The organism is Corynebacterium sp. CCM 9204 (assembly GCF_041357695.1).
Classification (GTDB): Bacteria; Actinomycetota; Actinomycetes; order Mycobacteriales; family Mycobacteriaceae; genus Corynebacterium.
The window spans coordinates 57,206-262,800 of record NZ_JAUERX010000004.1; the positions used below are offsets into that span (position 1 = coordinate 57,206).

180 protein-coding genes, 3 tRNA genes and 2 pseudogenes (1 of these 185 cut by a window edge) are annotated in these 205,595 nt (G+C 61.7%); 79 read left to right on the top strand and 106 right to left on the bottom strand.

Features of this window, described 5'->3' with window-relative positions; genetic code table 11:
* From QWU43_RS09025 to QWU43_RS09035, 3 genes are all read left to right on the top strand, one after another.
* Positions 1 to 62, top strand: the end of a protein-coding gene (locus QWU43_RS09025) for a decaprenylphospho-beta-D-erythro-pentofuranosid-2-ulose 2-reductase (protein ID WP_370914748.1). Its footprint begins 700 nt before the window's first position; 62 of the gene's 762 nt are visible here — the last part of the coding sequence; its start codon lies beyond the left edge, outside the window; its stop codon occupies positions 60 to 62.
* 72 nt (positions 63 to 134) lie between these two features.
* A complete protein-coding gene (locus QWU43_RS09030; protein WP_370914749.1) occupies positions 135 to 2,291 on the top strand; it encodes a galactan 5-O-arabinofuranosyltransferase in 2,157 nt (718 codons plus the stop codon).
* On the top strand, positions 2,288 to 5,704 hold the full coding sequence (locus tag QWU43_RS09035) for an arabinosyltransferase domain-containing protein (protein ID WP_370914750.1): 3,417 nt from the start codon (positions 2,288 to 2,290) through the stop codon (positions 5,702 to 5,704). Before QWU43_RS09030 ends, QWU43_RS09035 begins: the two co-directional genes overlap by 4 nt.
* A 277-nt stretch (positions 5,705 to 5,981) precedes the next feature.
* On the opposite strand, the gene QWU43_RS09040 is transcribed toward QWU43_RS09035, so the two are convergent.
* The 3 genes from QWU43_RS09040 to QWU43_RS09050 all read right to left on the bottom strand — a co-directional run bounded on the left by QWU43_RS09040 (position 5,982) and on the right by QWU43_RS09050 (position 8,691).
* On the bottom strand, positions 5,982 to 7,097 hold the full coding sequence (locus QWU43_RS09040) for a glycoside hydrolase family 25 protein (RefSeq protein ID WP_370917661.1): 1,116 nt from the start codon (positions 7,095 to 7,097) through the stop codon (positions 5,982 to 5,984).
* Positions 7,098 to 7,177: 80 nt separating this feature from the next.
* Positions 7,178 to 8,125, bottom strand: coding sequence for a PrsW family intramembrane metalloprotease (locus tag QWU43_RS09045; RefSeq protein WP_370917662.1), 948 nt, complete (start codon positions 8,123 to 8,125; stop codon positions 7,178 to 7,180).
* The gene (locus tag QWU43_RS09050) at positions 8,122 to 8,691 is read right to left on the bottom strand and encodes a hypothetical protein (protein ID WP_370917663.1); all 570 of its coding nucleotides are present in this window, start codon (positions 8,689 to 8,691) and stop codon (positions 8,122 to 8,124) included. The genes QWU43_RS09045 and QWU43_RS09050 overlap by 4 nt, the downstream gene beginning before the upstream one ends.
* Positions 8,692 to 8,845: 154 nt before the next feature.
* Between QWU43_RS09050 and QWU43_RS09055 the strand changes: the two genes are divergently transcribed.
* From QWU43_RS09055 to QWU43_RS09075, 5 genes are all read left to right on the top strand, one after another.
* Positions 8,846 to 10,777, top strand: coding sequence for a M13 family metallopeptidase (locus QWU43_RS09055; RefSeq protein WP_370914754.1), 1,932 nt, complete (start codon positions 8,846 to 8,848; stop codon positions 10,775 to 10,777).
* Between the two features lie 270 nt (positions 10,778 to 11,047).
* Positions 11,048 to 11,305 carry a hypothetical protein gene (locus QWU43_RS09060; protein WP_370917664.1) on the top strand — a complete coding sequence of 86 codons (258 nt, stop codon included), beginning with the start codon at positions 11,048 to 11,050 and terminating at the stop codon, positions 11,303 to 11,305.
* A gap of 113 nt (positions 11,306 to 11,418) precedes the next feature.
* On the top strand, positions 11,419 to 11,949 hold the full coding sequence (locus QWU43_RS09065; RefSeq protein WP_370917665.1) for a PadR family transcriptional regulator: 531 nt from the start codon (positions 11,419 to 11,421) through the stop codon (positions 11,947 to 11,949).
* Positions 11,946 to 12,647 (top strand): ABC transporter ATP-binding protein, encoded by a 702-nt coding sequence (locus tag QWU43_RS09070; RefSeq protein WP_370914757.1) that lies wholly within the window; start codon positions 11,946 to 11,948, stop codon positions 12,645 to 12,647. The genes QWU43_RS09065 and QWU43_RS09070 overlap by 4 nt, the downstream gene beginning before the upstream one ends.
* Positions 12,644 to 15,337 (top strand): FtsX-like permease family protein, encoded by a 2,694-nt coding sequence (locus tag QWU43_RS09075; RefSeq protein WP_370917666.1) that lies wholly within the window; start codon positions 12,644 to 12,646, stop codon positions 15,335 to 15,337. Before QWU43_RS09070 ends, QWU43_RS09075 begins: the two co-directional genes overlap by 4 nt.
* A 118-nt stretch (positions 15,338 to 15,455) precedes the next feature.
* On the opposite strand, the gene QWU43_RS09080 is transcribed toward QWU43_RS09075, so the two are convergent.
* Together QWU43_RS09080 and QWU43_RS09085 are read right to left on the bottom strand one after the other, a co-directional pair.
* Positions 15,456 to 18,260, bottom strand: a complete 2,805-nt coding sequence (locus QWU43_RS09080; RefSeq protein ID WP_370917667.1) for an exo-alpha-sialidase — start codon at positions 18,258 to 18,260, stop codon at positions 15,456 to 15,458.
* A gap of 278 nt (positions 18,261 to 18,538) precedes the next feature.
* A complete protein-coding gene (locus QWU43_RS09085; protein ID WP_370917668.1) occupies positions 18,539 to 19,018 on the bottom strand; it encodes a methylated-DNA--[protein]-cysteine S-methyltransferase in 480 nt (159 codons plus the stop codon).
* A gap of 34 nt (positions 19,019 to 19,052) precedes the next feature.
* Here QWU43_RS09085 and QWU43_RS09090 point away from each other — a divergent pair, with 34 nt between their 5' ends.
* Positions 19,053 to 19,946, top strand: a complete 894-nt coding sequence (locus QWU43_RS09090; protein ID WP_370917669.1) for an alpha/beta hydrolase — start codon at positions 19,053 to 19,055, stop codon at positions 19,944 to 19,946.
* Positions 19,947 to 20,467: 521 nt separating this feature from the next.
* Here the strand turns inward: QWU43_RS09090 and QWU43_RS09095 are convergent.
* From QWU43_RS09095 to QWU43_RS09130, 8 genes are all read right to left on the bottom strand, one after another.
* A complete protein-coding gene (locus tag QWU43_RS09095; RefSeq protein WP_370917670.1) occupies positions 20,468 to 21,289 on the bottom strand; it encodes a VOC family protein in 822 nt (273 codons plus the stop codon).
* Complete coding sequence (locus tag QWU43_RS09100; protein WP_198735144.1) at positions 21,289 to 21,582, bottom strand: RNA-binding S4 domain-containing protein; 294 nt, start codon at positions 21,580 to 21,582, stop codon at positions 21,289 to 21,291. The genes QWU43_RS09095 and QWU43_RS09100 overlap by 1 nt, the downstream gene beginning before the upstream one ends.
* 58 nt (positions 21,583 to 21,640) lie before the next feature.
* Positions 21,641 to 21,958, bottom strand: a complete 318-nt coding sequence (locus QWU43_RS09105) for a YbjQ family protein (RefSeq protein ID WP_370914762.1) — start codon at positions 21,956 to 21,958, stop codon at positions 21,641 to 21,643.
* 72 nt (positions 21,959 to 22,030) lie between these two features.
* Positions 22,031 to 22,309: a heavy metal-binding domain-containing protein gene (locus QWU43_RS09110; protein ID WP_198735146.1), complete on the bottom strand. Its 279-nt coding sequence runs from the start codon at positions 22,307 to 22,309 to the stop codon at positions 22,031 to 22,033.
* Between the two features lie 41 nt (positions 22,310 to 22,350).
* Positions 22,351 to 23,013 carry a LysE family translocator gene (locus QWU43_RS09115; RefSeq protein ID WP_370917671.1) on the bottom strand — a complete coding sequence of 221 codons (663 nt, stop codon included), beginning with the start codon at positions 23,011 to 23,013 and terminating at the stop codon, positions 22,351 to 22,353.
* A 42-nt stretch (positions 23,014 to 23,055) separates the two neighbouring features.
* On the bottom strand, positions 23,056 to 23,775 hold the full coding sequence (locus QWU43_RS09120) for an SDR family oxidoreductase (RefSeq protein WP_198735148.1): 720 nt from the start codon (positions 23,773 to 23,775) through the stop codon (positions 23,056 to 23,058).
* 255 nt (positions 23,776 to 24,030) lie between these two features.
* Complete coding sequence (locus QWU43_RS09125) at positions 24,031 to 24,633, bottom strand: DNA-3-methyladenine glycosylase I (RefSeq protein WP_198735149.1); 603 nt, start codon at positions 24,631 to 24,633, stop codon at positions 24,031 to 24,033.
* A 95-nt stretch (positions 24,634 to 24,728) separates the two neighbouring features.
* The gene (locus QWU43_RS09130; protein ID WP_370917672.1) at positions 24,729 to 25,406 is read right to left on the bottom strand and encodes an alpha-ketoglutarate-dependent dioxygenase AlkB; all 678 of its coding nucleotides are present in this window, start codon (positions 25,404 to 25,406) and stop codon (positions 24,729 to 24,731) included.
* Between the two features lie 39 nt (positions 25,407 to 25,445).
* On the opposite strand from QWU43_RS09130, the gene hrpB reads away from it, so the two are divergent.
* Complete coding sequence (hrpB, locus tag QWU43_RS09135) at positions 25,446 to 27,872, top strand: ATP-dependent helicase HrpB (RefSeq protein ID WP_370917673.1); 2,427 nt, start codon at positions 25,446 to 25,448, stop codon at positions 27,870 to 27,872.
* A gap of 49 nt (positions 27,873 to 27,921) precedes the next feature.
* Here the strand turns inward: hrpB and QWU43_RS09140 are convergent, their stop codons facing one another.
* On the bottom strand, positions 27,922 to 28,470 hold the full coding sequence (locus QWU43_RS09140) for a phosphatase PAP2 family protein (protein ID WP_370917674.1): 549 nt from the start codon (positions 28,468 to 28,470) through the stop codon (positions 27,922 to 27,924).
* The gene (locus QWU43_RS09145) at positions 28,470 to 29,246 is read right to left on the bottom strand and encodes a TSUP family transporter (RefSeq protein WP_370917756.1); all 777 of its coding nucleotides are present in this window, start codon (positions 29,244 to 29,246) and stop codon (positions 28,470 to 28,472) included. The genes QWU43_RS09140 and QWU43_RS09145 overlap by 1 nt, the downstream gene beginning before the upstream one ends.
* A gap of 147 nt (positions 29,247 to 29,393) precedes the next feature.
* Between QWU43_RS09145 and QWU43_RS09150 the strand changes: the two genes are divergently transcribed.
* Positions 29,394 to 30,455 (top strand): AbrB family transcriptional regulator, encoded by a 1,062-nt coding sequence (locus QWU43_RS09150; RefSeq protein ID WP_370917675.1) that lies wholly within the window; start codon positions 29,394 to 29,396, stop codon positions 30,453 to 30,455.
* A 191-nt stretch (positions 30,456 to 30,646) separates the two neighbouring features.
* On the top strand, positions 30,647 to 32,224 hold the full coding sequence (locus QWU43_RS09155; protein ID WP_370917676.1) for an LGFP repeat-containing protein: 1,578 nt from the start codon (positions 30,647 to 30,649) through the stop codon (positions 32,222 to 32,224).
* Between the two features lie 206 nt (positions 32,225 to 32,430).
* On the opposite strand, the gene QWU43_RS09160 is transcribed toward QWU43_RS09155, so the two are convergent.
* Entirely contained in the window at positions 32,431 to 32,673 is a 243-nt protein-coding gene (locus tag QWU43_RS09160) for a hypothetical protein (protein ID WP_267173420.1), read from the bottom strand.
* A gap of 149 nt (positions 32,674 to 32,822) precedes the next feature.
* Entirely contained in the window at positions 32,823 to 33,416 is a 594-nt protein-coding gene (locus QWU43_RS09165) for a recombinase family protein (protein WP_370917677.1), read from the bottom strand.
* A 301-nt stretch (positions 33,417 to 33,717) separates the two neighbouring features.
* Here QWU43_RS09165 and QWU43_RS09170 point away from each other — a divergent pair, with 301 nt between their 5' ends.
* From QWU43_RS09170 to QWU43_RS09180, 3 genes are all read left to right on the top strand, one after another.
* Positions 33,718 to 33,891, top strand: a complete 174-nt coding sequence (locus QWU43_RS09170) for a Sec-independent protein translocase subunit TatA (protein ID WP_370917678.1) — start codon at positions 33,718 to 33,720, stop codon at positions 33,889 to 33,891.
* Between the two features lie 302 nt (positions 33,892 to 34,193).
* Complete coding sequence (tatC, locus tag QWU43_RS09175) at positions 34,194 to 35,003, top strand: twin-arginine translocase subunit TatC (protein WP_370917679.1); 810 nt, start codon at positions 34,194 to 34,196, stop codon at positions 35,001 to 35,003.
* A gap of 292 nt (positions 35,004 to 35,295) precedes the next feature.
* A complete protein-coding gene (locus tag QWU43_RS09180) occupies positions 35,296 to 35,529 on the top strand; it encodes a hypothetical protein (RefSeq protein ID WP_370917680.1) in 234 nt (77 codons plus the stop codon).
* A gap of 31 nt (positions 35,530 to 35,560) precedes the next feature.
* On the opposite strand, the gene mobF is transcribed toward QWU43_RS09180, so the two are convergent.
* The 7 genes from mobF to QWU43_RS09215 all read right to left on the bottom strand — a co-directional run bounded on the left by mobF (position 35,561) and on the right by QWU43_RS09215 (position 45,985).
* A complete protein-coding gene (mobF, locus tag QWU43_RS09185) occupies positions 35,561 to 39,607 on the bottom strand; it encodes a MobF family relaxase (RefSeq protein WP_370917757.1) in 4,047 nt (1,348 codons plus the stop codon).
* Positions 39,608 to 39,783: 176 nt separating this feature from the next.
* The gene (locus QWU43_RS09190) at positions 39,784 to 40,269 is read right to left on the bottom strand and encodes a hypothetical protein (protein ID WP_370917681.1); all 486 of its coding nucleotides are present in this window, start codon (positions 40,267 to 40,269) and stop codon (positions 39,784 to 39,786) included.
* Between the two features lie 126 nt (positions 40,270 to 40,395).
* The gene (locus QWU43_RS09195; RefSeq protein WP_370917682.1) at positions 40,396 to 41,424 is read right to left on the bottom strand and encodes a hypothetical protein; all 1,029 of its coding nucleotides are present in this window, start codon (positions 41,422 to 41,424) and stop codon (positions 40,396 to 40,398) included.
* Entirely contained in the window at positions 41,421 to 42,236 is an 816-nt protein-coding gene (locus QWU43_RS09200) for a hypothetical protein (protein ID WP_370917683.1), read from the bottom strand. Before QWU43_RS09200 ends, QWU43_RS09195 begins: the two co-directional genes overlap by 4 nt.
* 536 nt (positions 42,237 to 42,772) lie before the next feature.
* Positions 42,773 to 43,348 carry a ParA family protein gene (locus QWU43_RS09205; protein ID WP_267174095.1) on the bottom strand — a complete coding sequence of 192 codons (576 nt, stop codon included), beginning with the start codon at positions 43,346 to 43,348 and terminating at the stop codon, positions 42,773 to 42,775.
* Positions 43,349 to 43,767: 419 nt separating this feature from the next.
* Positions 43,768 to 45,267 carry a replication initiation protein gene (locus QWU43_RS09210; RefSeq protein ID WP_370917684.1) on the bottom strand — a complete coding sequence of 500 codons (1,500 nt, stop codon included), beginning with the start codon at positions 45,265 to 45,267 and terminating at the stop codon, positions 43,768 to 43,770.
* 130 nt (positions 45,268 to 45,397) lie between these two features.
* Positions 45,398 to 45,985 (bottom strand): recombinase family protein, encoded by a 588-nt coding sequence (locus QWU43_RS09215; RefSeq protein ID WP_370917685.1) that lies wholly within the window; start codon positions 45,983 to 45,985, stop codon positions 45,398 to 45,400.
* Between the two features lie 468 nt (positions 45,986 to 46,453).
* On the opposite strand from QWU43_RS09215, the gene QWU43_RS09220 reads away from it, so the two are divergent.
* Complete coding sequence (locus tag QWU43_RS09220) at positions 46,454 to 46,819, top strand: hypothetical protein (protein ID WP_370915823.1); 366 nt, start codon at positions 46,454 to 46,456, stop codon at positions 46,817 to 46,819.
* Between the two features lie 491 nt (positions 46,820 to 47,310).
* Here QWU43_RS09220 and QWU43_RS09225 read toward each other — a convergent pair whose 3' ends face one another.
* From QWU43_RS09225 to QWU43_RS09265, 9 genes are all read right to left on the bottom strand, one after another.
* Complete coding sequence (locus QWU43_RS09225) at positions 47,311 to 47,880, bottom strand: recombinase family protein (protein ID WP_198735170.1); 570 nt, start codon at positions 47,878 to 47,880, stop codon at positions 47,311 to 47,313.
* 731 nt (positions 47,881 to 48,611) lie between these two features.
* On the bottom strand, positions 48,612 to 49,157 hold the full coding sequence (locus QWU43_RS09230) for a hypothetical protein (RefSeq protein ID WP_370917686.1): 546 nt from the start codon (positions 49,155 to 49,157) through the stop codon (positions 48,612 to 48,614).
* Positions 49,158 to 49,355: 198 nt separating this feature from the next.
* A complete protein-coding gene (locus QWU43_RS09235; protein ID WP_370914774.1) occupies positions 49,356 to 49,532 on the bottom strand; it encodes a hypothetical protein in 177 nt (58 codons plus the stop codon).
* 23 nt (positions 49,533 to 49,555) lie between these two features.
* Positions 49,556 to 49,936 (bottom strand): hypothetical protein, encoded by a 381-nt coding sequence (locus tag QWU43_RS09240; RefSeq protein WP_370917687.1) that lies wholly within the window; start codon positions 49,934 to 49,936, stop codon positions 49,556 to 49,558.
* 674 nt (positions 49,937 to 50,610) lie between these two features.
* On the bottom strand, positions 50,611 to 51,018 hold the full coding sequence (locus tag QWU43_RS09245) for a hypothetical protein (protein WP_370917688.1): 408 nt from the start codon (positions 51,016 to 51,018) through the stop codon (positions 50,611 to 50,613).
* 237 nt (positions 51,019 to 51,255) lie between these two features.
* Positions 51,256 to 52,059, bottom strand: a complete 804-nt coding sequence (locus tag QWU43_RS09250; protein WP_370917689.1) for a GNAT family N-acetyltransferase — start codon at positions 52,057 to 52,059, stop codon at positions 51,256 to 51,258.
* Positions 52,060 to 52,379: 320 nt separating this feature from the next.
* Entirely contained in the window at positions 52,380 to 53,231 is an 852-nt protein-coding gene (locus QWU43_RS09255) for an SDR family NAD(P)-dependent oxidoreductase (protein ID WP_370914779.1), read from the bottom strand.
* Positions 53,228 to 54,904 (bottom strand): DUF885 domain-containing protein, encoded by a 1,677-nt coding sequence (locus QWU43_RS09260; RefSeq protein WP_370917690.1) that lies wholly within the window; start codon positions 54,902 to 54,904, stop codon positions 53,228 to 53,230. The genes QWU43_RS09255 and QWU43_RS09260 overlap by 4 nt, the downstream gene beginning before the upstream one ends.
* A gap of 29 nt (positions 54,905 to 54,933) precedes the next feature.
* Positions 54,934 to 56,007, bottom strand: a complete 1,074-nt coding sequence (locus QWU43_RS09265; protein WP_370917691.1) for a TIGR00730 family Rossman fold protein — start codon at positions 56,005 to 56,007, stop codon at positions 54,934 to 54,936.
* Positions 56,008 to 56,078: 71 nt separating this feature from the next.
* On the opposite strand from QWU43_RS09265, the gene QWU43_RS09270 reads away from it, so the two are divergent.
* From QWU43_RS09270 to QWU43_RS09280, 3 genes are all read left to right on the top strand, one after another.
* Complete coding sequence (locus QWU43_RS09270) at positions 56,079 to 56,840, top strand: NAD-dependent deacylase (RefSeq protein ID WP_370917692.1); 762 nt, start codon at positions 56,079 to 56,081, stop codon at positions 56,838 to 56,840.
* Positions 56,837 to 58,291 carry a phytoene desaturase family protein gene (locus QWU43_RS09275; protein WP_370917693.1) on the top strand — a complete coding sequence of 485 codons (1,455 nt, stop codon included), beginning with the start codon at positions 56,837 to 56,839 and terminating at the stop codon, positions 58,289 to 58,291. Before QWU43_RS09270 ends, QWU43_RS09275 begins: the two co-directional genes overlap by 4 nt.
* A 77-nt stretch (positions 58,292 to 58,368) precedes the next feature.
* Positions 58,369 to 59,448 carry a MarR family transcriptional regulator gene (locus tag QWU43_RS09280; RefSeq protein WP_370917694.1) on the top strand — a complete coding sequence of 360 codons (1,080 nt, stop codon included), beginning with the start codon at positions 58,369 to 58,371 and terminating at the stop codon, positions 59,446 to 59,448.
* Here QWU43_RS09280 and QWU43_RS09285 read toward each other — a convergent pair.
* The 4 genes from QWU43_RS09285 to QWU43_RS09300 form a co-directional block, all read right to left on the bottom strand.
* Entirely contained in the window at positions 59,439 to 59,984 is a 546-nt protein-coding gene (locus tag QWU43_RS09285; RefSeq protein ID WP_370917695.1) for a gamma carbonic anhydrase family protein, read from the bottom strand. The two genes, QWU43_RS09280 and QWU43_RS09285, sit on opposite strands and share 10 nt — an antisense overlap.
* The gene (locus tag QWU43_RS09290; protein ID WP_370914786.1) at positions 59,972 to 60,547 is read right to left on the bottom strand and encodes an HAD family hydrolase; all 576 of its coding nucleotides are present in this window, start codon (positions 60,545 to 60,547) and stop codon (positions 59,972 to 59,974) included. Before QWU43_RS09290 ends, QWU43_RS09285 begins: the two co-directional genes overlap by 13 nt.
* A 146-nt stretch (positions 60,548 to 60,693) precedes the next feature.
* Entirely contained in the window at positions 60,694 to 61,560 is an 867-nt protein-coding gene (locus QWU43_RS09295; protein ID WP_370914787.1) for an EamA family transporter, read from the bottom strand.
* Positions 61,561 to 61,573: 13 nt separating this feature from the next.
* The gene (locus tag QWU43_RS09300; protein ID WP_267174107.1) at positions 61,574 to 62,155 is read right to left on the bottom strand and encodes a nitroreductase family protein; all 582 of its coding nucleotides are present in this window, start codon (positions 62,153 to 62,155) and stop codon (positions 61,574 to 61,576) included.
* Positions 62,156 to 62,260: 105 nt separating this feature from the next.
* Here QWU43_RS09300 and QWU43_RS09305 point away from each other — a divergent pair, with 105 nt between their 5' ends.
* Genes QWU43_RS09305 through QWU43_RS09315 form a run of 3 tightly spaced genes read left to right on the top strand, consistent with a single transcriptional unit; the run spans position 62,261 to position 64,141 of the window.
* Complete coding sequence (locus tag QWU43_RS09305; RefSeq protein ID WP_370917696.1) at positions 62,261 to 62,743, top strand: MarR family winged helix-turn-helix transcriptional regulator; 483 nt, start codon at positions 62,261 to 62,263, stop codon at positions 62,741 to 62,743.
* Positions 62,740 to 63,315 (top strand): DNA-3-methyladenine glycosylase, encoded by a 576-nt coding sequence (locus tag QWU43_RS09310; RefSeq protein WP_370917697.1) that lies wholly within the window; start codon positions 62,740 to 62,742, stop codon positions 63,313 to 63,315. Before QWU43_RS09305 ends, QWU43_RS09310 begins: the two co-directional genes overlap by 4 nt.
* A gap of 40 nt (positions 63,316 to 63,355) precedes the next feature.
* A complete protein-coding gene (locus QWU43_RS09315; RefSeq protein ID WP_370917698.1) occupies positions 63,356 to 64,141 on the top strand; it encodes a glycosyltransferase in 786 nt (261 codons plus the stop codon).
* 371 nt (positions 64,142 to 64,512) lie between these two features.
* On the opposite strand, the gene QWU43_RS09320 is transcribed toward QWU43_RS09315, so the two are convergent.
* Complete coding sequence (locus QWU43_RS09320; RefSeq protein ID WP_370917699.1) at positions 64,513 to 66,264, bottom strand: gamma-glutamyltransferase family protein; 1,752 nt, start codon at positions 66,262 to 66,264, stop codon at positions 64,513 to 64,515.
* A 70-nt stretch (positions 66,265 to 66,334) separates the two neighbouring features.
* Here QWU43_RS09320 and QWU43_RS09325 point away from each other — a divergent pair, with 70 nt between their 5' ends.
* Both QWU43_RS09325 and QWU43_RS09330 read left to right on the top strand, forming a co-directional pair.
* Positions 66,335 to 66,571 (top strand): hypothetical protein, encoded by a 237-nt coding sequence (locus tag QWU43_RS09325; RefSeq protein ID WP_370914791.1) that lies wholly within the window; start codon positions 66,335 to 66,337, stop codon positions 66,569 to 66,571.
* 41 nt (positions 66,572 to 66,612) lie between these two features.
* Positions 66,613 to 66,945 carry a hypothetical protein gene (locus tag QWU43_RS09330; RefSeq protein ID WP_370914792.1) on the top strand — a complete coding sequence of 111 codons (333 nt, stop codon included), beginning with the start codon at positions 66,613 to 66,615 and terminating at the stop codon, positions 66,943 to 66,945.
* On the opposite strand, the gene amn is transcribed toward QWU43_RS09330, so the two are convergent.
* Positions 66,946 to 68,385 carry an AMP nucleosidase gene (gene amn / locus QWU43_RS09335; protein WP_370917700.1) on the bottom strand — a complete coding sequence of 480 codons (1,440 nt, stop codon included), beginning with the start codon at positions 68,383 to 68,385 and terminating at the stop codon, positions 66,946 to 66,948.
* Positions 68,386 to 68,635: 250 nt separating this feature from the next.
* Here amn and QWU43_RS09340 point away from each other — a divergent pair, with 250 nt between their 5' ends.
* Genes QWU43_RS09340 through QWU43_RS09355 form a run of 4 tightly spaced genes read left to right on the top strand, consistent with a single transcriptional unit; the run spans position 68,636 to position 72,704 of the window.
* On the top strand, positions 68,636 to 69,976 hold the full coding sequence (locus QWU43_RS09340; protein WP_370917701.1) for a sensor histidine kinase: 1,341 nt from the start codon (positions 68,636 to 68,638) through the stop codon (positions 69,974 to 69,976).
* Complete coding sequence (locus QWU43_RS09345; protein ID WP_370917702.1) at positions 69,973 to 70,605, top strand: response regulator; 633 nt, start codon at positions 69,973 to 69,975, stop codon at positions 70,603 to 70,605. Before QWU43_RS09340 ends, QWU43_RS09345 begins: the two co-directional genes overlap by 4 nt.
* A 51-nt stretch (positions 70,606 to 70,656) precedes the next feature.
* Positions 70,657 to 71,340 (top strand): ATP-binding cassette domain-containing protein, encoded by a 684-nt coding sequence (locus tag QWU43_RS09350; protein WP_370917703.1) that lies wholly within the window; start codon positions 70,657 to 70,659, stop codon positions 71,338 to 71,340.
* Entirely contained in the window at positions 71,337 to 72,704 is a 1,368-nt protein-coding gene (locus QWU43_RS09355) for a hypothetical protein (protein WP_370917704.1), read from the top strand. The genes QWU43_RS09350 and QWU43_RS09355 overlap by 4 nt, the downstream gene beginning before the upstream one ends.
* Here the strand turns inward: QWU43_RS09355 and QWU43_RS09360 are convergent.
* From QWU43_RS09360 to QWU43_RS09375, 4 genes are all read right to left on the bottom strand, one after another.
* Positions 72,649 to 73,803, bottom strand: coding sequence for a hypothetical protein (locus QWU43_RS09360; RefSeq protein WP_370917705.1), 1,155 nt, complete (start codon positions 73,801 to 73,803; stop codon positions 72,649 to 72,651). The two genes, QWU43_RS09355 and QWU43_RS09360, sit on opposite strands and share 56 nt — an antisense overlap.
* Positions 73,804 to 74,252: 449 nt before the next feature.
* On the bottom strand, positions 74,253 to 75,152 hold the full coding sequence (locus tag QWU43_RS09365) for an endonuclease/exonuclease/phosphatase family protein (protein WP_370917706.1): 900 nt from the start codon (positions 75,150 to 75,152) through the stop codon (positions 74,253 to 74,255).
* Positions 75,152 to 76,087 (bottom strand): Sir2 family NAD-dependent protein deacetylase, encoded by a 936-nt coding sequence (locus tag QWU43_RS09370; RefSeq protein WP_370917707.1) that lies wholly within the window; start codon positions 76,085 to 76,087, stop codon positions 75,152 to 75,154. Before QWU43_RS09370 ends, QWU43_RS09365 begins: the two co-directional genes overlap by 1 nt.
* Positions 76,084 to 76,851: an SDR family oxidoreductase gene (locus QWU43_RS09375; protein WP_370914801.1), complete on the bottom strand. Its 768-nt coding sequence runs from the start codon at positions 76,849 to 76,851 to the stop codon at positions 76,084 to 76,086. Before QWU43_RS09375 ends, QWU43_RS09370 begins: the two co-directional genes overlap by 4 nt.
* Before the next feature lie 12 nt (positions 76,852 to 76,863).
* Between QWU43_RS09375 and QWU43_RS09380 the strand changes: the two genes are divergently transcribed.
* Together QWU43_RS09380 and QWU43_RS09385 are read left to right on the top strand one after the other, a co-directional pair.
* On the top strand, positions 76,864 to 78,363 hold the full coding sequence (locus QWU43_RS09380) for a succinic semialdehyde dehydrogenase (protein WP_370917708.1): 1,500 nt from the start codon (positions 76,864 to 76,866) through the stop codon (positions 78,361 to 78,363).
* Positions 78,350 to 79,594 (top strand): deoxyribodipyrimidine photo-lyase, encoded by a 1,245-nt coding sequence (locus tag QWU43_RS09385; protein ID WP_370917709.1) that lies wholly within the window; start codon positions 78,350 to 78,352, stop codon positions 79,592 to 79,594. The genes QWU43_RS09380 and QWU43_RS09385 overlap by 14 nt, the downstream gene beginning before the upstream one ends.
* A gap of 538 nt (positions 79,595 to 80,132) precedes the next feature.
* Here QWU43_RS09385 and QWU43_RS09390 read toward each other — a convergent pair.
* The 5 genes from QWU43_RS09390 to QWU43_RS09410 all read right to left on the bottom strand — a co-directional run bounded on the left by QWU43_RS09390 (position 80,133) and on the right by QWU43_RS09410 (position 85,366).
* On the bottom strand, positions 80,133 to 80,573 hold the full coding sequence (locus QWU43_RS09390; protein WP_370917710.1) for a hypothetical protein: 441 nt from the start codon (positions 80,571 to 80,573) through the stop codon (positions 80,133 to 80,135).
* 65 nt (positions 80,574 to 80,638) lie between these two features.
* Positions 80,639 to 81,616, bottom strand: coding sequence for an SGNH/GDSL hydrolase family protein (locus tag QWU43_RS09395; protein ID WP_370917711.1), 978 nt, complete (start codon positions 81,614 to 81,616; stop codon positions 80,639 to 80,641).
* Positions 81,617 to 81,695: 79 nt separating this feature from the next.
* A complete protein-coding gene (locus tag QWU43_RS09400) occupies positions 81,696 to 83,069 on the bottom strand; it encodes an acyltransferase family protein (protein ID WP_370917712.1) in 1,374 nt (457 codons plus the stop codon).
* A gap of 7 nt (positions 83,070 to 83,076) precedes the next feature.
* Entirely contained in the window at positions 83,077 to 84,039 is a 963-nt protein-coding gene (locus tag QWU43_RS09405; RefSeq protein ID WP_370917713.1) for an SGNH/GDSL hydrolase family protein, read from the bottom strand.
* Positions 84,040 to 84,301: 262 nt separating this feature from the next.
* A complete protein-coding gene (locus tag QWU43_RS09410; RefSeq protein ID WP_370917714.1) occupies positions 84,302 to 85,366 on the bottom strand; it encodes an alpha/beta hydrolase in 1,065 nt (354 codons plus the stop codon).
* A 182-nt stretch (positions 85,367 to 85,548) separates the two neighbouring features.
* Between QWU43_RS09410 and QWU43_RS09415 the strand changes: the two genes are divergently transcribed.
* A complete protein-coding gene (locus QWU43_RS09415) occupies positions 85,549 to 86,382 on the top strand; it encodes a GyrI-like domain-containing protein (protein WP_370917715.1) in 834 nt (277 codons plus the stop codon).
* Between the two features lie 27 nt (positions 86,383 to 86,409).
* On the opposite strand, the gene QWU43_RS09420 is transcribed toward QWU43_RS09415, so the two are convergent.
* Positions 86,410 to 86,721: a hypothetical protein gene (locus QWU43_RS09420; protein ID WP_370917716.1), complete on the bottom strand. Its 312-nt coding sequence runs from the start codon at positions 86,719 to 86,721 to the stop codon at positions 86,410 to 86,412.
* A 39-nt stretch (positions 86,722 to 86,760) separates the two neighbouring features.
* Positions 86,761 to 86,843 (bottom strand) — tRNA-Leu (locus tag QWU43_RS09425).
* 341 nt (positions 86,844 to 87,184) lie between these two features.
* Between QWU43_RS09425 and QWU43_RS09430 the strand changes: the two genes are divergently transcribed.
* The 8 genes from QWU43_RS09430 to crgA all read left to right on the top strand — a co-directional run bounded on the left by QWU43_RS09430 (position 87,185) and on the right by crgA (position 97,135).
* Positions 87,185 to 88,138 carry a DUF3662 and FHA domain-containing protein gene (locus tag QWU43_RS09430; protein WP_370917717.1) on the top strand — a complete coding sequence of 318 codons (954 nt, stop codon included), beginning with the start codon at positions 87,185 to 87,187 and terminating at the stop codon, positions 88,136 to 88,138.
* Positions 88,139 to 88,208: 70 nt separating this feature from the next.
* The gene (locus tag QWU43_RS09435; protein ID WP_370917718.1) at positions 88,209 to 88,673 is read left to right on the top strand and encodes an FHA domain-containing protein; all 465 of its coding nucleotides are present in this window, start codon (positions 88,209 to 88,211) and stop codon (positions 88,671 to 88,673) included.
* Positions 88,670 to 90,220 carry a PP2C family serine/threonine-protein phosphatase gene (locus QWU43_RS09440; protein ID WP_370917719.1) on the top strand — a complete coding sequence of 517 codons (1,551 nt, stop codon included), beginning with the start codon at positions 88,670 to 88,672 and terminating at the stop codon, positions 90,218 to 90,220. The genes QWU43_RS09435 and QWU43_RS09440 overlap by 4 nt, the downstream gene beginning before the upstream one ends.
* Positions 90,221 to 91,606: an FtsW/RodA/SpoVE family cell cycle protein gene (locus tag QWU43_RS09445; protein WP_370914810.1), complete on the top strand. Its 1,386-nt coding sequence runs from the start codon at positions 90,221 to 90,223 to the stop codon at positions 91,604 to 91,606.
* 3 nt (positions 91,607 to 91,609) lie between these two features.
* Positions 91,610 to 93,061, top strand: coding sequence for a peptidoglycan D,D-transpeptidase FtsI family protein (locus QWU43_RS09450; RefSeq protein ID WP_370914921.1), 1,452 nt, complete (start codon positions 91,610 to 91,612; stop codon positions 93,059 to 93,061).
* Positions 93,062 to 93,081: 20 nt separating this feature from the next.
* Positions 93,082 to 94,644, top strand: coding sequence for a protein kinase (locus tag QWU43_RS09455; RefSeq protein ID WP_370914811.1), 1,563 nt, complete (start codon positions 93,082 to 93,084; stop codon positions 94,642 to 94,644).
* A gap of 2 nt (positions 94,645 to 94,646) precedes the next feature.
* Positions 94,647 to 96,680, top strand: coding sequence for a Stk1 family PASTA domain-containing Ser/Thr kinase (pknB, locus tag QWU43_RS09460; protein WP_370914922.1), 2,034 nt, complete (start codon positions 94,647 to 94,649; stop codon positions 96,678 to 96,680).
* A gap of 188 nt (positions 96,681 to 96,868) precedes the next feature.
* Positions 96,869 to 97,135 carry a cell division protein CrgA gene (gene crgA, locus QWU43_RS09465; protein ID WP_370914812.1) on the top strand — a complete coding sequence of 89 codons (267 nt, stop codon included), beginning with the start codon at positions 96,869 to 96,871 and terminating at the stop codon, positions 97,133 to 97,135.
* A 489-nt stretch (positions 97,136 to 97,624) separates the two neighbouring features.
* On the opposite strand, the gene QWU43_RS09470 is transcribed toward crgA, so the two are convergent.
* Both QWU43_RS09470 and QWU43_RS09475 read right to left on the bottom strand, forming a co-directional pair.
* The gene (locus tag QWU43_RS09470) at positions 97,625 to 98,326 is read right to left on the bottom strand and encodes a rhomboid family intramembrane serine protease (RefSeq protein WP_370914813.1); all 702 of its coding nucleotides are present in this window, start codon (positions 98,324 to 98,326) and stop codon (positions 97,625 to 97,627) included.
* A 203-nt stretch (positions 98,327 to 98,529) separates the two neighbouring features.
* Positions 98,530 to 99,054, bottom strand: coding sequence for a peptidylprolyl isomerase (locus QWU43_RS09475; RefSeq protein ID WP_370914814.1), 525 nt, complete (start codon positions 99,052 to 99,054; stop codon positions 98,530 to 98,532).
* Between the two features lie 207 nt (positions 99,055 to 99,261).
* Here QWU43_RS09475 and QWU43_RS09480 point away from each other — a divergent pair, with 207 nt between their 5' ends.
* A complete protein-coding gene (locus QWU43_RS09480; RefSeq protein ID WP_370917720.1) occupies positions 99,262 to 100,179 on the top strand; it encodes a hypothetical protein in 918 nt (305 codons plus the stop codon).
* Between the two features lie 95 nt (positions 100,180 to 100,274).
* Here the strand turns inward: QWU43_RS09480 and QWU43_RS09485 are convergent, their stop codons facing one another.
* Complete coding sequence (locus QWU43_RS09485; protein WP_370914816.1) at positions 100,275 to 100,559, bottom strand: TetR family transcriptional regulator; 285 nt, start codon at positions 100,557 to 100,559, stop codon at positions 100,275 to 100,277.
* Positions 100,556 to 100,765: a CopG family transcriptional regulator gene (locus QWU43_RS09490; protein ID WP_370914817.1), complete on the bottom strand. Its 210-nt coding sequence runs from the start codon at positions 100,763 to 100,765 to the stop codon at positions 100,556 to 100,558. Before QWU43_RS09490 ends, QWU43_RS09485 begins: the two co-directional genes overlap by 4 nt.
* Positions 100,766 to 100,918: 153 nt before the next feature.
* On the opposite strand from QWU43_RS09490, the gene gyrA reads away from it, so the two are divergent.
* From gyrA to QWU43_RS09525, 7 genes are all read left to right on the top strand, one after another.
* The gene (gyrA, locus tag QWU43_RS09495; RefSeq protein WP_370917721.1) at positions 100,919 to 103,570 is read left to right on the top strand and encodes a DNA gyrase subunit A; all 2,652 of its coding nucleotides are present in this window, start codon (positions 100,919 to 100,921) and stop codon (positions 103,568 to 103,570) included.
* Between the two features lie 2 nt (positions 103,571 to 103,572).
* Positions 103,573 to 103,917, top strand: a complete 345-nt coding sequence (locus QWU43_RS09500) for a DUF3566 domain-containing protein (protein ID WP_370914819.1) — start codon at positions 103,573 to 103,575, stop codon at positions 103,915 to 103,917.
* A gap of 129 nt (positions 103,918 to 104,046) precedes the next feature.
* Positions 104,047 to 104,123 (top strand) — tRNA-Ile (locus tag QWU43_RS09505).
* A gap of 9 nt (positions 104,124 to 104,132) precedes the next feature.
* Positions 104,133 to 104,205: transfer RNA gene (locus QWU43_RS09510), tRNA-Ala, on the top strand.
* Between the two features lie 327 nt (positions 104,206 to 104,532).
* Positions 104,533 to 104,976 (top strand): hypothetical protein, encoded by a 444-nt coding sequence (locus QWU43_RS09515; RefSeq protein ID WP_370914820.1) that lies wholly within the window; start codon positions 104,533 to 104,535, stop codon positions 104,974 to 104,976.
* Positions 104,977 to 105,207: 231 nt separating this feature from the next.
* A complete protein-coding gene (locus tag QWU43_RS09520; protein WP_370917722.1) occupies positions 105,208 to 106,644 on the top strand; it encodes an APC family permease in 1,437 nt (478 codons plus the stop codon).
* 50 nt (positions 106,645 to 106,694) lie between these two features.
* Positions 106,695 to 108,062 (top strand): NAD(P)/FAD-dependent oxidoreductase, encoded by a 1,368-nt coding sequence (locus QWU43_RS09525; protein WP_370917723.1) that lies wholly within the window; start codon positions 106,695 to 106,697, stop codon positions 108,060 to 108,062.
* 79 nt (positions 108,063 to 108,141) lie between these two features.
* Here the strand turns inward: QWU43_RS09525 and QWU43_RS09530 are convergent, their stop codons facing one another.
* Positions 108,142 to 109,137, bottom strand: a complete 996-nt coding sequence (locus tag QWU43_RS09530) for a helix-turn-helix domain-containing protein (protein ID WP_370917724.1) — start codon at positions 109,135 to 109,137, stop codon at positions 108,142 to 108,144.
* A 202-nt stretch (positions 109,138 to 109,339) separates the two neighbouring features.
* Between QWU43_RS09530 and QWU43_RS09535 the strand changes: the two genes are divergently transcribed.
* Positions 109,340 to 110,740 carry an aldehyde dehydrogenase family protein gene (locus tag QWU43_RS09535; protein ID WP_370914824.1) on the top strand — a complete coding sequence of 467 codons (1,401 nt, stop codon included), beginning with the start codon at positions 109,340 to 109,342 and terminating at the stop codon, positions 110,738 to 110,740.
* 72 nt (positions 110,741 to 110,812) lie between these two features.
* Here QWU43_RS09535 and gyrB read toward each other — a convergent pair whose 3' ends face one another.
* The 5 genes from gyrB to dnaA form a co-directional block, all read right to left on the bottom strand.
* Complete coding sequence (gene gyrB, locus QWU43_RS09540; protein ID WP_370914923.1) at positions 110,813 to 112,894, bottom strand: DNA topoisomerase (ATP-hydrolyzing) subunit B; 2,082 nt, start codon at positions 112,892 to 112,894, stop codon at positions 110,813 to 110,815.
* Between the two features lie 172 nt (positions 112,895 to 113,066).
* Positions 113,067 to 113,627: a DciA family protein gene (locus QWU43_RS09545; RefSeq protein ID WP_370917725.1), complete on the bottom strand. Its 561-nt coding sequence runs from the start codon at positions 113,625 to 113,627 to the stop codon at positions 113,067 to 113,069.
* Positions 113,624 to 114,850, bottom strand: a complete 1,227-nt coding sequence (recF, locus tag QWU43_RS09550; protein ID WP_370917726.1) for a DNA replication/repair protein RecF — start codon at positions 114,848 to 114,850, stop codon at positions 113,624 to 113,626. The genes QWU43_RS09545 and recF overlap by 4 nt, the downstream gene beginning before the upstream one ends.
* Positions 114,851 to 114,910: 60 nt before the next feature.
* Positions 114,911 to 116,092: a DNA polymerase III subunit beta gene (gene dnaN / locus QWU43_RS09555; RefSeq protein ID WP_370914827.1), complete on the bottom strand. Its 1,182-nt coding sequence runs from the start codon at positions 116,090 to 116,092 to the stop codon at positions 114,911 to 114,913.
* 684 nt (positions 116,093 to 116,776) lie between these two features.
* Positions 116,777 to 118,546: a chromosomal replication initiator protein DnaA gene (gene dnaA, locus QWU43_RS09560; protein WP_370914828.1), complete on the bottom strand. Its 1,770-nt coding sequence runs from the start codon at positions 118,544 to 118,546 to the stop codon at positions 116,777 to 116,779.
* Between the two features lie 992 nt (positions 118,547 to 119,538).
* Here dnaA and rpmH point away from each other — a divergent pair.
* The 8 genes from rpmH to QWU43_RS09600 all read left to right on the top strand — a co-directional run bounded on the left by rpmH (position 119,539) and on the right by QWU43_RS09600 (position 125,345).
* On the top strand, positions 119,539 to 119,682 hold the full coding sequence (gene rpmH, locus QWU43_RS09565; RefSeq protein ID WP_081761677.1) for a 50S ribosomal protein L34: 144 nt from the start codon (positions 119,539 to 119,541) through the stop codon (positions 119,680 to 119,682).
* 26 nt (positions 119,683 to 119,708) lie between these two features.
* The gene (gene rnpA / locus QWU43_RS09570; protein WP_370914829.1) at positions 119,709 to 120,074 is read left to right on the top strand and encodes a ribonuclease P protein component; all 366 of its coding nucleotides are present in this window, start codon (positions 119,709 to 119,711) and stop codon (positions 120,072 to 120,074) included.
* A gap of 67 nt (positions 120,075 to 120,141) precedes the next feature.
* Positions 120,142 to 120,423: a membrane protein insertion efficiency factor YidD gene (yidD, locus tag QWU43_RS09575; RefSeq protein ID WP_370914924.1), complete on the top strand. Its 282-nt coding sequence runs from the start codon at positions 120,142 to 120,144 to the stop codon at positions 120,421 to 120,423.
* 7 nt (positions 120,424 to 120,430) lie between these two features.
* The gene (yidC, locus tag QWU43_RS09580) at positions 120,431 to 121,573 is read left to right on the top strand and encodes a membrane protein insertase YidC (RefSeq protein ID WP_370914830.1); all 1,143 of its coding nucleotides are present in this window, start codon (positions 120,431 to 120,433) and stop codon (positions 121,571 to 121,573) included.
* A gap of 117 nt (positions 121,574 to 121,690) precedes the next feature.
* Complete coding sequence (rsmG, locus tag QWU43_RS09585; RefSeq protein ID WP_370914831.1) at positions 121,691 to 122,371, top strand: 16S rRNA (guanine(527)-N(7))-methyltransferase RsmG; 681 nt, start codon at positions 121,691 to 121,693, stop codon at positions 122,369 to 122,371.
* 191 nt (positions 122,372 to 122,562) lie between these two features.
* Positions 122,563 to 123,531 carry a ParA family protein gene (locus QWU43_RS09590; protein ID WP_370914832.1) on the top strand — a complete coding sequence of 323 codons (969 nt, stop codon included), beginning with the start codon at positions 122,563 to 122,565 and terminating at the stop codon, positions 123,529 to 123,531.
* A gap of 56 nt (positions 123,532 to 123,587) precedes the next feature.
* Positions 123,588 to 124,676, top strand: a complete 1,089-nt coding sequence (locus tag QWU43_RS09595; RefSeq protein ID WP_370917727.1) for a ParB/RepB/Spo0J family partition protein — start codon at positions 123,588 to 123,590, stop codon at positions 124,674 to 124,676.
* 24 nt (positions 124,677 to 124,700) lie between these two features.
* Positions 124,701 to 125,345, top strand: a complete 645-nt coding sequence (locus tag QWU43_RS09600; protein WP_370917728.1) for a hypothetical protein — start codon at positions 124,701 to 124,703, stop codon at positions 125,343 to 125,345.
* 81 nt (positions 125,346 to 125,426) lie between these two features.
* Here QWU43_RS09600 and QWU43_RS09605 read toward each other — a convergent pair whose 3' ends face one another.
* From QWU43_RS09605 to QWU43_RS09635, 7 genes are all read right to left on the bottom strand, one after another.
* Entirely contained in the window at positions 125,427 to 126,608 is a 1,182-nt protein-coding gene (locus tag QWU43_RS09605; protein WP_370914835.1) for an N-acetylmuramoyl-L-alanine amidase, read from the bottom strand.
* 114 nt (positions 126,609 to 126,722) lie between these two features.
* Entirely contained in the window at positions 126,723 to 127,067 is a 345-nt protein-coding gene (gene trxA, locus QWU43_RS09610) for a thioredoxin (RefSeq protein ID WP_370914925.1), read from the bottom strand.
* A 74-nt stretch (positions 127,068 to 127,141) separates the two neighbouring features.
* Complete coding sequence (gene trxB / locus QWU43_RS09615) at positions 127,142 to 128,098, bottom strand: thioredoxin-disulfide reductase (protein ID WP_370914836.1); 957 nt, start codon at positions 128,096 to 128,098, stop codon at positions 127,142 to 127,144.
* A gap of 93 nt (positions 128,099 to 128,191) precedes the next feature.
* Positions 128,192 to 128,896: an RNA polymerase sigma factor gene (locus QWU43_RS09620; protein ID WP_370917729.1), complete on the bottom strand. Its 705-nt coding sequence runs from the start codon at positions 128,894 to 128,896 to the stop codon at positions 128,192 to 128,194.
* Between the two features lie 230 nt (positions 128,897 to 129,126).
* Positions 129,127 to 132,543: a murein biosynthesis integral membrane protein MurJ gene (locus QWU43_RS09625; protein ID WP_370914926.1), complete on the bottom strand. Its 3,417-nt coding sequence runs from the start codon at positions 132,541 to 132,543 to the stop codon at positions 129,127 to 129,129.
* 189 nt (positions 132,544 to 132,732) lie between these two features.
* A complete protein-coding gene (locus tag QWU43_RS09630; RefSeq protein ID WP_370914838.1) occupies positions 132,733 to 135,504 on the bottom strand; it encodes a hypothetical protein in 2,772 nt (923 codons plus the stop codon).
* Positions 135,501 to 136,496 carry an NUDIX hydrolase gene (locus tag QWU43_RS09635; protein WP_370917730.1) on the bottom strand — a complete coding sequence of 332 codons (996 nt, stop codon included), beginning with the start codon at positions 136,494 to 136,496 and terminating at the stop codon, positions 135,501 to 135,503. The genes QWU43_RS09630 and QWU43_RS09635 overlap by 4 nt, the downstream gene beginning before the upstream one ends.
* Before the next feature lie 197 nt (positions 136,497 to 136,693).
* Here QWU43_RS09635 and QWU43_RS09640 point away from each other — a divergent pair, with 197 nt between their 5' ends.
* Positions 136,694 to 138,157 (top strand): CCA tRNA nucleotidyltransferase, encoded by a 1,464-nt coding sequence (locus QWU43_RS09640; RefSeq protein WP_370914927.1) that lies wholly within the window; start codon positions 136,694 to 136,696, stop codon positions 138,155 to 138,157.
* Positions 138,154 to 138,759 carry a YqgE/AlgH family protein gene (locus tag QWU43_RS09645; RefSeq protein WP_370917731.1) on the top strand — a complete coding sequence of 202 codons (606 nt, stop codon included), beginning with the start codon at positions 138,154 to 138,156 and terminating at the stop codon, positions 138,757 to 138,759. Before QWU43_RS09640 ends, QWU43_RS09645 begins: the two co-directional genes overlap by 4 nt.
* Before the next feature lie 85 nt (positions 138,760 to 138,844).
* Here QWU43_RS09645 and QWU43_RS09650 read toward each other — a convergent pair whose 3' ends face one another.
* Complete coding sequence (locus tag QWU43_RS09650; protein ID WP_370914841.1) at positions 138,845 to 139,825, bottom strand: bile acid:sodium symporter family protein; 981 nt, start codon at positions 139,823 to 139,825, stop codon at positions 138,845 to 138,847.
* Positions 139,826 to 139,926: 101 nt separating this feature from the next.
* Between QWU43_RS09650 and QWU43_RS09655 the strand changes: the two genes are divergently transcribed.
* Entirely contained in the window at positions 139,927 to 142,062 is a 2,136-nt protein-coding gene (locus tag QWU43_RS09655; RefSeq protein WP_370917732.1) for an MMPL family transporter, read from the top strand.
* A 121-nt stretch (positions 142,063 to 142,183) separates the two neighbouring features.
* Here QWU43_RS09655 and QWU43_RS09660 read toward each other — a convergent pair whose 3' ends face one another.
* The 10 genes from QWU43_RS09660 to QWU43_RS09705 all read right to left on the bottom strand — a co-directional run bounded on the left by QWU43_RS09660 (position 142,184) and on the right by QWU43_RS09705 (position 153,051).
* Entirely contained in the window at positions 142,184 to 142,531 is a 348-nt protein-coding gene (locus QWU43_RS09660) for a Rieske (2Fe-2S) protein (RefSeq protein WP_370914928.1), read from the bottom strand.
* Between the two features lie 182 nt (positions 142,532 to 142,713).
* Positions 142,714 to 144,324 carry a hypothetical protein gene (locus QWU43_RS09665; protein ID WP_370917733.1) on the bottom strand — a complete coding sequence of 537 codons (1,611 nt, stop codon included), beginning with the start codon at positions 144,322 to 144,324 and terminating at the stop codon, positions 142,714 to 142,716.
* Positions 144,321 to 145,199: an ABC transporter ATP-binding protein gene (locus QWU43_RS09670; RefSeq protein WP_370917734.1), complete on the bottom strand. Its 879-nt coding sequence runs from the start codon at positions 145,197 to 145,199 to the stop codon at positions 144,321 to 144,323. Before QWU43_RS09670 ends, QWU43_RS09665 begins: the two co-directional genes overlap by 4 nt.
* Positions 145,200 to 145,214: 15 nt before the next feature.
* Positions 145,215 to 146,069 (bottom strand): MerR family transcriptional regulator, encoded by an 855-nt coding sequence (locus tag QWU43_RS09675; protein WP_370917735.1) that lies wholly within the window; start codon positions 146,067 to 146,069, stop codon positions 145,215 to 145,217.
* Between the two features lie 149 nt (positions 146,070 to 146,218).
* Positions 146,219 to 147,058 (bottom strand): tryptophan synthase subunit alpha, encoded by an 840-nt coding sequence (gene trpA / locus QWU43_RS09680; protein WP_370917736.1) that lies wholly within the window; start codon positions 147,056 to 147,058, stop codon positions 146,219 to 146,221.
* A complete protein-coding gene (gene trpB / locus QWU43_RS09685; protein ID WP_370917737.1) occupies positions 147,055 to 148,329 on the bottom strand; it encodes a tryptophan synthase subunit beta in 1,275 nt (424 codons plus the stop codon). The genes trpA and trpB overlap by 4 nt, the downstream gene beginning before the upstream one ends.
* Positions 148,326 to 149,792 (bottom strand): bifunctional indole-3-glycerol-phosphate synthase TrpC/phosphoribosylanthranilate isomerase TrpF, encoded by a 1,467-nt coding sequence (gene trpCF, locus QWU43_RS09690; RefSeq protein ID WP_370917738.1) that lies wholly within the window; start codon positions 149,790 to 149,792, stop codon positions 148,326 to 148,328. The genes trpB and trpCF overlap by 4 nt, the downstream gene beginning before the upstream one ends.
* A complete protein-coding gene (trpD, locus tag QWU43_RS09695; protein WP_370917739.1) occupies positions 149,785 to 150,807 on the bottom strand; it encodes an anthranilate phosphoribosyltransferase in 1,023 nt (340 codons plus the stop codon). The genes trpCF and trpD overlap by 8 nt, the downstream gene beginning before the upstream one ends.
* The gene (locus QWU43_RS09700) at positions 150,794 to 151,462 is read right to left on the bottom strand and encodes an anthranilate synthase component II (protein WP_267174142.1); all 669 of its coding nucleotides are present in this window, start codon (positions 151,460 to 151,462) and stop codon (positions 150,794 to 150,796) included. The genes trpD and QWU43_RS09700 overlap by 14 nt, the downstream gene beginning before the upstream one ends.
* Positions 151,459 to 153,051, bottom strand: coding sequence for an anthranilate synthase component 1 (locus QWU43_RS09705; protein ID WP_370914929.1), 1,593 nt, complete (start codon positions 153,049 to 153,051; stop codon positions 151,459 to 151,461). Before QWU43_RS09705 ends, QWU43_RS09700 begins: the two co-directional genes overlap by 4 nt.
* A gap of 593 nt (positions 153,052 to 153,644) precedes the next feature.
* On the opposite strand from QWU43_RS09705, the gene QWU43_RS09710 reads away from it, so the two are divergent.
* Positions 153,645 to 155,519, top strand: a complete 1,875-nt coding sequence (locus QWU43_RS09710; protein ID WP_370914850.1) for a phosphoenolpyruvate carboxykinase (GTP) — start codon at positions 153,645 to 153,647, stop codon at positions 155,517 to 155,519.
* Between the two features lie 810 nt (positions 155,520 to 156,329).
* On the opposite strand, the gene QWU43_RS09715 is transcribed toward QWU43_RS09710, so the two are convergent.
* The 14 genes from QWU43_RS09715 to QWU43_RS09780 all read right to left on the bottom strand — a co-directional run bounded on the left by QWU43_RS09715 (position 156,330) and on the right by QWU43_RS09780 (position 171,578).
* Positions 156,330 to 156,587 (bottom strand): YncE family protein, encoded by a 258-nt coding sequence (locus QWU43_RS09715; protein WP_370917740.1) that lies wholly within the window; start codon positions 156,585 to 156,587, stop codon positions 156,330 to 156,332.
* Between the two features lie 312 nt (positions 156,588 to 156,899).
* Positions 156,900 to 157,082 (bottom strand): hypothetical protein, encoded by a 183-nt coding sequence (locus QWU43_RS09720; protein WP_370917741.1) that lies wholly within the window; start codon positions 157,080 to 157,082, stop codon positions 156,900 to 156,902.
* A 190-nt stretch (positions 157,083 to 157,272) separates the two neighbouring features.
* Entirely contained in the window at positions 157,273 to 157,707 is a 435-nt protein-coding gene (locus QWU43_RS09725; RefSeq protein WP_370917742.1) for a hypothetical protein, read from the bottom strand.
* Positions 157,708 to 158,006: 299 nt separating this feature from the next.
* Positions 158,007 to 158,843 (bottom strand): ABC transporter ATP-binding protein, encoded by an 837-nt coding sequence (locus QWU43_RS09730; RefSeq protein WP_370914853.1) that lies wholly within the window; start codon positions 158,841 to 158,843, stop codon positions 158,007 to 158,009.
* Positions 158,840 to 159,922, bottom strand: coding sequence for a FecCD family ABC transporter permease (locus QWU43_RS09735; protein WP_370914854.1), 1,083 nt, complete (start codon positions 159,920 to 159,922; stop codon positions 158,840 to 158,842). Before QWU43_RS09735 ends, QWU43_RS09730 begins: the two co-directional genes overlap by 4 nt.
* Entirely contained in the window at positions 159,919 to 160,917 is a 999-nt protein-coding gene (locus tag QWU43_RS09740; RefSeq protein WP_370914855.1) for a FecCD family ABC transporter permease, read from the bottom strand. Before QWU43_RS09740 ends, QWU43_RS09735 begins: the two co-directional genes overlap by 4 nt.
* A gap of 7 nt (positions 160,918 to 160,924) precedes the next feature.
* Entirely contained in the window at positions 160,925 to 161,899 is a 975-nt protein-coding gene (locus tag QWU43_RS09745; protein WP_370914856.1) for a hypothetical protein, read from the bottom strand.
* 63 nt (positions 161,900 to 161,962) lie between these two features.
* Entirely contained in the window at positions 161,963 to 164,227 is a 2,265-nt protein-coding gene (locus QWU43_RS09750; RefSeq protein WP_370917743.1) for a hypothetical protein, read from the bottom strand.
* A 36-nt stretch (positions 164,228 to 164,263) separates the two neighbouring features.
* Positions 164,264 to 165,259 carry an ABC transporter substrate-binding protein gene (locus QWU43_RS09755; protein WP_370914858.1) on the bottom strand — a complete coding sequence of 332 codons (996 nt, stop codon included), beginning with the start codon at positions 165,257 to 165,259 and terminating at the stop codon, positions 164,264 to 164,266.
* Between the two features lie 216 nt (positions 165,260 to 165,475).
* The gene (locus QWU43_RS09760) at positions 165,476 to 167,926 is read right to left on the bottom strand and encodes a hypothetical protein (protein ID WP_370917744.1); all 2,451 of its coding nucleotides are present in this window, start codon (positions 167,924 to 167,926) and stop codon (positions 165,476 to 165,478) included.
* Positions 167,927 to 168,296: 370 nt separating this feature from the next.
* Positions 168,297 to 170,219: a heavy metal translocating P-type ATPase gene (locus QWU43_RS09765; RefSeq protein WP_370917745.1), complete on the bottom strand. Its 1,923-nt coding sequence runs from the start codon at positions 170,217 to 170,219 to the stop codon at positions 168,297 to 168,299.
* On the bottom strand, positions 170,216 to 170,557 hold the full coding sequence (locus QWU43_RS09770) for an ArsR/SmtB family transcription factor (RefSeq protein ID WP_370914861.1): 342 nt from the start codon (positions 170,555 to 170,557) through the stop codon (positions 170,216 to 170,218). Before QWU43_RS09770 ends, QWU43_RS09765 begins: the two co-directional genes overlap by 4 nt.
* Positions 170,558 to 170,583: 26 nt before the next feature.
* Positions 170,584 to 171,090, bottom strand: a complete 507-nt coding sequence (locus tag QWU43_RS09775) for an NUDIX domain-containing protein (RefSeq protein WP_370914862.1) — start codon at positions 171,088 to 171,090, stop codon at positions 170,584 to 170,586.
* A gap of 8 nt (positions 171,091 to 171,098) precedes the next feature.
* On the bottom strand, positions 171,099 to 171,578 hold the full coding sequence (locus QWU43_RS09780) for an SdpI family protein (protein WP_370914863.1): 480 nt from the start codon (positions 171,576 to 171,578) through the stop codon (positions 171,099 to 171,101).
* Positions 171,579 to 171,902: 324 nt separating this feature from the next.
* On the opposite strand from QWU43_RS09780, the gene QWU43_RS09785 reads away from it, so the two are divergent.
* The 3 genes from QWU43_RS09785 to leuS all read left to right on the top strand — a co-directional run bounded on the left by QWU43_RS09785 (position 171,903) and on the right by leuS (position 177,125).
* Positions 171,903 to 173,153 (top strand): dicarboxylate/amino acid:cation symporter, encoded by a 1,251-nt coding sequence (locus QWU43_RS09785; protein ID WP_370914864.1) that lies wholly within the window; start codon positions 171,903 to 171,905, stop codon positions 173,151 to 173,153.
* A gap of 166 nt (positions 173,154 to 173,319) precedes the next feature.
* Complete coding sequence (locus QWU43_RS09790) at positions 173,320 to 174,159, top strand: hypothetical protein (RefSeq protein WP_370914865.1); 840 nt, start codon at positions 173,320 to 173,322, stop codon at positions 174,157 to 174,159.
* Between the two features lie 89 nt (positions 174,160 to 174,248).
* Entirely contained in the window at positions 174,249 to 177,125 is a 2,877-nt protein-coding gene (gene leuS / locus QWU43_RS09795) for a leucine--tRNA ligase (protein ID WP_370917746.1), read from the top strand.
* Positions 177,126 to 177,253: 128 nt separating this feature from the next.
* On the opposite strand, the gene QWU43_RS09800 is transcribed toward leuS, so the two are convergent.
* The 7 genes from QWU43_RS09800 to QWU43_RS09830 form a co-directional block, all read right to left on the bottom strand.
* Positions 177,254 to 178,180 carry a hypothetical protein gene (locus tag QWU43_RS09800; protein ID WP_370914867.1) on the bottom strand — a complete coding sequence of 309 codons (927 nt, stop codon included), beginning with the start codon at positions 178,178 to 178,180 and terminating at the stop codon, positions 177,254 to 177,256.
* A gap of 323 nt (positions 178,181 to 178,503) precedes the next feature.
* Positions 178,504 to 179,502, bottom strand: coding sequence for an ArsA family ATPase (locus QWU43_RS09805; protein WP_370914868.1), 999 nt, complete (start codon positions 179,500 to 179,502; stop codon positions 178,504 to 178,506).
* Entirely contained in the window at positions 179,493 to 179,768 is a 276-nt protein-coding gene (locus tag QWU43_RS09810; RefSeq protein WP_370914869.1) for a cory-CC-star protein, read from the bottom strand. Before QWU43_RS09810 ends, QWU43_RS09805 begins: the two co-directional genes overlap by 10 nt.
* A gap of 1 nt (position 179,769) precedes the next feature.
* Positions 179,770 to 181,494 (bottom strand): carbon starvation protein A, encoded by a 1,725-nt coding sequence (locus QWU43_RS09815; protein WP_370917758.1) that lies wholly within the window; start codon positions 181,492 to 181,494, stop codon positions 179,770 to 179,772.
* A 229-nt stretch (positions 181,495 to 181,723) separates the two neighbouring features.
* Positions 181,724 to 182,539 (bottom strand): Fpg/Nei family DNA glycosylase, encoded by an 816-nt coding sequence (locus tag QWU43_RS09820; RefSeq protein WP_370917747.1) that lies wholly within the window; start codon positions 182,537 to 182,539, stop codon positions 181,724 to 181,726.
* A 139-nt stretch (positions 182,540 to 182,678) separates the two neighbouring features.
* Positions 182,679 to 182,951 (bottom strand): hypothetical protein, encoded by a 273-nt coding sequence (locus QWU43_RS09825; protein ID WP_370914872.1) that lies wholly within the window; start codon positions 182,949 to 182,951, stop codon positions 182,679 to 182,681.
* Between the two features lie 17 nt (positions 182,952 to 182,968).
* Positions 182,969 to 183,844, bottom strand: coding sequence for a siderophore-interacting protein (locus QWU43_RS09830; RefSeq protein WP_370914930.1), 876 nt, complete (start codon positions 183,842 to 183,844; stop codon positions 182,969 to 182,971).
* 123 nt (positions 183,845 to 183,967) lie between these two features.
* Between QWU43_RS09830 and QWU43_RS09835 the strand changes: the two genes are divergently transcribed.
* Positions 183,968 to 184,882, top strand: coding sequence for a rhodanese-related sulfurtransferase (locus tag QWU43_RS09835; RefSeq protein ID WP_370914873.1), 915 nt, complete (start codon positions 183,968 to 183,970; stop codon positions 184,880 to 184,882).
* 86 nt (positions 184,883 to 184,968) lie between these two features.
* Positions 184,969 to 185,271 (top strand): antibiotic biosynthesis monooxygenase, encoded by a 303-nt coding sequence (locus QWU43_RS09840; RefSeq protein ID WP_370914874.1) that lies wholly within the window; start codon positions 184,969 to 184,971, stop codon positions 185,269 to 185,271.
* A gap of 17 nt (positions 185,272 to 185,288) precedes the next feature.
* Here the strand turns inward: QWU43_RS09840 and QWU43_RS09845 are convergent, their stop codons facing one another.
* From QWU43_RS09845 to QWU43_RS09855, 3 genes are all read right to left on the bottom strand, one after another.
* Entirely contained in the window at positions 185,289 to 185,771 is a 483-nt protein-coding gene (locus tag QWU43_RS09845; protein WP_370914875.1) for a hypothetical protein, read from the bottom strand.
* A gap of 91 nt (positions 185,772 to 185,862) precedes the next feature.
* Positions 185,863 to 186,813 carry a universal stress protein gene (locus QWU43_RS09850; protein ID WP_370917748.1) on the bottom strand — a complete coding sequence of 317 codons (951 nt, stop codon included), beginning with the start codon at positions 186,811 to 186,813 and terminating at the stop codon, positions 185,863 to 185,865.
* Positions 186,814 to 186,888: 75 nt separating this feature from the next.
* The gene (locus QWU43_RS09855) at positions 186,889 to 187,341 is read right to left on the bottom strand and encodes a MarR family winged helix-turn-helix transcriptional regulator (RefSeq protein WP_370914877.1); all 453 of its coding nucleotides are present in this window, start codon (positions 187,339 to 187,341) and stop codon (positions 186,889 to 186,891) included.
* Between the two features lie 255 nt (positions 187,342 to 187,596).
* On the opposite strand from QWU43_RS09855, the gene QWU43_RS09860 reads away from it, so the two are divergent.
* The 8 genes from QWU43_RS09860 to dnaB all read left to right on the top strand — a co-directional run bounded on the left by QWU43_RS09860 (position 187,597) and on the right by dnaB (position 196,061).
* A complete protein-coding gene (locus QWU43_RS09860) occupies positions 187,597 to 187,956 on the top strand; it encodes a DUF5318 family protein (protein WP_370914878.1) in 360 nt (119 codons plus the stop codon).
* A gap of 136 nt (positions 187,957 to 188,092) precedes the next feature.
* On the top strand, positions 188,093 to 190,180 hold the full coding sequence (locus QWU43_RS09865) for a transglycosylase domain-containing protein (RefSeq protein WP_370914931.1): 2,088 nt from the start codon (positions 188,093 to 188,095) through the stop codon (positions 190,178 to 190,180).
* Between the two features lie 120 nt (positions 190,181 to 190,300).
* A complete protein-coding gene (locus QWU43_RS09870; RefSeq protein WP_370917749.1) occupies positions 190,301 to 191,851 on the top strand; it encodes a glycosyltransferase family 87 protein in 1,551 nt (516 codons plus the stop codon).
* Positions 191,844 to 192,062, top strand: coding sequence for a hypothetical protein (locus QWU43_RS09875; RefSeq protein ID WP_370914880.1), 219 nt, complete (start codon positions 191,844 to 191,846; stop codon positions 192,060 to 192,062). Before QWU43_RS09870 ends, QWU43_RS09875 begins: the two co-directional genes overlap by 8 nt.
* A 161-nt stretch (positions 192,063 to 192,223) precedes the next feature.
* Complete coding sequence (rpsF, locus tag QWU43_RS09880; protein WP_267174148.1) at positions 192,224 to 192,511, top strand: 30S ribosomal protein S6; 288 nt, start codon at positions 192,224 to 192,226, stop codon at positions 192,509 to 192,511.
* A 105-nt stretch (positions 192,512 to 192,616) separates the two neighbouring features.
* Entirely contained in the window at positions 192,617 to 193,201 is a 585-nt protein-coding gene (locus QWU43_RS09885) for a single-stranded DNA-binding protein (protein WP_370914881.1), read from the top strand.
* Positions 193,202 to 193,334: 133 nt separating this feature from the next.
* Entirely contained in the window at positions 193,335 to 193,787 is a 453-nt protein-coding gene (rplI, locus tag QWU43_RS09890) for a 50S ribosomal protein L9 (RefSeq protein WP_370914882.1), read from the top strand.
* A 783-nt stretch (positions 193,788 to 194,570) separates the two neighbouring features.
* Positions 194,571 to 196,061: a replicative DNA helicase gene (gene dnaB / locus QWU43_RS09895; protein WP_370914883.1), complete on the top strand. Its 1,491-nt coding sequence runs from the start codon at positions 194,571 to 194,573 to the stop codon at positions 196,059 to 196,061.
* A gap of 79 nt (positions 196,062 to 196,140) precedes the next feature.
* On the opposite strand, the gene QWU43_RS09900 is transcribed toward dnaB, so the two are convergent.
* Both QWU43_RS09900 and QWU43_RS09905 read right to left on the bottom strand, forming a co-directional pair.
* Positions 196,141 to 198,429 (bottom strand): heavy metal translocating P-type ATPase, encoded by a 2,289-nt coding sequence (locus QWU43_RS09900; protein WP_370917750.1) that lies wholly within the window; start codon positions 198,427 to 198,429, stop codon positions 196,141 to 196,143.
* Positions 198,430 to 198,544: 115 nt separating this feature from the next.
* Positions 198,545 to 198,745, bottom strand: a complete 201-nt coding sequence (locus QWU43_RS09905) for a heavy-metal-associated domain-containing protein (RefSeq protein ID WP_370914885.1) — start codon at positions 198,743 to 198,745, stop codon at positions 198,545 to 198,547.
* 233 nt (positions 198,746 to 198,978) lie between these two features.
* Between QWU43_RS09905 and QWU43_RS09910 the strand changes: the two genes are divergently transcribed.
* Positions 198,979 to 199,359, top strand: coding sequence for a thioredoxin family protein (locus tag QWU43_RS09910; RefSeq protein ID WP_370914886.1), 381 nt, complete (start codon positions 198,979 to 198,981; stop codon positions 199,357 to 199,359).
* A gap of 157 nt (positions 199,360 to 199,516) precedes the next feature.
* Complete coding sequence (locus QWU43_RS09915; RefSeq protein WP_370914887.1) at positions 199,517 to 200,266, top strand: PspA/IM30 family protein; 750 nt, start codon at positions 199,517 to 199,519, stop codon at positions 200,264 to 200,266.
* Positions 200,267 to 200,352: 86 nt separating this feature from the next.
* Here QWU43_RS09915 and QWU43_RS09920 read toward each other — a convergent pair.
* Together QWU43_RS09920 and QWU43_RS09925 are read right to left on the bottom strand one after the other, a co-directional pair.
* Positions 200,353 to 200,703, bottom strand: a pseudogene (locus QWU43_RS09920) (NYN domain-containing protein); the annotation flags it as partial.
* A 464-nt stretch (positions 200,704 to 201,167) separates the two neighbouring features.
* Positions 201,168 to 201,741, bottom strand: a pseudogene (locus QWU43_RS09925) (NYN domain-containing protein); the annotation flags it as partial.
* Between the two features lie 330 nt (positions 201,742 to 202,071).
* On the opposite strand from QWU43_RS09925, the gene QWU43_RS09930 reads away from it, so the two are divergent.
* The 4 genes from QWU43_RS09930 to QWU43_RS09945 are packed head-to-tail and all read left to right on the top strand — an operon-like array spanning position 202,072 to position 205,563.
* The gene (locus QWU43_RS09930; protein WP_370914888.1) at positions 202,072 to 202,446 is read left to right on the top strand and encodes a GntR family transcriptional regulator; all 375 of its coding nucleotides are present in this window, start codon (positions 202,072 to 202,074) and stop codon (positions 202,444 to 202,446) included.
* Positions 202,443 to 203,354 carry an ATP-binding cassette domain-containing protein gene (locus QWU43_RS09935; RefSeq protein ID WP_267174152.1) on the top strand — a complete coding sequence of 304 codons (912 nt, stop codon included), beginning with the start codon at positions 202,443 to 202,445 and terminating at the stop codon, positions 203,352 to 203,354. The genes QWU43_RS09930 and QWU43_RS09935 overlap by 4 nt, the downstream gene beginning before the upstream one ends.
* Positions 203,351 to 204,484 carry a hypothetical protein gene (locus QWU43_RS09940; protein ID WP_370917751.1) on the top strand — a complete coding sequence of 378 codons (1,134 nt, stop codon included), beginning with the start codon at positions 203,351 to 203,353 and terminating at the stop codon, positions 204,482 to 204,484. Before QWU43_RS09935 ends, QWU43_RS09940 begins: the two co-directional genes overlap by 4 nt.
* A gap of 26 nt (positions 204,485 to 204,510) precedes the next feature.
* Positions 204,511 to 205,563: a hypothetical protein gene (locus tag QWU43_RS09945; protein ID WP_370917752.1), complete on the top strand. Its 1,053-nt coding sequence runs from the start codon at positions 204,511 to 204,513 to the stop codon at positions 205,561 to 205,563.
* Positions 205,564 to 205,595: the final 32 nt, after the last annotated feature.

Genomic DNA, 205,595 nt, shown 5'->3' on the forward strand with positions numbered 1-205,595 from the left:
AGTACGTGATGATGGTCTTCGATCACATTCCGCGGCCGATCTTCCGCAAACTCCCCTTCTAGCTGATCCGCAACTCTCCCGCACCCGCGATCCGTGTCCGGCGTTCCCCGACCAGGTGTGGGAGACTTGAACACATGACACACGCGACGGATGGCATCGCTGCCGACCCCACCCGGACGGCGCGCAACAGGGTATTCTTCGGCCCCACCGCCCCGGCGGGGGGTGCGGAGTTCACCTCGGACGCACTCAGTGACCGGGCCACCGTCCTCGCCATCGCCGCAGCCGGGGTCGGCGGCGGCGCGCTCACCTTGTTCTGCTGGTTCATCCTGAAGCTGACCCACCTCCCGGCATTCGGTGGTTCGCTGGTTTCCAGGGCACTGTCCACCACCGGCACCGTCGCGGTACTGCTCCTTGTGATCAGTCTGGTGTTCCTCTGGCTACGCGACGAGCACCACGACCAACTCCGATGCCGGGATAAAACTCCCGGAGTGAGGGTCTTCGCCCGCGGTCACGGGTCCGTGGTGGCCGATGAACCGGATACGGCTGAAGCCTATCCACCGACCACCGAACTCCCCGACAGTGAACGGATTCCTTCCTCTCGGCCCCGGTGGCGGGTGTGGCTCACTTATCTGGTCTGTTATCTCTCCCCGGCAGCACTGGTGGTTACCACCCTGGCACTGCCGCTATCCGCGACCCGACTGTACCTCGACGGGATCACGGTTGATCAGGGATTCCGCACGCAGTTCCTCACCCGGTTGACCGATTCCCCGGTCCTGAGTGACATGAACTACATTGATCTGCCCTCCTATTATCCCGGAGGGTGGTTCTGGTTCGGCGGACGTTTCGCTCACCTCCTCGGACTCGACGGCTGGGCGGCATTCCAACCGTGGGCACTGGTCTCCCTGGCGGCCGCCGCATCAATGGTCGTCCCGACCTGGCAGAGGATCTGCGGTTCACTGACCGTCGCCACCGGCGTCGGTCTCACGAGTATCTGCCTGATCCTCGTGATCGCCCCGCAGGAGCCCTACGCGGCAATCGTCGCGCTCGGTGTACCCGCCTCCACTGTTCTGGTGCGCCGAGCCCTCGACGGAAGCCGACTCGCGATCCTCGGCATGATCATCTATCTCGGCGCCTCCGCATCGATTTACACCCTCTACACTGCGGTGGTCGCACTGTCTATCGTGATCGTGACTGCGGTGTTCTCCGCGATCGTCGACAGATCCTGGCGTCCACTCGGCCGGTTGGTGCTGATGGGAACCGCATCCATGGCCATTGCGTCACTGGTGTGGGCACCGTATCTTCTCGCGATCGTGCGCGGAGAGCCGCACTCCGGGGCCACGGCGATGCATTACCTACCCTACGCGGGCACCCAGATCCCGATGCCAATGTTGTCCTTCTCCGCAGTGGGTGCGCTCTGTCTCCTGGGCACCATTTTCCTCGTGGTACGTGCGGTCGACCGGGATGTACGTGCGATGGGTATCGCCCTAGTGGTGTTCTACGGCTGGATCGTGGCCTCCATGATCGCGACTCTCGCCGGGAACACCCTCCTCGGGTTCCGGATGGACGCAGTGGTCACGCTGCAGCTCGCCACTGCGGGCGTGTTCGCGATCGCCGAGATCCGGCTCCTCGGACCAGACACCCTCTACCCACACCAGATCTCCGCACGGACCGGGCGGAGTGTCACTCTCGTCATGGTGACGCTGCTACTCATCGGCGGTGTCTCGTACGCACAGACGATCCCGCAGCGGAATCACACCGCAATCGACCTCGCTTACACGGATACCGACGGCGATGGTGTCCGTGCCGATCTGTACCCACCGGATTCCGGTGTTTGGTACGGCGAAATCGACGAGTTGATCCGCAGTAAGGGGTACATACCCAGGGACACCGTCGTACTCACCGACGAACACAACTTCATGTCATACCACCCCTACCGTGGCTTCCAGGCTTTCACCAGCCACTACGCGAACCCGCTGGGTGAATTCGATGTTCGCAACCGTGAGATCGAGCAGTGGGCCAGTTCATCGTGGAATACGCTCGCCGGAACCGAAGAATTCCTGGGTGCTCTCAGCCGTTCCTCCTACACCGCTCCGGATGTGTTCATCCTGCGGGGTGATGCGAAAGATACCGAAGAAGGCTGGAAATACGACATCGCGGAGGATATCTACCCCAACAACCCAAACGTCCGATTCCGGGGGGTGTGGTTCAATCCCGCGCCGTTCACGGCTGATGGGGCACCCTGGGATATCGAGCAGGTCGGACCGTTCGTGGTGGTGATCCGCAACCGATGAAGCGTACCGGGAGCTCTGACGTAAACTTGTCTGCTGTGTCAGCCACCGCCGTAACAACCCAGCCCACCGCGTCGAGACGGTTGCTCAACCTCGCCATCGTCAGTGGTCTCCTGGGGTTCCTCATGTTCGTGCTCACGCCGTTCATGCCGGTAACCCAGACCCAGTCCTCGTTCAACTGGCCGCAGAATAATTCGCTGAACAGTGTCAACGCACCGTTGATCAGTTACGTTCCACAGTCCATCGACGTTGCCATCCCGATCTCCGCCCTCCCAAAACTCAGGGAGAACGAGACAACCGTCCTCGGAACCTTGCCCGCGGACAGCGAGGACGCCACTACCCGTGGCCTCTTCGTGCGGCTCACCTCGACGGGTCTGGACGTCATCGTGCGTAACCAGGTCCCCTTCGAGCTCAGTGCTGAGCAGCTCGAAACCCTGCCACCGGAGGCAGTGCTCCGGGTCTCCTCCACGGAGAAGGAGACGGCTGTCCGTATCGACGGTGCCCGCGCCCCCGACGGCGGGGAATACATCGGCACCGTGAGTGATGATCAGCGCCCACAACTCACCGGTATCTACACAGAGCTGGCCGGGGATGAATCGACCACGCGACAACTGATTGACGGGGGCCTGGCAGCACACGTCGAAATCAACTCGCGCTTCACCTCAACGCCGAGTGTGCTGAAGTACCTCACGATGTTCTCGGGTCTGGCTCTGCTGCTCGTCGCCCTGTGGACACTGCACCGGATGGACATTCTCGACGGCCGCAGAACCCGCCGCTTCCTACCCGTCGGCTGGTTCCGGCCCCGGATCCTCGACGCCATCGTCGGCGGTGTGCTCTTCTGGTGGTACATCTTCGGTGCGAACACCTCGGATGACGGCTACCTCCTCACCATGGCCCGGGTTTCGGATCACGCCGGCTACATGGCCAACTACTACCGCTGGTTCGGCGTGCCCGAATCCCCGTTCGGTGCTCCTTACTACGATCTGCTCGGTCTGATGGCGCAAGTCTCCACCGCATCAATATGGATGCGCCTTCCGGAGCTCATCGCCGGGTTGCTGACCTGGATGATAATCACCCGTGAGGTGCTGCCCCGACTGGGATCGAAGATCAACAACCGTCGGGTCGCACACTGGACGGCGGCGTTCTCCTTCCTCGGATTCTGGATGGTCTACAACAACGGACTCCGGCCCGAACCCGTCATCGCCGTCGGTGCGCTGCTCACCTGGGTCTCGATCGAGCGTGCCATCGCCACCTCCCGGCTTCTGCCCGCAGCGATCGGTGTCATCATCGCCACCGTGTGCCTCGGTGCCGGCCCCACGGGCCTCATGGCGGTCGCCGCACTACTCGCCGGACTATCGGGCCTGATCAGAATCGGTCTGCGACGCATGCCACTGCTCGGTGCCGGACCAGGCTCTTCCCGAGCGACGTCGATACGCGCGACTGCGGCGATGCTCTGTCCCTTCTTCGCCTCCGGAACCGCGATTCTCCTCGCGGTCTTCGGCGACCAGACTCTCGGTACCGTCCTCGAATCCATCCGGGTGCGCTCCGCGAAGGGCCCGTCGCTGCACTGGTACGACGAGTGGGTCCGCTACGAGACTCTGATGCAGCAAACCGTCGACGGATCTTTCGCCCGTCGGTTCGCGGTACTCATGCTGTTCCTCTGCCTCGCACTGGTCCTTGCCAGCGTGCTCCGCAACGGTCGCGTCCCCGGTTCTGCCAAAGGTCCGTCCATGCGGCTCATGCTGGTGTTCTTCGGGACGATGTTCTTCATGATGTTCACGCCAACGAAGTGGACCCACCACTTCGGCGTGTATGCCGGAATCGGCGCCGCACTCGCCGCACTCGCCGCCATCGCCGTATCCAACATGGCGCTCAAGAGTGCCCGCTCCCGCACCCTGTTCATCGGTGCGATCCTGTTCCTACTGGCCTTCTCCCTGTCCGGAACCAACGGCTGGTGGTATGTCTCCAGTTACGGCATCCCGTGGTACGACAAGACCATTCAGTACCGCCACATCGAGGCATCGACCGTGATGCTGTTCATCGCTCTTGCGGTACTCGCTCTCGGCGCGGTGCAGTCCTTCGTCTCGGACGTCGGAACAGCACGCGCCGCTGCCCGAGGCCAAGCCGAGGAATACGCGAAAGAGAAGCAGCGGAAGCTGCGTCGCTTCGACGGGCTTGCGGCGTCACCGATCGCGGTCGTGTCCGCACTCGTCGTGATGTTCTCCGTACTTTCCCTCGGCAAGGGGTTCGTCGACCAGTATCCCGCCTACTCCATCGGACTCGGTAACGCCCGCTCCTTCGTCGGAGATAGCTGCGCCCTCGCCAATGATGCCCTGATCGAATCCGATACGAACGACAGTTTCCTCACGCCCGTCGGCGGCACCTCCCTCGGAGACTCCCTCGAGAGCGAGGACAACCGCGGTTTTGACGCCAACAACGTTCCCCCATCAATCAACTCCTCCGGTGTGGACACCACCGCCACAAGCGCAGGTTCCATAGCCGGTGCCACTGACGATGACACGGCTTCCGGGGAGACCGGCGGGCAGGATTCAGGGTCCGGCGGCGGCGTCCGTGGCGACGTCGGCGTCAACGGCTCCGTCGCCCAGCTCCCGTTCGGAATCGACTACCGCAAGGTACCCGTACTCGGTTCCTATACCTCCGGCCCACAATTCCCCGCCGAAGTCACCACCTCCTGGTACCAACTTCCGGAGCGCCGCAAGGATGCACCGCTCCTCGTCGTGTCCGCAGCCGGTCGCATCAAACACGATGACATCAACGGTGTCCGTCAGGATGGACAACAGCTCCTCATCGAGTACGGAACACGGGGACCCGGTGATAGGGTGACCGACATCGGAGAAATCGAACCTCTCGACATCGGTCCAGCTCCCGGATGGCGCAACCTCCGTGTCCCGTTGGACCGGCTACCTGCGGAGGCGAACGTCGTCCGTATCGTCGCAGCAGACACGAGTCTGGACCCCGAGCAGTGGCTCGCGATCACCCCACCGCGCGTCCCCACCCTGAAGTCCCTGAATGAGGTCGTCGGTTCCGAAGACCCCGCGCTACTCGACTGGTCCGTATCCCTGCAGTTCCCCTGTCAGCGCCCCTTCGACCACTGGGCCGGTGTCGCGGAAACCCCGCTCTGGCGGATCTCCCCCGATCATGGTGGAAAAGTCACCCTCTCTCCGTGGCAGGATTACAGCGGCGGTGGTGTCATGGGTGTCGCGGAGGCCATCAACAAGGCCACTGAACTACCGAGCTATCTCAAGGACGATTGGCACCGCGACTGGGGATCCCTGGAAGCCTACGAGCTACGGACCAACTCCCAGGGTGAGGCTCCCGTAGACGCGGTGATCGACTACCGTACCGAACAGCGTTCCGGTTTCTGGAACCCCGGCAAGATGAAGATCGAGGACTGAACCAACCACCAGTGAACAGGTTCGCGGAGTCCCCATGGGAATCACCCAAGGGGACTCCGCTTGTTTCCATCTCGCTCGCCTCTGTCCTCTGTAAGCGTCGTAGGGGCGGCGAGGTACCAGCACCGCGTACACCCGCAAGCGAAACACTCTTCCGGGGCCTTGCCCATTACCGTTGCCGATGAAGACGCGTCTGGGTACGAACACGAGAAAGAGAGTGACCCCGACAATCGGGATCACTCTCTTTACTACTGCTTACTACTGCGTGAAAATCAGCCCCTTAGCCGATCTGTTCCGCAAAGTGCTGCGCGTTCTTCAGTAAGATCAGCAGATCACCGATCGTGTATTCACCGGAATCATGCATCGTCTGCAGATCAGGTACAGGTAGATGGCCGCTGTCCACGAGAGCCCGGACCCGATTGACTATCTCGGTCGCAGGCCCCAGATCGACGCCCTGGCTCTGGGCGATAGCCACGAGGGTTCCCACCGCTAAAACTCCGGCGGCAACAGCGAGGATTGCACCGACGAGTTCCTGGTTGCTGCTTCCCAGCGCCTCCAGGCCGGGGAGCCCGCCACCGATAGCATCAAGATCAATGCCCGTGGTCAACACCTCGCCGAGGTTGACGTTGGCCCCCGAACTGAACTCATCAAGCTGCCCGGGACTGCCGTTGAACAGATTGATGTCGGTGGCCGTGGCGATACCCGGTACTACACCGTTGTCGGCACGCTGCCAGAAGGTCATGTAGTTCCAGCCGCCGGGAATGCTACTCGGAGGCCTATTCTCGTAGGCGGCGAGCCAGAGTGGGTAGTCACTGAATTCGGAGGTATTGTCCATGTTCACCCGCCAGAAGTACCGGTAGGTGTAGATAATGGGCTTCCGCCCCGTGAGTCCCTCGATCTCGGTAACAAATTCGCGCACCCAAGCCCGTAATGCAGCCGGGCTGAGGCCTTCCGCGTGCTCGATATCCAGGACCGGAGGCAGCGAGGGCTGGGGCTGCATCGCGAGGGTCGCAGCATATTCAGCCGCCTGCACCGCCGCAGACGAGTTTGGGCGGGCCATGTGATAGCTACCGATCAGCATGCCTGCGTTACGGGCCTGCATGGAGTCAGACACGAAATAAGGATTGATGTAGCCGTTACCTTCGGTTGCCTTGATGAAGGCGAAACGGTGGCCGGATGCGGAGACCTCACGCCAGTTGATCGCGGTGCCATTAGGGTGTTGCCAGCTCGCGACGTCGATGCCCCGCGGCGAGGAAAGACTGAAAGCAGCGGCTTTCGGCGCAGCCGACAGTGCCACCACCAGGGTCAGCGCGGTCAGGAGTGCGGTCACGGGAATGAGAACGGTCCGGTGTCGGGCCGTGCGCACGGAAGTGCGATCGTGCGTGAAAAAGTACATATCAGTAAATCTACCCACACATCACATCAATCCCATTATTCACACCTGCACCAGAGGAAACAGTGAGGGGTATCACGACCTCAGTCCTTGTGCCCACCCCCATCCGCGCGTGAATGGCCCCCTACACTCAGCACCTCAAAATCACGGTGATCCAGTTGCATGACCGAAGCCACTGGGCGATCGAGCATCACGTACCCGGAATCTGAGCGGGCGGCCCGCCAGGCACGGACCAGTACCGCGATGAACAACGGGTAAATGACAAGCGCGATCCCAACCAACGCCACGAGCGCGACTTTCATGTCATCGTGCATGATGTTCCAGCAGAAATGAGCCAGGAACGCGACGCCGATCCAGAGTGCCGCCGTGCCCACACGCCATAGGAAACTGCGGCGAGCGGTGAATACCGCAACCCCGATACCCCAACCAACAAGCCCAGTGAATAATACGTGCAGGAATGGGCCTGCAATCATGCGCAGTCCCCACATCTCCAGCATCCCGTCCATGTCACTGACCGGGTGATACAACGCACCGATCACCGCGTAACCGGCGTTCTCCACCACCTCGAATCCGATTCCGACGAGGACACCTGTGGCCAAGCCATGCCAGGGCCGCACCAGTTGACGAAAACTGAATAGGATGATCAAGACGCCCAGAGACTTGATCGTCTCCTCCGGGTAAGCACCACCCCAGGATGCCTCGAAGAGATCCAGCCCGAGCCGCGCAGGCAAATCCATCGACGCCGTCGCCAACGGGAAGACGAGCAGCGGCGCCACTGTGGCACCCCACAACAGTGACGTCACGACATACCCGGCACCGGCGCGAGGCCAGAGTGGAGTCAGTCTGATCGCCGTGACCACGACACCGAGTTCCACCGCAGCCAACAGAACACTTCCCCCGATAACCCCAAACGATGGCATCTCGCCATCAGTGGCCAAACCGGCGAACAGCGATATCACCACCACCAGCACGCCCCCGACCAGACCGATACCGCTAAATATCCACAACACGGTCCGCAGCAACCTATTCATACCCGCGTCTCCGACGTCAGTACTGACGGTAGCTCCAACTCGGTGACATCACGCTCACCGTTATTGCGTACCTGTGGCAGAACGAGGTCAGTGTAAGCATCACCCCGTTTACCGAAGACCGCGACAACCAGCAGCTCGCCCTCATGATCGCCTGTGCCAGGCAGCGCCAGACCCGTGAACTGTTCCTCCGGTTCCTCACCCGAAAACATCACCATTCTCGTCCCGTCTTCCTCCGGTTGGTGGAGTTCCAAGAGGTCGCCGTCCCGCATCACCTCAAGTTTCTTCGCCTCAAAGATCCCCATCGCGCGCATCATTCGGCGCGCGGCGAGTTCCGGATCCGGGACATCCTTGACAACCAGAGACTTGACCTGGGTTCCATCGCAGTCCCAGCCCCCCTCCATGACCGTATCCTGGAGCTTGTCACATATCACCGGTTCCCCGCCCGCGTACCGCAACGGAATCTGCCATCCACCGCCGATGGAATCTCCGAGAATCACCTCACCGACGGATCGTGCGGACCCGGGCAATCGGTCCATGACGAGCAGCGGAACCGATATCACTAGCATCAGCACACCGATCAATTGTGCGACGTGTGCAGGCCGGAAGTGCGGTTTCAGACGGTATTGTCCCACGCCCGTCGATGATACCTGTACGGAACAGTGAAGATTACGGCCCGCAGGACGGATTCCACGGTTACGGGAAACCCGTACAGTTGACTTTATGAAAGATCTCTACCGCTATGTGAACGGCCCCTGGCTCGACTCCCACGTCATACCCGAAGATCGGGGTGTCGATGGCAACTTCCACAAGCTCCGCGACCGCGCGGAGGATGACGTCCGCGCCATCGTCGAGGCCGACACCGGGCGCGCCGGAATCCTCTACGACAGCTTCATGGACATCGAGGCCATAGAAGCCGCCGGAGCCGCCGCCCTGGATGCCGATCTGGACCAGCTCAATGTGGACACGCCCGAAGAACTCGCCGCCGCCCTGGGGCGCCTCGACCGCGAGGGCATCGGTGCCCCCGTCGGTTTCTGGGTGGAGAAAGACTCCGCGGGTGAGGAAGCACTGGCCTACCTCGTCCAGTCGGGACTCGGACTGCCTGATGAGGCCTACTACCGGGATGCCGCCCACGCTGAAACTCTGGCCACCTACCGCAGTCACGTGGCGACCATGCTCGACTTCCTTCCTGTGGAGCGTCTGGGCGGACTGTCCACCCAGGACGCCGCCGAGCGCATTGTCAACGTGGAAAAACGTATCGCCGCCGGGCACTGGGATGTCGTCTCCTCACGCAATGCGGTGAAAACGTTCAACCCCACCGAGTTCAACGAACTCCCCGGTCTCATCGGCACCCTCTGCGCGGCATCCGGGCTACCGGAACACCGTCTCATCGTGATGATGCCCTCCTACCTCGACCACCTGGATCAACTCCTGAGAGAAGCTGACCTCGTCGACTGGAAACTCTGGGCTACCTGGCACATCCTCAACGGGCGAGCCGGCCTGCTCACCGACGAGATCAGCCGAACCAATTTCACCTTCTACGGAACCGTCCTGCAGGGTGCCACCGAACAGCGGGATCGCTGGAAGCGCGGTATCGGGCTTGCTGAACGCTTCGTCGGGGAGGAAATCGGCAAGCTGTTCGTCGCCGAGCACTTCCCACCCGCCCACAAGGAGAAGATGCTCACCCTCGTCGACTACCTCATCGAGGCATACCGTGAACGCATCAGCAATCTGGTGTGGATGACAGAGGAGACCCGGAAGAAAGCACTGGTCAAGCTGGACAAGTTCACCGCGAAGATCGGATATCCCGACAATTGGCGCAGCTATGAGGGCCTCACCTTCGAACCCGGCGGCGCCAACCTGGTCACCAACGTCCGCCGGGGAAACGCATTTCTCCACGACTATGAGCTGAACAAGATCGGCAAGCCCGCCGACCGTGACGAATGGGTAACCACGCCGCAAACGGTCAACGCCTTCTACAACCCCGTTGTCAACGACATCACCTTCCCCGCGGCAATCCTTCGCCCGCCGTTCTTCGACCCCGAGACCGATGCCGCCACGAACTTCGGCGCGATCGGGGCCGTCATCGGCCATGAGATCGGCCATGGTTTCGATGACCAGGGCAGCCAGTACGACGGCGACGGAAACCTCAACTCCTGGTGGACGGATAAAGACCGCAGTGCTTTCGAGGAACTTACTTCCCGTCTGGTCAGTCAGTTCAACGGGCGTGTACCCAGCGTGTTGAGCGGCACAGACTCCACCGGAGTAAACGGCGAGTTCACCCTCGGGGAGAACATCGGGGATCTCGGCGGACTTGGTATCGCCGTCGTCGCCTACCGACGCTACCTGTCGGATCAGGGCCTCGACTTCGATTCGGCCCCCACCGAAACCGTCGACCACGAGGGTGGTGACCCGGACATGGAGAGCCGTGAGTTCACCGCTCTGCAGCGTCTCTTCATCTCCTGGGCGCGGGTCTGGCGGACGGCCGTCCGCCCAGAGCTTGCCACCCAGTATCTCGCCGTCGATCCCCATTCACCTGCCGAGTTCCGTTGCAACATCATCGCCGCGAATGTCGACGAGTTCTACGACGCTTTCGATGTCCACCCCGAGGGACCGATCTTCCTCGAACCCGGACGCCGCGTCACCATCTGGTGATACCGGCCCCGAGAGAATGACCCCCGGATGACAAACCATCCGTCGCCCTGTGCACAGCCTGCGGCACATGGGCGACGGCAAAGCCGAAAAACTGGCTGAACATCATTCTGGAGGTCTTCGTCTTCCTCATCTACTCGTCCATCGCCACGAAGGCGGTGACGGGCCGTTCCCTCGTGTCCACGTCCCGGCACTGGACGGCACACCTCCCACCAGATGGTGGACAACCCAGACTCATTCCGATGGGCTCGGGGCCATGTCCGGAGCGGGGCTTTGAGGGGACTGGAGGGAATCGGATCCTCATACGACAGGTGGGGCATCCAGAGCGTACTGGCGTTGATCGTCGTCTACCCCACCTCCAGGGTGCTCGCTCCGGTGGTGTGGCCGAAAGGTGTACTCACCTTCGACCTCATCGGTCCACTCGGTTTCTTCGCGCTGGCCGGCGCCGCGGGCGGAGCCGGGTGCGCCGCACTCGTCGGATTACTGATCGCGGCCATCGCTGAGTCTGTACGCGCGAAGAACCAGCGGTAGGGACAACTCCACCACTGACACTCTCTGAGGGGGCCAATGTGTTTGTTACCAAGTAAGTTACCGGGTAATATACTTGGTAACCGCACCACGCCCGATTGTCTAAGGATCCGACGATGTCAATAAAGTTCGCGCTACTCGGACTCCTCGATGACGAACCCTGCGGCGCAGGGAAACTCCGGCAGCGCTTCGAAGACCGCACACAGGGGATCTGGCCGATGAACATCGGGCAGGTCTACCAGACGATCCAACGACTCGACCGCGACGGACTCATCGAGAAAACCGGAACCGACACCACCTCCACCCGCCCCGCCGACATCTACACCACCACCGAGGCCGGACGAGCAGTCCTGGAGCAGTGGTGGAACGAGCCGACCCTCCGACCCCGCAACGACCGCGACGATCTGGTCATCAAGATCGCCGTCGCAACCGTCATCCGGGGGGTTGACAGCCGGGAGCTCATCCAGCGGCAACGCGAGGCCACGATGCAGGAGCTCCGCGAGATCACCCTCGCCAAGGCCTCGATCCCCCCGGCCCGCACCGCGCAACGTCTCCTGCTCGAACGCCGCATCTTCGACCTTGAGGCCGAGGCACGCTGGCTCGACCACATTGAAACCCTCGCCGACCCGGAAGGCCTCCGATCATGACCACCTCCCCCATCCTCACGCTGGAGAACGTCACCCGACTGCACTCCGACGGCCCCAACACCATCGCGGCCCTCGAGAATGTCAGCCTCTCCGTGGTCCCCGGCGAACTGGTCGCCGTCATGGGACCCTCGGGCTCCGGGAAGTCGACCCTCCTCAACGTCGCCGGAACCCTGGACACCCCGAACCACGGCCGCGTCATCATCAACGGGCGGGACACCGCAGGACTCTCCCCCACGGAGCGCGCCGCAATCCGCCGCCGTGACGTCGGCTTCGTCTTCCAGTACTACAACCTGGTCCCCACGCTCACCGTCGCGGAGAACGTCGCCCTCCCCCTCGAGCTCGACAACGTATCCCGCCGCGAGGCACGCACCGCCGCGCTCGCGGCGCTGGCGGACATCGGCCAGGCCGAACTCGCCGATCGCTTCCCCGCCGAGGTCTCCGGCGGCCAGGCGCAACGAGTCGCCATCGCCCGCGCCCTCGCCGGTCAGCGTTCCCTACTGCTCGCCGACGAACCCACCGGCGCGCTCGACACCACCACGGCGGAATCAGTGATGATGCTCCTGCGCTCGCGGATCGACGCCGGTGCAGCCGGCCTGCTAGTCACCCACGAACCACGCTTCGCGGCTTACGCCGACCGCACCATCTGGCTTCGCGACGGACAGCTCGTCCAGCACCGCACCGGGAGGGACGCCCGATGAACGCCTGGCTCACCTCCGCCCGGATCGCCCGGCGCGACCTGATCCGCCACCGGTGGCGTTCCCTCGCCGCCGTCCTCCTGTTCGCCCTGCCCGTCATGGCGGTCCTCGTATTCACGGGAGCCGTTCTCAGCGAGAGAACCAACCAGGGGACCGATCCCACCGGCGGCTACGACAGCGTGTGGCTCGATCACACGCCCTGCACCGCTGGGGACGACCTCTGCGAAGGGCCCGATGCCGCCACCGTCGCGAAGACCGACCGTCAGCGGATGTCCGAGAACCTCGGAATGGACCCCGGCACCCCAATCGCCACCTTGGACACCGAGGTCCGGATATCCACGCCCGAAGGCACCAGCTTCAACCGTACCGCGACCGCGCTACCGGACACCGTCACCGGAGCACCGCAACCCGGTTCCTTCATGACCTGGGGACACACCGCGAGAGGCCTCGGTCTGGAACCCGGTGACACAGCGACCGTCACGGTTCTGGACAGTGACGGTGCCGGACACTCCCTCGAACTCACCTACACAGGCCCGACTCCCAGCGGAACATTCCTGTCCCTCGCCGACGTCCCGGGGGCACGGATCATCGACGATCCCGCCTTCACCGGTGCCCCCGAGACGTCCCCGTGGCAGGTCAACTATCTGATCCCCCCGGGACTCACCGACCGGACCGCTGATGGTGAGGTCTTAGAACGGGCCGGCCGCACCGGTGTCGACATCAGTTTCCGAGCGGCGCAGGGTGAAAAAACGGCCCCCATTGCCCGGGACATCCTCCGGGGACTGACCAGTGACAGTGCCCTCCTGAACTGGATACTGCTCACCTTCGCACTCCTGATCGTCATAGCCGTCGTCACGCCAATCTTCGCGGTCGCTGCCAGACGTCAGACTAGGCTCATGGGTCTGCTGTCGGCCACCGGCGCAGCGCCGACGCATCTGCGCCACGTGCTGCTCATCCAAGGGCTGATGGTCGGCGCCGTGGGTGCGGTCCTCGGCAGCGTGCTCTCCCTCCCCGTCGAACGGGTGCTGATCGGGCTTACCGATCCCGGGTCCGCGGTCTACTGGCCCTGGGACCTCGCACTCCTGGTCATCATCACCTCACTGATCGTCGGTGTCGGAGCCTCCCTGCTCCCCGCACTACAGATGGGGCGGCAGGATCCGGTTGTCGCACTCCGTGGCGGACGCAGCACCAGGATCCGCCGGTTCTCCCGGCCCATGATCATCGGACCAGTGATCATGCTCATCGCCGCATGGTGGGGCGTCACGGCCGACTCACCGTTCATCCACGCCCTCACCCAACCTCTGCTCGGATTGGGGCTAGTCCTGTCTGCCCCTGTCCTACTCTGGGGGACAGCCGCCGTCGCCGCACGATTCCCCCTCCCCGGGAGACTCGCCTCACGCGACGCACTACGTTCCATGACGAGGACCGCTCCCGCAGTCGGAGCGATCGCCGGCATCACCTTCGTCTCCACCACGTTCCTCAGCATCTTGTGGCTCCCGTCGACCGTGTACGAGGGCGAGAACAGACTCCCGGATGACGCCGCACTGTTCACCACGACAGGCGCGATCCAGCTCACCCCCGATGCCGCACACCGACGCATCGACGGGATCCTCGATGCGCCCCGCACCGCACAAAGCGACATCCTCACCCCCGAACCAGGACTGTGGAACACCACTGACTGGGAGGGGCTCGCCGCCGCCGGCAGCGCGACCGCCGACGACGAGTTCTACCTCGACCCCCCACTGTTCCAAGACTGGAACGCCCATGGTCTCCCCGGCATCCACACCAACGTACTCATTAACGACGGCTCAGCGGTCACCGCACTGGAGGGACTCACGGACAGACAACGCGCCGCGATCCGCACGGCGCTGGACAAGGGCGAGATCGTCGTCACCGATCCGGACCTCACCGTCGACGGTCAGGCGGCATTCGGCAGAGAGAAGCGACGGAACCACGAATCCCCGTCACCCCGGGAAAACGAACACGCCACGCAGACCGTGAACACAGGTGGATTCGCCCACCGCGGCGTCACAGCGACGGAGGAACCGCGGAACCACGAGGTTCTCACCCACCCGGCGACGGTCATCCCCCTCGACGGCCCCGGTGTCTGGCTACTCACCCCGGAGACCGCCACCGAGATCGGCATGAGAACCACCTACGCGGGCACCCTGGTGCGTACGTTCGACCCGATCAGCACCCTCGACTCCTTCCGGATGAGCACGGAAGTGAACAGGGACCAGCCGCTCCGGGTGGAAACGGCCAACGAACCGCCCTACCAACAGTTGACCTGGATGATCCCACTACTGATCACCTGCCTGATCAGCTACGGCATCGTGGTACTGCTCATGCTGCTCACCGCCGCGGAATCCCGCAGGGACACCGATGTCCTCACGGCGGTCGGTGGATCACCCCGGGTCCTCGCCCGGTACGTCGGCGCACAGGGCCTGATCATCGGACTCGGCGGAACGATCTCGGGAACCCTGGCCGCCTTCATCCCCGTCCTGGGCGAGATGCTCGACGGGGGTGGGAACGGTTTCCTGGAGGGGGTCTTCCACCAGGTCAACGCCGTTCAACGGTGGACCGACCTCCTGGCCACCCTCATCGGCATCCCGCTCCTCGCCTGGGTCACCGGCCTGGCCATCGGTACCTGGATCGCCAGGCACCGACGTCCGTTAAGCGAGCGGCGGGACTAGGGCAGCGCCGTGAACCGGACAACCACATGCACAACACTGCCCCGGAACGCTGATGAGCGTTCCGGGGCAGTGTTGTGCAGATCAGCGGAAACCGGGACGCCCACTGTCCAACAGCAGCTCAGCGGTTTCGAGAACCCGTGAGCTCGTTCCACCACTTGACAATAGGCAGATCATGCAGCCATGCCAGAGCTGAATTTAATCCGACGAGTACCGTGGACATGCGGAAACCCCATCGGAATACTGACCCCAGATCAAAGACTCCGTCGTGCACACTCGACCCCACACTCGATCCGGCATAAAACTCTGAACTCCCGACCGGCTTTTCCTCCCCCGCCGACACCGTGAAACTGGTTGTGTTCTGAACTCCCGGATAATCGGTCGTTTCGTCGGAAGTCTCCGGGATCTCGGCGTTGACAATAACCGTCACGGGGGACGCTCCCGCAGGCAGTGGCTCCACCACATACCGCGCAAAAGCGTACCCATCCTTGTCGGTCAACACAGGATCGAGATCTTTATTCGCGACCCTGAAGGTCACCGGTACTCCGCTCACCGGTCCTTCCGGACCAGAGACCAGAGCAACAAGTTGGATGCTCCGTGGTGTTCCATTTGAAATGAGATCTGCTTGCTCACCCACAGTGAGCGTACGCTGCACATTATTTCTACCTTGCGGCAGAACTCTCAGCACACCCGTCGCATCGGGCCCCACCAGGACATGGCCGGACTCTTTCCCGCTCGTCAGGCGCGCCCGCAGACGATGATCAACCGGCTCACCGTTAATTGCCACGCTATCCACGCTCACGGGGATTACTGCTAGACCTTCCGGACTCACCGGAACCTCTGCCTTCTTCACGAGATCCAGGTACAACGCAACATTGGTACCGTCAGGGATCTCATCCTGCCCTTCGGGGAGAGCGACCTGAACGACAATGTCCTTCTCCAACGTCGAACCGTTCGACTCCAACGGAGCAACAGGCAATATGGATAGCTCCGCCCCAACCTTCGTAATACCTTCTCGGAGATCAACCTTCGGAAGAACCTGCTCAAAGGTTCTGTGCACCGTGACAGCATCGTTTTCCGGCCCAATTCTCCAGGTCACCGTCGGCTGATAGTAGCCTCTTTCAATATCTTCAGCAGTGACCGTATGCCGGGCATAACCGCAATTCTGAACGGAGTTCGCCGGGAAGGTCTTCCAGCGGCAGTTTTGCGGTGCATTATCTGGATCGAAGAATTCAAGCTCACCATCGGGAATTATCCCGATCGGGTGATCAAACGGGTTCGTAGCCCGAAAATTGTATCGGATAACATCTCCCGCCTTTTTCACATCAGCAGCATTCAGTACTGAAGGATCGATGGTCACCTGTTTCTCAGAAGATTCAACTCCATCCACGACATGGACCCGGAAGTGACCCTGCTTGAACAAGCCATAATCTTCAATACGGAGAAGCCCATCCACCTGTCCAGTGGACACATTCTCAGGAGCGGTAACAGTAAACTCCACCGGAACTGAAGAACCAGCAGGAATAGTCACGGAAGAGGTCTCGGTCACCCATCCGGCAGGAAGATCGATCTCAAGTTTTCGATCAACAATATCGTCATCAAAAGGGTTAGTCAGCAGCGCAGAAACCGAGATTGTTTCCCCAGGCCGAACAATGGGTGACTCCACCTCGGACCCCAGACACGATGCTCCCAACCACGGCAGATTGAAACGGGCAAAGTGAATACTGTTACTGTTCCCCCTGTTACTTCCCTCAAAAAGAAGACCGACAGAGCCATCCGGGAGCGTCGCCATCGACGTGTACTGAACATCATTCGGCCGAAATTCCTTCGCCACCGGCCACGTCTGTCCATCATCACAACTCATCCTGACGGTACCGGCCTCACGTGCAGTGGTCGACGCCGTATTACTAAACAACAACACCTTCGCCTTTGCGGAACCCTCCGGGGCATTAGGGAACGCACGAATGATGGAGGCATTGTTCCGTGGATCCGGAAGTGAATGGTCCAACGTGGGCTCCGACCATGTCACACCACCATCACGGCTGTAACTGATCTTGCGATAAGTCTCGTTGCCCGCAGATGAACGAGAATTATTCATCAGCGTTCCGTCGGAGAGTTCAACAATCTTGTTCTCATCCATCGACACGCCCCACGGGGTTCCCGCATACCAGGTCTCCCCATAATCATCGGACAACCATGCCACCGCTTCATAGCTGTCAGACTCGGTGACAACCATCGCTGGCTGAACCAGCCTTCCGGCGTGCGGTCCGTACTGAAGCTGAATACCGTTACCCGACGTCGCAAAGCGCGAACGCCACGGATTGTCACCGGTAACCTCCGCAGTAATCACGTTATCGGCAGACCACGTGACACCATCATCCTCACTCCGCGCATACGCGGCATGCAGAACCGATCGGTCATCCGGGGCAGTACCCGGCCTCGATCCCCCAAGCCCCTGGTCAAAGCTCTTCACATGAAAATTGAAGACACGTCCAGTTACCCAGTCCACAACCACCGAAGGATCTGAGAATCCCTGGGGCACAATCGGATCACCAGCAGCGACTGTTTGCTGATCCCCCCAGGATAGTCCACTGTCTCCAGATATTCTCTGGACAACGCTATTCGGCTGTGGCGCATCCGCACAATTATCCGGACGGCCATCCCATGAAGCCAGGACATTTCCGTTAGGCGCCACTCCGAGCGAGGGAATGCGGTAGCAATTGAATCCATCATTGCCCCCCTCCGCTAGAGTTTTCTCCTCATAAAAAGGCTTAACAGCGAGATCGGCATCACTGTCAAATCCACGAACACTCTGGTGTCCCTCCCCAACCTCAACCGCAAACGTTGGAATCGCAGCAGAGGTGACCACCACGGCAACAGCACAGGCCATACCCACAAACCTGGCTGATGTTCTTCTTTTTTCCATGCACTGCTCCTATTGCAGAAATTAAACATCATTCCTGTGCTACCCCTTGAGGAAATACCACACAGGCACCACAACGGTGATCCCAATTGGGCCGTCACAGCTAAATGAAATCCTAGCGCATAGATAATATCATCAATTCCGCAGCTCAACCGCCCAAATAAAGAGAACTGAATAGCAACACCAGTTCCGTAATTATCAGGAATTGACCCCGCAAAAAATAGCCCAATTGAAGCAGTTCATACGCACACCAAAAATCCCACAACCACAGGACAGAATGCCTAGAAACGCATACCCTCTAACTCCAAAAGCCCACGCTTAAACGTCAAACCCCCGGCAAAACCGCCGATGGCCCCACCCGACGCCAACACTCTGTGACAAGGCACCAGCACAGGCAGCGGATTCGAGGCACACGCCGACCCCGCCGCACGAAACGCCCGCGCATTACCCGCCAACTCCGCAAGCTCCGCGTAACTCACCGTCTTCCCGAACGGAATCCCCCGCAACGCCGCCTGCGCCCGCTGCGTGAACGTCACCGGCTCCGGCACATCCAACGACACCTCAAACACCTGACGTTCCCCCGCCAGATACTCCCCGATCTCCCCGACCGCCTGTGTAGCGTGACGCGCCGCCACACCGGAACCAGGACGGTCGTCGATAAGCGCCCCGCGGAACAGCACCCGGCGCACACCCGCATCACCGGCAACCACCGTCAACGGGCCGAACGGAGTGTCAAGCGTGCGCAACGCGAACATATCCATTGGCCAGACACTACCCGCCGGTAGCATGGCCACCATGAGCGAGACACCCGACAGACCCCAGGTCATCCACGACGACGCAACCGGACGTGACTTCGTCGTCGGCGGAACCGAAGGCGGACTCGACGAAGAGGGACAGCTCGAACAACTCACCTGGTACATCAACCAACACCACCCTGCACCCGACTGCACCCCGCCCTGGGCCGGCGGTATCAGCGACCGGCCCACCTGCGATGACTGGGCCGCACGCCTACCTGACCGGCTCACTCACGCCGCCATGCTCATGCTCGGCACCGCCGCCGGACACCGCATGCCCGGTGTCGACTACCTCGGCGGGGTCACCGCCGAGGATCTTCCCGGGATCGGTGTCATGTTCACCCCCTCCGAACCCACGGGAGACTGGGCAGTCAGCCTCCACGGGGGCGGGTGGTGGCGCGGCGCCGGAACCTGTCTCGACAACGCCTGGCGGCCCGGAGTCGCCGCCGTGGCGGAACTGTCCGGAACAACCATCATCGACGTCGACTACCCCCTCGCACCCGAACACTCCGTCACCGCGATGTGCGCCGTGACCCGCGCCGCCATCGCCCACGCCCGCCAACAGGGTGCACGGCACGTCGCCGCCTGGGGTGAATCCTCCGGTGCAGCGCTGGCCACCCTCGTCGCGGACGACGTCGACAAGCTCCTGCTCACGCGCCCCAGCCTGCACCTCGGCGGACTACCCGACACCGTGCGCGGCGACGCCGAGATCCCCGACCCCGCCACCTGGCCGCGCACCCTGATCCAGGTCGGTGAACAGGACACCACCGTGCCGCGCTTCCGGTGGGCGGAACACGTCGCCGAGGTACTGACCTATACGGCACAACACACCATCGTCACACCCACCGTCGCCCGGAAGATGGCGAAGGACGCCGCCGAATTCCTCCGGGCCTAACCTTCCAGCTGGGGTACCCGGCACCGACCGGCCTCGACACGACGGCACGGCACTCAACACGCGCACCGGGCCGGAAGGCTCACCCCGGGTACCACTCCCCCTTGTCTCCCCCTGTCGCTCTCTGCTGCTGGGCATCGTTAATACGTCGTGAGCGTGGCGTCGATGCGCAGTCGTACGTTGTCGGGATACCGCCAGTGCGTGCAAACACCTCTGCAGTACCGAAACGACCAGGCACACTACGCGTCACTAGTACGTGTTAACACGTGATAACAAGACCTCGTATCGTCGGAAGATCGGCGGACTGGTGCCTGTCCCGTCCGGTTCCCTGACTGCCGCCTGATCGCCCCCTCCGGGAGTCGGGGTGCCACCGGCCGTCGTCAGTACGTGCAAACACAAAACTTCCGGTAGGCCGAACTGGGGAAACAGCTCTCACTAGTGCGTGTTAGCACGTAATAACGAGAACCGAGGCAGCAGAAAACCCGGGCGGCCCAAGGGGTGCCGCCCGGGTCCCGGGGTATCGGTCAGCTGTCGAACTGGCTGAGGTCGATGCCCTGTAACGGGTCTGCCTCGTTGCCCTCTTCCATGGGCTCATCGGCCTCGCACAGGGTGAGCGTTGCGCCGGTGGAATCGGCGATGATCAGCATGGTGCCGAACTCGGCGTCGAAGGGGCCGCGGATGATCTCCCCGCCAAGTTCGGTCACCTTCTCCGCCGTCGCGGCGATGTCCTTGACACCGAGGTACGTCTGCCAGAAGCCGGGAACCTGCGGCGGGAACGTGCCCTCCGCGTCCCAGACTCCCGCGAACGGGGAACCATCGACATCAATGAGGGTGTAGCGGGCGCCGTCCTCGTCGAGCCTGCGGACGGTCCAGCCGAACAGTTCGGTGTAGAAGTCGACGGCGCGGTCGTAGCCGCTGGTAGCGGTGAGTTCGTGCCACACGGAGGTACCGGGTTCCCCACCGGAGACGAAGCGTTCCTCTCCGGAAGGCTCGATCACACCGAACATCGCACCCGCGGAGTCCACGAGAATAGCCACCTGCCCGAGATGGACCTCGAAGGGCTCGGTGAGAACGGTGCCGCCGAGTTCCCGGGTGCGGGCAACGGTGGAGCTAATGTCGCCGGTGAGGAAATACGTGATCCACGTGTCGGGCTGCGTCGCCTCCTGCGGCTGTTCGATGAAACCTGCGACGGGCAGGCCCTGGGCGCGGGCGAGCCGGTAACCGGGGGCGGCCTCCTCAACGTCCCATCCGAGGATCTCAGCGTAGAAGTGCGCGGTTTTCCGCATCTCGGAGGTCGTGAGGTCGATCCAGAACGGCATACCGTCCTGCGCCATGAACGCGGGCATTACATGTTCCTCCACTTTTCGGGGTCGAAGTCATCGTTGGCGGTGGCTTCGTCGAAGAAGTCATCGTCATCGTCGCTGGGCGCGGCGACGCGTGCCGACGCTCCACCCACTGTCACAATGTCCCCGACCCGAAGGGTACGACCCCGCCGGGTGTCGGCCTCACCGTTGACCGTGACCTCACCGGCGGCGATCGCTTCCTTTGCGGCACCCCCGGTGTCCACGAGGTTGGCGAGCTTGATGAACTGCCCGAGTTTGATTGTGTCGTCCCGGATCGCGACGTCGACTGCTTCCATACGTCCCAGTGTACGGGCGTGGTCAGTGGTACCTGGCACTGTCCGCCCGGTTGCTGTCCTAGGTGAATCGCACCGCAGTTCCCGTGGCGGCGACGAGCAGCATGTTGCCTTGTCCTAGGACGGCATACTCGATGGACACGCCGACGACACCGTCGGCGCCGAGGTCGATAGCCCGCTGCACCATTTCCCCGAGAGCGGATTCGCGGGCAGTCGCTGCTTCCTGCTCATATCCCTGGCTACGCCCACCGACGATGTTTCGGAATCCGGCGGCAAAGTCCTTCAGCGCGTTGATACCGACGATGGTTTCACCGGCGACGACACGGATGTAGTCACCGATCTCGCGTCCCTCAATGGTCGGGGTGGTGGAAACGATCATGGCCTGTTCTCCTTGTGATGGTGGTGTGACTCATCACCGAGTGTAGGGATATCGACGTGACAGCGTCCGGTATCAGATGAGGCGCACAGCGGTACCGGTCAACATGATCTCGACGTTCCCGATACCTCCGGAATACGGGTGACTGACCTGGAGCCCGAGAATCGCGTCAGCACGCAGCTCAGCGGCTTCCTCACGGAGCATGTGGAGTGCCTTGTCCCGCGCTTTGAGTGCGGTCTCGGTCTTCTTCGCCTCGCTGCCACGCAGAGTGTAGGCGGCACCGGTACCGGTGACGACGCCGAGATACTCGTAGACCTCTCGCCCGGCGACAGAGTCCGTGGTGGTGATGATCATGGTGTGAGCCTCTCGGAAGGATACGGGTTCAGTGCGCGAGTCTAGACCGCTGTGGCGACCCCGTGCAGGCCTTCGAGGAGCATGTAGGCAGCAATCAACGCGAAGACCACACCGCTGACCAGATCGATCAGGGGGGCGTTGCGGATGATCCGTACGGCGAGGGTTCGGACTGCGAGGGCGAACCCGACGAACCAGGCGACCCCTGTGACGGTCAGGATGAGCAGGATCGTGACCCCCGCGATGAGACCGCCCTCCGGGTCGACGAACTGGGCGAAGATCGCGGCGAAGAAGAGCACCGCTTTGGGGTTGGACAGATTGGTCGCGAGACCGGTGCGGAAAGATGCAGCCGGTGCCGTGGCACGTTCGACGGTGGTGGTGCCCGCACGGTTCGCCGGCACCCGGGCACGCTCCTTTCTGCCCGTAATTCCTACCCGGATGGATTTGACCGCGATCCACGTGAGGTAGCTGCCGCCGATGATCTGCAGGATGTGTAGCAGGCCCGGGTGAGTGGTCATCAGAGCGGACAGACCGATGAGGCTGGCGACGATCCACAGGGTGTTGCCGGCGCAGATACCGAGTGCGCACCACACCCCGTCCGCCCGGCTGCGGGCACCCAGCCGGATGATCTGGAGGGTGTCTGGGCCGGGGCTGACGATCGCCGCGATCCAGACAACGAGCAGGGTGGAGAGGGCGGCAACAGGCATGTGCCAGATGTTACCGCCCGGGATGGGCCGTAAAGACGGGGATCACACCTGGTCGGTCGGCATGATGAGCATCGTGTCGATGTTGACGTGCGCCGGCATGGACGCGACCCAGCGGACGGCTTCGGCGATGTCGGCGGCGGTGAGGTTGATTTTCCCGTCGTAGACGCTGGCCGCACGCTCGGTGTCGCCCTTGAAGCGGTTGAGGGAGAAGTCGGTCTCGACGCGCCCGGGATCGATTTCGCAGACCCGCAGTGGGGTGTCGGCGGTCTCGATACGCAGAACCCGGGTCAGCGCGGCGACGCCGTGCTTCGCGGCGTTGTATCCGCTGCCGCCCGCGTAGGGGACACGGGCGGCGATCGACCCGATGTTGATGACCTGCCCGTGTGACCGCGTGAGACGTTCCAGTAGGGCCTTGGTCACGCGCAGGGTACCGAGCACGTTGACCTCATACATCCAGGTCCAGTCCTCGATCTCGGTTTCAGAGACGGGGTCAAGGCCCAACGCACCACCAGCATTGTTGACCAGGAGGTCACAGCGTTCAATGTCGGCGGTGAACTCCTGCACACTCGCATCATCGGTAACGTCCAGGTGGCGGGCGATGCAGCCGGTCCGCTCGGCGAGCGCCTCAAGCTTCTCCATACGTCGCGCCCCGGCAATGACCGTCCACCCGTCGGCAATCAGCGCCTCAACGCAGGCTTCTCCGATACCTGCGGATGCGCCGGTTACGACGGCGATCCGGCCCGTGTTTCTTGATGTGCTCATGGGTTCATTCTGCCAGCGTCTCGATCGAGTGGACCCCACCATCATGGAAAAGCCCCCAGACATGGGGATACTCTTCACCCCACCATATCCACATCAGTCACTGTCAATCGCTGGCCCCGGTATCCGTGGATCTGACGTGGGCAGGATGATCAACACTGGAACCCTGGATAACTGGCCGGGGTTCCCTCCATGTATTCCTCGCGCGCAGTGATCCAGCAGGTGTCAGGCACACAACCACGTGACGGGGCTTCCGCATCATTCTTCGATGAGGCCGGATGCTCCCCTGATGCGGTTGTCCACCATGCCGACGGCCTCCATGAGCGCGAAGCAGGTGGTCGGACCGACGAAGGAGAATCCAGCCTTTTTCAGCGCCTTGGCGAGAGCAAACGACTCCGGGCTGGTGGTGAGCTGTTCAGCGGCCGAGTCAGGTGGCGTCCATGCCAACGGGGTGAAGGACAGCACCAACCGGGGTAGCCCGCCGCTCTCCCGGAGGACTAGCGTGGCGCGGGCGTTGGTGAATACAGCGCGGATCTTTGCGCGGTTCCGAATGATCCCGGAGCCAGCCAGCAGTCTGTCGGCGTCCGCGTCACCCCAGGTGGCGAGCACCTCCGGGTCGAATCCCGCGAACACCTCCCGGAAGGCGGGACGCTTGCGCAGGATGGTCTCCCACGACAGTCCCGCCTGGAACCCCTCGAGACAGATGCGCTCGAACAGTCCCTGTTCATCAGTGACGGGGCGGCCCCATTCGTGATCGTAATAGTCACGGAGGAGATCGGAGGTGCAGGCCCATTTCGGCCGGATCCTGTCATCCGCCCCGAGGACAAGACCCCGGGCGGCGAGATCGTCGGTGTCATTCATGGCTTCACCCTAGGACACCGGTTTTCCCGCAATCGACGGCCGACACCGCCCCCTGTGGACAGACACCTCGACAACCCGGTTCATCCACAATCCTGTCAGGCGGTGACCTGGCGGATCGTGATGTTGATGCGACCCTCGGTGAGCCCGCAGTTGTCCGGCGTGGTGTCCGCGATCAGGCGGGGCACCCCGTGGAACGCCAGGCGCGCGGGCCCACCGAAGACGAGTGCGTCACCGGATTCCAGCGGGATGTCCCGCCAGGGGCGGGTCCGTCCATCCACGGTGGCGATGCGGAAGATCGCGGCAGCTCCGATGGAGAAACTCACCACCGGGGCAACACTCAGTTCGGTGTCGTCACGGTGCATCCCCATCCTTGCGCCAGGTGGGTAGTAATTGATCAGTACGGCGTCGGCGCGGTAGTTCTCCACCCAGGGATCGAGTTCCGGTGCGTGGCGGGCGGCGGCGGAGAGCGCACCACGAGCGAGATCAGAAAGGAGGTCCGGAACCGGTGGAACAGGCGTTCCGTCCGGGGTGCGGGAGCTGTAGCGGTACGGGTTGGTGTGGAACCAGAGCCCGAGCGTGGTCATCCAGACACTCATCTGCCCGCTGCGCAGGACGGGTCGGCGCATGGCGGCCGGTCCGCGGGCGTGGGCACGGGCGCCGGTGACCAGACGGGACTGCGTGTCGGGAGCGAGCCAGGCGGGCAGGTGGACGACTCCGGGGATGATGCGGGTAGGTTCGCGGGGCAGCGCACCTGGTTCGAACAGTTGTGCCATGAGATCACCGTAGCAGCGCCCGGTGGATACACTTCCCCCGTGTCCACCTTCGATCTGACCCGCATCGGTGCCGGGCTTGCGGCGGCGCGAGCCGTCGGTACGCTCGGCGACGCCCTGGCTGGCACCGGGGCTTGTGTCGTACAGGCCCCGCCCGGCACCGGTAAGACCACTCTGGTGCCGCCGGCCCTGGCGAACATCACCGGAGGGAAGGTGGTGGTCACCGCACCCAGGCGGGTGGCTGTCCGCGCGGCGGCGAGGCGGCTCGCCCACCTGGACGGCTCGCGGCTGGGTGACCGAGTGGGTTTCACGGTGCGCGGTGAGCATCATGCGGGGTCGCGGGTGCAGTTCGTGACGCCGGGGGTTCTGCTGCGCCGGCTCCTGGCGGATCCGGAACTGGCAGGTGTGGATGCCGTCGCCCTCGATGAGGTGCACGAACGCCAACTGGACACCGATCTGCTGGTGGGCATGCTCACCGAGCTGCACCAGTTGCGTGACGATCTGGTGCTGACCGCGATGTCGGCGACCATCGACGCCGACACGTTCGCTGGTCTGATCGGTGGCCCTGTGGTGTCCACCGAGGCAGTGACGCACCCGCTCGACGTCCGGTACATTCCCGGCGGTACGCGGCTGGGTGCACGGGGTGTGGAGTGGGCGTTCCTCGACCACATGGCCCGGGTGGCCGTGGACGCCGTCGCGGAACTCGGGCATTCGGCGCTGGTGTTCGTGCCCGGCGCGCGGGAGGTCGACCGGGTCGTGTCGACGATCCAGGGACTCGCCCCTGGCGTGCCGGTGCTGCCGCTGCACGGACAGCTCGCCGCTGCGGCGCAGGATGCTGCCCTGACGCCTGCGGACCGGCCGCGGATCGTCGTCGCAACGTCCATCGCAGAATCCTCGCTCACGGTGCCGGGAGTGCGGATCGTCGTTGATTCGGGGCTCGCCCGGGTCCCGCGGCGGGACGCCTCACGCGGCATGACCGGCCTGGTGACCACGACGTGTGCCGCATCCTCGGCGGACCAGCGGGCCGGTCGCGCCGGTCGTGAGGGCCCGGGAACCGTTCTGCGCTGCTACGAGCCCCGCGTGTACTCGACGATGCAGCCACACATCACCCCGGAGATCGCGACGTCGGATCTGACGCAGGCAGCGCTCCAGTTGACGTGCTGGGGCACACCCCGTGGTGTGGGGCTTCCGCTTGTCGACGCCCCACCCACCACAGCGATCACGGAGGCCGAGCAGGTGCTCCGACGCCTGGGGACGGTCAACGCTGATGGGGCTGTGACGCCGTTCGGGCGGAGGCTGGCGGGTATTCCCGCCAGTCCCCGGTTGGCACGGGCGCTGCTGTTGACCGTTCCGCTGCTCGGCGAGCGGGCGGCGCGCACGGTCGCACTGCTCGCCGATCAACCCCGTGGGGACGTCGCGGCTCAGGCCCGTGCGGAGCGGGGGCGGCTCGGCCGGGAGGCCGCTCGGTTGATGCGGCTGGCCCGCGGCGCGGAGGCCGAGTCGGATTATCCGACCACGCATCCCGAGGGCCTGGTCACCGCGCTGGCGTACCCGGAGCAGGTGGCCCGGAGAACCGGCGGCGACTGGCTGCTGGCCAGCGGTACCCGGGCGACCCTCCCCGGCGGTACGGGTCTGGATGACGCGGAGTGGCTGGCCGTCGCGGAGGTCACCCGCACCACGGCGCGGGAGGGGCGGACCGGTGCGGTGATCCGGGCGGCCGCCCGGCTGGACGAGGAGACCGCCTTGGCCGTGGTCGGCGTGTCGGAGACCGTGACCGCGACTCTCGAGGGTGGGCGGATCCGGGCCCGGAAGGTCCGCAGCGCCGGGGCCATCGAGCTGAGTTCGACCCCGACGAGCGTCGACAAGCGGCACGCCTCGGAGGCGATCGCGGAGGGGCTACGGACCGATGGCCTGGGGGTGTTCACCTTCTCGGCGGCGGCGAACGACCTGCGCCACCGGCTCGCCTGGTTGCACACCCACGTCGGCGATCCGTGGCCGTCGGTGGCGGAGGGGGAGCTGCTGGCGAATCTGGATGCCTGGCTGGCTCCCGATCTGGAGCGTATCGCCCGGGGCACCCCTCCGGGGACGATCGACATGCACGCCGCACTGCGCCGACTGCTCCCCTGGCCGGAGGCGGCGCAGATGAACGAACTCGTGCCCCAGCGCCTCACCGTACCGAGCGGGAACAGTCACGCCATCGACTATTCGGGGGAGAAACCCGTCGTGGCCTGCAAGCTCCAGGAGTGTTTCGGCCTCGCGGAGTCACCCAGGATCACCGGGGTCCCGGTGCTATTCCATCTCCTGTCACCAGCGGGACGGCCGCTGGCGGTGACCGATGATCTGGCGAGCTTCTGGTCCGGGCCCTACAGCGGGGTGCGCGCGGACATGCGCGGCCGCTACCCGAAGCACCCATGGCCGGAGGATCCGTGGACCGCGACCGCGACGGCGCGGACGAAACGCCGGATGTGATGAATCGAATAACACAGCACCACCGTCGCCCTCGGCGCCTACGTCGTCATCACCTTCCCGATGGGCAACCCCGCCGCCGCCTGATCACGTCCACTCCCCCGACCACACCGAGCGACACCACCGCCACGGCGACACCGGCGGTGGTGTCGCTCAACCAGTGCACCCCCAGAATCAGCCGACTCGCCGCCACGACCACGGTCACGGTGACCGCGACGAACACAGCGACCCACCGCCCGACACGGCGCAGCACCGGCCAGAACACCACCACGAGGGCTCCGGTGAGGACCGCCGCACCCGTCACGTGTCCCGACGGGAACGCCGCCGTGGGCTCCACCTCGAGCCGCCACTCCACCGGCGGCCGGGCCCTCCCCACCACGGGTTTGAGCAGATGTGTCACCACCTGGGCGAGAACGACCGCGCACCAGAACCGCACGGCGGTGTCCCGCCCGAACCTGCGGAGGAACAGCACCGCGAGGACCGTAGCGAACACCAGGACATGCCAGGGCCGGAACGCCTCCGCAAGAACCTCACTAACCGCCACCATCCACGGTGCGCGGTGGGCGACGAGCCACTCCCCGAACGCGACGTCAGGAACCATCAGCCACCGAGGACCTGGGTGTACGTCAGATAGCTCGACATCACGATGACCATGCACAGCAGCGCGGCACGGATGAACCCCGTACCGCCGCGCACCACCGTGCGGGCACCGATCTGCGCACCCGCGATGTTCGCCACCGCGAGCACCAGGCCGAGGATCCACCAGATGTGACCGCCCACGGCGAACACGACAAGCGCCCCGACGTTCGTCGCCGTGTTGACGACCTTCGCCAGGGCGGCGGACGTGAGGAAGTTCTGGCTCAGCACACCCGTGAACACCATGATGAGGAACATGCCGGTGCCCGGCCCGAAGATGCCGTCGTAGCCGGCGATCAGCGCCACTGCGCCGACCGCGATCAGACGCCGTACGCCTTTCGGCGCCTCGCGTGCGATACCGGTGCCGAAGCTCGGGCGGAGCGCCACGAACACACCCACCGCGACCATCAGCACGATCACGATCGGCCGCATGAGGGACTTGTCGATCGCACTCGCCGCGAGCGCACCGCCCGCGGAGCACACGGCGGCCACCGGCACGAACCGGATCACAAGGGACCGGTCCACACCGACCTTCCGGCACAGTGCGAACGCCGCCGACGCCGTCCCCGACACCGCCGCCAACTTGTTCGACGCCAGCGCCGTCACCGGGGCCAGCCCGGGGGCCACGGCGAGGATCAGCGGGATCAGGATCAACCCGCCACCACCGATCACCGCGTCGATCCAGCCGGCGACACCAGCGCCCGCGATCAGGATGAGCCACGCGGGCAGGGCGAGATCCATGGTCACCAGCTTTCTCAAGGGATCCGGAAAGGTGACTGCGGTCACCCATCAGGGCTGGATGTCAAATGTACCCGGATCCAATCCGTACGGTTCAACGATGGGCACAATGGACGGTGGAAACCCGATGACCGGCGGAGAGGAGAGCCCGTGCACGCCCCGCGCATCGACCGCCGGTGGCTTGCCGTCGTACCGTCGACGCTGATCCTCGGGTGGGTGTTCACCCGCATCGGTCTGCCCGCGGGCTGGGTGATCGCCTCGATCCTCGTCGCCGCCACAGCAGCCGTCGCCACCGGCCGCAGCATCAATCTCTCCGGCCCCGCGTCCCGGGCGGCCCGCGCGGTGATCGCCATCCTCGCCGCGGCACCGCTCACGGCCACGCCCGCTACCCAACTGGTGAATTATCTCATCCCCGGGCTCGTCGTGTCCGCCGCGACCATCGGGATCGGTGTCACCGGCGGTCTGCTCCTGCACCACGCGCACCGGGAGATCAGCCGCTCGACGGGTGTGCTCTCCATGCTCGCCGGTGGCGCCTCCGTCATGCCGTTCCTCGCTCGGGACATGGGCGCCGACTACCGCTACGTCACCCTCACCCAGTACCTCCGACTGCTGGCCGTGATGCTCTCCCTGCCGCTCGCCGCGATGCTCATCGGCTTCGACACCCACCCCACGGCCGACACGACCACAGACTTCTCCCGGATCGGCCTGCTCATCCTCCTCATCATCATGGCTGTGGGGCAGCCCGTGGGGACCCGGCTGCACATACCCGCACCATCGATACTCGGGCCGATGCTGCTCACCGTCCTCACCCACACGCTTCTCGACGACCGCCTCACCCTCGCCCTCCCCGGAGCCGTCACCGCAGTCGCGTTCATGGCAATCGGCTGGATGGCCGGCGGGGCACTATCCGTCCCAGCGCTGAAATCCTTCGCCCGGACCCTGCCCGCCACACTGCTGTTCATCACCGCCCTCATCGCCGGCTGCGCCGCCACCGCTCTACTACTGACCTGGTGGCTCGACATCCCCTACCTCGACGCGTACCTAGCGACCAGCCCCGGCGGACTCGAGACCGTCCTCATCATCGCCGACGAGGCCGACTCCGGGCCCGCCGTCGCCGCGGTCCAGATCATCCGACTGATCGGCGTACTGATCCTCGCGGGCTGGATGCCACAGGTACTACACCGGATCGCACGCGTCCGCCACCGGGACTGAACAGGCTGGACGATAGGCCAGCACCGTATGACCGCCGCTGGTCGAAACAACAGCCCGGCGGATCCGCCGGGCGAACCGGTGATGGCCGGCGTTCGCGAAACTCTGCCGTGAGAAGCATAAAACTGCTACGCTGCAAGACAGCTAGCTCCACCCATGCACGACAATCGATGCGTACAGAGGAGTCTAGAACCATGCAAAAACCAGGACGCTTCAGCACGATCCTTGGCACACCTTTACTGTCAATAACCTTGTTGCCGCAGTCCAATGCTGCCCCCTCACATTTTTCTTTTACCGAAGAGAACGGCGCTGAGCTATCGGTCCAGCCCCGTGCAGACAACCTCAAACCAACCGAACCTGGATTCGATAAGAACGAAATATCAAACAGCTCGGGAGAGGGGTGGCACCCTACGGACAACCCGAACCCGGAGCTACGGCCCGGCGAGATGAGGTCAGACCGAGAGTCCATCCCCGGTGGCTTCACAAAAGAAGAAGCAGACAGAGCCGAGATGCAAGAAGCATCCGAGAAGCTCTCGATGCAGCACGGCAGGCGAGTAAAACGGTCAGAACCGGTGAACTGCCGAACCTACTGGCCAAGCCCCTACAAGGTTTGTGGAGCCATTCGAGAGAAATATGATTCCCTTGGCGGCCCCAGCAGCTTCTTGACGTGGCCAAAGTCAGATGAGCTAGGGGTTCCCGATGGAGTGGGGCGACGCAATGAATTCATCAATGGGTTCATCTACTGGCATCCGGAAACCGGCGCGCATTCAGTCACAACCCACTTCTCGGTTGTTTGGGCGAGGAATGGTTGGGAAGCTGGCGACATGGGCTACCCAACTAGCGATGAATACGGGCTCCCTGACGGCACAGGAAGAAAGCAAGACTTCCAGAGGTCGCACATCTATGGTTCATTGCAGGGACTAGCTTCAATCAGTGGAGAAATCTACGACCGCTGGCAAGAGCTAGGAGGCGAACACGGACCGCTCCAATATCCCACTGGGGACCAAACAAAAACACCCGATGGTGTAGGTAAATTTAACCGTTTCTTTGGCGGAATGATCTATTCTCACCCCAGCTTTGGAGCCCACGAGATTATGGGGCTTCCCCTGCTGATCTGGTCCGCACGCGGATACGAAAACTCCGAATGGGGCTACCCCACTGACTCCCCGACACAAGACACCGAAGCCCCCATCTTAACAAAACAAAGCTTCTCTAAGAAGAAAATGGATACCAGGCGCCTTATAGCAGAATCCGGGGATAGCTCTGTAATCGGGAAAGAGGTTAATAACCTGGTAATCGAGCTTCTAGAAGCAAACGGTATCCACGTCCCCAAGGATAATCCTTACGGATACCGAGAAGAAAATACCAGGCTCAAACGAGCATTAAGTCGGTGCCCACTCCCAGACTCTAGCCAAAAACATTATGGCGGCGTAAGCATCCCCTTCAACTACGACTACTGGGGGTGTATTGATGAAGCTAAATCGTGGGAACACTACGGACGCCATGATTACTGCACACACTCCCCAAACCAATACCCAGCAATTGGTCAAAATGCTGAATTCAGTGGAGCATGCGCGCGACATGACATATGCATGGACAGAGCTGACCGAAATGGCCAAGGTTATTGGGACTGCAATGAGCGCCTCTACCAAGACATGGAAAAAGTATGCAGCAACGTCTACACAGCAGTAGACCCAAGACACTACAATTGCCGAGACTTCCGCGACGCCTACTGGCTGGCCGTGACTGGCACCCATCTCGATAATCTCTAGGAGTTGAAGTTTGTTTCAACCTATCCAGTTTCTTTTCGGCACAACATGGTTTGTGATACTTCCAACAGCAATCGGAATAGCAATCATTGCCAGGGAAATGAAAAACGGGAGAAAAGAAGTGAATTACGAAGCATTATAGGCCCAGCATTCACATCCTACCTCCTTGGAATTATCACTGCCGCACTATGGCTTTCATGGAATGATTATCACTCCATCAGCGACACATTCCAAACACGGCCTCCGGCCGAAGTGTCTATTTGGCAAGTTATAGCTTGTGGGATAACGCTTGCAATCTGTTCAGCATCACTTTCCAAATATAGGGCATCCAGAAATGGCGAAGCAATCCTTTTCTCTCTCCTACTGGCATCGGGCCTATCCACGGTAATGTCATTCGGGGTTTCTTTTGGAGTTGGTGCCCAAGAGGGAGTCGGTGTTATCTTCAGCTTCATGGGAGCGATCCTTGTATCCGCGGTATTTGGACTAATTGCACGGGCAACCGTAAAGTCCGATTCCCCCAAGTGATCTCCAACAGACACAGTTTGAGCTCAACACACTCCATAGAAAAGTCGATAGATACCGAAAGGACTGTTATCGGTCGTTACCCGGCCGGGTTACCGCCATTCCCCGTCGCTCGCCACTTCTTCGCAAACCTGCTGATAGTGGAGGGGGCGACCCCCATCAGTGCCGCGATCTCGGCCTGCGTGTGCTCGCCGCCGTCGATGAGCCCGCCGATGTGCCGCTGCTGCGCAGGCGTGAACTTGCTCGACCGCCCCCGGAGGCGACCTCTCTCCCGGGCGATAGCAAGCCCTTCCCGGGTCCGCTGACTGATCAGGTCGGCCTCAAACTCCGCGAACGTCGCAGTGAGATTGAAAAACATCCGCCCGAAAGGATCGGCCGGATCGTAGACCGTCGTGCCCATCTGTAGCCGGGCCTCCCGGCCTTGAAGCTCGCGGGCAATCTCGGCGGCGTCAGCCACCGACCGCGCCAACCGATCCAGCTTCGTCACCACAAGGGTGTCCCCCGCCCGGGTCGCGGCGAGCGCTTCTTTCAGCCCCGGCCGCTCACGATTACGGCCCGTATATCCGTGATCGACGTATATCCGCGCATCCTCGATCCCGAGAGCCCGCAATTGCTGCTTCTGTGCTCGCAGATCCTGCTTGTCGGTGGAGCAACGCGCGTAGCCGATCAACATCCTTTGACAGTCTCCTAAGAATCGCCCAGCGATTGCCGATAAGGGGGGTAGGGGCAATACATTAGCGCAATAGACTACTGCACGCGTCCGTGCTGGCGTGGCCACCGATCCCCGCGCGGCTGCGGGGCGTGCGTCAGACGATCAACGGTGCAACAAAATCAAGCACCCTATGCAAAGCCCACAATGTGGCGAATATTACTGTAGGCGTAGTATTGTGTGGTGACAGCTTTGGGGGTAACATCGTCAAATGGCGAGATAAAAAAGAGGCCCCGCCCACCTACAACCTTGGAGCTCCGTAGTTATGGCAAACATAGGCTTACCAGAGCTATTGATTGTCCTGTTTGTTTTCACCATGCTATTTGGTGCCAGTAAATTGCCAGATCTGGCACGCTCCATAGGCCAGTCCGCTAGAATTCTAAAAACTGAGGTCCGGGAACTTTCCGATAGCGATCAAGAAAAGGGGAAAAATGTTTAAGAAAACAGTTACCGCTGCGATGCTTTCTGCCGCCATGGTCATAGGGGCACCTATGGCTAACGCCGCTCAACTCCAAGAGGAGTCTGTCACCGTTTTGGCGCGTGGCCCGGAGCAGCGTATGGGTAATTTCGACAGTTTTTGGAAGTGCATGGCTCATAGAAGTTTGTGGAGCCAATTTGGCCACGGCGTCTCCTACTTCTGCCATAAGGACGGAAACCAGTGGTACTACAATTGGTGGAATCTCTGATCGGAAATAAAATTGGCTAGACCTTTTTGGTCTAGCCAATTTTATTTTATACACTATGGACGGCAAACATATTAAAAATACTCGCGGAGAAATGCTTCTTCGCGAGCACATTATGGAGCTCCGAAAAAGGCTCATCATATCCCTGATTGCCATCGGATTTGGAGGTTGCATAGGCTACATTTGGTACGGATCGGGCGGGGGATTCCTCCTTCCACTGGGCGAGCTTCTTAGAGGCCCTTACTGCTCGCTTCCTCCGGACCTGAGGGCGAACCTATCCGTATCTGGAGAATGTAGACTGCTAGCAACAAAGCCTTTTGACATGTTCCTACTCAGATTCAAGGTAGGGATGGTTGCCGGAGTTGTTATTTCTTCTCCCGTTTGGATATTTCAGATTTGGGCATATGTTGCCCCAGGCCTCTATAAAAAAGAAAAGAAATTCACTGCAATATTTCTATTTATTTCTGCTATTCTTTTTTCCTCAGGATCAGTTCTCGGATACTTTGTTTTAGACAAAGGTCTAGAGTTCCTTTTGGGGGTCGGTAGAGAGTTCCAGGTTGCCGCAATAAGCGGATCTGATTATTATGAATTAGTTAGAAACTTCGTTCTGCTTTTTGGATTCTCTTTTGAAGTCCCCCTAATTGTAATAGCACTTAACCATTTTGGAATCTTGAAATACTCTACAATCTCAGGTAAACGTAGAATTATATGGTTTTTCATTTTCTTTTTAGGCGCAATTATTTCCCCTGGCCAAGAGGTATTAAGCATGTTAGCCCTTTCCCTATCAGTTGGTTTTTTGCTTGAGATTTCGTTTCTTTACTGCATGCTTAACGACCGCAGGAAGAAGCTAGGCACTGAGGCCAGCTAATCTCCACATCTTTCTACTATTTAATATAGTGGACTGCTCTTTATGCAAAAATTAGACTTCGACTGCTTTAGAATGGTTTCCAATAGAGGAAAAATATATTATCCGACAAGCGACGGTTCTATCTTCAATACATAAGACTTCAGTCCTGCTATATTTGAGAGGGTTTGCGCCATGCCCCCGATTCGCCCCGGTCACCATCCGACCGGACAGCAGGGTCTTCATCGGCGACCACAAGCCCCATGCCGCATCCGACAGCCCCGATGAACTGCGCGGACCATCAGAGGGAATCTTCGTGCTCCCCCACTCGGTCCGCTGGCTCAACGAGGAAGCACGCACTACGGACGTGTCCGATGAAGTGTGGAGATGTTGCGCGTACCGCGATCTGCTCGCGGAGGGAACCTACGAGCAACAGTGTGAGTTCATCAACCGCGACCTACTCATCCAGGACTTCCCTAACCTTCCGCTCCCCCGCCGGGTGACCAAACTCTGGACAGACACTTTTCCCGAGCTGACAGCCGGTAGATAGGCTTCGCGTAAAGCAGTGCAAAAACCCCGCTTTACAGTTCGGGGCCGGTGTTTTGGTCTAGGTGGCGTACCGGGTTGCTCGTGTCGTACCCGATTCGGGTTCCTCGCCGTGTTGATTCCTCGACCGACCTGGTCTTCGCCGCGGCATCGGTGTTCGCCTTCGCCACCAACGCCACCGCATCCGGGTCCCCAGTGAGATTCACAACGTGCGTATCACCAGGTACATGCAGCCGCTCATCCCACCGCGTATCGGTGAGATCCATCGCCCTCCACACTGTCTTGTTCAGCGTGGCCCCCACGAAGCTCGCGCCTGTGGCGTCGATGTTTCGGAACGTCGCCCGCACAATATCAGTGCCCTCCATCGTGGCCCCGCGCATCGGACAACCAACAATATCGACCGGGAACGGTGACGTGTAGGACCCGAGTGTCGCGCCGGTGAAGTCAGCACCGTCGAGTGTGCAGTTGATAAACCGCACGCGGTCGAACGACGCGCGACTGAAGTCCACGCCGGTGAGATCGCAGTCGCGGAACACCACATTGGAAAACGAACAGTCGGCAAACGACGTGGCGGTGAGATCGCAGTCGGTGAACCGCGCCCCGGAATACTGCCGGGTTGTTGCTTGCATCCCGGACCACGCAGCGCCGGTGATCTCCTGGCCGTCGCCAACAACCGGCATCGGTTCGCGCACTGTTGCCGACTGTTCACCCAACTGCGCGTAGGTGGTTTCCACCCACTGTGCCAGTTCGTTGTCCTGACCGACGAACATCACCGGCGGGGCCTGGAGTGGGTGTTCATCGGTGCTAGTTTCGCGCTTTGTGCTGTGGCCGTAGGCGGTGGAAAACAGTCGAGTGAGATCATCCGAGGCAAGTACACCAGCGACCGGGATTGACACCTCGCGGGGGTCTTTTCCAGCTTTCAGTGCGTTCTTCCAGATCGCCCGCAGCACGCCTTCAGCGTCCTGGTCGATGATCTTTTCCACCGCTTCGGTGGGCAGATTGTCGATGGTTTCGGGCAGGTAGGTGTCGATGAACTGATCCATCAGTAGATCGACACCGTGGTCGTAAAGCTCGCGGAGTCGGGCAGGTGAGTGCCCGATAGTGACCTGCTTTCTATGCTCATCAATCGCGGTCGTTGCATCAGCAGAGGTACCGACCGCACGCTCAAGAACCGCCAGTGCAGTTGGTGCTTGGTCGTTGCCAGCCATGTGGAAGTGGGGGTCTTCGGCGTCGAGATCGAACTGCAGATCGGTAACAACGTAGGACCGGTTTTCCATCTTCCCGCGCGTCAACGCGACGTAGAGCGCTTCGCGGCGGACGGTCATATCGACCAGGCTGTGGCACACATCAACGGTCGCGCCCTGGGCGCGGTGCACGGTTGAGGCGTAGCCGAGATGAACGTTATCGGCGGCGTAGTCGACAGGAATACGTACCCGCGCGTTGGTTTTCAGGTCACGAACGTCGAGTTGTCCATCAGCAGACGGTCCGATCACAGTAAACATCTGGCCGTTGATCACCCGCCCGCCACCGGGAAGGTAGGCGTTTTTCCGGGTGATAACGATGTCGCCGGGTGAGACACGATCGCCTCGTGCGACCTCCATTTCGACGGAGGTATCGACCAGTCCTTGTTCGATGCGTACCGCGCGGATCATCTCGTTTGCGGCGTCAACATCAGCGTTCGACGGTGCGATCACCAGTGAGGTTCGACCCGCATCAATGTCGGTCAGATAGTTGTCAACGGCTGTGGTCAGCATCGTCTCGCGTGTGCCATCTTTGACCCATCCGCGCTCGAAGTAGAGTCCGAGTCCAGTGGTGTCCCCGGCTCGAATCTTCATCGAGGCTTCACCTTGTGCGGTGTCAGCTCCCCGCGAAAACCGCATGATTTCGGTCAACGATGCCGCCCCGGCCCGCTGGCACAGTGTCTTAAACAACCCACCGGAACCAATCGCCGAGAGCTGGTAAGGATCGCCGATCAAGCGCACGACAGCTCCTGCTTCACGCGCTATATCGACCAACGCACCGAGGTTGGTTGTCGAGGCCATACCGGCCTCATCGACCAGCAACATATCACCGGGATTGATCTCTACCGGTAGCTCACCTAGATCACCTCCGCGACGATCCGGGTGCTTACCAAGCCAGGTAAACACCAGCTTGTCGATCGTCATTGCTTCGGCCCCGATTTCTTCTTCGAGCACCTGCGCGGCCGCGGCAGACGGTGCAAGGCCAATGACTTTCCGCCCCTCGGCGGCCCACACATCAGCAACGATCTGCATGGACGTGGTCTTACCGGTACCTGCCGGACCAACACCAGATGCCACCAGCGTTCCGGCGTTGAGCAGATGCTCCGCTAGTTCCTTCTGCCCGGCGTTGAGGGCGAAACCACTGGCTCGCTCGTGGTCATTAAGCGCCTGGGCGACAGTGGCGTTCCGGGCGAAAACCGCGACCGGTTCAGCACAGGCGTTGAGTACCTTGCGCTCGGTTTCGATGACCTCCTCAGTGGTGAACCGCTCGGCACCCAGCAACCGATCGACACCATAATCACGGGCGTTGACAAGCACGGACGGCAGGGTCAACTGCTCGTCCGGGGTCAGTGAAACCGCCTTGTCCAACGCCACAGTGATGATCTGCTCCCGGGCACGATCAAGCTCATCAACGCTTGAAAACCGCCAGCCTTTCAACGCCGTCGAGCACGCGGTACGCACATGATGCTCACCGAAGTTCGCGCGCTTTTCCGAGACCGCTTCAATGATCTCCCCGGCGATCGTCTCCACGTTCTCGCGCCAGTTCTCCGCGTCGAAGATGCGCCCCTGAACACCCGGTTTTTCGTCACCGACGATACTTCGCACGGCTGCAAGGTAGTCGGTTCCACCGTCCATCTCGGACACCACCTGCGCCCATTCGCGGCGCAAGGTATCCAACGATTCCGCAGGTTTCTTCGCGTCCCGTGTAGTCAGGATCGCTTCTTGCCAGAACCGTTTCTTGGTCAGCTTGTCCGGCTGGCGACCGTGGTTCCGGATGTAGTCAGCGACGAGTTGATCGAACACCGGCTCGGCGTTGGTGCGCCGCTGCGAGAACTGTTCGACCACCTCCTGCGGCACTCCCTTGACCTCCCACACGCCCTGGGTGTTGCCCTTGCGGGGGCGTTCCTCGAACTCAATTCCGAGTTCTTCGCTAAGAATCTGATTGAGCACCGCGTCGTAGTGCGCGCTGATTGCCTGGTGATGGGTAAACAGTGTCCGGCCGTCAAGGGCGCGCCACTTGCCGTCTTTTCCCTGAACCTTGTTCGAGATAAGGACATGCGAGTGCAGGTCTGGATCACCGGCGCGTGTATCGAAATGAGTGAACTCCGATGCCACAAGCCCTTGGGTTTCCACCTGCGCTATGCCCGCTTTTCCCATGCGGGTACGAACGATGTTGGCCTCGGCCCACGCGAGCGCTTCGGCCACCGCACGGTGGTGACAGCGGGCGATCTTCGTGGCGGTTTCTTCATCCGCCAGCGCCCACACCACGGAGATGCTTTTCACCGGGAAGAACGTGAAATCGTAGGCAGATACTGCCTGTTTGACCTGTTCCTGCTGCTTGTTCACCCACGCAATGACGTCCTTGTCGGCGGCGTTGTCGTATCCGGTTTCCTGGACGTAAAAGGGCCGTCCGATCGTTGCCGCCATCTCGGATCGCTCGACGGTACTTGGCAGTCTCTTGGTGGTTTTGGTGAACTCCTGCTCGGCGTCCCGGAGCGCGTCGAGCACGGGAATGGCGTTGGTGTAGACGGGGAACTTGCCTCCGAGTTTGCACGCCGCAAGCGGTGTTCCAGCGGCGATCTTCGCGTCGGTATCGGGGTGCATTCCGACCCCGTAGAGCGAGGCCATCTGATCGGCTTCGATCGTCGCCCCGGCCACGATCGTCTCGGTGTTGAACCCTGCCAGCCCGGACCCGAACCACCGACCGGGCGGGGTTCCTTTGGCTTGATAGTAGTTCGCCAGCGACCCGGTGTCGGTGGTCTTGTCGTGTGCATCGTTGGTCGCAACAGAGCGGAGCAGGTACTGGTATCCAGCACCTGCGTGGACCGCTCGGAGACTCATCACGGGGGTGAGTCTACCGCGTTTTTCTACCCGACCACTAAAAGTGCATACTGTATATTGATTCTTTACTGTTAAACGTAGTCAGGTGTCGCAGAAAAGCTATCGACGTGATGGTTGGGAGGATATGGATAAGGCCCATTGCTTGGAGCAATGGGCCTTATGTGAATCTGGTTGGTTTATCTGTGGATTTGTCCGGGGTATCCGAGTGATCCCTCGAAGTTGCGGCCGAGATGATCGGCGGCGCGGCCAGCGGTGTTCGCTGCTCCAGGAACGGCGCGCCCCGCAGCCCCCACGCCGCTGGCGGCACCGCGCACCGCGCCCCCGGCCATCGCCTTGGCACCCATTGCGGTGAGCTGGGCCGCGGTAAGAATCCGCGGCCGTCCGCCACCGCCCTGCGGAGCAGCCCCCACACTGCCGCCGCCCCCTCCACTACCGGAGGGGATCGCTCCCTGCCCGCGGCGCGCGCCACCACCACCGGCACCGCTCGCGCCACCGCCGCCACCACCCGAGGCAGACAGCGGTGCGCCCGCCGCTCCACCAGCTCCACCACCGAGTGCGGCCGCCGCCTGGCCCGGGGCACCACCAGCAGCCCCGCCTATCTTCGATCCCATCGCCGCGCCAGCCATACCGCCGAGCGCAACTCCGGTCGCCCTGGCACCCATACCGACCATGCTCGCCGCACCGGTCAACGCACCGGAGGCGTTACCGCCACCGGCTGCGCCACTGCAGGCACGATCGAGCGCACCAGCGCAGGGGCAACAAACCCGGCAAGACCAATCATCAGCGCGTTAATCACCGCCGTGTCGATCCCCCCCGAGAGAGCCGTCGGTGCCCGTTCGACTGACGTTCCACAACACGACCGCATACAGCAACGCCGAGACCGGCTTGAACGCGATCGCCGCGATCATGTACGCCACCAGATGGTTCAGACCGTTGCGGCCAGTGTCGGTGAAGCTCAACGCCGCGAACAGCGGCGCAAGACCAACCGCCAGCGGCAGGACCAAGACACGAACAACGAGGGCGACAAGCTGCATCACCGACCCGGCGAGACTGATACCGGCCAGCAGCAGCATCACCACAGGTCCATAGGGCGTGCCTTCCAGGCTCGTCAGGTTGACGAACGTCTCTGGACTCGTCGCCCCGAACTGCTTCATGATCTCATCGGCGACGATGTCACTAGCCATCAACGCCCCGGGCACGATCACCGGGATACACGCGGAGAAAATCAGCCAGCGGCCGATCACCTCGCCCATGTCCTCCAGGCCGTCCTGGAGTCCAGACCGACGCGAAGCCGCAAGCCGCGCACCGCCGACGATGAACGACGCGATCAACGCGAACCCGGCGACCGCGAGGACGATGTTGCGCACACCTTCGATGTTCTCGCCGACGTCTGTGCCCCCGAGACTCGTTGATGAGTACGACATCCAGAACGTCATCACCGACTGCATGGTCTCGGTGTTGCCCTCCATCAGGGCGCGGGTGAACTTACCGATCGGGTCATTCCAGAATCCCGATACCTTGTCTTTGGCACCCTTCGCGGCATCCACCGGATGCGCAGCAGCAGCAAGTGCACCGCATTCAACGTAACGGAGCCCTTTGGTTATATTCCCTGCTAATCCACCCTTGTTAGCAATATCTTCGCCTTGGATGAACGCGTCTGCTTTCCCTATGAACTCCTCGCAGCTCTCCATCGTTGCTGCGAACTTCTCCCCGTTCTTGACCGGGGCGGAGTCCTCGGCGAGCGCGGGTGAGACGGCGATCAGCAGGGCCATGACTACAGCGGCAAACGCCGCCAGTGACCGATTGATAGTGCTCACTGGGCATTCACCTTGACCCACCCATCGAGACTGTAGATCGTCGGCTGCTCAGTACGCTTAGCGTCGAGATCATTGCCGATCATTTCCCACATTCCGTTGGCCCACCTCATCGGCAGTCGGAAAACGATCCAGCTTTCGCTGCCGACATTCTTATATGCCAGGTGAGCAACGACGATATTGCTGCTGCACGCCTCAATCTTGAACCCGCTCATGCCGGGGAAAGCCGGGACATCAGGACCAGCTGTTTTCACACCAAGTTTGAGGCGAGCTTCTGTTTCCGAGGTGTCGATGTAGTCTCGCCAGTAATCGAGAGCGAGCTGGTCATAAAAGCCAATAGCCATTGTCGCGGCGTTGCTGGCTGCGACGGCTGCGCCGACCGCGGAGTGCGCGTAGCCGGTTGGTACGAGGTGATCGAAGTTCGTCGGCCCGTCGTGTTCAGAGACGAGCATGAACCGGCCGTGCACGTACTGCTGCTGCGCGTTCACGACGCCCGGGAGGGAACAGTCCATCTCCTCGCGTGGCTGAAACTCGCCGAACGGTTCACCGTTGACAGCATGCGGCATATAGACCGGACGGCCACCAGGATCGGCTGCATATTTGCCGACCTGGTACTGACTATCGTCAAAGAACTCGCGGGGGAAGTGCCGCTGCTCCGGATCAAACTCATCAGGTCCGGGGATAGCCAAAGTTGAACTCTCGACACTCCCTGTTTCTTTCCCATCACCGTTTTTGCCCCTACTGACAAAGTAGACAGCGATGATTATCGCAACCACCAGCACCACCAACACGATTGCTACCCTATTTACTTTCATGGTTACAGCACCTTTCCAGAGCTCACAGCCAATATTTCCCAAAACAAACCAGATAACATAATCATGTTACCGCACTTGAACAGGATCACACTTTTGCGTTATACCGCTATACCATAAGTGGTAATAGTGTTTTTATTTTCCACCGTTGTTATGTTGTTATGTAACAATGGTCCAAAGTGGCCAGAGGGCATAATAGGCACGGAGCAGATCCAATTAGCATCGCAACATAAAGACCCCTAGACGCATTAGATGCCTAGGGGTCTTTATGTTGTAACGCTGTTAAGTTATACCGTTATCGCTTCTCTATGGCCTATCTCCAATAGCGACGCCCTCAGACTCAAGATGCTCGACTAGTAGGCGTTCAACCAGTCCGCTAAGACTCATGCCGTTGCCAACCGTGTATAACCGGGCAGCGCGGTGAACGTCGACCGGAAGGTATACCGTTGTACGCTTTCCCGGTTCAGGTTTTCCAGGAGCTACAAAGGTATCGGCGACCGCCGCTTTTTTCTCACCTTTTTCCGTCCTCATCGTGTCTTTCAGTGCCATTTCAGTGCCTCACTTATCTCGTCATAAACCTCGCCATAGCCTGCAAGATCAGCAGGAGTAGTACCCCAAGCCTGTTTGAACGCCTCTTTGTGTCGAATGAAATTCTCCGCGACCGGTACTCCTTGTTCTTCAAACAGCTCACGTAGCTCGGCAACCAGCCGTGCCCGAGTGTTGATCTGCGTCAGCAACACCACAGTGGGAAGATGGCTTGTCACCTCCAACGTCGGCCATACCCGTTCCAGATCCATTGGCGATGCAGCAGTAGGAACGATCGCAACGTCCACGCAGTCAAGAACTTCCTGGAGAACATCAGCTTGCCCCGGCGGAGTATCAATGAGGATCAGCTCGCCAGACTTTGCCCGCGGCGCCCCACTGTATGGTTCCACCGCAAATGGAAGTGGATCGCCCGCCCTAACCGCTGCGCTAGCCCACATCGTCGCCGAGGCTTGCGGATCAGCATCAACCAATCTCACAGGTACTCCACGACGATGCGCCGCCAACGCCAGATAGAGCGAGGTCGTGGTCTTGCCCACGCCGCCCTTAGTATGCACAACTCCCCATAACATAACCGCATTCTAACGTAACCACTCCCTAACATGAGAATGCATCACGCAAAACATTCGGGAGAAAGCAACTACGGGGCAAGCCAGTCCGAGGACTGGCGCGGCAGCACGATGCAAATTAGAACATCCGCAGCACAAGCCGCTTAGGGCTCTCCCCGCTTCCCTGCTTCAGCGGAACCGGAGAGACCTGTTTATGTCGCACCGCTCCACGGAGAGACAGGCATCAGAAGGATTCTGGGACGAGACATCATCCGCTGAGGCGGAGGGGGACCGGTACCGCTTACGGCGTGAACCATTTAATTTCCGCTTCAGCAGCCCGCGCCTAGCTTGCGTACCGAGTGCTTCTAGGTGTGTAGGGGGCTAGGTCTAAAGAAACTCCGCTAGAGCGGAGGGGAACCGTATACCGCTTACGGCAAGTTACATCATTCAGGTAGTAAACCCAGAGTTCGTAGCTCTCGTAGATACTGGCATGCTGTCTTACGCGTAATCCCTAAATCGCGTCCTATCTCAGCTCCGGATGGTGCCCGACCAGTTTCAGCAATCGATTGTGTAGCGACGGCAAGTACACGCGCACGAGTAGCGTTTCCAGCAGCTTTCCGTTTTTGGTTGGCTTTTTTCAGGGGCTGTAGCGCCGCCTGGGCGATAGGCTGCTCAGGGTTAGCCCACCTGCGTGCAGCGGAGTTCTTGCCGCCTCTACGGCCCATCGTCGCCAGCGCTTTACGCCCCGCGCTGGTCTGCCGCTGGGTGGAGCACTGCCCCTTACTCGCAGACGTCTTACCCGACACGACGTATCCCCGCACACGGCGCGCCATCGTCAGACGGTCACGCGCCGGAGGCATAGCCTCCTCGCGGCCATCCCCGCCGACCGCCTGGGCGACCTTGTAGGCGCGCTCGTAGGCATCGATGATCAACGTGTCCTTCATCGGTTTGCCCTCGGTGCGCAGCCGGTGCGCGGTCGCCAGCGCGTGCCGGAACGCGGTCTCATCGCGTGCCGCTCGTCCAGGAGCCGACCACCGCACCCGCACCCCGTCGATCAGGTCAGCCGCAGCGTCGGCGGCACTCGGTAGGCCCTCATCGAGCGCGGCGATCATCCGCGCTTCATCCGCGGCGGCCTGCGCGGCCGCGATCCGCTCCCACCCCGACGAGAACTGCCGTTCCGCAGGCTTTGTCGCCGGAGCCGGTTTCGTCCGTCCGGTCATCGCCCGTACCTCCTGAATCAGCGTTGCTAGCCGGTCTACGCGCCGGTGCTGGGCGTGCCACCGGTAGGCGAGAGCGTCGGGTCCAGTGTAGAGCGGCCAGCGGGACCACCCGTGGGAAAAGTGCACGTCACCTCGCAGGGCAATCTCCAGTTCCCGCATGGTTTGTTCCAACAGTCGCCAGTTGGAGCTGCTGTGTCCATCGGCCCTGTAGACCGGATCAATCAGCCAGATCGCCTGGCTTTTCCCCGATGAGGGGTTGACGCCGATCCACGCCGGGCCTGCCCCGCGCGCGGCGAGCTGTTCGAGTGATCTGCGTGTCACCGTCGCCAGCGCATCGAGGCTTTCCCCGGGACGGCCCGGGGTATCGATGTCCATCACGATCACCGCTGCGCGTTGCTTGTGTGTGAGCATCGCGTATTGGCAGGCGGCCAGCCCAGCGGAGTCCACGCGGTACGCCCTGGGTGCTTTGCTGCCGTCTTTCTTGGTGACGAATGCCCGGGAGAAATCGCGGCCGCGGCTACCGGGGATCGTGTGGCGGCCGAGATGCCCGATCAGGTGCGCGGCGTCCTCGCGGGTCCATCCAGCCGACCGCAGCGCCGGGGCCGCGCCCAGTTGCTCGGTGACCAGATCGACGGCTGCAGCCAGCGCAGCACTGTGACCAGTGGGGCGGGTGTGGACACCACCCGGGGTTGTGCGCAGGTTGCCATCTGCTGCTAGAGTCATGGGCAAGCTTTCTCCCGACTGCAGATCGGGGGGTAAGCGAGCGTCACACCGGTTCCCGCCAGTGTGGCGCTCTTTCATTTATACGGGTAAGCGTACCCGATGATCACCGGCTAACGCGCCTCACCGCACGTCAGGTTCCCTCCGCGGCGGCCTGCGCCCGCCACTTCTTCGCAAACCTGCTGATAGTGGAGGGGGCGACCCCCATCAGTGCCGCGATCTCGGCCTGCGTGTGCTCGCCGCCGTCGATGAGCCCGCCGATGTGCCGCTGCTGCGCAGGCGTGAACTTGCTCGACCGCCCCCGGAGGCGACCTTTCTCCCGGGCGATAGCAAGCCCTTCCCGGGTCCGCTGACTGATCAGGTCGGCCTCAAACTCCGCGAACGTCGCAGTGAGATTGAAAAACATCCGCCCGAAAGGATCGGCCGGATCGTAGACCGTCGTGCCCATCTGTAGCCGGGCCTCCCGGCCTTGAAGCTCGCGGGCAATCTCGGCGGCGTCAGCCACCGACCGCGCCAACCGATCCAGCTTCGTCACCACAAGGGTGTCCCCCGCCCGGGTCGCGGCGAGCGCTTCTTTCAGCCCCGGCCGCTCACGATTACGGCCCGTATATCCGTGATCGACGTATATCCGCGCATCCTCGATCCCGAGAGCCCGCAATTGCTGCTTCTGTGCTCGCAGATCCTGCTTGTCGGTGGAACAACGCGCGTAGCCGATCAGCACACTTTGACATTCTCCTAAGAACGCCCCGTGGTTGCCGATAAGGTAGGTAGGTGCAATACATTAGCGCAATAGACTACTGCACGCGTCCGTGCTGGCGTGGCCACCGATCCCCGCGCGGCTGCGGAGCGTGCGTCAGACGATCACCGACAGCAAGAAGCCGCTTCACTCGACAGTCGTTAGCGACGTTCGCCCCTGTGACAGTCACTACGCCACGCTCGCGTTATCCCTGTTGAGGCACGCCAGCCACCCACCCCCGCTCTTGTAGCCCGGGAAAAAACCATGGTTCACTCAACAACAGTTCTTAGTGAACTGCACATGTTTCGGCGGTTTTGCACTCATTGAACCCGCCACACCTGACGCTTCTCCCCATGCACTCACCACCAAGAGGAATCAATGCGACACAAAGTACTCAGACCGCTACTCGCGGCTGTTCTGGCCTTAGGGCTGGGATCAACACTGAACCCCACCGTGGCAGCACAGCCCAGCGTCACCACCGAGTCCGAAGACTCGGCCGCCGCGCGAGCCAATGCAGAACAAGAGGCGATCGACAACGCCGCCGAGGCTGCAGCGACACCCGCTCCCGGCCGGGAAGACCTGGAACCCGCTGAACCCGGCTTCGATGACAACACTAAGTGGAATCAAGCAGCCGAAAATGATGTAAGCAACACCAACTCTTCCAGCCTCTTACAGAAAAAGCTCGAGGAAAAGTGTGATGGCACGGCGGTAAACACTCTTCTGTGGGGCTCAGTTCAAGGGACAATCGTTTATAATGGGAAGACCTACTACGCCACTGTGAAGCCACCGCAGAAAAAACTTGACTGCCGTGTCCACTAGGAAGAGATCAAACAATGTCAGAAAACCTCGAATAAAAAGGTCTTCAGATGTAGCCCACGTCTTTTATTCCACGTATTATGATGATCCCGAGAATCGTTTCTCCGGATATGTTCTGTGTGTTACAACTGATAGTAACATATCAGAAAAATCTACTTCACACCCCGACCGTTGGATAAAATATCACCATCTACAGAGCGAGCCAATCTACACTTCTTTGCATACTGCAAACAGTGACGGCGAGTCAAGGAAAGTGATTTGGCTGGTCTTGATGGGCCTGCTGTGGCCCATAGAAGAAGATTGGGAGTCCTTTGAACCTACTTGCGTAGGGGCCGCTTGGGATATTGCGACCGCAAAGAGGCTTCAGAACGACGTCGACCAAGGTGGAAATACTGTGGTGATGGGTTTTCCTGACGGTTGGCTCTATGGTCGTGACAAGATTCCACCCGTCGCCTGATCTGATATGACTTAGAAGGTGCGGAACAACCTCAGCTTCAGTCCGCCACGTTATTGCTCTCAAGTGCCCGGTAGATCGTCGAGCGACTGACCCCGAGCACTCTCCCGATCTCTGTCACCGTCATCGTCTTCGCCTCATACAGTGAGCGGGCGGTGGCGGTCTGCTGTGCGGTGAGCTTTCGTGGGCGGCCCCCAACCCGCCCCCGCGCCCTGGCAGCAGCTAAGCCGGCAGTGGTGCGCTCTATCACCAGGTCACGCTCGAACTGCGCCAACGCCGAGAACACATGGAACACCAACCGGCCGCCCGGCGTCGTCGTATCAATCGTCTCCTGCAACGAGACAAACCCAACCCCGCGGGTCTGTAGATCCTCCAACTGATCAATCAGGTGCGGGACTGACCGACCCAGCCGGTCCAATCGCCACACCACCACCGTGTCCCCGGAACGTAGCTTGCCCCATAACCGGTCCAGCTCTGGGCGATGCGCCCGGGACCCGGACCCGACATCGGTGAAGATCTCGCTACAGCCGTGCCGGCTCAGCGCATCGCGTTGCAGACTCGCATCCTGATCCGCTGTTGATACTCGGGCATACCCGAATACTTCACCCATAGAACCCGCTTTCGTGTGCCCAGGTGTCCGAAACTCGTCGCGGACAAGTCTAGTGACACCTTGATTCTGACACAGTGTTCTGAGACAACGCGACCTGCAATGGCACGCTCCGGTACCGATGTGCAACCTGGTGTGTCATAAACGATCGTCAAACGCACGGCCACCACAGCCGCACCCCGTCGATCAGGTCAGCCACAGCGCCAGACCAATCACTACCCCCAATGACCAGCAGGAAAAGTCCGGGAGTGAAGATCGGTCGTCATCCTCAGCAGTGGTTGGTGCATCTACTTTTACAATCGCCACACATACATAAGTGCATGTCACTACTATGGATGATTAGCACCCCCCTCCACCATAATCAGGAGGTACACCAGCATGCACTTAGACAGGGCATCACCACTAGTATATTCAGTGAACGATGGAATCATGGCTGTTTTAGCACTAATTATCATCGCCATGCACCTCATAGTTTTTGTAATTCTCCTTCGCGATCGCCGAGACCTGAAGCACACAATCATCTTTGGACTCATCGTGCTTTATATTCCAGTTGCAGGCCCCATAGGGTATCTGCTCTGGCGAGACCGTGAACCACAAAAACAGGCGCTCAGCAGAAGAAATATACACCGTAATTAAGCGGCATTCACATCAAAAAGAGCAGCGTCTAGGTAAAACCGAAGTGGTTTTACCTAGACGCTGCATAGAAACGTAGCTAGAGAAGGTGCGGTAGCCTATTACATCCAGCCGGAATTGACAACATGACCGCGACTATTGCCGACTGCAAATTGCGTTGCACTGCGTGTACTCCAGGAGATCGGACCCCAGGGAGTGGGGGCACCACGCTTAACAGTCACATTACACAGGAAACTGGCCTGGTTACCAGAGACATACGAACCGGTCTTCTCGGTAGTGACCTGAGAAAAGAGATCATAGTTCCGAGTGACATTACACGTATGGGCGAGAACGCGATTAACTCGACCATTACCGACCTCGTAAATCCCAGTCACCTGCGTCTCCATAACTTTGACATTGATGAAGGTGACGTAGGTGCGGACACTGATGTATTTGGTAGACGTCCCCCAGCTAGAACGCTCCCGGGACGTCGTGACCCTCACATCCCCCTGTTCTTCTGAAACGGAATTGTCAAACTCAGATTCAAATCCCCCTTTAAGGTACTCGGCAAGACGTTGCTTTTCTTCAACAGTTAGCTCCGAGAGTGCCTTAAGGTTCTCAGCCGCGACAGCATCACCGCCATCTGCAGCATCCTCAAGGTTTGACACAAAGCTCGAGTACGTTGGGTCGGCGATAATCTCCTGGTTAGCAAGATTTTCGGTGCTGATCGTCTAATGCAACAACCACCAGGTGTGCTCAACAGTTGCACGAAGTACGGAATAATACCCCTATCATCACACCCGCTACTACACCTACACAGAATGAGTAAGGCCCCCAGGAAAATCAAAACCTGGGGGCCTTACCTTTTACGACGATTTTTGTTCCTTACCAACATCCCACAGAAGATACGTGATCATCACTGCGCCGACCGTACCGGCCACAAGCCGGTATCCGGAAAACCATAATACTGCTTCAATTATGGCCACGACAAGCATGAAGGCAAGAAACAGATAAAATTTCTGGTTTTTAGAAAGACGGTTCACAAATCTCCTTCCTGAATTCTTCTTTACTCAAAGCATTGGGACCTGACATCAGCGACACCAGAAATAACTTCGACCAGAGTCCAAACCGCGCCACCGGCATGGCGCGCAGCCTCGACGCTCCAGCCGAGCTCACCCAGTCGTTGCGCCGCCTTCCGAGCACCGCCCAGCGCCTTGATTGCTTTCCTCATTTTCAGGATCTTAGCTGCCGGAATTGCAACAGTAGCAAGCGCCCAGGCACACCCCCAGAAGCTTGCTCGCGGCATGGCAGCAGTTCGCACTGCAAGCCATTCGGCGACCGCTTCATCACCCTGCGTGATGACTTCGTCCGGGATGGACTCGATGAGATGCAGGTAGTCGGCTGCATCCTGTTCAGAAACGAAAGGCAGCGTGTCCGAAGCATTCACACCTGTAACCGACTGAGGCTCAGCAACCGCGTTTGGCGCGGTAACGAACGCCAATGGCAGAACGAGCGTCAGGGAAGACGCTACGATTTCCGGGTAAATCTCATTGAAATCTCTCCTTGCCCCTACTGGTAAGGGTCAATATCTCACAATATGCACAGGGGGAATACGTGCATTACTAACCAAACTGTCCAACTGGGAAGACTATCCCCTTATGGCAATCTATACCAGACAAAAATTTTTCGTCAACAGGATTAGCTAAATGGGGGTATATAAAGATACCCCCTCGCAATCTGCTACCCCCAGGCACACAGTCACGCGACAGCCACACTGGCGCTGGTGAGAGTGTAGAGCGAACGCTGTAATACCGTCCTCACGCTCAATCGCCGACACGGGGTACCCCGTAGGCGTAGCCCCCTCACAACCACCACTGTCACGCACTAGAAAACAGCTACAGCGCGCACACCAGACCCACACCAACACCAACACCAACAGAACAACACTGTTATGTTGTTGCGTTAATGGGGCACAGCCCCCACAAACCACGCCCTATCCGTAACCACGCCCGCCCCGCCGGAAAAGCCACGCACATGCCCCACTAGGCATCTGGGGTCTAGGTCTAAAGAACCTCCGCTAAAGCGGAGGGGGAACCGTATACCGCTGACGGCGTTGCCGTTTTATTTCCGCTTCAGACGCCCGCGCCTAGCTTGCATCCCAAGGGTCTGCCGAATCTGTCTAACCCGCCGTTCACGCACCCCGAACTCGGCCGCGATCTCCTTAGTGGAGGGGTCCCGGTCAAGGTCCACACGCCACTGCAGGATCATCGTGCGCACCTGTCCTTCGAGCGCACCGCCTTTCCACTGCCGCTTCTGATTGGCTTTTTTCAGGGGCTGTAGCGCCGCCTGCGTATCCGGGCGACTCCGGTCAGCCCAGCGCCGCTTATTGGTCGTTTCAGCCCCTCTGCGGCCCATCGTCGCCAACGCCTTACGCCCTGCACTGGTCTGCCGCTGAGTGGAGAACTGCCCCTTACTCGCGGAGGTCTTACCCGACACGACGTATCCCCGCACACGGCATGCCATCGTCATGAGGTCACGCACCGGAGGCATAGAGCCCCCTCACGGCCATCCCCACCAACCGCCTGAGCAACCTTGTAGGCACGCTCGTAGGCATCAATGATCAAACTGTCCTTCAGCGGTTTGCCCTCGGTGCGCAACCGATGCGCGGTTACCAACGCGTGCCGGAACGCCGTCTCATCGCGGGGCGGTGACGGAAGTCCTTATGCCGGGCCCCATCACCAAATCACTGACCGGACAGTGGGTATTTCAGTCTCTGTTCCGTTCCCAGACGAAGGGAGTGGTTGTCGTGATCTTCATCAACCCGGCCCTCTCCAGAATCGGACGTGAATCCTCCGTGCAGTCAGCCTGCAGATATCGGTAACCCCGGCGCTGCGCGGAGGAGGCCCGTGCTGCGGTGAGCGCGCGGTACAGACCTCGACCCCGATGTCCCTCATCGCAGGCACCACCCCACAGGCCGGCAAATTCAGTACCGGCCACAAACTCGGTTCGCCCGGTACACACGGTTCCGCCCCCAGGTTCACGCACCACCCACAGTTCAAAGCTGCCCGGATCACTGACAGAGCGCGACACCAGTTGGTCGGTGAGGCGTTGCGCCTCTTCGACAGGCGCGCCGAAAACACGCTGGACCAACGACTCGGCCCCCTGGATATCGGTGGGGGAACCCACCTGGACCAGACTGTATCCATCCGGGAGTGGGCCCGCGGCCTCAATCACCGCATCAGCGGGTCCCGCCATCACCGTTTCAGGCTCCTTTTTCTGAAAGCCACCTGATGTCAGCAGATTCTCGAGCCCCTCCAGATCATCGTGCTCCCGTGTTTTCCACTCGACACTGTCCACGCGCCCGTCGGCGGTGAAATGCTCTCGGACGAGTTCAATCAATGCGGGTAAATCCACCTCCGGCGGGATGGAGCGGTAGGTGATGAAAGCGTGGCGATGCACATACGTGGCCACCCACAGAGGGCCTATCCTGGTGACCTCCGGCGCGTCCGCGACTTCAGCTTCGGTACGAAGTTGATTGTCGTAGAGTTCGAGCATCTCATCCCTTGTCATGGGGCGTGAGCCTAGCACCATCATTGACGGCGATTGGCGGTTCCATGCCCCACGCCGGTGTTGAAATACCCGTTCCAGTTCACTCTGTCCCGGTGCACAGTTGAGCACGGCACAGTGACGCATGAGATGGGCGCGGAAGCGATGCCACGAACCTGACCACGGGAACGCCGTTCGTCCGAAGTCGTCGCAATGTTCCATCAGTTGTGGTCCGTGGTCCCCTCCTGGATCCCGTCCGGCCGCCGCCACGACGGGCCCCGACGGAGACCCTGTGGATCCATCCGGCGGGCGTTTGCCCGGGATGTGTCCAGTCTCAACCCCGGTCACAGCCCGACGCGGTGGGCGGATTCCTCCCAGAGTCGCCGGGCGATCTCCTGATCGCAACTGCCGGGATAGTCCGGTCCCTTCTTCTTTCCGATGTAGTACCCACCGGGGATGAAGTCGACGCCGACGGTTCCGGTGGCCAACCGGACGAGGCGATCGGCCCCCTTGTCGGAGCTGCTCAACGCCATGCGGATCAGCGGGTTGGTGTAGAAGAACTCGAGGCGTCCCCCGGTCCCGGAGCCGAAGTTCGAGGCGATGACGCCGGGGTGGAAGGAGACGCCGTAGATGCCCCGGTCGGCGTGGCGGCGGGACAGTTCACGGGCGTGGATGATGTTCATCATCTTCGAGTCGCCGTAGGCCTTCATCGGGTCCCAGGGCCCGTCGGCGTTGTCGAGATCGTTCACGTCGAGTTTTCCGTAGTACTTCGCGGCGATCGAGGCTGTCCCGACGACGTACCCGAGTCCGGCGGCGAGGTTGTCGGCGAGCAGTTCGGTGAGCAGGAACGGCGCCAGGTGGTTGACCTGGAGGGTGAGTTCGTTGCCGTTCCCGGTGACCGTGCGCTCCGGTCCGAAGACTCCGCCCGCGTTGTTCGCCAGAACGTCGATGCGCGGAGCGATCCGGCTGATTCCGTCGGCGAGTTCACGGACCTCGTCCAGGGATGAGAAATCAGCGGTGAAGTGGGGCGCACCGATCGCGGTGGCGACGAACCGGGTCTTGGCAGGGTTCCGGCCTACGACGATGACGCGGTGCCCGAGATCGGCTAGTTTCCGGGCGGCGGCCGCCCCGATGCCATCACTGGCTCCGGTGACAACGATGGTGCGGGGTACCTCGACGAGGGGAGGTCGGCTCATCGGTTCACGCCCCCGTCGAGAGCGTCGAGCACGCAGTCGCGCAGGATACCCATGGGTATCGAGCCGAGAGCGAGGGCTTCGGCGTGGAACTGCGGGAGGGTCATGCCACGGTCGAGGGCCTCGTCGCGGAGCTGCTGCCAGAGGCGCTGGCCGAGGGCGTAGGACGGGGCCTGGCCGGGCCAGCCGAGGTAGCGGTTGAGCTCGAAGTCGAGGTTGGGGCCCGCCATGGCGGAGTTGGCGCGCAGGAACGACGCCGCGTACTCGGCGTCCCATGTCCCGCCGTCGGGGTTGGTTTTGCCGAGGTGGACGCCGATGTCGAGGACGACGCGGGCGGCCCGCAGCCGCTGACCGTCGAGGAGCCCCATGCGGGTGGCGGGGTCTTCGTGGTGGCCGAGGTCGGCCATGAGTTGTTCGGCGTAGAGCGCCCAGCCCTCGCCGTGCCCGGAGTTCCAGCAGGCGACGCGGCGCCAGAGGTTGAGGTTGTCGGATTCACAGAGGGTCTGGCCGATCTGGAGGTGGTGGCCGGGCACACCCTCATGGAAGACGGTGGTGAGTTCCTGCCAGGTGTGGAACACCGTCTCGCCCCTGGGTACGGACCACCACATGCGCCCGGGTCGGGTGAAGTCGCTGCTGGGCGGGGTGTAGAAGATGCCGCCTGTCCCGGCGGGGTCGATGCAGCATTCGATGGTGCGCACCGGTTCGGGAATGGTGAAGGCGGTTCCGTGGAGATCAGTGATCGCCTGGTCCGCGGTGGCCTGCATCCATTCCTTCAGTGCGTCGACGCCGTCAAGCCGGTAGCGTTCGTCGGCGTTGAAGCGGCCCATCGCCTCCTCGACGGTGGTGCCCTCGCCGAAGCACTCGACAGCGATGGCCTCCTGCTCGGCGATGACCTCGGCGAGTCGGGTCAGTCCCCATTCGTAGGCTTCGTCGAGGTCGACGGTGGTACCGACGAATTCGCGGGAGAAACGCTCGTAGCGCTCACGCCCGACGCCATCCTCGACGGAGGCCTGCGGCAGGAGAGTGTCGCGCAACCAGGTCGCCATGACCCCGAAGGCGTCACGGGCACGGACGAGCTCCGCCTGGTTGGTGTCGATCCCGATGCCGTTGAGCGCGGAATCGGGGCCGGCGAGGTCCTCGCACTGGGTGATGACCTGTTTGACCTGGCGGCGGGCGGCAACGTGCCCACGCTCTGCTGCGAGCAGGAGGGAGGCGCGGTGACCGTCGAGCGCGCGGGGGACGTGACCGAGCCGGGAAATGACGGCCGCACGAGCATCAGGGCTGTCAATCGGCATGATGCTGAAGGTATCGCGGATCCTCTGGACCGGGGACGCAATGTTGTCAAGCTGGCGTATGTCCTCGCCTGCCTCGTAGAGTTCGAGCCGCAGACCGAGGCGGTCTCGCAGGACGGCGGCGGTGACGCGGTCTATATCGTCGAAGTCGACATCCCCGTCACCGGCGGCGGTCTTCTCGAGGATGTTGACCTCGTGGAGCATCCGTCGGGAGCGTTCGGCGATGGCGTCGTGGTGCTCAGGGGAGAAGTCCTCCATCTCACCGTTATATTCGGTGAACCCCCATTCCGTCGCGGACAGCGGGGACAACGCAGCGAGATCATGGACAAAAGTCTCGCAGGCGAGGTCGAGACGGGATGGGGGCCGGAAGTTCTCTGAGCTCATACCATTCCAGTGTAGCGACGCCGGACTGGTCAGCCGCAGAGCTCGCGGTTCTCCCACTTGGTACCGGGGGCACGCCATTCCGCGAGTCTCCCGAAGAGTTCATCGGGATCATCGGTGACGATGAGCGAGTCGAGATAACGGTGTTCGATGAAACCTTCAGTGGACATCCGCTCCAGGGCGTTAACAAGTGGGCTCCAGTAGTCATCAGCATTGAACAAGACGATGGGGCCGGTACCCGGGACGAGCTGCTGGCGGGTAAACACCTGGAACAGTTCCTCAAGGGTTCCGGCACCGCCAGGCAGGACGATGAACGCGTCGGCGAGTTCCTCCATGCGGGTTTTTCGTTCAGCCATCGTCTCGACTACTTCAAGTGATGAGAGTCCGGCGTGCGCGATCTCCAGTTCGACGAGGGAACGGGGCATCACACCGATGGCCTTTCCCCCCGCCTCGATAACAGCGTCCGCGACAACCCCCATGAGTCCGACATCACCACCGCCGTACACGAGGTCGATATCCCGTTCCGCGAGAGCACGTCCGATGGTCTTGGCTGCGTGAGCGTACTCGGTACGGGCACCGGGGGCCGAGCCGCAGTAGACGGCGGCCCGATGGATCGGCGGAGTGAGGTGCATGACCATCGTCCCGGGGCAGTTGTCACAAGCGAGGGACTCGAAGCCGAGGCGTGCGTAAAGACGCCGCGCGGGATTGTCGTGCTCGACGTAGAGGGAGATACCGGGCCAACCGACATTGCGGCCGTGTTCGACGACAGCGCTGATAAGGGTGGTACCGATACCGGCTCCCTGGAAGTCATCGTCAACGCTGACGGAGAGTTCGGGCATCTCCGGCGCGACGTAGCCGTGGGAGCGGATGAAGGCGGCCCAGACGACACCCGCAGTGCGCCGTTCCCCGGTGACCGGATCGGGCATCTCAGCGACCATGCCGATGTCGCCTCGTTGGGGGGTGAACTGCAGGTACGGGGATAGTCGTTCGTCGGTGGTGTCCGCCTCCGCACCGATATTGTGGATCGTCGCCCACTCACGGAGAGAGTGGTCGTCGACGGTCATGGGCCGCAGAGTCACAGGACTGTTGGAGGCGTGTGCAGTCATGCGCTCAGACTAGCAGCAGTGGAGCCTGGGTATCCTTGTGCACGCTTCGATCACGGTCGTACGCTGGGGCTGTGAATGGTCCCGAGGATGCAGCAGTGACGCTGGCGCGTGACGCCGCTCGTGTCGTGGTGTTCACGGGAGCGGGGATGAGCGCGGAGTCGGGCCTGGATACGTACCGCAACGACGAGTCCGGTCTGTGGGAGCGGGTCGACCCGGAGGCGATGGCGAGCATCGACGCGTGGCTCCGAGATCCGGAACCGATGTGGTCCTGGTATCTGTGGCGGGCGCATCTGGCGCGGACTGCCGAGCCGAATGCCGGTCACCGAGCGGTCTCGGAGTGGGGTCGGCTGCGTTCTGTGACGGTGGTGACGCAGAACATCGATGACCTGCACGAGCGGGCCGGAAGTGAGAACGTCGTGCACCTTCACGGCAGCCTCTTCGAGTTCCGGTGCACGGAGTGCGCGGCCCCGTTCGAGGTCGATGTTTTCCCCGCAGTGCGTGAGCCACGGATGACTCCTCCCTCCTGTCCGCGGTGCGGTGCGGTGGTGCGACCGGGGGTCGTGTGGTTCAGCGAGGCGTTGCCCACCGTGGAGTGGGAGCGTGCCGCCGAGGCGATGGCGGGTGCGGATCTGGTGGTGATCGTGGGGACGTCAGGCGTGGTGCAGCCGGCGGCTTCGCTGCCGTTGCTGGCGGTGGAGGCGGATGTCCCGGTCCTGGAGATCACCCCGGCACCGACGGAGCTGACCCGGTTCGCCGATGTGAGTTGGTTGACGACCGCGGCGCGGGGCCTACCGTTGCTCGTCGACGCCGTCCGTACCCGGGGAATCCCGTGAGTGCGAGGGCGTTCGTGGTCGGGTCTGGCCCGAACGGGTTGGCCGCCGCGATCGAGCTGGCGCGCGCGGGATTCCGGGTGACGGTGCTGGAGGGTGCCGCCGAGATCGGTGGCGGTTGCCGGAGCTCCGAGCGGCTTGTCCCAGGCATGATCCACGATGATTGTGCGGCGGTGCACCCACTACTCGCCGCCTCACCGTTCTTCCACACCCTTGAGCTGGATGTAAAGCTGGTTCATCCCGAGGTCCCGTTGGTACATCCATTGTCGGGTGGGGATGCCGTGGTCCTGCACCGGAGCTTGGAGGCGACGGTCGCGGGACTCGGCGGGCGAGAGGGCCGTCGGTGGCGGAGGCTGTTCGCCCCGCTGGTGCGGCACGCGGACGCTATCGCTGATCTGACGTTGACCCCCCTGCCACGGGCGCTCGGAAGGCACACGGTGATGGGTCCGCGGTTCGGTGCGCGGGCGGTTCCCCCGGCCACGGTAATCGGTGGGTTTCTCGGCGGAGAGACCCGGGCGGCGGCGTTGTTCGCCGGTTTGTCCGCGCACGCATTCAGCCGGATAGACCGACCGTTGACCTCCGCAGTCGGCCTGATGATGGGGATGACGGCACAAACCTGGGGCTGGCCGGTGGTTGCCGGTGGTTCAGGAAGGTTGACGGAGGCACTAGCCGACTATGTGCGGGAATTTCACGGCACGGTGCACACGGGCGTGACGGTGCGCCGGTTGGGTGATCTGGCAGAGTTCGGTTATCGGGGAGCCTCTGCGGGCGACGTCGTGGTGTTGACGACGACTCCGGCCCGGGCCGCTGGCCTGCTTGCCGGGTTGCAACCCGTCCGGAGGCGCCGACGTTACCGGCGTTTTCGACACGGAGCTGCGGCGTTTCGGGTGGATCTCGCCGTGCGCGGCGGGGTGCCGTGGATCAATCCGGATGCTCATCGCGCTGGAACCCTGCATCTGGGCGGGACCGCTGCGGAGATCGCCGCCGCCGAATGGGCCACCGCTGCGGGTCGTGCGGTGGAACGTCCCTTCGTGCTGATCGGTCAGCAGTATCTGGCCGACCCGTCGCGGTCGGTGCGGGTGGACGGTGAATGGTTGCACCCCGTGTGGGCGTACGCGCACGTCCCCTCCGGCTATCGGGGTGACGCCACAGAGGCGGTGATCTCCCGGATCGCGGATCACGCCCCCGGTGTGCGGGATCGGATAGTCGGTGTGTCGACGCGGAATGTCTCGGATCTGGAGTTGTACAACCCTAACTACGTGGGTGGAGATGTCGCGGGGGGTGCGAATTCGCCACGGCAGATGATCGCACGTCCGGTTCTCCGCCGTCCCTACGACACCGGTGTCGCGGGGGTTTTCCTCGGGTCCGCGTCCACACCCCCTGGAGGTGGGGTGCACGGGATGGCCGGTGTCGCTGCCGCCCGACGAGCGGCGCAATGGACCGGACTAATATAGACTAATCTGTCTATATTAGTCCGGTGAAAAAGGGGGTTTATTAGACAGTTCAGTCTGTCTTTTATAGACTCGCGCCCATGAGTGGTCTGGCTGTATCAACGCACACCCCGGTATTCCGTCGCCCAACCATACCGACGGCACGCTGCCTGCACCATATGATGCGTGGCCGACTACTGATCCGCGGCGACCTCGTCTCCGCGACCGGACTCTCCCAACCCACAGTGACCCGCGCCGTCACGAGTCTCATCGGAGCAGGACTCATCCGTGAACGTCCTGACCTCGTACAGGCGACTGGCCCCGGGCGTCCGCGCATCCCCCTGGAAATGGCACCCTCCCCGTGGGTCCATATCGGAATAACGACAGGTATCGACAGCGGAACCCTCCTGAGTTTCTTCGACACCCGTGGACGAGTACTCCGGGAGACCGCGGTGTGTGCAGGCCAGGACCCCGAGGACACCACTGAACATCTCATCGCAGGTATCCACCGACTACTGTCCGGGATGACATTCCCCCTCGCAGACATCGGTGTCGCCACCGAGTCCCCGGAGGACGGAACCCTCGCCGAACGTCTCACCGCCGAGTTCGGCGTACCGGTCACCATCGGGGAACTCACCGCCGCACTCGCCGCGGCGGAACTCCACACCACGGAAACCACCGCCGATCCCATCCTCATCATTCATCTCGATCACGGACTCACAGTGGCAGTTGCCGACGACAGTGGAGTACGCACCCACCCCGTCGACTACACGCTCGGCGCGAAAGCTCTCGCCCACCGACTCGCCGCAGCGGGAATAACCACCGCCGACGGAAGTCTCGGCTACAAAGGACTGCTCCCGTCAACATCACCCCAGCCTCAGGAACTCCGCTCGCTTCTCGACACCCGGGCGCACGACCTCGGCAAGACCGTCGCACGGCTCACCCGGGACACCGGTTCCGGAACCGTCGTACTCGCGGGCCCAGGTTTCACGATCGACCCGGGTGGATACCGGGAACTCGCAGCAACGGTCAACCCCTCCGTCAACAAAAATGTGGCGATTCGGATCATTCCCGACACCGTGACCCTGTCCCGTGCAGCGGCGCGAGCAGTGGCACTCGACCGGTTGCTCTCCGACCCGACCGCGGTCCGCACCACACTCGCCAGCCATGCTCAGAGGTAACGCACCTCATCGAGATGCAGCCGCTGATCCGACTGCCCGCGCGCAATGTCGATGTAGCGGCCCGCGTGCGGGATGAAGGACCTGGACTGCTCCTCCGACAGCTCCCGGCGGACCTTCGCCGGGACACCGGCTGCCAGCGACCGGTCCGGGATCTCCTGGCCCTCGAGCACAACGGCACCGGCCGCGACAAGCGACCCCGCACCCACCCGCGAACGCGACAACAAGGCAGCCTTCATCCCCACCAGCGTCCCATCCCCCACCGTCGTACCATGCAAAAGAGCCATGTGACCTGCGGTCACATCATCACCCAGGGTGCACGGCGCATCCGCGTCGACGTGCATGACACAGTTGTCCTGGATATTCGTCCGTGCACCGATCCGGATCGCATTGACGTCACCACGCAGCACACAACCGTAGAACACCGACGAATCAGGGCCGATCACCACATCTCCGATAATGGTGGCGTTCGGCGCGATGAACGCCGAGGCGTGGATACGCGGCGCGACGCCGTTGAACGAAAGAATCAGTGGTTCCATTCCACCAGTCTGCCCGTGACCTCCACCGCCCGCATCCCGAACTCCCGGGCGGCCGCCACATTCACCGGATTGTCGTCAAAGAACAGGACCTCGCCCGGCTCCACACCGAGCGCAACGCACGCCGCCCGGTACGCACCGGGATCGGGCTTCGCGACACCGATGTCACAGGACATCGTCACCGCATCGAAACGCTCCAGCCACGTGTGCCGCGCACGGACCCGTTCCGCGAGAAACGTCGGGATGTTGCTCAGCAGGCCAACCCGGTGCCCAGCGTCGATCAGCTCCCCCACATACGCCACCGCGTCGGCGTCCTCGTCCAACCAACTGGCAATGTCTGCCTCCACCACCGCGTCAACGTCGAACGGCGGCAACTCGAGCGTCACCCGGATCCGCTCCCAGTACTCCTCCGGCGTCAACTCACCCGCATCAAGCGGCCCCCGCAACTCCCAGTACACCGGCCACAGTCGGTCATCCGTACCCACAGCATCCTCGATGGCACGCAAGTGGGCATCGGTCTGCGTGGTCAACAGGACACCATAGAGATCAAAGAGATACGTCTGCACGCACGCCAATCTACCGCCGCAAACGGTAGGCGCGCTTCGGGCTATTCGGGTTCTCGGTAGTGGGCACAATCAGACCCCGCTCCTGCAACAGACCTCAACAACCACTATGCAACTAGATAACTTGCCTAGTTACCCACCCGCCACCTTCACGCAGCCACCGCTTCCCGTTTCCGGGCCCGTGCCCCGACAACCTGCGCAACGATGACCGCACCGACAACCGCCACCGATCCCACACCCTGTACAACCGTGAAGCGTTCTCCGTTGAACAGCACCCCCAGCACCGTCGCGGTCAGCGGACTGATCACACTGAGCAGGGAAACACTCACGGCGTCGAGAAGCGCCAGTCCCCGGAACCAGAGCCCGTAGGCGATGAGCGCACCGACGACCGTCAGATACATGTAACCGGCGATATTGGTTCCCGTCAGATGATCGGGCAGGCCCTCGAACAACAACAGAGGGGTCAGGGCCAGGCCACCGAACGTGAGCTGCCAACCCGTCACCGCCAACTGCGGCACCCCCTCTGGCCGACCCCACCGCTTAGCTAGCACCAGACCCGTGCCTGTGCACACCGTGGCCGCCCCCGCGGCAAGAACCCCCTCCATGTTCAGTGCCGTCCCCGGGGAGACCACGAGCGCCGCAACCCCCGCGACCGCCACGAGTCCGGCCCCGATCTGCGCCTTGTACACCTTCGATCCCAACAACACGGGGCTCAGACCCATCACCACCAGCGGCGCAGCGCTGGTCAGCACCGCAGCGATTCCACCGGGCAGCAGATAGGCCGTGAGGAAGAGGAGGGCGAAGAACGCCCCAATGTTCACCACGCCGAGCACGATGGCTTTGATCCACCAGATGCCCTTCGGCAGCACTCGGAACCAGGCGAGCAGAATCAGACCGGCGGGCAGGGCACGCATCACACCCGCGAGGATTGGACGGTCGTCCGGGAGCAGTTCGGTGGTGACGATATAGGTGGTTCCCCAGGTAAACGGGGTGATGGCCGTGAGGAGGAGATTCATAACCAGTTATCTTCTAGTACCGTTCGTTGACCCGACGCGAGGCGTGACGACCCGGATGCTCGGGAGCGTCCGCACCGTATCCCATGGCGATGACCAGCGCGATGACCCGGTCGTCCCGACCGCCGATACCGATGGCCTCCTTCACCTTCTCCTCATCCCACCCTGTTGTCGGGCTGGTGGCCAAACCTTCACCGGCGGCGGCGACGAGTGCAAACCCGGCGACGAGCATCGCATCCCGCAGCGCTGCCTCCCGCAGTTCCTGCGGGGTCTTGAGACTGTTGAACTTCTTAACCATGGCGCGCGCCTGACCGGAGAGGATCTCCTCGGCATCCTCCGGCAAGACCTCGACACGCCCAACAGCCACAAGGACAACCGGAGCGTTGATGAACTGGCGCTGACCGGAGGCGTCGACGAGCGCCTGCCGAATCTCCGGGTCCCGGATGACGACGAGATCACGCGCCTGGGCGTTGAACGCACTCGGGGCTTCGAGGGCCTGGTGGACGACGCGGTCGAGAACCTCCACTGAGATGTCATCGGGAAGGTAGTTTCGGACGGCGCGGCGGGTGGCGATGGCGTCGGCGACGGTGCGGGACATGGTGACTCCTGAGTTAATTATTCGATATCGAAGTGTTCGACGCCAGACTAACCTCATGTAAGATTCATGTCAAACACTTCGGCGTCAAACAGTAAGGGGATGGCAATGGCCGACCACATCGACCAAATCATCGACCAATGGCGCACCACCCGCCCCGACCTCGACCCCGCACCGATGCAAATTCCTGCCCGACTCCAACGCCTCGCCCGGGCCGTCAGCGACCGTGTCACCGACAACCTCACCCAGTTCAACCTCGAACGATGGCAGTTCGACGTCCTCGCCACACTCCGCCGCACTGATCGAGCACTCACGGCCGGTGAACTCTGCACCAACTCCATGATCTCCGGCTCGGCGATGACCAACCGCATCGACAAACTCGAAACCGCTGGCCTACTCACCCGCTGCACCGACCCCGACAACCGCCGCTGCGTCCGCATCACACTCACCGACACCGGACGCAAACTCGTCGACACCGTCCTCCCCACCCACCTAGACACCTGCCGCAACACCCTCGCCGGACTCACCGACGACGAACAGGCAACACTTGTCCACCTGCTCCGCAAAGCACTCGCGGCCCACACCGAATGATCGACTTCGCACAGCCCGCCGACCACGTCGCCCCACTGCTCCTCGGCTGCACCCTCACCCACGCAGGCGTCACCATCCGACTCACCGAAGTAGAAGCCTACCTGGGAGAACAGGATGCAGCCTCCCACGCCCGCTGCGGGAAGACACCGCGCAACGCCGCAATGTTCGGCCCACCCGGCCGCATGTACGTATACATCTCCTACGGCATCCACCGGGCCGGCAACATCGTCTGCCACCCACCCGGTGGCAGCGGCGGAATACTCCTCCGCGCCGGCGAGGTCATCGACGGCCAAGACACCGCGCGTGCCCGGCGCGGCCCGACGATCCCCGACACCCGCCTCGCCCAGGGACCCGGCAACCTCGGTCGGGTACTCGCTCTCCACATCGACCACAACCACTCCCCCGTCTCCAGCTCCGGGATCGACAGCTTCGTCCTGAAAGACCGCGTCCACGAGCCACACTGGACAACCGGCCCCCGGATCGGCATCACCCGCAACACCGACGTGCCCCTACGCTTCTACATCCCCGGCGACCCCACCGTCACCAACCCCCGCGGACGCGCGCGACACTGACCTACATCGAATACCACACGATCCACGTTAGTATCCGGGCATGGAGCAACTGCAACCCGAAGCCGTCACCGTGCTCATGGGCGTATCCACCACCACGCCCGCCGACCTGATCAGCACCACACTCGCCAGCCTCACCAAGCAGTCCCTGCGCCCCACCCACATCATCGTCGCCGCAGACGCCCGCCTCCACCCCAGCGTCGAGAAGCAACTCACCTCCCCCGAAGCACATAGCATGGGCATCCTCTACACCGTCGCCGACGAACCTGACCCCGCCGCCGCACTCAACACCGGCCTCGCCCACGTCACCACCGAATACACCGCACGCATCAACCCCGGCGACATCCCCCACCCCGACCGACTCCGCCGCCAACTCGACACCTTCCATCAACGACGCGTCGACATCCTCGGCACCGCCGTCATGGAACTCGACCACACCACCGACGCCACCGACCCCGTCAGTCTCCTCGGCGCCAACCTCTCCGTCCGGACAATGCCCAGCTCACACACAGAAGCCACCCGGCGCCTCGAACGACGCAGCCCAGTCATCGAAGGCACCGCCATGGCCCGTACCGCCACCATGCGCAACGCCGGTGGATACCGTGGTGGCGGCCACGAAGCCGACCGGGATCTGTGGGTCCGCATGATCGGGGCGGGCGCCCGGGTCCGCAACCTACCCACCCCCCTGACCTGGCAGCGCATCGACATCAGCACCGGCCCCGAGCCGAGCCGCGCAGACAGGCGGGCCGCGAGTCGGAGAGTCCGCGACACCCTCGACGAGCAGGGCCTGCCCCGGAAAGGGTTCTGGCGGAGGTTGTTCGGGCGCTGAATGCCCTTGACGAACCGGGCGGACGTCGACAAACCCCACCCGGGATGGGGCACCCGAACTAACCACTGTCCCACCACTGACGTGGCACACCCCGGTTCTAGGGGCCTCCATGCGTCGTCACTGCGTGCAAACATCATCGCGCAGACAGGAAAACCCAGGTCGCCTGCTCCACCAGTGCGTGTTAACACGCACTGACGATCTACAGGTCCACTACCGGCAGTGCCACCACCCCGCACCCAGCCCGTGATCCAGGATCTTCGTCACCACGTGCAAAGACGACCCGCACAGCCGAAAAACCCTGGATGGACCCGTTGCCAGTACGTGTTAACACGCACCAGTGAGAAAACGCCCCTACCTCCGGCCAGGAGGGATTACTCTCCGCCGACGGTCCCTTCACGTCGCGGATCAGCCCCACCACTGATCCGCCCGTCGGGTCGTACTGCAAGCACGGCGGCACCGCTCGGTTGGTCGGCGAGCTGCACGCGGTGGCCTCGGGTCACCAGGTCGTCGACAAGCGCCTGGGCCGTACCGTCCTCCGCCGAGCCGATCAGGGGATGTTCACCACCAACACCCGTGACGCGGGTGTTCCGCGCCCCGAAGTTCGGGGCATCCACCGCCTGCTGGGCATCGAAGCCCCAGTCGATGAGGGCGATGAGGATCTTCACCACGTACTGAATGATCACCGCGCCACCCGGCGCCCCGACCACGGCCCGCAGATCGGGGCCGTCGAACACGAGGGTCGGCGCCATCGATGAGCGCGGCCGTTTGCCGGGTTCCACGCGGTTAGCCACGGGACGCCCGTGGATGTCAGCGGGTTCGGCGGAGAAGTCGGTCAGAGTGTTGTTCAGGAGGAACCCGCGCACCATGTGGAAGGACCCGAATCCGATCTCGATACTCGTGGTGAGGCTGACGGCGTTGCCTGCGGCGTCGATGACACTGACCTGGCTGGTCCCGTACTCGGGCAGATCACGTCCGGCGGCAAGTCCGTTCGTGGGGAGACCGGGTTCAGCGGTGCCCATGGTCCGGTCCGGGTCGATGAGTGCGGCACGTTCCCTCAGGTAGTCACGATCAAGCATGTCGGGCAGTGGATATCCGTCGGCGATGAACGTGTCCCGGTCCGCGTAGGCCAGGCGCTCGACCTCACTGATGAGATGGACGAGGTCGGGCTGGGGCACCCCGTCGGGGCGTAGGCCCGCGAGATCGTAGTGTTCGAGCATCCCGAGGATTGCGGCAACCGTGATACCACCGGAAGAGGATGGCGGCATCCCGGCGAGACGCAACCCCCGGTACGTCGACCACAGTGGCTCACATTCGATCGCCCGGTATTCGGCAAGGTCGGCGAGGGTCATGAGTCCTGGTGTCACGCTTGTCGACGCCCGTCCCACCCGCTCCACGATCGCCTCCGCGAGCTCCCCGGTGTGCAGCGCCTCTGCCCCGTGTTCCGCGATGAACGCACACGTTCGTGCATAGTCGGGATTGGTGAGTACGGTCCCCTCCGTTTTCGCTTGGCCCGCGTCATCGAGGAAGTAGCGGGCAGCGTCGGGGCAGCGGGAGAGGTCGACCTTGGCGTCATCGATCGACGCCCAGAGGCGGTGACTGATCGGGAAACCCTTCCTTGCTCGCGTAATCGCCGGGGCGATCAACTCCGCCCAGTCCGTACGCCCGAATTTCCGGTGTGCCAGTTCGAGTGCGGTAACGGCACCCGGGATACCGATGGAGCGCCCCGAACGCAGGGCATCCGGTACCGGGGGCCGGGGATCGTCGGCACCGATTCTGGTCAAATAGGTCCCGGTTGCCGCAGCGGGTGCGGTCTCCCGACCGTCGAACGCCGTGACCTTCCCACTTGCTGCATCGAAGTGCAGCAGGTAGCAGCCACCACCGATGCCGGAGGACTGCGGTTCGGTGAGGCCGAGCATGAATTGGGCGGCGACAGCGGCATCAAGAGCTGAACCACCATCCGCCAGTACCCCCACCGCGGCGTCCGTGGCGTAACAATTCGCCGTCGACACCGCATAGGAATCAGTGAGAACCTCCACCATTCCGTCGCGGTAACCGGTCGAGATCTCCGGACTGGTCGTCGCGTCACGTCCACCGGAGGCAGAGCACGAAGAGCGTGAGGGCATAGCGGGATTGTATCTTCCGCCATTTACCAGACTGTTATTATCAACGAATCCAACCAGCGACCAAAGGAACATGATGAAGCTACGCCGTACCCTCGCCGCCGCCATCGCCGCCTGCACGATCAGCACCGCAGTCGCAGCTCCGGCCACCGCCAATCCACTCGCGGCACTGTCCTCCCAGATCAGTGCCCCCTCCAGCCATGCACCAGCCCCGGGAAGCCCGGAGGCACAGATTCAGGCTGTCCTCGGGACGATCTTCTTCCTCCTCACCGGGGGTATCTTCGGCTCCTCCGGGGTCGTTCTCCGGTAGAAACGAACCCATAATCCGGTTCCCTATTTGAGGAGTTACCGATGTCCCTTCGCCGAATCATCGTTTCCGCCGCCACTGCGGGAGTCCTCCTTCTCGGTCTCACCGCACCAGCCAGCGCCACTCCCTGGCCCACGCCGGAACCAGGCAGTCCCGAACACCGGGACTCCCGGGAGATCCTCGACACCGCCGCTTCGGAGCTGAGCTCGTACACCTCGTCGAACTACGAGACGATCATCCGCGACATCTTCTTCCCACCCACCGATGGACGCACACCCGCCTGGGCGCAGACCTCCATGCTCGGCCTGGTCGCCAGTGGTGCTCTGTACGAGGTCACACAGGGCCTGTTCGGTTCCTCCGGGGTCAACCTGCGCTGATCAGCGCATCGGCACTTCCCCGATCGTGCGGCGCAGTTTCCTGGTGTGCAGTTTCTCGGGCTTGGCGGCGAGTTTCTCCATGGCGCGCATCGCGCAGATGAGGTGCGCCTCCTTCGATGAGGAGTAGAACGCCTGGGCACCGGCGGGCAGCTTGGGCACATTGTGCAGCGGGAGATCGGAGACGCTGAGCAGCGTGCCGTAGGGAATCCGGTAGCGGTATCCGTTGGCGGCAAGGGTCGCTGACTCCATGTCGACGGCCACCGCCGTGGAGCCACGTAGGATCCGCCACAGATCCCGCGGCGTGTGCCATTCCCAGTTCCGGTCGTCGGTCGACATGACCGTACCGGTGCGCATGAGTGACTGATTGTCGCCGTAGACCGCGTTCACCGACTTCTCCAGCGCGCGCTGCACCTCGGGCACGGCGGGAATCGGGATGTCGAGGCCGATCCGGTCGTCGAGGATGTGATCCCGGCGCTGGTAGGCGTTGCCGAGAATGAGGTCGCCGATGCGCATGCGACCGTCGAGACCCGCGCAGTGGCCGATCATGATCCAGCACTCGGGCCGGAGAACCGCCAGGCAGTCGGTGATCGTCTTGGCGTTGGACGGCCCCACCCCGATGTTGATGATCGTCACGCCGGTGTTGTCCTCGGCCGCGAGATCGTAGCGCGGCATCTGGCGTGACGACAGCCCGAGCAGTGTCTGCAGTTCCACGCCGTCAACCTCCCCGCGCCGGAGTACGCGACCGTCGTTGAGGCGGAGCTCCGTGTAGCGGGATTCGGGGTTCGCCAGCTCCGACAGTGCGTATCGGACGAACTCGGTGGTGTGCATGGCGTAGTTCGTGAACAGGATGTACTTCTGCACACCCTCGACCCGGATGCCGGTGTAGTGCTCGATGCGTTCACAGGCGATGTCGAAACGCTGCGGTGAGAAATGGAACAACGGCATCTCGGAATCCTGGAACACGTCCCAGGACCCGTCGATGATCCCATCGTGCACGTCGTCGAGGCTCGGTCGCGGGATGACACCCGCGTCATCGTGGACACGCGGCGGTGGTGGGCAGTCGGCGGGAAGGGAGAGGTACTCCGGCGGGATACGCACCTCCGACGGGCCGGTGGAAATTGTGCACGGATAGTTGGTGGTCAGACGATCCAACTGCTCCGTCAGATAACGCCGCATGAGCCGGGGGCGGGAGATGGTCGCGGCGTAGCGTCCCGCCCGGTCGACGTAGCCGAAGGGTTCGGTGCGGTCGATGGGGCGCCAGGACTTCACCTCGACGATGAGCTTGGGGTAGACGACGCCGGTGTAACGGCTGTAGTCGGCCGACCCGGCCGCTCCGTCACCTCCGTCCCCGGAGTTCAGAACCTCGCAAGCGAGTTCCACAGCATCGTCGTAGCGCCTGATCAGGTCGTCGACTGCCGCTTCGACCGAGTCATGCGTCATCCATCCGGTGGGCGTGTCCGTTGACCGTGTCTCCATGCCGCCCAGAGTAACCACGCTGTGTGTCCCCCGGTAGCCTCTCCGACCCAGGCGCCGCCTTCATGTCGTCGGTGCGTGTCAACACCCACTGACGAAACGAGTGAGCAGGCGTTTCCCTCCATCATCGACACGTTTGCACGTGGTGACGACACGCGGGCCCTGCGGCGAACAGCCAGCCCCGGTTGTCGTCGGTGCGTGTTAACACGCACGAGTGATGAACACCGGCCTGGATTTTCTCCGTTCTTCCGCCGGGTTCGCACGTACCGACGACATTTCCGACGGCCCGAACACCGCTCATACCCCGCCGACGCGCCGCACCGTGCAGATCACTGCCCGCACCGGCGCGCCTAGACTTTCGGCCATGGGGACCACACCGGCACCATCTACCCACCGACCGGAGCTCGCCGACACCACCGGCAACCGGCTCCGGCTTCTTGACCTGGTGTTCGCTGCGCTGGCGGCCGCGCTGGCGGTGTTCCACCTGATCGTCGCCCTGTCCGACACCCCCGCTCCGTCCACACTGGTTGAAGTACTGCTCGCGGTTCTCTTCGTCCCCGCGTTCGCGGTGTGGCGTAGCCGGGTCGTCCCGGCGGCGATCGCGTTGACGATCCTGACCGTGGCGTGGACGGTGAACTGGCTCACGGCGCTGCCGGCGAACCTGGGAATCAGCCCGTTCCTGGTCGCGGTGCCGATGGTGGTGTACTCGACGGCCCGGTACCGCTCCGATCTACTCGTCCCCGGTGTTTTCACCGCCATTCAGTCCATCTGGTGTTTCTTCTCCCCGCTGCTGTGGTGGTGGACACCCGATCATTTCGAACGCGCCACCGGCGTGCAGGCGGCGAGCTGGATCGCGCTTCAGTGGCTGGTTCTGGGCCTGGTGTTCGTCTCGGCCCGCAGCGCGCGGACCGCGGAGCGGCACCTGGTGGCGGAGCAGGAGGCGGCGCGCGAGCGGGAGCGTGCGGGTGTCGCGAGGGAGATCCATGATGTGCTGGCGCACAGCCTGACGCTGATCAACATGCAGGCCGGGGCGGGTGTGATGCTCGGCGGTGGGGCGACGGACAGGCGGGCGGAGATCCTGTCGACGATCCAGAAGGTCAGCTCGGAGGCCCTCGAGGAGGTGCGCGGGATCGTGGGGACGTTGCGTGACGATTCCCCGCCGACGTCGGTGACGGGCATGGCCGGGATCCGGGACATGGTCGGGGAATTCAGGTCCGCCGGGCTCACGGTTGAGGCATCGTTGCCGGAGGGGGAGGTCTCGGACTCGCAGGTTGTCCGCCTGACGCTGCGCCGGGTGGTGCAGGAGGCGCTGACGAACGTGCTGCGTCACCAGGGCCCGGGCAGCACCGTGACGCTCACCGTGGAGGTCACCGATGAGGTACACGTGGTGGTGGACAGTCGTGTCGGCGGCCCGATTCCGCGGCGGACGCGGCATTCCGGCGCCGGGTTGACCGGTGTGCGCGAGCGGGTGGAGCACCTCGGCGGGACCCTGGATGTGGATGTGTCCGATCCGGCGCACGCGCAGATGGTGGCCAGCTTCCCGGTGGTGGCGCCGTGATCCGGGTGCTGCTCGCGGACGATCAGCCGCTGGTGGTTGAGGCGCTGGAGATGACCCTGTCGACCCGGCCGGACATCAAGGTCGTCGCCACCGCCGCCGACGGCGCGGAGGCCCTGGAGGCGGTCGCCGCACACCGGGTCGATGTCGCGGTTCTGGACATCCAGATGCCGCGTGTCGACGGGATCGGTGTGGCGCGCGAGATCCTCGCCCGACACCCGGGCGTCCGGGTGCTGATGCTGACGACATTCGACGCGCACGAGCTGGTCCGCGACGCCCTGACCACGGGTGTGCACGGTTTCCTCCTGAAGGACTGTGGGCCGGAAGCGCTGATCGACGCCGTACGACGCGTGGACGCCGGAGCGTCGGTGCTGTCCCCGGGAGTCACGGACTATGTGCTGCGGGTGTTCCGCGGACACACACCCACCCCACCCGCGGAGCCGTTGACGGACCGCGAGCGGGACGTCCTGGCGGGAATCGCCCGGGCCCGCACCAACGCCGAGATCGCCGCCGACCTACACATCGGGGAAGCAACGGTGAAGACGTACATCTCCCGCCTGCTGGCGAAGACGGGGACCCGGGACCGGGTGGGACTCGCACTGTGGGCCAGGGACCACGAGCTGCACCTCTGATTCCCCCGCGCGACGGATGTGCCGACGGCCAGTCGACGTTTCACTGGTGTCATGAGCAACCACGAATCGGCAATCGAGTGTCGCGACATCTCCATCAGCTACCGGAACCAGCAGGTTCTGGACAGATTCACCATGACCGTCGACCGGGGCCGGATCCACGCGCTGGTCGGCCGGAACGGTGCGGGCAAATCCACGTGTTTCCGGATCATCCTCGGACTCGAGGACCGGGCCGGCGGCACGGTGGAGGTCGATCGGGCGTCAGTGGGTGCCTCGGTCAACGGACCGGCGCTGTACCCGCACCTGAGTGCGCGGGACAACCTCCGCGTCCACACTCTGCTCCTCGGCCTCGACGACGCCGAGATCGACCGGGTTCTCGGGGTCGTGGGCCTGACCGGTACGAGTCGGAAGAAGGTGCGTAGTTTCTCCACCGGCATGAGATCCCGCCTGGCGTTGGCCGTCGCTCTGCTGGGTGGGCCGCGGATCCTGCTCCTCGACGAACCGCAGAACGGCCTCGATCCGGAGGGCACCGTCGCGCTGCGGGGACTCCTGCGTGGCTACGTCGACGCCGGTGGGACCGTGCTGATCAGCTCACACCAGCTCGGCGAGATCGCCCGCACCGCCGACGACATCACCGTGCTCCACAACGGGCGGGCCGCATACTCCGGCCCGCTGGACGCCTTCGCGCCGGCCGGCGAACTAGAGTCCCGGTTCCTCGACCTCACGGCGATCCGATGATCCGCGTGATCCGGGCGGAACTCGTCCGAACGAAGAACACGACCGTCGCCTACTTTCCGCTCCTCGGTTTCGCGCTCGCCGGGCTGGGAATCCTCACCAACTACTCGGATGCCGGCCGTGGCGCCTGGCAGGCACTCTACGTCACCGGCATGGCGGCACCGCTCATGGCGCTGCTGTCCGGTCTTCCGGAGAAGCGGGAGAAGACCTGCCGGGAGGGCGGGACCGGGATCCGGCCAGTGTCACCGCGCCTGGTCCGGGGTGCTCGCCTCATCGTCCTGCTGATCATCCTGGCAGCCATGCTCGCCTGCGATTTCGGCACTCTCCTACTCCCGGTGGCCTGGGTGTACGCCTGGATCGGCGGCGCCGGTCTCGTCGCGATGTTCGGCGTGATCAGCCGATGGGTCGGCCTGATCCCGGCCCTCCTGGTCGCGGTGGTGTGGCAGGTCGCGGGCACACTGACCGCGGAACATCCGCTGTGGATCCTCCTTCCACCAACGTGGGCGGTACGACTCATGCTGCCGATCCTCGGTGTCCGCTCCAATGCCGTCCCGCTCCACCCGGGTGATCCGCTCGCCACGGAATCCCCGGCCACCGCCACGGTTCTCTGCCTGGTGTTCGCGGCCCTCACCGCCACCGCGTACGTCCTCATCGGGACACCCCGCACCCGGCCCGACAGATCAACCGCAGTGGCCACATCACACACCGGAACCTGGGACGCCGAACCCGCCGCAGACCTGCGGAAGGGACGGGCGTCGACAGGCGCGGCACTGAGCCACGCGCTGCTCCGCACCGCACTCACCCCCCTCACTCTCGCGGCGCTGGCGCTGATCGCCGTCGCCGGATCGTGGACCGCGGACCTCGCGGTACACCTGATCCTGCCCCTGGGGTGTGGTGTCGGGGCCGTGGTCACCTGGTCCGCGCTGCAGCCCGCATGGCGGATCACCGTCTGCCGGACACGGCGGGTGATCCCCGGTGTCATCGTCTGGCTCGACGTGCTGGTGGCTGCCGTGGGACTCGGGACCGGCGCCATCCTCGCACTGCGCGGAACACCACTGCCGGAGATCCTGCGAATGATCGGACTGCTGGTAGTGGTCGGGGCCGTCATGGTCACGGCGGCTCTCGCCCTCTGCGTCCGAACCGGGACAGGCGCGGTGATCGCCGCGACCGTGTTCCTCACGGTCCTGTCCGTCACACTCGGCGGATCAGTACTGGCCGAAACACCACTCTGGCTGCCTGCGATGCCCGCCTGGCCGTTGACGGCCACCGGTGCCCGCCTCCCCGTGGCACTGGCCCTCAGCACCCTACTGCTCACTGTGTCCACCGCATCGGCACACCGGGAGTTACGCCGAGCAGCCGCACGATAAGAGACGCCACCGACCCCCGCGCGGCATCCACCACCACCTTCGGATGCCGCCACGCGGGCACACCACGGCACGCAACAGCGGGCGCCTCAAGCTCCAGCAACCGACGCAGGTGATCCGTCCACTCCCCACCCCGGAACGTCTCCCAATTCACCCGCACCACCCGGAAACCCAGAGCCTCCAGACGACGCTGGCGACGCTGCTCCCCCATCAACGCATCCCGCGTCCGCAGCGTCTTCGCGACCCGCGCCCCCACCAGATCATCACCACTCAGCCCGTCGAACTCCCCCGGCTCATCAACCACCCCGTACTTCGGCCGCCCGTCATACTCCACCACCACCCCGTGGTCGGGGAAACAGAAATCGGTGCGCGCGACGAACACGCCACCCCGATCCCGAACCGTCGCCTGCACCAGCGGCAACGGAAAACCCAGAACCCACAACCGGTACCGGACCAACGTCTCCCGCGGACTCTCCGACGCCCCATTCACCACCACCAAAACCCGGACCACCCGGGCGAGACGATGCACCGGCCCCAGGGCCAAAAGGCGGGATACGATGTCGTCAAGCGTGAACACCCGCTCCCGCAGACAATGATCGAACACCACCAGCGCATCCTCCACGCTCCCGTACCGGGCGACATCGATCGCCGTCTGCAGCGGCGACGTCACCCACACCGGCCCCCACGCCGTCTCCACACGGACACGATCAGCCCGCGCCACCGTCGGCGCCGACCGGAACCGAACTCGCCCGCACGACGGGAACGTGGTCCGGCGCGGATACTGCAGACTCGGCTCCCGTGCCGCGTCCGCCAGCGGAAAACCGTGGAGCGACGCCGCGGTCTCCGCCATCGCGACCGCCTTCGGATAGCGGTGCAGAAGAGCGACCGCGTACGCCCGCCACTTCGCCTCATCAGACCCATCGACCGTGTCCGACCGAAGATAGATCCCGCGGATCGCACACATCAGATCGTGCTTCCGGGCCGACGCGTAGACCCGGGCCCGGGCCGCGCCCCGGAGCGGACGCGTGTCGATCAACGGCGGGGCAGACCCGGGCGCTGCCGATGCTTCACCGGGAGTTGTCTTTTCCGTTCGGGTGGTCATGCCCCGTCAGACCGTGGGACCGGACGATCGGTTCCGGAGCGGGCGGAACGTCGGACAGGCCGCGGGTCGTGGGCGGATCAAGCGAGTCGGGGACAGCATCGTTAATGCGTGTTAACACGCAGTGACGAATGCGGTTCTCGCAGGTGAAGGGCCGCGCGGGGCGATGTTCGCACGTGGTAGCGCGCCTGGGCGACCAGATCGGGAAGAGTGCCGCCCGGAATGATCCCGGTTTGTCCCTGCAGGGCAGGCGCCTCGTTACTACGTGTCAGCACGCAATAGTCACGACTGTTTCTCCATGTCAGCACTCTGGAACGGAGGTGTTCGCACGCGGTAGCAACATTGTCGACCACACCTCGGCCACCATTTGTCCGGGGGCTACCCAGTCAACGAGCACGAGAGGCACACATCCGGGGACAGGGCGCGGCACCCAGCCCCCTGCTTCTCCGGTTCTATCCCCGGCGAATGTGCGCGACGACCGGGGCGTGGTCGGATCCCCCGGTGTCGAGGACACGCACGCCTCCGTCGACGACGCTCCATCCGTGGGGGATGAGGATGTGGTCGATCGGCGATCTCGCCCAGCCGGGGAGGGCGGTGGGCCAGGTTCCACGACCGAGAAGCGGAGCGGCGGCCGCCGCGTCGGCGTGCGTGTCGGTACGTGCTAACACGCCATGACGAGGCACGGCATTGAGGTCCCCGATGATCAGCGCATCGGGGTGCGTCTCGGCGAGGGACACGATGGTTTCCAGGTCATCGTGCCACCGGCCCATGAGTCCGGGTAGTGGTGGTGCGGTGTGGAGGCCGATGACGTCCGGTGTCCGCTCCCCGGGGCGCCCGGTGGAGACGTGCACGGTACCAAACGTGACCTCGGATGATCCGGGGACCTCAACGGCTCGGTAGTCCCCGAGTTCTTCCGCGACCAGGACGGTGACGGGCATCTCGCTGCTAACGAAGGACCGGTACCCGGCGGGAGCCGCACCGGAGTACTCGGGGAGGACGGCGATGTCGGGGTCGACGTCTCGAATGAGGGTGGCGAGGGCCTCCGGGGTGACGGAGTCTCCGGTGTTCCACTCGAGGACAATGAGCCCGCCGTCGTCCGCGTCACTAACGGCGGGCTGTTGGACGGGCAGGAAGCTGCCCGCACCGGCGATGACGAGAACTACACCGGCGGCGAGCAGAGGCCGGAAACGCCGCAGTAGCACACCGGCGACACCGATGAGCCCCAGCCCCGCACCGACCACGACCGGAAATGCGGTGAAGTGGGCGATGAGAGGCCACGTGGTGGCTGTGTTCCCGGGAAGAAGCGCCCAGGCCAGGGCCGCGATGAAGATGCATAGGGACAGGATTCGCATCACAGTTCCAGGGCGTCGAGGATTCGGTCGGAGGCGTCGGCGACGCTGGTGCGCCACAGTACGTCGGCGCGGCTGTCGGCGCGCCCCGGGCCACCGTTGATGACGATGAGGGGAAGCCCGGCGCGGCAGGCGTCGAGTGCGATGCGGTATCCACTCATGACGGCGAGTGAGCTGCCCATGGCGATGAGGACGCGCGAGTCGCGGAGGAGCCTGCCGACGGCGTCCCGCCGACTGGTGGGGACGGGTTCGCCGAAGTAGACGACGTCGGGTTTGAGGAGTGTGGAGCCGCAGGTGGTGCAGCCGACAAGCCGGAAGTGCGTGACGACGTCGGGGGTGAGGTCGATGTCGCCGTCGGGTCGCACGTTTCCTGTGCCTGTGGCCAGGGCACGTTCGAGGTAGCCGGGGTTCGCCGCGTCGAGGCGGCGGTCGAGGTCGTGGCGGGGTTCGCGGTTGCCGCAGTGGAGGCAGGTGACGACAGAGAGATCGCCGTGTAGTCCGATGACGGTGCGGGATCCGGCGGCGGTGTGGAGGCCGTCGACGTTCTGGGTGATGATTCCCGTGATGAGCCCGGCGCGTTCGAGTTCGACGAGGGTGTGGTGGGTGCGGTTGGGTCTCGCGCCGGCCATGTGGCGCCAGCCAATGAAGCTGCGGGCCCAGTAGCGGTGGAGTGCTTCGGGGTCGTGGCGGAACTCCTGGTAGGTCATGGGTCGGCCGCGGGTGAGGGACCCGGCGGGGCCGCGGTAGTCGGGGATGCCGGAGTCGGTGGACACCCCGGCGCCGGTGAGCACGAGGACACCACCGCGACGCAGTGCGTCGGCGGTGGCGGACAGTGCGTCGTCGGGTGGGGTTGGTTGTGCGGTTTCCCTGATGACGCGGGAGATGGAGCGGAGTGCGGAGTCGTGGATGCGGGCGATGTCCGGGGTGAAGGGGGTCAACCGGCGACCAGCCTGGTGATGATCTTGCCCATCCAGTGTGGGGTGAGTTCGCGGGCGGTGTGCATGATGCGGTCGGCGGTGGACACGTTGTAGTGGACTTTTGCGCGACTGAGGCGGCTGGTGGGATGTACGGCGTCCCAGAGGACGTCGGCGATGGCTTCGGGTGTGATGTTGACGCCGAGGCGGCGGACGGATCCGGCGTTGACGGTGGCGAGGCTGGTTTTTGCCCAGAGGGGCCACAGGTCGACGACGCGGATTCCGTCGGCGTGCCATTCGAGGTTCAATGCCTCGGTGAGACCGGCGACATAAAACTTGGTGGCGGAGTAGACGCTGATGTCGGGCTGGCCGTAGATCGCGGACGCGGAGGCCATGTTGACGAGGTGGGAGCCGGGCGTCGCCGCGAGGTAGGGGTGGGCGGCATGTGCGCCGAGTGTGACGCCGAGGCAGTTGACGTTGATCTGTGCGGCGATGTGCCCGGGGTTCATCTCGGCGAGGTGTCCGTCGGCGATGATGCCGGCGTTGTTGTCGAGGACGTCGAGTTGCCCGCCGGTGTGGGCGGTGAATTCGGCTAGTGCGGTGTCCCAACTGTCCGGATCGGTGACGTCGAGGTGGCCGCTGATCATGGTGCCGCCCTGTTCTTTACTGATGTCGGGGCCGTCGATGGAGATGTCGTAGACGCCGACGGTCCAGCCCTCGCGGAGGAAGCGGCTGGCGACGGCTGCCCCGATTCCCTGGGCGCCGCCCGAGATGAAGATGTTTCCCATAGGTTGGAGTGTATGACTGATTCTTCCACGACTGCCGCTGCCATCACGATTACTTGTCCGGTGGATGGTCGGATGGTAGGTCGGGTGATGGGCCACACGCGAGCGGATGTCCGTTCGGCGTTCGCCATTGCGAGGCGGGCTCAGCCGGTCTGGGCCGCGACGCCGGTGTCGGACCGGAAGGCGATCATGTTGCGGTTCCATGATCTGGTGCTGTCGCACCGGGACGAGTTGTTGGATCTGATACAGGCGGAAACGGGCAAGAACCGGGCCAGTGCGTTCGATGAGGTACTCGACGTGGCGGTGACCGCGCGGCACTATGCGTTCGCGGCGGCCGGTCTCTTGGCGCCGCAGCGGGTGAAGGGGGCGTTGCCGGTGCTGACCCGGACCGTCGTGGAGCGGGAGCCGGTCGGTGTGGTGGGGGTGATCTCCCCGTGGAATTATCCGTTGTCGATGGCTGTGTCGGACGCGGTTCCTGCTCTCTTGGCGGGTAACGCGGTGGTGGTGAAGCCGGATTCGGCGACGCCGTTGACGGCATTGAAGGCCTCAGAGTTGTTGTCTGCTGCGGGTCTGCCGACGGAGCTGTTCCAGGTCCTCCCCGGGCCTGGGGAGGAGGTCGGCGGGGCGATCGCCGACGAGTGTGACTACCTGATGTTCACGGGTTCCACGGCGACGGGCCGGATACTGGGGGCGAAGGCCGGTGAGCGATTGATCGGTTATTCAGCGGAGTTGGGCGGCAAGAATCCGTTGATCGTCGCCCCGGACGCGGATCTAGCGCGCGCGGCGCGTGGCGCACGTCAGGCGTGCTTCGCGAACACGGGCCAGTTGTGCATCTCCGTGGAGCGGATCTACGTGCATGAGGAAGTCGCCGGTGGCTTCACGGCCCGGTTCCTGGCGGAGGTGTCGGCGATGACGGTCGGGGCGGGTCCCGGCTGGGACGTCGACATGGGTTGCCTGATCTCCGAGGAGCACCTGGAGCGGGTGCGGTCAGTGGTCAATGATGCGGTGTCGAAGGGCGCGCGGGTGCTCGCCGGTGGCCATCCGCTGCCGGAGTTGGGGCCGACGTTCTACGCGCCGACGGTGTTGACGGATGTGCCGCCGGACGCGGAGTTGTATGACGGGGAGGTGTTCGGCCCGGTGGTGTTCCTGGAGACGGTCACTAGTGTCGACGAGGCGGTGGAGCGGGCCAACGAGACCATCTACGGGCTGAATGCGAGTGTGTGGGCGAAGCCGTCAACGGGCCGCCGGATCGCCTCGCGGCTGCATGCGGGCACCGTTAACGTGAATGAGGGTTTCGCCGCGGCGTGGGGGTCGGTGGCCGCCCCGATGGGTGGTTGGCGGGCCTCGGGGCTGGGTCGACGGCACGGGGCGGTGGGGTTGACGAAGTACACGGAGACCCGCACCGTCGCGACGCAGCACCTGGTGCCGGTGTCGGGACCGCCCGGTGTCGACCGGGAGCTGTTCGCGGACGTGATGTCGACGGCTCTGCGCTGGGGCAAGCGTGTCCTGCGCTGACCAGGTTGTCTGGCTGCGCCGGGATCTGCGCCTGCACGATCATCCGGCGCTGGCTGCGGGCGGTCCCGGTGCGCGGGTCGTCGTGGTGCGGGAGCCTGCGGCGAACGGATTTCAGCAGGCGCTCCTCGACGCCGCGTTGGATGAGGTCCGTGCGCACCGCATGGTGGAGGTTTTCGACGGCGATCCGCGCGAGATCATTCCGGGGTTGAACCCGGCGAAGGTGTGGGTGAGCGCCGATTTCACGCCGTCGGGTCTGGCCCGTGACCGGGCGGTCTCGGACGCCCTGGGTCCCGGTGTGATGGAGGCCGCCGGGTCGGCGTACGCCGTCGATCCGGGGATTCTGCGCACGGGGCAGAGCGGGCACTACAAGGTGTTCACGCCGTTCTACCGGGCGTGGTGTGATTACGGCGCCGATGATCCGGTGGGCGCTCTCCCCGGTGACCGTGGGCTGCCGGTGACACGAGCGTGGCGGGACTGGTGTGAGTTCCTGCGGGATCGGTTGGGCGGTTACGCGGAGAACCGGGACATCCCGGCGATCGACGGCACTTCCCGGATCTCGGGGTGGCTGGCCGTGGGTGCCCTGCATCCGCGGAGTCTGCTGGCGACGCTGTCCAGGGCAGATGCGCCGGAGGTGGATAAGGAGGCGTTCGCGCGGGAGCTGGCATTCCGTGAGTTCTACGCTGATTTTCTCTACCACCGGCCCGAAACGGCGCACAGTGACGTCAATCCACGGTTCGCGGGTTTCCGGTGGAACGAGGCGGGCACGGAGTTCGACCTGTGGGCCCGGGGACTCACAGGCTTCCCAATCGTGGATGCCGGGATGCGTCAGCTTGCGGCGACGGGCTGGATGCACAACCGGGTGCGGATGCTGGTGGCCAGTTTCCTGACGAAGGACCTCCACTTGCCGTGGCAGTCAGGTGCGGAGCACTTTCGCCGGCACCTGGTGGATTTTGATGTGGCTAGCAACCAGCATTCGTGGCAGTGGTGTGCGGGGACGGGTACGGACGCATCCCCCTACTTCCGGGTGTTCAATCCGATGACGCAGGGTAGGAAGTTCGATCCGGATGCCTGCTACATCACCCGCTGGGTACCGGAGTTGCGGGGTGTTCCGGCCGGTGACATCCACGCGATACGGAATCTGCCCCCTGAATATCCGGCACCGATCGTCGATCATGCGGAGGAGCGACGCAACGCACTGGCACGGTACGAGGAGATCAGGGGTCGTCCGTGATGCTGTCGGAACGTCACGGACACTGGACCACTCATCGGTCCGCGTGCGCGTCTCAGACACGATCCGCCGTGTCCGGCACCGGGTCGCTCCGTGTTTCTCCGGTCCCACGGATCCGGCATCCCCGCCCTGGCCGTTCCCCGGAGTGCACCACGGACAACCCCCTCCCCCGTTGCGGATGCGGCAGGGACCGCGGACGCAGACACTTCCTGACGGTCGGAGGATCTCCGGGGCGTCAGCGGGGGATACGCACCGCCGTGTCGACGGCCCGCATAATCGGCTGTCCTGTCCGGTCTCCACCGGTTCCGACCACGTCGCGTCCGTCCATCGTCGCGGCGGTGGGTTCCACCGATCCATCCTCCGGCGGTGACCGGTTCCGGGGAACTCCCCTGTTCCCCGTCGGCGTCCCGGTGTCGACATCAATGGTCCCACGGAGTCATCGGCATCCGGCCACCGTGACGCTCATCCCGGTGTACCGACACGACAAGCACCCACAGTGGGTGACGGCTTTCGTCGTTCACATACCTCAGATGGGTGTCAGTTAGTAACCCGGACGGCCGTCCCCGCCACCGGGCAACTGCGGAGGAGCCGGGGCAGGAGCCGGGGCAGGAGCAGGAGCCGGGGCAGGAGCAGGAGCCGGGGCAGGAGCAGGAGCCGGGGCAGGAGCAGGAGCCGGGGCAGGAGCAGGAGCCGGGGCAGGAGCAGGAGCCGGGGCAGGAGCAGGAGCCGGAGCCGGGGCAGGAGCCGGAGCCGGGGCAGGAGCCTTCTCCGGGCTGTCCACTTCAGGTTCCGCTGTGGATGTCTCGACCACGGAGGTCTTCTCCTCCGCCGATGTCGTCGTGGGACTCGAGGACCTCGTCGTGCTGGTTGAGGAGGTCGTGGTCTCTTCGGACCCGGACTTGTCCGCGTCATTGCACGCGGCAAGACCCACGGTCAAGGCCAGGATGGTGGCTGTGGCGGCGATTCGTCGGGTGTTTTTCATGGCGTTTCCCTGCGGTAGATTCAGATTTAGGAATGGTCGGTGGTTCGGCCTCGGTGCTTCCGGTCTCAACCTCTGAGATTACTTCGAACCTGGTCTGCGGTCACCCAGTTCGCTGTGGCCGTGGGGTGCCACACGAGGAAGTTCCTGAACTGGTCAGAACCGTCAAGCGTTCCCGTCACCCATGAATCAGGAGCGCAACTGCTGTGCCCGGCGGTGGCGGCGTCCACATCGACGAACCCGAGGTTGAGTCGACGAGCGGCCTCCCGCTGCGCGACCACGAGGTTGCGGTGTGAGTCAGCGATCGGCCAGCTTTCGGGGATGACCGTATTCACCGGTCCGACTTTGAGACACATGTCCCGACCGTATTCCGGAGCGAGCCTGGTGTAACTGACGAGCTGAATCCGGGCCTGCGGTGCGTAGTAACGCAGGTAGTCCACCACCTGTTCCACCCTCGAGACATATGCATCGGGAGTGATCGCGGAGGGGTCGATGAACCGCTTCCGGTCGATTCCCCGCTGACCGCAACTACCGATGAGGTCAGCGGCACAGTTCTTCTGTGATTTAAACATCGTGAGTCCGGGCCGGGACCAGTCGTCGTTGCTACCCAACTGAATCAGGATATCGCTGGTCCTCGGTCCGAGACCTCCCAGTGATTCCGCATAACGCACCTGATCTGAGAGGGTCACACCGTTGGCTGCGAGTGACGCTCCGTAACAGGAGGCGTCGAGAATGTCCGCTTCCGCGAGTCCGGTCGCCTCCCGGAGCTGATTCGGCCAGCTCCGGGATGAGTGGAGACAACCACGGGAATCCGCGTACATCGGTGCCGTGACGCCTCCGGTGTGGGAGTCACCGAAGACGAGGACTCTGGCGCCCCCCTCCGGGGCTCTGACGTCCTGCCGGTTCTGGGAGGACGTGGTGACGCGGTTCCAGGTTCCGATGTCATTGGCGGAGGAACCGACCGCCGACGCCGGCGAGGCGGCGAGAGTGAGGACGACTCCGGCGCAGAGTGCGGCGGCGAGGGCGGGAATACGGTGTAGATGCATCAGGAACTCCAGTGTCGGGATATGGTGGGTCTGGGAAGGGGATACTGCTGCGGTGGATGATGGAGGGATGGTATCCGCCTCACCCCTTATCCTGTCTTCTCGGGTCGGGGGCCCGACCGAGAAGAACGGCGATGTCGCGGCGCAGGACATTGGTCCGGCCGGTGGTGGTGCTGCTGCGGGGTCTCCTGTTGCCGCGGGTCCCGGCCGTGGCTTTCATCAGGGGATCATCGACGAAGGTGAACATCAACCATGCAGCGATGAAGGAGAGGATGAAGCTCACGGTAGCGGCACCCAACCATCCCTTGAAGCCGTGGGAAGTTCCGGCGATGAAGTACCGCTGGACGAACACCATCACGGGGAACTGCACCATGTAGAAGGCGAACGAGATGTTTCCGAGCAGAACCATCCGTGGTCCGCCGATGCCTTTCGAGATCCCCTTCATATCACGTACCGCGAGGGTCGCGACGACGATGGTCATGGGCACCGACATGATCACGCTCATCTTGAAGGCGACCGGTACGAACCAGGTCGCGCCGTAGGAGAAAGCCAGCAACATGAGCGCCCAGGTGATGGAGACATTGGTGAACCGCTTCTCCCAGACCAGCTTCGCGGCGAAGACCCCGAAGTAGAACTCGACGAGTCGGGTCAGCGGGAAATAGTAGGACAACCAGTAGGTTTGATCGACCGGGATCTCAGTCTGCGCGAACCACACGGGATCCGCGTGGACATCAGCCACCGGTGACACCGACGTATCGGGCCACAACCGCGGAACGAAGAAGTTCTCCGTGGACTTGGTGCCTCCGGCGTAGGTGTGGATGAGGAAGATCGCCGCGAACGAGGCCAGGAACAGCACCGCGAGAGCGATCCAGTTTCCCCGTCCACTCACCCTATTCACCAACGGAACGAGGAAGGGGAAAGACAGGTAGAAGAGCATCTCCGCACCGAGCGACCAGCTCGGTACATTCATTCCGCCGAGAACAGCCCAATCGGGGTTCCACGTGTGAATCAGCAGTGCGTTGGGCAACCACAGTTCCGGCCGGGAGAGATCCATCGCGAGTTTGACCCCCGAACTCGTCACCGTTGCCGACGCAGCGATGAACAGGAGCATGCTCAGAAGGTGCATAGGGTAGATCTTCGTGACCCGCCGACGGCAGTAGTAGAGGATCTCGCCCGCGCCCCGGACCCCACTGTTCGACCAGTAGATGAGGAACCCGGAGAGGATGAAGAAGAATGTGACACCTGCGCTGCCCAACTGCATGGGGACATACCGGTGGATCGTCGCGAACAACTCACCGGTCTGGAACGGGTAGACGGGGAGGAACACGAGGGCGTGGAGAACGAAGACCGCCGCTGCGGCCCACCATCGTGCACCGGTGAGGCTCGGGAGATTGGGACGGCGGTGGACGGTCGGTATCAGATGTCCGGGGGCCGGTTCGTCGACTCTGTGCGTCATTCCGGGTTCACCGCCCCATCGTCTGCCGGAGGGTCTCGGCGGCGACGTGGTTTCCGTGGGGTGTCGGGTGCCAGATTCCGATGCCCTGATTGTCCGAACCATCGAAGAGTCCGGTGAGCCACGGATCAGCCGAACAGCTGTCGTGCCCGGCCGTGACCGCCGTCAGGTCGATGAAATCCAGCCCGAGTCTCTCTGCGGCACCGCGTTGGGCGGAACGGAGATTGTGGAAGATCCTCGCGAGATTCTGCGTACCGGGGCGCTGGACATTCGTGCGTCCGATCCGGACGCAGACCGTGTCCTGGTTCTCGGGGACAGTCTCGGAGTATCCGACGAGGTGGATCCGGCTGTTTGGGGCGTAGTAGCGGAGGTAGGCGATCACCTGTTCCGTGCGGGCCACGTACTCGTCCGTGTTCACGGCCGCCGGATCCGTCACCAACCCCTGTCGTACAGCCGCGTCGCTGCACCGGAACATCGGTGCGACAAGGCAGTTCACGGCGGTCGGGAGCATCGGGAGATTCGCGTGTGACCAAGCCTCGTTGTATCCCATCTGGATGAAGATGTCCGCGGTCGAGGGGCCGAGCCCACCGAGCTGCTCCGCGTAACGGACCTGGTCGGCGAGAGTGAATCCGGGGCCCTTCTGGAGAATCGCGCCCCAACATGATGCATCGATGAACTGTCCGTCGACCATACCGAGGGAGTCGCGGAGCTTCACGGGCCAGCCCTGCTCGGAATGCATGCAGCCACGTTCATCGGTGGACATTCTTCCGTTGATGCCTGCGGTGTGGGAGTCACCGAAGACGAGGACCTCGGCGCCACCCTCCGGAGCCCGGGCGTCAATGTGCCCCAGAGACGAGGTGACCACTTTGGCGGCGGTACCGATGTCACTACCCGTCAATGATCCCGACTGGGCCTGCACGGTCAGTGGTAAAAACGCCAGTGCCAGTGCAGTGGTGGACAGAACGGCGGACACTCGAGTTACATGGCGAGAAAATCGCAAGGGTGCTCCCAGAAATTGTCGATAGCGAAACTGCGCTGCCGGACCCTTGTCGCAGATGAGTACGGTTGTCATTGGAACCAACTATCCGATCAGAGACAGCGCTTCAGTTCGGTGAATCATGGTGAACTCCCCTCATGATCGGAGACCGATCTCCGGTATCGCATTCGGAGGAGAGTCAACGACCGGGGGAACTCAGCGTGATTCCTCCTGGAAATCACGCTGTGTTCGGGTCGGGTCATCCAATGATGCCGAGTATTCTGTCGTGGTTGTACTGTATCTGACGCACCCACGGAGCCCAGGTATGGATACCCGCCGCCTGCTGATGATCGACCTGGATCCCCTGTGCCCGCGCCTTGGCGACGAAGCTGATGGTGGACAGGTTGATCAGGAACTCCCCGAGGATCGCGAGTGGTATCGCCAGCGGTTCGGGATAGGCATCCTGTGGATTCTTCATCCCGTTGCCGGAGTAGACGATGGTGTCCACGTTACGCAACCCATTCATGTTGGCTACGGGGTCGAGTTTGTTCATGTTGGAGCTGAATGCCGGTGAGATACCGAACAGTTCCCAGACCTGTCCACCACCGAACGACGACCCTGCCACACCGACCGCGGCGATCATTGGCAGATGCGTAGCCGCCGCTGGATCAATGAAACCTGACAGGGCGATCGCCTGTTTGAACTGGTCATTGTGCCGGGCGGCCAGAGTCAGTGTGGGCAGAGCCCCCATCGAGATCCCGGCCACAGAATTTCGGTGTGGATTGACCCCGAAATGCTGCTGCAGCCAACCCGGAAGTTCACCGGTGAGGAACGTCTCCCACTGCGCCCACTGCAACGGCGGAACCTGTCCCACCTCCTCGAGAAACCCGGAGGACAGCGGCTGACCGGCCTGGGCCCAGTCGGCATAGAACTGACCACGGCCACCGCCGGGCATGACGATGGTGATGTTGTCGTTGAGGAACTGATTCATCACGTCGGTCCGTGACCAGTAGTTACCGTCCCTGGGCGCCTCGAGGCCGTCAAGTAGGTAGAGACCACCGTCTCCTCCGCGCGCGGAGGGCTGGATCAGTACTGGCATGTCCCTATGGTTGGACGGTGAGGGAACCCAGCACTTCTGGACCCAGTGTCCCGTTTCGTCCCAGTCACACCCCGGCCGAAGCCAGTCCCGGTTGCCGACAGCCGAGGCAGGAGCGGCGGCCACGATCATGAGAGATGTGATGAGAGTGGCGACGAGGATGTAGATCAGGGGACTCCGCATATACCTTTGAGCGAGCGAGGGGAAATTAGGTGAAAGTCCATTCATGTCAGTAAATCTAGACTATCGCCTCCCTAATTGCATAGTGTCGGGGGAATTGGGATTACCCACCCATTTAAACTGATGGGATTATTTTCTTACCGATTCAACAAGGTTGAATTCTAATTTCCGGCAACATCATTCCATGCACGATTGCCCCCGCCACTGTGTCAGACTGTTGACTGGAAACCATGAACCACTACCACGGCCTCAGAATAGGTGTTTTCTCCCAGCTCACCGGCATCAGTGTGCGAATGCTCCGGCACTACGGCATGCACGGTGTCCTCACCCCGGCGATGACTGATCCCGCGACGGGATACCGCTTCTACTCCTCGGACCAGATCCCCCAGGCACTCCTCGTCACCCGGCTGCGCGACGCCGGATTCCCGGTCCGTGATATCAGAACAATCCTGGAATCCAGAGGAGACTCAGTTGTGCTGTCGACACTCACCGAGGAACGTCGAACCGCGATCATGCAGGACATGGCGACGGCTCAGGAGCAGTTGCGGGCACTCGCCGATCTGAATCTCCGGGAAACGATCATGCCCGTGGCGGTGACCCGGACCGTGTTCCCCGCTACGGATGTCGTCAGTCTGCGTGAGGTGCTCCCCACCTACAACGACGAGCACGGCCTGTGGGAACGTCTCCGGACGCTGACCATCGAGCAGGCCACGCCCTGTGCTCCGGGCGGTATCGCGGGGGCGGTGTACCACGATGCCGAGTTCCGGGAATCGGAGACGGACGTGGAGATCTTCGTTCAGGTCACCGAGCCGTGCCAGCCGGAGCCCCCGTTGGTTCACCGGGCGCTACCGGAGCGGGACATCGTCACCGCGACGCTCCACGGATCCTACGAGCGGATGGGCACGGTCACCGCACAGATCGGCGCCTACCTCGTCGAGCACGGTCTGGAGGCAGGGCCGATGATCAACCTCTACCGGGTTTCACCCGCGCAGGACCCGAATCCGGACAACTGGGTCACCGACGTCGTGTTCCCCCTGATTCAGGATGACATGCCGGCGACATAAGCCACCTGGCCGACGTGCTGGGCAGCGTCATCGGATGCTGACGAGACGGGTGGACCGCGTGACTGGCGGATCGTAGGAGTCCTCGATGATGTCTTCCCAGTGCCCGTTCCGCAGACTCTCGGCGGTACGCACGGAGGAGAGATAACCGGTGAGTCCCTCCTGATCATCGGACACAATGCGGGCCGCGTGCCCGAGTAGCCACGCCGGTGAGTTTGGATGGCCGCCGGGGTGACTATTCGACACGTCAGGTTCAAGGGCAGGTAGTGCCACCGCTGCCGGACGGACGGTAGGCGAGATCCCGTCAACGTCTTCGCGCTTTATCCTGGCTATCGAAAACATGAGAGAACCCCGACCTCTGGTCGGGGTTCTCTCATGTTGTGGGCGAAGGGGGACTTGAACCCCCACGTCCCTAAGGACACTGGCACCTGAAGCCAGCGCGTCTGCCATTCCGCCACTCGCCCGAGTGATGGCCGCTGCGCGACTCCTAGAAATATAGCACGCGAACATTCATCAAGGACAAATTACCTGTTCAGAATAAGGTTTCCGAACCACACCCCGGACCTCATCCCCTTCTTCACCAACGGTCGTTCTACTGTACCGGACCATGAGACACCTATACTGGGCCAAAGTATTGTGCAGACTGGTCCGTCCACGGCACTCGACACTCCCGGTGGGGCAACGAGCTGACGCGGAGACACCACCCATTTCGTTCATGGTGGACCCGTTGCACAGCCTCCGCCATCCCGATTGCCAGTTGATGTTGGTACCGGGATGGCCGATACGTGAAGGAAGGTGAGAAACGATGTCGGTGATGGACCGTATCGCCAAGTTGGACAGTTCACTCCAACGTGGTCTGGACAACGGCTTCGCCTTCGTGTTCGGCGGAAAAGTCGTTCCCGGAGAAATAGATGACCTGATCATCCAACAGGCGGAGGACAACCTCTCCAGGGGTGACGGAGACTGGATAGAAGCTCCGAACGTCTATCTAGTTTCCGTTAGTGGGAAGGACTTCGACAATCTTCGTTCCACGCATCCGGGTCTGCCCAGGGATGCTGCTTCCCGGATGAGCAGATGGTGTCGGAATCAGGGGTTCGTCACACTCGGTCCGGTCATCGTCCAGGTGAGAAAAGATACGAACCTGCGTACCGGTCAGCTCGGTAGCCGAAGTAGCATCGACCCACATCCCAGTGAGGCCACGGCCTTTATCGACGGAGATTCGGACACCGGCACCGATGGGGATCAGCTTCCCGTGGTCAGGGAACAGGTACAGGGGCTCTCCGGGAACCCGGAATCCCCCGAGCTCGGCACTCCGGTCACACCCCGCCCAGCCGCTTCCGGTTACGGCCCAGAACCCGTCCCTCCGGTTTCTCCGACTCCTTCACCAACGGTGGCGCGTCGGCGGGTCGTGGATAGTGCGGGCACCACTGAATATCTTCCCACCGGAGGAGGTCCGGTGCAGCATGCCCCTCTGGTGTCCCTGCTGCTGCAGGACGGTTCCTCGCGGACCTACCTGGTCCAGGAGGGGTCGAACATCATAGGTCGTGGTACCGACGTCGATTTCCGGTTACCTGACATGGGAGTCTCACGCCGACACGCGGAAGTGATGTGGGATGGCCGGGATGCCGTGCTGGTTGATCTTCACTCCACCAACGGGACCACTGTCAACGACATGACCATAGAGAACTGGCTCCTTGCCGACGGTGACGTGATTAAAGTGGGACACTCCTATATTGAAGTTCGGATCACCGGCGGCTGACCACGTTCCAACACCCCACGGCCCAGATTTCCCCCATCCACTGCTGCATCACCCGCCAGGAGAAGAAGATATGGAATCGGTAGTTCTGCTCGCCCTGCGGATGGGCTTGCTCATACTCCTGTGGTTTTTCGTGTTCATGGCGCTGCGCGCACTGCGTAGCGACGTTCATTCCACCACGGGGGGAACAGTCGGACGCGGCAAACGTTCGACGGGTGGCGGCCTGCCACTCGCACGTTCCACGACCCCGCAGCGCCTGATGGCCGTCGGAGGCCCGTCCGAGGGAACCTGGATCGAGTTGGCGGGGCTCAACGAGATTCTCATCGGCAGAGATCCGAACTGTACGTTCGTTGTCGGTGATGATTCGACGACGCGCCAACATGCCCGACTGTTCAGGCACTCTGACGAGTGGTTCATCGAGGATCTGGCCTCGCGGAATGGAACCTTCGTCGCAGGTATCCCCATTGAACAACCAGAGCGTGTGGGTACCGACACCGACATTGACCTGGGAACCACCACCGTGAGGCTCGTACCGTGACCTGGAGACTGAACTACGCCACCGCATCCGATCGTGGACTCGTACGGGGCAACAACGAGGATTCCGCTTACGCGGGTCCACACCTGCTGGCGCTCGCGGATGGTATGGGTGGCCACGCCGCGGGTGAGATCGCCTCCCAGCTGATGATCAACCACCTCCGGCCCCTGGACGCTGATCCCGGCGACAACGATGTGCTCGCGATATTGGGATCTCTCGCAGATGACGGCAACCGCTCCATCGCTGCCGAGGTACGGCAGAATCCACAGACGGAGGGAATGGGCACAACGCTCACCGCGTTGCTCTTTGCCGATCGGCAAATGGCCCTGTGCCATGTCGGGGACTCCCGCGGATACCGCTTGCGGGAGGGGAAACTGACACAGATCACCACCGACGACACCTTCGTGCAGTCTCTGGTCGAGGAAGGAAAACTCGACCCGGAGGATATCTCCACGCATCCACAGCGTTCCCTCATTCTGAAGGCCTACACCGGGCGTCCCGTTGAACCCCGGCTCGAACTGATCGACACCCATCCCGGGGATCGTTTCCTGCTGTGCTCCGACGGTCTGTCCGATCCGGTCACTCATTCCACCATCGAGGAAGCTCTCCGGGTCGGCACACCGACGGAAGCGGCACGTCGTCTGGTTGATCTCGCGCTCCGCTCAGGTGGCCCGGACAACGTCACGGTGATCGTCGCGGACATCGTCGACGTGGATACGCTCGCCACCGCGGAAGCCCGGGCTGCGCTACCGGTCACCCCAGTTGTCGCAGGTGCCTTGAACACCGTCGACCCGGAAAGCCCACGACCCGATACTGCAGCCGGGCGAGCTGCGCTGATGAATGCACGGCAACCACAAGACATCTCTCCTTCCGGCCAGACGACGCCACAGGTCACGGGGCCAGATCAGTCAACTCAACAACCCGTCACCGATACCCGTGGCTCTCGGAGTCTCCGGTGGATCATCACCGTTTTTCTCCTGATCGTCGCGTTAATCGGTGGTGGTTGGTGGGGCTGGAACCAGGTGAGCTCCACGTACTATGTCGCCGTCACCCCGGAAGATCCCAACTCGAATGACGGAGGCAATATCGTCATTGAACGGGGGATCAATCTCTCCGTTCTCGGTCGTCCCCTGCACGACACCTATCAGATCGTCTGCCTGGATGCCGATGACAGTGTCACCGTCGTCGGTCCGTCAGTGGCCGACAGATGCACCGCGTTCAGCCTGAATGATCTCCCGGAATCACGACGGGACTCCGTGAGTTCCCTACCCTCCGGTTCCTACGATGAGATCCTGCAGCAACTGCAGCGCCTCGCCGACGATGCCCTACCACTCTGCGTGACCCGGGAATCCGGTGGTTCCACCGAACCCGGTTCCGGCGCGACCGAGAATCAGGCGGCCACTGCCGCGGATCCCGACGGGTCCGAGGATGACAGTGCCGCAGAAACCGACACCGGGGAATCGGGATCCCCGACCCCGACGGCCGCACCCCGGCACAGCCCCGGGGATCTCAGTACACCGGGGGTCAACTGCCGGAAGGTGAATTCCTAGATGGGCATACTCGAGAAACTCAAGATGCGGCGCACCGAGCGCTGGTTGATCCTGCTCGCAGCCCTAGTGATTCTCATCGCACGGGCATCGCTGGCCCTCGCGGAGGGGGATGATCCCGCTACCGCTCTCATCCCGGTGGCCCAGTTCTCCGTGGTGTTCCTCATCGTGCACCTGATCCTCTGTTGGCTGCTGCCCTACGCGGACTGCATCATGCTGCCGGTGGTGGCACTTCTCAACGGTCTGGGGATTCTGATGATCCACCGACTCGATCCCTTACTGATCACGCAGCGGGACGGCACTATCGCGGAAGCGTATCTCGCCCCCGGTCAACTCCAGTGGACGATGATCGCCCTTGCGATGATGTTCGCGGTGCTGCTGATCATCCGTAGCCATCGCGTGTTCACCCGCTATTCCTATCTACTGGGAATCCTGGGACTGGTTCTCCTGGCACTCCCCATGGTGTGGCCGGGGTCTGCCGGAAGTGATGCCAAGATCTGGATCTCTCTGGGGCCATTCTCCGTGCAGCCCGGTGAGTTCTCGAAGATCCTTCTGCTTCTGTTCTTCGCGCAACTCCTGGTGAACAAGAGGGCCCGTCTGAATGTCGCCGGTGCCCGTATCCTCGGACTCGATTTTCCCCGACTGCGGGATCTCGGACCGATCCTCTTCGTATGGGCCATCGCGCTCGTCATCATGGCGGGAGAAAACGATTTCGGGCCTGCGCTACTGCTGTTCAGCACAGTCCTCGGTATGCTGTACCTCGCGACAGGGCGGACCTCATGGCTGTTGATCGGCGGTCTGCTGGTCGCGATCGGCGGCTACGGGGTCTACATGATCTCAGCGAAGATCCAGTCCCGTGTAAACAACTTCCTCGACCCGCTGGCCAACTATGACGGCACGGGCTACCAACTGTCTCAGGCGCTCTTCGGAATGAGTTGGGGCGGGATCACCGGCACCGGGCTCGGCCGGGGATACCCCGATGAGGTTCCGGTCGCTCACACCGACTTCATTCTCGCCGCGATCGCCGAGGAACTCGGGCTCGTGGGTATCACCGCGATTCTGCTGCTGTTCGCCGTCCTCATCATCCGAGGTATGCGTACCGCAATGCTCGTCCGTGACTCCTACGGGAAGCTCGTCGCCGCAGGACTGTCCCTCACCCTGGCAATCCAGGTCTTCGTCGTCACTGCGGGTAACTCCGCTCTCATGCCGATGACCGGACTCACAACGCCGTTCATCTCACACGGCGGCTCCTCGCTGATAGCCAACTACATTCTGCTGGCACTCCTGTTACGTATCTCGGACACCGCCCGTCGCCCCACGGTTCGGGCAACAACACCATCGACCACGGCAGTGCCCGTACCTGGGCTCCGCCAGGAGGTTCAGCGTTAGATGATCAACCGTTCGATCCGCACAACCGCCGTGTTCACGATGGTCCTCATCATCATCCTCATCGCGAACCTCACCCGGGTCCAGGTGTTCAGCGAGGACGCCTACGCACACAACGCGCTGAACAAACGTCAGTACTACAAGACGCAGTCGATCCCCCGCGGCCAAATTTCTACGGGGGGACTCGTCCTCGCACGTTCAATCGCGGACGAGCAGGGGCACTACCACCGTGAATACGTCACCGACCCCGTCGTCTACGGACCGGTTGAGGGCTACCTATCCGAGATCTACGGGGCAGCGGGCCTTGAACTCGGGTACAACGACATCCTCAACGGCACCGACGCGTCACTGTTCGCCTCCCGCTGGATGGATACTCTGCTCGGCCGGACCCAGTCCGGCGCGAGCCTGGAACTCACCCTGAACCCCGAGGCACAGCAGGCCGCCTACTCAGGTCTCGCGGACCGGGGTTACGAGGGAGCGGTCGTCGCAATCCGTCCGAGTACCGGCGAGATCCTCGCCATGGCGTCCACACCGAGTTTCAACCCTACGGCGCTCGCGGATTCCACCACCGCCGTGTCCGCCTGGAACGAGCTGACCGCCGATCCGGGCGCACCGCTGCTCAATCATGCGACCCAGGACGCACTTCCGCCCGGCTCGACCTTCAAGGTCATCACCGCCGCCGCGGGGCTCTCCGGCGATGTGACACCCGAAACACAGTTCACCGCCGCACCGCAGACCACGCTACCGGGGACCGAAACAACCCTGGAGAACTACGGCGGACAAGCCTGCGGTTCCGGCGAGACCGCGTCACTGGCCACTGCATTCGCCCTCTCCTGTAACACCGCATTCGTCGAACTCGGTGTACAGGTCGGCGCGGATGCACTCCGTGAGCAGGCCAAGAAGTTCGGTGTCACCGACTCCTACGATCTCGGTCTGCCCACGGTTCCCGGCACCGTCGGTTCCCTGCCGGATCCCGCGGCCGTCGGGCAGTCATCCATTGGTCAACGCGACGTGACGATGACGGTGCTCGAGAATGCCGTCGTCGCCGCGACCGTTGCCAATCGCGGAACACGGATGAACCCGTACCTCGTCTCCAGGGTTCTCGGCCCAGATCTCCGAACACTGCGCAGTACCGACGCCCGGGAGCTGAACCGCGCACTCAGCCCCGAAGTCGCCGACCAACTCACGGAGATGATGCGCGCCAGTGAACGCAACACTGCGGGGTACAGTGGCGCCGACATCGCCTCGAAAACGGGAACAGCGGAACACGGCGAGGATTCCCGGAATTCCAATCCACACGCCTGGTACATCGCCTTCGGCCCTTCCGAGAACGCCGATGTCGCCGTCGCCGTACTGGTCAAGAATGGTGGAGATCGCGGACAGGCGGCCACCGGTGGATCCGTGGCCGCACCGATCGGCAGGGCCGTCATCGATGCCGTGCTCCGGTCGGGACGCTAGGAAAGGAAACTGTGACTCCCATGTCCAACACCAGTGACCCCAGACAACCCTCCGGGGACAACCAGGGTGCCGATCGTCTCCAGCGTCTGATCGGCACCGATTACAGGCTGCAGTGGATCATCGGTCACGGTGGCATGTCGACCGTATGGCTGGCCACCGATGTCCGCAACGACCGCGACGTCGCCGTGAAAATCCTGCGTCCCGAATTCTCCGACAACCGTGAGTTCCTGGATCGTTTCCGGAATGAAGCAGCCGCTGCAGAGCGGATCAACTCCACCAATGTCGTGCGCACCTTCGACTACCGTGAAGTCCCCGATCCCGCCGGACACACCTTCTGCTTCATCGTCATGGAGTACGTCCGCGGCGAATCCCTCGCAGATCTCATCGCCAGAAAGGGACACCTCGACGAATCCCTGGCCCTGGACGTTCTGGAGCAGGCCGCCCACGGGCTGTCCGTGATCCACCAGATGCGGCTCGTCCACCGGGACATCAAACCCGGCAACATCCTCATCACCGAGGAAGGCCGGGTTAAGATCACCGACTTCGGTATCGCGAAAGCCGCAGCAGCAGTGCCCCTTACCCGAACCGGGATGGTCGTCGGTACCGCACAGTACGTCTCTCCCGAACAGGCGCAGGGAAAGTCCGTGACCAGTGCATCCGACGTCTATTCCCTCGGCGTCGTCGGCTACGAGATGCTCTCGGGAAGAAGACCCTTCTCCGGAGACTCCTCGGTCTCGGTCGCCATCGCACACATTAACCAGGCACCACCCCAGATATCGGCGTCCGTATCCGCCCAAACCCGGGAACTCATCGGAATCTCGCTACGCAAGGACCCCGGCCGACGATTCGCCGACGGCAACGAGATGGCTCTGGCTGTTCACACGGTGCGGATGGGTGGACGCCCACCACAACCCCGTTCGGCCGCAATGGACCGCAGGGCACCCGCACCCACACCAACGGAATCCACCCGTATTCTCGGACAGGTCACCAACCCGACGACGATCCAACCCGCGGTGGAATCCGGTCCTCCACCCATGCCGGTGCGACCGGTCGTACACCACAACCAGCCGGTGCGGCAGAGCATCCCGGTGCAGCAAACCACACCGGCCCGCGGTGGCGGCGGCGGTATCATCGTCTTTCTCCTGGTGCTGCTCATCGGCGCATTGGCCGCAGTGGTATGGCTTCTCGTCTCCACCGGAATCATCACCATAGAGGGCGTGACCGGCCAGACAACGCCATCCCGCCCGGCAGTCACGCAGTCTCCGGAACCGTCCGTCGTCACCGAGGTGACGACAACCACGGTGCCCGCCCCGGCGCCCGCCCCAGAACCCACACCGGCACCGCAACCACGTGAAACCACATCAGAGATTCCTCCAACATCCCGGGAAACCACCCGGGAAACCACTCCGGCCCCAGTGGTGCCACCGATACCGGACACCGCCACCGACGCTTCCGTCCCGGAAGCCGCTAACGTGGGCGACCGGACCACCGAACGTACCACCCCCATGCGTGGTGTGTCCGCCATAGAGGCACCGACCAGAACAATTACCGACACGGAAAATTCCGGAGAGGAGACCCAGTGAGTGTGCATGTGCTCGGAGAGCGCTATGAACTCGGTGAGGTCATCGGGACCGGCGGCATGTCAGACGTGTACGCGGCGAAGGACACTCTCCTGGGGCGTGAGGTAGCCGTCAAAATGATGCGCGCGGAGCTCGCACGGGACGTCAACTTCCGTGAGAGGTTTCGCCGTGAAGCCCAGAACGCGGGCCGGCTCAATCATCCGTCAATCGTCTCCGTTCTCGACACCGGGGAAACCGAACTGAACGGAATCAAAATTCCGTACATCGTGATGGAGCGTGTCCACGGCCGGACCCTCCGTGAAATCGTGCAGAGCGACGGACCCATGAGCCCCGCAGAAGCCGCACGGACACTGGTTCCCGTCTGCGAGGCACTTCAGTTCTCCCACGACGCCGGTATCGTGCACCGGGATGTCAAACCGGCGAACATCATGATCACGAACACAGGTTCCGTGAAGGTAATGGACTTCGGTATCGCCAGAGCAGTCGATGATGCGACGTCTGCGATGACGCAGACCTCCGCGGTGATCGGAACAGCCCAGTACCTCTCCCCCGAACAGGCCCGAGGAAAATCTGCCGATGCCCGCAGTGATGTCTACGCACTGGGATGTGTCCTCTATGAGACGGTAACCGGGCGCCCGCCGTTCGAGGGAGACTCCCCCTTCGCGGTGGCCTTCAACCACGTCCACGAGGATCCGGAACCGCCCTCCTCCTACATCCCGGACCTCACTCCCACGGCTGCACTGAATGTCGATGCAGTGGTGCTGCTGACGATGGCGAAGCACCCCGCCGACAGATACCAGTCCGCAGCGGAACTCGCCGCGGACTTGACCCGGCTGGGACGCAACGCCGTATCCAACGCCGCGCGGAGCCATATGCGCCCGGCCCAACAGGAGAAACCCGACCGGACCGGAGCAGCGGATGCCACAACGGCATATCCCGGCAACCCCGGATCAGCCATCCCACCAGTGGTACCACCCACCGGGTCCACCCGTGTACCGGAGTACGGGGGACGTCGTCGCCGAAGCGAGGAACCCCAACACACCGAGCCCCGGCGTTCACGCAGTCGCGGTATCTGGGTCGGTGCCGCACTGGGATTGGTGGTGGTCGCCGGAGCAGCCTTCTTCGGTCTCAATACATTGATCGGCGACAACGGACCTGGTGGAGGTTCCCGCAGTGCTGTCGGCATCAACGCCGACGGAACCGTTACGGTTCCCGATGTTTCAGGTAAAACCATGGCCGCTGCACGCACCGGTCTGGAGCAGCTTGATCTCCGGGTCACGGTGACCCGCCAACCTTCACCCGACGTACCCAAGGACATCGCACTGGCTACGAACCCCGGTTCCGGGTCCACCGTACAACCCGGGTCCACCGTGACACTTCTAATTTCCTCGGGAACCGAAGTAACCCGTGTCCCCGATCTCACCGATCTGAATACCGAGGAAGCGGAACGGGCACTGGTGAAAGCTGAGCTGGCTCTCGAACCCGTCGTCCGGGAGGTATCCTCGGACACGGTCCCGGAAGGGAAGGTCGTGGAACAGGAACCACGCGCGAACGAGGAAGTTCCCAAGAAGTCGAAGGTGACGATCACCGTCTCGACGGGTCCGGAACTCGTGGCACTTCCAGATCTCAGTGGGCAACCCGTCGAAGCGGTACGCCAGCAACTGGAGAACATGAAACTCGTGCCGGTCGTGCAATCAGTTCCCTCCGACCTACCCGTCGGCCATGTCACCGCTGTCCTCCGGAGCGGTACCGAAGTCCCCCGTGGTACACCCGTGACCGTCCAAGTTTCCGACGGTTCGATGTTCCGTATTCCTGATCTCACCGGCATGGACGTGAATCAGGCACTCGCTGCCCTCCGGGCCGCTGGCTGGACCTCCCCAGATACATCACTGCTCCAGCAACCCGTGCAGACGGGCGCACTGATCGAATCAGGGCAGATCGCGGGTCAGACCCCGCTGCCCGGTGAATTGACTGGGAAAGATGCGCTGGTGAGTATCAGGGTCAAGCAGTTCGACCTGTTGAAGGTTCTGCGCCCCTGATCTCCCAGTATCACCCCGAGGAACGGTGGTGTCGGTGTCGGGGCTGGTAGATTGTCATCTATGTTCGGCACCCCGTCGACACCGGCTATCTTCCGGTGGCGTGTATCCGGATCCGTGGCCCGGTAGATCGGTGCTCACGACCCGGGGTGTCCGTCGAATACACATCACGCCAATCTGTAGAGGTAACCATGCCGAAGTCAAAGATCAACAAGAGCACCACCCCCATCTCTGGTGGTAGCTCGAACCGTGTCCCGGTGAAAATCAACGCCAGTGGCACCCCCTTGTGGTACAAGATCATCATGTTCGGCCTCATGTTGGCGGGACTCGCGTGGCTTGTGGTGAATTACCTCGCCGGTACCCAGATTCCGCTCATGCTGGAGCTGGGCCCATGGAACTATCTCATTGGCTTTTCACTGTTCATCCTGGGTCTGTTGATGACCATGGGCTGGCGCTGACCGTACCCGCCCTCACACGCCGTATCCCGGCACAGCATCTGGATCGCTGTGCCGGGATACGGCTTTTTCACATCACATACATCCTTCGGAGCACCAATCCCACACAAAGTTATCCACAGGGATGGTGGGTTACACACAGGTAATTTGTGGATAACCTCTTCACACAATGTTGAACAAGTTATCCACAGGCTGTGGATTAAACTGTGGAATAATCTCACTTCACGACTCAGCCACAGAATTCCACACCCTGTGGATAAACCTGTGCACCACTTTTATTGATCGCACATATTTTCGCTTAAAATGGAAAAATTCCAGTACACAGCCTCGAATAGCGTTCAGAGACACGGTGAATTACAAAACTGTCATTATCCACAGTGTGGATAAGTCCTGTGGAATCTCTGCTGCCGGTGAAAAACACACAGAAACCCCCGGCCATGGTGGACAAACAGGCCGGGGGTTATCAACAGATAGTGGATCACGGAGAAGCTGTCACGGGAAACCTGTGGAAAACACCACCACACATGACAGAACGGCTACGATCCCGGATCCGAGGAGCAGACCAACGCCAACCCATCGTCCACTCGGACTCCGAGTACCGAACAGAACGAGGGAAAGCAACACCCCGGTGCCGAGGCCCCCGAGGTGACCCCACAGAGAGACTCCCGGGGTCATCAACGTGTAAACGAGATTCACACCTATCAGCACCAGCGCTGCACTCACCTGAGCATCCTGCCGCGAATACGCAATGGCAACGAAGACTGCCATCAACGCATACACCGCACCGGAGGCCCCCACCGTCGGCGAATCCGGGCTCAACCAGACAACCGTCGCCGAAGCCCCGAGCGCACCGGTAACAAGGATTCCGAGCATCAACGGTGACCCGAACATCGACTCAGTCTCTCTACCGATCAGGTACAGGAGAAATACATTCACCACCATGTGCCCGATCCCCAGATGAAGTAGAGCCGAACCGAGTGCGCGAAGCGGACCAAAGACAGAGTCATCCATCAGCGGGAGATACAATACCCAGGCATCGCCCAGCCCACTGTGGTCAAGATTTCCGGTGAATGAGCGGGACTGCACCGCGGTGACCAGAAACACGAAAACAATCAACCCCACAGTCGAGGCGGTCACGGGTGCCTGCCGGTAGAGATTCCGGATCATCTGTGCGGGTGGAGTGGGACTGGACATGGAAACCTCCGACTATCACGTCACCGGACCAGACGTTCAGACCGGTGACGACGATGAGTTATCTGTGAACATGACAAAAGACCCCGCACCCAACGTTCGCTGAACCACATCACGTTGGCTCTGCGACCCGTAACGGTGTGCGGGGTCTTGTATTTCAGGCATCGGAGCTGTGTCGGGGAACTGACACGCCACGGGCCTCCGGATCAGTCGGTGATCTCGACGCTCTCGATGACGACAGGCTCCGTGGGCCGGTCCATGCGGTCAGTCGCGGTACTTGCAATGGCATCGACAACCTTCTTCGACTCCTCGTCGGTGACCTCACCGAAAATGGTGTGCCGGTTGTTGAGATGCGGAGTCGGTGCAACGGTGATGAAGAACTGGGAACCGTTCGTACCCGGACCCGCGTTCGCCATGGCCAGCAGATAAGGACGGTCAAACGAAAGCTCAGGGTGGAACTCATCGGCGAACTGGTAGCCCGGACCACCACGCCCGGTTCCCGTCGGGTCTCCACCCTGGATCATGAACTGATCGATCACACGGTGGAACACTGAGCCATCGTAGAAGGGACCGGTGGTAGAACCACTTGCATTATTCGCCCGGTATTCACTCGTGCCCTGCGCGAGACCAACAAAGTTTTCGACGGTGTTCGGTGCATGATTTCCGAAGAGATCAATGGTGATGTCACCACGGTTGGTGTGGAGGATCGCGGTCGCGGTCTTGTTTGTCATGTGTCCCATGCTAGTCAACCAGCGACTCCGATGCCGATTCCCACCCATACCAGCATCCGTGATGCCCCCACAGGGGCATAGCAGGTTACGCTGGATACACCACAGCCCGACGAGTACTTCCGGTCGTACGGTGGCGGTTCACCCCCGCCTCCTTCGTCTCCGGTGTACTCGACTGGGTCACTGAACGTCTCAACCAAGGAGAAACACGTGAACCCCACAACCATTCGGATGGCGTACAAACTCGGTCGACAGGCCTTTGGCTCTGCCCGCGATTTCCGTTCCCAGCACAAGGTCAACAGCTATGACGATCTCGTCGCCCGAGCGAACGACTACGCGGATCGCCGCAAGGCGATAAGCCAGGTCCGCGACGAATTCGCCACCAAGGCAGGTTCCCTGACCGAGGAATCCCAGGTACAGGCGGGTGCGCTGCTCCGGGAGGCTCGGCACCGCCTCGAACAGCTCCGTGAGCAGGCCGAGGAAAAAGGCGCTCAGCTCACCGAGGACGTTGAGAAGAAAGGTGGCAGGACAATGAAGAAGGCCCGGAAAGCCGCAGAAAAGGCCCGCAGGAAGGCCGAGAAGAAAGCGGAGCGCACGAACTTCCTGGGTAACCTCTGCACTGGTGGTGGCGGCCGCGGTCGACTCGCGAATCTGACACTCCTCGCGCTCCTGGTTTCCACCGTCGCCGGAATTATCTACTGGTTGCGTGGCCGCGCAGACACACCAGGAACCAACCCACCCAACGTACGGGACCACGCCGCAGGATCCGACACCGCAGTCACCGCGGATCTAGCTGACAAGGCAGATCACCTCGCAGACAGAGCAGCTGATGCCGCCGCTTCCGCCAGGGCGCGAGCGAGCGAGCGTCTCGCGGAAGCCCGGGCGAAGGCCGATGAACTTCTCGGCCGGGGTGACTCCACCGGTGAGGACAGCATCATCGACAAAACCTCTGAGAAGACCAAGGACATCGCTGAGGCTGTGACGGACAAAGCCGAAGACATCGCAGACGACACCAAGGACGCCGTAAATGACGCCGCAGACAAAGCCGAAGACATCGCAGACGACACCAAGGACGCCGTAAAGAATGCGGCCGACGACGTGAAGCGTGCGGCCGACGACAAAAAGTAGGGCCACAAGTAATTTTCCGTGACCGAAGCAAACAGCACCGGATATCTCATAATGGGATATCCGGTGCTGTTTTCATGCCCTAACGATGATGTGTTTCAACGGGCATTTACCCGCCTTAACACTTCGGCTGCGGCATCTGCCAGGACGTCATTGGCGTCATCAAGGGGTGCAAGCCGGATGATGGCCTCTGATAGGGCATCTGCGGCGGAGCGCACATCCTGATGGACGCGAACCCCTCCATATGCGGCTGCGGTCACGGCTGCAGCCCCGGCGAGTAGTGCGTAGTCGCGGACATGGACCCGGTGTATAGCAATCACCTCATCGGCAATGATCAGAAGCTGCTCCGGAGTGATCGGGCGGACGGCGGGTCCGGGGGTCATCGTCCGTGCCGTAGGCGTCGCTCATTTTCCGCGTAACCATTGACGACGGTCCGCGCCAGTTCAGCGACTTCTGCGTCCGCGAGTACGCGGGCGGCCGTCGCGACAATCGCCCGCGTCGCGGCTTCCTGTTTGCTGGTGCCCTGTGCCTGGGCGAGGAGTGTGAGTGCCCGGTCCTGGGCGTCGGTGAGGCGAAGTGTCATGGCCATGATCCGAGACTACGCCTTTGATACCTGATTGATACCAAGGTTCTGCTTTTCTTCGCTCTGTAAGGCACTGAGAGCCCGTTTCCGGATTTCAGCGGGTTAGAATGGTCGAGATCAAGACCTCCATTAACCTGCTAGACGGAAATTAGGTGACCCGTGAGCGACGACAACTCCGGCGGCAACGACGGCAGCGAGCTCCTCTTCGACAGGATCAATCCAATCGACATCGGCGAGGAGATGCAACGCAGTTACATCGACTACGCGATGTCGGTCATCGTCGGCCGTGCACTGCCCGAGGTGCGCGACGGTCTGAAGCCCGTGCACCGACGACTGCTGTACGCGATGTACGACAGCGGCTTCCGCCCCGACCGTTCCTACGTAAAGTCCGCGAAGCCCGTCGCGGAAACCATGGGTAACTACCATCCGCACGGTGACTCCGCGATCTACGACACCCTGGTCCGCATGGCCCAACCCTGGTCGATGCGCTACCCACTCATTGACGGACAGGGTAACTTCGGTTCCCGCGGTAACGACGGTGCCGCCGCCATGCGTTACACCGAGTGCCGCCTGACTCCGTTGGCGATGCAGATGGTGCGGGACATCCGCTCCAACACGGTCGATTTCCAGCCGAACTACGACGGCAAGAACCTTGAACCGGTGATTCTCCCCTCCCGGGTTCCTAACCTCCTGATGAACGGTTCGGGTGGTATCGCCGTCGGTATGGCCACGAACATCCCGCCGCACAATCTCACCGAACTGGGTGACGCGATCTTCTGGATGTTGGAGAACTACGAGGCCGACGAGGCAACGACCCTTGAGGCGTGCATGAGCTTCGTCAAGGGCCCTGATTTCCCCACCGCCGGTCTCATCGTCGGTGACCAGGGCATCAAGGACGCCTACACCACGGGCCGTGGCTCGATCCGCATGCGCGGTGTGACCACGATCGAGGAGGACGGTAACCGGCAGATCATCGTGATCACCGAGTTGCCGTACCAAGTCAACAAGGACAACCTGGTGCTCAACATCGCCGAACAGGCGAACCAGGGCAAGATAGCCGGTATCTCCCGGATCGACGACGAGTCCTCCGACCGTGTCGGTCTACGCATTGTGGTCACCCTGAAGCGGGATGCTGTGCCGCGCGTCGTGCTGAACAATCTGTTCAAGCATTCCCAACTGCAGTCCAGCTTCGGCGTGAACATGCTATCGATTGTCGACGGGGTGCCGCGCACCCTACGCCTGGATCAGATGCTGCGCCACTACATCGCGCATCAGGTCGACGTCATCATCCGCCGCACCCAGTACCTGTTGGATGAGGCTGAAAAAGAGGCCCACATCCTGCGTGGCCTGGTCAAGGCGCTCGATATGCTCGACGAGGTCATCGCTCTGATCCGGGCGTCTGCGACTGTTGACATCGCCCGGAACGGCCTCATTGACCTCCTCGACATCGACGAGATCCAGGCCGATGCGATTCTCGCGATGCAGCTTCGCAGGCTCGCCGCCCTGGAGCGGCAGAAGATCGTCGACCGTCTGGCCGAGATCGAGGAGATCATCGCTGATTACAAGGACATTCTCGCCCGCCCCGAGCGGCAGCGGGAAATCGTCCGCGACGAGCTGGCCGAGATCGTCGAGAAGTACGGCGATGAACGCCGGACCCAGATCATCGGTGCCACCGGTGACGTCACCGAGGAGGATCTGATCGCACGCGAGAACGTCGTGGCTACGATCACCTCCACCGGCTACGCCAAGCGCACGAAGGTCGACGCCTACCGCAACCAGAAACGGGGTGGCAAGGGTGTCCGCGGCGCGGAGCTGAAGAGCGACGACGTCGTGCGGCACTTCTTCGTGTGTTCCACCCACGACTGGATCCTGTTCTTCACGAACTACGGTCGCGTGTACCGGCTCAAGGCCTACGAACTACCCGAGGCCTCCCGGACGGCCCGCGGTCAGCACGTCGCAAACCTTCTGGAGTTCCAGCCCGGTGAGCAAATCGCCCAGGTCATCCAGATCCAAGGCTACGACGACGCCGAATACCTGGTGCTCGCCACGGCACACGGCCGGGTCAAGAAGTCTCGCCTAGCGGACTACGACTCCGTCCGCTCCGGCGGTCTCATCGCCATCAACCTCAACGAGGGTGACTCACTCATCGGTGCCTCGCTGTGCTCCGATGAGGATGATCTCCTGCTCATCTCCGAGGAGGGTCAGGCGATGCGGTTTACCGCTGATGACGAAACCCTGCGCCCAATGGGGCGTGCAACCGCCGGTGTGAAGGGAATGCGGTTCCGTGGCGATGACAAGCTCCTCGCTATGTGCGTCGTCGGTACAGGCGACTATCTACTGGTCGCCACATCCGGGGGTTACGGGAAGCGCACTGCGATGGAGGAATACCCGACAAAAGGACGGGGTGGACTCGGTGTCGCCACCTTCAAGTACACCCCGAAGCGCGGCAAGCTCATCGGTGCCCTATCAGTCGACGACGATGACCAGATCTTCGCCATCACCTCTGCGGGCGGGGTCATCCGTACGGAGGTCGGCCAGATCCGACCGTCCTCGCGGCAGACGATGGGTGTGCGGCTGGTCAACCTAGAGAAGGGTGTTGAACTACTCGCCATCGACCGTAACGTCGAGGGGGAGGGGGAGGAAACCGCTGAGGCTGTCGCCACCGGCGCCGCCAAGGGCCCGGCGTCCTCCACCCTCGATGACTCCGAAACCACGGATATTCCCGGCGTCCGACGCGCCGGAAGCACTAACCTTGACGCCAACGGAGTCCCACTCCACAGGGATCCCGACACCGATGAGAACGGGGACTAGTGATGAACCTTCAGGAAGTAACCGTCACACGGATATCCCCGTTGTCGGCATTCCGGACCGCACTGGCACTATCCCTCGCTGCACTGGCGGCATGGATTCTGTGCGTCACCCTGCTGTACTACGGACTCGATCAGTTCGGTATCTGGGCGAAGTTGAACAGCATCGTGACGGGAGTAGGGGGCAGCGATGTCATCACCTTTGGAACGGTGCTGTCCTTAGCCAGTCTCCTGGGTGCTGTCACCGCTATTGCGGTGACGATCCTCGCGCCACTGACCGCAGTGATCTACAACGGCATGGTCGAACTGTTCGGTGGCATCGTCATCACCCTCAGTGAGGGTGATTACTGATCCGTCTCCACCGTGTGTGGGTACCTTTCCGATACGGTGCCCACACACCCGGAATCAGTTCCGGAACTCACCTCACCAGGGGATTTGCTTTTAACAGTGTCCGCTGGGTAAAGTTCAGTCTCGTTCCAAGGGCCTATAGCTCAGTCGGTTAGAGCGCTTCGCTGATAACGAAGAGGTCACAGGTTCGATTCCTGTTAGGCCCACCATCAGAACTTGGGGCATTAGCTCAATTGGTAGAGCACCTGCTTTGCAAGCAGGAGGTCAGGAGTTCGATTCTCCTATGCTCCACAAGGATAAGAAAGCCGGTTCAGTCATTGACTGAACCGGCTTTCTGCGTTACCGGGGGTACGTCGCCACCACAAGTAGTCGAAAACATCGGAAGTGTGTAACATCTGTGACTGTTGTGACTACAGTTAACTTGTGAAGTTTGGTTGCTGTGGCGGAAGAGTCACAACATCACTGACACGCGCTCTTCATTCGAGATCTCCCGATCTCGAATGAAGAGCGCTCGTGTCATTTTCGGGGCCAACACAGCCCACCCACCCCACGAGGTAAGGTGTAGTCCGTAGAACTGAAGCACACCCACAATAAGCACCAGGGGATGACACACCACCCATGACCGACCTCAAGACCCAACTCACCGGATCTCACCGGGACGCCGTCGTCACGGACATGGCGACGTTCATCGACTCTTCGGTCGCCGATCTCTCCGGCCTCACAGGCATGGCCATCAAAGGCGCCGTCGGAGCGGCACGTAAAGCTGACGCGAACGTGGTTTCCAAGGGTGTCAGTCGACTCCTGCCCGAGCTCTGCGAAGCTCTCGACCCGCATTGGCAGAATTACCGTCAAGGTGGCCCAACCAGCGATTTCGGCACATATCTCGACGCACACCGCGCCGACGTGACGGACTCTATCCTCGCTGTCGCCGACCGCAATGCCGGGAAAATCAACCAGCCAGCGATAAGCAAGGTTTACTCGTCGGTTCGCGGGAAACTTACCGGCATCATCGGCGAGCGCCTCAATGGTCTCGGACGGATCATCGAAAAATACGCCGCCTGATTGACCCCATGAAACCGAACCCCCGCTCCGCCATCGGACCGGGGGTTTGTTCATACCCAGCGGAAGGAAACGGAAGAGGTCACCTCTCCGAATTCCCGGATCAGGGGTATTCAATGTCCGTCCCCTGTCGAGTCATGCATCACATCACAAACCTGTAGCACTCACACACAACCATAAATTGTGATCCGTCTCATACGCTGAGTCCACGTATTTCCCATCCAGGAGGATCACATGGCTCAGCACGTGCACGAACTGGAGCCGGGTATCCGGCGACTGACCACACCTCACCTCGTCTTCATGATCATCGCGGCCAGCGCCCCACTCACCGTTCTCGCCGGAGGTGTGCCCACCAACTTTGCGGTCTCCGGTCTACTGGGTGTCCCCGTGGCCTACCTCGTCCTGGGAATCCTCATCGCCATCTTCGCCTTCGGTTACGGTGCGATGAGCACCCGTATCCAGAACGCGGGAGCCTTCTACGCCTACATCTCCAAGGGCCTCGGAGACAGAGTCGGCGTCGCCTCCTCACTCGTCGCGCTGCTGTGCTACAACCTCATGCAGATCGGTCTCTACGGCCTGTTCGGCTTCGCACTGTCCGGGGCACTCGCATCGGTCACACCGCTGGTACTGCCCTGGTGGACCACCGCACTGCTGGGATGGTTCTGTGTGGGTCTTCTCGGCATTCGACACGTCGAACTCTCCGCCCGTATCCTTACGGTCCTTGTCGCTCTTGAATTCCTCGTCGTCGCCGTGGTCTGTGCTCTCGGGCTGACTCATGCACCGGAGGGAATCAGCACGATCACCCTGCGCCCCGGTGATTTCTTCACCGGTGGGGTCGGCGTTCTCCTCGCGTTCGGGATCGCGGCGTTCATGGGATTTGAGTCGGGAGCCATCTACTCAGAGGAGACCATCGACCCCGATCGGACCGTCTCCCGGGCAACATTCATCGCCGTCGGGATCATCGCCCTCTTCTATGCTTTCTCCGCATGGGCGTTCTCCATGGGCATAGGACCGAGTGGAATCATCGACAGCTCCCGTGAATTCGGGCCTGACCTTATGTTCGTGTGGCTGGAGGACTTCTCCCCGGCATTCTCGTTGTTATCCAGTTTCCTCTTCATCACCAGTCTGTTCGCCGCCCTCATCGCCTTCCACAACGCTGCGGCCCGGTACGCGTTCGCACTAGGGCGAGCCTGGGTTCTCCCCAAGGTTTTCGGGAAGATCTCCCACGACGGAACCCCACACGTCGGGTCCCTCGGACAATCTGTTCTCGCCTTTACCGTCATCGTCATTTTTGCGGGTGCCGATACCATGAATGGCAACACCCCCTTGTTTCCCGTCATTACGTTGTTCACCTGGTTGACCAACACCGCGGCCCTCGGTCTGGTCATTCTGCTTTCTCTCACGTCCTTCGCCATCGCCCGCCATCTCGGACGCGGGGAACAGGTGCTGGGACTCTGGACCCGGTGCATCGCCCCCATCGTCAGCGGTATCGGACTCGCACTGATCGGACTCCTCGTCCTGCTGAACTTCTCACTCATGATCGGTGATGACCAGCCCGCGATGCTCACCTTCATCCTTCCGGGCCTCATCGTGGCCGCGGCCTTTGCTGGTGTAATCCGGCAGAAACAACTCCTGGACACCACCGGTGTGAATCACGTCGAGATCCCCTGACCCGTACCTGACCCGTTCCACATCCACCGACCACCGAAAGGAACCTCCCCATGAACGCATCCGGACACAGAACCGGCACGCCGCCTAAGGTCATCGTCATCGGTGCCGGCTTCGCCGGTCTCGCCGCCGCCCGCGAGCTGGAGACCGCCGGAATCGAGGTGGTCATCCACGAGGCCCGCAACCGCATTGGAGGACGTGCCTGGACGGACACCCGCCTCGGACAACCACTCGAAATGGGGGCCACCTGGGTGCACTGGCACCAGCCCCACGTCTGGTCCGAAATCACCAGGTATGGCGCAGAGATCGTAGCTAGTCCCTTCTGCGACACCGCCTACTGGCGAACAGGTGACACCGTGAAGAAAGGAACGGAGGACGAACTCGATGGCCTTCTCGCCCGGCCGATGGCAAAGATCTTCGAGAACTCACACGAGTTCTTCCCGCAGCCCTATCGCCCCCTCGCGATTCTCGACGCAGGATCTTCAGCCAGCGAGGAGTTGAAGGAGAGATTCCGTCAGGCTGACGCAGCCAGCGTCATGGATGCCTTATGCACGGATGACTTCACCCCGGAGGAACGTGACCTCTGCGACGGATACTGGTCTGCCGGATACATCGGAAACCCCTACGAGGGTTCCGCACTGATGGCGAAGCAATGGGCCGCGCTCTGCGACAATCGACTCTCCCTCGTCGATGAGCAGACCCTCCGTTTCAAACTCGTGGACGGCATGCAGCAGCTCTACAACGGCATCGCCGGAGACCTCAACTGCCCAATCCATCTCAACAGTCCCGTGTCCCGGGTGGAACACACTGATCACAGTGCACGGATCACTCTTGAATCCGGAGCCACCGAGAACGCCGATGCGGTAATCGTGACCGTCCCCGTTGGGGCACTATCCACCATCGAATTCTCACCACCGCTCCGTCCCGACATGTGCCGGGTAATCGAACAGAAATGGAACTCTACCGGAGCAAAAATCTGGATCAAGGTGAAGGGCCACCACAGCATCCTCTGTTACGCCCCCTCGCCAGGCCCGGTGACCGTGATGCGCAGCGAGTACTTCACCGATGATGACGCGACCATTCTCGTCGGGTTCGGTCCCGATCACACAGCCATCGATCTTGAAAATCCCAACTCCGCTCGTCGGATCCTGGAAGTCTGGGACCTGCCCCTCGAGGTCATCGACTGCACCGGGCATGATTGGGTGGCCGACAAGTACAGCGGCCAGGCGTGGGCAACCCTGAGGAAGGGGCAGTTCATCGACGGATGGAGCCACTTCCTCGACACCGCCTCCCGCCTCTACTTCGCGGGGGCTGACTGGGCGAAAGGATGGCGGGGTGTCGTTGTCGACGGCGCGTTGGAATCAGGCATATCCCAGGCCCGCGCGGTGATCAAAGAGTTTCAGGAGAGCCAGAACAGCTAGAATCTCCCGTCCACAGGCCCACACCCGCGCGCAGAACCACGCCATATCGAAGGGATGCGCTGCGATATACGGGGAACCCTCAACGGTTACTCCTGAGTGGCAGTCCTCTGCTGCGCCGGTACATCGAAGGGGAGACCCCGTATCTCGCCTTGAATGCCTTACTCAGGTGTGAGGCATCATGGAAACCCACGCGTGCCCCCAGCATCGCCACGCTGAGGTTCGCGTTGCGCGGTTCGAGCAGTGCGTGCCGGACCTCTTCGAGACGGCGACCCCGGATGTAGGTACCCACCGTCGTGGATTCCGCACGGAATCGAGCATGCAACTGCCGAACGGACACGAAAAGGTTGTCGGCAATCATCGCCGGTGATAGCGCCGGATCGCTCAGGTGATCCTCAATGTAGGTCGTGGCGGCGGTGAACAGTGCGTTCGTCGATGCCGTCGCCGAACCATCCATCTCCTTACCAAGTAAGGAGATCGCCGCCAATGCGCCGGATAATCCAGCGTGCACAATCTCCGTGGCGTAGGAACCATCGATGGCCCCCAGTGCGGAGAGCCGGTCAGCGTATCCCCGTAAACCGGGAATCACCAGCCTGCCCAGGTCCGATTCTCCGGGAAGCACGGTGGCGGTCCGGATCGTCGTGTTCACCCGACTCGACATCAGCAGATCCTGCGGGAAATGCCACATCAGACTCCGTTGATGGGAGGTGTACTCCAACGTGAACGGTCTACTGGTCTCGTAGAAGACGAGATCTCCGGGGCGGGCATCGGCAACTCGTCCGTCCTGCCGAACAATGAGCTGGCCCGAGATCTGCAGGCACAGTTTGCACCAGGGTTCCTGCCGCACGTCAATGTGTGAACTTTCCAGGACGACAGTGTGTGCCGGGGAACGGAGATCCATAATTCCTACTTCCCCAACCTGAATCGCCTGAACCGTCGCCCGGAAATTAGCCGGATCGGATGTTGCGATCTGGAGGGGCGTGAAGGAGTTGTTGGCGATCTCGCACCACTCCGCGTAGGGATACTCCTGCGGCACCGACCTGTCCCGCCATTCCCGCCTTCGTGTCACGGTGACCATCCTGTTCTCCCCTCATATTTGGCGCGGATTTCGTGCAACCATTGGTGGTGACACTTTTTGGCAAAGGAGATCACCCACCTGCCCCACCGGGCGCATTCCGACGCTCTAAACCAATTCATCCGCACTCTGAGACAACACGTTGACAGTGTTATAGCTCACACTATAGTGATAATATGATTTCAACCATAAGGAGAGCGAGCCTATGAGCGCAGCAGATCTGTTGTCCATCATCTCCGTGGAATCGGGTAGCCCCATCCACGATCCCGCCACGGGGGATCTCATCGCCCATGCACCGGTGGGTGACATCAAAACCCTGGACAGCGCAATTGCTGCAGCCCGGAAAGCACAACCGGCATGGGCCGCCCTCAGCGACGACAAGCGGCGTGAACTACTCAACGCAGCGGCTGATGCGGTCGAAAAGCACGCCGAGGAGCTCGCCGTCTTGCTTTCCCGAGAGCAGGGCAAGCCACTCAACGGACCGAATGCTCGTTTCGAGGTCGGCGGATGTGTCGGTTGGCTCCGCACCACCGCCGCTCTTCCCCTCGAGCCCGAGGTGATCGTGGATGACGGCGAGAAGCACGCTGTCATGGAGTACCGTCCCATCGGTGTCGTTGGCGCCATTGGCCCGTGGAACTGGCCCATGATGATCGCTGTCTGGCAGTTCGCCCCCGCCCTCCGGATGGGAAACACCGTCGTCATGAAGCCCTCCGAGAACACACCACTATCGGTTCTCGCACTGGCCCACGTCATCAATACGGTCCTCCCCGAAGATGTTTTCCGCATCGTCACCGGCGACGGAGAAGTTGGTGCTGCACTCAGTGCACATCCTGACATCGACAAGATCATGTTCACCGGATCCACACCCACGGGTAAAGCGATCATGCGCTCGGCGGCCGAAAATCTCGCCCGTCTGACCCTCGAGCTCGGCGGTAACGACGCCGGTATCGTGCTCCCCGACGCAGACCCGGAGAAAATCGCCGAAGGATTGTTCTGGGGTGCATTCATCAACACCGGTCAGACCTGTGCCGCCCTGAAGCGTCTCTATGTCCACGAGGACATCTATGACGCAGTTGTGGAGGAACTTGTGGCCGTCGCAGAGAAGATGCCGATGGGCATCGGGCTCGACGAGAACAACGTTCTCGGCCCGCTGCAGAATCGGGCACAGTACGACATCGTCGCAGGGCTCGTTGAGGCAGCTCGTGAGAGCGGTGCACGTATCGTCCTCGGCGGTGATCCGGACCCAGGACAAGCGGGTAACTTCTACCCCACCACAATCGTCGCTGACATTGCCCCGGACAATGAGCTGGTCACCACTGAGCAGTTTGGTCCCGCACTCCCGGTCATCCGCTATTCCGATGTTAACGAGGCGGTTCGGATGGCGAACGACTCCCCGGTCGGATTAGGTGGCTCGGTGTGGTCCTCCAACCCGGAGGCAGCCCGCGCCGTCGCCCGTCGCATCCAAGCTGGAACCGTGTGGATCAACAATCACGGCGCCATTGACCCACGGGTTCCTTTCGGTGGCATCAAGGAATCCGGTTACGGAATCGAGTTCGGGGTCCAAGGGCTGAAGAGCCTCGGGGTACCGCAGGTCATCATGAGCTGATCCGTTCCACCGACATGCAGGACCGCCCCCGAGAAACTTTCGGGGGCGGTCCTGCATTCGACCTACTGCAACCTAAACGTCGAGGAAACGGACGTCCTTGGCATTACGGGTGATGAAGGAGCGCCTGGCCACGACATCATCCCCCATGAGAATTGAAAACAGTTCGTCGGCAGCCTGAGCATCATCCATGGTCACCTTGCGGAGGGTGCGGACCGACGGGTCCATGGTGGTCTCCCACAGTTCCTTCGCATCCATCTCACCGAGACCCTTGTACCGCTGGATGCCATCGTCCTTGTTGATCTTCTTGCCCGCAGCGAGTCCTTCCTCGAGCTGTTGGTCACGCTGCGCATCGGTGTATGCGAAGGTTGGACCCCCCTTTGACCACTTCAACTTGTACAGCGGCGGCTGGGCGAGGAACACGTAACCGTCCCGGATCAGATCAGGCATGAAACGGAACAGAAGGGTCAGCAGGAGCGTCGAAATATGCTGACCATCAACATCGGCGTCAGCCATGAGCACGATTTTGTGGTACCGAAGCTTGGAGATATCGAACTCATCATGAATACCGGTTCCGAGCGCCGTGATGATCGCCTGAACCTCATTATTCTTCAGGACCTTGTCGAGGCGGGCTTTCTCCACATTGAGGATCTTTCCACGGAGCGGAAGAATAGCCTGGAACATCGACTCCCGGCCGCTCTTCGCAGAACCACCTGCGGAGTCACCCTCCACGATGTAGAGCTCGGATTTACGTGGGTCCTTGGAGCGACAGTCAGCGAGCTTTCCGGGAAGCCCACCCATGTCAGAACTGGACTTCCGACGCACCAATTCCCGAGCCTTGCGCGCAGCGAGCCGCGCATGGGAGGAAGACACAGCTTTGTTGACGATCGCTTTTGCTTCGGCGGGATTCGCCTCCAACCAGTGCATGACATTCTCATTGACCATGCGCTGAACGAAACCCTTGACTTCGGTATTACCGAGTTTCGTCTTCGTTTGTCCCTCAAACTGCGGATCCGCAACTCGAACGGAGACGACGGCCGCCAATCCTTCACGACAATCCTCGCCGGCGAGGTTCGGCTCCTTGTCCTTGAGCAACTTGTGTTCCCGCGCATAACGATTGAGCAGCGTGGTCAATGCCGCGCGGAAACCTTCCTCATGGGAACCGCCCTCGAAGGTGTTGATGGTATTCGCGAACGTGTGGACATTCTGCTGGTACCCACTGTTCCACTGCATCGCAATCTCGACCTCATGATCCTCTGCCTTCGCCTCGAAAGCGACGATGGTCGGGTGGATCGGAGTTTTCGATTTGTTCAGCGCATTGACGTAATCCTTCAACCCGTCAGGGTAGTGGTAGGTCCGGGTCTTGACCTTCTTCTTCACCGTCCTGCCGGCGGCTCTGGCTTCAGCCGCCTCTGCGGCTTCGGCCGCCTCCGCGGCGATCTCCGCTTCATCGAAGGAATCCCCGGTCAGTGGTTCAGCTTCATCAACACCCTTCTCCGCGATCTCGTCGAGTTCAGCCTGCTCCTCGGTAACACGCTGATCGGTGAGGGTGATGGTGAGACCCTTGTTCAGAAACGCCATCTCCTGCAGGCGGCGGGCGATCGTCTCGAACTTGAACTCAGTGGTCTCGAAGATGTCCGCGTCCGGCCAGAATCGGACCGTGGTACCGGTTCCGCGGGCACGACCGCCCTGCTGGAGTTCCTCGGGAACGGCCTGGTTGAAGTTCTGGAACCAGTGGTGACCCTCACGCTTGATGTCGGCCTCGACGCGGGTGGACAAAGCGTTGACGACAGAGATACCGACACCATGCAGACCACCGGAAACAGCATAGGACTCAGAGTCGAATTTGCCTCCGGCATGCAACTGCGTCATGACGACCTGCACTGTTGGCATACCGCTGGGGTGCATCTCGACCGGAATACCACGACCGTTATCAACGACCTGGACACCACCGTCAGCGAGAAGTGTGACGTCGACACGGGTGGCGTACCCCGCCATTGCTTCATCGACGGAGTTGTCGACAACCTCCCAGACGAGGTGATGCAGTCCGCGTTCACCGGTGGAACCGATGTACATGCCGGGCCGCTTACGGACGGCTTCCAGACCCTCAAGGATCGTGATAGATGAAGCGTCGTAGTGGTGTTCGGTTGCTGCCACGGTGTCTGCCACGGTGTCCTTGGCTCCTTGCTGAAGTTGTATCTGGACCTTTTTATCCTACACGGTCATGGGTACCTACCGAACACGCTCTTGCGTGCGTCAGAAGGCCTCACACCCCGTTAAAAACGGAAATACCCAGTTCGTTTCCCAGCACTCCAGACACCACACAGAGTCATCCATAGGTATCCCTGGGGCCTCTCCCCTTCACATGGAGCGGTCCCTTCCGCCAACTCGGTTGAGAAGGACCGAAAATCTTCAGCTCCGACACCACATCAGGCCCAACTTTCTCAGCTATGACCTGCAGGATCCTTCGTTGCATCAGACGCAGGTTAGTTGCCCATGCTGTTGAGTCACAGGTGATGAACAACTGTTTATCCTTCAGCATCTGCACCTCACTGTGTTGAGCGATCCGATCCCCGACGAGTAGATTCCAGTTCGCCTTCACCCATCCTCCGGCCATTGAGCGCCCCCACCCCCGCCGCCGAATCTCACCGCCGAGGACTGATCCCACTGATTCCGTTGTTTCCAGCCGACGCAGCGCCCGTCCATCCGGTCCGGATGGACGACCGACCTTATGGACGGGGACGGATGAAATCTCAGTACCACGGAGGTCCCGGTTCCTACCGGACCCGCGTCCTCCGCTCGGGAGCCGTGATCCCCGCCTTCGTGCGACAGCACGTATGTGTTGGTAAGCAGCCGCAACGGAATCAGCCCGCTCCTCCGGGGTTGTCATGACTGTTCCCCTTGGTACGTCTCATCCCCGGTCCCTGCCGAGTCACCGGAAACCTGATCGAGGACCGAATACCTGCCGGAGCCATCCGTAACCATTGTGACCCGGTGAATCCGTGCTCCGGTGACATCAAGATTCTCGGGAAGATCATCATCGACAGCTGCGGTGATGAGAACCTGTTCTGCGGTCATGGCTATCTTCACCAGTGCCTTCCTCCGTGCAGCGTCAAGCTCCGCGAACACATCATCGAGTATCAGCACCGGATCAGTACCGTCATTTCGGAGCAGAGAGAACACTCCGAGCCGGAGTGCCAGGGCATAGGACCAGGTTTCCCCGTGACTAGCAAAGCCCCTCGCAGGTTCCTCTCCGAGCATGAGTTCCAGATCATCACGGTGTGGCCCCACGAGAGACATTCCCCGCTCTATCTCTCTGCTGCGGTTACGAGCCAGATCAGCGAGCATTGCCGCCTCCAGGACACTCGGATCCGTGCATCCGGAAGGCGCCGTTACGACACTATTACGGTAGTTGAGGCTCGGTAACCTCGATTCCGGTGCAATAATCCGATATGCCGTCACCACATGGTCAGACAGTTCCTCGACCAGAGAAATTCGGGCCGCCGTGAGTTGCCCGCCGTATAACGCAAGTTGCCCGTCCCAGGTGTCGAGTGTGCTCAGGGCAGCCGCTCCTTCATCACTGCCGTAGCCGCGACGCAGTGTCCCGGAGGTGGAACGAAGAAGCGCATTTCGTTGCCTGAGCACCTTGTCGTAATCCGCTCTGATTCCCGCAATCCGCGGATAACGCGTCGCCAGAATGTTGTCGAGATAGCGCCGCCGCTCGGCCGGCTCCCCCCTGACGAGTGCGATGTCCTCCGGTGCGAAAAGCACGGTCTTGACCACACCCAACAAGCCCCTGGGTGAGTCGAGTCTGGTGCGGTTCAGTTGTGCGAGATTACTACCCCGAGGCTTGATCAGCAGATGAGCTACAAGTTCTCTACCGTCGTTGACTGCCACCGCTGAGATCCGGGCATCCCGACTTCCGGATCTCACGAGCGGTGCATCATTGGAGACCCGGTGCGAAACAAGGTGAGCCAGATAACCGACAGCTTCAACGATATTAGTTTTACCGTGTCCGTTACTACCGACAAGAACCGTCACACCCGGACGCAGATCCAGTGAAAGTGAGCGCCACGAACGGAAATCCCGCAACGTCAGGGAACGGATGTGCACGCTTCGCCTCTCAGCCTCTCAAACGAATCACCTGACCAGCCTGCAATGGGCCCGGTTGAACTAGCCCGGAAGCCGAACCGGCATCAGGAGGTAGGTGAAGTCAGTTTCAGGTGTGGTGAAGGTTCCGTCCTCGTCGGCTTCCGGTAGTTCCGGGGGTTCCGGAATGAGGATCGCGGGCCGCGACGGATCCGTGAAACCGAAGACCACGCGTTCCGTACGCACGACCGAGAGGCCATCTTTAAGGTAACTGGCATTGAAGGCGGTCAGCAACGGTTCCCCGGTAAACGCACACTGGACGATCTCCTCTGCGTGCCCTGCGTCGGAACCGCCGGCGGAGAGAATGACCTGCCCCTCAGAGAATTCCATTCTGATCTGCGCGTTTCTGTCCGCTACCAGCGCGACACGACGAATGGCATCAATGAGTGAAGCTATCTCAACGCTCGCGAGAGCTTTGTGGGTTTTCGGGAGAAGTGGACGGAAGTTCGGGAACTGCGCATCCAGAAGTCTGGTGGTGGTGAGACGTGCGTCGGCGTGAACGCCGAATAAGCCCTCACTTCCGATCTCGGTACCCGAACCAACCGCAATTTCGATGTCTCCGTCAGAGCCATCCAGAGTCCGGGCATTCTCGAGGAGTGTTTTCGCCGGGATCAAGAGTTTTGCCGTTGCATCGGCATCCTTCGCGTTCCATCCAAGTGTGCGCACAGCCATCCGGAAGCGATCTGTTGCGACGAGCAACAGTTCGGGACCATTGATTTCCATGTGAACACCCGTCAGCATCGGAAGCGTGTCATCCCTGCCTGCTGCAGTGGCCACCTGGGTCACGGCCTCTGTGAACAGTTTCGGATTAATCGTTCCGGTCGTCTCCGGCAGAGACGGCAGACGAGGGTAATCATCAAGGGGGATGCTCGGCAGCTCAAAACGAGATGAACCGCACCTGACCTGGACAATCGATCCGCTGAGCTCGATTTCAACGGGTTTATTGGGCAGGGTCGACGTGATATCAGCGATCAGCTTTCCGGCAACAGCTACCCGACCCGGATCAGAGACCTCCGCGGGGATCCGTACCTGAGTTGAAACCTCGTAGTCGTATCCGGCGAGTTCAAGGCCGTCATCGTCAGCGGTGATGAGCATTCCGCGAAGAACAGGTTGGGTGGGTTTGCTCGGAAGGCTCCGTGCGACCCAGGAAACGGCTCCGGCCAGGTCATCCTTGGAAACCCTGAATGACACCGATTGTGACTCCATGCTTCGTGAAGCTCCTCAAGACGTGGTCGAACACTGCACCGCGGCACACGAACGTGAACCGGTGATTCACCGGGACGATGTTCACTACTGCCGGAGCGTTGTCACCGACCAGGTTCGACCGGGCTGGGACACCGCCTCATGTGATTACAAACCAACGTACCCGGCGAGCGGTCGAGGTGAAACCTGGAATCACAAACTCAGGTGATCCCAGGGCGTTGTGTCATTTCGGTGGGAAGCTCCGAAGCGCTGTTTACTCACACACCCTCTTTCTTCTTTAGATCTACCAAGGGAAAAGATGGAAGTAACAGTAAGTCCTGTGCAATCTGTGGATACGGGTCAATCAGCCGTGGTCATTTCGGCGAGTCGTGCTGTGGGTCCGGCTGTGGGATGGCTGTGGATAACTTTGGCTGGCTGTGGATAAAATCGTGGACTTGGTTTTCATCCACAGCTCATCCCCTATCAGGGGCGCTTTCTTCAACAGATCCTCAGCGGTTATCCACGGGATGGAGGGACGAGAAATTTCCTCATGGGTGTGTCGAGGATCACTAAATTACAAAGGTGAAATTACACAGATGTGGATAAGGATGTGGATAACCTGCGGTCATCGAAAATGGATCTGGGCGGAAATGAGAACAGGGGCTCCGTCTGTACTGGACGGAGCCCCTTGAGAGCCGAACCGGTGGATCAGGACCGGCCTCGGGTCTTGATCGTCCGAGTCAACTCCTGGATCTGGTCATAGGTGTCATGCTTTTCGGTCATTTCCTTGCGAATCTTCCGGTCCGCATACATGACCGTGGTGTGGTCTTTTCCTCCGAAACTCGCCCCGATCTTCGGAAGCGACAGATCGGTGAGTTCACGGCAGAGATACATTGCGAGCTGGCGTGCTCTGGCTATCGGCCGGGCTTTACCCGTACCGCACAACTCCTTAACACTGATGTTGAAGTAATCTGCTGTGACCTCGATGATTGTCGTTGCGGTAATCTCGACATCCGCTGCTTCCGGCATGATGTCCGACAACGCGGACATCGCGGTAGCCATATCGATGCTGGTCCCATTCAACGAGGAGAAGGCCGTCACTCGGATGAGCGCCCCCTCCAGTTCCCGGATGGAGGACTCGTATCGGGACGCGATCAGTTCCAGGACATCCCTCGCGACGACGGTTCCCTCGAGACCCGCCTTCTTTTCGAGGATCGCGATACGGGTTTCTAGGTCCGGTGGCTGTACATCGGTAATCAGACCGCCCTCGAATCGGGTCCGGAGCCTGTCGGTGAGTGTCGTCAACTGGCGGGGGGGACGGTCCGAGGAAAGAATGATCTGCTTATCTGCCTGGTGAAGGGCGTTGAAGGTGTGGAAGAACTCCTCCTGGGTTCCCTCCTTACCTTCTAGGAACTGGATGTCATCAACCATGAGCACATCAAGGTTGCGGTATCGACGCTTGAATGATTCCTGGCGATCATCCCGGACGGAGTTGATGTAGTCGTTGGTGAATTCCTCACTCGACACGTACAGAACACGGAGATCGGGTTGAAGCTCCTGGGAGTAATGTCCGGCCGCGTGCAACAGATGGGTCTTACCGAGGCCGGAGCCTCCCCAGATGAACAAGGGATTGAATGCCTGAGCAGGAGATTCAGCCACCGCAATTGCCGCTGCCTGCGCGAATCTGTTCGATGATCCGGTGACGAAGGTATCGAACGTGTAGCGCTCGTTGAGGGACGCCGCCCGGTTTGGGTTCCGGGCGGTCTTTTCTCGTACGATCCTTTGTCCACTGTCCCTGGTGGGTTGGTTCCGGGAACGTTCCGTTGCTCTGGCGACGCTGGCGCGCCATCCTCCGCCGACAGGATAATCCGTGTCCCGGTGGGAACCCGGGTCGTGCGGTTCGTGATCGTTCGGGTAGTTCTCGCCGTCCTGTGGATGAGTGCTGGAGAACAGAGTGGGCGGGTCCGATTCACCGGACAATGAGTGCGGTGGCCTCTGGGTGGTGGGATATCTTCTAGCGGGTTGGCCACCGACAACCCTGTGGTGGGGACCCTGATCCTGGGCGTGTGAGGTACCTGGATGAATGGGTACCCCACTCACGGCACCCGGGTCGATGTGATCTGAAAGACGGTTCTGATCACAGGGTTCCGGAGTATGGGCTGACTCTTCAGATGAGTGTGGGTGGCTACCGAAAGACTCTGGCGCGACAGACACCGCGATTCCATGGGGGCTGCCGAGGATTTCCGAGAGGATCTGTTTGATTGGTTCCCCGAGATCCTTCTCGATCATGTTCTTTGCGATCAGATGAGGGGTCGTGAGTACCGCGAACCCGGGGACAAGAGCCACGATTCGGACCAGATGCAGGTTTGCTGACTGCATCCGGGTGAGTGGTGGGATTCCGGTTCCGGGTTCTCCGGCGAGGTCGGTGAGCCTTATCACCACCCTCTCCCAGATCTGCTGGGGTGAAGTATCCGTCACGGTAATCCTTCTCTACGTTATCTGTGGTTCAACCCTAACTACGGCAGCATGCGACTCCCCGAATGACCGCGCGGTTACCTGGCGGCACGGGTGACGGAACCAGTGGATGCAGAATTATCATTCTCCACCGGTTTATCCACACTGCGATGTGATCGGTGTGCAGGATGTTCCACAGAGTTATCCACATCTGTGGATAACATCTTCTAGTTTCGTTCTCCACAGGGTACCGGAAAGCCTGTGGATAATTTCAACCGGCCGATCAAGTGTCCTGAACTGCGGGTATTCCGATAGTCCGGGATATTCTCAAGCTTTGGTTGAGAGTTATTCACAGCCCGCGAATCTCACAGCCTGTGGTTTTCTCACTGGTTCATTGTTACCTGTCCGGGCTGACCGGTGTCTAGACGGGTTAACTCGGAGCACTGCCCCCGGCGTGCCGGTGGCAGTGGCCTGCGGGCCATCTGCCCGCTGAAACCATCCTGAAACAGAAGTTGAAGCGGGGGATAATGACACAAATGTCATTCTGTCGTCACGTTTCTTTACCGGCGTGTCGATTTGTCGAACCATCAACCTGCACGTAATCTGGCCTAGTCTCAACGCATCACCCAGAGTGGACAACCATGTCCGGTCTGGCTCGGTGCGTATCACGCAGCAACGGCCGGTCGGCCGGTCGGCCGCGGGACGGACAACACCGGGTCTCCGGGTCCGTCGTGTTCCGACCGCTCCGCATTCCGCGCCACCGCTGTGTTGTATTCCGGGATACGCCTCGGCGAATGTAGCTATCCGCGACGTCGTCAATTGCGCCCCGGACAACAGAAAAATCATCCACCACAGGGTGAGATGCACAACTGGCGGCTGTTTCTCGGCGCCTGGTGAACGGTTTCCTCCGTGAACGTGCTGCTTCGGCACACGTCACAGGTATTTTCCGTAATCCGGGCATCTGGAGCATCCGCGGGTTGTCTGCTGATCATCCGTTAATTTTAGGAGTGTTCACCGTGGCTAAGGGCAAGCGGACGTTCCAGCCGAACAACCGTCGTCGCGCACGCGTGCACGGCTTCCGTACTCGTATGCGCACCCGTGCCGGTCGCGCCATCGTATCGGCTCGCCGTCGCAAGGGCCGTGCTTCCCTGACCGCTTAATCAGCGGTCTGGGTTCGCAGGTTCAGGTGTTACCGAAACAGCATCGGCTCTCCGCCCCGTCCGATTTCAGTCGGACGATCAAAGGCGGGCGCAGAGCCGGATCGAGGACGGTCATCGTGCACCTGCGTCACGCGCAGTCCAAAACAGAGATCGCCCGTCAGGGTGGTCCCCGTTTTGGGCTCATCGTATCCAAAGCCGTCGGGAATGCGGTGATTCGTCACCGTACCTCTCGACGGCTTAGGTATGTCTGCGGTGCGTTGGCTCGGGAACTCGACAACGATTGTGATGTCGTCATCCGGGCACTACCGCGTGCAGGGGATGCTTCCGGGAGTGAACTCGAACGAGACGTGCGTAAGGCACTGGGAAAGCTCCGGGAACGCAATCGTGAGTGACCGGACCGGGCGATGTCTGCGTTGTGGTTCGCTGACAGAACGGGCGACGTCCCGGGGCGCTCCGTCCATAGGTTCTCGGGTGGCCTTGGCCGGGATCCGTTTCTACCAAAACTACATATCACCCCTTAAGATGGGGTCCACCTGCCGTTTCGAGCCGACCTGCAGCGCCTACGCTCTTCATGTCGTCAGAACGCGGGGCGCGGTCATCGGTATCATGCTCACGCTCGTGCGGTTGTCCAAGTGCGGACCCTGGCATCCGGGCGGTTATGACCCGGCGCCGAAACCGCGGCGACCGAGAAGTCATATCGGCTGCCCGTACTGCACACCCACCACCACCAAGGAGTCCTGACTCAAAAGTGCTTGATTTCGTCTACTGGCCCATTTCGGCCATCCTCTGGTTCTGGCACAAGGTCTTCAGTGTCCCCTTCGGATCAGGATCTGGTATTTCCTGGGTCTTGGCCATCGTTTTCCTTACCTTCACGATCCGTGTTCTCCTGGTTAAACCCATGCTGAACCAGATGCGTTCGTCGATGAAGATGCAGGCTCTGCAGCCTCAGTTGGCTGAAGTCAAGGAACGCTGGAAAGGCGATCAGACCAAAATCATGGAGGAGACCCGGCGCATCAACAAGGAGGCCGGTGTCAACCCGATCGCAGGATGTCTGCCGATTCTCGTTCAGATGCCGGTGTTCTTTGGTCTGTTCCACGTTCTCCGTTCCTTCAACCGGACAGGGTCCGGTCCCGGTCAGCTCGGACTCTCCATCGAGCAGAACCGTGAACTTGCGAACTACATCTTCTCTCCCACCGATGTCCAGTCTTTCCTGGACGCGCGGCTTTTCGGTGTTCCGATCTCGTCCTACATCAGTATGCCTGCGGACATGTACCAGGCATTCCAACCGATCGACTTCACCCGGGTGAACATCACCCTCGTCGCGGTCCCGTTGATCATCCTGACGGCGGTGGCAACGCACTTCAATGCGAAGATGTCGATCACCCGGCAACGGGAGCGGATTGCGAGCGGCAAGCAGAAGGCCATGGGCAATGCCCAGATGCAGTCGCAGATGGAAATGATGAACAAGATGATGGTTTGGTTCTTCCCGGCCATGATCGTTTTTACAGGTGTCTTCTGGCACATCGGCCTGCTCTGCTACATGGGTTCCAACAACATCTGGACCTTTTTCCAGCAGCGCTGGATCTTCGCGAAGTTGGATCGTGAGGAGGCCGCTGAGGAAGAGGCGAAGAAGGAAGCGAAGCGGGCTACTGCTCCGAAGCCCGGTATCCGTCCCGATAATCCTAAGAAGGCGCCCAAAAAGAAACGTCGTGGTTCAGTGGGTTCCGGAAATCTGAGTATCGATCGGGTCGTCAGTGATGGCTCAGTTCCGGATGCCTCTCCGTCAGATGAGATCCCTGAATCTGTTGTCGAGGAGACCCCGGACTCCTCCGCGGGGCAGTCTTCCATCACTCCGAACAAGAAGCGCAAGAAGCGTAAGAAGCGCAATTAGACGCTATCCGCGTTCCTGCCGAAGAGCGCCCCCGGGAAGTTGAATCCGGGGGCGCTCTTTCTGTTTTCGGAACATCCGCGACTGTCTGACTGTGGCGCGGGGCGATGGCATGGAATGATGTTTCACGTGAAACCACCAGTAGAGACCGATCAAGAAAAACCGACCCCTCCCCCGGCTGCGGCGGACGCTGTTTTTGGTGCAAACCTCCACAAAGCGATCGCTTACCACCGTTCACTTGCCACTGACGGTGCTGTCCGTGGTTTCATCGGCCCCCGCGAAGTACCTCGATTGTGGGAACGGCACATCCTGAATTGTGCGGTACTCGGTGAGGTGATTCCGGATGAGGAGGGATTACGGATCGCGGATATCGGTTCGGGGGCCGGGCTACCGGGCATTCCTCTCGCACTCGCCCGCCCAGATCTCCGCATCACCCTCATAGAGCCGCTTCTCAAACGTTCCACCTATCTCACCGAGGTCGTTCGGGATCTGGCTTTGGAGAATGTCACCGTGGTTCGGGGACGTGCCGAAGAGAAGGCCGTGCGGGACAAGGTCGGACGGTTCAGCGTTGTCACCTCCCGGGCGGTCGCTCCGCTCGGGAAACTAGCTAGTTGGTCACTTCCGCTGGTGGCGCGCGGTGGCGAAATGATGGCGCTGAAGGGGGCCTCGGTCAGGGAAGAGCTCGAGCGCGACGTGCGGGAGATTACCCGAGCAGGTGGTGGCAGGGCACGGATCATCACCGTTGGGGAGGGTAGGGTCAGTGAGCCTGCCACAGTGATCGTCATTCCTCGACGGAGATGACGCGATCTCCGGGTAAGTCGTCTGTCGGCCCGGTGGATCGGGTATTCGTGAGACACTAGTGTTGAACTAATGGCGGTGGAAGCCGACAGTTCTGCGGTCATGAGAGCGAGAGCCTGTCTTCGGGTACCGGGGCGCGGGATCCTGCACTCATGACCTGTGATTTCTGGCGATGAAAAGGGGAAACGACGTCCATGGACGACAACTTCTGGGACGACACACCGATTGCTGCGGCAGCCCAACGTGCCGCAAAGGTGAAGACCCCCAACGCTTTTTCACTTCCCCGGCCGGATAAGCCGAGGATATTCACCGTTGCGAATCAGAAGGGCGGCGTGGGTAAGACCACGACGTCGGTGAATCTCGCGGCGGGACTGGCGCTCTGTGGCCTCAAGGTGCTGGTTGTCGATCTCGACCCGCAGGGGAACGCATCAACCGCTCTCGGTGTTGAACACCGGGGTGAGGGAATCCTCTCGAGCTATGAAGTTCTACTCGGTGACTGCACGCCCTTGGACGCCATGCAGACCTCAACCGCCCACGAGAATCTCAAGTGCATTCCCGCAACAATTGATCTGGCGGGATCTGAGATCGAACTGGTTTCCATGGTGCGGCGTGAGTATCGGCTCGCGGATGCGTTGAATGACACGTTTATCGCGGAGCAGGGTTTCGACTACGTCTTCATCGATTGCCCGCCCTCACTTGGGCTCCTCACAATCAATGCGATGACTGCAGCACGGGAGGTGCTGATCCCGATTCAGTGTGAGTACTACGCACTCGAAGGGGTTGGTCAGCTCCTCAACAACATCACGATGATCCGGGATTACCTCAACCGGGATCTCCACATTTCCACGATCATACTCACCATGTTTGACGCCCGGACGAAACTGGCAGAGCAGGTGACGGAGGAGGTGCGATCCCACTTCGGGGATATCGTCCTTCGGTCTGTCATACCTCGTTCCGTAAAGGTTTCAGAGGCTCCGGGGTACGGGCAGACGGTACTCGCCTATGATCCGGGTTCTCGGGGTGCGATGGCGTATCTCGATGCCGCCAAGGAGATCGCCACCCGTGGAGATTTCCCCGTAACCGCTGAATCCGGTGCAGTGGGAGTCGCACCGGAAACACACAGCGGTGGAGACGACGATGCCGATGGTGCAGCTCACCGGTGACCGGTCCGTCGAGAGAACATAAGTCACTCCCCCAGCAGAAAGGTTCCGAACACACCATGGCACAACAATCCCGCAAGGGAGAGACCCGTCGCGGCGGTCTGGGGCGTGGACTGGCCGCACTCATTCCGGATGGAACCTCCCCGGCACGGCCCCGTCTGGGGGACGGAGCGGCAAACATTCTCATGGGCGAACGGCCTAACACCCGGGGTGTCGCAGAGGGCGGACCCGGATTCCCCGGCCCGAGACAGGCTACCGGGGAGACGGCGGGGCCGCTGCGGACCAAGGGGAACAAAGGGCCGACACCCGCCTCCGGAACTCCGGACACCGGTTCTTCGGTGGGCGCCGTCTATCGTGAGCTTCCGGTCACGCAGATCATGCCCAACCCGCACCAGCCTCGGACGGTCTTCGACGAGGAGGCCCTGGAAGAGCTCGTCCACTCGATACGCGAGTTCGGTCTCATGCAGCCTATCGTCGTTCGGCGGGCACCCGATGATGGTGGCTGGGAGATCATCATGGGTGAGCGCCGGTGGCGCGCGGCAACCCGTGCTGGTCTCACGGAGATCCCCGCTATCGTGCGTGACACCGATGATGGTTCAATGCTCCGTGACGCACTCCTCGAGAACATTCATCGTGTTCAGCTCAACCCGCTGGAGGAGGCGGCCGCATACCAGCAGCTCCTCGAAGAGTTCGGTGTCACCCAGGCCCAACTCGCAGAACGTATCGGTCGATCACGCCCGGTGATCACGAACATGATCCGGCTACTGGGGCTTCCGGTTCCCGTCCAGCGTAAGGTGGCTGCCGGAGTGCTTTCCGCCGGGCACGCCCGCGCACTTCTCGGATTGAAGACCGGGGCAGGTGGACAGGCTGCGCTCGCAGACCGGATCGTCGCCGAAGGACTCTCGGTACGTGCCACCGAGGAAGCGGTGACACTTCTGAATCGAGGGGATGCTGTTCCCGAACGGAAACCGAAGGAGAAGTCCGCGCCCCCGGAATTCGCCGTGCATGCCGCAGACAGCCTCGCGAACCGGTTGGATACCCGGGTCACTGTGAGTGTCGGCAAGCGGAAAGGCAAGATCATGGTTGAGTTCGGTGACCGCGAAGATCTTGAACGAATCATGGGCCTTCTCCGGGCCAGGCCCGAGTAGTGCAACGAAACCGGAGACCGGGCCATGATTCGTTCGTTGTACGCGGTGACACCCAGCACCGTTTGTTTCATGCATCCTGGTGCGCGGACGAGTGTGTTCTGGGAACTGGATCCTGAAACAGCCTCGGAAGTCCTGGCCTCGGGGGCGGCTGCTCTGGAGAAAGAAGCCTGGATCAACAGGATTCTCGTGGAACGGGGTGGCTGCGGCTACAACATTGGTACGGTCGAGGAACCGGAGGCGATTGCGAGTGTCCTCTACTGTGCACCTGTTGACGCCTCCGGCGTTGTCCAGTTACCGACAGGGCCGGTGTCACCTGACGCCGTGTTGTTGAGTTCCCTGTTCATCGATGACCGTTTCCGTGGCCTTGCTCTGGAGTCTGTACTTGTCACCGCAGTCATCATCGAACTGACCCGTCGGGGGGTCCGGGCGGTGGAGGCGTTCGCCGTGCGTGACCGTGCACCGGATTCGGCGGAAGATGATCCGTCCAGGGAGATCGCGGAACATGCGTCTGAGATCGGACTGCTGAGCTTCGACATCCTGAGCGCGGCAGGTTTTGAGGTCGTCGCAGATCACGATCTTCTGCCTCGGCTCAGACTGTCGCTGTCCGGTTGTGACCGGAAACAGATAGCTGCGGCGGCGGATCTTCCGTTGGTGATGATCCCGGGTTGATGAGGTGCGCAACGCTACTTCCCGGTGGCACGCATGGTGGAACAGAGCCTCGGCGAGTCGCCGAGGCTCATCCATGAGAGGTCAGAAAAGTTCTGACTCGAGAATGTCGCTGAACTTGTGCGTACCGGTCGCCTGATTGTCCTTGTCCATGAGATACAGGCGTTTGACCGCGATAACGATTGATTCAGCTATGATGTCGCGCTTGGATGCGTCAGTGAGTATCGAGACATCGTGCGCGTTGGAGAGGTATCCGGCGACGAACTCGACACACGTCATTTCACTGAGCCGGAGAAGATCCCAGGTACGGGCATGGTTTCCACAATTGATTAGAGCTGTTCGGGTACTGATCTCCCGTTGGATGAGGCCGGACAGTTTCTCACCCATCAATGATGAGGAACCGTGTGGCGAACCGAAATAGAACGAGGCACAGCCTGATGCCTTCCCATTCGGGTAATGATCCAACTGGAGACACAGCATGAGGTCCGCACCGAATGCGTTCGCGATGTTTGCACGCTGATCGTGGCTCGGATCATCCATACGAGGTCGCGAGATGATGGTCTCCATGCCGGCGGCCACCATCCGGCCCTCCAGGCGGGTGGCGAGATCCCAGAGGATCTCCTCCTCGGTGATGTCACCGAACCGCCCATGGACGGTTCGGCCCTTGTTGGCACCGCCGAGACCAGGATCGATGACAACTCGTTTACCGGTCAACTTTGGCCCCGCGAGGCGAACCTGTTCCCGTTCGAGGATCGCGTGGGGGGAACCACCAGTGATCGGCCGACCGAGATAGCTCAAGGCCCGGATCGTTTTCGGACCGCAGATCCCGTCGTTTTCGAGACCATAGTTCAACTGGTAGTTCGCGACCGCATTGTACGTCGCCTGTCCGTAGTGGCCATCGACTCTGTCCGTGTAGAAACCCAGTTCAAGTAGCTGTTGCTGAAGCTGGTACACGTCATCACCAACGAGGACATTGTTCGGGTAAAAAGCAAGTACACGGGCACCGAGGGTGTAGGTCGCCTCGCGGAGCTCGCGGAGCGTTGATTCACCGATTTCTCCGGAGGCGATGATGCCGCGGGACTGCTGGAACGCCTGGACGGCGAGAGCCAGATCGGCATCATAGAGAGCATCTTTCTCCTCGAAGCGTTCGGAGTCCTTCCCGCTGACGTCTCCTGCGTAGCCAGGGATCAGACCGAGCCGGGCCAGGGTGGAGCGCACCTCTGCGACCCGGGGGCTCCAGTCGCCCACCCGCAGTTTGTCTGCCACGTTATCTTCGTCCTTTGTCCTACGGTTTCAGGTCCTCCATGCACATCTCCGGTGGAACCGGCGAGCACAAGTCCGACTATTGCTGCTGTCGGTGGCTTCAAGCTAGATTACCAGTTAAATCAGAGCTTCTAGCCGGGACACGATTTCATGCCGGGGCCGCGGGCCACTGAACTCGGCGACCTTCTCACCGCCACTGAAAAACATGAGGGTCGGGATGGACATGATCTGGAAGCGGGCGCCGAGGGCGCGTTCAGCCTCGACATCGACCTTGGCTATGACGGCGCGTTCACCCATCTCCTCGGCGACCTGGTCGATGACCGGAGCCAGTTTTTTGCACGGGCCACACCACTCAGCCCAAAAGTCCACCAGGACGGGCCTGTCGGAGTTGAGGACGATCTCCTCGAAGGTGCTCTCTGTGACATTCACGGGATTACTCATGTTTTTCCTCCGCTGATTGATGTGATTGATGATGGAACGGTCATCGGCGCTGGACCGCCTCCCCGACACTACGCCGGGACAACGTCTTCCTCGCTTTATGGGTTCCCGGGTGACAGCGCGGGAGCGGAAGCCAGGAAATGCTCGGCGTCGATGGCAGCCCGGCAGCCGGAACCGGCGGCGGTGACCGCCTGCTGGTAGTGGCTGTCCACCAGATCACCACAGGCAAAGACCCCCGGGATACTCGTGCGGCTGGAGGGCTGCTCGACGGACACATAACCGGCTGGATCGCAGTCGACCTGGCCCTCCAGCATTCCGGAACGGGGGTCGAGGCCGATTGCAACGAACATTGCTGTCACATCGAGACGCGAGCTTTCACCGGTCACGGTGTCCTCAAGTGTGAGACCTACGACCTTCTGTTCACCCTCGACCCGCGTCACCACCTTGTTGGTGAGGAAGCGGATCTTCTCGTTGGCGCGGGCACGCTCCTCCATGATCACCGAGGCCCGGAATTGCTCCCTACGGTGCACGATAGTCACCGAGCTGGCGAATCGAGTGAGAAACAGTGCCTCCTCCATCGCGGAATCGCCGCCACCGATGACCGCGATGTCCTGGTCGCGGAAGAAGAAACCGTCACAGGTGGCGCATGAACTGACGCCACGCCCCAGTAGCTCCTGTTCCCCGGGAACTCCGAGGTAGCGGGGGGCTGCGCCCATCGCCAGAATCACGGTTCGGGCGGCGTACTCCTCATCGTCGACCCACACCTTCTTGATGTCACCGATGAGGTCCAGCTTGTCGACGAGTTCCTGACGTAGATCTGCACCGAAGCGTTCAGCCTGCGTGCGCATCTGCTCCATGAGCTCCGGGCCCATGATTCCCGCGGCGAAGCCGGGGTAGTTCTCCACCTCAGTCGTGGTCATCAGAGATCCGCCGTACTCGATCCCCTCGAAGACAAGAGGCTTGAGTTCAGCACGTGCGGCGTAGATCGCCGCAGTGTAACCGGCTGGGCCGGATCCGATGATGATGACGTCGTGGATTGATGGGCTGTTCGTCATGGGGATCCTCGCGGGGTCGTTCGGGGTCGAAGGGTGTACCGGCGTCGATTGTAGGCGTGCCGGAGGTTGCCGCGGTCGGGATCCCCGTCGTGGTCACTGTCCCGGTTCCGTGAGTAGTTCCTTTAGCGTCGCTCTTGCACGTGATCGGCGGGACTTCACCGTTCCCGGTCTGATCTTCATGATGTCCGCGACTTCATCCACCGGGAGATCCACTAAATCAACGAGAATGATTGTTTGCCGTTGATCCTCGGGAAGATGTTCAAGTGCCTCCCGGAGAGTCAGTTCGAGGTCGATCTGGCTGTAGGGTTCCTCGGTGCTCAGCAGCCGGTGTATTGCCTCGGTGGCATCGAGCGTGATGCACTCCTTGCGGATAAAACCCTTGCCGAGATGGTCATACCCCGAATTGATCACCAGCCGGTGCAGCCACGTCGTGAGGGCTGCATCCCCACGGAACTTGACCAGGTGACGGCTTGCCCGGAGCAGTGCATCCTGGACGATGTCATCGGCCTCGTCATCTGAACGGGCGTAACGGCGGGCAACCCGCCACAGGCGGGCCCGATGTCTGCGGACAATCTCTGCGAAAGCACTGTCGTCACCGTCGATGTAGGAGTCGACGAGAGCACCGTCCGGAGCTGTACGGTGTGTGCGAACACCGGGTCTGGTGCGGCGGCGCGGCAGCACCATTTGATCGGCCCCAGAGATGGACCCTTGCCCCGGCATTTGGTCGAGACACGGCGACACGTCTGTCGATGCGGAGGAGACAGGAACGGGGGTATCCCGGGCATCGGTATTCCCCATGTAACCAACCACTCTCCTAGTCCTGCTGCTTGTCGGCGTGTACCGCCGTAAGTGCATGGCAGAGGTGGTCCAGGGATCAGAGGCTCCCCAATGGATCCGTCGATCCCCGTACCGGCGGTGGCACCGATTATCCCAGTAGGGCTTCACAAATGCTAGACCCCGGAAGGAAAGAAACCTTCCGGGGGTAGCAATGATGCGTTTTTGGGGGTGTTTGGTGATGCCAGGTGATTCTAGGGGGCGTCTCCGGTCATCTGGGTAGCGGACACCGGTACACCGCGCACCACGATCTCCGATATGTCAGCGGCCTCGGGCATCGGAAGTTCCGTCACCCACACGAGGATCCGGGTGAAACTCTGCCGAACTGGGGTTTTGTCCTCTGTGTCTATGACGTTCAGGCCCCCGTCCAGCCTTCCTTCCCCAAGGGGGATCGCCTGGTCGAGAGAACCGAAATCTTTTTCCGGAGCACCGTAGATACGGACAAACGTGCCTGGGCGCTCCGCGGAAATACGCACATCCTCGATGTGGGCTGCAGTGGAGAGATCAAGCAACAGTCCGACCCCCGTTTTTAGACCCGCCGGTGGGACGGCGAATTGTTGGAGGTATCTATCGGTATGCCAACCGGTCGAAGGGTCACCGTCGACAGCGAAGGCCGCAAGTTCCGGATTATCCTCGCTACCGGGTATCACAGGTGCAGGTTCCCATTCGTAGGCGCCGGACACGGGAATGTCGGTGACCTCCGTGGAGCGTAGAGCGTCCCGTGCCGCCGACGGAGCGACGGACGCGATGGAGTCACTGTTCACCGGAGATTCAGCCCGGTCACCGCCCAGGATGGAGGCGAGATACAACGCGGCAACCGCAACACTGATGACGAGGATGACCGACATTGCCGCGATGACCGCGATCATCCGACCTGAGTATTCGGCGCTACCGAAACCCGACTTGATGGCCGGTTTCGGTGTCCGTTCATCCTCCACGACCACCCGTGGGGCCGAATCATCATCGGACAGTCCCACATTGCGGAGGCGCACCGCCAGATCAGCGGCGGTGGGTTGCCGAACATCACTCGCACCTGAACGACCTGCGATCCGGGCCTCTTCCGATAACCCGGTGATCGCCGGTGGGCCATCTCTACCTACCAGCAGCGCAAGACCGGAACCGATACTGTCGAGATCCTCTGCGATCGTGGCATTGGGCAGGACGGCCGGGAACGCGAGCACAGCCCGTCCCGAGGTGTCGATCCGGATACGGGAACGGTGCTCAATTCCGAGAGGTTGATCTTCCGCGTGTGCCGCTGCGGCGGCGTCAGCCAGGTAACTCACGGCGAGGGCGGCCGCACGGGGATCGACCTCCCCTTCCGCGACACTGGCCAGAGATGACCCGGGAACCCAGTCAGCGACGACGAGGCACCCGGACCGGTACGACGACACCGTGATACCACGGGCGATTCCAGTGCTTCCCAGCCTACTCAGGAGGCGGGTCCGGCGAGCCACCTCACGTGCGTCTGCCGCTGCCTCGATCACGTTAGCCGGGGCCGTAGGTACCTGGCCGGTGGTGTCCACGAACACCAGGGCGACCTCCCGCCCGGTGGCAACTTCCCGCGCCTGCCAGAACCGTGCCCCGGGGACACTGCCATGGTCTGCGAGCAGACGGTAGTTGCCGTCGGAGACGGGAGCACCGGGAACCAGCCGTGGCCCACGGACCACGCCCGCCGACATCGGCGGCGGTACCGGGGAAGCATTGAAGGGCTCGACGGTCAGGATCTGCGAGGAGATTTCCTCCGGTGTCGCCTTCTCCACACCGTCATCATTGCGGGCACCAGCGGTGATGAACCGACGCAGGACCGGTATCCGGCCCAGCAGACCACCCATCGAGCGGACCTCGGGTAGGCCGGAACGAGACAGTACAAGTCCCGTGACGATGAGGAACACGATGCCCGCGATACCGCAACGGAAGAAGAAACCGATACTGCCCAAGGCGTCGAAAAGCGCCGCCGCGAGGTGCACGATCGCCATGTCCAACGCGAGTGCGACGGCGGCACCGATTATTGAAGAACCCAGCGCCCACAGGCTGGAGCGCAGGATCGACAGCCCGTTGAGGGACCCCAATTTACGGTGCAGCAGGAATGCGCCGATAACCGCACCCGCCGCGAAACCGAACCCGTTCGCCGCGCCGAGCAGGATGACCACCCGGGACGGGGACGTCGCCACCAGAGGGGCCAGAAGACTCAACAGGACCTTCGTCCCCGTGATGCCGGCGATGATGAAGGTCGGGGTCCATGCCTGTTCGCGGGCGTAGAACACCCGAAGATGCAGGAGCACCAGGGCGTACGGGAGGAGCGTGAACGCGGAGAAACTCAGTGTCCAGCCGAGGATATCCGCCGAGTTGCGGCTGAACAGACCGTAGGCGAACAGGGCATTGGCGATCTGCGTGCCGAACGCGGTGAAAAAGACGATCACGGGAATCATCGCAACGAACGTGAGTTTCGTCGCCAGCGTGAGATCACGGACAACAGCGGCATCGTCACCGTCGGCGGCGTTGCGGCTTAGCCGGGGCATGATCGCCGTCAGCAGGGTGACCCCGATGATGCCATAGGGAACCTGCAGGAGCAGCCATGCCTGCTGATAGATCAGCGGTGCGGAATCACTGGACGCGGATGCGATCCGGGTGACGATGATGTAACCAGCCTGGGAGATGGCGACGTACACGATGATCGCCATCGCCATGCCGCCGAACTGCTTGAGCCGGTCATCTATGCCCCATAGAGGCCGGAGATCGATACCCGCATCCCGTAGTGGCTTCACCATGATGAGGGCCTGGATCACCACACCGAACGTGGTGCCTAGGCCGAGCAGAAGCACATGGGGATCGGTCAGTGAGACCTGCTGATCCGGGGTCAACCCCCCGGGCAGCATCCAGTAAAGCGCGAGGACCACCAGGACGACGACGTTGTTCGCCACCGGTGCCCAGGCCCCCGGTTTGAACACCCCCTTGGTATTCAGGACCGCCATGAAGAGGGAGAAGACGCCGTAGAAGAAAATCTGCGGTAGGAGCAGATAGGCAAATGCGGAGGCTTGCGAGAGGTTGACCTCACCGTCCCGGCCCAGCGTCAGTGTCGCCAACAGTCCGGCGGTACCGACGGAAAGAACCGTCACCACGGTCAGTAGCGTCACAGACAGGGTGAACAGCCGACGGATGAAGGCCGCACCGTTATCCGGATCCTCCTTCTCCGCCCGGACGAGGACGGGCACAACAAGGGACGTCAGAACCGCGCCGAGGACGATCTCGGTGATCAGGTTCGGGAGCGTGTTCGCCGTATTGAACGCCGATCCGACCGCAGTACCCATCGTCGCGCCGATCGCTGCGTTCCGGAGGAATCCCGTGATCCGGCTGATGAGGGTGGCGATGGCCATGGACCCGGTGGAACGCACGACCTCCGAGTCGGTTGCCTTCCGCCCCGTTTGTGGGACGGAATCAGACAGCGCCTCGGGCCGATGCGGAGCCGGTCGCGGTTCACGCGTATCGGTCACCCTACCGGTCCCCACAGCGTTGGGTGCCAGCGTGAGGCGGGAAAGATCCACCACCGGCTGCCGGGTGCTGGTGATCGGACGACTTACGGGGACCGGAGCAGGCGGAGATGGCGGGACGATCCGGCTACGTTGGCCGGCGGGGGCACGGTGTCTGGCTCCGTCCCGGGCTACTTCTCGGTCGGACTGGTCGGAATCATCTGAATTCACAATCTCCATTGTCTAACAGGATCGTGTGAAAGGAGGTAAACGGGCGCTGTGGGGCGCGGCGTCACGGTGATAACGAACCGTTGTTCGTGCCTTGCGTGGTCGTCATACCTGGGGCTGTTGCCCACCGGCATCGACGGAGGGGCTGCGGTGGTTGGCGCCCGGCTGCGGGGGAATCTCCTGATCCTGTAAGCCGTGACCGGTACCGGAACGGCGGAAACAGCGGATGATCTTCGTCTGGATAAGCCGGGCGACGAGGGCTATGAACAGTAGGAATATGAGGAATTTCCCGATCATACCGAAGAACAGACCCTGGGTCCGGATGGTGATCTCCACTGGATCACTGATGACGGAGCCTTGTGAGTCGGACAAGCGGAGTAGCAGATTGACCTTGTCGGGTTCCGTCGGTAGATCCGCCGTCATCTGGGTCGTGATTGAGCCTTTGGCCGGGATCCAGAGTTGGTCGGGAACGTGGACCATGCTGCCGGGAGGTCCCTGGTAGCTGATGCGGGCGTCAACAGGCAGAGGTAGACCGTTGCGCGCCACGATCAGTAACGGCGATGACTGAGACACCCGGGTGTAGACGTAACCCGGCGGCAGCAGCGACACCGAGGACTGGAGCTGCTCAAGCATCTCCCGGTTGAGGGTAAAAAGCCGATCTGCATGGATCACCGCGGCTGTGTGTTCTTCCGCGTTCCGTCGACCGAGGACGGTGAGCCCGCGGAGCAGATCGAGCAGTAGTGGTCGGGTGAATTCGTAGCGCGTCACCGCGATCTGGGGATCATTCACCATCAACTGGGTGAGGTCGTTGATGTAGTTCGCCTGTTGGGTGGCGGCCAGTACCTCGGAGGTCGACGGCACTGAGGGATCCGGGTACGGGGCACCGAACCCCGCCCCTTCCCGGGGGCCGTTCAGCTCCCGCACCGCTGCATCGAGCGCCGTTGTCGTTGCAGTATCCGGTGTCGTCGCCTCATGCAGTGACTGCGGACGTGCCCGCCCGGTGGACAACAGTTCATCGACAACATCGAGAAGCTTGGCGCCGTTCGTGGCGGTTGCGGGGCTAGCCGGGGGCACGATGATCACGGGATCAGTGGATTTCCCCTGCTGTCGTGAATTCACCCTGGAGGCATCGACCGTGAGTCGCACGGCGGCGGAACTCGTGGTTAGGCGGGCGTGGACGGAGTCCAGAGCCGGATCATACCGGGTCTCCGGGTTGCTGTACCCGACTGTCAGGGGTTCCGTTCCTGTCGTGGCGAGAGTGGCAGCCAGTGACCCCTGGTACGTTACCCCGGTGATCCCCTGGCGCAGTCCCACGAACCTGCCCTCGGACGGGGCGGCCCACACACTGTTGTCTGTCACGAGAACCCGGACAGCAGTGTTCATCGGAGGCAGTTCCTCTTGTGGCTGCGGATCAGGGATGGTGGGATCCTCAAGGGATGCGGTGTCGGTCGTGTGGTGAACCGTCGGGAGGCCATTCCGCTGCCTGTATTCCCAGGCGGCCTCCGGGTCCACCATCTCATCAGGACCAGTGGTATCGGCCAAGGGAAGCCAGTCGGCGGTGGATTCCGTCACGTAACCGGACAACGGGATCACCAGGTTCTGCTCTGGTTCCGTCTCCAGAATATCTGCCAGTACGGAGGAACCCCGCGCGACCGCTTCACGCAGCAGCCACTGGTTACCTGTTCTGGTGACGGCGTTGATGTCGGTTCCTGCCCAGGGCAATGCCACTGTACAACCCTGGTTCGCTGCGGTACGAAGACGTGACAGCCATTCCTCGGCGGCCTCAGCACCCGTTCCGGGGTGTCCGGAGGTGGCCCTGTTTCCATCATCCCGCCGTCGGCTTTCCCGGAGTCGCCGGGTACCGGAGACCGGACTCAACCGGTTATCCGTGACGGTGTAGCCATCCCGCATTCTGTCCACGACCACGAGCAGTTGGGGGTCGATGGCGAGACAGGTCGCACCCCTCAGCGCGGAACCTTCGTCTCCCGCGGTGGCATCCAGATACACGTCGAGGAGCTGATCGAGGCGCCCGCCCTCACGTAATTGAGCGGCGAGATCATCGTTTTCAAGCAGCAGCGGAGCCGACTTCGGTGCCTCCCCCGTCTCACCCGGTACGAGACCGGTCCGGGCGGTAAGGGGCCACAGCACGGTCACTCCGGGAGCCTCGGGTAGGACTCCGTCATCTCTGTTCCTGCTGTGTAATTCACCCGTTACCGGATCGCTGACGGGGAGGAGGAAACGCTCGGACGTCAGGTAACTGACGATGCCTTCTCCCAGGCGCCCATTCAGGTTGACCATCATCGGATAGACCCCGGGGGTATCGATGTCCAGGCCGTTCTTCGACCCCGGAGAGGTATCCAGGGGCAGGTTCACGGTCACCGATTCCCCCGGATCGAGTGCCCCGGGCGCGTCGATGAAGGGACCCGTGTAACCGTAAGTTGACTGCTCCCCCGTCAATGAAAGTCTGGCGGTTGCGGCATCCCTCACCGCCTCACCACGCTGCAGACGAAGTGAGAGTTCCCCCACGACTTCGTCCGAAGTGTTGGTTACACGTACTTCCACCATCCGTTCGGTGCCCAGCGGCACCTCGTCCAAGGGGGACGTGAGTTCCACCACGACACCGCTGTCTGCGTCAGTCTTCCGGATGGAGGAATTCCTCCACTCAGCATCACCGGACACGCCCGCGGATGCGCCGGGGACTGTTCGATTCTGGGCCGATGCGATCATCACGGAACCCGATGTTCCGCCGACAACGGTGGTGGTGAGAACTGCGATGAGTGCCGCACCGGTCAAGCGGTGGGCCCACCGTCCGCGGTATCGCCGGGGGACGGAAATGGAACGGGTGACCGGAACCCGGAGAAAATCAGACGATATCACCGCGGAGTCCTTCTTCCCTCCGACTTTTCCCGCCGCGCAAGTTCGGGGAGCATGTCGTGGGCGCACCGCGCCAGTTTGCGTTCATCCGCGTAAGCGAGCCGTTCGATGAGCTCACTGGCTGGAACCCAGGTCACCTCGGTGACCTCGGGGTCCTCATCATTGAGGTCACCGTCGATATAGCGCAGGAGGTGATGGTGCACTGTTTTGTGGATACGGACGCCTTCCGACACGAACCAGTAATCGATGACCCCGAGCTCGGAGAAGACCTCACCGGAGATTCCGGTTTCCTCCCAGACCTCACGCTCTGCTGTCGTGGCGCGACTCTCTCCAGGTTCGACGTGGCCTTTGGGCATCGACCAGAGCAGTCGACCCCGCCGGTCCAGCCGACCGATCAATGCGACATAGATCCTGTCGAGGTCGACGGTACCGTCACCACGCACGGCCTCCGCTAACCCGGATACGACGAGCCCACCGGCTGACGTTTCATCATTCGTCTGCATCCGTGGACGTTGAGCGTGGGCCCGAGGAGGGTTGACCGGTCGGTTACGCCGAGAACTCTTACGGTTACGGGCTGTGGAATCCCGGCGACGCCCACCGCGCTCGGTGGTCTCGGCCCCCCGTGCCGGAGTCCGCTCCTGATGCTGCGGTCTCGCGGAACCGGATTCATCTGATCTGTTCGGAGCGGAGGCAGGGGTTTTTCCTCCGCGGCTGCGCCGACGACGGCGGGAACGTTGACGGGTCGGCGCGGCGGGCTGTCCGTCTCCTCGGGGTCCTGCGTTCCCGGACAAGTCTGCGGAATCGGAGGCATCGGATGATGAACCGTTCGTGGTTCTGCGTGAAGTGGTGGATTTTGTTCCAGTTCCACCGGCACCCGTGGTACTGGTGTTATCCGTCTCTTTCTGGCGACCCTGGCCACGCGAGCGACGTCGCCGACGACCGCGTCGGCGACGTCCTGGCTGCTTCTCGGCGTGCTGCCGCTCGCTGTCGCTCATATCCGTTGATCGTAACCCGCCGGACAGCGGCGTGGTATTTCGACGCGCTGTTACCCACTCCCGCGTGTGTACGGGGCTATCCGGGTTTTTCCGCCTTTCCGGGGGGTGCCACACCGACAGGTAGACTCAACGGGGTGAAAAATGAGGCAGCAACAGGACACTCCGACACCTGTATCGGTGAGGGTAACAGCGTTGGAATCGGCGCTGAATCTGCGCTCGTGAGGGCAGAGAAGGCGATCAACGAACTGGCGCCCGTACTGCAACCCCTCGCAGAGCGGTTCGCCCGTCGCGACGTACCTCTCTACCTCGTCGGTGGCTCGGTCCGGGATGCTCTGCTCGGCCGCCTCGGCACTGACCTGGACTTCACCACACCCGCACGACCCGGTCTCGTCCGGGAGATCCTGGACAGTTACACGGACACGGTCTGGGACACCGGGATCGACTTCGGGACGCTCTCCGCGGAGAAGGACGGACAGCAGATCGAGATCACCACATTCCGATCTGACACCTATGACGGGCAGAGCCGCAATCCCGAGGTGAGCTACGGAGACACCCTCGAGGGCGATCTGATCCGGCGTGATTTCAGAGTTAACGCGATGGCTGTTGAACTGCTCCCCGACGGTGGCCTCCGCTTCCATGACCCCGTGGGTGGTCTCGCCGATCTCGCGACAGCTACCCTCGACACTCCGGCGACGCCGGAGCAGAGTTTCAATGATGACCCACTACGTATGCTGCGTGCCGCCAGATTCGTGTCCCAACTCGATTTCCGTCCCTCTGCGAGGGTACATGAGGCGATGACCGCCATGGCAGGTCAGATCAACCGGATTACGGTCGAAAGAGTCCGGGCTGAACTCGACAAGATGATGCTGGGTGCTGTCCCCTGGTTGGGCATAGACCTCATGGTTGACACCGGGATCGCGGACGTGATCTTCCCGGAGATACCGGCCCTCCGGCTGATGCAGGACGAACACCGCCAGCACAAGGACGTCTACGCCCATTCGCTCCAGGTGTTGCGCCAGGTGATCGACAAAGAGCAGGACGGGCCGGATCTCGTACTCCGGTGGTCCGCGTTGCTGCACGACATCGGTAAACCGGACACCCGGGCCTTCAATGATGACGGTGCGGTCACTTTCCACCAGCACGAGGTCGTAGGGGCGAAGCTCGCGCGGCGTCGGCTCCGCGCCCTGAAATACCCGAAGCACATCATTAACGAGATCAATCAGCTCGTCTTCCTCCACATGCGTTTCCACGGCTACGGGGAGGGACGCTGGTCCGATTCCGCGGTCCGCCGATACGTCACAGATGCCGGTGATCAGCTCCCGCGCCTGCACAAGCTCGTGCGCGCGGACGTCACCACCCGGAACCGGCGTAAGGCGGAACGTCTGGCCCGGACGTACGATCACCTTGAGGAGAGGATCGCCGAGATCGCTGAGAAGGAAGATCTCGCCCGCGTCCGACCGGACCTAGATGGTAACGAGATCATGCGGCTCCTCGAGATCTCCCCTGGCCCGGAGGTCGGGCAAGCGTGGTCATTCTTGAAGGAGCTACGGCTGGAACGTGGTCCCCTCGACCACGATGAGGCGGTCGAGGCCCTGCTCGCCTGGTGGCGTACGGAGAAGGATGATGTGACGGTACCGAACACAACGGAGGACCAACGATGAGTGATCTTTTCGGTGACAGACTGTTCAACGCACTGGAACGCACCGACCCTGCCCCCGGAATGCTCCTCGTCGCGGCCCCGGGTTTGGTGGCCGGGGAATTCACCAGGAGTGTGGTTTTCGTCATCGAGCATGGGGACACGGGTACATTCGGCGTCAATCTCGTGGCGCGCAGTGAACTCTCCGTCGATGAGGTCATGCCGGAATGGCTCGGGATCACGGCGAAACCGAAGGCTCTGTACGTCGGTGGACCACTGTCCCGCGATACGGTTCTCTGCGTCGGTGTGGTCCGGAACGGGGTGGACCCGACTGGGCATCCTCAGTTGACGCGGTGCGCCAACCGGATCGTCTATGTCAATGGATCAGCGGATCCGGTGGAACTGGCCACTCACCTTGATGGTGTCAGACTGTTTGCCGGATATGCGGAATGGGGCCCCGGTCAGCTCGAGGCGGAGATCGCGCGGGGTGACTGGTATATCGCCCCGGCCCTCCCCGGGGATATTCTCGCGCCAGGGCCAGTCGATCTCTGGAGTGACGTGATGCGTCGTCAACCAGCTCCGCTTCCGGCTTTTGCCACGTTCCCGGTGGATCCGAGGGATAACTGACCGAAACGGGGCGATGTACCGGATGTTTCACGTGAAACCTGCCGTGTAGCCGTGCCTAGAACGGGGATCACGCCCCTTCAGGTGTTTACGTGCTTGGCTGAACCTCGGGGTTCCCGTGGGCGTACCGTGAGGCCAACGCAGCACACATCATCAACTGAATCTGGTGGAAGATCATCAGCGGAAGAATGAGCAGACCTAGTTCTCCACTCCCGAAGATGACCGCAGCCATAGGTAATCCGGTGGCGAGGGACTTCTTGGTCCCACAGAACTGGATGGCGAGAGTGTCCGCTTGATTGAATCTGAGTCGTTGAGCAGAGAAACGTGTGAACCAAAGCATGAAAGCGACCAGCACAATTGAGAACACGACGAGCCCCAGAAGGTCCAGTGGCGTCACCCTCGACCAGATACCCTCCACCATTCCCGCGGAGAACGCAGAGTAGACGACCATGGTGATGGAACCGCGATCGACGATCTTCGTCGCGGAGCGGGAGACAATCGACTTGATCCACGGCCGTGTAAGTTGTCCCGCAAAGAAGGGAAAGAGAAGCTGGATGGCGATGTCGATAAAGACCTGACTGCTGACGGTGACGTGTCCCCCCTGGCTCATCAACAACATCACCAGCACCGGAGTGAGCACCACTCCGAGCAGGTTCGATGCTGATGCACTGATGATGGCCCCTGCAACGTTCCCCCGTGCGATCGAGGTGAATGCTACCGAGGATTGCACTGTCGACGGGACCAGCGTCAGATAGATGACCCCCAGGAACAGCCCCGTCGGGAATAAGCGCTCGAGGGGTATGAGAGCCACTCCGATCAGTGGGAAAACCACGTAGGTGAATGCGAGGATGGCGACGTGCAACCTCCAGTGCCGGAGACCGGCGAGTGCCTCGGCCGTTGATAGGCGTGCACCGTAGACGAAGAACAGCAGGGCGATAGCTACTTTCGTTGCCATGGAGAATAGCGTCGCCGCTTCTCCCCGAACAGGTAGGAGCACGGCGAGAAGAACGGCGAGAAGGATAAGAATGATCAGCGGGTCTACCCGTGGACGTCTGATACGACTGAACATGGTGACAGTGTAAGCGGTGCACTGTCTCATCTGATCAGAATTCGGGGGCTCCATGACGCCACGGGGATCCTCATCGAGACGTTCCTGTGGGACCATGAGGCATGACCTCCCACAAGTCCGCGAAGCCGATGTCCGTTGAGCGTACGATCTATGCATCCACTCCTGCCCCGGTGTTCATCGTGAGAAAAACCGCAGCATGGGCGACTATTCTGGCCTTCCTCGCACTTTTTGCGGGACTGCAGTTCCTGGCTGCAGGATCCGGAAATTCTGCCGGGGCACCCGACGGATTGCCGAAAGGTGCGGAGTCTGCCCGGGCTGGACAGCTCCAGGAACGCTTCCCGGGAGGCCGGAACCTTCCCGCAGTACTTGTCTACTCGGCGGAGGATGGCCTAGGCAGTGACGAACTGAAGGCCGTTGACGGATCTCTACAACGCCTCGCTGCTACGGAATTGTTTACCGGGGGGACATCCGGGTGGGTGGGCCCAACGGTGCCTCTCTCACGAGATGTAGCCCAGGCGACGGTGCTTTTACCCGCAGATCTTGATGGATTCGCGCTCAGTGATGTCGTGGCGGAGATCAGGGCCACCGCACGGGACGGACTCCCGTCCGGGGTGCGAGTCGCGGTCACTGGCCCCGCAGGTTTCGCCGCGGATACCGCAGATGCATTCTCGGGAGCGAATGTCACGCTACTGGCGGTTACGGCATCCGTAGTCGCGGTTCTACTTATTTTGACGTACCGCTCCCCCATTCTCTGGCTTGTACCCCTGATTGTTGTCGCACTCGCTGACCGCGCTGCTGCTGCCGTCACCGCCTGGCTCTCATCGACCACCGGGTGGTTCGCCAACGATGGATCAACCGCAGGGATCACCTCGGTTCTCGTGTTCGGCGCCGGTACCAATTATGCGCTGCTGTTGGTCAGCAGGTACCGAGAGGAACTGCGGACTCAGACCGACCACCGCCTGGCGCTCAGCCGTGCACTCCGGAACGCCACCCCCGCCATCCTGTCCTCGAACCTGACCGTTGTGTTCGCCCTGTTGACACTCACCGCAGCATCCGTCCCGGCATTCCGCAGTCTCGGGGTCTCCAGTGCGATCGGATTACTGCTTGCGCTTCTCTTCGCGCTCGTTCTACTACCGGCGGCACTAGCCGTCAGTGGTCGGGGTCTCTTCTGGCCGAGGATTCCCCGCCCAGGTGTGCACGCCAGATATCCACATGGTGGCGTCTTCGGGCGGATCGCCACCGGTGTCGCCTGCCGTCCGGGTGCAGTGCTCGCGGTCATGGTTTTGGTGCTCATCTCAATGACGGCAGGACTGTCCGGCACGCGGATAGGGCTGTCCAGCACCGAACAGTTCCGGACGGAGTCAGAGGCTGCCGCTGGCCAATGGACACTCTCCGATAATGCTCCCGCCGGCGCTTCGGCACCGCTCAGTGTTATTGCGGATACATCGACGGTGGCTGAGATCAGGAAGAAAATCAGCGGACATCCCGACCTGACTGTGCTTGGTGCACCCGTGGAGAGCACCGATGGTTCCTTAGCCCGGTTGACGGTGCTACCGGACGCGGAACCCGCGTCCGCCCGGTCGTTTGAGTTAATCCGCGAGGTACGCGCTATCTCGCGGGCGGTGGATCCCGGTGCCGTGGTGGGTGGTTCTGCAGCGCGTGACCTGGACAGCCGGGATGCAACCCTGCGGGATCTTCGGGTCTGTGTCCCGCTCATACTGCTTGTTGTTTTTCTTGTACTGATCGTTGTACTGCGAGCACTTCTTGCCCCGTTGTTACTGCTTGTTGCAGCGGTGCTGTCCACCACTGCCGCACTGGGTGTCGGTGCCTGGCTCTCCGACCATGTCTTCGGATTCCCCGGCCTGGATACAGCCGCGCCGCTCTACTCCATTTTGTTCCTGGTGGCCCTCGGAATTGACTACACGGTGTTCCTGGTACTGCGTGTGAAGGAAGAGAGCATTGGACGGGATGTGCGGTGTGGAATTGTTCGTGCGGTGGGTCTCACGGGAGGGGTCATTACCTCAGCCGGAATCGTTCTGGCCGCCGTCTTCGCCGTTCTTGGTGTTCTCCCCCTCATTACGCTCACCCAGGTCGGGATCATCGTGGGGTTTGGGATTCTCCTCGATACATTCCTGGTCCGGACACTTGTTGTCCCGGCTTTGTTTGAACTTGTCGGGGAACGGATCTGGTGGCCTGCTCGCCCCGCAGGGTTCAAGGAACGAGTTCCTGCAGAGTGAGTGGCGTAGGCGGAAGGCCCCTGGTTTCACGTGAAACCAGGGGCCTTCGTTGCAGTGCTATCGGGACCTGATGTGTCCGGTGTAGTCGATGTTTCACGTGAAACAATGATCTCAGGAAGGTTTAGGATGCTGTAAGTGTCGTGCCTTCGGCGGAGAGTTTCGCGGGGTGAAGTGGATCCCTTGCGGGCCCCTCGATGACGCTGCCGTTCTCGATGTCGAACACCGAGTTGTGTTTCGGACAGCGGACTGTGGCGCCTTCGACAATGTCGATCTTCGCGCCCTGATGCGGACAGATGGTCGAATAGGCGTGGAAGACACCTGAGGTGGGCTGGGCGATGATGAAGTTTCCGACGACAACCGCACTCCCCACCGGGACGTCCTGCGCTTCGATTGAGGCGGGCGTTTCCGTACCTCCGCACGCGGCGAGGACAGCACCGGCGAACGTTGTGGCGGTCCCGAGGAGGAACAATCGACGGCTGCAGGAGGGTATGCGGTTTTTCGGAGATTCACCTTGGCAGCTCATAACGCCAGTATCTCGCATCAGATCATGCGTGTCACAAACGGTTAGCCTGCCCTTCATCACCAGGTGGGGTAGGTTATTCTTACCGAATTTGCCACTGTATGAGGTGACTGGTGTTCCGATAAAATGGATCACCTGATCTCCCGCCGAGACGCAGCCCTGGTGCCGATGAGGGTACACGCGACGCCGATGACGACCAGCAGAGCGGTATTCCACCCGGTTTCAGAGACATCGGTGCTGGTCGGGGTGTGGCTGAATACCGAGACATCGATAACCCAGTCCGGTGCGTTGAACACGGGCCCGAAGATCCAGATCAGTGCGCAGACGATGAGCGGAAGCCAGGCGAGTGTCGCGAACCTGGGACTTGCTCCAACCAGCAGTAGCGCGATTCCGGTCAACGTTGCCGCGGGGCCGATCTGGGTGAGGAAACTCACGGTGATCGCCGTCGCCGTCTCCCCGGCGTCGTCGGCACCCGGGATCCCCCCGATGAGACCTCCGACTGTTCCGAGTACCACGAGGAGGATCACCGTCACCCAGCTTGACCGGGCGATGGACCGGTGCGGGGCTCCACGGGAGACACCACATGATCGGATCAGGTCCACTGTGCGGTGGTTCTCCTCCGACCTGAGGTGGAGCGATGTCTGGATACCCGCTGCCCCGATCAGAATTCCGATCTGGGCCGCGCAGTAGGCGAAGAACGAAGGCACGATATCGCCGTTGCCGAAGATCGTCCCGACACGTTCGGCCAGCGCCGTCTGGTGCCCGTCGATGGTGAGAGAATCGATCACGGTCTGGAGGAGTGAACACAGCACCACCGCGAACACCACGACCGGGATCAGCCAACCGATCCTGGTGCCACGGTCGAGTACCCGGCGGAGTGCAACCAGGCTGTTCAGGCGGCGGGGCGCCTTCGGCTTGGGGTCTCCGAACGCGATCAGAGGCCTTCCGAACTCGCGGTGTTTCTCCACCGCCACGAGTCCGAGGCTGCACGAGAGACACAGGATCGCGAGGCCACCGAGGGCCGCCCAGTTGTTCGAGTCGTAGGGCGACGCAATCGCGCGCCAACCCAGTGGGCTGACCCAGTTGAGGTGCGGAACATCCCGACTGTCCGCCACCGCGCGGATGATGAATTGGACAGCGAGGGCTCCGAAGGCCGCACGGCGGAGGTTCGCGGAATCCCGGACGAAGAGTGTGCACGCGGCGGTCAGGAAAGCTGTTCCGAGGATGGACAGCAGGACGGTTGCGCCGAGAACCAGGGAGCCCTCCGGGGGAAGATCCCCGACAGCCGAGTTCGCGGCGATCATCACGGCGCTGGTGCCCGCGCCGAGGAGCAGACCGCTGATTGCTGCCGTGGTCAGGGCAGCCGCGGGTACGGATCCGGGGCGAAGGCCCGCCGCACGGATCAACTCACCGGCCCCGGCCTGTTCAGGTCCCCTGAAGAGGCCGGTCACGAGCAGTACCGTCATTACTCCGGCGAGCAGCGTGAGGAGCGCTCCACCCTCGAGCGACACCAGCTGCCCGAGTGAACCACTCTCGGGTGCCCGACCGTACATCGCCTCGATGACGGCATTGCCCCGGAAGGCATCGGCGGCGAGCTTCCTGGACGCCGGATCCGGGTACTGGTTGTTGTATCCGGGAGGCAGCGCGCCGATCAATCCCAGGAGCGGGATGATCCACAGCAGCAGAAAGCGGCGACGCAGCCAGAGATTGAATCTCGTCAGGGACAGTGTTTCGGTGATCATCGTTCCTCCGCGTAGTGGCTGAGGAAGATGTCCTCCAGTGATGCAGGCGTGCTCGTGATGTCGTGACCGCCGCTCTCGATGATCCGGTGGAGGAGTTCGGTGCTCTCCTCCCGGTCGACGGTCGCGGTCAAACGGGATCCCTCGACGGTCACCGCCGCGAGAGAACGGAAGGTATCGGGTACTCCCCCGTCGAACTGTGCGGAGACATGATGGGCCGAAATCTGTTTCAGGTCGTCGACCCGGCCCCTCAGTACCACCTTGCCTGATTTAATCACTGTGACGGAATCGCAGAGCTTCTCCACCTCGCTCATAATGTGGCTGCTGAGCAGTACGGTCGCTCCCCTCTGCGCCTCCTTGGTGAGTTGTTCCCCGAAAACCTGTTCCATCAGTGGATCGAGCCCGGATGTGGGCTCGTCGAGAATCAGGAGATCGGCGTCCGCTGACAGAGCGGCGACGAGGAGGATCTTACGCCGGTTGCCCGTGGAGTAGTCCCGGTTCCGGCGGTTGACATCGAGCTGGAAGGCCTCGATCAGCTCCTCCCGTCGCGCCTCATCCACACCTCCACCCCGCAGCTTGGCCAGAAAGTGGATCGTCTCCGCTCCGGTGAGCTGTGGCCACAGGGTCACCTCGGCGGGGACGTACGCCACGCGGCGGAGTACCCTCGGTTCTGATCGTGGATCGCTCCCGAGGACCTGGACTCTCCCGGAATCGGGGTGCAGCAGTCCGAGCAGGATTCTGATCGTGGTTGATTTTCCGGCGCCGTTGGGCCCGAGGAAACCGTGGACGCTCCCCTCCCCCACCTCCAGGGTGAGCTCGTCGAGGGCGCGGACGGTGCCGAACGTTTTGGAGAGGCTCTCACAGAGCAGTGGTTTCACGTGAAACTCCCTTGTTTATTGAGCGGTTCTGGTGTCAGTGCGGTCGGGGTCGGACGGGGTGATGTCTGCGATACGGGTACACAATCGATCGATCTGCGCCTCTACGTACCGTGCTTCGACCGGGTTTGGAAAGGCGAGGAAGATGAGCTGACGTATCGGCTTGCTCCGAAGAGCACGGAGATACCGAGAAATGGCGTTGATGATCAGACTGGTGCCGTTCTTTTGCAGGAGGTCGATGAAGTGATCAGCGGCGGTGTGGGCCGCTGCGGTGATCTCCGCGGGATCGAGTTCGTTGATTCGCGTGAACCGGTCGATATCCGCGCGAAACGTGACCAACGAGGATTCATCAATTTGTGCTGTCCAATCGAACAGCTCGCTGGGTATTACACTGCGAGGGAGGAGGAGCTGGGTGAGTTGCTTCTTTTTTCGGATGAGTGCGATGAAACGGTCATCGTCCACTCCTTCCGTCAGGCGGTCGCAGATGTTGTCGAGCTGGCTCGGCAGCGGAGGAATTAGGTCGAACTGGGATTCCGATGGTTCCCCGAGGCATCGGCCAGACAGTCCTGAGCGGAGATCCCGGAGGCGGTTCCGTTGGTTTTCCAGAGTCGCTATCTGCTGATTGATGGCGTCTTCCGTGGCCTGGAGTTCCCGTGCTACATCGATACCGTCATCCGCGATGAGGTTCTGGATTGACGCGAGCGACAGACCCGATCTGCGCAGGTGACGTATCCTCTCGACCCTGATGAGATGTTCGAGGCCGTAGTCCCGAATGCTAGCCCCTTCGGGTACGGGGAGCAGGCCTATCTGGTGGTAGTAGCGGATTGTCCGCACTGTTGTGTCGGTGTATTCGGCCAGCTCCTTCACTCTCATGGCTCAATGGAACACTGTGACGCTACGTCACTGTCAAGAGGCCGAGAACAATGTGATGAAGCAGGCAGCACGTTAGATGGCGGTGGAGCAGGATGAGCTAAAAGAAAGCCCCATGTTTCACGTGAAACATGGGGCCCTCGGTGCTGGGTCTATCGCCGCGTTGCGGCTTTCATGCCCGCCGTGAAATCACGCAGCTCCCCGAGGAGAGCCGAGAGGTTGTCGACGGTCCGGGTATCCGGGGAGGTACCCACGCAGTGGTTCTCGATGATCCGCGTGATCGCCGAACCGGAGATTGCGCCGGCTGCACCTGCGTCGATGGCAGCCCGGACATGATCGGGAGTGGAAATGCCGAAGCCCAACAGGGCGGGTGCTCCACCAAATCTGCGCAGGTTCGCGACGACATCAGCCAGCCCGTCGGTACTCGAGGCAGTTTCGGCTCCGGTCACACCCACGCGGGAGACTGCGTAGATGTATCCCCGGGAATGGGCCGCGACCCCGGCGAGTGTCCGCTCCGAAGCGTGGGGCGGGGCGATGAAGATTTGGTCTATTCCAGCAGCCTCCGCATCGGCGGAGAACGCCGCCCCCTCCCGGACGGGAACGTCAGGGATGAGCACCGAGTCGGCGCCGGCTTCCGCGACAGCGGCATAGAATTCGCGGCTACCCCGGGCGAAGGGGACATTGCCGTAAATGAGCAGGCCAATGGGGAGGTCGGGCCAGGTGTCACGTACACGACGGATGATGGAGAACGCGGTATCCACATCCACGCCGGCGTCCAACGCCCGGATGTGTGCTGCCTGGATCGTGGGACCATCGGCGACCGGGTCGGAGAACGGCACACCCAGTTCGAGGGCGTCCGCTCCCCCGTTGACGAGCGCACGGATGATCTCGAAGGAGGTCTCAGCGTCCGGATCGCCGAGCATAACGAAGGGGACGAAGGCTCCCTCTCCGGCGGCGGCGAGGCGCTGGAACAGTGCGGGATAGCGGCTCATCGGTTGTCCTCCATGACGAGTTCGGGGTGATCGGCGAGGGTACGGCGGACGTGATCGACATCCTTGTCCCCCCTGCCTGACAGTGAGACGAGAATTGTGATTTCTCGGCCATCCTCCTCGGCTACCGCGGCGCGCTTGAGGGCGTACGCGAGTGCGTGGGAGGATTCCAGGGCGGGAATGATCCCCTCGTAGCGGCTCAGCATCTGGAATGCTTCCAGAGCCTCGGCATCGGTGATGCCGACGTATGTGGCTCGGCCTGACTCGTGCAGATACGCGTGCTGGGGACCAACGCCGGGATAATCCAGCCCAGCGGAGATGGAGTAGCTCTCCTCGACCTGACCGTCCGAGGTACGCATGAGGTACGAGCGTGCGCCGTGGAGAATACCGATCTTCCCGGCGTGGATCGGCGCGCCGTGACGTCCTGAATTGAGGCCCTCCCCCGCCGGCTCCACGCCGACGAGTTCCACGGAGGGTTCATCGATGAAGTCGGCGAACATTCCGATGGCGTTCGATCCGCCGCCGACGCAGGCCGTCACCACGTCCGGCAGCCCGCCGGTCCGTTCGAGCATCTGGGCCTTCGCCTCGGTGGAGATGATCCGGTGAAACTCACGGACGATCGTCGGGAAAGGATGGGGCCCGGCGGCGGTCCCGAGCAGGTAATGCGACTCGTGGAACGTGGCGGTCCAGTCCCGCAATGCCTCGTTGACGGCGTCCTTGAGCGTGCCCGCCCCGGAAGTCACGGGAACGACCTTCGCGCCCATCAGCTCCATCCGGTAGACGTTGGGCTGCTGGCGTCGGACATCCTCGGCACCCATGTAGATGACGCACTCTAGACCGAGTAGGGCACATGCGAGTGCCGTGGCGGTGCCGTGCTGGCCCGCACCGGTTTCCGCGATGATGCGGGTCTTGCCCATCCGTTTGGCCAGGAGCGCCTGGCCGATGACCTGATTGGTCTTGTGGGCACCACCGTGCACGAGATCCTCTCGCTTCAGGAAGATCGTCGCCAGCCCGCGCCCCTTACCCGCCAGTGGCAGGTTCGAGCATTCCGTCAGCGGAGTGGGGCGGCCGAGATAGTCGCGGAGATAGTCGGCGAGTTCCGTCCGGAACCCGGGGTCGTCCATCGCGTCGACGAAGGCCTTCTCCAGTTGGTCGAGCGCCGGGATGAGGAGCTCGGGTACGTACTGTCCGCCGAACTGACCGAAATAGGCGGGCAGAATGGTCGCTCCCCCGGATGTGTCCGGAGTGGTCGAATCGTGATCGGGAGGGGTCATGACGCTACCGCCTGTTCGTTGTTGAAGGTTCGTATCATGGTGAATGCCTGCCCCAGTCGGGCGGTGTCCTTGTGGCCGGACCAGATAGCCGCATCCGGCCCGTATTCGAGTGCCGAATTCAGGTCGACTCCCGCGCAGCCGACGGTGAGGGCAGCGTTGAGATTTTCCACACCGATTCCCCCGGCAAGTAGTGAATGCTGCTTCACGGTCTCCGGGATCGTCGACCAGTCGAAGGATGTGCCGCTGCCCCCCGCACCGGAATCTAGGACGAATCGGTCGACGGGCGAGTCCCCGTCCACGAGTGCCGCGAGGGTGTCGGCAGCTCCGGGCGTCGACATGGAGAATGCACGCCACAGTTCCACGTGGGCGGGTAGCTCACCCCGGAGGCGTCGAACCAGTTCTGCTTCCTCTTCGACCGTACCGAGGGGGCAGTGGACCTGAACTGCTGCCACACCGTCGAGGCACAGGGCGTCGTAGCCCGAGCTGCGCCGACTGACCGCGACGTATTTCAAACCGGGTTCGGCCGCGATAATCGCGGATGCGGTGGCGGCGTCCAGCGCGCGAGGTGATGCCTCTTCGAAGATGAGACCACCGTAGACCGCACCGGCGGCCCGAGCGGCCTGGGCGGCACCCGGCGTCCTCAGGCCGCACACTTTATTGGGGCCGTAGACGAGCTCCCGCGCGGCGGCGTCGATGTCGGGTTGGCTGGTCAGTTGGGAGCCGACGAGGAACCCGTTGACATGCCGCCCTATACGACGGACGGTGGAGTTATCTCGGATTCCCGATTCAGCGATCAGGACGGCATTCTCCGGGGCGAGGGGCGCGAGTTCCGCGGAGCGGGAGAGATCGATGCTCAGATCGTGGAGGTTGCGGTGGTTGATCCCGATGATTCTCGCACCGAGGTAGCGGGCACGCCGCATCTCCTCCTCATCGACAACCTCGGTGAGGATATCGAGCCCGAGTCGGTGTGCTTCCTGCGCGAGGCGGGTGTAGGTCTCATCGTCGAGGACGGACAACATGAGGAGGATGGCGTCGGCCCCGAAATAGCGGGCTGCGTGGATCTGTACTTCGTCGATGATGAAGTCCTTGCACAGGACCGGCAGGTGCGTGGATAGCGCAACGGTGGCGAGGTGGTCGTAGTCACCGCCGAATCTGTCAGGCTCACAGAGAACGGAGATGCCTGAGGCGTAGCGGGAGTAGATCCGCGCGATGTCGCCGGGTTGGTAGTGCTCGCGGATGAGCCCGAGTGACGGCGAGGCGGACTTGCACTCCATGATGAAACGGTTTGCTCCCCTCCCCCGGCCCGATAAGTTGCCGCCGAGATTGGCGAAGAGACTGCGGGTTGAGCGGGGCAGTGTCGCCGGATCCACGTGGCTGATGCGGTGGCGGATGCCCTCGAGGTGCCCCCTGCGGGCGGTGACTATCCCCTCGAGGACCGTCGGCATCGAATGGGTGTCAGGCATAATCGGCCTCCTCGTGAGTCGCGAGCCAGGTCTCCACCGTCTTGTCGGCGAGAAGCTGCTTCGCCCTCGTCACACCGTCGGCGATGGTGTCCGTGTCACCGTTGAGGTAGAACAGCGCACCGGCGTTGACGGCGATCGCGTCTAGGTGAGCCTCGGGACCGGTGCCAGCAAAGGTGGCCCTGATGTGTCCCGCGTTTTCTTCGCCGTCACCCCCCACAAGATCCTCCAGCGGGTGCGTGCGAACCCCGAGGCCCTCTGGGGTGAGTTCGTGGGAGGTCACGGAGCCGTCGCGCAGCTCCCAGACGGTGGTGGGGCCGTGGACGGCGATCTCATCGGTCCCCGACCCGTGGACGACCAGCGCCCGGCTGCGGCCGAGCTCGCGCATCACCTCGATGATTGTGGGGCCGAGTTCGGGGCGTGCGATTCCCATCAGTTGGACGCGTGGTTTAGCCGGGTTGAGCAGTGGACCCAGAATGTTGAAGATCGTGGGAACCTTGAGTTCCTTCCGTACGGGCATGACGTGGGCGATCGCCGGGTGGTACGCCGGTGCGAAGAGGAAGGTGAAGTTGGAGGCCCGGAGTTGGCGCTCCGCGCGCTCGGGATCGAGGTCCAGGGGGATGTTCAGGGCCTCGAGAACGTCGGCGGAACCGGATCGCGAGCTGACGGAACGGTTACCATGTTTGACCATCGTCACTCCCCCGGCTGCGGCGACGAGAGCCGCGGCGGTCGAGATGTTGATGGTGTTTGCTCCGTCGCCTCCCGTACCGCAGGAATCCATGACGCCTTCTCCGCTGATGGGGAAGGGACGGGCCGCACTGATGAAGGCCTGAGCGGCTCCGGCGATGTCGGCGGCGGTCTCCCCGCGGGTGCGCAGAGTCGCCAGGAGTGCGGCGATCTGGGTGGCCGAGTAGGACCCGGTCGTCAGCGGATCGAAGACGGCACGTGCTTCTTCAACCGACGGCTCGCGGTTGTCCAGGTAGGCGGTGAGTAGCGTGCCGGGGTCAGTGTGCGTCATCGTTGATTCCTTCTCGGGTCTTGGTGAGCAGCGTCTCGACGCTGCGGGTGAGGATGTGGGGGCCGGAGGGACTGAGTACCGACTCGGGGTGGAACTGCAGCCCGAGGGCGGTCCCGTCGGTGGTTCGTGCGGCCATTGTGACCTCCCCGATCTCGGAGTCGCAGGTCGCCAGGGACACCATGCCCTCCGGGATCGTGGTGCAACCGAGCGAGTGGTACCGGGCGATCGGTACCTTGCGCCCGGTGACACCGGGGAGATCTGGGCCTGCGTCGACGGTGAGACCGTGGAACACGGGGCTCTCGAGACCCTCGTCCGTCAGGGTCATCAGGTCCGACGTGCCGTGGACCGGTCCGCATGGCTCAACCATTCCCCCGTGGTGGTCGAGCAGCGCCTGGAATCCGAGGCAGATCCCCAAGATCGGGATGCGGCCCAGGGTGCGGTCGATCAGTTCCATCATGGTGCCCGCGTCACGGGGGTGCCCGGGGCCCGGCGACAGACAGATGAGGTCTGGAGCGCTTTCGAGGACGGTGTCCACGGGAACCGAGTTCCGGTACACCGTGCACCGGAAGCCTGCGACGGCGAACGCATCGACCAGGTTGTAGACGAAGGAGTCCTGGTTGTCGATGAGGACGATGTGGGGTTGGTTGTCAGTCACCGGATTACCTCCAGGTTCGCGTCGGCGGCGATGGCGATGGCGTTGAGGACGGCGAACGCCTTGTGCAGTGATTCATCGGCTTCGGCCTGCGGCTTACTGTCACGGACGACCCCGGCCCCGGCCTGTACCACGGCCTGGCCGTCGCGGACGAAGGCCGACCGGATGACGATGCAGGTGTCCATGTCGCCGTTACCCCGCAGGTACCCCACGGCACCACCGTAGGAACCCCGCCTCTTTCCCTCGGTCTCCCTGAGGAGCTCCATGGCGCGCAGTTTCGGTGCCCCGGTCAATGTGCCCATGTTCATGCAGGCACGATATGCGTCGAGCGCGTCCAGTGTCGGGTCCAGATCTGCGGTCACGCGGCTCACCAGATGCATGACGCGGCTGTACCGGTCAACCTGGAGGAGATCGGCGACCCTGCGGGTGGCGGGTACAGCCACGCGGGCGAGGTCGTTTCGTGCGAGATCGACGAGCATGGTGTGCTCCGCGATCTCCTTGGCGTCGGTGCGAAGTTCGAGTTCAGCCCGGATATCGAGCTCGTCGTTGACGCTGCCGTCGGGGTTGAGCCCTCTCGGTCGGGTTCCGGCGATGGGGTACAGCTCGACCTGACGCGTGCTCGCGGTGAACTTGAGGTTCGATTCCGGGGATGCACCGAACAGCTCGTAGGACTCACCGTTGGCCCGGCCCCGGACGTAGAACATGTACGGGCTGGGGTTCGTTGCCCGCAGTGCCCGGTAGGCGGCGAAGGCGTCGGGACAGGGGGCGAGGAAGCTCCGCGCCGGGACCACCTGGTAGATGTCGCCGACCTCGATGTTCTTCTGCAGGCGGGCCACCTGGCCCCGGACCGTCGCGTCGTCCGTGTCCGCGGTGATGGTGAGGGTGTCGGTGGGATGGGCCGTGGGTACGTAGGCGTCGGCGTGGTCGGGTTCCGCGGTTGCGATCGCTTCCGCCAGCTCCGTGAGTTCGTGGGCGAGGCGGGCGGTCTCCGTCTCGCCCACACTGACGCCGACGAGTTCGGCGGTACCGGACTGGTGGTCGATGGTGAGGAGGACTTCGGCGACGAGGAACTGGTAGTCCGGGTAGGTGTTCTCACCGTCGGCGACCGCGGGGAGGTTCTCGAAGGTCTCGATGTAGTCGAAGGCGAAACCCCCGGCGATGAACGGCAGGGCACCTTCTTCATCGTGATACCCGGGGTCCTGCTGGAGGCGGCGCAACGGTTCGATCGTGGAAATCTCGGTGAGCCTGCGGCGTTCGTCGAGTTCGGTTCCTGGGGGGAAACAGAAGGAGACGTACCCCGCTCCCCCGTCGCTCGACAGATCTTCATCAACGAAGTCGGCCAATGTGCTCCGGAGACGTTTCACGTGAAACATTCCCGATTTAGTGAGGGGTTGCACGCTGACTGCATCTCCTTGGCAGGTGACGCGGACGGATCCCCGGAGAAGCGCAACCGAGGTGAGCCCTTGTTTGGAGCTGATGTCGGCACTCTCCAGAAGTACTGCATCGTCAGCGGATGTTCCCCCCAGAATGGCGAAGAGGGTTGAGGCGTTCTCGTGGTAGCGCACGGGTACGCGGTGAATGGCCGCCTTCATGGAGGGGGGTTGCTCCGGTGTGCTGTCGGCTCTGGTCTCGGTATCGGTCACCTCGAATTGCCTTCCTGTGTCGGTGGGATTGGTCGCCTCGATTGTGTGACCCCTGGTGTTGGGCTCCGGTGAGTACCGGCATGAAGAAAGGCCCGCCGCTTGGGGTTCAAGCGGGCGAGCCCTCGGTTGTCATACCTGCGACGATGTGTGAATACCGTCACCTACATTCCGCGGGCCGCCTCGCAGGCGCGCCACCACCACTGGGTGTGAGTGGATGCGGGAGTGTGGGACATGGGAGATAGTTTAGCACCGCGGGCAGCACCTCGCTCGCATATTTTTCTGCGTGGTTTGCAGTGAGATCTCGTTGATATGAGCGGATTGCCGGGGAGCTCTGACAGAAAATGGTTTTGACTGAAAAACTAGGGAGAGGGTATTTGGGGTAGGGCGGGGCCTGCCATGAATCACGTCGGTGACGAAAAAACAGGCACCGTTTTTTAATCACACTGATAGACTAAATGTGGAATACGGAACTACGAACTTCATCGGATTTCCGTCTCGGTCCGTGACGGGTCTAACCGCCACCCAGAAGAAAGGTGACCATAGTGGCAACGAGTGACTACAGAACAGTGCTGGAGGAAGCGGGCGTCACAAATCAGCGCATCATTGATTTCGTCGAAGATTGGGCAGCTATACTGCAGCCTGATTCCATCGAGGTGATTTCCGCGGAAGACGACCAGCGCCTGATTGACTCGGCGCTCGCAGACGGCGAAATTCAGCCCGCGGGCGAAGGACGTTACTACTCACGGTCCTACTACAAGGACACCGCACGGACCGAGGAGAAGACGGTCGTCGCCACCCATGATCCGGCGGACCGTGGCGAGTACAACAACTGGCGCGATGCCTCGGAGATCACCGCCGAGCAGAAGACGAAGATGGCTGGTGCGTACAAGGGTAAGACGATGTACGTCCTCCCCTATCTCATGAGTCCGAAGGATTCCCCTTTTGCTCCGTGGGCGGCAGGTGTTGAACTCACGGACAATCGGACGGTATGCCTCCACATGATCCGGATGGCTCGTGTGGGAATCGACTATCTCAGTGACCTTCAGGATCAGGACCACTTCGTGCGTGCCGTCCATGTCACCGGGGATCTGGAGAATCTTGGCCAGGGCACTGATGCTGACCAGCGTTGCTTCGCCACCGTCGCTGATGAGAGGACGATCCTGCACTATGGTTCCTCCTACGGTGGTAATGCGCTGCTCGGAAAAATCGCACACGGCTTGCGCCAGGCGTGCTACGACGGTTGGGCATCCGGTGAATTTCTCGCCGAGCAGTTCATGCTCATCGGTATCCATGACAAGGTAACCGGCGAGCATCGCTACATCTGCGGGGGTTTCCCATCCGCTTCAGGCAAGACCAATCTCGCGATGATGCTTCCGCCCGATGGTCTGGGTGACCGCTACGAGGTGTTCTTCTACGGGGACGACATCGTTTGGCTTCGTGTCGGTGTTGATGGTCGCCTCTACGGAATGAACCCAGAGTATGGTGCCTTTGGTGTTGCTCCGAACACGAACAGGAACACGAACCCGACGGCGATTGACGCGATTGCTGAGGGTACCGGCACGCTGTTCACCAACGTTGCGTACAACACGAGGACGCACCAGGTCTGGTGGGAGGGGATGACACCCGACTACCCCGAGGATCTTGACGGATGGTTGGACTGGAAGGGTGAGGCAATCGCCGACAGACCCGTGGAACGTCAGCGGTCGGATGCGAAGGGAGATGAGTGGGCGCATCCGAATTCCCGCTTCACCACAACTCTCGCAAATGTTCCTAATGTCGCACCGAACTACGAGGTACCCGGTGGGGTGCCTGTCGACGCCATCATCTTCGGTGGTCGGGTGCGGGACCGTGAGCCGTTGATCCGTGCGTTCCGTGATCCGGCTGAGGGAGTATATGACGGGCTCACACTCGGTGCTGAAGCCACCGCAGCAGCAGAGGGTAAGGCAGGTCAGTTGCGTTACGATCCGATGTCGATGCGTCCGTTCATGGCATACCCGGAGGGACGTTACGCGCAGCACTGGCTGGATGTTCTTGATAAGGCGAAGGAGGTTGGCGGAGAGAGTGCGTTGCCGGTGTTCGCCCACGTCAACTGGTTCCAGCGGGGTGATGACGGCCGTTACATGTGGCCGGGGTACCGGGATAATCTTCGCGCGTTGCTGTGGTTGCTCGACTACAAGGACGGTAAGGTCCAAGGAACAGAGACCCCGGTTGGGCTGATCCCGAAGGCGGAAGAATTGGACTTGACCGGATTCACCGGAAACCGGGATGATCTCGAGTCAATTCTTTCGATTGACCGGGATCTCTGGCTCCGTGAGATGGATTCACGCGCGGAACACCTGGGCCATTTCGAGGGGCTTCCGGAGCGGATCTGGGAAGCTCACCGCCGCGTGGAAAAGAACCTCAAGAATGCCGGGTAGTGGGCGATGTGAGGGTTCTGAATCGTACGGAATGATACAGAACCGGTAGCCTGAACAATGACCGGGAGGGATGTTTCACGTGAAACATCCCTCCCGGTCATTTCTGCTCCACTGAACGGTGGTGAGGTGACGCAAACGGGATTGCCGGTGAGGGTACAGGCGGGATTGTGGACATCCTTGACGACGGCTGCGGTCGCCAGATCATTGAACGGGGCTACTCCGATGATCCACATCTCTACATCATGGTGAGATGAGTCGCGTAGAAGAAGGTCGGGATAAGTTCGAGGGCACTCCCGCCGTGTATCCCCGGAACCTTTCAGTCCTCATATCGTGATTGCCTGTGTAAACGGCGTTTGTCGGCCCGGGGATGGTTACGTTTGCAGTCACAGGGTGAGAAGATGCAGCCCTTACTGATGGCCCAGAGCCCTATGGGGAGCGACCCGTTTTGAACGAGTTTGGCCCCGGTGTGGGAGATGAGCTTAGGATCCTCGGCTGTTGGTTTGATGAGTGGGATGGTTGTATCCCGTCCTGAAGGGGTAGGCCCAAACTCTAGGCCTAAGATCCCCTGGTAGGCGAAAAGGAGCGGAGCCCGGTCACGATCCCCGGCGCAGACTATTCGGTGGGTTGGTCGAGACCGGGGAACATCGGCCGGTGATCAGACGCTGAGTAGATCGCTCAGCGGCTGCGGGATGAGATGAGCCGGGATCGCTCGGTGCGGGAGCGGTGTTCTCCGGTGTGAAACGATAGATGCTGTCCTGGCCGGACTCGTCGCTACGACTCGACTTACCGACGACGAAGATATTTCCGCTCTCATCGAAAGGTGACGTCGTTCGGGAAGGAACCGGCTTCGAGGTTGGTGATCCTGTCATTGGTGGCCGGATCAATGACAGTCAGGGTCCCAGCCGTACGGTTTACCGCGTAGATCCTTTTCGAGGAGGGATCGTAGATGACGGACAGTGCCTGTGCGCCGGTGGCGATGTTTGCCTTGACCGTCGAATTCTTCAGGCTGTAAGCGATTACATTGTTGGTGAGCTGGCTGGCAATAGAGCGTCTCGGTGTCAGGATCAACGGCTACCGATGATTCCCGTGAAACCATATCCTCATCGAGTTCGTAAATGGTGGATTGACCGGTGCGGACATTAACCTTGACGGCCTTCGGTGCGCGGAGCGACACCGAGTAGAGGTCACCGTTTTCCTGGTTCATCTGTAAGCCCATGGCATTACCGAATCCCGGGGTCGGCAGGGAGTCTTCCTGCACCAGGGTCTCACTGTTGAACACCGCGATGGAGTCCGTTTCGGTAATGGGCGAGGATACGTAGGCCTTACCTGTGGACTGATCCACCACCACGGCGCGGGGATGGTTGACCGTCCCGGTGGGAACTACTTGACCAGACTCAGATCGGACGCACGGTAGACGGCTACCGAATTACCGATGGTGTTGGTCGTCCAGACCAGACCTCGCCTGTCATCGATTCCGACCCCGAATACCCTGGCGTCGATGTCGTCGGATGAGGCAGGGCGGATCTCATTGATGACCTCGAGAGTTGCCGGATCAACCTTCATCAGACCCGATGCCTTGTCTTCCGAGGAGAAATCAGTGCGGGAGACAAACAGTGCTTTCTCGGAGGTGCTGTATCGGTTCTGGTAGACACCTGCTGGGAGTGCCGCCTTTTCGACGGTGTACTTGTCAGTCCCGAAGAGTGCGTTGTCCGGTGTGATTGAGACATGTGACTCGTAGGTGCTTTCAACTCCGTCAATACTGTAGCTGATGCGGATGTTCTTGCCGAGGAGCGCCGAGTTGTTCGGGAATGACGAGATTTGCGATCATCGTGCGTAGATCCGTCCCGGATACCCCGGTCTGATCTGTGGCGAGAAGGTTACGGTCCCCGACACCGACAAAGGTGACTGTCGCGTTCTCGGGTAGGCCGGTGACGATGATGTCGGCGGTAGAGTTCAGAGCGGAGTTTTCGATTTTCTCGTTACCGGCTGTGGTGAGTTTTACCGCCGGATCAACGGAGACGGTCTGCTCGGCGTATGTGTCTCCCGCACTGACCACGACAGTATGGTCCACACCGGCGGTGATGAGACCGGGTGCGACCTTGAGTTCGCCTTGGGCGGATCCCTCGGAGTCCACGGTGATGGTCTCAGTGGTTCTACCGTGGCCGGTGTGCCACTGGGGGATGTCCATCGACGGTGGCCGACAGCGCACTCTCCGGCGCGAAGCCTTTTGCGGTGACCAGGATGTAGACGGCGCTTTTCGTGGCAGATAGCACTCACGGAGCGGACGTTACGGCGAGACGCGTTGTATCGGGGTCGTGGGTGTGGTTGATGTTGGCCCCACGGAGTACTTTTCGGGAGGTACTGTGCCGTGGGTAATGTGGCGCTGAAGAATTTTCTGTGTCATACAGAATAGGTCAATGGCCGACTTGTTCGGATGTTTTTGTGGTGCATCCGGACAAGTCGGCCATTGGTGATAACGCCTGCGGGTTAGTCCTGATCAATGGGGACGACGATGGGCCGACCCGAGTGTGGATCAGTGATGAGGTCACAAGGTAGTCCGTACACCTCTTGGATTAGTTCGGTGGTGACCACCTCGGAGACGGGCCCGGTGCCCACGATTTTCCCTTCATTCATCATGATGAGGTGCGTCGCGTACCGAAACGCGAGTGTTAGTTCGTGGAGAACCGCCACGACCGTCACTCCCTCCCGCTGGAGATTGCGGGCAAGGTTGAGAACCTCCACCTGATGAGTGATGTCAAGGTAGGTGGTGGGCTCATCGAGGAGGACGATGGGTGTCTCCTGTGCCAGAACCAGAGATATCCAGACACGTTGCCGTTGGCCACCCGAGAGTTCCGACACGAAGCGCTGGGCGAGAGCTGTGATGTTTGCCCTCTTCATCGCTTGTTCGACGGCTGCCTGATCCGCAGGTGACCATTGCCGGAAGACGCCTTGGTGCGGGTACCTGCCCCGCCCGACGAGATCCTCCACAACGATGCCATCAGGTGCTACCGGTGACTGTGGCAGTAGGCTGAGCTGGCGTGCGACCTCCTTGGGCGGGAGATCCCCGATGGATGTTCCGTCGAGTTCGACGATACCGGAAGATGTCGGCAGCATACGTGCCAATGCTCGGAGGAGAGTTGATTTTCCACATGCGTTGGGTCCGACGATGACTGTGAATTCGCCATCGGGAATAGCAACGCTAAGATTTTCCAGTACGACTTTACTGCCGTAGGCCACGGTGATGTTCTTGCCCTGAAGCCGTGCTCCAGGGGCGGGTAGGTGGTGATTATCAGTGGGATTCGGGCTGATGGGGGTCTGGTTCATGTGCGGTCCTTTCGCCACTCCCGTGAGAGCAGCCAGATCAGGTAGATACCTCCGAGAGATCCGGTGACTACTCCGACGGGTAGCTGGGTGGGGGCGAATAGGCGTTGGGAAATGACGTCGGAAGTCAGGACGAGGAAGGCACCCATGAGTGCAGCGCCTCCGAGACCGGGGCCACTGGTTTGAGTCAAGCGGCGGGCGAGCTGTGGGGCGGCTAGGGCGACGAATGCGATGGGGCCGGCGGCTGCCACCGTGACGGCGACGAGTGCCACCCCGAGGGCAATTAATTGTACCCGTCGGAGATCGACTCGGACTCCGAGACCGACGGCGAGGTCGGGGCCTGTGAGCATCACCCCCAGGGGGCGTGAGAGTAGTAATGATGAGGGGAGCAAAAGTGCAAGTACTGCCCCCAGTGTGATGGTTCCGCTCCAACTGGTTGCGTTGAACGAGCCTGCGAGCCACTGGGCGGCGGTCTGGGCGGCGGTCAGTGATGCCCGGACAACCAGGAGAGCGTTCACTCCCTGAAGAACGGCTGCGACACCGATGCCGATGAGCACGAACCGGGTGCCGGTGACGCCATTGCTCCGGGAAAGAAGGTAGACCGCAGCTCCCGTGGCGAATCCACCCAACATCGCTCCGGTACCGATGGCGAGTGGCCCGCCGTTGAAGATGATGATCTGTACGAGTGCGCCCGTAGCTGCTCCCACCGTGAACCCGGTGATGTCGGGACTACCCAGCGGGTTGGCGGTCAGGGCCTGGAAGATCGCACCTGATACACCCAATGCGGCACCGACGAGCATCGCCATGACGACGCGTGGGGCACGGAGATCGCGGACGAAGAACTGGGCTAGAGGGTCGTCACTGATTCCGAGCAGAGAACGGATAACCTGAAGCACTGAGATCGGATAGTCTCCGAGCATCAGGGCTATTATCGCGATAACGCAGGTGGCTATTGTGATAACTGAAGCTGCGAGAAATGCTCGACGTTCGATTCGTAGGGTCCACGAACCGCGATGCAGTAAGAGATGCCGGGGGTGCGGTTGACTGGATACTCTTTGACGGAACGGTGTTCGTCTGGTCATAGTGCCTCGATCCGACGACGGCGAACGATGGCGACGAAGAATGGGCCTCCGAGGATTGTTGTCACGATTCCGGTCTGTAGTTCCTGGGGGGCCACGATGATGCGGGCGATGATGTCTGCAGTCAGGAGTACCACCGGGGCGGACAGTGCAGAGAACGGTAGAACCCAACGCTGGTCCGGGCCGCAGATGAACCGGGCGATGTAGGGTACTCCCAACCCGATGAACATGATCGGGCCAACTGCTGCTGTCGCTGCGCCGGCGAGCAGCGTTACGGCAACCATGACCAGCGTCCGGACCCGTTCGACACGGACCCCAAGTGAACGTCCCTCCTCATCCCCCAACGCGAGTGCATTGAGACTCGGTGCGACGGCGAAGGCGATCAGGAGACCGAGAAATATGAAGCCGCCGACAGCGGTCAGGATGGGCCAGCCCCGCCCCTCGACGGAACCGGTGGCCCAGAACCGGAACTCGTTGAAGGCGTTTCGGTCGGAGAGAATCACAACCTGGACGATCGAGGACACAGCCATCGTGACGGCTACGCCAGCGAGGGCGAGTCGGACGGGAGTCGGAGCGGTTCGTCCCGCTCCACCGAGAATGTACACGACGATGGCGGCGGCGGCGGCACCCGCGAAAGCGAACCATAGATAGAACCAGATGCTCGTGACTCCAACCACGGCCACGGATACGACCACCGCGAGTGACGCTCCGGCATTCACTCCCAGTACCCCAGGGTCAGCCAGAGGGTTACGGGTCAGGGACTGCATGAGTGCTCCGGCGCTTCCGAGGGCGGCGGCCACGACGATTACCAGAATGGTCCGGGGGATCCGTTGTTCGTGGACGACCGTGGATTCGAAGCTCAGGTCTGGATGCACCAACAGATGAAGCACGTCGGTGAACGGAATCGGGTTTGACCCGATCATGAGCGACGAGATGATGAGGCTTAAGAGAAGAATCCCGGCAACCAGGAATCCGAGTTGGCGACGACTACGGTACATCAGTTAATCAGCGCTGTGGTGCGGTGTTGTTTCGGTGGGTGAACAGGTATGCTCCCACCCCGGATAGGCCGACGACCAGGATGGCACCGCCGATCAGCATGCCTACGATGGGTGCCTGAGAGTTTGCGGCCTGTGCAGTCTGTTGCACCGGGACGTACTCGTAGTAGGCGTCGCCGTCATCACCTGCGTCGGTATCTGTTGTCACAGTACCGTTACCGCCCGCTGACAGTTTCGTCTGGCCCAGCGGCTTGGCCGCTCGGCCACCGTCGCCTGATCTGGTGCCCGAACCCGCTTCAGCGCGTACGGCTCCACCGGCTCCGGCGTGGTGCGGTGCGTTCGCCGCAGGTTCGTCGACGACCTTGGTGATTGTTGAGCGCTGTGCGCCACCGCGATTCTCCGTGTTACGAGATCCCTGTGAACGGTTACCCTGCGGAGACGCGGTGCGTCGAGAGCCACCGCTGTTGTCCCGTGCCGCAGCGTTGTTGTCCCCTCCAGTACGACCTGCACCGGAATCGCTGTCTCCTCCTGAGTTATTGTTTCCAGAAGAGACGGTGAAGTAATCACTGTGATGGGAATAACCCTTTGATCCGAGGGCACTGTCGTCGCCCACTGGTTCACTAGCTAGGAAGCGGAGCCAGTGCTCTCCGTCATTGATGTCACAGGGAAGCTGGACTGAGCCAGACGCGCTGCCATCGGAGCTGATTACCTGTGTGCCGACTACGCCGGTCCCGTGGACCGACTGATTGAAGCCCGCTCCGTCATCAATCTTGATGTTCAGGGTCTCTCCGGGGGGGAACCCATATACGGAGTAGCTCAGGGAATCACAGGGAGCGACCGTCTGTGGTGAGATCGAGGAGGACGTGCCCGGGGTGTCACTGCTGGCACCGCCAGGCGGTACCGCCCAGGCGGTAGGCAGGCTGATAAGGAAAGCGGTGGCCAAAACGGCGCCCGCTGTGGTGATTCGGGAGGTGAAGGGACTCATTGTGTACTCCAGGGATTCAAGCGAGATGGTGGGTCAGGAAAAGGGGTGCGGTGTGTTGAGGCGTTAGTTCCGTCGGCGCGTATAGGCCAGCGCACCGAGCATGGCGAGCTGTGCGATGGCGAAGGCTCCGAGGATGAACGCCCAGTCCGCACCGGTCATCAGGGGTGCGGTTGCCACGACTGGTTGTGGCCGTTCGGCGGGGAACGCAGAACCGGTGGAATCTGCACTACCAGAGGAGGAACTCAGGGAGGTCTTCGGAACATCTACCCAACCGACGAGGTTTTCCTTGGCGTCCACAAGTGCGATCTTGTGTTCACCCGGGCCAAGTCCTGATACGTCGAGGAGCATCTGCTTGTTCTCATCGAGTTGTGCCCAGCCGATTCGCTCCGGTTTCGGACCATAGGAGAACAGATACACCCAGTCCCCCGCAGAGAGATCGGGAACGGTCAGCGTGAGCACACCGTCATCATCGGACATGGCTTCGACTGTCCCCTTCCGGCGTGGGGTCAGGTTGGAGATGTTGAGTACGGGAGGTTGAGGAGTATTTTCTGGCTGCGGAGGATACTCAATCTGGTTATTGCCACGTGGTGAGGCCGTACCTCGGTTTCCTGATGCGGGCGTTCCCCCGCCGCCGCCACCGGTGGATCGCCGCTGAATCACGGTGACCACACTGGGTTCCTCGTCATTCGGATACTGATTGGTGTTCCCGGAATCGCGAACGGTGTTCTCCGTCTCGTTGGCCCTGCTTTCACGAGTATCGATCCCGCTCTCCCGCCTGAAGCTATCAATTCCCTTAGACAGCTCGTTGAGTTTCCCGGAGAAGCCGTCGATCGCCGTGGCGATGGGTAGAACGGCGAAGATGAGGTCCATACCCGTTCTTGATGGAATCTCCGGACCTCCGGGTTGAGGTGTGTCGCCCGGGCCGTTTCCGGTGCTCTCCTTCAGTGTGATCCAGGACCAGCCTACGAGTTCACCGGTATGTCCCTGATTTCCTGACTGGAGGACGAGTTTCAGACGCCCCTCCGGGATATCAGCGTCTTTGAGTGGAAGGGAGATCTGTCCCTGATCATTGACCGTGTACCAGTTATCGGCCCACGGTAGCCGCCGGGATGAGTCTTCGATGTAAGCACTGGCGAACAACCAGTCACCTGGCTTGGCACCGGGTATGGTCACGGTAACTTGTTGGTTGCTTTCGGTCGCAGAGACCCCGTTGCGGACGGTGTCCGTGAGTGTCTCGGTGTAGTGGAGTGGGTCAGGGACGCCACTCGGACGGTACTCACCCACCACGAACTCGGTGTCGTTACTACCGCGACGTGGGATGGATCGTGTCCGGTCACCTTCCTTGAGTGTGCCAGTGAGAACGCGGATACTGTGTGCCCCTGTCGTGAACACGGGGTCGGATCCGTATGGACCGCTGTCCGTGCCATCCGGAAGATGTAGGTCTATGGAGAAGTCCCCAGTACGGTCATCTGCCGGCACAATGGCCCAGATGGTGTCGTTATCGTGCACGGTATGCCCCGGGACGTGTTTGTAAAGGCCGTCGTCGATTTTGATTGACAGAAGGGAGCCACCGTCAGTGGGATGGCAGAATCCGGTGCCGGAGATTCTGAGGGTCCCACCGGGTACAGCCGTCTGTGCCACCTTGACCACGGCTTTCGGGGTACTGGGGGTGCAGGTGATGGTGTCACCCTTGTCCGGTTCGACCCACTCGACACCGCCGATCTTTAACGGATCGAGAACCAGGGAGCGCTGAGCATCGGCACTGTTAGCCAGACCACTGGTGATGGTGACGCTCAGTTTTTGACCAGGTTCAAGTTCTTTCGGGAGGTCGAGATCTATGGCGAAGTTGCCCTCAGAATCGGCCTTGAAGAGTTTCCAGATGGTTGGTTCGGGATTCCCGTTTTTCGGATGGTCCACCACATCGGTTCCGGTCCGTTGGTAGGTGCCGGTCTGACCGTCGGCGAGTTGATAGTAGAGCTTCACGACGAGAGTGGAGCCTGCGCTCTTGTCTGTCGAGGTCCAGTTACTGCCTCTAAGGGTCACTGTATCACCGGGATTTACGGCGTAGGGGATCTCTGCGGAGGCTCCATCTTCGGTTTTACCACTGATAACCTCGGTGTCCTCGGACATCAGTAGTAGCGGACCGAACAGATTCTCCTCATTCTGAGCGTATTCGGACGCTTCATTATCGAAAGTGTCCGTGACGATGCTCTCGGTGGATTCCTCAGTAGCTGTGGTAGCGGAGATGCAGAGGAAAGGGGTTGTGATGAGCGTGGTGACGGCGAGTGCGCCGACTCGACGAAGCCTGCGGCGGGAAGACGGGTACACGAAGAATCCTTCAGTGGGTGAAAGAGCGATGGTGAGTCACGATGCGAGCTGGGCGACGTCATCGAGGATGTGGTTCATGAGTAGTGGGCCACCGGTACTGGTCCACAGGTCTCCGGCGACGGGAATGATGGTGCCGTTCTTGTAAGCCTTCAATTCTGAGAAACCGGGCACCTCCTCAGCCTGTGCCAGCGCGGAGCGGGCCTCATCGAGATCTGCGGAACCTCCTGCGGCGGGATTGTTCACGCTTGATCCCCCAAGAGTGCCGAAGAAGATGTAGTCCGCGTCAATATCCCGGAGATTCTCCTGGGAGACCGGCTCTGAGTGGCCTCGTCCCCTCCTGTCTTGATTCGGGGGCCGATGCAACCCGAGATCCTCGAGAGCGATGCCGGCAGGCAGCTCCTTGAGAATCAGCGCCGCAGAGTTACCCTGCCATCGGACGATGGAGAAGGTGGAGTCCTGATAATCCGTGAGGAGCGCCTTGACTTCGGCGACATGGGCGTCATAATCCGCGATTACCTGTTCAGCGGCGTCCGTCATATTCATGGCGTCGGCGATGTGGCGAAAATTGATGCGCCAGTCGCCACCGGCGTAACCCGTGTACACCACTGGTGCAATCGCACGTAGGGCCTCAATAACCGGAGGATTATTGTTGATACTCGTGCCATCGACGAGGATCAGGTCAGGCTTGGCGGCGCCGATAGCCTCGAAGTTCGGTTGCGCGACGTTACCCAGGAGCGGGACGCCCTGGGCCTGCTCCCGGAGATAACCGGCGATGTCACTCTGTCCTCGGCCTGCGACCGCACCGGCAGGAGTGACACCCAGTGCGAGGAGACCGTCCAGTGTCGGCTCTGACAGAGCGATGACACGCTGGGGGGAGACCGGAACGTCAACGCTCGTCCCCTCGACATCGGTGACCGTCCGCGTCTCTACGGTGGGGTTTGATCCAGAGCCACCGTCGCCGCCACAGGCGGTGAGGCCGAGTGCTGCAGCGCATGCGAGTACTCCGGCGCGTAAGAAGGCGCGACGTTTCATTTTTTGAACTCCTCGTTATCGGTTTTCGGCGGTGATTCAGTGGCCGAAGATGCAGATACCGGGTGCAGGGTACAACCGGGATCAGCTCATCGGTCACTACGACGACCGGTACCAAACCTGGCCGGAATCCGCTGCCCGCCGCATATCGGATGCATGCAGACGGGGCAACTTTTCCGGCCAGGTCAGGGTGGATCGTCGGAGTGGACCTCTGGGGAACTACATGTGAAGCAGGTTACGGAGTTCCACCGGTAGGACATGGACCGGAATGATCCCGATCTTAGCCAGGAATCCGAACAGGGCTGCCAGGCCACTGACAACGCCGAATGAGACCAGGAATCCGGTCAGGAACTTCGGCAGATGTGTTTCCGCTGAGGACGAGACGGTCGTCGTTGCCGATGTCGACGAGGTGGTCGTCGGTGCCGGTGTGGACGAGGTCGTTGTCGGTGCCGGTGTGGACGAGGTGGTCGTCGGTGCCGGTGTGGACGAGGTGGTCGTCGGTGCCGGTGCTGTCTCGACGGGGGTGAATCGGAAGAATCCGTCCTTGTTAGCACCGGTACGGCTCACCTTGTTGGTGACGAAGATCCGGCCCTTGTTATCAACCTCAAGATCATTGGGGTAGATCCCGGCATCGAGGTTCGCGACCTTTTTGTTGGCCTTGGGATCAATGACGGTGACGGTGCCGGCTGTACGGTTGGCGGTGTAAATCCGCTTGGTCACGGGGTTGTACACCACGGACAGAGCCTGGTCACCGGTGGGAATGTCAGCGACAACGGCTTTCGTTGCCGGGTCGAAGACCACCACGTTGTGGGTGTCCTGGCTGGCGATGTAGAGGTAACCGGTCGCCGGATCGATGGCCAGCCCGGATGCGCGGCCAACCTTGTCCTCGGGGAGATCGTACACCGTGACTTCCTTGGTCCGGACGTTCACCTTCACTGCCTTCGGGGCACTCTGGGAGACGCTGTAGAGGTCTCCGGTCCTCTGATCCAGACGTAGTGTCATCGCGCCGGAGAAACCGGGGGTCGGAAGCTGCTCGTAGGTCTTGTTGTCAGCGTTGAACACCGTGAGGGACTCGGCATCGGAACGCGGTGAACCGACGTAAGCGAGGCCAGTGCTTTCGTCGATCACGACGTCACGGCCATGAGAAACGACATCGGCAGGGAACTGGTGAATCAGATTGAGGTCGGTGTCGTAGACCGCGACGGAGTCGGCTGTGGAGTTTGTGGTCCATACACGATCACGCTTCTGATCAAGCCCGACACCGAAGACCTGGGCGTTATTGTCGTCGGTTGCCTTGGGCTCAATCTCCTTCTCAACCTTGAGGGTGTCCGGATTGACGATCATGAGGCGCGTACCGGCCTTGTTGGAGGAACGGTCAGTCCGGGCAACATACAGCTTGCCGTTCTTGTGGTTGAACCGCACCTGGTACAGGCCGGGGTCGAGTTCAGCCTTTTCCACGGTGTACTTATCCGTACCAAAGAGGGAGTTGTCGGGTGTGACGGTGTAGTACGTTTCGGAGCTGCGCTCATTTCCATCAACCGTGTACTTGATGGTGATCGGTTTGCCGAGTAGTTCTGCGTCCCCGGGAATCTTCACGTCCGTGATCTCGGCGAGGGAATCATCGTCGGAGACACCCTTCTGATCGCCGGTCAGGAAGTTGGTTTCACCGACACCGACGAAAGTTACTGATGCGTCCTTGGGGAGGCCGACAACCTGAACCTTGACGGTGGAGTTCTGAGCTGAGTCATCGAGGCCATCAACGGTGCTCGAGAGAATCTTCACCGACGGATTAACGATGACCTCATTCGAGACGGCGCTGGTCTTATTCTCATCCTTGGCCTGGACCTTGACAACAACCGGAACACCGGCGTTCAGCCCCTCCTTCGATGAAACGTAGGCTGTACCTTCGGCCGTACCGTTCTCATCAGTGGTGATGGTCTTTGACTTATGTCGACCCGTTGACCACTTCGCTTCCGTGTCATTGACGAAGGGTACGAGCTCGGTGTTTGCCGGGAAACCGGTGATCTTTACAGGAATCCTGATGGAACCACTGCGCGAGGACTTGTACCCGTTCTCTGCGGTAACGGTGGGCTGAGTGGCCGGGGTTTCTTCGCTCTCCTCGGGCAACTTCTCAACGACCTCGAACCAGCCGTAGGTTGAGACTGAGGGATCTGATCCGAGTGCGCGGACCCAGTAGTGTCCGAGGGCGAGATCAGCAGGAACACGGATGGTGGCCGTGAAGTTTCCGTCGGCATCGGGGAATTCCGCGGGCTGGAGCTCGACCCATCCATTCCCGGAGTGCTTGACCGAGGCGCCCGCCTGGTCCTCCGGGAACTGCATTTTCACGCCATCGTTGAGCTTGAAGGTGAGCGGCTCGTCGTCCGTACGCTGCGCGAAACCGGAACCTTTGACCGTGAGCAGACCTCCGGGAGTGACCTTCTGGTCATGGCTGAGCGTTCCACCCTTGAACTTACCCGCGCCCCGGGGGGTCTCTCCGGTCACGGACTTCTCCGGAAGCGTTGACGCAGATGCGGTGTTGTTCGTGGGCTGGTTTTCCTGGGCCCCCGCGATCTGTGGAGTGGCGACGATGACGCCGGTCGTCATGAGGGACGCTGAGAGGACGGTCGCGATGGCGCGCTTTCCGATGGTACGAGAGTGATGTTGCTTCATGAGTGCACGGTCTTCCTTGGTAGGGGAACAGGCGGGGCAACTCAGGCCGATCAGACGTGGTCTCGCGGTGTGGGTAAACCCGCCCGTTTGGATAAGGTAAGCGAAGCCTACATTAGGGACGGCTTGCCTCTATTACAAGTAGGCATAAGGGTTTCGCAATAACGAATTGAACGGCGTTAAGGGGAAGTCGGGGCGCTGAGCCGGTCAAATGCGATATGTTCGGCATTTTTTGCTGGTTACTCGCGGCTTCATGTCTGTGTCCATTTACGTGTGCCCGCGGACGGATTTACCCCCTTCTGTCTCCCCCGCCTGATATGTCGCGGACGTCACCTTCGAGCCGAGATAGGGGTATCGGCCCCGCTGATTCTGATTATGGAGAGACCATTCTCTCTGCAGGGTTGTGTACGGGGGACGCGGCTGTCCGTGAGGCACGTAAGCCATTGATGATGATGACGATCTCGGCTGCCTCATGGATGAACACGATCATTGCCAGTCCGAGCACACCGGTCAGCGCCAGTGGTGGAAGGATGAGAATCACGGCGAGGGCGAGGGCTATGTTCTGGGTCATGATGCGCCGTCCGCGTTGTGCGTGGGCGAGCGCACGGGGGAGCAGAGTGAGGCTGTGTCCGGTGAAAGCGATGTCAGCGGACTCAATTGCTGCGTCAGTCCCCGTTGTTCCCATCGCTATCCCAATGTCGGCCGATGCGAGAGCGGGTGCGTCGTTAATGCCGTCGCCCACCATGGCCCAACCTGACCCGCTGACCACCGCAGCCTTATCTACAGGCAGGAGTTCGGCGCGAATGTCCCGGATCCCGCAGTCGGTGCCGACGGCGGAGGCGGTACGGAGATTATCACCGGTGAGCATCGTCACCTGCATACCCATGCGGTGCAGTGCGGTGATCGTGTCCGGGGCTTCTTCACGGAGAGAATCGATGATGCCGATGATGCCGATAGCGGCATCATCGGCGCATACCACTATGACTGTCCGTCCATCCGACTCGAGCTCGTCCACCCTGTGCTGCAGTGCGCCAGGTGGGTTGAAGCGGGGGCTGCCTACGGTGATGCGGCGTCCGTCGATATGCCCACTGATTCCTTGTCCAGGATGTTCCTCAATATCCTGCGCATCGGGGATATCGACCTCTGCTACGGCTGCCGTGACCGCTACGGCAAGCGGGTGGGTGCTGTGTTTTTCCACTGCGGCGGCGAGAGTGAGAAGGTCCGGGGGGCCATCGACGGACACCACGGTCGGTGTGTTGCGGGTGAGTGTGCCCGTTTTGTCGAAGGCGATGCGGTTGACGGCACCGAAACGCTCGAACGCGGCACCAGACTTGATGATGACACCAAAACGACTGGCCGCTCCGATTGCGGAGATGACGGTGACCGGTACCGCTATGGCGAGTGCACAGGGTGAGGCAGCGACGAGCACGATCAGCGCGCGTTCGATCCAGACGGCGGGATCTCCGATGGTTGAACCGACTGCTGCGATGGCGATTGCTACGAGGAGCACCCCCGGTACGAGTGGTCGGGCAACTCTGTCCGCTATGCGGGCTCGTGAGCCCTTCTCGGCCTGTGCGTGGGTGACGATGGAGACGATCGTGGTGAGGGAATTATCGGTGCCGGGGGCGTTTGCGGTGATTTCGAGGGGCGAGGACACGGCTATCGACCCGGCGGGTACGAGGTCTCCGGTGCTGACCATCACGGGTATGGATTCACCGGTTACCGCAGATGTGTCGAGTGCGCCTTTGCCACCTGTGACGGTGCCGTCAGTCGGGACACGCTCTCCGGGTCGAACAATGATGATGTCACCTACGATGAGATCAGTGATGTTGATCGTCGCGGTGAGCTGTCCCCGGCGGACTGTCACGGTTTCCGGAATGAGGCTGACCAGGCTACGGAGTCCTGAGCGGGCCTTCTCCATCGCCTTCTCCTCGAGTGCCTCGGCGATGGAGAAGAGGAACGCCAGGGCGGCGGCTTCGCCGACGTAACCGAGTGTGACCGAACCCACAGCGCTGACAGTCATCAGGAGGCCGATGCCGAGTCGGCCGCCGGGCTGGCCGGTGATCAGCTTCCGTATCGATTGTGGGATGAATGACCATCCTCCCAGTGCCAGGGCGACCCAAAACAGGAAGGGATGTAGCAGGTGCCCGAGGAGCAGGGCCATGCCTGAGAACACGGGCACCATGAGGCCGGTGTCTCGCCACCAGGGGATGGACTGCGTATTTCGATCGGTGAGAAGGTCGGTTGTCGTCGGGGGCGGTGTGGTGTTCCCACCGCCACAGCATGCGTCGCTCATCGGCTCACCTCTGCGGGAATCTCGTTGAGGCAGGTGTTCCGGTCCTCGCACACGGTAAGGACAACGCGGGTGAGGTTGCGTAGGCTCGCAGCAAGTTCGGGACCGGCGAGGGTGTAGCGGACTTTGCGGCCTTCGGGGTGGGTGTGGACGAGGCCACAGTCACGGAGGCAGGCGAGATGGTTGGAGACGTTCGCCCGCGACAGTTCTAATTGCTCGGCGAGCTGCGCCGGATAGTGGTTTCCATCCAAAATTGCGAGGAGGAGGCGGCAACGAGTGGGATCGGCAAGCGCCTTTCCTAGTCTAACAAGCGCCTGTTCGTGGGCTTCAATATGGCTCATTCTCAAATAGTACACGATACAGTGAACTATCTGGAGGGGAGGCCGATTCGGGTCGGGCTGTTTTCGAGGGCCGCTGCAATCGTCTGCCTGAATCGTTCCGACACCTCGGGCAGGTGATCCACCGCAAACCAGCGGGCATCCGTATTCTCCTCATCCGCCGGGTAAACCTCAGCAGAAGCGCATATGGGTCGACACAGCACCGCAGTGTCCATGTAGGAGGCTACATCCCCGTTGGGGTAGGTGACGGGACCAACGGCTCGTACCCACAGCACTCGCTCAACCCTTGCCTGGAGACCAGTTTCTTCCGCGATCTCACGAAGCGCGGTCACATCGGGTTGTTCACCGGGATCGGCGATGCCGGTGACAGGTGTCCAGGCCCCGGTGTCGGCGCGTCGGACGAGCAACACCTCCGGAGGTATGCCTTCGCCTTCGGGGACCGAAGACCGCAGAACGATCGCTGTTACCCCAGGCAACCAGAGTGGGGCGTGACCGATTTTCCTGCGGAGATCGAGGATGAAGTCGGGGGTTGACACGGGTATTTCTAGCTTCCGTCGGCCTGGCTGGCGGCACGCCGAACGGCATCAAGGTCTACCTCGGCAATCGGCGTCTCGGATTGACTCTCGGATCCTCCGCCACAGCACCCCCCACCGGATGAGCACCCCCCACCGCCTCCGGAACTCCGGTTCGCCGCGACGTCTGCTGCCGCGGCGACTCGTGCCCCGAGTCCAGCCCCCGCCCCGGTGAAGACAAGGGCCGCGATCAGTGTTCCGACCGGGAAAAGCCACATCCATCCGGACGCAGTGAAGCTGATGACGGCACCGACAAGTAGGAGGATTCCACCCGCGATCCACAGTGGCCCCGCCGCCCGGTGTGCGAGATTCCAGACGTCGCGGGATTTACGTACCTCTGCAACGCGGATGCCGATGATGGGGTTGCCGGGGAGCTTTCGTGTCCACCCGAGCACGCCTGTCACGAGCAGTGTGAGGGCCAGAACGAGGAGAAGGACGGGAATCACGATCATGGGGTTCAGTCTAAACCCCGGAGTCCAGGGAGATCGGTTGCCCAGTGGAACGGTCGGGTGTGACCACACGGGTGCCCGTCGGCAACTCCACAGCAAAATCATTGGTGTGGGCTGGTCATCATCCCGTATCGTAAGGGCCAGATGCCGGAATTCTGTGGAAGGTGTATGGCTTCCCACAGTTCCGGCTCAGCCCACGCCTGTATGCCCGCGCCGGTTTTCCGGTCTGTGGACGTCGCTGGCGTCGGGTTCCTTCGATCCGTCCCGCGCTGTCGTCATGGAACAGCGGTGCGGTGTACCGGAACTCCACCGACCTAGGTAGGGCACATGGACCTGAAAAAACTGTCTTCCTCACTGCTGTTCAAGATCGTTGTCGCGATTATTCTCGGCATCGTCTGCAGCTTCTTCTTCCCGGAGTCGCTCGCACGCGTCTTCGTAACCTTCAACGGACTGTTCGGAAGCTTCCTCGGATTCTTCATCCCGGTGTTGATCTTTGCACTGATCACACCGGCCATTGCAGGGCTTGGACGTGGTGCGGGCAAGTGGCTCGCGATCACCACCGGCATCGCCTACGGATCAACGGTGTTTGCGGGTCTGCTCGCGTTCGGGGCCTCGGCTCTGCTGTATCCGTCGTTGCTGCACCACCAGCCGATGGTAGAGGCGATGGATGTCGAAGAGGGTGCGTTGAGTGGCTACTTCAGCATCGACATGCCCGCACCGTTCGGGGTGATGACGGCGCTGCTGCTGGCCTTTACTCTCGGTGTAGCGATGACCGCGGTCAAGAGCGATACGCTCTACCATACGGTTCGCGATCTGGAACGCGTGATCATGCGCGTCATCGCCCGCTTCATCATTCCGCTTCTTCCGCTCTTCATCTTCGGTCTTTTCCTCTCGATGGGCATGAATGGCAACCTGACCTCCACACTGACGTCCTTCGGTACGGTTATCGTCATCGCGATTCTGATGACTTTCATCCTCCTGGTCGTCCAGTTCGCTATCGCGGGAGGAGTTTCGGGCCGGAATCCAGTGCGGTCCTTCCTGAACATGCTGCCCGCGTACGGTACGGCACTCGGTACCTCGTCGTCTGCGGCCACCATCCCCGTCACATACGCGTGCACCAAGCGTAACGGCGTCGCTCCGACGGTGGCAGGGTTCACGGTTCCACTGTGCGCAACCACTCACCTCTCGGGGTCCATGCTCAAGATCTCGTTGTTCGCCTTCGCCATCATGTACATGAACGACATGGAACTGACCTTTGCGATGGCGATCGGATTCATCCTGATGCTGGGCATCACAATGGTGGCCGCGCCGGGTGTCCCTGGTGGTGCGATCATGGCCGCAACCGGTCTCCTGGCCTCGATGCTTGGTTTCAATGACGATCAGGTCGCTTTGATGATCGCCGCCTACATCGCCATCGATTCCTTCGGCACGGCCTGCAACGTTACCGGTGACGGCGCGATTGCGATGGTGGTGAACAAACTAGCCAAGGGGCAGATCTCCCGTGCTGAACAGCAGGAGACCCTCGGCTACGAGGTCGACGTCATCGAAGAGGACGAGGAGCTCGACGCCAGGATCTAGGCATTCATCGACGTATGGCCCCTGCGCCCGGCCCGGTACCCGCAAGGCTCCGGACCGGGCTTTTCTTGTCGTGGGACACAGGTGTGTTGTGTCGTGGAACCATCAAAAACCATCATTCAGCGTTAATATCCATTGTCTTTATGGGTGGGGAGCTTAAAATGTGGCGGTGATGAAAACCCGAACACTATTAGTTACAGTGCTGGTGGCCGTCGGCACGCTCTTTACCGTTCCATCGGCTGGAGCTCTTACCGTCACGCCCTGGCTGGTTCCGGACCGCACCGAAATCACGGTACGTAACAGTGACGGCACGGTGTTCAGTGTCCGAGGAGACCGCACCGGCCCCGCACTCTCCCTCGCCAAGCTCTACCTCGCGTACGGCGTGCTCGCTGCCGGAGACCCTGTGGATCGGGATACCGTCACACACATGATTCGAACGTCCGACGACCTGGCGGCATCGCGGCTCTCCGCGAAGTATCCGACGGCAATCGCCGACACCATAAACCGTTTCGGACTGCGGCGGAGCCAAGCGGGTCCGAACTGGGGCTGGGGTACGACGACCACCGATGACGTCGTCCACTTCCTGACCGCCATCCGGAACGATCCGACAGCCTTGCCGATCATCGATGCCATGGCCGCCGCAACTCCGGTTGCCGCAGACGGGTATCCACAGAACTACGGTACAGCTACCCTTCCGGGGGCCTGGGCCACGAAGTTCGGCTGGTCCGATGACGGCACGATCAACGCCACCGGGACCTATGGCAACGGGTGGACAGCCGCCGCGCGCACCTATGGCCCACCTGCACAGCTCACCCGTGACGTTCACGCCGCAGTGGTTCCCGCGGACCCGGTTCCCCAACCCCCGACGGTGCCTGAGACCCCGGGCGTCGTCACCGGTGTACAGCTCAAGAATCAGATCCGCTGTGTGGATCCCCTGAACCTGCGGCATGTGATCCCAGACACCGTACGCATTCCGGCCATGCTTGCGGCGATACTCCCCCGTTGCTGAGCCGGTTTCCGGCGCCAATGGGTAGTCGATAGGTAGCCGGGTCGCGGCCTGTGCTGATCGACGTGCGGGACGGCTATAGACTGTGCTCTATGACTAAACCGAGCGAGACTCCCGCACACCGTTACACCGCGGAGCTGGCGGGCAGCATTGAACGCACCTGGCAGAACCACTGGCGTGAACACGGCACCTTCAACGCGCCGAACCCGGTCGGGGATCTCGCCCCGGCGGACGGCGCGGAGCTGCCGGAGGACAAGCTCTTCGTGCAGGACATGTTCCCCTTCCCCTCGGGTGCGGGGCTGCACGTCGGACACCCCCTCGGCTACATCGCCACCGACGTCTACGGCCGCTTCAACCGCATGCTCGGCAAGAACGTGTTGCACACCCTCGGATACGACGCCTTCGGGCTGCCCGCCGAGCAGTACGCGATCCAGACGGGAACCCACCCGCGGATCAAGACGCAGGAATCCATCGACAACATGGAACGCCAGCTCGGCCGCCTCGGCCTCGGCCACGACCGGCGGCGCGTGATCGCCACGACGGACACAGACTACTACCGTTGGACGCAGTGGATCTTCCTGCAGATCTTCAACTCCTTCTTCGATCCGGCGCAGCGTAAGGCCCGCCCGATCAGCGAGCTTATCCCGCTGCTCGAATCCGGCGAACTCCCCGTGCCCACTGAATTGGTGGAGAAGTTCGGTAGCTCCGACTTCGCCACCCTCGACCGTGTGCAGCGTGCTGAAGTCGTTGACGCCTACCGGCTGGTCTACCGCTCCAACTCCACCGTCAACTGGTGCCCCGGACTCGGCACAGTGCTGGCGAACGAGGAGGTCACCTCCGACGGTAAGTCCGAGCGCGGCAACTTCCCTGTCTTCCGCAAGAACCTCTCCCAGTGGATGATGCGGATCACCGCCTACTCGGATCGCCTCATCGATGATCTCGATCTTCTGGATTGGCCCGAGAAGGTCAAGTCGATGCAGCGCAACTGGATCGGCCGTTCTCGCGGAGCCGAAGTCACCTTCGACGCCGCCGGGCATCCCATCGACGTGTTCACCACCCGCCCCGACACCCTCTTCGGCGCCACCTACGTCGTGCTCGCACCCGAGCATGAGTTGGTCGATGTCCTCGTCGCCGAGGGCACCGGTACCTACGAGGGGATAGACGAGCGCTGGACCTACGGCCAGGCTTCACCCGCCGAGGCCGTCGCCGCCTATCGTTCGGCCATCGCCGCGAAGTCGGACCTCGAGCGTCAGGAGAACAAGGAGAAGACCGGTGTGTTCACCGGCTTCTACGCCACGAACCCGGTCAATGGTGCGCAGGTTCCGGTGTTCATCGCGGACTATGTGCTCACCGGCTACGGGACCGGTGCGATCATGGCGGTTCCCGGCCACGACGACCGAGACCACGAGTTCGCTACCGTTTTTGGGCTTCCCATCCTGGAGGTCGTCTCCGGTGGTGACATCACCGAGGCCGCCTTCACCGGCGAAGGAACGGCCGTGAACTCTGCGAACGACAATGGTCTGGATATCAACGGCCTCGGGCTCGCGGCGGCCAAGGCGAAGACCATTGCCTGGCTTGAGGAGCAGGGTAGCGGCCGGGGCACGATCCAGTACAAGCTCCGTGACTGGCTCTTCGCCCGCCAGCGGTACTGGGGTGAACCCTTCCCCATCGTGTACGACGCAGACGGCGTCGCGCACGCCCTGCCCGAGTCGATGCTTCCCGTCGAGCTGCCCGAGGTGGATGACTACCGCCCGGTGTCCTTCGATCCGGAGGACGCGGACAGTGAGCCGCACCCGCCGCTCGCCAAGGCCGGCGATTGGGTTGAGGTCGAACTCGATCTCGGGGACGGGCCGAAAACCTACACCCGTGACACCAACGTCATGCCCCAGTGGGCGGGGTCGTCCTGGTATCAGCTCCGGTACATCGACCCGACGAATGCCGAGATATTCTGCTCGCCGGAGAACGAAGCCTACTGGACCGGACCGCGCCCAGCGGAACACGGTGCGCAGGACCCGGGTGGCGTCGATCTCTACGTCGGCGGGGTGGAGCATGCCGTGCTCCACCTGCTGTACTCCCGGTTCTGGCACAAGGTTCTGTTCGATCTCGGTCATGTCAGTTCGCTGGAACCCTACCGCCACCTGTTCAATCAGGGATACATCCAGGCTTACGCCTACACCGATGACCGTGGCGTCTACGTGCCCGCGGCCGAGGTTGAGGAGATCGACGGCGAGTTCTTCCACGGTGGTCAAAGGGTCAACCGGGAGTACGGAAAGATGGGCAAGTCGTTGAAGAACTCGGTTTCGCCGGACGAGATCTGCGACAACTACGGAGCGGACACACTGCGCGTCTACGAGATGGCGATGGGCCCGCTCGACGCTTCGCGGCCCTGGGCCACGAAGGACGTCATCGGTGCGCACCGATTCCTTCAGCGTCTGTGGCGTCTCGCAATAGACGAGAATACCGGTGCCGTGATCGTGACCGACGCGGAGCTCACCGATGATGACAATCGTGCCCTGCACCGCACCATCGCCGGAGTCCGGGAAGATTACGCCGAACTACGGGATAATACTGTGGTGGCCAAGCTCATCGAGTACGTCAACCATCTCACCAAGGCTTACCCATCATCGGGTACGCCGCGTGCCGCCGTGGAGCCCCTCGTGCAGATGGTCGCGCCCATCGCGCCGCACATCGCGGAGGAACTCTGGAAGCGTCTCGGGCACACCGATACCATCACCTACACGGACTTCCCCGCTTTCGTCGACAAGTGGCTCACCGATGACACCGTCGAACTCCCCGTTCAGGTCAACGGGAAGGTCCGGGGTCGGATCACCGTTCCCGTGGATGCAACGAAGGAGGAAATCATCGCCACCGCACAGGCAGAATCCAACGTGGCCGGGCACATCGAAGGAAAAACCGTGGTAAAGGAGATTGTTGTGCCCGGGCGACTGATCAACATCGTGGTGAAATAGCCCGCTGTACCATACGCACCATCTCAATCGCCGTCATCTGGGAGCTACGCATCACCCCGGATGACGGCGACTTTGTGGTGTGTGCTGCTGATCGTGCTTGTCCAGCAGTGGAAGGTGCCGTCGGTCCCTCACTCACCGCCGTCAAGGAGTGACGCGAACGTCCACTCGGAGTTGATGGAGTGTGCAAGGTATTCCATGAGTCGCCGCAGATACAGTTCCTCCGGGCCGTGGTCCGGTACCCGCTGCTCGATGACACTGAGAGCGACTGTGAGAGGGGTTCCCTCATCGAGTATCCGGTTGAGTGCGTGTCCGCGGTAAGCCGCGAAGAAGAAGTATGGGTCACAGCGGGTCAGATCAGTCAGCGTGGGCCACACTCGGGGATCAGCTAGGCGGGTGAGGAACTTGCTCGCCGTATCGGTTAGCCACGGTTGTGAGGTGGGGCTACCGGTGAAGAACAGGTCCAGTTTTCCCACCGGGTAGAAACTCAGGCACGGGTCCCAGCGAACCGTGTCACGGCAGGGAACGAGCGAGTCGAACAGTTCTCCGAACTGGAACGGTAACTCACCGTTGACCGCGACCTCCCACGGAATACCGAGTTCACCACGGCCCATGATGTAGGTTTCGCCGTTGATCCGGTAGTCCATGCTGCCCTCGTCGTTAAAAATCAACCAGAACAGTAGACGCTGTTCAAACAGGACCCCGGAGAGGGCGATACAGAAGAGCCGGAGCTGGTCAAGCGCGCAATGTGTACGGGGTGCATGAAGTGCGGTCACTCCGGTGGCGGCATCGGTCGCAAGCAGTTCCTCGACGGCCCACAGATGCAAGAGTGCCTCTTCGAGGCAGGTCACGGGAACGTGGTGTCCAGTTGTTGCAAGAGTCAGTGCCGCCTCACCACGCTCCGAACGGGCAGGCATTGAGGCGAGTTCCGCACGATCAAGTACCGGCCAGTTCTCCAACGGGTCCCTGCCGGTCGAGAAAAGCTGCATCGCGCCGTGGAAGGTCGGGCCGGAGGTGAACTCCAACATCCAGTCGATGTCACGGGGAACGATGATCACGGTGGTTTTCATCCTTGGTTCGGGCCGGTCCGGGGGGATCGACTGGGGCTGGCTGGTTTGTCGATCATTGTTAAGCGCATCTGATCACAGTGAGAGAGGTCACCCACGTCTCTGCCTAAAATTAGCTCAACCTTCCCTAAGTTCCAAGGCCTTGAATGGTTTGCGTTGGAAATTGTCAGGTGGCGCTCGATTCCATAGGTCGCTTGATGGTCCATGGCGGAGAGCGCACCGCGGTGTACTGTTTCCGGACACCGCTCAGGTAAGCCAGGTCAGGTAGGCCGGGATTTCGGAACAACAAACGGGGAACTCCATCATCCGGCTGGTTACAGTCGGCGACCGATCTCCTCCAGCGCTGACCGTGATGCCGCTTCCCCGGGAAGCAGCGGGAGCTCAATGATCGGGAGCCCTGTCAAATGGGAATGTAGTTGACGGATGAATTCCTCCTCCAGAGTTGCACGCGCGGCGAGGAACTCTCCCTGATCCCGTGGCGAGCGCCGATTGACAACCCCGGCCGCGACATCCACTCCGGTTCTGGTGAGCTCTGTGCACAGCTCGACCGTCTCCAGCACCGGCATGCGTTCCGCGGTGAGCACGATGATGAAGGTGCAGGTGTCCGGGGCGGTGAGGATTCGCCGGAAACGGTCGAAGAGGCTGCGACGCTGCTCCAGGATCGCACGTAGTCGTTCATTGCGGAGACGGACGGGATCCGTCTCGGTGCCGGTTGAGCCTTGTCCCCCGATGAGGTCACGTTCGCGCCGGCTTTCTCGCCCCAGAGCGTCGGCTGCTTCGGCGAGTTTCTCGGCCTTTGCCCGGCGACCCAAGAGCCCGTCCGTCCAGGCTGCCATCATCTCCGGTAGTGCCATGAGCCGCGCCGTGTGTCCGGACGGCGCTGTGTCGATGATGACGTGGTCCCACTCACCAACAGCTTCGTCCACGATCCGGGCGATGCGTTCCAAGATCGCAGCCTCGTGTGTTCCGGGGGAGTTCGCGGACAATTTGAGGTGTCTGGACACCTCGGAGTGGAGATGTCGGGGCATCATCCTGTGCATAGTGTCCTCGACGCGGGCGAGGTGAGCTGAGGTCGTGGCGGCGGGATCAATCTCCACGGCGGATAGGCGGGTGTCGAGTTCCGTCACGGCATCTCCGATGCGGATGCCCCAGAGATGCCCGAGATTGTGTGCGGGATCTGTGGAAACGAGCAGTACACGTCGCCCGTGTCGGGCGAGAGCCATTGCGGTCGCTGAGGCCAGTGTGGTTTTACCCACCCCGCCCTTTCCTCCGAAGAACACCACGCGGCGGGTATCAATGAGGTTCAGCAGCATGACAATCCCTCGACGGGTGAATGTTCCATGCCCATACGTCGGTGCCATTCATGGAAACGGTCGTACATGACGGGTAGGAGTTCGAGGGTGTGATAGCTGGCGGGGTTGGGGACACCGAGTGCCTCGCTCATGACGAGCATCATGAACAGATCATCTTCGTCTCGGGCCGCGCGCTGGAGCGATACCCGGTACGGCCCGGCATAGAATTCGGCCAAGCCGTCGGCCAGCGCACGGCTGCGGGCGTGCAGGTCGGCGAACCAGCCCACGTCAGTGGACTTTCGCGTGGGCGTCGGGTTCGTCCCGGACCTCGGTTGCTTCATCGAATTCGGCGTCGGTCACCGGTGGAGTCTGCAGGGCGGTCCGCATTGCGCGGATGGACTCGACGACTACCCAGACCGCGGCGACCAGGATGATGAGGTCGAGGATGAGCAGCATCCAGTTTCCGGCTGTGTAGAACGCACCGAGTTGGATGACCAACGCCCAGACGGAGACCACCATGACGAACACCATCGGGACGAGTACCACCTTGTAGGGCCGTCGCAGCCGGATCAGGATAATGCAAATAATCGACATGGTCAGGGATGCCATGAGCTGATTCGTCGTGCCGAACAAGGGCCAGATGGCGAGCCCACCTGAGCCGTCGCCACCGGAGGAGAATGTGAGGCCGAGTGCGACGACGAGGACGATGATGGTGGCGACAATGTTGGTCAGCTTCACACCGAGGTGATCACCGATCTCCTGAACGACGAGACGCTGAAGTCGGACGCCCGTGTCCATCGTCGTGGCGGCGAAGAGCACCGCCATCGTTGCGAGGATTGTGGCCGAAAGGCCGGTGGGTAGTCCGAGCCCGGCATTGATGATCCCGGACCCGCCCTCCACGAATGCGCTGACACTGCCCTGTCCGAATGCGGAGTAGACCTCACGCCACTGGGTGATCGTCTGGTAACCGGCGCAGGTGGCGATGATCGCGCCGAGGGCGAGCAGGCCCTCCCCGACCGCGCCGAAGTATCCGACGAAACGCTCGTCGGTCTCTTTGTCGATCTGCTTGGATGAGGTCCCGGATGAGACCATGCCGTGGAATCCGGAGATTGCGCCGCAGGCGATGGTGACAAACAGCAGCGGGATCATGGAGGGGGTGGCCTCGGGTAGCGCTGTATTGAATGTGGGGGCGACGATGGTCGGGAGGGACAGTGCCACTGATCCGTAGAGGATGATGAGTCCGACGAACAGTTGCAGTCCGTTGATGTAGTCACGGGGCTGGAGCAGCACCCACACCGGCAGAAGAGAGGCGATACCGGCGTACAGGAAGAGCACCACTATCCAGAAGCCATTCGGATTCAGGCCGAGGATACTCTCCGGGAGGACGATGGGAATCGAGTTACCGGTGAGCATCAGGGCGTAGAGGGTGACGACACCGACGAGGGAAACCAGTGGGAGGCTCCACTTCAGGCGGTAGATGGCCTGACCGATGAGGAGTGCGACGATGATCGCACCCCAGGTGGGGATGACGGCGGTGGGTGTGGTGACCAGTAGTTTCGCGATGACCACGGCGAATGCTGCGTTGACCATCAGCAGAAGAAGGAAGATGATCACCAGGAAGAGATTCCGTCCCCGTGGACCGATGTACTTTCCGGACAGGGTACCGATGGTTTGGCCGCGGTGCCTGCCGGATGCCCACAGGGCTCCGAGATCGTGCATCCCGGCGATGAAGACGGTGCCGATGGTCACCCAGAGGAATGCGGGTACCCAGCCCCAGATCACCGCGATAGCTGGTCCGACGATAGGTGCGGCGCCCGCGACGGACGTGAAGTGGTGTCCCCAGAGCACATATTTGTTAGTGGGGACATAGTCGATGCCGTCCTCCATGGTGTGTGCCGGGGTGCGGAAGGAAGCGTTGAGTTTGTAGATCCGTGAGCCGAGGTACCTGGAGTAGAGAAAGTACCCCCCGAGCATCATGGCGACGCCGATGATGGCGAGGAAGAGTGCGTTCATGGCGGTGGAGGTCTTTCCGTTTCGGTGCCGGTGCATCCGAGAGATGATTGTCCGGCGGCGATGTGAGGGAGAACATGATGTGGCTATTTAGTGCATTAGATCACATGTTCAGTAGTGGGTACAGGTTTTGGCGGCAAAAACCATAGAAGGGGGTGCCTTCGGGGATCATCCAAACGCGGGGAATCTCTACGGGATACGTGATGGTCCCGGCGTATGACCAGGGATTGTTTTAGGTACCCGCCTGGCATTCGGGGCACCAGAACAGGTTGCGGCCATCCAGTACCGTCGTCGCTACGGGAGTGGCGCAGATGTGGCACGGTTGTCCGGTACGGCGGTAGACGTAGACCTCTCCCCCGTGGTCATCCTTCCGGGGTTCCCGGTGCATCGCCTCCGGGGTGTGTTCGGGTCGTACGGTATCGATCCGGCCTTCCCGGACTCCGTCGGCCATGAGTAGGACGAGGTCCGTCCAGATGGCGTCGAACTCACTGCGGTCCAGAATTTTTCCCGGTGTGCGGGGATCAATGCCGAGTCGAAACAACACCTCGGCCCGGTAGATGTTGCCCACGCCCGCGAACAATGTCTGATCCATCATTAGTGTTCCGATGGATTTCTTCGAACGATGGACCCGTGTCCAGATGGATCCGGGGTCGGCGTCGGCTCTCAGGGGGTCGGCTCCGAGTTTGGCGACGGCTGCGTCGCGTTCGGTGTCGGTGATCAACCGGCACCATTGCGGCCCACGGAGGTCAGCGGCGGTTGTTCCGTCGGTGATGCGGAGGCGGACCTGGCCCTTCGGGGCGGCGTGAGGGGCGAAACTCAGTCCGCCGATAAGTCCGAGGTGAATGTGGATGATGTGCTCGGGGTCATCGGTGTCCACGTCAATGAAGAGTTGTTTGCCCCATGCCTCGGCATAGGTGAGCCGGTGGCCGGTGATCCGTTTCGCTTCGGTGGCGAACCGTCCCTGGGGTGATGAGAATGCGAGTTCCCGATCGCTGAACGTGGTGTTGATGCGATCGGCGAGGCGATGGATGACGTGACCTTCGGGCATGACTTTCCGGTGTTTGGGGACGTGTACTGGTCGTCTGCTGCCGGGGAGCTGGGAAGAAAAACCCGGTTAAAAAATTGACTTCATCAATAATATTTTTATCTCATCTTAGAACTTGAAAAGATTTACAGGAACCCGTTTTTCAGTGTCTCCGCGTCATGTGCTGATCCGCGATGACACACACGACCAGGGCGCATACGCCGACAACCACCCCTGCGATGATCAGGCCCCGTACCAGTATCCACAGTGAAAGTAGGAAAAACACTGCTGCGATGAGCCACAGTACCGACCGAAGATGTGGACTCGCTGGAAGTAGTGGATGCGCGGTGGGGCTCCGAAATTCGGCGACCCCCCGGTATCCGGCCAAGAGTGTCCCACTCGCGAGAATGACCACGGGCAACAGCATGGAGTCCATACGGTGACCCTACCGAATCAGCTCCGCTCCTTACCCAGTCTCCAGTATCCGGAGAAGAAGATCGACCTACGGTCCATACCGAGATCCTTGGTCAGGTGCCTCCGGAGCGATGTTGCGATGGATTGCTCTCCGCAGATCCATGCATAAGAGAGTTCTCCGACGGCCACGGGTAGCCCGGATATAGCGGCTACACCTGCCGTGGGAGCCTCGGCGAGGGGGGTGGTCAGGCGGGTGTAGGAGCCGACACCTGAGAGTATGTCCTCCAGTCCGGGGGCCAGGAGGTCGTCGGATTCGGCGATGACGATGACGTGGGTCCGGGTGCGCCCATCTTCGTCAAGTGATTCGACGATGGCGGACAGGGCGGGCACAGCGGTGGCATCGGCGATGAGTAGCTGTGGAAGTACGTTCTCCCGGTAGGTGGCGGAGAGGAAACGTACCCCGACCTCATCCCCGGCCACCGAGTTGAGGGCCCATGCGGATCCGGGTCCGGAAGCCCCGTGCGTGACGATGTCGATGACCATCTCCCCGTCCTCGGGATGGAGTTCGCGGATGGTGTAATAGCGCATGTTGGGGCGCACATCCTCGTTCATTTCGGCGATTGCAGCCCGCGGATTCAGGATGGAGGCATCCGGCATGGTGAGCCGCTTCCCCTCCGGGGGCATGATGAGGGCCACGTATTCGTCAGGGCCTGCACTGCTGATTCCCTTGAATCCGGCGGCTCGGAGGGTGATGCGGCGCAACTGTGGCGCGAGTTCCGTGTTCGATGTGACGGTGGCCCGTACGAGTTCCTCGCGGATATTCCGGTTTGTAGGCATGGCCATGGTGCGTCCCATCACCGCTGACAGTGCCTTGAGCGTGGTTCGGTAGATGATGTTTTTCAACGACATAGACATATCTGTCACGACCTTTCCTGTGGATCAGCAAGATCTCCGGTTAGCCAAGGCTAACTGACTCATCCGAAAAAGTGCAGTGGGTGTGCAGGAAAATTTTTCCGCCGGAGGATAGACTGCCTGATCGTGGCCATCAGCAAGATACTTCTCTACTACCGCTTCACTCCGCTCTCTGATCCAACGGCGGTGATGCTGTGGCAGCGCACCCTGTGCGAATCACTCGAGCTCACCGGTCGGATCCTCATCTCCCGACACGGGATCAACGGAACGGTTGGGGGTGAGCTGGATTCGGTCAAGCGTTACATCCGGGCGACACGTTCCTATCCCGGATTCCGTGACATGGAGTTCAAGTTCTCCGAAGGATCGGCCGCCGATTTCCCTCGTCTGAGTGTGAAGGTTCGGGAGGAACTGGTTGCGTTCGGGGCTCCGGAGGACATCGACGTGGACGAGGATGGAATCATCGGTGGTGGGGTGCACCTGAAACCCGAAGAGGTCAATCAACTCGTTGCGGCCAGGGGGGACGATGTCGTGTTCTTCGATGGGCGTAATGCTATGGAGGCAGGGATCGGTAGATTCCGGGGAGCGGTGATTCCGGATGTGGAGACGACCCATGACTTCATCTCGGAAATCGAGTCCGGGAAATACGATGATCTCAAGGACCGGCCGGTGGTCACCTACTGCACCGGTGGTGTGCGTTGCGAGGTGTTGAGTGCACTTCTCCTGAAACGCGGTTTCCGTGAGGTCTATCAGCTCGACGGTGGGATAGTCCGGTATGGGGAGACTTTCGGAAATGAGGGTCTGTGGGAGGGATCGCTCTACGTCTTCGACCGTCGTATGCATCTGGAGTTCGGGGATGCCACAGACCACAACTTCGTGCAGATCGGGCATTGCGTCCATTGTGCTGCGGGAACCAACACCTACCGGAACTGCGTGAATGGTGCGTGTCGTCGCCTGGTTCTGATCTGTGATGACTGCGCGGATACGACGGTTGGTTCCCATTGCCTGGACTGTCGCCCGTCGGTGCCTGTCGATGTTGCCTGAATCCGGCTCTGCATAGTCGGTTGAGGTTGTCGCGGCGGCGGTTCTTCCTGGCTGCGGTCTGGGCCTTCCGGGAGTAGGTTGGGGGTATGAGCATCGTGAAGATCAACGCAATCACCGTCCCTGAAGGACAGGGGGGCGAACTGGAAAAGCGCTTCGAGGCCCGGAAGCATGTGGTCGACGAGTCACCTGGCTTCGAGGGCTTCCAGCTCCTGCGCCCTATCGCTGGTGAGGAACGCTATTTCGTGGTGACCCGTTGGGCGGACGAGGAATCTTATGTTGCATGGCGCGACGGTGATGCACGTAAGGCGCATTCCGGCGAGAAGAAGCAATCGGTGGCGACAGGGGCTGAGCTTCTCGAATTCGAGATTGCCCTCGAAGCCACCCCCTAGGGTCTCCCGAGGAGATTCTAGGAGGAACCGATGACGGCCATTGTCCCCACCCCGGTGATCCATGCGAGGGAGAAGAGCATGAGAGGCCAGAGGGCGGCGAGCCAGGGGCGCCAGCGTTCGTAGCGCGCCCAGCGCCGGTAGGTGATGTAGGCGGCGCCGAAGGTTCCACCCAGCGTTACCAGACCCGGTATAACCGGGAAGAGGATCTCGTAGGTGCGGGAGCAGATCCAGATTGACGTTCCCGCGTCACAGAGTGGGCCTCCGTGGGCGCGTGAAATCATCGCGATGACGAATGCGGTGAGAAACGTCAGTGGAGGTACCGCGAGCGCGAACACGATGGCCTGCCGTGTCGAGGAATTGTTGCGTTCCAGTCGCAGCAGGGGATCAGCCTCATAGTCCAAATCAGAGGCGCCGCGTCGGGGGGCACTGTCGAGCACGGGGTCGAGGTGGATACGCCTGTTCTGCTCGCCGTCGCCTCCCCCGGTTCCGGTGTCGCTCACTTGTTATTCCAGCCTTCCACGTTTCAGCGAAGTTCCTCGGTCCTTTATGACGATAGCCGGGGTTGAGTCTCCTCGGCGTGCTGGGTGGAGTTCATCGGCCGTGTGCAGGTTGAATGATCGCGGGTACCCGGGAATGTCTGAGGATCTCATTCGTGTTGGAACCTATGAAGACCCGTTCGAGGGATCCCAAGTGCTCCGATCCGAGATAGAGCAGATCACCCTTCCTCCACTTCACCGACTCCACAGCGCCGGACCACCCCCAACCGGATCCTATTTCGGTATCGACGGTAATCTCCGGGTGCCGGTCCAGGGCTGCATCCCGAGCCTGGTCAAGTACCGCGAGGGTGTGTTCCCGCCACTCCACCAGGATCTCCGATTCCAGATCGATGGTGCTTTTCACGGGAGAATCGGCGATGCCCTCGGGTGCGAAGGAGACAATGCGTAATGGTACGGCCCAACGGGATGCCAGGTCGGCGGCGTCGGTGAGAAAGCTGCGGTCATTCTCGGAGTCGATGAATGCACAGTTGATTCGTGTCACTCCGCGCCTTGAGAGTTTCGGGGAGCGTGGAGTGAGCCCGAGGGGACGTGGAGATGAGTGCAGAAGAGCGTCGGCAGTTGACCCGGCCATGAATCGGCGCTTGGGTGCCGAACCGTGAGAGCCGAGGAGAATCACATCAGCCCGGAACTCCTCGGCGGCCTGGGTCAGGATCGAGGTCTCCGAAGGACCTTCGGCGAAGACGGACACCGTCTTATCCCACATGGAGGCGGGTAGCTCAGCAGTGGTCAGGGCCTTGCGGACGCGGGATTCACAGGCGGACGCCTCTTTCTTGCGCCACTTCTTGTATTTGCCGCCCAGCCGACTGAGGGAAGACGACGGCCATGGTCGGGTGAACGCGGTGACCGCCCGTACCTGGATAGGTGTGGTCCGTGCCAGCCAGGCAGCGAACTCCACTGCTTCAGTACCGGAGGCGTCTGGCCGCCAGGCAACGAGAACCCGCATCGGCGAAGGGGTTTCCCCCGACGCGGTGTTCTTCTTTGGCATTCGTTCGGTCGGTCCTCTACCTCGGGTCACGGTGCCGCCGCGGGAAGGCGGCCGCTCATCCGTCGACGGTGATTATCAGGCGTTCTTCTGGTCGGCGGAATAGCGCTCGGCCAGTTCCTTGATGACGGGAATGATTTGCTCGGCAATCTCAAGTTTCTCAGTGCTTAGGGAAGAGAGCATGTCGGCGAGGTATGTGGTGCGCTCATCCCCGACCCGTTTGAGTTCGCTGCGTCCCAGTTCAGTGAGCTGGACCCGGACGCCGCGCCGGTCACTCGTGTCACGGATGCGCTCCACCATGCCGCGGTGCTCAAGCTGATGCAGTGCGTTTGACGCGGTGGGCATCCGGATACCCTCCTGACGGGCCACCTCACTGATGCGGGACGCTCCGTGTTCAGCGAGCCGTGTCAGAATGGTTAGCTGAGGACCTGTGAGATCGGATTGCTCTGCCATGCGGAAGTAGGTTACGTAGAGTTTCGTCATGGCAGGCCGAATTTGTGCGGCGATGTCCATCGGGGTTGCGGCAGTCATATTCCCAATCTTAACTGCTTTTGCTGATGGTAGCGTAATTGTCATTTAGCACGGATACGCTGCGTCGTCGGTGCGGAGTTAATGTGGGCGTAATGTTTGCTTTGTTCGGGCTTCACTAGCCGGTCGAGTGCTCTGTTCAACCGCGTTCAACCGCGAAAGTAACGGTGTTGGGAGGTGTCCATTTTTCGGGTCTCGACTGGTTCCACCTACCGTCCCGTCCGATGGGGCATCGTTGAACGCGGATAGACTGGCACCGTGGTCAATTATTCCGGTGAGGTCAGTCATCAGTGGGCGCGCCGTCGTCTCTTGGCTGACTGGCGTGCGGGACGGGTGTCCCGCGATTCCGTGTGTGACGCGGATTTCCGGCTTCTCGCAGCGTCACGTTTTCACGGTCAGCCCGTGGATCGTCCCTGTCCGATCTGTGCCGCCGATGATCTCCGGATCGTCCTGTGGATATTTGGTGAGTCATTGGGGAAGATGTCATCTAGTGCCCGGAGTGTGGAGGAGATCGAGCGTTTCGCTGATGCAGGTCGGGAATTCACCGTGCACACCGTCGAGGTCTGCCCCGACTGTAGCTGGAATTACCTACTCAGTGCCCGGGAGGTGGGCCCCTGAACCAACTACCTCATGCATGTGAAGTGAACAGAAACAATCCGATGGAGTGGACACAAAGGTGACAAGTAACAACCGGTTGGACAACAACGACGAGGACGAGGTGGATACACCGCCCCGGTCCCCCCGTCGACGCCGGATCGTCTGGTCCCTGGCGATCGCGTTCGCGCTGTTCATCGCCGTCCCCGTGGTGGCGGTCGTGACGGCCTACATACTGGCGGATGTCCCGGAGCCTGAAGAGCTGGTGAACAAGCAGGTCTCGAATATCTACGCCTCGGACTCCACCACCGAGCTCGCCCGTATCGTCCCGCCCGAAGGCAACCGTGAGCAGGTGAATCTGGATGCGATCCCGGAGTCGTTGCGGGGCGCGGTACTCGCCGCCGAGGATCGGGAGTTCTACACGAACCCGGGCTTCTCCGTGAGTGGTTTCGCCCGGGCGATTAAAGGGCAGATCACCGGAGATGATTCCGCAGGTGGTGGCTCGACCATCACGCAGCAGTACGTGAAGAACGCGGTCGTTGGTAATGAGCGTTCCTACGAGCGGAAGCTCAAGGAACTCGTCATCAGTGCGAAGATGGCGAATGAGTGGTCGAAGGACGATGTGCTCGGTGCTTACCTGAACACCATTTATTTCGGTCGTAACTCCTACGGTGTCGCGGCTGCTTCCGAAGCCTACTTCGGAAAGCCTCTCGCAGAACTCACACCCGCCGAGTCTGCGGTGTTGGCGGCCTCCATCCAACGCCCGAGTCAGCTTGATCCGTGGACGAATCGAGAAGAGGCTGAACAACGGTGGAACTATGTTCTGGACGGAATGGTGGCCACCGGATACCTCTCTCCGGAGGAGCGGGACGCCACCGAGTACCCCGAGGTCGTTGACCCGGCTCTGAACCAGGCTTATGTTGAAGCCACCGGAGCCAACGGGCTGATCAAGAACCAGGTGGTGGCGGAGCTCGAACAGATCGGTATCACACAGGAGGACCTGGATACCCGGGGCCTGCGGATCACCACCACAATCGATATCCGGAACCAAAATGCGGTCGTCGATAACGTGAATCGGCTTTTCGAGGGAGAGGACGAGAAACTACGTTCAGCGGTGGTCTCCATTGAACCGTCCAACGGTGCCGTTCGTGCCTATTACGGTGGTGACGATGCGGCGGGATGGGACTACGCCAATGCCCCCATCCAGACCGGCTCAACATTCAAGATCTACGGCCTGGCTGCCGCGCTTCAGCAAGGCATTCCACTGACCACTATGTATTCCTCAGCCCCCGTCGTGACCGGTAACGTGACCGTCACCAACGTCAGTGGGAACGACTGCGGTTACTGCACCATCGCTGAGGCGCTCAAGCGCAGCCACAACACCAGCTTTATCCGCCTGGAACAGGATCTGGCCAATGGGTCCCAGGATGTCGCCGACATGGCCCATGCGCTGGGCATGGCCCGATCACTACCTGGGTTCCCTGCGACCCTGACCGAGAACGGCGGACAGCCCTATGAGGGCATCATTCTCGGACAGTACGAGTCCCGGCCCTTCGATCAGGCGATCGCTTTGGCAACACTCGCGGACGAAGGGGTCTGGCATGCCCCCTACTTCGTGGAGAAGGTTGAAACCTCGAACAACGAGGTTCTTTACGAACACACCGCCACCACAGGTCAACGTCGGGTGGCCGCCAATGTCGCGAACAATGTGATGAGTGCGATGGCCCCTATCGCAGCCTGGTCGAACCAGAACCAGCTTGCCGGGGGACGGACCTCTGCGGCGAAGACTGGCACAACCCAGTTGGGTGACACCGGCTTCAACAAGGATGCCTGGATGATCGGGGCCACGCCACAGCTCGCGACAGTGGTCTGGGTCGGTACTGTGGATAACAGTCCGCTGCGTAACTACTGGGGCGGAAACATGTATGGCGCCGGGTTGCCTGCGCAGATCTGGAAGGCGACCATGGATACGGCGCTGGAAGGCAAGCCCCTCGAACAGTTCCCGGATCCTCAACCCCTCGGTTTCAACAACGCTCCGGCGCCGCAATACGTACCTCCGGTACGGAACACAACCCGGTCGGTCCCGACACCGCAGTCTGACACCGCTAATACCGGTTCAGAGGACGGCGGCGAGGCCGATGGAGCCGATGAAGCAAGTGTCCCTGTGATCCCCATCGAGCCGACTCCCGCCCCACCGGAAGAAGTGGAGATCTTTCCCGGCGTCACTGTCCCGAACATCTTCAACTGATTTGCCCCGGGCACCGGGCCTCCGGTGCCCGGGTTGCTCCGATCTGCGGGATTTCGGCGTCAGAGCCGGGGCAGAGTAATCCCGACCCATGAACAGAATCGAATGCCAGGTATCAGGACGATGAGTACACACCCGGATCCCCGACCGTCGACAAATACAGTCCGTGATCTGGAGCGGCGACAACCCGGCCGCGACGAGCCACTGGCCCGGGACATAACGGTATTTCTCGGTGGCCCGATGGGACGCTTCAGCGCTCCGGGAACCTCCCGGGTGATCACTCCGCTCCGGGTGTTGCTCTGCGTGGCATTGGTGTTCCTTGCGCTCGGATGGCTCTCCAAAGCAAACTGCCTCGGCGGGACGGTCGGATCGGACGGCGTGGTCAGCCTCGACTGGTCCGGTAGCAGACAGTATTTGTCGGCCTGTTATAGCGATATCGTGCCTCTCTACGGAAACAATGGTCTGTCCGGAGGCCACTTCCCGTACAAGTACTCGTGGACTGACCCGGATGGAACCACCCGCTACATGGAGTATCCGGTGCTTGCGGGGCTATTTCAGTGGGGAATGGCTGGACTCACCCGGCTGCTGGTTCCGGTCATCGCCGCAACCGGGCTCGCGGTCCCATCTGCGGCGATTTACTTCTCTCTCACGGCGATGGTTCTGTCGCTCTTCTGGATTCTGGCCATCCGGTGGACGGTCATCCTCACCGGTAACCGTGTCTGGGATACGGTTCTGGTGGCGGCCTCACCACTGGTGATCGCACACGCCTTCACCAATTACGACATTCTTGCTGTCGCTGTGGCCGTGGGGGCACTGCTCGCCGCCGCCCGGTGCAAACCCGGGCTGGCCGGAGTCCTGATCGGTCTGGGGACGGCGGTGAAACTCTGGCCTTTGTTCCTGCTTGGGGCGTATCTGGTTCTCGCGCTGCGGAACCGCACGATTCGTCCGTTCCTGGTCATGCTCGGGACTTCCACCGTGGTGTGGTTGTTGGTCAATCTTCCGGTGATGCTGGCTTTCCGGGCGGGATGGCTGGAGTTTTTCCGCCTCAATTCGGAACGGGTCGCGGACTGGGACAGTGTCTACGCCCTCATCGAACGCCAGACCGGATGGGCGGGTTGGGATCACGGTGCCACCCCACCTGTCATCCTGAATACCGTGTCGACGATTCTTTTCATCGGGGCGTGTGTCCTTATCGGTGTGCTCGGTCTGCGGGCGCGTCGGACACCCAGGGTCGCTGAATTGGTATTCCTCATCGTCGGAGCATTTCTTCTGTTCAATAAGGTGTGGAGTCCCCAGTACTCCCTCTGGCTGGTCCCACTCGCCGTTCTGGCGCTTCCCCGCTGGCGACTCCTCGCCGCGTGGATGCTGTCTGAGGTATTGGTCTGGCCGGTCAGGATGTGGTTCATGGCGGGTGATGACGCACTCGGTGCCCCCGCAGAGCTCTTCAACATCGCCCTCATCATCCGCGGGTTCTTCGTGGTCGTGATCATGGTCCTTGTGGTTCGTCAGATGCTCGGGTTGAGCGAGGATGCGGTACTCGCGGCCCATCACGGTGAGGATCCGCTCGCGGGCGACTTTGATGGCCCGCGAAGCGCTGATCCGGGCGAACTGCAGAGAGCAGTGGGCTCGGATCAATACGCGGTGACGGATGCCGGTGGCGGAAAGGATGCGTGATCTTGTGGGAAACACCGTGGTCTTCATCACTATGACGAGTGTGTTTATCGGTTTTCTCCTGTTTGGCGGCTCCTACGCAAGCTTCAGCTACCGGCGGAACCCGAAGTTGACCTGGACCTTGTTCACCATCGCCATTTTCTTTATCACCGTTGTGCCAACGGTGATCGCGATCTTTTGGGCCACATTATTCGCCGGAAATGGAACGGGCTAGTTGTGCCCGGTAATGGGAACGGAGCTTTTTCGAGATTTCTGGTTCACGGGGCAGGTGCGCCTGGTGTACGCTGGTGGGGTTGCTGACGCAACGAACCCTCCTGCCACACCACAAGGGTGTGGCCGATCCAAAACACTAGACCACAGGAGGTGATGAGGTCCGTGCGTCAATACGAACTCATGATCATTCTCGACCCCTCCCAGGATGAGCGCACTGTCGCTCCGTCCCTGGATAAGTTCCTCGAGGTTGTCCGCAAGGAAAACGGCACCGTGGAAAAGGTTGACATCTGGGGCAAGCGTCGCTTGCAGTACCCGATCAACAAGAAGGAAGAGGGCATCTACGCCGTCATCGAGCTCACATGTGAGCCGGCGACAGTGCAGGAGCTCGACCGTCTGCTGAACCTGAATGACAGCATCCTGCGCACCAAGGTGCTGCGGGCAGACCGTTAAACAGGGACACTGGTAGGGAGAACTTTTCCCGTACACAGTCCCCGCCACTGGTGGCGGGCGGTGAACCCCCAGTACACGAGTCATAAAGGAAGGTCGTTTCAAGGTATGGCACAGGGAGATACAAACATCACTGTGGTCGGCAATCTCGTCGCTGACCCGGAGCTCCGGTTCACCCCTTCGGGGGCGGCCGTAGCCAATTTCCGGATCGCCTCGACTCCGCGTCGTTTCGATGCGGAGTCGAAGCAGTGGGTGGATGGTGAAGCCCTGTTCCTTACCTGCAACGTCTGGCGCCAGGCCGCTGAAAATGTCGCGGAGTCCCTGAGCAAGGGAATGCGTGTCATGGTCACAGGTCGGCTCCGCCAGCGCTCCTATGAAACCCGCGAGGGCGAGAAGCGCAGTGTCTTCGAGGTTGAGGTCGACGATGTCGGTCCCTCCCTGAAGTATGCGACGGCCCAGGTGGCGCGCATCCCCAGGGGTGGCGGCCAGGGTGGCGGCAACTTCGGTGGCGGCGGTAACGCTGTTGCCGGGAACTTCAGCGGCGGTAACGCCGGTGGCGGTTTCGGTGGCGGCCAGAGTGCCGGTGGTTTCGGCGGTGGCAACGCCAACCGTGCCCCTGACAATGACCCGTGGAACAGTGCCCCACAATCCGGTGGTTTCGGTGGTTCAACCGATGACGAGCCTCCGTTCTGATTGGATCCCCTTTTCGGGCTCGAACAGAACGACAGGTACGTCCCAGCATCAATCATCCACATTATTCCCGCTCGTCGGGGTGCCACGCAGGTGGCGTCCGACCTGGCGGGGAGCAGAACGAAAGGCAGGGATCATGAAGCTGATCCTCACCGCCGCCGTTGACAATCTCGGTGTCCCCGGGGACATCGTCGAGGTCAAGGCCGGCTACGGACGTAACTTCTTGCTTCCGCGTGGCTACGCCATCGTTGCGAACCGCAACGCGGAAAAGCAGATCCAGGATATTCAGCGTGCCCAGAAGGCCCGCGAGATCCGCGATACCGACCACGCTCGCGAGGTCAAGGAACAGCTCGAGCAGCTCACCGGTGTCTCCATCGCAGTGCGCACCTCCGACAAGGGTAAGCTCTTCGGCTCCGTCACCGTAGACGACATCGTCGATGCAGTGAAGAAGGCCGGTGGCCCGACCCTGGACAAGCACAATGTCAAGTTGGCTAAGGGAACGGTCAAGTCGACCGGTTCCTACCAGGTTGATGTGAAGCTGCACGGTGACGTCACCGCGCCGATTAACTTTGAGGTCGTCTCCGCCTAAGAAAGGTGGCAAGACGGCGGTCGGCACGTTGTGCCGACCCAACGACAACAGCAGCCGCGGCCCCCGTAGCTCCCTCCCCAGACGTACTGAACTGCGTCCATGGGGTCGGTGAGACGGGGGCCGTGGTCTTTTCCGGTTTGGAACCGGTCCGGTGAGGCGCTTGGGTGAGATATCGCAGGGGTTGCGTGGAGTGCTCTGTGTTGGTTCGCTCACCCTTTTGACACGGTTGTGAAAAGGGGAGTCAAATTGTGGATAACTTTCTCCGGGGTTGACGCAACACGACGCCCTGACCGGCGTAAACCTGCCTAACTCTCCGCACCATGTGCTGTCAAACCGGCTGGTGAGGGGTAGTTATCCACGACTTACTGATAGTTACTAACAGCCTATTTTGCAGGGTTGACCTGCGGGTTCATCTCATTTTCGGGAAAAATTCGGCGGTTTGTCCACAAGTTATCCACAGGCATGCTGGAGAATCCCCAGCACAGAACACACCTTTCCCTAGGTCTGTGCACAACCCTTGTGGATAACGTCCCTTTTTCTTTTCCGCTGGGGAGACCCGGGCGCGCTCCTCTGAATGACGGGATCTGGTTTTTCTCCCCTACTGTGGATCTGTGGCTGTGACAGCCCGCGGTGGTTCGGGCGGTACTGTTGTGCCAGACCAGTATCGGTGCGGGCATACCCGGATTGAGATCGCTGGCTTCCGTGGAGCCGCGTGCTCGTCTGAGCGGCTTCCGGTCCAGGCGAAGGAACAGATAGATTTTCAGACAGCGAAAGGTACCCGTAGTGACCTCCGGTTTCAGTGACACCAGTTTCGATGACGATTACCTTCCCCCGGAGGAGCCACCGGTCGAGGATGGGGCCGGGCAGATTCACCCACCCTCTGACCGGTTGCGGGGGAACAGGCCCCAGTTCCGCTCGGAATCTGGGGATGCCGCCGAAAAGAAGTTCGGCAGGGTTCCACCGCACCATCTGGAGGCAGAACGGAGTGTGCTGGGTGCCATGCTGCTCTCCACTGGAGCGGTCACCGACATCGTGGAGGAACTCACTCCCGATGATTTCTACCGTCCCGCGCACCAGATCATCTATTCGGTGATCCTGGACCTCTTCAGTGAACAGAAGGAAATCGACCCGATCATCGTCTCAGGTCGACTGGACCGACAGGGTGATCTCGACCGGGTAGGTGGTGCCCCATACCTGCACACGCTCATCTCTTCGGTGCCGACCGCCGCGAATGCGCGCTACTACGCGGAGATTGTCGCAGAGAAGGCCCTGTTGCGGCGTCTCGTTGATGCGGGGACCCGGGTCGTCCAGCTTGGCTACGAAGGCACCGAGAGCGCAGAGGTCGACACGGTACTTGACCTGGCGCAGCAGGAGGTCTTCGCCATTGCGCAACGTAAGACGACGACGGACTACGCGGCACTGTCAGAGGTACTTGACCCGACAATGGAGGAACTCGAGGAGTTTGCGAATCACGGTGGGGCGGCTGCCGGTATCTCCACGGGTTTCATCGACCTGGATGAACTGACGAATGGTCTGCACGGGGGTCAGATGATCATCGTGGCAGCCCGCCCCGGTGTGGGTAAATCAACATTGGCGTTGGATTTCATGCGTTCCTGTTCAGTGAAGCAAGGAAAGGCCTCGGTGATTTTCTCCCTCGAGATGTCGAAATCCGAGATCGTCATGCGCCTCCTGTCCGCGGAGACGGAGATCAAGCTGACGGATATGCGTGCGGGGACGATGACCGATGACCAGTGGGCTCGATTGGCTGAACGTGTCGGGAAGATCGCGGACGCTCCCCTGTTTATCGACGATTCCGCGAATCTGACGATGATGGAGATCCGATCCAAGGCACGTCAGTTGAAGCAGCGGCATGATCTACAGATGATCGTGGTCGATTATCTTCAGTTGATGAGTTCGGGAAAGAAGGTCGAGTCCCGTCAACAGGAGGTCAGTGAGTTTTCCCGGCAGCTCAAGCTTCTGGCGAAGGAACTCGATGTGCCGTTGATCGCCATCTCCCAGTTGAACCGTGGACCGGAATCCCGGACTGATAAGAAGCCGCAGCTCGCTGATCTCCGTGAGTCCGGTTCGCTGGAGCAGGACGCGGACATGGTCATGTTGTTGTACCGCCCCGATTCTCAGGACAGGGAGGATCCCCGGGCGGGCGAGGCGGACATCATCATGGCAAAGCACCGCGGTGGTCCGATCGGTACGATTGCCGTAGCCCATCAGTTGCACTATTCGCGTTTCCGGGACCTTGCCCGAGGTATGGGGTAGGACACGGTTCTCCGTGCAGAATGCAGCCGTCGGAACCGCAACCGGGAGAGATGCGACAGGCGCTGCCTCTCCCGGCATGTCAGTGGAATGTGCGTAGCCGAAGGGAATTGGTTACAACGAATACCGAAGACAGTGCCATCGCCGCACCGGCGAGCATTGGATTGAGCCAGCCGAGGGCCGCGACAGGAATCAGAATGATGTTGTAGCCGAACGCCCAGAAGAGATTGCCGTGGATCGTGCGCAGGGTGGCACGCGAGAGCCGGATCGCATCGGACACACCGTCCAATCCGTCCCGCATGAGTGTGATGTCGCCGGCTTCGATGGCGACATCGGTGCCGGTTCCCATCGATAGTCCGAGGTCCGCTTGTGCGAGCGCCGCAGCATCGTTGACACCGTCACCGGCCATGGCAACGATGCGCCCCTCTCCCTGCAGGCGCCGCACCTCGTTGACCTTGCCTTCTGGGAGCACTCCGGCGAAGACATTGTCCGGAGAGATACCGACTTCACGGGCGACTGTGGTTGCGGCACCGTGGTTATCTCCGGTGAGCAGAACAGGGGTCAGCCCGAGGTTCTTCAGTGAGCTGATGGCAGTGGCCGATGTGTCACGGACCCTGTCCCGGACGATCAGGACGGCAGTGGGTGCATTGTCGATGTGGAGAACCACCGGGGTGGCTCCGTCGGATTGGGCCTTCATCACCGCTGACGCGAGCTCCTCGGGGAGGCTGCCATCGGGGCGGAGAACCGCGACATGCCGTCCATCCACGATTGCGCTGACCCCACTGCCGGCGTGGGAGGTGAAGTCGGTGAACTCTGGGAGTGTGCCGCCGGATGTTGTGTCGAGTGCTGCGGTGACGATGGCACGTCCGACGGGATGTTCACTCCCCTGCTCCACGGATCCGGCAAGCCGCAGCACCTCGCTCCGGTCATATCCTGTGATGGCGTTGACACCGGAGAGGGTCATCGCTCCGGTAGTGACGGTTCCGGTCTTGTCTAGGACTATGGTGTCGACACGCTGGGTGGATTCGAGAACCTCCGGCCCCTTGATCAGCAGTCCCATCTGGGCACCTCGACCGGTGCCCACGAGTAATGCCGTCGGAGTCGCCAGACCGAGAGCACAGGGACAGGCGATGATGAGAACTGCCACAGCAGCGGTGAACGCTGCTGCGGTGGTAGACCCGAGAATGAGATGAGCGGTGAGTGTCACCAGTGAAATGACCATGACGACGGGTACGAACACCTGGGAGACACGGTCAACGAGACGTTGAACAGGGGCTTTACGGGATTGTGCGTCGGTGACCAGTCGACCTATCCGTGCGAGTGTCGTTTCTCCACCGACCCGGGTCGCACGGACCACGAGTCGTCCCGAGTTGTTCACCGTGGCCCCTGTCACCGTGTCACCGGTGCCGACATCCACCGGGATGGATTCGCCCGTAAGCATGGACTCGTCGACGGAGCTTGTTCCTGAGACCACCACTCCGTCTGTGGCTACTGTCTCCCCCGGGCGAACCACGAACGTGTCGCCCACCACGAGCCGTTCGACCGGGACCTGTCGTTCATGGCCGTCGACGAGAAGGGTTGCTTCCTTTGCACCGAGTGTCAATAGCGCCCGGAGTGCCTGTGAGGAACGGCCTTTGGCACGGGCCTCGAACCAGCGGCCCAGAAGCAGAAACACAATGACCATTGCTGCAGTGTCGAGATAGATCTCGTTCAGTGCGGCTCCACCGCTGGCCAGGAGGTGGAAGTGCATCGTCATCCCCGGTCGGCCGGCATCGCCGACGGTAAGTGCGACGACTGACCATGCCAGTGCTGCGGTGGTGCCCATACTGACAAGAGTGTCCATAGTGAAGGCACCATGGCGGAGGTTCGTCACCGCTGCCCGGTGGAACGGCCAACCACCCCAGAAGAACACGGGGAAAGTGAGTACGAGAGCCGCCCACTGCCAGTAGTCGAATTGCAGAGGGGGAATCATGGACAGCAGCATGACCGGCAGGCCGCAGGCTGCCGACAGAATGAGTCGGTGTCGGAGATCGGTGATCTCCCGCGCGCGTGCCTGATCGCCGTCATCGACTGGGGCTTCCGATCCGTCGTGCCCGCATACATCGGCCCCGGAATGGGTGACGATGGTGGCTCCATAACCCGTCTTCTCGACAAGGACCACCAGCTCCTCGGGGGAGATGATCCCGGGATCGTAGTCGACGGAGGCTGTCTCCGTGGCGAAATTCACGGTGGCGCGTACCCCGTCGAGCCGGTTGAGTTTTCGTTCCACCCTGCCGGAACAGGAGGTGCAGGTCATGCCTGTGACGGCGAGATCGGTGTGGGCTGTCTCGCCAGAGATGGAGGGACCGGTGACTCCGGTCGGATTGTTCATTGATGCTCCTGATCGAGATGTACAAGTCACCATTTTCCGGTGCCGGGAAAGCTCACGCCGCCCTGCCAGGGGTAGCGGGGCGGCGTGAGGTGGTGCAGGATCCGGCGCGACCGGGTCAGTCAATGACCTCGTAGCCGGCTTCCCGAACCGCGGCGGAGATGGCGTCATCGGTGAAGCCGTGGCCCGACACACTGACCACGCCCTTCTCGAGATCAACGGTGACTCCCTGCGCGCCCGGTACGGTCGAGATCTCCTCGACCACGGCGTTGCTGCAGTGTTCGCAGGTCATACCTGCCACACGATAGTTCTTGGTCATAACTGCTCCTGTTCTTTCGCTGCTCCGTCAGCGTCGCCGGTGTGTTCTCCGTGGGAGTGGGTCTATTACGACCGTAGCTTTCTTCGGGTACCGTGACGGTGCGGTGGGGGTTACCCCGCACAAACTACCCCAGTTCACCCGGTGATCCGCAACAGTGGCGGGAATACCACGTGGGCTTCCGGTGTTGAGCGGGGTGCACTGTACTCAACCGAAGAATCCGGAGTGAATATTCCATGGCCACGATTGATGTAACTGAAGCCACATTCGAAGAGACCGTCACCAAGGGCGGAATCGTTCTCGTTGACGTCTGGGCATCCTGGTGTGGGCCGTGCGTCCGTTTCGCACCCACCTTCGAGAAGGTTTCCGAGGCCCACCCGGAGGCTGTTTTTGCCAAGCTTGACAGTGAAGCCAACCAGGGGTTGGCCGCTGCACTGCAGATTCAGTCGATTCCGACGCTGATGATCTTCCGTGACGGGATCCTCATGTTCCGGGAGTCCGGTTCCATGTCCGCTGCGGCGCTGGAGGATCTCTATACCCAGGTCAGCGAACTTGATATGGAGCAGGTTCGTAAGGAGATGGCGAAAGAACAGAAAGCTGAGGGCGAGCGCGACTGATTCCGGTGAGCCTCCCCCGGGGGTGTCACTCCCCCCTCGGGAGATTGTCGTCCGCGAACTCGGTTGGCGGTCTCGCTGTCCTGGCTAGACTGGGGTGCAAGAGAGCTGTTTCGTGTGGCGTTGCCACGGTCCCAGGGAAGAGAGTCGAGAACAGATCATGGCCAACACATTTGCCAAGGGATGGAAGTATCTCACCGCCTCCCTGAATAAGGTGATCGACGACAATGCTGATCCGAAGGTCCAGATCCAGCAGGCCACTACTGCGGCGAAAGAACAGCATGCGGCGATCGTGCGGCAGGCGGCCTCGATGATCGGAACGCGGAGTCAGTTGGAGATGAAGCTCAACCGCTTGCTCGTAGACAAGGACAGCCTGGAGAACGAGGCGCGCAATGCCCTACATGCCGCGGATGCCGCAAGATCTGCAGGTGACGGAGAACGTGCGGATGATCTGATGGTCAGCGCAGAGGTTCTCTCCACCCGCCTCGTGGCAGTGGAAGGACAGCTTGAGGAGACCACACACCTCCACGCTCGTGCGGTGCAGGCTGCGGAACAGGCGGAATCGCAGGTCCGGGAGTCGGAAGCCCGCCTGCGGGAGCAGCTCACTGAGATCGCGACGCTGCAGACCCAGGTTGATCAGTCTCAAATGCAGGAAACTGTCAATGATGTGACGGGGTCTCCGGGTGGGGTGGAGCTTGATTCAGCGGTTCCGACCCTGGATGCAGTGCGCGCGAAGATCGAGCGTCGCTACGCGGATGCTCTCGGATCGCAGGAGCTTCTGGAGAACTCCGTTGCGAAGCGGATCACGGAGATCAGGGACACCGGTCTCGACATGAAGGCCAGCACCCGGTTGGATCAGATACGCGCGGAAATGAAGAAACCGGAGGACACCGGCGGAGCCAACACCTGAATCCCCGAAAAGCATGGCGTGACCCCTCCCCGGGATAAGTTCACCGGGAGAGGCAGGTCGGGCCGTGTTCAGGATCGCGTGGCTGATCAGCGGCGCGCGATGTGGAGCAGAACCCCCCGAATGCCGGAGTGGAATCCGTCCCGAAGACTCACGCGCTGAGATTCCGTGAGCGTGTACTCGTGCAGTGTCTCGCAGGCGAACTGGAGTAGGGGGCGGTCAATTTCGGGAGGGAGCCCTCCGCCGCATAGTTGGTGGGCGTTGTTCTTCTGTTCCTCTGACGCTGCGTTGTCGTACCACCAGCTCGCGTATTGCTGTCCCACGTCGAAGGGGGTTTGTGAACCGTCAGATGCCCACACCTCACTGGGGAGCGGCACGTACCGTGAACGTAGTTTGCGGCGGGGTGCCATCATGGAGGGATTCGGGGCGGGGCGCGGTGTGGTGGTTTCTTTTTGTGTCTTGGCGGCGGCAGCACCGGGAGCTTGGGGGGTTTCGCCTGCAGAGGACGAGGTGATTCCGGATGCATCCCGGTTTACGGCATGAGTGATTCCCGGCTCCGTTTTTTCCCGGTCAGTGCGCTCAGGTGGTGCCGAAACCATGGGTTCTCGGGGGGCCTCGGTTCCGGCGTTGGTTGACGGGGATGCGGTTTCACGCAACACGGGTGTGCCGGGCCTGCGGGTTTCACTGGGAGGACCCGGAACGTCGACTTGGTCTTCGCCCGGGCCGCGGGTACGTCCGTGGTCGGGGTTTCCGGGTGTCGGTGTTGCGCGATGCTTCGCTGAATGCCCCCGATTGTCATCGACGACGTTGTCGGGGCGCCCGGGTACCGTAAACGAGGTGTTCAAGAGGTCAGGAATCGACGTTGGGCCGGTTTCCTCGATCGGTTCGGCATCACCGATTGGTTTGGTCCGCACGACCGGTGGAAGGGGGCCTTCGAGAACCTGCAGTTGCATGCACTCGGCGAAATCTTCGCGTGGATCGAGGATGGTGGTGGAGTCGCAGGCGTAGCGGAGTGCGGAGGACATAGAATCCCAGCCGAATCCGTAGAGGTGGACGCGGAGACCGGCGGCGGTGGCTTCCTGGACCCCGGGCAGCATGTCGGCGTCACCTGAGACGAGGACGATATCGGAGCACTGGCCGCGGATTCCGGTGAGAACCATGTCAGCCACCAGACGCGTATCGACGGCCTTCTGTGTGCGGCGTTCGCCCCATTCGATGAGCTGACCTGCGCGGAGCTGCACTCCGTCGCAGGTCCGGAGTGCACGTTGATAACGGTGCGGGCCGGAATCCGGGATTCCGTCGTACCACATCTGTCGCTGGATGGGTTGGCCCAGTTGGTTCTGGATCATCGTGCCGAGGACGGCTACGACTTCGGGGAGATCTATCTCTAACTGGGCACGTGCCCCCGTTTCCCACGAGTTGTAAAAGCTCGCGAGCAGGTAGGACGTATCGACGAATACTTGTGTGCGTTCAAGCATGGCTCCTAATTTCCGTTCATTGTCTTGCTAAATCCGTTTAGTCACTGGTGTCCAGCATGCCTGAAACGGTCCGGTTACGTCGATGTCCCGGGTTGGTGCTTTCAACCGCTTCAGGGGTGCGTTACGACGTCCCGCCAGCACAAGCCGGGGATCTGGGCGTGTCCGGGCATCTGCAGGTATCACCGCTCACCCGTTCGGGGGGTAGTTGGCTAAGGTTTACACCCCCGTATCCGACTGGCTCCACGGGTCGTTGTGGATGGTTGAACTTGGTTATATGGTTAGTTACGTAAGTAACCAACCAATCAACCATCGAGGAACGGGGAGCGGGACATGGAGGAGACCACTCTGCCGCTGTTCCGGCAGATCGCCGCACTCGTCGAAGACTCCATCGTCGACGGTTCACTCACTGCCGGTGAACGAGCCCCCTCCACCAACGAACTCGCGGCGTTCCACAACATCAACCCCGCCACGGCCCGCAAGGGCCTCACCCTGCTCGTGGACACCGGCGTGCTCGAGAAACAGCGTGGGATCGGCATGTTCGTCACCGCCACGGCGCGGGAAGCCATTCTCTCCCGTCGCAGGGAGGCCTTCGCCGCCGGTTTCCTCGCCCCACTTATCGACGAGGCCGTCAAACTCGGGATGACCCGGGGAGAACTGCACACTCTCACCGACCAGGTAGCGGAAAGCCGAGGACTCTACTCATGAACCACAACGACAACACCGTCATCCACGCGGACAACGTCACCATCGCGTATGGGAAAACGCCCGTGCTCACCGATTTCACCCTCACGATTCCGGAGGGTGGCATTCACGCGCTCGTCGGGCCCAACGGGTCCGGTAAGACCACGCTGCTGCGTTCCATCGCCGGCCAGCACGAGACGAAGGGCGGCAGCCTCACGGTGTTCAACGCCCCACCCTTCGACAACGCCGAGGTGATGGACCGCGTCGTGCTCATGGGTGCCGATGTGCCGCTGCCGCGGAGTTGGAAAGGGCGCAGGCTCCTGGAGATCGGTGAGGCACGTTGGGCCACTTTCGACATGACGCGCGCACGCGAGCTCGCGGAACGGTTCGACCTCGATCTGGACAAGAAGTACTCGGCGTACTCAACTGGACAGAAGTCCATGCTCCAGGCCGTCATTGGGCTTGCGGCCCGCTGCCCCGTCACCCTCCTTGACGAGCCTTATCTGGGGCTCGACATCGAGCGTCGCCGGGTGCTCTACACCGAGCTCCGGGCCGATGTGGAGCAGCATCCCCGCACGGTGATCCTCTCCACCCACCAGCTTGACGACGCAGCGGCCGTCATCGACTCCGTCATCGTCATCGGTTCACGGTCTCTGCTGTTCACCGCCGAGGTTGCCGACCTCAATGAGGGAGTGCTCTCCGCGACAGGTCCGGCGTTCCGCATCGACGCGCTCGTCGAGGCGCTCGGATCCACCGGTACAGTGCTCATCCGCGAGAAGCTCACCGGGCAGGAACGCGTGATCCTCGACCTGCGGAGCGCTACCGCAGACGCCATTGACTCCCTGTGGGCGAAGGCACGCGAACTCGGCGTCCGCGTCCAGGCCGCCGACCTCGAGGACGCCGTCACCGCCCTGGCGGGTGATGCCCGATGACTGCCCGCGTGACCCCGGGCGGCGGTGTGGACCGCCGACTGATGCTGACACTCGGCGACTGGCGCCGCGCAGGACTCATCCTCGCCTTCATCCTCGCCGACTACGTGCTGCTCACCGGTGTGCTGATGATGTTCATCGGGGACGGCGGCCGATGGAACGTCCTCTACATCGGACTCGTCCTTCTCTCCGGTGCACTCGTGTGGCTGCGTACCCCGGCCGACGGCTACCGGGCCATGAATCTCACCCGGGCGACCTGGAGAAGGCATCACATCGTGCGCTCAGCGGTGTTCACCCTGATCACCGCCCTTGTCGTGGCTCTCGTGGTCGTCGCGCCCGGCTTTCTTCCCCCGCGCGCCCTCGTACCCGTCGGCGTCATTCTCGTCGCGGCGTTTCTCGTGCAGGTCTGGCGGGGACGGTCGATACCGGAGTCCGGGGCCCCGGCCGACGACGGGAAACCGTGGTGGTTGACGGCGGACCTCGGCATGAGCCGTGGAACGCTGATCGGCTCCTCCCCCACGGCCCAAGTCATCCGCGACCCGGTCCTCCGCTTCACGGTGATGGTCTGGGTCGGGGTCCTGGTCTACCTTCTGATGCTCCGACTCCCGCCGTGGGGCGCCGTCCGAGAGGCTGATGACCTTGGGTTCATCACGATCATGGTGCTCTCCTTCTGTGGGAGCATGGCGTCCCTGGCTCCCCTGGCCGCGAGGACATGGCGGGCGTACGGCTGGCCGCGACGGGACTTCGTCCGCGGGTGGAACATCACGGCGCTGCTCAACCTCCCGGTGGCGCTCCTGGTCTGGACCGCCGCGTGGGCCGTGGCGTTCCGGGGAACGATCTCCTTCCACGAGGGGATCCCCGTCTTCCTCGCCGCCGGACTCCTCGCCGTCAGCGGGATGGTGCTCGCACCGTGGGCCATCGGGCGGAACGCCTGGTGGTACGCGAGCCTGGTGGCAGCGTACCCCGTCGGCTTCGCGACAGGCTCCACCGACGTCCGGGTCGTATCCGGAGCTCTGGCGACGCTCACGATCTGGACGCTCATCCTGCTGTTCGTGATCTCCCCGAGACTCGCCGGAACCACCGACCTCAGCGGGGCGACGTTCCAGGAGCGGTTCTCCGGTAGTCGACGATGAGGAAGGGCATACCGACCGTGAAAACAATGGGTGGTTCACCAACCGCGATCCTCCGCCACGCGAACCCATGGGTCCTGCCTGTCCTGGTGACCCTGATCTCCGCCGCAGGTCTCTACGGATACCTCTTCACGGGATACCGGCCGTACGCGTGGACCGCGTGGGTCGCTGCGGCACTCGGTGCGGTTCTCCTGGCATCCGCCGGTGACGCGGACACCTACCGCGCCTTCAACCTCGACCACGCGACCTGGCGTCGCCACCATCTTCTTCGGGTGGGGCTGTACACGGCCATCCTCTCCGCCTGTGCCCTGACCAACTGGTTCGTGCGCGGCGAGGGCGTTGTTCTGGTGAGCGTCGTGTTCTGGGTGGCGGCCGTCATCGTCCAGGTCCGCAACACGCGGACCTGGCCGGAGGCGCCCCGGACGGCGACGTCGAGGTCGGGAGATCCGGCGATCAGCGGTGGTGGCCCGCGCCGGGCGTGCCGGGCGATCATCGCCGGCAACGTTGTTCCGCGGAACCTCATCGGCTGGGGACTCACGGCCGTCGCTGCGGTCATCATCGGTCTCACAGGCATTCGGGTGAACTGGTCGATCCTTCCGCTGGTGATGGTGATGACGGGTCTCACATCCGACGAACGGCCGGACCGCTGGATGGCCTTCAACGGTCGTCGACGGACCTGGCTGCGGGAACGGATGCGACTGGCGTTGCTCCATCCGGTCATGGCTGCGGTCGCGTCATTGCCGTCCCTCCTGATCGTGAACCCGGATGACCATCTGCTCACCGGGATCTGCAGGTGGATCGCGGTGGGATTCCTGATTACCACCATCGACATCATCCTCCCCGTGCTCACCGTGTGGTGGGCGCCCTATCTCATCATCATCATGGGGCTGACGGGCATTCCGGCCCTGTTGCCCGCAGACATTGGTCCTGCCCCGATCCTCTATCCCGTGGTCGGCGCGGGATTCCTCATCGTCAACTACATCGTGGCCGACCTGTGGCTGGTCCGGCGTTGGCGGCCGGGGTCGAGGGGGTTGGCGGATTGGTTGGGCATGAACACCGGCAGGGCAACCAACGCGGGATGAGTGGCGGATGAACATCCCGAAAACTGACGGTA

What these genes read in the sequence shown, in the direction of transcription:
- QWU43_RS09190 (WP_370917681.1), bottom strand. Translation starts at nt 40,269, where the DNA reads ATGGGTGCCAGGGCGACCGGAGTTGCGCTCGGCGGTATGGCTGGCGCG.
- QWU43_RS09200 (WP_370917683.1), bottom strand. Translation starts at nt 42,236, where the DNA reads ATGAAAGTAAATAGGGTAGCAATCGTGTTGGTGGTGCTGGTGGTTGCG.
- QWU43_RS09380 (WP_370917708.1), top strand. Translation starts at nt 76,864, where the DNA reads ATGACTGATTCTTCCACGACTGCCGCTGCCATCACGATTACTTGTCCG.
- QWU43_RS09255 (WP_370914779.1), bottom strand. Translation starts at nt 53,231, where the DNA reads ATGAGCCGACCTCCCCTCGTCGAGGTACCCCGCACCATCGTTGTCACC.
- tatC (WP_370917679.1), top strand. Translation starts at nt 34,194, where the DNA reads ATGGACGGCAAACATATTAAAAATACTCGCGGAGAAATGCTTCTTCGC.
- QWU43_RS09840 (WP_370914874.1), top strand. Translation starts at nt 184,969, where the DNA reads ATGAGCATCGTGAAGATCAACGCAATCACCGTCCCTGAAGGACAGGGG.
- QWU43_RS09390 (WP_370917710.1), bottom strand. Translation starts at nt 80,573, where the DNA reads ATGAAAAACACCCGACGAATCGCCGCCACAGCCACCATCCTGGCCTTG.
- QWU43_RS09875 (WP_370914880.1), top strand. Translation starts at nt 191,844, where the DNA reads ATGCGTGATCTTGTGGGAAACACCGTGGTCTTCATCACTATGACGAGT.
- QWU43_RS09655 (WP_370917732.1), top strand. Translation starts at nt 139,927, where the DNA reads ATGACCTCCCACAAGTCCGCGAAGCCGATGTCCGTTGAGCGTACGATC.
- QWU43_RS09040 (WP_370917661.1), bottom strand. Translation starts at nt 7,097, where the DNA reads ATGTACTTTTTCACGCACGATCGCACTTCCGTGCGCACGGCCCGACAC.
- QWU43_RS09900 (WP_370917750.1), bottom strand. Translation starts at nt 198,429, where the DNA reads ATGAACAATCCGACCGGAGTCACCGGTCCCTCCATCTCTGGCGAGACA.
- QWU43_RS09735 (WP_370914854.1), bottom strand. Translation starts at nt 159,922, where the DNA reads ATGACCAGACGAACACCGTTCCGTCAAAGAGTATCCAGTCAACCGCAC.
- QWU43_RS09515 (WP_370914820.1), top strand. Translation starts at nt 104,533, where the DNA reads ATGACCGACCTCAAGACCCAACTCACCGGATCTCACCGGGACGCCGTC.
- QWU43_RS09415 (WP_370917715.1), top strand. Translation starts at nt 85,549, where the DNA reads ATGAACCACTACCACGGCCTCAGAATAGGTGTTTTCTCCCAGCTCACC.
- QWU43_RS09410 (WP_370917714.1), bottom strand. Translation starts at nt 85,366, where the DNA reads ATGAATGGACTTTCACCTAATTTCCCCTCGCTCGCTCAAAGGTATATG.
- QWU43_RS09355 (WP_370917704.1), top strand. Translation starts at nt 71,337, where the DNA reads ATGATCCGCGTGATCCGGGCGGAACTCGTCCGAACGAAGAACACGACC.
- QWU43_RS09065 (WP_370917665.1), top strand. Translation starts at nt 11,419, where the DNA reads ATGTCAATAAAGTTCGCGCTACTCGGACTCCTCGATGACGAACCCTGC.
- QWU43_RS09820 (WP_370917747.1), bottom strand. Translation starts at nt 182,539, where the DNA reads ATGCCCGAAGGTCACGTCATCCATCGCCTCGCCGATCGCATCAACACC.
- QWU43_RS09250 (WP_370917689.1), bottom strand. Translation starts at nt 52,059, where the DNA reads ATGACAAGGGATGAGATGCTCGAACTCTACGACAATCAACTTCGTACC.
- QWU43_RS09325 (WP_370914791.1), top strand. Translation starts at nt 66,335, where the DNA reads ATGATGAAGCTACGCCGTACCCTCGCCGCCGCCATCGCCGCCTGCACG.
- QWU43_RS09730 (WP_370914853.1), bottom strand. Translation starts at nt 158,843, where the DNA reads ATGAACCAGACCCCCATCAGCCCGAATCCCACTGATAATCACCACCTA.
- QWU43_RS09145 (WP_370917756.1), bottom strand. Translation starts at nt 29,246, where the DNA reads ATGGATCTCGCCCTGCCCGCGTGGCTCATCCTGATCGCGGGCGCTGGT.
- QWU43_RS09500 (WP_370914819.1), top strand. Translation starts at nt 103,573, where the DNA reads ATGAACCTTCAGGAAGTAACCGTCACACGGATATCCCCGTTGTCGGCA.
- QWU43_RS09245 (WP_370917688.1), bottom strand. Translation starts at nt 51,018, where the DNA reads ATGACGATGGCATGCCGTGTGCGGGGATACGTCGTGTCGGGTAAGACC.
- QWU43_RS09870 (WP_370917749.1), top strand. Translation starts at nt 190,301, where the DNA reads ATGAGTACACACCCGGATCCCCGACCGTCGACAAATACAGTCCGTGAT.
- QWU43_RS09805 (WP_370914868.1), bottom strand. Translation starts at nt 179,502, where the DNA reads ATGCTGCTGAACCTCATTGATACCCGCCGCGTGGTGTTCTTCGGAGGA.
- QWU43_RS09435 (WP_370917718.1), top strand. Translation starts at nt 88,209, where the DNA reads ATGGAATCGGTAGTTCTGCTCGCCCTGCGGATGGGCTTGCTCATACTC.
- QWU43_RS09780 (WP_370914863.1), bottom strand. Translation starts at nt 171,578, where the DNA reads ATGATCGTGATTCCCGTCCTTCTCCTCGTTCTGGCCCTCACACTGCTC.
- QWU43_RS09930 (WP_370914888.1), top strand. Translation starts at nt 202,072, where the DNA reads ATGGAGGAGACCACTCTGCCGCTGTTCCGGCAGATCGCCGCACTCGTC.
- crgA (WP_370914812.1), top strand. Translation starts at nt 96,869, where the DNA reads ATGCCGAAGTCAAAGATCAACAAGAGCACCACCCCCATCTCTGGTGGT.
- QWU43_RS09375 (WP_370914801.1), bottom strand. Translation starts at nt 76,851, where the DNA reads ATGGGAAACATCTTCATCTCGGGCGGCGCCCAGGGAATCGGGGCAGCC.
- QWU43_RS09155 (WP_370917676.1), top strand. Translation starts at nt 30,647, where the DNA reads ATGCAAAAACCAGGACGCTTCAGCACGATCCTTGGCACACCTTTACTG.
- QWU43_RS09455 (WP_370914811.1), top strand. Translation starts at nt 93,082, where the DNA reads ATGTCCAACACCAGTGACCCCAGACAACCCTCCGGGGACAACCAGGGT.
- QWU43_RS09340 (WP_370917701.1), top strand. Translation starts at nt 68,636, where the DNA reads ATGAACACCGGCCTGGATTTTCTCCGTTCTTCCGCCGGGTTCGCACGT.
- QWU43_RS09525 (WP_370917723.1), top strand. Translation starts at nt 106,695, where the DNA reads ATGAACGCATCCGGACACAGAACCGGCACGCCGCCTAAGGTCATCGTC.
- QWU43_RS09210 (WP_370917684.1), bottom strand. Translation starts at nt 45,267, where the DNA reads ATGACTCTAGCAGCAGATGGCAACCTGCGCACAACCCCGGGTGGTGTC.
- QWU43_RS09165 (WP_370917677.1), bottom strand. Translation starts at nt 33,416, where the DNA reads ATGTTGATCGGCTACGCGCGTTGCTCCACCGACAAGCAGGATCTGCGA.
- QWU43_RS09395 (WP_370917711.1), bottom strand. Translation starts at nt 81,616, where the DNA reads ATGCATCTACACCGTATTCCCGCCCTCGCCGCCGCACTCTGCGCCGGA.
- QWU43_RS09295 (WP_370914787.1), bottom strand. Translation starts at nt 61,560, where the DNA reads ATGAATCTCCTCCTCACGGCCATCACCCCGTTTACCTGGGGAACCACC.
- QWU43_RS09590 (WP_370914832.1), top strand. Translation starts at nt 122,563, where the DNA reads ATGGACGACAACTTCTGGGACGACACACCGATTGCTGCGGCAGCCCAA.
- QWU43_RS09855 (WP_370914877.1), bottom strand. Translation starts at nt 187,341, where the DNA reads ATGACTGCCGCAACCCCGATGGACATCGCCGCACAAATTCGGCCTGCC.
- leuS (WP_370917746.1), top strand. Translation starts at nt 174,249, where the DNA reads ATGACTAAACCGAGCGAGACTCCCGCACACCGTTACACCGCGGAGCTG.
- QWU43_RS09100 (WP_198735144.1), bottom strand. Translation starts at nt 21,582, where the DNA reads ATGGAAGCAGTCGACGTCGCGATCCGGGACGACACAATCAAACTCGGG.
- QWU43_RS09110 (WP_198735146.1), bottom strand. Translation starts at nt 22,309, where the DNA reads ATGATCATCACCACCACGGACTCTGTCGCCGGGCGAGAGGTCTACGAG.
- QWU43_RS09940 (WP_370917751.1), top strand. Translation starts at nt 203,351, where the DNA reads ATGACTGCCCGCGTGACCCCGGGCGGCGGTGTGGACCGCCGACTGATG.
- QWU43_RS09140 (WP_370917674.1), bottom strand. Translation starts at nt 28,470, where the DNA reads ATGGTTCCTGACGTCGCGTTCGGGGAGTGGCTCGTCGCCCACCGCGCA.
- mobF (WP_370917757.1), bottom strand. Translation starts at nt 39,607, where the DNA reads ATGAGTCTCCGAGCGGTCCACGCAGGTGCTGGATACCAGTACCTGCTC.
- QWU43_RS09945 (WP_370917752.1), top strand. Translation starts at nt 204,511, where the DNA reads ATGGGTGGTTCACCAACCGCGATCCTCCGCCACGCGAACCCATGGGTC.
- QWU43_RS09620 (WP_370917729.1), bottom strand. Translation starts at nt 128,896, where the DNA reads ATGGGGAATACCGATGCCCGGGATACCCCCGTTCCTGTCTCCTCCGCA.
- QWU43_RS09485 (WP_370914816.1), bottom strand. Translation starts at nt 100,559, where the DNA reads ATGACCCCCGGACCCGCCGTCCGCCCGATCACTCCGGAGCAGCTTCTG.
- QWU43_RS09600 (WP_370917728.1), top strand. Translation starts at nt 124,701, where the DNA reads ATGATTCGTTCGTTGTACGCGGTGACACCCAGCACCGTTTGTTTCATG.
- QWU43_RS09935 (WP_267174152.1), top strand. Translation starts at nt 202,443, where the DNA reads ATGAACCACAACGACAACACCGTCATCCACGCGGACAACGTCACCATC.
- QWU43_RS09075 (WP_370917666.1), top strand. Translation starts at nt 12,644, where the DNA reads ATGAACGCCTGGCTCACCTCCGCCCGGATCGCCCGGCGCGACCTGATC.
- QWU43_RS09320 (WP_370917699.1), bottom strand. Translation starts at nt 66,264, where the DNA reads ATGCCCTCACGCTCTTCGTGCTCTGCCTCCGGTGGACGTGACGCGACG.
- QWU43_RS09285 (WP_370917695.1), bottom strand. Translation starts at nt 59,984, where the DNA reads ATGGAACCACTGATTCTTTCGTTCAACGGCGTCGCGCCGCGTATCCAC.
- QWU43_RS09265 (WP_370917691.1), bottom strand. Translation starts at nt 56,007, where the DNA reads ATGACTGCACACGCCTCCAACAGTCCTGTGACTCTGCGGCCCATGACC.
- QWU43_RS09105 (WP_370914762.1), bottom strand. Translation starts at nt 21,958, where the DNA reads ATGATCGTTTCCACCACCCCGACCATTGAGGGACGCGAGATCGGTGAC.
- rplI (WP_370914882.1), top strand. Translation starts at nt 193,335, where the DNA reads ATGAAGCTGATCCTCACCGCCGCCGTTGACAATCTCGGTGTCCCCGGG.
- QWU43_RS09650 (WP_370914841.1), bottom strand. Translation starts at nt 139,825, where the DNA reads ATGTTCAGTCGTATCAGACGTCCACGGGTAGACCCGCTGATCATTCTT.
- QWU43_RS09915 (WP_370914887.1), top strand. Translation starts at nt 199,517, where the DNA reads ATGGCCAACACATTTGCCAAGGGATGGAAGTATCTCACCGCCTCCCTG.
- QWU43_RS09085 (WP_370917668.1), bottom strand. Translation starts at nt 19,018, where the DNA reads ATGGATATGTTCGCGTTGCGCACGCTTGACACTCCGTTCGGCCCGTTG.
- amn (WP_370917700.1), bottom strand. Translation starts at nt 68,385, where the DNA reads ATGACGCATGACTCGGTCGAAGCGGCAGTCGACGACCTGATCAGGCGC.
- QWU43_RS09125 (WP_198735149.1), bottom strand. Translation starts at nt 24,633, where the DNA reads ATGAATGACACCGACGATCTCGCCGCCCGGGGTCTTGTCCTCGGGGCG.
- QWU43_RS09725 (WP_370917742.1), bottom strand. Translation starts at nt 157,707, where the DNA reads ATGGACATCCCCCAGTGGCACACCGGCCACGGTAGAACCACTGAGACC.
- QWU43_RS09130 (WP_370917672.1), bottom strand. Translation starts at nt 25,406, where the DNA reads ATGGCACAACTGTTCGAACCAGGTGCGCTGCCCCGCGAACCTACCCGC.
- QWU43_RS09055 (WP_370914754.1), top strand. Translation starts at nt 8,846, where the DNA reads ATGAAAGATCTCTACCGCTATGTGAACGGCCCCTGGCTCGACTCCCAC.
- QWU43_RS09310 (WP_370917697.1), top strand. Translation starts at nt 62,740, where the DNA reads ATGATCGACTTCGCACAGCCCGCCGACCACGTCGCCCCACTGCTCCTC.
- QWU43_RS09120 (WP_198735148.1), bottom strand. Translation starts at nt 23,775, where the DNA reads ATGAGCACATCAAGAAACACGGGCCGGATCGCCGTCGTAACCGGCGCA.
- trpD (WP_370917739.1), bottom strand. Translation starts at nt 150,807, where the DNA reads ATGACGCACACTGACCCCGGCACGCTACTCACCGCCTACCTGGACAAC.
- QWU43_RS09885 (WP_370914881.1), top strand. Translation starts at nt 192,617, where the DNA reads ATGGCACAGGGAGATACAAACATCACTGTGGTCGGCAATCTCGTCGCT.
- QWU43_RS09745 (WP_370914856.1), bottom strand. Translation starts at nt 161,899, where the DNA reads ATGAGTCCCTTCACCTCCCGAATCACCACAGCGGGCGCCGTTTTGGCC.
- QWU43_RS09905 (WP_370914885.1), bottom strand. Translation starts at nt 198,745, where the DNA reads ATGACCAAGAACTATCGTGTGGCAGGTATGACCTGCGAACACTGCAGC.
- QWU43_RS09360 (WP_370917705.1), bottom strand. Translation starts at nt 73,803, where the DNA reads ATGACCACCCGAACGGAAAAGACAACTCCCGGTGAAGCATCGGCAGCG.
- QWU43_RS09470 (WP_370914813.1), bottom strand. Translation starts at nt 98,326, where the DNA reads ATGTCCAGTCCCACTCCACCCGCACAGATGATCCGGAATCTCTACCGG.
- QWU43_RS09545 (WP_370917725.1), bottom strand. Translation starts at nt 113,627, where the DNA reads ATGACAACCCCGGAGGAGCGGGCTGATTCCGTTGCGGCTGCTTACCAA.
- QWU43_RS09530 (WP_370917724.1), bottom strand. Translation starts at nt 109,137, where the DNA reads ATGGTCACCGTGACACGAAGGCGGGAATGGCGGGACAGGTCGGTGCCG.
- QWU43_RS09225 (WP_198735170.1), bottom strand. Translation starts at nt 47,880, where the DNA reads ATGGGTGAAGTATTCGGGTATGCCCGAGTATCAACAGCGGATCAGGAT.
- QWU43_RS09635 (WP_370917730.1), bottom strand. Translation starts at nt 136,496, where the DNA reads ATGAGCGACAGCGAGCGGCAGCACGCCGAGAAGCAGCCAGGACGTCGC.
- QWU43_RS09665 (WP_370917733.1), bottom strand. Translation starts at nt 144,324, where the DNA reads ATGATCACCGAAACACTGTCCCTGACGAGATTCAATCTCTGGCTGCGT.
- QWU43_RS09095 (WP_370917670.1), bottom strand. Translation starts at nt 21,289, where the DNA reads ATGCCCGCGTTCATGGCGCAGGACGGTATGCCGTTCTGGATCGACCTC.
- QWU43_RS09315 (WP_370917698.1), top strand. Translation starts at nt 63,356, where the DNA reads ATGGAGCAACTGCAACCCGAAGCCGTCACCGTGCTCATGGGCGTATCC.
- QWU43_RS09675 (WP_370917735.1), bottom strand. Translation starts at nt 146,069, where the DNA reads ATGAGAGTGAAGGAGCTGGCCGAATACACCGACACAACAGTGCGGACA.
- QWU43_RS09645 (WP_370917731.1), top strand. Translation starts at nt 138,154, where the DNA reads ATGAGTGATCTTTTCGGTGACAGACTGTTCAACGCACTGGAACGCACC.
- trpA (WP_370917736.1), bottom strand. Translation starts at nt 147,058, where the DNA reads ATGAGCCGCTATCCCGCACTGTTCCAGCGCCTCGCCGCCGCCGGAGAG.
- QWU43_RS09595 (WP_370917727.1), top strand. Translation starts at nt 123,588, where the DNA reads ATGGCACAACAATCCCGCAAGGGAGAGACCCGTCGCGGCGGTCTGGGG.
- QWU43_RS09400 (WP_370917712.1), bottom strand. Translation starts at nt 83,069, where the DNA reads ATGACGCACAGAGTCGACGAACCGGCCCCCGGACATCTGATACCGACC.
- QWU43_RS09205 (WP_267174095.1), bottom strand. Translation starts at nt 43,348, where the DNA reads ATGTTATGGGGAGTTGTGCATACTAAGGGCGGCGTGGGCAAGACCACG.
- QWU43_RS09520 (WP_370917722.1), top strand. Translation starts at nt 105,208, where the DNA reads ATGGCTCAGCACGTGCACGAACTGGAGCCGGGTATCCGGCGACTGACC.
- QWU43_RS09300 (WP_267174107.1), bottom strand. Translation starts at nt 62,155, where the DNA reads ATGTCCCGCACCGTCGCCGACGCCATCGCCACCCGCCGCGCCGTCCGA.
- QWU43_RS09305 (WP_370917696.1), top strand. Translation starts at nt 62,261, where the DNA reads ATGGCCGACCACATCGACCAAATCATCGACCAATGGCGCACCACCCGC.
- QWU43_RS09740 (WP_370914855.1), bottom strand. Translation starts at nt 160,917, where the DNA reads ATGTACCGTAGTCGTCGCCAACTCGGATTCCTGGTTGCCGGGATTCTT.
- dnaN (WP_370914827.1), bottom strand. Translation starts at nt 116,092, where the DNA reads ATGGAGTCACAATCGGTGTCATTCAGGGTTTCCAAGGATGACCTGGCC.
- QWU43_RS09090 (WP_370917669.1), top strand. Translation starts at nt 19,053, where the DNA reads ATGAGCGAGACACCCGACAGACCCCAGGTCATCCACGACGACGCAACC.
- QWU43_RS09705 (WP_370914929.1), bottom strand. Translation starts at nt 153,051, where the DNA reads ATGAAGGCGGCCATTCACCGCGTACCCGTGCGCTACCACGAGAACGCC.
- QWU43_RS09910 (WP_370914886.1), top strand. Translation starts at nt 198,979, where the DNA reads ATGGCCACGATTGATGTAACTGAAGCCACATTCGAAGAGACCGTCACC.
- QWU43_RS09475 (WP_370914814.1), bottom strand. Translation starts at nt 99,054, where the DNA reads ATGACAAACAAGACCGCGACCGCGATCCTCCACACCAACCGTGGTGAC.
- QWU43_RS09170 (WP_370917678.1), top strand. Translation starts at nt 33,718, where the DNA reads ATGGCAAACATAGGCTTACCAGAGCTATTGATTGTCCTGTTTGTTTTC.
- QWU43_RS09825 (WP_370914872.1), bottom strand. Translation starts at nt 182,951, where the DNA reads ATGGACTCCATGCTGTTGCCCGTGGTCATTCTCGCGAGTGGGACACTC.
- QWU43_RS09420 (WP_370917716.1), bottom strand. Translation starts at nt 86,721, where the DNA reads ATGTTTTCGATAGCCAGGATAAAGCGCGAAGACGTTGACGGGATCTCG.
- trpCF (WP_370917738.1), bottom strand. Translation starts at nt 149,792, where the DNA reads ATGCCTGACACCCATTCGATGCCGACGGTCCTCGAGGGGATAGTCACC.
- QWU43_RS09430 (WP_370917717.1), top strand. Translation starts at nt 87,185, where the DNA reads ATGTCGGTGATGGACCGTATCGCCAAGTTGGACAGTTCACTCCAACGT.
- QWU43_RS09350 (WP_370917703.1), top strand. Translation starts at nt 70,657, where the DNA reads ATGAGCAACCACGAATCGGCAATCGAGTGTCGCGACATCTCCATCAGC.
- QWU43_RS09035 (WP_370914750.1), top strand. Translation starts at nt 2,288, where the DNA reads ATGAAGCGTACCGGGAGCTCTGACGTAAACTTGTCTGCTGTGTCAGCC.
- QWU43_RS09850 (WP_370917748.1), bottom strand. Translation starts at nt 186,813, where the DNA reads ATGCCAAAGAAGAACACCGCGTCGGGGGAAACCCCTTCGCCGATGCGG.
- QWU43_RS09280 (WP_370917694.1), top strand. Translation starts at nt 58,369, where the DNA reads ATGAGTGGTCTGGCTGTATCAACGCACACCCCGGTATTCCGTCGCCCA.
- QWU43_RS09365 (WP_370917706.1), bottom strand. Translation starts at nt 75,152, where the DNA reads ATGCGAATCCTGTCCCTATGCATCTTCATCGCGGCCCTGGCCTGGGCG.
- QWU43_RS09770 (WP_370914861.1), bottom strand. Translation starts at nt 170,557, where the DNA reads ATGAGCCATATTGAAGCCCACGAACAGGCGCTTGTTAGACTAGGAAAG.
- QWU43_RS09160 (WP_267173420.1), bottom strand. Translation starts at nt 32,673, where the DNA reads ATGAAGCTGAAGATAACACCGACTCCCTCTTGGGCACCAACTCCAAAA.
- QWU43_RS09260 (WP_370917690.1), bottom strand. Translation starts at nt 54,904, where the DNA reads ATGAGCTCAGAGAACTTCCGGCCCCCATCCCGTCTCGACCTCGCCTGC.
- QWU43_RS09830 (WP_370914930.1), bottom strand. Translation starts at nt 183,844, where the DNA reads ATGTCTATGTCGTTGAAAAACATCATCTACCGAACCACGCTCAAGGCA.
- QWU43_RS09115 (WP_370917671.1), bottom strand. Translation starts at nt 23,013, where the DNA reads ATGCCTGTTGCCGCCCTCTCCACCCTGCTCGTTGTCTGGATCGCGGCG.
- trxB (WP_370914836.1), bottom strand. Translation starts at nt 128,098, where the DNA reads ATGACGAACAGCCCATCAATCCACGACGTCATCATCATCGGATCCGGC.
- QWU43_RS09045 (WP_370917662.1), bottom strand. Translation starts at nt 8,125, where the DNA reads ATGAATAGGTTGCTGCGGACCGTGTTGTGGATATTTAGCGGTATCGGT.
- QWU43_RS09080 (WP_370917667.1), bottom strand. Translation starts at nt 18,260, where the DNA reads ATGGAAAAAAGAAGAACATCAGCCAGGTTTGTGGGTATGGCCTGTGCT.
- QWU43_RS09490 (WP_370914817.1), bottom strand. Translation starts at nt 100,765, where the DNA reads ATGGCCATGACACTTCGCCTCACCGACGCCCAGGACCGGGCACTCACA.
- QWU43_RS09330 (WP_370914792.1), top strand. Translation starts at nt 66,613, where the DNA reads ATGTCCCTTCGCCGAATCATCGTTTCCGCCGCCACTGCGGGAGTCCTC.
- QWU43_RS09720 (WP_370917741.1), bottom strand. Translation starts at nt 157,082, where the DNA reads ATGAAGGTTGATCCGGCAACTCTCGAGGTCATCAATGAGATCCGCCCT.
- trpB (WP_370917737.1), bottom strand. Translation starts at nt 148,329, where the DNA reads ATGACCCCTCCCGATCACGATTCGACCACTCCGGACACATCCGGGGGA.
- QWU43_RS09785 (WP_370914864.1), top strand. Translation starts at nt 171,903, where the DNA reads ATGGACCTGAAAAAACTGTCTTCCTCACTGCTGTTCAAGATCGTTGTC.
- QWU43_RS09755 (WP_370914858.1), bottom strand. Translation starts at nt 165,259, where the DNA reads ATGAAACGTCGCGCCTTCTTACGCGCCGGAGTACTCGCATGCGCTGCA.
- QWU43_RS09535 (WP_370914824.1), top strand. Translation starts at nt 109,340, where the DNA reads ATGAGCGCAGCAGATCTGTTGTCCATCATCTCCGTGGAATCGGGTAGC.
- QWU43_RS09050 (WP_370917663.1), bottom strand. Translation starts at nt 8,691, where the DNA reads ATGCTAGTGATATCGGTTCCGCTGCTCGTCATGGACCGATTGCCCGGG.
- QWU43_RS09445 (WP_370914810.1), top strand. Translation starts at nt 90,221, where the DNA reads ATGGGCATACTCGAGAAACTCAAGATGCGGCGCACCGAGCGCTGGTTG.
- QWU43_RS09765 (WP_370917745.1), bottom strand. Translation starts at nt 170,219, where the DNA reads ATGAGCGACGCATGCTGTGGCGGTGGGAACACCACACCGCCCCCGACG.
- QWU43_RS09030 (WP_370914749.1), top strand. Translation starts at nt 135, where the DNA reads ATGACACACGCGACGGATGGCATCGCTGCCGACCCCACCCGGACGGCG.
- QWU43_RS09815 (WP_370917758.1), bottom strand. Translation starts at nt 181,494, where the DNA reads ATGAACGCACTCTTCCTCGCCATCATCGGCGTCGCCATGATGCTCGGG.
- QWU43_RS09760 (WP_370917744.1), bottom strand. Translation starts at nt 167,926, where the DNA reads ATGAAGCAACATCACTCTCGTACCATCGGAAAGCGCGCCATCGCGACC.
- QWU43_RS09070 (WP_370914757.1), top strand. Translation starts at nt 11,946, where the DNA reads ATGACCACCTCCCCCATCCTCACGCTGGAGAACGTCACCCGACTGCAC.
- rsmG (WP_370914831.1), top strand. Translation starts at nt 121,691, where the DNA reads ATGTTTCACGTGAAACCACCAGTAGAGACCGATCAAGAAAAACCGACC.